This window comes from Anaeromyxobacter sp. Red801 (assembly GCF_049201065.2).
GTDB lineage: Bacteria > Myxococcota > Myxococcia > Myxococcales > Anaeromyxobacteraceae > Anaeromyxobacter.
Map to the genome: position 1 here is coordinate 3,926,010 of NZ_CM181236.1, position 220,934 is coordinate 4,146,943.

212 protein-coding genes, 3 tRNA genes and 6 pseudogenes (2 of these 221 cut by a window edge) are annotated in these 220,934 nt (G+C 75.3%); 114 read left to right on the forward strand and 107 right to left on the reverse strand.

Annotated features, from left to right (window positions below; translation table 11 throughout):
* The 4 genes in view from ACOQFB_RS18035 to ACOQFB_RS18050 are tightly spaced (at most 30 nt apart) and all read right to left on the reverse strand, a layout consistent with a single transcriptional unit that may run on beyond the window.
* On the reverse strand, window positions 1–473 hold the 5' end (the start) of the coding sequence (locus ACOQFB_RS18035) for a hybrid sensor histidine kinase/response regulator (protein WP_421609004.1). 1,774 nt of this gene lie to the left of the window's left edge; the window shows 473 of its 2,247 coding nt (coding positions 1–473); the start codon lies at window positions 471–473; its stop codon lies beyond the left edge, outside the window.
* A 30-nt stretch (window positions 474–503) separates the two neighbouring features.
* Window positions 504–1,763, reverse strand: coding sequence for a methyl-accepting chemotaxis protein (locus tag ACOQFB_RS18040; RefSeq protein ID WP_059439469.1), 1,260 nt, complete (start codon window positions 1,761–1,763; stop codon window positions 504–506).
* 14 nt (window positions 1,764–1,777) lie between these two features.
* A complete protein-coding gene (locus ACOQFB_RS18045) occupies window positions 1,778–2,176 on the reverse strand; it encodes a chemotaxis protein CheW (protein ID WP_059439470.1) in 399 nt (132 codons plus the stop codon).
* Window positions 2,173–2,661 carry a chemotaxis protein CheW gene (locus tag ACOQFB_RS18050; RefSeq protein WP_011419669.1) on the reverse strand — a complete coding sequence of 163 codons (489 nt, stop codon included), beginning with the start codon at window positions 2,659–2,661 and terminating at the stop codon, window positions 2,173–2,175. The genes ACOQFB_RS18045 and ACOQFB_RS18050 overlap by 4 nt, the downstream gene beginning before the upstream one ends.
* A gap of 75 nt (window positions 2,662–2,736) precedes the next feature.
* Between ACOQFB_RS18050 and ACOQFB_RS18055 the strand changes: the two genes are divergently transcribed.
* Complete coding sequence (locus tag ACOQFB_RS18055) at window positions 2,737–3,429, forward strand: response regulator (protein ID WP_059439471.1); 693 nt, start codon at window positions 2,737–2,739, stop codon at window positions 3,427–3,429.
* Window positions 3,430–3,436: 7 nt separating this feature from the next.
* On the opposite strand, the gene ACOQFB_RS18060 is transcribed toward ACOQFB_RS18055, so the two are convergent.
* Both ACOQFB_RS18060 and ACOQFB_RS18065 read right to left on the reverse strand, forming a co-directional pair.
* Complete coding sequence (locus ACOQFB_RS18060) at window positions 3,437–4,393, reverse strand: lamin tail domain-containing protein (RefSeq protein WP_421609005.1); 957 nt, start codon at window positions 4,391–4,393, stop codon at window positions 3,437–3,439.
* Complete coding sequence (locus tag ACOQFB_RS18065; RefSeq protein WP_421609006.1) at window positions 4,390–5,046, reverse strand: hypothetical protein; 657 nt, start codon at window positions 5,044–5,046, stop codon at window positions 4,390–4,392. The genes ACOQFB_RS18060 and ACOQFB_RS18065 overlap by 4 nt, the downstream gene beginning before the upstream one ends.
* A gap of 416 nt (window positions 5,047–5,462) precedes the next feature.
* On the opposite strand from ACOQFB_RS18065, the gene ACOQFB_RS18070 reads away from it, so the two are divergent.
* From ACOQFB_RS18070 to ACOQFB_RS18100, 7 genes are read left to right on the forward strand one after another with little or no spacing between them, the layout of a single operon-like run.
* Window positions 5,463–5,834, forward strand: a complete 372-nt coding sequence (locus ACOQFB_RS18070) for a response regulator (protein WP_011419665.1) — start codon at window positions 5,463–5,465, stop codon at window positions 5,832–5,834.
* 16 nt (window positions 5,835–5,850) lie between these two features.
* Entirely contained in the window at window positions 5,851–6,666 is an 816-nt protein-coding gene (locus ACOQFB_RS18075) for a GAF domain-containing protein (RefSeq protein ID WP_059438339.1), read from the forward strand.
* 2 nt (window positions 6,667–6,668) lie between these two features.
* Window positions 6,669–7,184, forward strand: coding sequence for a chemotaxis protein CheD (locus tag ACOQFB_RS18080; RefSeq protein WP_059438340.1), 516 nt, complete (start codon window positions 6,669–6,671; stop codon window positions 7,182–7,184).
* Between the two features lie 10 nt (window positions 7,185–7,194).
* On the forward strand, window positions 7,195–8,847 hold the full coding sequence (locus ACOQFB_RS18085; RefSeq protein ID WP_421609007.1) for a chemotaxis protein CheA: 1,653 nt from the start codon (window positions 7,195–7,197) through the stop codon (window positions 8,845–8,847).
* A 26-nt stretch (window positions 8,848–8,873) separates the two neighbouring features.
* Complete coding sequence (locus ACOQFB_RS18090) at window positions 8,874–9,458, forward strand: chemotaxis protein CheW (RefSeq protein WP_059438342.1); 585 nt, start codon at window positions 8,874–8,876, stop codon at window positions 9,456–9,458.
* Window positions 9,455–10,357 carry a CheR family methyltransferase gene (locus ACOQFB_RS18095; RefSeq protein ID WP_421609008.1) on the forward strand — a complete coding sequence of 301 codons (903 nt, stop codon included), beginning with the start codon at window positions 9,455–9,457 and terminating at the stop codon, window positions 10,355–10,357. The genes ACOQFB_RS18090 and ACOQFB_RS18095 overlap by 4 nt, the downstream gene beginning before the upstream one ends.
* A gap of 10 nt (window positions 10,358–10,367) precedes the next feature.
* Window positions 10,368–11,417: a protein-glutamate methylesterase/protein-glutamine glutaminase gene (locus tag ACOQFB_RS18100; RefSeq protein ID WP_082100271.1), complete on the forward strand. Its 1,050-nt coding sequence runs from the start codon at window positions 10,368–10,370 to the stop codon at window positions 11,415–11,417.
* A gap of 4 nt (window positions 11,418–11,421) precedes the next feature.
* Here ACOQFB_RS18100 and iscX read toward each other — a convergent pair whose 3' ends face one another.
* Genes iscX through ACOQFB_RS18135 form a run of 7 tightly spaced genes read right to left on the reverse strand, consistent with a single transcriptional unit; the run spans window position 11,422 to window position 16,646 of the window.
* Window positions 11,422–11,616 carry a Fe-S cluster assembly protein IscX gene (iscX, locus tag ACOQFB_RS18105; RefSeq protein ID WP_011419658.1) on the reverse strand — a complete coding sequence of 65 codons (195 nt, stop codon included), beginning with the start codon at window positions 11,614–11,616 and terminating at the stop codon, window positions 11,422–11,424.
* A 34-nt stretch (window positions 11,617–11,650) separates the two neighbouring features.
* Window positions 11,651–11,956 carry a 2Fe-2S iron-sulfur cluster-binding protein gene (locus ACOQFB_RS18110; RefSeq protein ID WP_011419657.1) on the reverse strand — a complete coding sequence of 102 codons (306 nt, stop codon included), beginning with the start codon at window positions 11,954–11,956 and terminating at the stop codon, window positions 11,651–11,653.
* A 1-nt stretch (window position 11,957) separates the two neighbouring features.
* Entirely contained in the window at window positions 11,958–13,838 is a 1,881-nt protein-coding gene (gene hscA, locus ACOQFB_RS18115; RefSeq protein ID WP_421609009.1) for a Fe-S protein assembly chaperone HscA, read from the reverse strand.
* 24 nt (window positions 13,839–13,862) lie between these two features.
* Window positions 13,863–14,660: a Fe-S protein assembly co-chaperone HscB gene (gene hscB, locus ACOQFB_RS18120; protein WP_494492590.1), complete on the reverse strand. Its 798-nt coding sequence runs from the start codon at window positions 14,658–14,660 to the stop codon at window positions 13,863–13,865.
* Window positions 14,570–14,902: a HesB/IscA family protein gene (locus ACOQFB_RS18125; protein ID WP_059438346.1), complete on the reverse strand. Its 333-nt coding sequence runs from the start codon at window positions 14,900–14,902 to the stop codon at window positions 14,570–14,572. The genes hscB and ACOQFB_RS18125 overlap by 91 nt, the downstream gene beginning before the upstream one ends.
* Before the next feature lie 12 nt (window positions 14,903–14,914).
* A complete protein-coding gene (gene iscU / locus ACOQFB_RS18130; protein WP_011419652.1) occupies window positions 14,915–15,376 on the reverse strand; it encodes a Fe-S cluster assembly scaffold IscU in 462 nt (153 codons plus the stop codon).
* A 55-nt stretch (window positions 15,377–15,431) separates the two neighbouring features.
* The gene (locus ACOQFB_RS18135; protein ID WP_421609011.1) at window positions 15,432–16,646 is read right to left on the reverse strand and encodes an IscS subfamily cysteine desulfurase; all 1,215 of its coding nucleotides are present in this window, start codon (window positions 16,644–16,646) and stop codon (window positions 15,432–15,434) included.
* Between the two features lie 158 nt (window positions 16,647–16,804).
* On the opposite strand from ACOQFB_RS18135, the gene ACOQFB_RS18140 reads away from it, so the two are divergent.
* Entirely contained in the window at window positions 16,805–18,220 is a 1,416-nt protein-coding gene (locus ACOQFB_RS18140; protein WP_059438348.1) for a protein-disulfide reductase DsbD family protein, read from the forward strand.
* A 261-nt stretch (window positions 18,221–18,481) separates the two neighbouring features.
* A complete protein-coding gene (locus ACOQFB_RS18145) occupies window positions 18,482–20,479 on the forward strand; it encodes an Ig-like domain-containing protein (protein WP_421609012.1) in 1,998 nt (665 codons plus the stop codon).
* 220 nt (window positions 20,480–20,699) lie between these two features.
* On the opposite strand, the gene ACOQFB_RS18150 is transcribed toward ACOQFB_RS18145, so the two are convergent.
* Complete coding sequence (locus ACOQFB_RS18150) at window positions 20,700–21,593, reverse strand: hypothetical protein (protein ID WP_421609013.1); 894 nt, start codon at window positions 21,591–21,593, stop codon at window positions 20,700–20,702.
* A 203-nt stretch (window positions 21,594–21,796) separates the two neighbouring features.
* Here ACOQFB_RS18150 and ACOQFB_RS18155 point away from each other — a divergent pair.
* The 5 genes from ACOQFB_RS18155 to ACOQFB_RS18175 all read left to right on the forward strand — a co-directional run bounded on the left by ACOQFB_RS18155 (window position 21,797) and on the right by ACOQFB_RS18175 (window position 26,771).
* Window positions 21,797–21,880, forward strand: a tRNA-Leu gene (locus ACOQFB_RS18155).
* A 168-nt stretch (window positions 21,881–22,048) separates the two neighbouring features.
* Window positions 22,049–23,086 (forward strand): N-acetyl-gamma-glutamyl-phosphate reductase, encoded by a 1,038-nt coding sequence (argC, locus tag ACOQFB_RS18160; RefSeq protein WP_421609014.1) that lies wholly within the window; start codon window positions 22,049–22,051, stop codon window positions 23,084–23,086.
* Between the two features lie 2 nt (window positions 23,087–23,088).
* Window positions 23,089–25,185 (forward strand): bifunctional glutamate N-acetyltransferase/amino-acid acetyltransferase ArgJ, encoded by a 2,097-nt coding sequence (argJ, locus tag ACOQFB_RS18165; RefSeq protein ID WP_059439012.1) that lies wholly within the window; start codon window positions 23,089–23,091, stop codon window positions 25,183–25,185.
* On the forward strand, window positions 25,182–25,667 hold the full coding sequence (locus ACOQFB_RS18170; protein ID WP_059439013.1) for an arginine repressor: 486 nt from the start codon (window positions 25,182–25,184) through the stop codon (window positions 25,665–25,667). The genes argJ and ACOQFB_RS18170 overlap by 4 nt, the downstream gene beginning before the upstream one ends.
* Window positions 25,668–25,736: 69 nt before the next feature.
* Entirely contained in the window at window positions 25,737–26,771 is a 1,035-nt protein-coding gene (locus ACOQFB_RS18175) for a hypothetical protein (protein WP_059439014.1), read from the forward strand.
* Here ACOQFB_RS18175 and ACOQFB_RS18180 read toward each other — a convergent pair whose 3' ends face one another.
* A complete protein-coding gene (locus ACOQFB_RS18180; protein ID WP_059439015.1) occupies window positions 26,772–27,977 on the reverse strand; it encodes a protoporphyrinogen/coproporphyrinogen oxidase in 1,206 nt (401 codons plus the stop codon).
* 172 nt (window positions 27,978–28,149) lie between these two features.
* Here ACOQFB_RS18180 and ACOQFB_RS18185 point away from each other — a divergent pair, with 172 nt between their 5' ends.
* Window positions 28,150–29,031, forward strand: coding sequence for an NAD(P)-dependent oxidoreductase (locus tag ACOQFB_RS18185; protein WP_059439016.1), 882 nt, complete (start codon window positions 28,150–28,152; stop codon window positions 29,029–29,031).
* A gap of 12 nt (window positions 29,032–29,043) precedes the next feature.
* Here ACOQFB_RS18185 and ACOQFB_RS18190 read toward each other — a convergent pair whose 3' ends face one another.
* The 3 genes from ACOQFB_RS18190 to ACOQFB_RS18200 form a co-directional block, all read right to left on the reverse strand.
* Window positions 29,044–29,451 carry a response regulator gene (locus tag ACOQFB_RS18190; protein ID WP_059439017.1) on the reverse strand — a complete coding sequence of 136 codons (408 nt, stop codon included), beginning with the start codon at window positions 29,449–29,451 and terminating at the stop codon, window positions 29,044–29,046.
* Window positions 29,452–29,610: 159 nt separating this feature from the next.
* Window positions 29,611–30,705 (reverse strand): helix-turn-helix transcriptional regulator, encoded by a 1,095-nt coding sequence (locus ACOQFB_RS18195; RefSeq protein WP_421609015.1) that lies wholly within the window; start codon window positions 30,703–30,705, stop codon window positions 29,611–29,613.
* Complete coding sequence (locus ACOQFB_RS18200; protein ID WP_421609016.1) at window positions 30,702–31,706, reverse strand: helix-turn-helix transcriptional regulator; 1,005 nt, start codon at window positions 31,704–31,706, stop codon at window positions 30,702–30,704. The genes ACOQFB_RS18195 and ACOQFB_RS18200 overlap by 4 nt, the downstream gene beginning before the upstream one ends.
* Window positions 31,707–31,786: 80 nt before the next feature.
* On the opposite strand from ACOQFB_RS18200, the gene ACOQFB_RS18205 reads away from it, so the two are divergent.
* Window positions 31,787–32,599: a DUF1054 family protein gene (locus ACOQFB_RS18205; protein ID WP_494492305.1), complete on the forward strand. Its 813-nt coding sequence runs from the start codon at window positions 31,787–31,789 to the stop codon at window positions 32,597–32,599.
* Here ACOQFB_RS18205 and ACOQFB_RS18210 read toward each other — a convergent pair.
* Window positions 32,502–33,377, reverse strand: a complete 876-nt coding sequence (locus ACOQFB_RS18210) for a hypothetical protein (protein ID WP_421609017.1) — start codon at window positions 33,375–33,377, stop codon at window positions 32,502–32,504. The two genes, ACOQFB_RS18205 and ACOQFB_RS18210, sit on opposite strands and share 98 nt — an antisense overlap.
* A 613-nt stretch (window positions 33,378–33,990) precedes the next feature.
* On the opposite strand from ACOQFB_RS18210, the pseudogene ACOQFB_RS18215 reads away from it, so the two are divergent.
* From ACOQFB_RS18215 to ACOQFB_RS18235, 5 genes and pseudogenes are all read left to right on the forward strand, one after another.
* Window positions 33,991–34,539, forward strand: a pseudogene (locus ACOQFB_RS18215) (HAMP domain-containing protein); the annotation flags it as partial.
* Between the two features lie 365 nt (window positions 34,540–34,904).
* Window positions 34,905–35,093, forward strand: coding sequence for an ATP-binding protein (locus tag ACOQFB_RS18220; protein WP_494492591.1), 189 nt, complete (start codon window positions 34,905–34,907; stop codon window positions 35,091–35,093).
* Entirely contained in the window at window positions 35,090–36,511 is a 1,422-nt protein-coding gene (locus ACOQFB_RS18225) for a M16 family metallopeptidase (protein WP_059436137.1), read from the forward strand. The genes ACOQFB_RS18220 and ACOQFB_RS18225 overlap by 4 nt, the downstream gene beginning before the upstream one ends.
* A gap of 154 nt (window positions 36,512–36,665) precedes the next feature.
* Window positions 36,666–37,100 (forward strand): bacteriohemerythrin, encoded by a 435-nt coding sequence (locus ACOQFB_RS18230; protein ID WP_059436138.1) that lies wholly within the window; start codon window positions 36,666–36,668, stop codon window positions 37,098–37,100.
* Window positions 37,101–37,201: 101 nt separating this feature from the next.
* Entirely contained in the window at window positions 37,202–37,519 is a 318-nt protein-coding gene (locus ACOQFB_RS18235) for a hypothetical protein (protein WP_059436139.1), read from the forward strand.
* Window positions 37,520–37,545: 26 nt separating this feature from the next.
* Here the strand turns inward: ACOQFB_RS18235 and ACOQFB_RS18240 are convergent, their stop codons facing one another.
* The 4 genes from ACOQFB_RS18240 to dapF are packed head-to-tail and all read right to left on the reverse strand — an operon-like array spanning window position 37,546 to window position 42,504.
* Window positions 37,546–38,346: a PhzF family phenazine biosynthesis protein gene (locus ACOQFB_RS18240; RefSeq protein ID WP_421609018.1), complete on the reverse strand. Its 801-nt coding sequence runs from the start codon at window positions 38,344–38,346 to the stop codon at window positions 37,546–37,548.
* A gap of 9 nt (window positions 38,347–38,355) precedes the next feature.
* Complete coding sequence (locus ACOQFB_RS18245; RefSeq protein WP_421609019.1) at window positions 38,356–39,822, reverse strand: DUF4388 domain-containing protein; 1,467 nt, start codon at window positions 39,820–39,822, stop codon at window positions 38,356–38,358.
* 12 nt (window positions 39,823–39,834) lie between these two features.
* Window positions 39,835–41,703, reverse strand: coding sequence for a GGDEF domain-containing response regulator (locus ACOQFB_RS18250; protein WP_421609020.1), 1,869 nt, complete (start codon window positions 41,701–41,703; stop codon window positions 39,835–39,837).
* Window positions 41,704–42,504, reverse strand: a complete 801-nt coding sequence (gene dapF / locus ACOQFB_RS18255) for a diaminopimelate epimerase (RefSeq protein WP_421609021.1) — start codon at window positions 42,502–42,504, stop codon at window positions 41,704–41,706.
* A gap of 157 nt (window positions 42,505–42,661) precedes the next feature.
* On the opposite strand from dapF, the gene ACOQFB_RS18260 reads away from it, so the two are divergent.
* Entirely contained in the window at window positions 42,662–44,059 is a 1,398-nt protein-coding gene (locus ACOQFB_RS18260; RefSeq protein ID WP_421609022.1) for a formimidoylglutamate deiminase, read from the forward strand.
* Window positions 44,060–44,104: 45 nt separating this feature from the next.
* The gene (gene argE / locus ACOQFB_RS18265; RefSeq protein ID WP_421609023.1) at window positions 44,105–45,220 is read left to right on the forward strand and encodes an acetylornithine deacetylase; all 1,116 of its coding nucleotides are present in this window, start codon (window positions 44,105–44,107) and stop codon (window positions 45,218–45,220) included.
* 98 nt (window positions 45,221–45,318) lie between these two features.
* On the opposite strand, the gene ACOQFB_RS18270 is transcribed toward argE, so the two are convergent.
* The gene (locus ACOQFB_RS18270; RefSeq protein WP_494492306.1) at window positions 45,319–47,826 is read right to left on the reverse strand and encodes an SNF2-related protein; all 2,508 of its coding nucleotides are present in this window, start codon (window positions 47,824–47,826) and stop codon (window positions 45,319–45,321) included.
* Window positions 47,827–48,172: 346 nt separating this feature from the next.
* Here ACOQFB_RS18270 and ACOQFB_RS18275 point away from each other — a divergent pair.
* The 3 genes from ACOQFB_RS18275 (at window position 48,173) to ACOQFB_RS18285 (ending at window position 49,876) form a co-directional block, all read left to right on the forward strand.
* Window positions 48,173–48,247: transfer RNA gene (locus tag ACOQFB_RS18275), tRNA-Val, on the forward strand.
* Between the two features lie 6 nt (window positions 48,248–48,253).
* Window positions 48,254–48,330: transfer RNA gene (locus tag ACOQFB_RS18280), tRNA-Asp, on the forward strand.
* 307 nt (window positions 48,331–48,637) lie between these two features.
* Window positions 48,638–49,876: a Fic family protein gene (locus ACOQFB_RS18285; RefSeq protein WP_421609025.1), complete on the forward strand. Its 1,239-nt coding sequence runs from the start codon at window positions 48,638–48,640 to the stop codon at window positions 49,874–49,876.
* Between the two features lie 33 nt (window positions 49,877–49,909).
* Here the strand turns inward: ACOQFB_RS18285 and ACOQFB_RS18290 are convergent, their stop codons facing one another.
* Window positions 49,910–51,373, reverse strand: coding sequence for a hypothetical protein (locus tag ACOQFB_RS18290; protein WP_421609026.1), 1,464 nt, complete (start codon window positions 51,371–51,373; stop codon window positions 49,910–49,912).
* A gap of 83 nt (window positions 51,374–51,456) precedes the next feature.
* On the reverse strand, window positions 51,457–56,550 hold the full coding sequence (locus ACOQFB_RS18295; RefSeq protein WP_421609027.1) for a PDDEXK-like endonuclease domain-containing protein: 5,094 nt from the start codon (window positions 56,548–56,550) through the stop codon (window positions 51,457–51,459).
* Window positions 56,551–56,565: 15 nt separating this feature from the next.
* On the opposite strand from ACOQFB_RS18295, the gene ACOQFB_RS18300 reads away from it, so the two are divergent.
* Window positions 56,566–57,000, forward strand: coding sequence for a hypothetical protein (locus ACOQFB_RS18300; protein ID WP_421609028.1), 435 nt, complete (start codon window positions 56,566–56,568; stop codon window positions 56,998–57,000).
* 110 nt (window positions 57,001–57,110) lie between these two features.
* On the opposite strand, the gene ACOQFB_RS18305 is transcribed toward ACOQFB_RS18300, so the two are convergent.
* Together ACOQFB_RS18305 and ACOQFB_RS18310 are read right to left on the reverse strand one after the other, a co-directional pair.
* Window positions 57,111–58,505, reverse strand: coding sequence for a hypothetical protein (locus ACOQFB_RS18305; protein WP_421609117.1), 1,395 nt, complete (start codon window positions 58,503–58,505; stop codon window positions 57,111–57,113).
* A 108-nt stretch (window positions 58,506–58,613) separates the two neighbouring features.
* A pseudogene (locus ACOQFB_RS18310) lies at window positions 58,614–58,721 on the reverse strand (DUF4236 domain-containing protein); the annotation flags it as partial.
* A gap of 537 nt (window positions 58,722–59,258) precedes the next feature.
* Here ACOQFB_RS18310 and ACOQFB_RS18315 point away from each other — a divergent pair.
* Window positions 59,259–60,587, forward strand: coding sequence for a DUF2314 domain-containing protein (locus ACOQFB_RS18315; RefSeq protein WP_494492307.1), 1,329 nt, complete (start codon window positions 59,259–59,261; stop codon window positions 60,585–60,587).
* Here ACOQFB_RS18315 and ACOQFB_RS18320 read toward each other — a convergent pair.
* The 3 genes from ACOQFB_RS18320 to ACOQFB_RS18330 form a co-directional block, all read right to left on the reverse strand.
* The gene (locus ACOQFB_RS18320) at window positions 60,584–61,501 is read right to left on the reverse strand and encodes a hypothetical protein (RefSeq protein WP_421609030.1); all 918 of its coding nucleotides are present in this window, start codon (window positions 61,499–61,501) and stop codon (window positions 60,584–60,586) included. The genes ACOQFB_RS18315 and ACOQFB_RS18320 overlap by 4 nt on opposite strands.
* A gap of 138 nt (window positions 61,502–61,639) precedes the next feature.
* Complete coding sequence (locus tag ACOQFB_RS18325; protein WP_421609031.1) at window positions 61,640–62,020, reverse strand: hypothetical protein; 381 nt, start codon at window positions 62,018–62,020, stop codon at window positions 61,640–61,642.
* 26 nt (window positions 62,021–62,046) lie between these two features.
* Window positions 62,047–62,700 carry a hypothetical protein gene (locus ACOQFB_RS18330; RefSeq protein ID WP_421609032.1) on the reverse strand — a complete coding sequence of 218 codons (654 nt, stop codon included), beginning with the start codon at window positions 62,698–62,700 and terminating at the stop codon, window positions 62,047–62,049.
* Window positions 62,701–62,829: 129 nt separating this feature from the next.
* Here ACOQFB_RS18330 and ACOQFB_RS18335 point away from each other — a divergent pair, with 129 nt between their 5' ends.
* From ACOQFB_RS18335 to ACOQFB_RS18345, 3 genes are read left to right on the forward strand one after another with little or no spacing between them, the layout of a single operon-like run.
* A complete protein-coding gene (locus ACOQFB_RS18335; RefSeq protein WP_059436157.1) occupies window positions 62,830–63,336 on the forward strand; it encodes an RNA polymerase sigma factor in 507 nt (168 codons plus the stop codon).
* Window positions 63,329–63,607, forward strand: a complete 279-nt coding sequence (locus ACOQFB_RS18340) for a hypothetical protein (protein WP_421609033.1) — start codon at window positions 63,329–63,331, stop codon at window positions 63,605–63,607. The genes ACOQFB_RS18335 and ACOQFB_RS18340 overlap by 8 nt, the downstream gene beginning before the upstream one ends.
* The gene (locus ACOQFB_RS18345; RefSeq protein ID WP_421609034.1) at window positions 63,604–64,029 is read left to right on the forward strand and encodes a hypothetical protein; all 426 of its coding nucleotides are present in this window, start codon (window positions 63,604–63,606) and stop codon (window positions 64,027–64,029) included. The genes ACOQFB_RS18340 and ACOQFB_RS18345 overlap by 4 nt, the downstream gene beginning before the upstream one ends.
* A gap of 45 nt (window positions 64,030–64,074) precedes the next feature.
* On the opposite strand, the gene ACOQFB_RS18350 is transcribed toward ACOQFB_RS18345, so the two are convergent.
* Window positions 64,075–64,968, reverse strand: a complete 894-nt coding sequence (locus ACOQFB_RS18350) for a LysR family transcriptional regulator (protein WP_421609035.1) — start codon at window positions 64,966–64,968, stop codon at window positions 64,075–64,077.
* A 118-nt stretch (window positions 64,969–65,086) separates the two neighbouring features.
* On the opposite strand from ACOQFB_RS18350, the gene ACOQFB_RS18355 reads away from it, so the two are divergent.
* From ACOQFB_RS18355 to ACOQFB_RS18365, 3 genes are all read left to right on the forward strand, one after another.
* Complete coding sequence (locus ACOQFB_RS18355; protein WP_059436161.1) at window positions 65,087–65,857, forward strand: SDR family NAD(P)-dependent oxidoreductase; 771 nt, start codon at window positions 65,087–65,089, stop codon at window positions 65,855–65,857.
* A 94-nt stretch (window positions 65,858–65,951) separates the two neighbouring features.
* A complete protein-coding gene (locus ACOQFB_RS18360; protein ID WP_421609036.1) occupies window positions 65,952–66,458 on the forward strand; it encodes a redoxin domain-containing protein in 507 nt (168 codons plus the stop codon).
* Between the two features lie 4 nt (window positions 66,459–66,462).
* The gene (locus ACOQFB_RS18365; protein ID WP_421609037.1) at window positions 66,463–67,407 is read left to right on the forward strand and encodes an EamA family transporter; all 945 of its coding nucleotides are present in this window, start codon (window positions 66,463–66,465) and stop codon (window positions 67,405–67,407) included.
* A 13-nt stretch (window positions 67,408–67,420) separates the two neighbouring features.
* Here ACOQFB_RS18365 and ACOQFB_RS18370 read toward each other — a convergent pair whose 3' ends face one another.
* The 5 genes from ACOQFB_RS18370 to ACOQFB_RS18390 form a co-directional block, all read right to left on the reverse strand.
* Window positions 67,421–68,005, reverse strand: coding sequence for a hypothetical protein (locus ACOQFB_RS18370; protein WP_152643286.1), 585 nt, complete (start codon window positions 68,003–68,005; stop codon window positions 67,421–67,423).
* Entirely contained in the window at window positions 68,002–68,250 is a 249-nt protein-coding gene (locus ACOQFB_RS18375; RefSeq protein ID WP_059436165.1) for an anti-sigma factor family protein, read from the reverse strand. Before ACOQFB_RS18375 ends, ACOQFB_RS18370 begins: the two co-directional genes overlap by 4 nt.
* 8 nt (window positions 68,251–68,258) lie before the next feature.
* Window positions 68,259–68,927 carry an RNA polymerase sigma factor gene (locus ACOQFB_RS18380; protein WP_421609038.1) on the reverse strand — a complete coding sequence of 223 codons (669 nt, stop codon included), beginning with the start codon at window positions 68,925–68,927 and terminating at the stop codon, window positions 68,259–68,261.
* A 160-nt stretch (window positions 68,928–69,087) separates the two neighbouring features.
* A complete protein-coding gene (locus ACOQFB_RS18385; RefSeq protein WP_059436166.1) occupies window positions 69,088–69,417 on the reverse strand; it encodes a hypothetical protein in 330 nt (109 codons plus the stop codon).
* A gap of 155 nt (window positions 69,418–69,572) precedes the next feature.
* The gene (locus tag ACOQFB_RS18390; protein WP_059436167.1) at window positions 69,573–70,124 is read right to left on the reverse strand and encodes a carboxymuconolactone decarboxylase family protein; all 552 of its coding nucleotides are present in this window, start codon (window positions 70,122–70,124) and stop codon (window positions 69,573–69,575) included.
* A 119-nt stretch (window positions 70,125–70,243) separates the two neighbouring features.
* Here ACOQFB_RS18390 and ACOQFB_RS18395 point away from each other — a divergent pair, with 119 nt between their 5' ends.
* Window positions 70,244–71,158, forward strand: coding sequence for a LysR substrate-binding domain-containing protein (locus ACOQFB_RS18395; RefSeq protein WP_421609039.1), 915 nt, complete (start codon window positions 70,244–70,246; stop codon window positions 71,156–71,158).
* 97 nt (window positions 71,159–71,255) lie between these two features.
* Here ACOQFB_RS18395 and ACOQFB_RS18400 read toward each other — a convergent pair whose 3' ends face one another.
* The 5 genes from ACOQFB_RS18400 to ACOQFB_RS18420 all read right to left on the reverse strand — a co-directional run bounded on the left by ACOQFB_RS18400 (window position 71,256) and on the right by ACOQFB_RS18420 (window position 76,134).
* Window positions 71,256–72,371: a lactonase family protein gene (locus ACOQFB_RS18400; protein WP_421609040.1), complete on the reverse strand. Its 1,116-nt coding sequence runs from the start codon at window positions 72,369–72,371 to the stop codon at window positions 71,256–71,258.
* A gap of 195 nt (window positions 72,372–72,566) precedes the next feature.
* Window positions 72,567–73,139: a TMEM175 family protein gene (locus ACOQFB_RS18405; RefSeq protein ID WP_059436170.1), complete on the reverse strand. Its 573-nt coding sequence runs from the start codon at window positions 73,137–73,139 to the stop codon at window positions 72,567–72,569.
* 122 nt (window positions 73,140–73,261) lie between these two features.
* Window positions 73,262–73,810, reverse strand: coding sequence for a right-handed parallel beta-helix repeat-containing protein (locus ACOQFB_RS18410; RefSeq protein WP_494492308.1), 549 nt, complete (start codon window positions 73,808–73,810; stop codon window positions 73,262–73,264).
* A complete protein-coding gene (locus ACOQFB_RS18415; RefSeq protein WP_494492309.1) occupies window positions 73,807–74,451 on the reverse strand; it encodes a hypothetical protein in 645 nt (214 codons plus the stop codon). The genes ACOQFB_RS18410 and ACOQFB_RS18415 overlap by 4 nt, the downstream gene beginning before the upstream one ends.
* A gap of 195 nt (window positions 74,452–74,646) precedes the next feature.
* Entirely contained in the window at window positions 74,647–76,134 is a 1,488-nt protein-coding gene (locus tag ACOQFB_RS18420; protein ID WP_059436172.1) for an MFS transporter, read from the reverse strand.
* Between the two features lie 202 nt (window positions 76,135–76,336).
* Here ACOQFB_RS18420 and ACOQFB_RS18425 point away from each other — a divergent pair, with 202 nt between their 5' ends.
* Window positions 76,337–77,248 (forward strand): SDR family oxidoreductase, encoded by a 912-nt coding sequence (locus tag ACOQFB_RS18425; protein ID WP_421609041.1) that lies wholly within the window; start codon window positions 76,337–76,339, stop codon window positions 77,246–77,248.
* Between the two features lie 10 nt (window positions 77,249–77,258).
* Here the strand turns inward: ACOQFB_RS18425 and ACOQFB_RS18430 are convergent, their stop codons facing one another.
* The gene (locus ACOQFB_RS18430) at window positions 77,259–77,858 is read right to left on the reverse strand and encodes a CGNR zinc finger domain-containing protein (protein WP_421609042.1); all 600 of its coding nucleotides are present in this window, start codon (window positions 77,856–77,858) and stop codon (window positions 77,259–77,261) included.
* A gap of 116 nt (window positions 77,859–77,974) precedes the next feature.
* Between ACOQFB_RS18430 and ACOQFB_RS18435 the strand changes: the two genes are divergently transcribed.
* Together ACOQFB_RS18435 and ACOQFB_RS18440 are read left to right on the forward strand one after the other, a co-directional pair.
* Window positions 77,975–78,913, forward strand: a complete 939-nt coding sequence (locus ACOQFB_RS18435) for an alpha/beta fold hydrolase (RefSeq protein WP_421609043.1) — start codon at window positions 77,975–77,977, stop codon at window positions 78,911–78,913.
* A 54-nt stretch (window positions 78,914–78,967) separates the two neighbouring features.
* Window positions 78,968–79,438, forward strand: coding sequence for a hypothetical protein (locus ACOQFB_RS18440; RefSeq protein ID WP_059436176.1), 471 nt, complete (start codon window positions 78,968–78,970; stop codon window positions 79,436–79,438).
* Here ACOQFB_RS18440 and ACOQFB_RS18445 read toward each other — a convergent pair.
* Entirely contained in the window at window positions 79,425–80,381 is a 957-nt protein-coding gene (locus tag ACOQFB_RS18445; RefSeq protein ID WP_059436177.1) for a LysR family transcriptional regulator, read from the reverse strand. The two genes, ACOQFB_RS18440 and ACOQFB_RS18445, sit on opposite strands and share 14 nt — an antisense overlap.
* Before the next feature lie 122 nt (window positions 80,382–80,503).
* Between ACOQFB_RS18445 and ACOQFB_RS18450 the strand changes: the two genes are divergently transcribed.
* Window positions 80,504–81,514, forward strand: coding sequence for an alpha/beta fold hydrolase (locus ACOQFB_RS18450; protein WP_059436178.1), 1,011 nt, complete (start codon window positions 80,504–80,506; stop codon window positions 81,512–81,514).
* A gap of 80 nt (window positions 81,515–81,594) precedes the next feature.
* Window positions 81,595–82,176: a pyridoxamine 5'-phosphate oxidase family protein gene (locus ACOQFB_RS18455; protein ID WP_059436179.1), complete on the forward strand. Its 582-nt coding sequence runs from the start codon at window positions 81,595–81,597 to the stop codon at window positions 82,174–82,176.
* Here ACOQFB_RS18455 and ACOQFB_RS18460 read toward each other — a convergent pair.
* Window positions 82,149–82,922, reverse strand: coding sequence for an AraC family transcriptional regulator (locus ACOQFB_RS18460; protein WP_059436180.1), 774 nt, complete (start codon window positions 82,920–82,922; stop codon window positions 82,149–82,151). The genes ACOQFB_RS18455 and ACOQFB_RS18460 overlap by 28 nt on opposite strands.
* A gap of 86 nt (window positions 82,923–83,008) precedes the next feature.
* Here ACOQFB_RS18460 and ACOQFB_RS18465 point away from each other — a divergent pair, with 86 nt between their 5' ends.
* Window positions 83,009–83,380 (forward strand): antibiotic biosynthesis monooxygenase family protein, encoded by a 372-nt coding sequence (locus tag ACOQFB_RS18465; protein ID WP_059436181.1) that lies wholly within the window; start codon window positions 83,009–83,011, stop codon window positions 83,378–83,380.
* Here the strand turns inward: ACOQFB_RS18465 and ACOQFB_RS18470 are convergent.
* The 3 genes from ACOQFB_RS18470 to ACOQFB_RS18480 form a co-directional block, all read right to left on the reverse strand.
* Window positions 83,377–84,369 (reverse strand): aldo/keto reductase, encoded by a 993-nt coding sequence (locus ACOQFB_RS18470; protein WP_059436182.1) that lies wholly within the window; start codon window positions 84,367–84,369, stop codon window positions 83,377–83,379. The genes ACOQFB_RS18465 and ACOQFB_RS18470 overlap by 4 nt on opposite strands.
* A 14-nt stretch (window positions 84,370–84,383) precedes the next feature.
* Window positions 84,384–84,743, reverse strand: coding sequence for a sulfurtransferase-like selenium metabolism protein YedF (gene yedF, locus ACOQFB_RS18475; RefSeq protein WP_059436183.1), 360 nt, complete (start codon window positions 84,741–84,743; stop codon window positions 84,384–84,386).
* 104 nt (window positions 84,744–84,847) lie between these two features.
* A complete protein-coding gene (locus tag ACOQFB_RS18480) occupies window positions 84,848–85,441 on the reverse strand; it encodes an arsinothricin resistance N-acetyltransferase ArsN1 family B (RefSeq protein WP_059436184.1) in 594 nt (197 codons plus the stop codon).
* 73 nt (window positions 85,442–85,514) lie between these two features.
* On the opposite strand from ACOQFB_RS18480, the gene ACOQFB_RS18485 reads away from it, so the two are divergent.
* The 4 genes from ACOQFB_RS18485 to ACOQFB_RS18500 all read left to right on the forward strand — a co-directional run bounded on the left by ACOQFB_RS18485 (window position 85,515) and on the right by ACOQFB_RS18500 (window position 88,523).
* Window positions 85,515–86,483, forward strand: a complete 969-nt coding sequence (locus ACOQFB_RS18485; protein WP_237757799.1) for a LysR family transcriptional regulator — start codon at window positions 85,515–85,517, stop codon at window positions 86,481–86,483.
* 344 nt (window positions 86,484–86,827) lie between these two features.
* Window positions 86,828–87,163, forward strand: a complete 336-nt coding sequence (locus ACOQFB_RS18490; protein ID WP_059436186.1) for a hypothetical protein — start codon at window positions 86,828–86,830, stop codon at window positions 87,161–87,163.
* Window positions 87,164–87,189: 26 nt separating this feature from the next.
* Window positions 87,190–88,302 (forward strand): hypothetical protein, encoded by a 1,113-nt coding sequence (locus tag ACOQFB_RS18495; protein WP_494492310.1) that lies wholly within the window; start codon window positions 87,190–87,192, stop codon window positions 88,300–88,302.
* A gap of 17 nt (window positions 88,303–88,319) precedes the next feature.
* Window positions 88,320–88,523: a hypothetical protein gene (locus ACOQFB_RS18500; protein WP_059436188.1), complete on the forward strand. Its 204-nt coding sequence runs from the start codon at window positions 88,320–88,322 to the stop codon at window positions 88,521–88,523.
* A 16-nt stretch (window positions 88,524–88,539) separates the two neighbouring features.
* Here the strand turns inward: ACOQFB_RS18500 and ACOQFB_RS18505 are convergent, their stop codons facing one another.
* A complete protein-coding gene (locus tag ACOQFB_RS18505) occupies window positions 88,540–89,334 on the reverse strand; it encodes a hypothetical protein (RefSeq protein ID WP_059436189.1) in 795 nt (264 codons plus the stop codon).
* A 9-nt stretch (window positions 89,335–89,343) separates the two neighbouring features.
* The gene (locus ACOQFB_RS18510; protein WP_059436190.1) at window positions 89,344–90,000 is read right to left on the reverse strand and encodes an alpha/beta hydrolase; all 657 of its coding nucleotides are present in this window, start codon (window positions 89,998–90,000) and stop codon (window positions 89,344–89,346) included.
* 117 nt (window positions 90,001–90,117) lie between these two features.
* Here ACOQFB_RS18510 and ACOQFB_RS18515 point away from each other — a divergent pair, with 117 nt between their 5' ends.
* The 3 genes from ACOQFB_RS18515 to ACOQFB_RS18525 are packed head-to-tail and all read left to right on the forward strand — an operon-like array spanning window position 90,118 to window position 92,158.
* Window positions 90,118–90,699 carry a biotin transporter BioY gene (locus ACOQFB_RS18515; protein WP_059436191.1) on the forward strand — a complete coding sequence of 194 codons (582 nt, stop codon included), beginning with the start codon at window positions 90,118–90,120 and terminating at the stop codon, window positions 90,697–90,699.
* Complete coding sequence (locus ACOQFB_RS18520) at window positions 90,696–91,424, forward strand: energy-coupling factor ABC transporter ATP-binding protein (RefSeq protein WP_421609044.1); 729 nt, start codon at window positions 90,696–90,698, stop codon at window positions 91,422–91,424. Before ACOQFB_RS18515 ends, ACOQFB_RS18520 begins: the two co-directional genes overlap by 4 nt.
* Window positions 91,415–92,158, forward strand: a complete 744-nt coding sequence (locus ACOQFB_RS18525; protein WP_421609045.1) for a hypothetical protein — start codon at window positions 91,415–91,417, stop codon at window positions 92,156–92,158. The genes ACOQFB_RS18520 and ACOQFB_RS18525 overlap by 10 nt, the downstream gene beginning before the upstream one ends.
* A 58-nt stretch (window positions 92,159–92,216) precedes the next feature.
* On the opposite strand, the gene ACOQFB_RS18530 is transcribed toward ACOQFB_RS18525, so the two are convergent.
* From ACOQFB_RS18530 to ACOQFB_RS18545, 4 genes are all read right to left on the reverse strand, one after another.
* The gene (locus ACOQFB_RS18530) at window positions 92,217–92,957 is read right to left on the reverse strand and encodes a sensor histidine kinase (RefSeq protein ID WP_421609046.1); all 741 of its coding nucleotides are present in this window, start codon (window positions 92,955–92,957) and stop codon (window positions 92,217–92,219) included.
* 153 nt (window positions 92,958–93,110) lie between these two features.
* Window positions 93,111–93,737, reverse strand: coding sequence for an OmpW/AlkL family protein (locus ACOQFB_RS18535; protein ID WP_421609047.1), 627 nt, complete (start codon window positions 93,735–93,737; stop codon window positions 93,111–93,113).
* A gap of 213 nt (window positions 93,738–93,950) precedes the next feature.
* Window positions 93,951–95,147, reverse strand: a complete 1,197-nt coding sequence (locus tag ACOQFB_RS18540) for a pyridoxal phosphate-dependent aminotransferase (RefSeq protein ID WP_421609048.1) — start codon at window positions 95,145–95,147, stop codon at window positions 93,951–93,953.
* Window positions 95,148–95,216: 69 nt separating this feature from the next.
* The gene (locus ACOQFB_RS18545) at window positions 95,217–96,161 is read right to left on the reverse strand and encodes a DUF5996 family protein (protein ID WP_059436197.1); all 945 of its coding nucleotides are present in this window, start codon (window positions 96,159–96,161) and stop codon (window positions 95,217–95,219) included.
* 182 nt (window positions 96,162–96,343) lie between these two features.
* Between ACOQFB_RS18545 and ACOQFB_RS18550 the strand changes: the two genes are divergently transcribed.
* The 3 genes from ACOQFB_RS18550 (at window position 96,344) to ACOQFB_RS18560 (ending at window position 99,382) form a co-directional block, all read left to right on the forward strand.
* Complete coding sequence (locus ACOQFB_RS18550; RefSeq protein ID WP_494492311.1) at window positions 96,344–98,158, forward strand: SuhR protein; 1,815 nt, start codon at window positions 96,344–96,346, stop codon at window positions 98,156–98,158.
* A gap of 70 nt (window positions 98,159–98,228) precedes the next feature.
* Window positions 98,229–98,831: a phosphatase PAP2 family protein gene (locus tag ACOQFB_RS18555; protein ID WP_421609050.1), complete on the forward strand. Its 603-nt coding sequence runs from the start codon at window positions 98,229–98,231 to the stop codon at window positions 98,829–98,831.
* 83 nt (window positions 98,832–98,914) lie between these two features.
* On the forward strand, window positions 98,915–99,382 hold the full coding sequence (locus ACOQFB_RS18560; RefSeq protein WP_421609051.1) for a VOC family protein: 468 nt from the start codon (window positions 98,915–98,917) through the stop codon (window positions 99,380–99,382).
* A gap of 3 nt (window positions 99,383–99,385) precedes the next feature.
* On the opposite strand, the gene ACOQFB_RS18565 is transcribed toward ACOQFB_RS18560, so the two are convergent.
* The 8 genes from ACOQFB_RS18565 to ACOQFB_RS18600 form a co-directional block, all read right to left on the reverse strand.
* A complete protein-coding gene (locus tag ACOQFB_RS18565; protein WP_421609052.1) occupies window positions 99,386–100,090 on the reverse strand; it encodes an aspartate/glutamate racemase family protein in 705 nt (234 codons plus the stop codon).
* A gap of 50 nt (window positions 100,091–100,140) precedes the next feature.
* Complete coding sequence (locus ACOQFB_RS18570) at window positions 100,141–100,746, reverse strand: LysE family translocator (protein WP_421609053.1); 606 nt, start codon at window positions 100,744–100,746, stop codon at window positions 100,141–100,143.
* 79 nt (window positions 100,747–100,825) lie between these two features.
* Complete coding sequence (locus tag ACOQFB_RS18575; RefSeq protein WP_059439326.1) at window positions 100,826–101,740, reverse strand: LysR substrate-binding domain-containing protein; 915 nt, start codon at window positions 101,738–101,740, stop codon at window positions 100,826–100,828.
* A 27-nt stretch (window positions 101,741–101,767) separates the two neighbouring features.
* Complete coding sequence (locus ACOQFB_RS18580) at window positions 101,768–102,130, reverse strand: hypothetical protein (protein ID WP_059439325.1); 363 nt, start codon at window positions 102,128–102,130, stop codon at window positions 101,768–101,770.
* Window positions 102,130–102,561, reverse strand: coding sequence for a YbaN family protein (locus tag ACOQFB_RS18585; protein ID WP_421609054.1), 432 nt, complete (start codon window positions 102,559–102,561; stop codon window positions 102,130–102,132). Before ACOQFB_RS18585 ends, ACOQFB_RS18580 begins: the two co-directional genes overlap by 1 nt.
* Before the next feature lie 70 nt (window positions 102,562–102,631).
* Window positions 102,632–103,726 (reverse strand): hypothetical protein, encoded by a 1,095-nt coding sequence (locus ACOQFB_RS18590; protein ID WP_421609055.1) that lies wholly within the window; start codon window positions 103,724–103,726, stop codon window positions 102,632–102,634.
* Window positions 103,723–104,370, reverse strand: coding sequence for a DUF4412 domain-containing protein (locus tag ACOQFB_RS18595; RefSeq protein WP_421609056.1), 648 nt, complete (start codon window positions 104,368–104,370; stop codon window positions 103,723–103,725). The genes ACOQFB_RS18590 and ACOQFB_RS18595 overlap by 4 nt, the downstream gene beginning before the upstream one ends.
* A gap of 264 nt (window positions 104,371–104,634) precedes the next feature.
* A complete protein-coding gene (locus tag ACOQFB_RS18600) occupies window positions 104,635–105,192 on the reverse strand; it encodes a hypothetical protein (protein WP_421609057.1) in 558 nt (185 codons plus the stop codon).
* 207 nt (window positions 105,193–105,399) lie between these two features.
* Between ACOQFB_RS18600 and ACOQFB_RS18605 the strand changes: the two genes are divergently transcribed.
* Both ACOQFB_RS18605 and ACOQFB_RS18610 read left to right on the forward strand, forming a co-directional pair.
* Window positions 105,400–106,284, forward strand: a complete 885-nt coding sequence (locus tag ACOQFB_RS18605) for an alpha/beta fold hydrolase (protein ID WP_059438602.1) — start codon at window positions 105,400–105,402, stop codon at window positions 106,282–106,284.
* The gene (locus ACOQFB_RS18610; protein WP_421609058.1) at window positions 106,281–107,072 is read left to right on the forward strand and encodes a phosphatase PAP2 family protein; all 792 of its coding nucleotides are present in this window, start codon (window positions 106,281–106,283) and stop codon (window positions 107,070–107,072) included. Before ACOQFB_RS18605 ends, ACOQFB_RS18610 begins: the two co-directional genes overlap by 4 nt.
* 1 nt (window position 107,073) lies before the next feature.
* On the opposite strand, the gene ACOQFB_RS18615 is transcribed toward ACOQFB_RS18610, so the two are convergent.
* Complete coding sequence (locus tag ACOQFB_RS18615) at window positions 107,074–108,690, reverse strand: alpha-amylase family glycosyl hydrolase (RefSeq protein ID WP_059438604.1); 1,617 nt, start codon at window positions 108,688–108,690, stop codon at window positions 107,074–107,076.
* Between the two features lie 61 nt (window positions 108,691–108,751).
* Window positions 108,752–109,438: a TetR/AcrR family transcriptional regulator C-terminal domain-containing protein gene (locus tag ACOQFB_RS18620; RefSeq protein WP_494492312.1), complete on the reverse strand. Its 687-nt coding sequence runs from the start codon at window positions 109,436–109,438 to the stop codon at window positions 108,752–108,754.
* A 168-nt stretch (window positions 109,439–109,606) separates the two neighbouring features.
* Here ACOQFB_RS18620 and ACOQFB_RS18625 point away from each other — a divergent pair, with 168 nt between their 5' ends.
* From ACOQFB_RS18625 to adeC, 3 genes are all read left to right on the forward strand, one after another.
* Window positions 109,607–110,845, forward strand: coding sequence for an efflux RND transporter periplasmic adaptor subunit (locus ACOQFB_RS18625; protein WP_421609059.1), 1,239 nt, complete (start codon window positions 109,607–109,609; stop codon window positions 110,843–110,845).
* Window positions 110,846–110,931: 86 nt separating this feature from the next.
* Window positions 110,932–114,099: an efflux RND transporter permease subunit gene (locus ACOQFB_RS18630; RefSeq protein WP_059438607.1), complete on the forward strand. Its 3,168-nt coding sequence runs from the start codon at window positions 110,932–110,934 to the stop codon at window positions 114,097–114,099.
* Window positions 114,092–115,603: an AdeC/AdeK/OprM family multidrug efflux complex outer membrane factor gene (gene adeC, locus ACOQFB_RS18635; RefSeq protein WP_421609060.1), complete on the forward strand. Its 1,512-nt coding sequence runs from the start codon at window positions 114,092–114,094 to the stop codon at window positions 115,601–115,603. The genes ACOQFB_RS18630 and adeC overlap by 8 nt, the downstream gene beginning before the upstream one ends.
* On the opposite strand, the gene ACOQFB_RS18640 is transcribed toward adeC, so the two are convergent.
* Entirely contained in the window at window positions 115,600–115,962 is a 363-nt protein-coding gene (locus ACOQFB_RS18640) for a hypothetical protein (protein ID WP_059438932.1), read from the reverse strand. The two genes, adeC and ACOQFB_RS18640, sit on opposite strands and share 4 nt — an antisense overlap.
* 227 nt (window positions 115,963–116,189) lie before the next feature.
* Between ACOQFB_RS18640 and ACOQFB_RS18645 the strand changes: the two genes are divergently transcribed.
* From ACOQFB_RS18645 to ACOQFB_RS18660, 4 genes are all read left to right on the forward strand, one after another.
* Window positions 116,190–117,116, forward strand: a complete 927-nt coding sequence (locus ACOQFB_RS18645; protein ID WP_237758139.1) for a TerC family protein — start codon at window positions 116,190–116,192, stop codon at window positions 117,114–117,116.
* Window positions 117,113–117,619, forward strand: coding sequence for a hypothetical protein (locus ACOQFB_RS18650; protein WP_059438930.1), 507 nt, complete (start codon window positions 117,113–117,115; stop codon window positions 117,617–117,619). The genes ACOQFB_RS18645 and ACOQFB_RS18650 overlap by 4 nt, the downstream gene beginning before the upstream one ends.
* Before the next feature lie 62 nt (window positions 117,620–117,681).
* A complete protein-coding gene (locus ACOQFB_RS18655) occupies window positions 117,682–118,029 on the forward strand; it encodes a hypothetical protein (protein WP_059438929.1) in 348 nt (115 codons plus the stop codon).
* 52 nt (window positions 118,030–118,081) lie between these two features.
* The gene (locus tag ACOQFB_RS18660) at window positions 118,082–119,299 is read left to right on the forward strand and encodes a cation:proton antiporter (protein WP_421609061.1); all 1,218 of its coding nucleotides are present in this window, start codon (window positions 118,082–118,084) and stop codon (window positions 119,297–119,299) included.
* A gap of 16 nt (window positions 119,300–119,315) precedes the next feature.
* Here ACOQFB_RS18660 and rnk read toward each other — a convergent pair whose 3' ends face one another.
* The 4 genes from rnk to ACOQFB_RS18680 form a co-directional block, all read right to left on the reverse strand.
* The gene (gene rnk / locus ACOQFB_RS18665) at window positions 119,316–119,729 is read right to left on the reverse strand and encodes a nucleoside diphosphate kinase regulator (protein ID WP_059438927.1); all 414 of its coding nucleotides are present in this window, start codon (window positions 119,727–119,729) and stop codon (window positions 119,316–119,318) included.
* A gap of 300 nt (window positions 119,730–120,029) precedes the next feature.
* A complete protein-coding gene (locus ACOQFB_RS18670) occupies window positions 120,030–121,184 on the reverse strand; it encodes a PQQ-dependent sugar dehydrogenase (RefSeq protein WP_421609062.1) in 1,155 nt (384 codons plus the stop codon).
* Between the two features lie 22 nt (window positions 121,185–121,206).
* Window positions 121,207–121,953 (reverse strand): GTP cyclohydrolase II, encoded by a 747-nt coding sequence (gene ribA / locus ACOQFB_RS18675; RefSeq protein WP_421609063.1) that lies wholly within the window; start codon window positions 121,951–121,953, stop codon window positions 121,207–121,209.
* Window positions 121,950–122,978 (reverse strand): NAD(P)/FAD-dependent oxidoreductase, encoded by a 1,029-nt coding sequence (locus tag ACOQFB_RS18680; protein WP_421609064.1) that lies wholly within the window; start codon window positions 122,976–122,978, stop codon window positions 121,950–121,952. The genes ribA and ACOQFB_RS18680 overlap by 4 nt, the downstream gene beginning before the upstream one ends.
* Before the next feature lie 256 nt (window positions 122,979–123,234).
* Here ACOQFB_RS18680 and ACOQFB_RS18685 point away from each other — a divergent pair, with 256 nt between their 5' ends.
* Together ACOQFB_RS18685 and ACOQFB_RS18690 are read left to right on the forward strand one after the other, a co-directional pair.
* Entirely contained in the window at window positions 123,235–124,386 is a 1,152-nt protein-coding gene (locus tag ACOQFB_RS18685) for a PAS domain-containing sensor histidine kinase (protein ID WP_421609065.1), read from the forward strand.
* Between the two features lie 56 nt (window positions 124,387–124,442).
* Window positions 124,443–125,618 carry a vitamin K epoxide reductase/DsbA family protein gene (locus ACOQFB_RS18690; RefSeq protein WP_421609066.1) on the forward strand — a complete coding sequence of 392 codons (1,176 nt, stop codon included), beginning with the start codon at window positions 124,443–124,445 and terminating at the stop codon, window positions 125,616–125,618.
* Window positions 125,619–125,622: 4 nt separating this feature from the next.
* On the opposite strand, the gene ACOQFB_RS18695 is transcribed toward ACOQFB_RS18690, so the two are convergent.
* From ACOQFB_RS18695 to ACOQFB_RS18725, 7 genes are all read right to left on the reverse strand, one after another.
* Window positions 125,623–126,960, reverse strand: a complete 1,338-nt coding sequence (locus ACOQFB_RS18695) for a sigma-54-dependent transcriptional regulator (RefSeq protein ID WP_421609067.1) — start codon at window positions 126,958–126,960, stop codon at window positions 125,623–125,625.
* A 9-nt stretch (window positions 126,961–126,969) separates the two neighbouring features.
* Window positions 126,970–128,214, reverse strand: coding sequence for a sensor histidine kinase (locus tag ACOQFB_RS18700; RefSeq protein ID WP_421609068.1), 1,245 nt, complete (start codon window positions 128,212–128,214; stop codon window positions 126,970–126,972).
* Window positions 128,214–129,617: a hypothetical protein gene (locus ACOQFB_RS18705; protein ID WP_421609069.1), complete on the reverse strand. Its 1,404-nt coding sequence runs from the start codon at window positions 129,615–129,617 to the stop codon at window positions 128,214–128,216. Before ACOQFB_RS18705 ends, ACOQFB_RS18700 begins: the two co-directional genes overlap by 1 nt.
* Window positions 129,614–130,222: a hypothetical protein gene (locus tag ACOQFB_RS18710; protein WP_421609070.1), complete on the reverse strand. Its 609-nt coding sequence runs from the start codon at window positions 130,220–130,222 to the stop codon at window positions 129,614–129,616. Before ACOQFB_RS18710 ends, ACOQFB_RS18705 begins: the two co-directional genes overlap by 4 nt.
* A gap of 11 nt (window positions 130,223–130,233) precedes the next feature.
* A complete protein-coding gene (locus ACOQFB_RS18715) occupies window positions 130,234–131,004 on the reverse strand; it encodes a hypothetical protein (RefSeq protein ID WP_421609071.1) in 771 nt (256 codons plus the stop codon).
* A 147-nt stretch (window positions 131,005–131,151) separates the two neighbouring features.
* Window positions 131,152–131,760, reverse strand: coding sequence for an alpha/beta hydrolase family protein (locus ACOQFB_RS18720; RefSeq protein ID WP_059438961.1), 609 nt, complete (start codon window positions 131,758–131,760; stop codon window positions 131,152–131,154).
* Window positions 131,757–132,614, reverse strand: a complete 858-nt coding sequence (locus ACOQFB_RS18725) for a PfkB family carbohydrate kinase (RefSeq protein WP_421609072.1) — start codon at window positions 132,612–132,614, stop codon at window positions 131,757–131,759. Before ACOQFB_RS18725 ends, ACOQFB_RS18720 begins: the two co-directional genes overlap by 4 nt.
* A 101-nt stretch (window positions 132,615–132,715) precedes the next feature.
* Between ACOQFB_RS18725 and nikR the strand changes: the two genes are divergently transcribed.
* The 7 genes from nikR (at window position 132,716) to ACOQFB_RS18760 (ending at window position 137,396) form a co-directional block, all read left to right on the forward strand.
* Complete coding sequence (gene nikR / locus ACOQFB_RS18730) at window positions 132,716–133,135, forward strand: nickel-responsive transcriptional regulator NikR (protein WP_011419556.1); 420 nt, start codon at window positions 132,716–132,718, stop codon at window positions 133,133–133,135.
* Between the two features lie 117 nt (window positions 133,136–133,252).
* The gene (locus ACOQFB_RS18735; protein ID WP_421609073.1) at window positions 133,253–133,969 is read left to right on the forward strand and encodes a DUF4198 domain-containing protein; all 717 of its coding nucleotides are present in this window, start codon (window positions 133,253–133,255) and stop codon (window positions 133,967–133,969) included.
* Window positions 133,966–134,403, forward strand: a complete 438-nt coding sequence (locus tag ACOQFB_RS18740) for a DUF4198 domain-containing protein (protein ID WP_237758143.1) — start codon at window positions 133,966–133,968, stop codon at window positions 134,401–134,403. The genes ACOQFB_RS18735 and ACOQFB_RS18740 overlap by 4 nt, the downstream gene beginning before the upstream one ends.
* Window positions 134,400–135,416 carry a hypothetical protein gene (locus ACOQFB_RS18745; RefSeq protein ID WP_421609074.1) on the forward strand — a complete coding sequence of 339 codons (1,017 nt, stop codon included), beginning with the start codon at window positions 134,400–134,402 and terminating at the stop codon, window positions 135,414–135,416. The genes ACOQFB_RS18740 and ACOQFB_RS18745 overlap by 4 nt, the downstream gene beginning before the upstream one ends.
* 3 nt (window positions 135,417–135,419) lie before the next feature.
* Entirely contained in the window at window positions 135,420–136,052 is a 633-nt protein-coding gene (locus ACOQFB_RS18750; RefSeq protein ID WP_059438965.1) for an energy-coupling factor ABC transporter permease, read from the forward strand.
* Window positions 136,039–136,605, forward strand: a complete 567-nt coding sequence (locus ACOQFB_RS18755) for a hypothetical protein (RefSeq protein WP_421609075.1) — start codon at window positions 136,039–136,041, stop codon at window positions 136,603–136,605. The genes ACOQFB_RS18750 and ACOQFB_RS18755 overlap by 14 nt, the downstream gene beginning before the upstream one ends.
* 2 nt (window positions 136,606–136,607) lie before the next feature.
* The gene (locus tag ACOQFB_RS18760) at window positions 136,608–137,396 is read left to right on the forward strand and encodes an energy-coupling factor ABC transporter ATP-binding protein (protein WP_421609076.1); all 789 of its coding nucleotides are present in this window, start codon (window positions 136,608–136,610) and stop codon (window positions 137,394–137,396) included.
* A gap of 31 nt (window positions 137,397–137,427) precedes the next feature.
* On the opposite strand, the gene ACOQFB_RS18765 is transcribed toward ACOQFB_RS18760, so the two are convergent.
* The 4 genes from ACOQFB_RS18765 to ACOQFB_RS18780 form a co-directional block, all read right to left on the reverse strand.
* Complete coding sequence (locus ACOQFB_RS18765) at window positions 137,428–137,859, reverse strand: bacteriohemerythrin (RefSeq protein WP_059438967.1); 432 nt, start codon at window positions 137,857–137,859, stop codon at window positions 137,428–137,430.
* A gap of 170 nt (window positions 137,860–138,029) precedes the next feature.
* Window positions 138,030–138,791, reverse strand: coding sequence for a thermonuclease family protein (locus ACOQFB_RS18770; protein ID WP_421609077.1), 762 nt, complete (start codon window positions 138,789–138,791; stop codon window positions 138,030–138,032).
* Window positions 138,788–139,654: a YwiC-like family protein gene (locus tag ACOQFB_RS18775; protein ID WP_494492313.1), complete on the reverse strand. Its 867-nt coding sequence runs from the start codon at window positions 139,652–139,654 to the stop codon at window positions 138,788–138,790. The genes ACOQFB_RS18770 and ACOQFB_RS18775 overlap by 4 nt, the downstream gene beginning before the upstream one ends.
* 182 nt (window positions 139,655–139,836) lie before the next feature.
* Window positions 139,837–141,369, reverse strand: coding sequence for a DUF3943 domain-containing protein (locus tag ACOQFB_RS18780; protein WP_421609079.1), 1,533 nt, complete (start codon window positions 141,367–141,369; stop codon window positions 139,837–139,839).
* Window positions 141,370–141,482: 113 nt separating this feature from the next.
* On the opposite strand from ACOQFB_RS18780, the gene ACOQFB_RS18785 reads away from it, so the two are divergent.
* The 5 genes from ACOQFB_RS18785 to ACOQFB_RS18805 all read left to right on the forward strand — a co-directional run bounded on the left by ACOQFB_RS18785 (window position 141,483) and on the right by ACOQFB_RS18805 (window position 150,038).
* The gene (locus ACOQFB_RS18785) at window positions 141,483–142,046 is read left to right on the forward strand and encodes a TMEM165/GDT1 family protein (protein ID WP_059439376.1); all 564 of its coding nucleotides are present in this window, start codon (window positions 141,483–141,485) and stop codon (window positions 142,044–142,046) included.
* An 82-nt stretch (window positions 142,047–142,128) separates the two neighbouring features.
* A complete protein-coding gene (locus tag ACOQFB_RS18790; protein ID WP_059439377.1) occupies window positions 142,129–142,827 on the forward strand; it encodes an MgtC/SapB family protein in 699 nt (232 codons plus the stop codon).
* A gap of 112 nt (window positions 142,828–142,939) precedes the next feature.
* Window positions 142,940–147,226: a DUF3857 domain-containing protein gene (locus tag ACOQFB_RS18795; protein WP_421609080.1), complete on the forward strand. Its 4,287-nt coding sequence runs from the start codon at window positions 142,940–142,942 to the stop codon at window positions 147,224–147,226.
* 107 nt (window positions 147,227–147,333) lie between these two features.
* Complete coding sequence (locus ACOQFB_RS18800) at window positions 147,334–147,825, forward strand: hypothetical protein (protein ID WP_421609081.1); 492 nt, start codon at window positions 147,334–147,336, stop codon at window positions 147,823–147,825.
* A gap of 104 nt (window positions 147,826–147,929) precedes the next feature.
* Window positions 147,930–150,038: a TonB-dependent receptor gene (locus ACOQFB_RS18805; protein ID WP_421609082.1), complete on the forward strand. Its 2,109-nt coding sequence runs from the start codon at window positions 147,930–147,932 to the stop codon at window positions 150,036–150,038.
* 85 nt (window positions 150,039–150,123) lie between these two features.
* Here the strand turns inward: ACOQFB_RS18805 and ACOQFB_RS18810 are convergent, their stop codons facing one another.
* Window positions 150,124–151,821 (reverse strand): DUF8614 domain-containing protein, encoded by a 1,698-nt coding sequence (locus ACOQFB_RS18810; protein WP_059439456.1) that lies wholly within the window; start codon window positions 151,819–151,821, stop codon window positions 150,124–150,126.
* Between the two features lie 131 nt (window positions 151,822–151,952).
* Between ACOQFB_RS18810 and ACOQFB_RS18815 the strand changes: the two genes are divergently transcribed.
* The 15 genes and pseudogenes from ACOQFB_RS18815 (at window position 151,953) to hypB (ending at window position 164,760) form a co-directional block, all read left to right on the forward strand.
* Window positions 151,953–152,441, forward strand: coding sequence for a MarR family winged helix-turn-helix transcriptional regulator (locus ACOQFB_RS18815; RefSeq protein WP_421609083.1), 489 nt, complete (start codon window positions 151,953–151,955; stop codon window positions 152,439–152,441).
* A gap of 468 nt (window positions 152,442–152,909) precedes the next feature.
* Complete coding sequence (locus ACOQFB_RS18820) at window positions 152,910–154,034, forward strand: hydrogenase small subunit (RefSeq protein ID WP_059436607.1); 1,125 nt, start codon at window positions 152,910–152,912, stop codon at window positions 154,032–154,034.
* A 5-nt stretch (window positions 154,035–154,039) separates the two neighbouring features.
* A complete protein-coding gene (gene hybA / locus ACOQFB_RS18825) occupies window positions 154,040–154,993 on the forward strand; it encodes a hydrogenase 2 operon protein HybA (RefSeq protein WP_421609084.1) in 954 nt (317 codons plus the stop codon).
* Window positions 154,990–156,234, forward strand: a complete 1,245-nt coding sequence (locus tag ACOQFB_RS18830; protein ID WP_494492314.1) for an NrfD/PsrC family molybdoenzyme membrane anchor subunit — start codon at window positions 154,990–154,992, stop codon at window positions 156,232–156,234. The genes hybA and ACOQFB_RS18830 overlap by 4 nt, the downstream gene beginning before the upstream one ends.
* 11 nt (window positions 156,235–156,245) lie before the next feature.
* Window positions 156,246–157,979, forward strand: coding sequence for a nickel-dependent hydrogenase large subunit (locus ACOQFB_RS18835; protein ID WP_059436610.1), 1,734 nt, complete (start codon window positions 156,246–156,248; stop codon window positions 157,977–157,979).
* Between the two features lie 93 nt (window positions 157,980–158,072).
* The gene (locus ACOQFB_RS18840) at window positions 158,073–158,600 is read left to right on the forward strand and encodes a hydrogenase maturation protease (RefSeq protein WP_059436611.1); all 528 of its coding nucleotides are present in this window, start codon (window positions 158,073–158,075) and stop codon (window positions 158,598–158,600) included.
* A 143-nt stretch (window positions 158,601–158,743) separates the two neighbouring features.
* Window positions 158,744–159,436 carry an acylphosphatase gene (locus tag ACOQFB_RS18845; RefSeq protein ID WP_494492315.1) on the forward strand — a complete coding sequence of 231 codons (693 nt, stop codon included), beginning with the start codon at window positions 158,744–158,746 and terminating at the stop codon, window positions 159,434–159,436.
* A pseudogene (locus ACOQFB_RS18850) lies at window positions 159,433–159,810 on the forward strand (Sua5/YciO/YrdC/YwlC family protein); the annotation flags it as partial. The gene ACOQFB_RS18845 and the pseudogene ACOQFB_RS18850, both read left to right, overlap by 4 nt.
* 106 nt (window positions 159,811–159,916) lie before the next feature.
* On the forward strand, window positions 159,917–161,062 hold the full coding sequence (locus ACOQFB_RS18855; protein WP_494492316.1) for a Kae1-like domain-containing protein: 1,146 nt from the start codon (window positions 159,917–159,919) through the stop codon (window positions 161,060–161,062).
* Window positions 161,063–161,071: 9 nt separating this feature from the next.
* Window positions 161,072–161,377 carry a HypC/HybG/HupF family hydrogenase formation chaperone gene (locus ACOQFB_RS18860; RefSeq protein WP_237757829.1) on the forward strand — a complete coding sequence of 102 codons (306 nt, stop codon included), beginning with the start codon at window positions 161,072–161,074 and terminating at the stop codon, window positions 161,375–161,377.
* Between the two features lie 95 nt (window positions 161,378–161,472).
* Window positions 161,473–161,805, forward strand: a pseudogene (locus tag ACOQFB_RS18865) (hydrogenase formation protein HypD); the annotation flags it as partial.
* A gap of 92 nt (window positions 161,806–161,897) precedes the next feature.
* Window positions 161,898–162,524 carry a HypD family hydrogenase formation protein gene (locus ACOQFB_RS18870; protein WP_494492317.1) on the forward strand — a complete coding sequence of 209 codons (627 nt, stop codon included), beginning with the start codon at window positions 161,898–161,900 and terminating at the stop codon, window positions 162,522–162,524.
* Window positions 162,525–162,540: 16 nt separating this feature from the next.
* The gene (gene hypE / locus ACOQFB_RS18875) at window positions 162,541–163,566 is read left to right on the forward strand and encodes a hydrogenase expression/formation protein HypE (protein WP_059436614.1); all 1,026 of its coding nucleotides are present in this window, start codon (window positions 162,541–162,543) and stop codon (window positions 163,564–163,566) included.
* A gap of 13 nt (window positions 163,567–163,579) precedes the next feature.
* Entirely contained in the window at window positions 163,580–163,924 is a 345-nt protein-coding gene (locus tag ACOQFB_RS18880) for a hydrogenase maturation nickel metallochaperone HypA/HybF (protein WP_059436615.1), read from the forward strand.
* A complete protein-coding gene (gene hypB, locus ACOQFB_RS18885) occupies window positions 163,924–164,760 on the forward strand; it encodes a hydrogenase nickel incorporation protein HypB (protein WP_421609087.1) in 837 nt (278 codons plus the stop codon). The genes ACOQFB_RS18880 and hypB overlap by 1 nt, the downstream gene beginning before the upstream one ends.
* A gap of 26 nt (window positions 164,761–164,786) precedes the next feature.
* On the opposite strand, the gene ACOQFB_RS18890 is transcribed toward hypB, so the two are convergent.
* Both ACOQFB_RS18890 and ACOQFB_RS18895 read right to left on the reverse strand, forming a co-directional pair.
* The gene (locus tag ACOQFB_RS18890; RefSeq protein WP_059436617.1) at window positions 164,787–166,085 is read right to left on the reverse strand and encodes a pyridoxal phosphate-dependent aminotransferase; all 1,299 of its coding nucleotides are present in this window, start codon (window positions 166,083–166,085) and stop codon (window positions 164,787–164,789) included.
* A 34-nt stretch (window positions 166,086–166,119) separates the two neighbouring features.
* Window positions 166,120–167,313, reverse strand: coding sequence for a lactate racemase domain-containing protein (locus ACOQFB_RS18895; protein WP_059436618.1), 1,194 nt, complete (start codon window positions 167,311–167,313; stop codon window positions 166,120–166,122).
* Window positions 167,314–167,526: 213 nt separating this feature from the next.
* On the opposite strand from ACOQFB_RS18895, the gene ACOQFB_RS18900 reads away from it, so the two are divergent.
* The 4 genes and pseudogenes from ACOQFB_RS18900 (at window position 167,527) to ACOQFB_RS18915 (ending at window position 171,787) form a co-directional block, all read left to right on the forward strand.
* Entirely contained in the window at window positions 167,527–168,225 is a 699-nt protein-coding gene (locus ACOQFB_RS18900; RefSeq protein WP_421609088.1) for a DUF4395 domain-containing protein, read from the forward strand.
* A gap of 255 nt (window positions 168,226–168,480) precedes the next feature.
* A pseudogene (locus tag ACOQFB_RS18905) lies at window positions 168,481–170,310 on the forward strand (cation-translocating P-type ATPase); the annotation flags it as partial.
* A 100-nt stretch (window positions 170,311–170,410) separates the two neighbouring features.
* Window positions 170,411–171,148 carry a cation transporting ATPase C-terminal domain-containing protein gene (locus ACOQFB_RS18910; protein WP_494492318.1) on the forward strand — a complete coding sequence of 246 codons (738 nt, stop codon included), beginning with the start codon at window positions 170,411–170,413 and terminating at the stop codon, window positions 171,146–171,148.
* A 135-nt stretch (window positions 171,149–171,283) separates the two neighbouring features.
* Window positions 171,284–171,787, forward strand: coding sequence for a plastocyanin/azurin family copper-binding protein (locus tag ACOQFB_RS18915; protein WP_421609090.1), 504 nt, complete (start codon window positions 171,284–171,286; stop codon window positions 171,785–171,787).
* A 50-nt stretch (window positions 171,788–171,837) separates the two neighbouring features.
* Here ACOQFB_RS18915 and ACOQFB_RS18920 read toward each other — a convergent pair whose 3' ends face one another.
* On the reverse strand, window positions 171,838–172,527 hold the full coding sequence (locus ACOQFB_RS18920; protein ID WP_059436623.1) for an RNA polymerase sigma factor: 690 nt from the start codon (window positions 172,525–172,527) through the stop codon (window positions 171,838–171,840).
* A gap of 100 nt (window positions 172,528–172,627) precedes the next feature.
* Here ACOQFB_RS18920 and ACOQFB_RS18925 point away from each other — a divergent pair, with 100 nt between their 5' ends.
* Complete coding sequence (locus ACOQFB_RS18925; protein ID WP_421609091.1) at window positions 172,628–173,089, forward strand: DoxX family protein; 462 nt, start codon at window positions 172,628–172,630, stop codon at window positions 173,087–173,089.
* Window positions 173,090–173,163: 74 nt separating this feature from the next.
* Here the strand turns inward: ACOQFB_RS18925 and ACOQFB_RS18930 are convergent, their stop codons facing one another.
* From ACOQFB_RS18930 to ACOQFB_RS18940, 3 genes are all read right to left on the reverse strand, one after another.
* Window positions 173,164–176,142 (reverse strand): ATP-binding protein, encoded by a 2,979-nt coding sequence (locus ACOQFB_RS18930; RefSeq protein WP_421609092.1) that lies wholly within the window; start codon window positions 176,140–176,142, stop codon window positions 173,164–173,166.
* Window positions 176,143–176,182: 40 nt separating this feature from the next.
* Window positions 176,183–177,907 carry an acyl-CoA carboxylase subunit beta gene (locus ACOQFB_RS18935; protein WP_421609093.1) on the reverse strand — a complete coding sequence of 575 codons (1,725 nt, stop codon included), beginning with the start codon at window positions 177,905–177,907 and terminating at the stop codon, window positions 176,183–176,185.
* 425 nt (window positions 177,908–178,332) lie between these two features.
* Entirely contained in the window at window positions 178,333–178,935 is a 603-nt protein-coding gene (locus ACOQFB_RS18940) for a hypothetical protein (RefSeq protein WP_421609094.1), read from the reverse strand.
* 223 nt (window positions 178,936–179,158) lie between these two features.
* Between ACOQFB_RS18940 and ACOQFB_RS18945 the strand changes: the two genes are divergently transcribed.
* The gene (locus ACOQFB_RS18945; protein ID WP_421609095.1) at window positions 179,159–179,698 is read left to right on the forward strand and encodes a hypothetical protein; all 540 of its coding nucleotides are present in this window, start codon (window positions 179,159–179,161) and stop codon (window positions 179,696–179,698) included.
* A gap of 215 nt (window positions 179,699–179,913) precedes the next feature.
* On the opposite strand, the gene ACOQFB_RS18950 is transcribed toward ACOQFB_RS18945, so the two are convergent.
* The 5 genes from ACOQFB_RS18950 to ACOQFB_RS18970 all read right to left on the reverse strand — a co-directional run bounded on the left by ACOQFB_RS18950 (window position 179,914) and on the right by ACOQFB_RS18970 (window position 186,341).
* Window positions 179,914–180,558, reverse strand: a complete 645-nt coding sequence (locus ACOQFB_RS18950) for a transposase (RefSeq protein ID WP_421609096.1) — start codon at window positions 180,556–180,558, stop codon at window positions 179,914–179,916.
* 613 nt (window positions 180,559–181,171) lie between these two features.
* A complete protein-coding gene (locus ACOQFB_RS18955; protein ID WP_421609097.1) occupies window positions 181,172–182,023 on the reverse strand; it encodes a putative selenate ABC transporter substrate-binding protein in 852 nt (283 codons plus the stop codon).
* Window positions 182,024–182,050: 27 nt separating this feature from the next.
* Window positions 182,051–183,781 (reverse strand): PhnE/PtxC family ABC transporter permease, encoded by a 1,731-nt coding sequence (locus ACOQFB_RS18960; RefSeq protein WP_421609098.1) that lies wholly within the window; start codon window positions 183,779–183,781, stop codon window positions 182,051–182,053.
* The gene (locus ACOQFB_RS18965; RefSeq protein WP_421609099.1) at window positions 183,778–185,274 is read right to left on the reverse strand and encodes a LysR substrate-binding domain-containing protein; all 1,497 of its coding nucleotides are present in this window, start codon (window positions 185,272–185,274) and stop codon (window positions 183,778–183,780) included. Before ACOQFB_RS18965 ends, ACOQFB_RS18960 begins: the two co-directional genes overlap by 4 nt.
* Window positions 185,275–185,546: 272 nt before the next feature.
* Window positions 185,547–186,341, reverse strand: a complete 795-nt coding sequence (locus tag ACOQFB_RS18970; RefSeq protein ID WP_421609100.1) for a DUF3014 domain-containing protein — start codon at window positions 186,339–186,341, stop codon at window positions 185,547–185,549.
* A 113-nt stretch (window positions 186,342–186,454) separates the two neighbouring features.
* On the opposite strand from ACOQFB_RS18970, the gene ACOQFB_RS18975 reads away from it, so the two are divergent.
* The 3 genes from ACOQFB_RS18975 to ACOQFB_RS18985 all read left to right on the forward strand — a co-directional run bounded on the left by ACOQFB_RS18975 (window position 186,455) and on the right by ACOQFB_RS18985 (window position 188,411).
* Entirely contained in the window at window positions 186,455–186,646 is a 192-nt protein-coding gene (locus ACOQFB_RS18975) for a hypothetical protein (RefSeq protein WP_059436636.1), read from the forward strand.
* 44 nt (window positions 186,647–186,690) lie between these two features.
* Window positions 186,691–187,356, forward strand: coding sequence for a methyltransferase domain-containing protein (locus ACOQFB_RS18980; RefSeq protein ID WP_421609101.1), 666 nt, complete (start codon window positions 186,691–186,693; stop codon window positions 187,354–187,356).
* A gap of 89 nt (window positions 187,357–187,445) precedes the next feature.
* Window positions 187,446–188,411 (forward strand): aldo/keto reductase, encoded by a 966-nt coding sequence (locus ACOQFB_RS18985; RefSeq protein ID WP_421609102.1) that lies wholly within the window; start codon window positions 187,446–187,448, stop codon window positions 188,409–188,411.
* A gap of 9 nt (window positions 188,412–188,420) precedes the next feature.
* On the opposite strand, the gene ACOQFB_RS18990 is transcribed toward ACOQFB_RS18985, so the two are convergent.
* Together ACOQFB_RS18990 and ACOQFB_RS18995 are read right to left on the reverse strand one after the other, a co-directional pair.
* Complete coding sequence (locus ACOQFB_RS18990) at window positions 188,421–189,284, reverse strand: ferritin family protein (RefSeq protein WP_059436638.1); 864 nt, start codon at window positions 189,282–189,284, stop codon at window positions 188,421–188,423.
* 362 nt (window positions 189,285–189,646) lie between these two features.
* Window positions 189,647–191,818 carry a bifunctional alpha,alpha-trehalose-phosphate synthase (UDP-forming)/trehalose-phosphatase gene (locus ACOQFB_RS18995; RefSeq protein WP_421609103.1) on the reverse strand — a complete coding sequence of 724 codons (2,172 nt, stop codon included), beginning with the start codon at window positions 191,816–191,818 and terminating at the stop codon, window positions 189,647–189,649.
* 204 nt (window positions 191,819–192,022) lie between these two features.
* On the opposite strand from ACOQFB_RS18995, the gene ACOQFB_RS19000 reads away from it, so the two are divergent.
* The 5 genes from ACOQFB_RS19000 (at window position 192,023) to ACOQFB_RS19020 (ending at window position 195,247) form a co-directional block, all read left to right on the forward strand.
* Window positions 192,023–192,730 (forward strand): hypothetical protein, encoded by a 708-nt coding sequence (locus tag ACOQFB_RS19000; RefSeq protein WP_059436640.1) that lies wholly within the window; start codon window positions 192,023–192,025, stop codon window positions 192,728–192,730.
* A gap of 102 nt (window positions 192,731–192,832) precedes the next feature.
* Window positions 192,833–193,504 carry a TetR/AcrR family transcriptional regulator gene (locus ACOQFB_RS19005; RefSeq protein ID WP_421609104.1) on the forward strand — a complete coding sequence of 224 codons (672 nt, stop codon included), beginning with the start codon at window positions 192,833–192,835 and terminating at the stop codon, window positions 193,502–193,504.
* Window positions 193,505–193,508: 4 nt separating this feature from the next.
* Window positions 193,509–194,243: a DUF6448 family protein gene (locus ACOQFB_RS19010; protein ID WP_421609105.1), complete on the forward strand. Its 735-nt coding sequence runs from the start codon at window positions 193,509–193,511 to the stop codon at window positions 194,241–194,243.
* 9 nt (window positions 194,244–194,252) lie between these two features.
* Window positions 194,253–194,726 (forward strand): hypothetical protein, encoded by a 474-nt coding sequence (locus tag ACOQFB_RS19015; protein ID WP_059439578.1) that lies wholly within the window; start codon window positions 194,253–194,255, stop codon window positions 194,724–194,726.
* On the forward strand, window positions 194,723–195,247 hold the full coding sequence (locus ACOQFB_RS19020) for a hemerythrin domain-containing protein (RefSeq protein WP_421609106.1): 525 nt from the start codon (window positions 194,723–194,725) through the stop codon (window positions 195,245–195,247). The genes ACOQFB_RS19015 and ACOQFB_RS19020 overlap by 4 nt, the downstream gene beginning before the upstream one ends.
* A 1-nt stretch (window position 195,248) precedes the next feature.
* Here the strand turns inward: ACOQFB_RS19020 and dmeF are convergent, their stop codons facing one another.
* From dmeF to ACOQFB_RS19060, 8 genes are all read right to left on the reverse strand, one after another.
* Window positions 195,249–196,286: a CDF family Co(II)/Ni(II) efflux transporter DmeF gene (dmeF, locus tag ACOQFB_RS19025; RefSeq protein WP_421609107.1), complete on the reverse strand. Its 1,038-nt coding sequence runs from the start codon at window positions 196,284–196,286 to the stop codon at window positions 195,249–195,251.
* A 538-nt stretch (window positions 196,287–196,824) separates the two neighbouring features.
* Window positions 196,825–197,013 (reverse strand): hypothetical protein, encoded by a 189-nt coding sequence (locus ACOQFB_RS19030; protein ID WP_421609108.1) that lies wholly within the window; start codon window positions 197,011–197,013, stop codon window positions 196,825–196,827.
* A gap of 211 nt (window positions 197,014–197,224) precedes the next feature.
* Window positions 197,225–198,217, reverse strand: a complete 993-nt coding sequence (locus ACOQFB_RS19035) for a hypothetical protein (protein ID WP_421609109.1) — start codon at window positions 198,215–198,217, stop codon at window positions 197,225–197,227.
* Entirely contained in the window at window positions 198,214–198,900 is a 687-nt protein-coding gene (locus ACOQFB_RS19040; RefSeq protein WP_059439526.1) for an ABC transporter ATP-binding protein, read from the reverse strand. Before ACOQFB_RS19040 ends, ACOQFB_RS19035 begins: the two co-directional genes overlap by 4 nt.
* On the reverse strand, window positions 198,897–200,045 hold the full coding sequence (locus ACOQFB_RS19045; RefSeq protein WP_059439527.1) for an ABC transporter permease: 1,149 nt from the start codon (window positions 200,043–200,045) through the stop codon (window positions 198,897–198,899). The genes ACOQFB_RS19040 and ACOQFB_RS19045 overlap by 4 nt, the downstream gene beginning before the upstream one ends.
* Window positions 200,042–200,326: a hypothetical protein gene (locus tag ACOQFB_RS19050; protein ID WP_059439528.1), complete on the reverse strand. Its 285-nt coding sequence runs from the start codon at window positions 200,324–200,326 to the stop codon at window positions 200,042–200,044. Before ACOQFB_RS19050 ends, ACOQFB_RS19045 begins: the two co-directional genes overlap by 4 nt.
* Window positions 200,323–200,826: a nitrous oxide reductase accessory protein NosL gene (locus tag ACOQFB_RS19055; protein ID WP_421609110.1), complete on the reverse strand. Its 504-nt coding sequence runs from the start codon at window positions 200,824–200,826 to the stop codon at window positions 200,323–200,325. Before ACOQFB_RS19055 ends, ACOQFB_RS19050 begins: the two co-directional genes overlap by 4 nt.
* A gap of 79 nt (window positions 200,827–200,905) precedes the next feature.
* A complete protein-coding gene (locus tag ACOQFB_RS19060; protein WP_421609111.1) occupies window positions 200,906–202,198 on the reverse strand; it encodes a chromate transporter in 1,293 nt (430 codons plus the stop codon).
* A 103-nt stretch (window positions 202,199–202,301) separates the two neighbouring features.
* Here ACOQFB_RS19060 and ACOQFB_RS19065 point away from each other — a divergent pair, with 103 nt between their 5' ends.
* Window positions 202,302–202,652: a rhodanese-like domain-containing protein gene (locus tag ACOQFB_RS19065; RefSeq protein ID WP_059439477.1), complete on the forward strand. Its 351-nt coding sequence runs from the start codon at window positions 202,302–202,304 to the stop codon at window positions 202,650–202,652.
* A gap of 31 nt (window positions 202,653–202,683) precedes the next feature.
* Here ACOQFB_RS19065 and ACOQFB_RS19070 read toward each other — a convergent pair whose 3' ends face one another.
* Window positions 202,684–202,959 (reverse strand): hypothetical protein, encoded by a 276-nt coding sequence (locus ACOQFB_RS19070; RefSeq protein WP_421609112.1) that lies wholly within the window; start codon window positions 202,957–202,959, stop codon window positions 202,684–202,686.
* A 218-nt stretch (window positions 202,960–203,177) separates the two neighbouring features.
* Between ACOQFB_RS19070 and ACOQFB_RS19075 the strand changes: the two genes are divergently transcribed.
* The 6 genes and pseudogenes from ACOQFB_RS19075 (at window position 203,178) to ACOQFB_RS19100 (ending at window position 213,271) form a co-directional block, all read left to right on the forward strand.
* The gene (locus ACOQFB_RS19075) at window positions 203,178–204,440 is read left to right on the forward strand and encodes an exonuclease SbcCD subunit D C-terminal domain-containing protein (protein WP_421609113.1); all 1,263 of its coding nucleotides are present in this window, start codon (window positions 203,178–203,180) and stop codon (window positions 204,438–204,440) included.
* On the forward strand, window positions 204,437–208,174 hold the full coding sequence (locus tag ACOQFB_RS19080; RefSeq protein WP_494492319.1) for an AAA family ATPase: 3,738 nt from the start codon (window positions 204,437–204,439) through the stop codon (window positions 208,172–208,174). Before ACOQFB_RS19075 ends, ACOQFB_RS19080 begins: the two co-directional genes overlap by 4 nt.
* Window positions 208,175–208,541: 367 nt before the next feature.
* Complete coding sequence (locus tag ACOQFB_RS19085; RefSeq protein ID WP_421609567.1) at window positions 208,542–208,799, forward strand: hypothetical protein; 258 nt, start codon at window positions 208,542–208,544, stop codon at window positions 208,797–208,799.
* Window positions 208,800–208,815: 16 nt separating this feature from the next.
* Window positions 208,816–209,508: a hypothetical protein gene (locus tag ACOQFB_RS19090; protein WP_421609568.1), complete on the forward strand. Its 693-nt coding sequence runs from the start codon at window positions 208,816–208,818 to the stop codon at window positions 209,506–209,508.
* A 552-nt stretch (window positions 209,509–210,060) separates the two neighbouring features.
* A pseudogene (locus tag ACOQFB_RS19095) lies at window positions 210,061–210,298 on the forward strand (hypothetical protein); the annotation flags it as partial.
* A gap of 1,239 nt (window positions 210,299–211,537) precedes the next feature.
* Window positions 211,538–213,271, forward strand: coding sequence for an HNH endonuclease (locus ACOQFB_RS19100; protein WP_421609569.1), 1,734 nt, complete (start codon window positions 211,538–211,540; stop codon window positions 213,269–213,271).
* Window positions 213,272–213,331: 60 nt separating this feature from the next.
* Here ACOQFB_RS19100 and ACOQFB_RS19105 read toward each other — a convergent pair whose 3' ends face one another.
* On the reverse strand, window positions 213,332–215,191 hold the full coding sequence (locus ACOQFB_RS19105; protein WP_421609570.1) for an inositol monophosphatase family protein: 1,860 nt from the start codon (window positions 215,189–215,191) through the stop codon (window positions 213,332–213,334).
* Between the two features lie 143 nt (window positions 215,192–215,334).
* Between ACOQFB_RS19105 and ACOQFB_RS19110 the strand changes: the two genes are divergently transcribed.
* Entirely contained in the window at window positions 215,335–216,126 is a 792-nt protein-coding gene (locus ACOQFB_RS19110; RefSeq protein WP_421609571.1) for an exodeoxyribonuclease III, read from the forward strand.
* On the opposite strand, the gene ACOQFB_RS19115 is transcribed toward ACOQFB_RS19110, so the two are convergent.
* A complete protein-coding gene (locus ACOQFB_RS19115) occupies window positions 216,051–216,950 on the reverse strand; it encodes a DUF72 domain-containing protein (RefSeq protein WP_059439136.1) in 900 nt (299 codons plus the stop codon). The genes ACOQFB_RS19110 and ACOQFB_RS19115 overlap by 76 nt on opposite strands.
* 104 nt (window positions 216,951–217,054) lie before the next feature.
* Here ACOQFB_RS19115 and ACOQFB_RS19120 point away from each other — a divergent pair, with 104 nt between their 5' ends.
* Window positions 217,055–218,035, forward strand: coding sequence for a GGDEF domain-containing protein (locus ACOQFB_RS19120; RefSeq protein ID WP_059439135.1), 981 nt, complete (start codon window positions 217,055–217,057; stop codon window positions 218,033–218,035).
* Window positions 218,036–218,153: 118 nt separating this feature from the next.
* A complete protein-coding gene (locus ACOQFB_RS19125) occupies window positions 218,154–219,425 on the forward strand; it encodes a GAF domain-containing protein (protein ID WP_421609572.1) in 1,272 nt (423 codons plus the stop codon).
* Window positions 219,426–219,550: 125 nt separating this feature from the next.
* Here ACOQFB_RS19125 and ACOQFB_RS19130 read toward each other — a convergent pair whose 3' ends face one another.
* Window positions 219,551–220,909: a TolC family protein gene (locus ACOQFB_RS19130; RefSeq protein ID WP_421609573.1), complete on the reverse strand. Its 1,359-nt coding sequence runs from the start codon at window positions 220,907–220,909 to the stop codon at window positions 219,551–219,553.
* On the reverse strand, window positions 220,906–220,934 hold the 3' end of the coding sequence (locus ACOQFB_RS19135; RefSeq protein WP_421609574.1) for a MarR family winged helix-turn-helix transcriptional regulator. The gene runs 508 nt beyond the window's last position; the window shows 29 of its 537 coding nt (coding positions 509–537); its start codon lies beyond the right edge, outside the window — the gene reads right to left on this strand; it ends in the stop codon at window positions 220,906–220,908. The genes ACOQFB_RS19130 and ACOQFB_RS19135 overlap by 4 nt, the downstream gene beginning before the upstream one ends.

Genomic DNA, 220,934 nt, shown 5'->3' on the forward strand with positions numbered 1-220,934 from the left:
GGCTCGGCGGGCTCGGCCGGCGGCGCGGACGCGGACGCCGGGGCCGGAGCCGGCGCGGCGGGTGCGGCGGCGGCCGCGGCGGGCTCCGGCGCGGGCCCGCCGGAGATGAGCGCGCGCATCCGCTCGGCCAGCGCGGTCGCGGCCGCGCCGCCGTCGGCGGGCGCGTCGAGCATGGGCAGGATGGTGTCGCACGCGCGGAGCAGCGCGTCGATCCGGTCGCCCGGGCGCTCCGCCGGGAGCGCCTTCAGGAGGTCCTCCGCCGCGTGCACCACGGTGGAGATCCCGGCGAAGCCCATCATCCGGGCCTCGCCCTTCAGCGTGTGGAGCTCGCGGGCCAGCTCCTCGCGCACCTCGGGCGTCGCGGCGCCGCGCTCGATCTCGAGCAGCGCCGCCGAGATCTTCTCCACGCGGTCCGCGGTGGTCTCGCGGAAGCGCGGGAGCAGCTTCTGGCGGATCTCTTCGGAGATGCCCATGGCGGCGGCGGTCGGCGGGGCGCCCCGCGGCTACTCGACCTTGAAGCGCTTCACCAGCTCGGCGAGCCGCTCGGCCAGCTTGGTCAGCTCGGAGGCGGCGCCGGTGGCCTGCTTCGACCCGGTCTGCGCCTGGCGGGTGACCTCCTCGATCTCCGACATCGACTGCACCACCTGCTCGGTGGCCGTCCGCTGCTGCTGGGTGGCGAGGTGGATGACGCGCGCGGCGTCGCTGGTCTCCTGGATGCCGGAGAGGATGCCGGAGACGCTCGTCATCGCGTTGCCGCCGAGCTGCTCGCCCTCGGCCGCCATCCGCTTGTTGCCGTCCGACGCCTCCTTGGCGGCGTGGGTGGCCTCGCGGATCTCGGTGATGAGGTTCTTGATCTCCTTGGTGGACTCCAGGACGTTCTCGGCCAGCCGCCGCATCTCGGCCGCCACGATGGAGAACCCGCGCCCGGCCTCGCCCGCCTTGGCGCCCTCCAGCGCCGCGTTGAGCGCGAGCAGGTCGGAGCGGTCGGCGATCTCGTCGATCACCTCCACCACCGTGCCGATGCGCTCCACGCGCTTCGACAGCTTGGCGATGGCGTCGTCCACCTCGACCGCGTTGTGCCGCACCTTCTCCATCGAGGACATGAACGACTTGATGGCGCCCTCGCCCTGCTTCGCCCCGGTGAGCGTCTGCTCGGCGATGGCGGCCACCATCTGCGCGTTCTCGGCGATCTGGTGCGAGGCGCCCTTCAGCTCCTCCATCGTGGCGGTGGTCTCGTGGATGGCCGAGGCCTGCGCGCTGGTGGAGGACTCGTTCTGCGTGGCGGCGGCGAGCACCTCGGCCGAGGAGGTGGAGAGCTGCAGGGCCGCCTCGCGGATCTCCGTGACGAAGCGCTTCAGCGTCTCCATCACCTGGCCGATGCCGGCGATGAGCGGCGTGAGCGCCGCGTCGCTGACGCCCAGCCGCATCGTGCCCGAGAGGTCGCCCTGGATGACCAGGCGGATCATCGCCTCGATCGCCTCGTCCACGCCGGCGGTGACGACCTGCACGCGCTGCCGCGACGTGTCCAGCTGCTCCACCGCGTGGTCGGCGGCGGCGTTGGCGGCCTCGGCGATCCCGCGGAGCATGGGGTCGGCGAAGCTGGCGACGTCGAGGCGCGCCGCCCCGTGCTCGCCGGCCGCGAACGCGCGCAGGAACGCCTCGACCTGCAGCGCGTCGCCGGCGGGGACGCCCGCCTTGCGGGCGGGCCGCGCGGCGCGGGCGGGCTTCTTCTTCGGCTTGTCGAGTTCGGAGGGGTCGCGCATCGGTGTGGGCCTCTTCAGGCGGTGAGCTCGGGCGCGGCGAGGGAGCGCTCGCGCACCAGGGTGGGGAGATCGACGAGGAGCAGCGGCGCCTCGTCCAGCATGACGAGGCCGGTGACGGCGCCGGAGACGAGGCAGGCGGCGGCGAACGCGGGGAGCGGCTGGACGTCGGCCTCCGGCACGCTGCGGACCCCGACCACCTGGTCCACCACCAGCGTGCGTTCGGTCGCGCCCTCGTGGCTCGCCACCACGATGCCGCGCTCGCGGCCGAACGGCGCGCCCAGCGCGCTCTCCAGCACCAGGTCGTCCTCGGAGACGTCGCGCACGGCGCCGATCCGCACCGCGTCGTGCACCACGGCCGCGAACACGCGCGCGCCCACCTGGAACAGGAGGATCTCGCTGGTGGGCTCGGTCACGCCGCCGGGCCCCCCGCCGGAACGGCGCGCGCGCGGGCGGTCTCCACGAGGCGCGGCAGGTCCAGCACCGCCACCGTCCCGGCGCGATCGCGCCCGACGCCGGAGAGGAACTCGGCCACGCCGGAGGACTCGGCCGGCGGCGGCTCGATGGCGCGCCGCGGGATCGAGACCAGCCCCTCCACGCCCTCCGTCACCACCGCCACCTTCCACGGGCCGCAGTGCACGATGGCGGCGCGGGTGCTGGCGCGGATGGGGACGGCGCCGTGGCCCACCAGCAGGCCGATGTCGAGCACCGGCAGCACCTCGCCACGGTGCGTGAACACGCCGGGGAGGAAGGCGGGGGCGGCGGGCAGCCGCGTGAGCGGTCCCAGGCGCACGACCTCGGTGACCAGCGGCGCCTCGAACGCGTAGCGCGCGCCGAGCAGGCGGAGGCAGAAGTACCAGGCGTCGGCGCCCGTCGCGTCGGTGGGCTTCGGGTCGGCCATTCGGCGCGGGATTATCCGCGAGGGTGGGACGGCCGGGCAAGATCGGTGCTAATTTCTCCCGCCCCGAGGGAACGCGTGAAGGTCCTCATCTGCTGCGAGAGCGAGATCATCCTACAGGTGACCGGGATGGCGCTGGAGGCCGCCGGTCACCAGGTGGCGCTGGAGCGCGAACCGCACGCGCTCTTGCCGCACGTGCAGGGCGCCGCGGCGCTGCTGGTGGACGCGGGCCGCGCCCGGCAGGCGCCCGCGCTCCTGCGCGATCGCGGCTTCACCGGCCGGTCGCTGCTGGTGGGTGAGGGTGCGCAGGAGGAGCTTGCCCGCGCCGCCGCCGAGCTGACGCTGGACGGCGCGGTGGCCTCGCCGGCCACCGACGACTTCGCGCAGCGCTTCACCGCCGCGGTGGGCGCGCGACGCCGCGTCCTCATCGTGGACGACTCCGAGATCGTCGCGCGCCTGCTGCAGGAGGAGCTCGAGGCGAAGGGCTTCGAGATCCACTACGCGCCCGACGCCGAGAAGGCGACCTCGATCATCCTGAAGCGCCAGACCCGCCCCGACCTCATCCTCCTCGACGTCAACATGCCGAAGGTGGACGGCGGGCAGTTCTGCCGCTTCGTGAAGAAGAACGAGCGCTTCCGGTCGATCAAGGTGCTGTTCTGCTCGGGCGAGGACAAGGAGAAGGTCCAGCGCCTGGTGGCGGAGTGCGGCGCCGACGGCTTCCTCTCGAAGGGCGAGCTGCTCGGCAAGTGGATCGCCGAGAACGCCGGCTGACGCGGTGTCAGAGCGCGCCCGGCGAGCCGGCCGCGCAGGCCAGGTTCGACGCGGCGTCCGGGCCCGCGGGATCGCGCTTCACCGCCGCGGCGTTCGCGCACACCGGCGCGACGCCGCCCGCCCCGAAGCTCGCCACCGTCTCGCCGCGCCCGTCCAGCAGGAGCAGCTCCGGCGGGCGATCGTTCGCGATGCCGCCGAGCAGCGCGGTGGCGCCGCAGGCGAGCACGCGCGTCCCCGCCGGCAGCGCGTACCGACCGTCGTAGGCGCCGCCCGCGACCAGCACCACCTCGCCCGGCGCGACCGCCGCGTCCTGCGGGAGCGCGCACGAGGAGAGCGCGCCCGTGGCCGTGCGCTTCGCGAGCCGGTGGCCGTACAGGTCGAGCGGCCCGTCGCCCAGGTTCGCGAGCTCCGCGTACTCCCCGCCCGCCTCCGGCGTGGCCGCGTCGGCGCGGACCTCGGTGAGGACGGGCGCCGGCGGCGGGCCCGCGGCGGCGCCGGTCTCGAACGACGCGATCGACGGCCGGCGGCGGCCCTCGGCGTCGAGCACCGGCCGGCCGTCCGCCGCGCGGGCGCGCGAGGAGAGCACGAGCGCGTACGCCGCGTGGGCGCGGAGCGGCGCGTCCGGCCGGAGCGCCGCGCGCGTCCCGTCCGCGTCCAGCGCCGCCCGCGCCGGCACCGCCTGCGCGAGCCCGGCCGCGCCCTCCTCCGACTCGACCGCCTCGAGCGCCGCCTTCACCGCGTCGGCCGGCACGAGCACGAGGCGCGCCCCGTCGGCGAGGCCGGCGGGGTCCACCGGCGCGCTGAACGTCACCGCCGCCTCGGCCAGCTCCGGCGCCACGCCCGGCCCGGCCGGCTCGAGCGCGACCACCCGCACGTGCGGCGCGGCCTCGGGGAGCCCGCAGCCCGCGACGAGCGCCGCCGCGCAGAGCGCCGCGACGGCACCCCGCCCGCGACACCGGCTCACCGCGGCACCCCCGCGCCGCCGGTGACCGCGTCCAGCTCGGCGCCGAGCCGCGCGATCTCGAGCTCCAGCTCGGCGCGGGCCAGCGCCTCGGCCGGCGGCGCGAGCAGCAGCCGGACCCGGAGCCGCTGCCGCTCGAAGTGGAGCCGCGTCGCCCGCGCCACCGCCTCGTCGCGCCGCCGCGCGCGCGCCGCGTCCTGCGCGGCGGCCTGGAGCTCGCCCGGCGCGGCCGCCAGCCGGCCCAGGTCCCAGGAGGCGCGGACGAGGAAGGTGTTGCCGGGCGCGAGGCGCAGGTAGTCCACCTCGCCCGAGCCCTGCAGCCCCACCACGCGGTTCGACTGCTCCTCGTGGCGGTACTCGGCGGTGATGCGCGGCAGGAGCGCCGCGAGCCGCGCGCGCGCCGGGAACGAGCCCGAGAGGGCGCCGGCGCGCTCCGCCCGGCGGGCGGCCGCGGCCTGGAGCGCGGCGACCTCGGCGTCGGCCGCGTCGTCCGCGGCGGCGGGATCGGCGGCGCGGACCGCGGCGACCGGCGGCGCGGCGTAGACGATGGCGTACGGCGCGCCGGCCGGCGGCGGCGCGGCGCGGGGCTGGGCGCGCGCGGACGTCGCGGCGGCGCAGAGCACCAGCGCGGCGGTGACGAGGTGGGGCGAGGCCATGCGCGCGGGCGAGAGCACGCGCCGGACCAGGCGCGCGCGGCCGTCGTTCCGCGACCTTGCGCGGTGGGCGCGGGACGCACCTCGGCCCCGCGGTCCGCCGCCCGGGCGGTCCCGCGGGCCGGGGACAGGTGCAGCCCCACCCACGCACGCGCGACCCGAGGGGCTACCGCGACCCGGCCCCGCACGCGCTCCCGGTGCAACGACTCCCGGTACGCGTCGGCCCCGCACCCCGCGGGCGCCCGGCGCGCGACCGGACGTGCGGCACGGCGCAGCCCCATCCGGCCGCCGTTCCACGGGAATCCGATCGGCCTCCGGGTGTGTGCGCGCTCCCCCGCCGCGCCCACACCGTCCCGCGGTGCGGGGACGCCGCGTGGTGCCCGGCTTGCACGGAGTGCGGGGCCGACCCTGGAGGCGAGATGGAGCGGAAGAAGATCCTGCTCGTGGACGACTCGAGCACCGTGCTGCTGATGGAACGCATGATCCTCGCGAAGAGCGCGTACGACGTGGTCACGGCGCGCGACGGCCAGGAGGGGGTCGAGAAGGCGCGGGAGGAGAAGCCGGACCTCATCCTGATGGACGTGGTCATGCCGCGGATGGACGGCTTCGAGGCGTGCCGCAAGCTCCGCGAGCACGAGGAGACGGCGGCCATCCCGGTGATCATGGTGACCACCCGCGGCGAGCTGGCCAGCGTCGAGACCGGCTACGCGAGCGGCTGCACCGACTACGTCACCAAGCCCATCAACGGCCTCGAGCTGCTCGCCAAGGTGCGCAGCTGCCTGGGCCAGTAGCCGGAGCGCGACGCGCATGAGCGATCTCCGTGGCAAGCCGGGCGGCACCGGCCGCGACCTCCAGCAGGTGAACGAGAAGCTGCGCGAGCTCATCAGCTCGCTGCGGACCGAGAAGGAGCGGCTCTCCGAGTCGCGCCTCTCCGCCGCCACGCCGCCGCCCGCCCCGGCCGCGGCCGAGCCGTCGCCGCCGGCGGCGGTGGACCTCGAGAAGAAGCGGCTCGCGGCCGAGCTGGCGCTGGCGCGCGAGGCGGTCGAGCACGCCACCGCCGAGCGGGCGCGGCTGCGCGACCGGCTGGCCGAGATCGAGGCCGAGCACCAGCGCGTGTCCGACGACTACGTGGCGGTGGAGGAGCGCCACTCCGAGCTGGCGCAGCTCTTCGTCGCGCTGGAGCGGCTGCACGGCGCCCCCACGCGCGCCGAGGTGCTCACCGCCCTGCAGGAGATCGTCATCAACGTGGTGGGCACCGAGGAGCTGGCGCTGCTCGAGGTGCGCGGCGACCGGCTGGTGCTGGCGCACGCGTTCGGCGTGGCCCCCGGCCCGCTCCGCGACATCGCGCTCGGCCAGGGCGCCATCGGCCGCACCGCCCGGACCGGCCGCCTCTACGTGGCGGGCCGCGACGGCTCGCCCGACGAGGCGGACCGCGACCTCACCGCCTGCATCCCGCTCCGCGTCGGCGACCGCGTCACCGCGGTGCTCGCGATCTTCCGCCTGCTCGGCCACAAGCCGGGCCTGGGCGAGTCGGACCAGGCGGTCTTCGACCTGCTCTCGGCGCACGCGGGCCTGGCGCTCCACCTCCGCGCGCAGGCCGAGCGCGCAGGCGCGGCGAGCTGACCGTGACCCGCACCACCGGCGCAGCGCCGGATCGAGCGGCCCCGGCGGCCGGGGAGACCCCGGGCGGCGGCGGCCGCGCCCAGCTGTACCTGCACGCCGGCCAGATCGCCGTGGCGGCCGAGCCGACCGCCATCGTCACGGTGCTGGGCTCCTGCGTGGCGGTGTGCCTGCACGATCCGGTGGCGCGGGTGGGCGGGATGAACCACTTCCTCCTGCCGCTGCACGTCGAGCGCGAGCAGTCGGCGCGCTTCGGCACGGTGGCGGTCCCGCAGCTGGTCGAGGCGGTGGTGCGGGCCGGGGCGCGCCGCGCGAGCCTGGTCGCGAAGGTCTTCGGCGGCGCCAGCGTCATCGGCGCGTTCCGCGGCGCGCGCAACCTCGGCGACGAGAACGTACAGCTCGCGCTGCGCCTCCTCGACGAGGCCCGCATCCCGGTGCTCGACCGCGACGTCGGCGGCGCGCGGGGCCGCAAGCTCATCTTCCACGTGGACGACGGCGCCGCCTGGGTGCGGCAGCTCTAGGGGAGCGGTGATGGACGAGCTCGAGATCGATCGCGAGGCGCTGCTCGCCACGTTCCTGGCGGAGGCGGACGAGACCTTCGCGCACATGGAGCAGCAGCTCCTCGCCCTGGAGCGCACGCCGGAGGACGACGAGTTCCTGAACGCGCTGTTCCGCGACGTGCACACGCTGAAGGGCGCTGCCTCGCTGGTCTCCTTCGACGGCGCCCGCGACGTGGCGCACGACCTCGAGGACGTGCTGGAGCGCCTCCGGCAGAAGACGCTGGCGGTCACCGACACGCTGGTGACGCTGCTGCTCCAGTCGGTGGACGTGCTCCGCCGGGCGGTGGCCGAGGCCGCGGCCGGCGGCGCCGCGTCGGAGGCGGTGCTGGCGTTCCGCGCCCGGCTGGCCGAGGCCGCCCGGGCGGCGGTGGCCGAGCGCGCCGCGCCCGCGGGCGGCGGCGAGGCGCCGGACGCGCACGAGCCGCACGCGCCGCACGCCTCGGCGGCGCGCACGCTGCGCGTGGACGTGGGCAAGCTCGACCGCATGCTCAACCTCTCCGGCGAGATCGCGATCGCGCGCGGGCGCCTGGGCGAGATGCTGGAGCGGCGCGGCGGCGTGTCGCCGGAGGACGCGCTCGACGCGCACCGCGAGGCGGACCGGCTCTACCTCGACCTGCAGGAGCTGATCATGAAGGCCCGCATGGTGCCCATCGGGCCGACGTTCCACCAGCACGTGCGGACGCTGCGCGACCTCGCCGCCGGCCTGGGGAAGCAGGCCCGGCTGGTGATGGAGGGCGAGGACGTCGAGGTGGACACCGCCGTCATCGAGCACATCCGCGACCCGCTGCTGCACATGGTCCGCAACGCGCTCGACCACGGCATCGAGCTGCCGGACGAGCGGCGCGCCGCGGGCAAGCCGCCGGTGGGCACGCTCACGCTGCGCGCGTTCCACGACGCGGGCAGCATGGTGGTGCAGGTGCTGGACGACGGGCGCGGGCTGGACGTGCGGCGCATCGCGCAGCAGGCGGTGGCGCGCGGGCTCGCCACCGATCCCGCCCGCATCGGCCCGGAGGACGCCGCCGGCCTGATCTTCGAGCCGGGCCTGTCCACCGCCGACGCGGTCACCGAGCTGTCCGGCCGCGGGGTGGGCATGGACGTGGTCCGGCGCAACATCGAGGCGCTGCGCGGCTCGGTCTCGGTGGAGAGCGAGCCGGGGCGCGGCACCGCCATCACCCTGCGCGTCCCGCTCACCCTCGCCATCATCCAGGGCTTCAAGGTGGGCGTGGGCGGCGAGACGTACATCCTCCCGCTCGACGCGGTCTCCGAGTGCCTGGAGCTGCCGCCGGAGGAGACGCGGGCCGGCGCGCCCTGGGGCGTCATCAACGTGCGCGGCAAGCCGCTCCCGTACCTGCGGTTGCGCGACCACTTCAAGGTGGCCGGCGCCCCGCCGCAGCGCGAGAACGTGGTGGTGGTGCAGCACGGCGCCCAGGTCGCGGGCGTGGCGGTGGACGTGCTGCACGGCGAGAGCTCGACGGTGATCAAGCCGCTGGGCGGGCTGGTGGGCACCGTGGCCGGCGTCTCGGGATCGTCGATCCTGGGCAACGGTCGGGTGGCCCTGATCCTGGACGTGGCGGGCATCCTGCGCGAGACGCTCCGGCGGGCGGCGGCGCAGGCGGCCGCCTGAGGCATCGCGAACCGGAGGGAGGAACCATGGCCGAGAGCACCGAGAGCGCGCAGCGCGCACAGTACCTGTCCTTCTCGCTGGGGGGCGCCGAGTACGGCGTCGGCATCCTCAAGGTGAAGGAGATCCTGCAGTACGAGACGATCACGCGCGTGCCGTCCACGCCGCGCTCCGTCCGCGGCGTCATCAACCTGCGCGGCGCGGTGGTGCCGGTGGTGGACCTGGGCGTGAAGTTCGGCCTGGCCGAGACCGAGGTCACCCGCCTCACCTGCATCCTCATCGTCGAGGCGCTGCTCGACGGGCAGCCCACGGTGGTGGGCGTGATGGCGGACGCGGTCCGCGAGGTCATCGAGCTCGGGTTCGACGACGTCGAGCCGCCCCCGTCCTTCGGCACGCAGGTCCGCGTGGACTTCCTGCTCGGCATGGGCAAGGTCGGGAAGCGCTTCGTGCTGCTGCTCGACATCGACCGGGTGATCTCCGCCGACGAGAAGGAGTTCGCCGAGGCGGTGCGCGACGGCCTGCCCGAGGCCGAGGCGCCCGCCGCCGAGGACGCCGGCGAGGCCGCCGCCGCCGCGCCCGAGCCGGCCGCCCCCGAGGCGCCGCCCGCCCCGTGAGCCCCGCCGCCGAGGAGGGCGCGCCCCGCCGCGCCGCGCCGGTCGAGCCGCGCCCGCTCGCGACGGTGAGCGACCGCGACTTCCTGCGCTTCCAGGCGCTCATCAACCGCGAGGCGGGGATCTGGCTCGCGCCGGTGAAGAAGGCGCTGCTGGTGGGCCGGCTGGCGCGCCGCCTGCGCGAGCTGGGGATGCACGGCTACGGCGAGTACTTCGACCGCGTGGTGGAGGACGGCGCCGAGCGGGTGCGGATGCTCGACGCGATCTGCACCAACGAGACGCACTTCTTCCGCGAGCCGCGCCACTTCGAGCTGCTGGCCGAGCGGATCTTCCCGGCCTGGGTGGCCGAGGCGGACGCGGGCCGGCGGCCGCGCCGGGCGCGGGTGTGGAGCGCGGCCTGCTCGACCGGCGAGGAGCCCTACTCGCTCGCCATGTCGCTGCTGGCCGGGCTGCCGGGCTGGGAGGTGGAGATCCTCGCCACCGACCTGTCCACCAAGGTGCTGGCGCGCGCCGAGGACGCGCTGTGGCCGGTGGAGAAGGCGAAGGAGATCCCGACGCCGTACCTGAAGGCGTACATGCTGCGGGGCTTCGGCAGCCAGGAGGGCCTCATGAAGGCCGGGCCGGAGCTCCGGCGCCTGATCCGCTTCGCGCGCCTGAACCTGAGCCAGGAGCCGTACCCGGCCATCGGCCACTTCGACCTCGTGTTCTGCCGGAACGTCCTCATCTACTTCGACCGCGACACGAAGGCCAAGGTGGTGAACCGGCTCATCGACCGGCTGGTGCCGGGCGGCCACCTGTTCCTCGGCCACGCCGAGAGCCTGGGCGGCCTCTCCACCCGGGCGCGCGCGGTCGTGCCCACCGTCTACCAGCTCGCCGACCCGCCGCCGGCGCGCCCGGCCTGAGGTCCTGCCCGTGGCCCCGCGCATCCTGGTGGTGGACGACTCGGCAGTGGTCCGGATGGCGCTCTCCCAGATCCTGGGGCGCGCCGGGCTGGAGGTCGAGACCGCCATCGACCCGCTGGTGGCGATGGACAAGATGCGCCGCGCCCGCCCCGACGCGATCGTCCTCGACATCGAGATGCCGCGCATGGACGGGCTCACCTTCCTGGACCGCGTCATGGCCCAGGACCCGGTGCCGGTGGTGGTGTGCTCGGGCCTGGCGGGGCCGGGGAGCGAGGTGGCGCTGCACGCGCTGGAGCACGGCGCGGTGGACGTCATCGAGAAGCCGCGCCTCGGGGTGAAGGGCTTCCTGGAGGACTCCGCGCGCCGGATCGTGGAGGTGGTCCGCGCCGCCACGCAGGCCCGGCTGCGGGCCCGGGTCCGGGCGCTGCGGCCGCTGCCCCGGCCGCCGGCCGGCGCCCAGCCGCGTCCCGCGCCCCGCCTCGCGCCGCGGCCCGGGCGCGCCGAGCTGGTGGTGGTGGGCGCCTCCACCGGCGGCACCGAGGCGCTCCGCGTGCTGCTCGAGGCGATGCCGGCCGACGCGCCCGCCATCGCGGTGGTGCAGCACATGCCGGAGGTGTTCACGGCGCAGTTCGCGAAGCGGCTCGACAAGCTGTGCCGCATCGAGGTGAAGGAGGCCGCCGACGGCGACCGGCTGCTGCCCGGTCGCGCGCTGGTGGCGCCCGGCAACCGTCACCTCTCGGTGAAGCGCGCCGGCGGGCTGGTGGCGGTGGTGTCCGACGGGCCGCCGGTCTCGCTGCACCGGCCCAGCGTGGACGTGCTGTTCCACGCCGCGGCGCGGGTGGCGGGCCCGGGCACCCTGGGCATCCTGCTCACCGGCATGGGCGACGACGGCGCGGACGGGCTGCTGGAGCTGCGGCGGGCCGGCGCGCACACCGTCGCGCAGGACGAGTCCACCTCGGTCGTGTTCGGGATGCCGAAGGAGGCCATCGCCCGCGGCGGGGCCGTCGAGGTGCTCCCGCTGCCGCGCATCGCGCCCGCCGTGCTGGCCTGGGCGCGGTAGGGGCCTACTCGACCTCGTCGAGCCAGGCCATCTGGATGGCCTCGAGCACCTTCTCGCTCGACTTCTCGGGATCGTCGGCGAAGCCGGGGAGCTCGCGCACCCAGCGGTGCAGGTCGGTGAAGCGCACCGAGAGCGGCGCCACGCCGGGGTGGCGGTCCGCCAGCTCGATCGCGATGTCCCGCACGTCCGTCCACTTCATGTTCGCCTCCAGCGCCGGCCGCGGCGGCCGCGGCTCACGACGCGATGCGGTTGCCGGGGATGCGGACCACCACGTCCTCGCCGCCGACGCAGGCCTGGCACCCGAGCCGCGAGCTGGGCGCGAGCCCGGCCGCCTCGTTCAGCTTGTCGTCCTCGCGGTCGCCGATCTCGGAGAGCGACGCGAGCCCCTGCTCGATCCAGACGTGGCAGGTGGTGCACGCCGCGACCCCGCCGCAGTTGTGCGGCAGGTCCACGTCGGCGGCCTCCGCCGCGTCGAGGATCGAGGTCCCCGCCGGCACCTCGGCCGACTTCCCGTCCGGGAGGAAGGTCACCTTGGGCACGTCAGCCGTCCTCCTGCCCCTGATCCTGGTCCTCGCCCTTCGCGCCGGTGGCGGGCGGGGCGTCGCCGAACTCGTCCACGCGGTGGCCGGCCATGGCCTTCGCCACGTGCTTGTCCATGCGCCGCTCCGCGAACGCCTTGGAGGCCGCGTCCACCGACTCGATCCAGGCCTTCACCGCCAGGTAGTCGGTGCCCTCCATGGCGGTGCGCAGGCCGCGCATCCGCTCCTCGACGGCGGCCCGCTCGTCGGGCTGGAGCAGCTCGCCGTCCATCGCGAACGCCGTCTCGAGCGAGGAGAGGATCCGGTCGCCCTCCACGCGCCACTCGCGCAGGAAGCGCTCGGACACGTCCTCCTCGGCGTGCTCGATGCTCTCCACCAGCATGTGCTCGACCTCTTCCTCGGTGAGGCCGTAGGTGGGCTTCACCTGGATGCGCTGCTCGATGCCGGTGGTGAGCTCGCGCGCCGAGACCTGCAGGATGCCGTCCGCGTCCACGGAGTAGGTGATCTCCACCCGCGCGATGCCGGCCGGCATGGGCGGGATGCCCTTCAGCGTGAAGCGGGCCAGCGAGCGGCAGTCGCGGGCCAGCTCCCGCTCGCCCTGCACCACGTGGATCACCATGCCGGTCTGGCCGTCGGCGTAGGTGGTGAACTGCTGCGTGGCCGAGGCCGGGATGGTGGAGTTGCGCAGGATGATCTTCTCGACCACCCCGCCCATCATCTCGACGCCGAGCGAGAGCGGGATGACGTCGAGCAGCAGCACGTCCTCGCGGCCGCCCCGGTCGAGCGCGTCCGCCTGGACCGCGGCGCCGAGCGCCACCACCGTGTCCGGGTCGAGGTCGGTGAGCGGCTCCTGGCCGAACAGCGCCTTCACGTGGCGGCGCACCAGCGGCGTGCGCGTGGCCCCGCCCACCAGCACCACCCCGTCCACCTTCTCGACGCCGGCGTCGCGCAGCGCCGCCCGGCACGGCGCGGCGGTGCGCTCCACCACCGGCTGGATGAGCGCCTCCAGCTCGGCGCGGGTCAGGCGCGCCCGCAGCCGATGGCCCTCGGGCAGCTCCACCTCGGCCTCGACGGCCTCCCGGTCGGTGAGCGCCTCGCGGATCCGCTGCGCGGCCGCCACGGCCCCGCGCAGCACCGCCGGCGACGGGTCCGGGTCGGGCGGGGTGAGGCCGCCCTCGAGCAGCGCGCGCGCCACGAGCCGATCGAAGTCGTCGCCCCCGAGGTGCGTGTCGCCGACGGTGGAGAGCACCTCGAAGACGCCCTCCTCCAGGCGCAGGATGGACACGTCGAACGTCCCGCCGCCCAGGTCGTAGACCGCGAACACGCCCTGCGAGCGCTTGTCGAGGCCGTACGCCACCGCCGCCGCGGTCGGCTCGTTCAGCAGCCGCAGCACGTCGAGCCCGGCGAGCCGGCCCGCGTCCTTGGTGGCCTGCCGCTGCGCGTCGTCGAAGTACGCCGGCACGGTGATCACGCAGCCGCCCGGCGCGCCGCCCAGCGCCTCGCCGGCCGCGCGCCGCAGCACCCGCAGGATCTCCGCCGAGACCTCGATCGGCGTGACGGTGCGCTTGCCGCCGCCCACGCGGAGCCGGACCATCGCGCCGGCCTCGTCGAACTGGTAGATGCCGCGGTCCTCCGGCCGGATGTCGCCCGGGCCGCGGCCCATGAAGCGCTTCACCGACAGGATCGTGTCCACCGGCCGCTCGGGGGCGCGGCGCTTGGCGGCCCCGCCGACCTCGACGGCGCCGTCGGGCGGGTAGAACACCGCCGACGCGAGCAGCGGCTTGCCCTCGTCCACCGGGAGGATGCGGGGGCGGTTCCGCTCGTCCACGTGGGCGACGAGCGAGTTGGTCGTGCCGAGGTCGATCCCGATCGCGCGGGGCATGGGCTTCCTTCTACTACGGATCGGCTAGGACGCGACCGCCGCGCTGGCCCGCTCCGCGTCCGCGACGATGTGGTCGTAGTAGCGGGCGCGGGAGAGCAGGCGGGCGATGTCGATCACCAGCTCCGAGAACCAGTGGTCGTCCTCGAAGCAGCGCGCCACCTCGGTCTCGAGGGCCTGCAGGCGGCCGCGGGCGCGGGCCGCGATCTCGCGCAGGCCGCCCGCGTCGCGGTCCGCCTGGGCGAGCGCCATGTCCTCGCGCCACTCCAGCTGCTCCTCCAGGAACGCCGGGTCGGCGAAGGTCTTGCCCTCGGCGAACACGTCGGTGCCGGCCAGCTTGAGCAGGTACGCGGCGCGGAGGCGCCAGTCCTTCAGGTAGCGGTGCGCGTCGTTCAGCCGGGTGGCCCGCTCCAGCGAGAGCCGGCGCTCGCGCGCCTCCGCCTTGGCGAAGCGATCGGGGTGGAGCGAGCGGGAGAGCGTGCGGAAGTTGCGGTCGAGCTCCGCGGGATCGAGCGCGAACTGGCGCGGCAGGCCGAGCAGCGAGAGTAGTCCTCGGTGCGCCCGACCGGCTGGATCTTCCGGCAGCTCGGACAGAAGGGGGTCTGCTGCTCCTCCTGTGCCTTGCAGCTCCAGCAGTGCGCCACGCGGCCCTCCGTGGCCCCGATGCGATCGTTCCCGCCCTGCCCGCGCGCCGCGGCGCAGGTCGAAGCGGGAACGCGATCCAGCCGGGGCGGCTAGATCGTGAAGGACTCGCCGCAGCCGCAGGCGCTCTTCACGTTCGGGTTCCGGAACACGAACCCGGTCTGCATGAGCGTCTGCTGCCAGTCGATCACGGTGCCGGCGAGGAACACCGCGCTCTTCGGGTCCACGAACACGCGCGCGCCGTCGCGCTCGATGACCTGGTCGAACCTGGCCGGCTCGTTCGCCCAGTCGATGAAGTACGACAGGCCCGAGCAGCCGCCGCCCTTCACGCCCAGCCGGAGCCCGCCCGCGGGCGTGCCCTTCTGCGCGCCGAGCGTCTTGATGTGCTCCGCCGCCTTCTCGCTGATCTCGATCGCCGCCGCCATGTGCCCGCGCTCCTAGATCCCGGACTTCAGGACGCCCTTCTCGATGAGCGCGCTGCGATCGCCCTGGACCGTGTTCGGCTTCACCGAGGGCTCCCGGCCGTGCTTCTTCTGCCAGTCGGCCACCGCCGCCTTGATGGCATCCTCCGCCAGGACGGAGCAGTGGATCTTGACCGGCGGCAGGTTCAGCTCGTTCGCCACGTCGGTGTTCTTGATGGTGAGGGCCTCCTCGACGGTGCGGCCCTTCACCCACTCGGTCACGAGCGACGACGACGCGATGGCCGAGCCGCAGCCGAACGTCTTGAACTTCGCGTCCTCGATGATCCCGTCGTCGCTGACCTTGATCTGCAGCTTCATCACGTCGCCGCAGGCCGGGGCGCCCACCAGGCCCGTCCCGACGTCGGGGTCGTTCTTGTCGAGCGAGCCGACGTTGCGGGGGTGCTCGTAGTGGTCGATGAGCTTCTCGGAGTACGCCATCGGTCGTTCCTTCCCTCGTTCCCGTCCACGTGGACCGGCTGGAGCGGTCCCGGTCCTAGTGGGGGTTCGCCCACTCGATCTGGTTCAGGTCGACGCCGTCCTTCACCATCTCGTAGAGCGGCGACATCTCGCGAAGCTTGCGGACCTTCTCGCCGAAGAGGCGGATCGTGTAGTCCACCTCCTCCTCCGTGCTGAACCGGCCCAGGCCGAAGCGGATCGACGAGTGGGCCAGGTCCTCGGACACGCCCATCGCGCGCAGCACGTAGGACGGCTCGAGCGAGGCGCTGGTGCAGGCGGAGCCGGAGGAGACCGCCACGTCCTTCACCGCCATCATGAGCGCCTCGCCCTCGACGTAGGCGAAGCTCACGTTGAGGTTGCCGGGGACGCGGTGCTCCAGGCTGCCGTTCACCGTGAGGAGATCGAGCTCCTGCTCCAGGCCCTTGCGCAGCCGCTCGCGGAGCGCGGTGACGCGGACCGCCTCGGCGTCGCGCTCGAGCCGCGCCAGCTCGGCCGCCTTGCCCATGCCCACGATGCCGGGGACGTTCAGCGTGCCGGAGCGGAAGCCGCGCTCGTGGCCGCCGCCGTCCATCTCGGCGACGAGGCGAACGCGCGGCTTGCGGCGGACGTAGAGCGCGCCCACGCCCTTCGGGCCGTACATCTTGTGCGCGGAGATCGAGGCGAGGTCCACGTTCATCGCGTCCACGTCGAACGGGATCTTGCCGATCGACTGCACCGCGTCGCAGTGGAACACCACGCCCGCCTCGCGGGCGATGCGGCCGATCTCGGCGATGGGGTGGACCACGCCGGTCTCGTTGTTCGCGTGCATCACCGACACGAGGATGGTGTCGGGGCGGAGCGCCGCCTTCACCTTGGCGGGATCGAGCCGGCCGTCGGGCTCGGGCTCGAGGAAGGTGACCTCGAAGCCCTGCCGCTCGAGGGCGTGCATCGAGTCGAGCACCGCCTTGTGCTCGGTCTTGCAGGTGACGAGGTGCTTCCCCTTCGCCTGGTAGAAGTGCGCCGCGCCCTTGACCGCCAGGTTGTCGGACTCGGTCGCGCCGCTCGTCCAGACGATCTCCTTGGCCGAGGCGCCGATCAGCTTCGCGACCTCCTCGCGGGCTGCCTCCACCGCCTCCTCGGCCTTCCAGCCGAAGGCGTGGCTCTTCGACGCAGCGTTCCCGTACTCCGTGGTGAAGTACGGGAGCATGGCCTCCAGCACGCGCGGATCGACGGGCGTCGTCGCGTGGTAATCCATGTAGATGGGAATCTTCATCGCGCCCGGAACCTCTAAGATGCAGGGGCCTCGGCCGTGACCAACGTGGACGGCCGGGGTCGAGTATAAAGATTCACGTCATCGGGTCAAGCGGCCCCCCTCTACCAAACTATCGGGCGCGACAGGACTTTTTTTCTTAGATCCGCAAGGCCACTCGAATGCGCTTCGCCACCCGCACCCTCCTCGCCGCCCTCACCTTCGCCGCCGTGGCGTGGATCCCGGACCTGATCGGTCTCGGACCCGCTGGGGGGTCGAGCGATCTGCGCCTCGGCGCGCTGCTGGCGGAAGGCTCGATCCTGGCGTTCGCGGTCGCGTTCGTCGGCGGGGTGGCGACCAGCCTCACACCCTGCGTGTACCCCCTCATCCCGATCACCGTCTCGATCTTCGGCGCCCGCAAGGCGGGCTCGCGCCGGGAGGCGATGGCGGTCTCGGCGCTCTACGTGCTCGGCATCGCCGCGATGTACTCCGCCCTCGGCGTGGGGGCGGCGCTCACCGGCAAGGCGTTCGGCAGCGTGATGCAGAACCCGTGGGTGATCGGGTTCGTGGCGATCGTGCTCGCCGCCATGGCCGCCTCCATGTTCGGCGCCTTCGAGCTGCAGCTCCCGGCCTCGATGCAGGCCCGCCTGAACGGCGTGGGCGGCGCGGGCCGCGCCGGCGCCTTCGCGATGGGGCTCGTCTCCGGGATCATCGCCGCCCCCTGCACCGGGCCGGTGCTCGCCGCCGCGCTCACCTTCGTGGCGGCCAAGGGCTCGGTCGCGTTCGGCTTCGGCATCATGTTCGCGTACGCGCTCGGCATGGGGCTGCTGTTCTTTCTCATCGGCGCGTTCTCCATCTCGCTCCCGAAGAGCGGGGCGTGGATGGAGACGGTGAAGTCGGTGTTCGGGGTGGCCCTGCTCGCGGCCGCGCTGATCTTCCTGAAGGACGCGTTCCCCGCGCTGAAGCCGCTGTTCTCGGCGGCCCGCGGGGCGGCGTTCGCGGCGGCCGGCGCCGCGGCGCTCGGCGTGCTGGCGGGCGCGCTCTCCGGCAGCTTCCACGGGCCCGCGCGCCAGCGGCTCGCGAAGGGGCTCGGGGTCGCGCTGCTGGTGGGCGGGATCGCCTACGCCGCCGGCGCGGCCGGCGCCCGCGAGCGGGCGCGCGCGCACGCGGGCTTCGCCTGGCTCCACTCCGAGGCGGAGGCGCTCGCGCTCGCGAAGGCCGAGGGCCGGCCGGTCATCATCGACTTCTGGGCCGACTGGTGCACCGCCTGCAAGGAGCTGGACAAGATCGCGTGGGCGAAGCCCGAGGTGCAGGAGGAGGCCGCCCGCTTCGTGGCGGTGAAGCTCGACGGCACCGACGGCTCGGACGCGTTCAACGCGCTCGCCGAGAAGTACGGCGTGGTGGGCATGCCCACCGTGATCTTCATCGACCCCCGCGGCCGCGAGGTGCCCGACCGCGTGATGGGCGCCATCTCCGCCGGCGAGATGGTGCAGAAGCTCCGCGCGGTGGACCGCGCCTGCGAGGGCCAGCCGTCGCCGGCGAAGCCCGCCGCGGTCCAGGGCGAGCCGGTCGCGATGGCCTGCGCCTCGCGCTGGTAGCCCTCCGACAACCTCCGGCTGATCCGCTCGTGGTGAGCCCGTCGAACCACGAGCGCCCGGGTGCGCCGCGCCCGCGGGACGCCGCGGGCGCAGTCGCACTGTCCCGGCGGACGGGGACGGCTCGATCCCGCGGCGTCCCTCCTCCGGCCGGTGCTAGGAAGCGCGCGCCGCGTGCGACGGAGGGCGAACCTGCCCGCCGCCGCGCGGGCGGGGGACTTCCCCGGGGCGCCCCTCCACCGGCCCCGGCCCAGGTTCGACACCATGCGCTTCCGCACCGCGCTCGCCGCCGCCGCGATCGCCCTCTCCGCCGCCTGCTCCGGCTCGTCCGGCTCCTCCGGCCCGTCGGGCGGCCCGCCGCCGGCCCCGCTCACCGTCGTCGAGGTGGTCCCGGCCGACGGCGCCACCGGCGTCTCCCCGAGCGCGCCGGTGCGCGTCACGTTCTCCGAGGCGGTGGACCCGGCCACGGTGCAGGGCGCGATCGCGGTGGCCGGCGCGACCGGCACGGTGACCGTCTCCGGCGCGGTGGCGACGTTCACCCCGGCGGTCCTGCTCGGCGACACGACGTACGCGGCCCGCGTGACGGCGGGCGTCCGGAGCCTGGCCGGCGGCGCGCTCGCGGCCGACCACGCGTGGTCGTTCACCACCGGCGCGAACCGCGCGCCGGTGGCGGTCGCCGGGGCGGACCAGGACGTCGCGACCGGCGCGGCGGTGGCGCTCGACGGCTCGGGCAGCGTGGATCCGGACGGCGCCGGCCTCGAGTACGCCTGGACGCAGGTGGCCGGGCCGGACGTGACCGACGGTGCGGGCGCGCTCCACGGACCGGCGCCGGCGTTCACCGCGCCGGCCGAGGTCGCGACGCTGGTGTTCGACCTCACGGTCCGCGACGGCCAGTCGGAGAGCGCGCCGGATCGCACCGTGGTCACCGTGCTGCGCAACCCCGCCGCCGCCCTGTTCGTCGCGCCGGGGGGCGACGACACGGCCGCCGGCACCCGCGCCGCCCCGCTCGCCACGCTCGGCGTCGCCCTCCAGCGGCTGAGCGGCCCGGGCGGCGCGGTGCCGGGCGCCGGCGTCTACGCGGCGGCCGGGACCTACTTCGGCCCGATCGTGCTCGCGAGCGGCGTCTCCCTGTACGGCGGCTTCGATCCCGCCACCTGGCTGCGCGACGCCGCGGCGCCGACCGTCATCGGGAGCTCGCTGCGCGGCGTGGTGGCCACCGGGGCGACCGGCGTGGTGGTGGACGGCTTCACCGTCGCCGCCGCCGACGCGATCTCGCCGGGCTTCAGCTCGTTCGGTGCGTTCCTGGTGGACTCCGAGGTGACGCTCTCGCGCTGCACCATCGCGGCCGGGAACGGCCAGGCCGGCGCGGCGGGCGGCGCCGGCGGGGAGGGCGCGGCGGGGAACCCCGGGGGCGCCGGCGGGGGCGGCTCCTGCGACGGCGCCTCGGCCGGCGCGGGCGGCGCGGCCGGGCTGGGCGCGTGGTCCGGCGGGGCCGGTGGCGCGGGCGGCGCGGAGGGCGCGAACGCCGGCAGGAACGGCTCGTCCGGCGGCGGCGCGAACGGCGGCGCCTCGGGCGGCGGCGGCGCGTACGGAAAGCCGGGCCAGCGCGGCCAGGACGGCGCGAAGGGCGGCGACGGGTTCCAGGGCCTGAACGGCGCCCCGGGCGGCGGGTTCGGCGCGCTCCTGCCGCTCCCCGACGCGTACCGCACGAGCGACGGGTTCGGCGGCGGCAACGGCGGCGACGGCTTCGGCGGCGGCGGGGGGGGCGGCGGCGGCGGCCAGGGGCCCTGCGGGTTCCTGGAGTGCGACGAGGGCTCGGGGAACGGTGGCGGCGGCGGCGGGTCCGGCGGGCGGCTCGGCACCGGCGGCGGAGGGGGCCGCGGGGGCGGCGCGTCCCTCGGCGTGGTGGTGGTCCGGGGCGCGGTGGTGCTGCGCGACACGACGGTGCGCGCCGGGAGCGGCGGGGCCGGCGGCGCCGGTGGTGCGGGCGGCCTGGGCGGCGATGGCGGCCGCGGCGGGAACGGCGGCTCGACCTGCACCGGCGAGGTCGGCGCCGGCGGCAACGGCGGCGCCGGGGGGCGCGGCGGCGACGGCGGCTGGGGCGGTGGCGGGGGCGGCGGCCCGAGCGTCGCGCTGCTGAACGAGGGCGGCGCGGTGTCGGTGGAGGGCGCGAGCACGCTCACGCCCGGCGCCGGCGGCGCGGGCGGCACCGGGGCCCGGCCCGGCGCTCAGGGCGTCAGCCACGCGCGCTGGGACCGGTGAGCGCGGGGGCTGGCGGCGACCCGACCGGCTCAGGACCTCAGGTCGAGCGATCTCCGCTCACCCCTCGACGGGCTCGGGGTGAGCGGGGTGAGGTGCGCTCGTGGTGAGCGACGGGTCGGGGTGACCCTTCGACAGGCTCAGGGTGAGCGGGGTGAGGGGGCGCTCGTGGTGAGCCCGTCGAACCACGAGCGGGCGGATCGCTGCTCGCGGCCCACCGCCCTCAAAACGCCCGGAACCCGCCCACGATCAGGAACGTCAGCTCGCCCCGAGTCTCCTTGAGCGGGGCGTCGCCCGCGCCGGCGCGCACGCCCACGCCGGCCCGGGCACCCAGCGTGAAGTCGCCGTAGAACGGCGCCTCGTACGCGAAGGTGACCCGCGGCAGGAACAGCAGGCCGGCGTCGTGCCGCACGGTGAACACGAGCGGCAGCTCGCCCAGCGCCGAGGCGACGCCGCCGCCGGCGCGGCGCGAGAACGCGAGGCCGGGCGCGACCTCGAGCCCGCGATCGGTGTGGTTCTTCGAGTCGATCCAGGTGCCGCCGAAGTTCGCGTACCAGGCGACGGCGAGGCGGGCGGCCACGTCGAGCCCGCTCGAGCGCCCCAGGCCGCGGCGGTACCAGCCTCCGAGGCGGAGCTCGGTCTTCGCCCAGTCCAGCGAGGCGAGCGCGCCGAGGTCGTCGATCCGGGTGAGCCCCTGCCCGTACATGGCGCCGAGCGAGGGCCAGCCGGCCTCGACCTCGACCGCGGAGCCGCCGCCGAGCGGCTCGGCGGAGAGGAGCGAGCGGAGCGGGGCGCGGGCGGCGCCGGGCGAGGCGGCCGCGGCGGGCGCCGGCGCGGGCGCGACCTCGTAGCGGACGGGCGGCGGGCGCGCGGGCGCGGGGGCCGGCGCGGGCCGGGCCTCCGGCGGTGGCGCGTCGGTCGGCGTGCCGGCCGGCGCGTCCTGGGTCGGCGGCGGCGGCGGGGGGAGCATCGCGCCGGGCGGGGGCGCCGGGCTGCGCTTCCCCTTCTCGGGCAGCGGCGGGTTGCCGCCGAACGGCGCGTCGCCGGGGTTCGCCTGGGCGAGCAGGGTGCCCGGGGCGGCGAGGACGAGGTGGAGCGCGGCGACGGTGGCGAGCATGGCGGTTCCTCCGGAGCGGCGGATTCTAGACGGCCGCTCCGGCTTCGGGAACGCTCCGCGAGCGCAGCGATTCCGCGCGCGTCTCGGCCGCAGCCCCGCAGCCCCGCTCCAGACTCCCGCGGAGCTCCGCTCCGTGGGGCGGGGCCGCAGGCCCCGTACCAGTTGACACTCCGGCCACCCCCGGCTAGAGAGGAGGCCCCTTCGCCCAGGTGGCGGAACTGGTAGACGCACCAGATTCAGGGTCTGGCGGCCTCAAAACCGTGGAGGTTCGAATCCTCTCCTGGGCACTGACCGGCGGGCGAAAGCCCGCCGGTCTTTTTTTCGCCTCGGCTCGCCGCCCCGGCGCCCTCCCCGGCCGGCCCGCGCCCCGATCCACCGGCACGCCCGGCGCGCCGGCGAACGCCCGGCCCGGCGCGTATTGACATCCCCGGCCGTCTGCATATTTATGCAACCCCATGCATAGCCATTCGGCCGCGGTGATCGGCGCGTCCGGTTACTCCGGCCTCGAGCTCACCCGCCTGCTGGCGCGCCACCCGCACGCGCGCCTCACGTCCATCTACTCCGACCGCTGGAGCGGCGAGCGCGCCGGCGCGCGCCTCCCGCTCCCCGGCCCCGCCGCCTCGCTCGCGTACCTGCCGCTCGCCGAGGGCGAGGCGGCCGACGCGGACGTGGTGTTCCTGGCCACGCCGGCCGAGGTGTCCGCGGACCTGGTGCCGCGGCTGCTCGCGCGCGGCGCGAGGCTGGTGGTGGACCTGTCCGGCGCGTTCCGGCTCACCGATCCCGCCGCCTATCCGGCCTGGTACGGCTTCACCCACCCCGCCCCCGAGCTGCTCGCCGAGGCGCGCTACGGCTGCCCGGAGCTGGGTCGCGAGGCGCTCGCCGGCGCGCGGCTGGTCACGAACCCGGGCTGCTACGCCACCACCATCGCGCTGGCGCTCGCCCCGCTGGTGCGCAGCGGGGTGGCCTCGCCGGACGGCATCGCGGTGACGGGCCTCTCCGGCGTGTCCGGCGCGGGCCGCAAGTCGAGCGAGGACTACAGCTTCGTGGAGGTCTCGGACGACCTGCGCGCGTACCGGCTCGGCCGCCACCAGCACGTCCCCGAGATCGAGCAGACCGTGGCGCGCCACGCCGGCGCCTGCGGGCCCATCTCCTTCTCCCCGGTGCTCGTGCCCATCCGCCGCGGCATCCTCGCCACCGCCGTCCTGCGCCCCGCCCCCGGCGCGACGCAGGCCGACGTGGCCGCCGCGCTGGAGCGGGCCTACGGCGACGAGCCGTTCGTGTCGGTGCGCGCGCCCGACAAGGTGATGGTGAAGGACGTGGTGCACACCAACCGCTGCCACCTGGGCGCGGCGCTGGACGCGCGCGCCGGCGCGCTGGTGGCGGTCTCCGCCATCGACAACCTGGTGAAGGGCGCCGCCGGGCAGGCGGTGCAGTCCATGAACGCCGCGCTGGGCTGGCCCGAGACGGCCGGCCTCGACCTGCTGGGAGGCTAGCGGTGAGGATCCCGAAGGGCTTCCGGTTCGGCGGGGTGGCGTGCGGGCTGAAGCCGCAGCGCCGCGACCTCGCGCTCGTCGTCTCCGACCACCCGGCCGCCGCGGCCGGCCTGTTCACCATCAACCGGGCCGCCGCCGCGCCGGTGATCGACGCGCGCACCCGCGTGCCGGCCGAGGGCATCCGCGCCATCGTGGTGAACTCCGGCAACGCGAACGCGCTCACCGGCCCGGCCGGCCTCGACGACGTCACCGTGATCCGCACCGCGGTGGCCGACGCGCTCGGGATCCAGAAGCGCGCGGTGCTCACCGCGTCCACCGGGGTCATCGGCGCGCGGCTGCCGGCCATGAAGGTGGTCACCGCGCTGCCGGCGCTGGTGGACCAGCTCGGCGACCACCCCGACCTCGCCGCCGAGGCGATCATGACCACCGACACGCGGCCGAAGATGGCCGCGCGCGAGGTGACGCTGGGCGGGAAGACCGCCATCGTGACCGCGATCTGCAAGGGCTCGGGCATGCTCGCGCCGCAGCTCGCGACCACCATCTGCCTGCTGGTCACCGACGCGGCGGTGACCCCGCGCGCGCTGCAGGACGCGCTGGCGCGGGCGGTGGAGCGGACGCTGCACATGGTGACGGTGGACGGCGAGATGTCCACCAACGACACCGTGTACGCGCTCGCGAACGGCCTCGCCGGCAACCCGCGCATCTCCGACCCCGGCCCGGACCTGGACCGCCTCGAGACCGCGCTCGCCGACCTCCTGGAGGAGATGGCCCGCGCCATGGCCGCCGACGGCGAGGGCGCCACCAAGCTGGTCGAGGTGGTGGTGTCCGGCGCCCCGTCCGACGAGTCGGCGCGGGACTGCGCCCGCGCCATCGCCTCCTCGCCGCTGGTGAAGGCGGCGCTCTTCGGCGCCGATCCGAACTGGGGCCGCGTGCTCGCCACGGTGGGCGCGCGCGCCGGCGCGATGAACTACCCCATCGACCCGTACCGGGCCCGGGTGGTGCTGCAGGGCGTGACGGTCTTCGAGGGCGGCGCGCCGGTCGAGCTGGACCGCGAGATGCTCCGCACGCGCATGCGCGACAGCCGCATCGACGTGCTGGTCGAGCTCGCCGACGGCGCGGCGCGGGCGGTGGCCTGGGGCTGCGACCTCTCCTACGACTACGTGAAGATCAACGCCGACTACACCTCGCTCATCGTGCAGCGGCCCGACGGCGGCGTCGGCAAGGACGACCGCGTCTCCAACTACAGCCCGGCGTTCAAGCGGACGCTGCTCGCCGAGGCGCTGAAGTACATCGCGGCGTTCTCCGGGCAGGTGGCGGTCATCAAGTACGGCGGCGCCGCCATGGTGAAGGACAGCCTGAAGGCGGCCTTCGCCGAGGACGTGACGCTGCTGAAGAAGGTCGGGCTGAAGCCGGTGGTGGTGCACGGCGGCGCGCCGGAGATCACCCGCACGCTGGAGAAGCTGGGCGAGCGCAGCGAGTTCGTGGACGGCATGCGCATCACCGACGCGCAGAGCCTCCCGGTGGTCGAGATGGTGCTCACCGGCAAGGTGAACCAGGAGCTGGTGGCGCTGCTCAACGCGCGCAGCGCCGGCGCGGTGGGCCTGTCCGGCAAGGACGGGCAGCTGCTCCGGGCCCGCAAGGCGGTGCACGAGTCCGGCCGCGACCTCGGCTACGTGGGCGAGGTGGTGGAGGTGAACACGAAGTTCCTCCGCATGTTCCTCGACGGCGGCTACGTGCCGGTGATCTCGCCCATCGGCCTCACCGAGGACGGCACCGGCCTGTCCATCAACGCCGACGACGTCGCCGCGGCCATCGCGGTGGCGCTCGGCGCGCCGAAGCTCATCTACCTGACCGACGTCCCCGGCGTGCTGGAGTCGGCGCCGGACGGGCAGCTGGTCCGGCAGCTCTCGCTCGCCGACCTCGACCGCCGCATCCAGGCGGGCGCCATCACCGGCGGCATGAAGTGGAAGGCCTGGGCCATCCAGACCGCGCTGCGCGGCGGGGTGGGCCGGGTCCACGTCCTCGATGGCCGGCAGCCGCACACCGTCATCGCCGAGCTCTTCACCGACCGCGGGGTGGGCTCGCTCGTCACCGCATGACCTCCGCCGACCGCCGCCGCGACGCCGTCGCCCGCATCATCCGCGCCCGCCGCATCGGGACGCAGGAGGAGCTGCTCGCCGCGCTGGAGCGGGCCGGCTTCCGCGCCACCCAGGCGACCCTCTCGCGCGACCTCGCCCGGCTGGGCGCGCGCCGCGTCTCCGGGCCGGAGGGCGCCGTGTACGAGCTGGGCGCCGCGGACGGCGCCGACGGCGGCCTGGCGGCGCTGCGCGGGCTGGTGAGCAGCATCGCCGCGAACGCCTCGATGGTCGTCATCCGCACCCACCCCGGCAGCGCGCCGGCCATCGCGCGCGCCATCGACCTCGCCCAGCCGCCGGAGGTGCTCGGCACCATCGCCGGCGACGACACCATCTTCGTCGCGCCCGCCGGCGAGCTGCGCCCGCGGCGGCTGGCGGCGCGGCTCGCGGAGCTGCTGGGCACGCCCTCCGCGCTGGCCGGCGAGGGCGGCGACCGCACCCACTGATCCGCGATCGCCGCCGCGGCCCCAACTCCCGCTTTCGCGCCGCGCGCACCCGTCGTAGCTTGTGCCGGCATGCGCCGTCCCCCCCTCGTCCTCGCAGCCGCGCTGCTCGCCGGGAGCACCGGCTGCGTCGCCCACATGCCCCGCTCCGACGAGCCCACCATGCTGCTCGAGCGCAGCTACGTGGGCGCGTCCACCGCGAGCGGCCAGTCCTTCGAGGCCGCGCCGGCCTTCCACGTCCTGCTGCACAACGGGCTCGACGACCCGGACGTCTTCGACCACGGCGGGTGGGCCAGCGCGCTCTCCGCGTCCTTCCTGGCCACGCTGCGCGTGTCGCGCGGCGACTCGGCGCCGGTGCGCACGCCCACCTACGAGCCGCGCGCGAAGCTGCAGCTCTTCCGCCTCGATCCGGCCGGGAGCCGCCCCGCGCCCTCGGCGCCCCGGCCGTGGATGCGGATGGCGGTGCTGGAGCTGGGCGGCGGGCACCGCTCCAACGGGCAGCGCGGGTGCTCGCTCGACGAGCACGTGCGCCGCCCCGGCGACGGCGACTGGGAGTGCGCCCCGGCCACCGATCCCGCGTCCACCGCGCTCAACCTCGACGACGGCAGCTTCACCACGAACTTCGTCGCCGGCGGCGCCTACCTGCGCCTGCTGCGCACCGGCGACCAGCCCGGCGCGTTCACCTCGGCGGTGACGGTCGGCGGCGGGCTGGAGTACGAGGTCGCCTGCGGGCTGGGCGCGTGCATGCCGCAGGGCATGCGCCACCGGTTCGGGCCGGTGAACGCCCGGTACCTGGCCGAGTGGGAGGCGCTGGTGCTGCGCGGGCGCACGCGCCAGGTGCCGCTGCTCGGCACCGTCCACCTGGACAGCAGCGTGCGGGCCACGCTCTCCGGCAACGTCCACCTGGGCGCCCGGCGCGGCCCGTTCGGCGACCTGTCGGCGGAGGTCGCCATCCTGCCCCGCAGCCCGAAGGGCATGGTGATGGGCCTCTTCGTGCGGCGCCACGTCGGGTACGACTACCTCAACATCCGCTTCGAGGAGCGGCTCGACGCGTGGCTGTTCGGCCTGGTGCTCGACCCCACGCCGCTCGACGGCGCGCGGCGCTGATCAGCCGGCGACCCGCTTCCACTCCTCGTTGGAGCGGAGCACGCAGTCCTCGATGGCGAGGCCGGCGAAGTAGTTGCCGGTGACGGCGAGCTTCCCGCCCGCCAGGCAGCGGTCCAGCTCCGCCACGATGCCCGCGTGCCCGAGCGCGGGCGACGGCAGCGTGGTCCGCCGCTCCACCGGCGTGCCCAGGCGCTCCACCGGCACGCGCAGCACCTCGCTCATCCGCTTCAGCCGCTGCTCGCGCGAGGTCCCGTCGCGGAAGTGGAACGCGAACGCGCGCATCCTCGGATCCGGGAACGGGTCGCGCGTCACGCACGAGAAGAACAGGTCGTCCACCGGCACCAGGAACGCGCACTCCGGCATCCAGCACGCGTCGCGCGGCAGCACCACGCCCATGCTGTCCACCCGGACCGTGCCCACCCGGCGGATCCCGGTGGCGAGCTCGTGGAAGTCGTCCTCGAGCATGGCCGCGGCCGCGTCGGGCGGGGCCGCCACCGCCACCAGCGGCGCCTCCAGCGTCCGCCCGTCGGCGGTGGTCACCGCGAACCCGCCGGCGGTGCGCGCCACGCGGCGGACCTCGACGCCGGTCTCCACCGTCACGCCCTTGGAGCGGGCCGCGGCGTCGGCCACGAGCTGCAGGCCGCCGTCGAAGCCGAAGCTGCGGACGAACTCCTCCCGGCGCGGGCGCTTCTTGAAGAGCGAGCCGGCGCCCTCCAGCGGGAACCCATCCGCCTTCTGCGAGGGCACCGCGGCGAAGAACGGGGAGATGACGCGGTCGTAGTTCCCGCGGCCGAGCAGGCGCGAGTAGTACGAGTAGACGGTCTCCCCCTCCTTCTTGCGGAAGATCCCGGCCGGGAAGTGCACCGCGGCCTCGAGCCAGTTGAGCTGGAGCAGGACCTTGGGCGGGGTGAGCCAGCGATAGGCCCCGTCGCGGAGCAGCCCGAAGCTGGCGCGCGCCGGGCCGCGCTGGACGATCTTGCCGGCCACGCCGCCGCCCACCGCGATGTCGAGGAACGCGCCGTAGCTGTTGTAGACGGTGTGCGCGCCCATCTCGAACCAGTAGCCGTCGGGGCGCCGCTCCGAGTGGAGGCATCCTCCGACGCGCCGGTCGCGCTCCAGCACCAGCACCTGCCTGCCCGCCTGCCCGGCCTTCCAGGCGAACGCGAGCCCGCTGATGCCCGCGCCGACCACGATGACGTCTGCCATGTCGATGGACCTTCCGCTGCGTGACGTCCCCGCCGAGAGGACGAGGAAGCCTCGCAGAGAATGCCGCGACGCGCCAGAGGGCTTTTCGCCGGCCGCGCGCACGCCCGGGGGGTCGTCCGCGCGGCGCTCCGCCGCGCTGGCCGGGGTCGTTTGATTGGTCTAGAAACGTCGCATGCGTTTGCGGATCGGCTTCATCGGCCTCGGGACGATGGGCGAGCCCATCGCGAACAACCTCCGCCGCGCCGGCCACGACCTCACGGTCTGGAACCGCACGGCGGCCCGGGCCGAGCACATCGTGTCCAGGGGCGGGAAGCGGGCCGCCACGCCGCGCGAGTGCGCGAGCGGCAAGGACGCGGTCTTCACCTGCGTCTCCGACGAGCGCGCGCTCGACGCGGTCCTCGACGGGCCGGACGGCGCGCTCGCGGGCCTGCGCGAGGGGGACCTGCTGGTGGACCTCACCACCGCCGGCGTCGCCGCGGCCCGCGCGGTCGCCGCCCGCGTGGCGGAGCGCGGCGCGCGCTTCGTCGCCTGCCCGATCCTCGGCTCGAAGACCGCCGCGGAGCAGGCGCAGGTGGTGCTGGTGGCGGGCGGCCCCGCGGCGGCGCGCGAGCGGCTGCGCCCGGCGCTGCACGCGATCTCGGCCCGGCTGTTCGAGCTCGACGACCCGGCGCAGGCCGCGCTGATGAAGCTGTGCGTGAACGCGGTGGGCGGCGCGATGATGACCGCGTTCGGCGAGGCGGTGGCGCTCGCCGCCGCCGGCGGCGTCGAGCCGTCGCGCCTGGTCGAGGTGCTGCAGGCGTCCGCCTTCCACTCGCCGCTCTACCTCATGAAGGGCGAGCTGGTGGAGAAGAAGGACTGGGCGCCGCGCTTCCGCATCGCGCTCGCGGAGAAGGACCAGCGGCTCGCGCAGGAGGCCGCGGCCGAGCTGGGCGCCCGGGTCCCGATCAGCGAGGCGGTGCGCAAGCTGATGGCGGCCGCCACCGAGGGGGGCCGCGGCGATCAGGACGTGGCGGCGCTCGCCGAGCTCTACCTGGACTGGGCGCGCAAGCGGTAGCGCGCCCCCTGCCTACGTCGATCCTTCCGCGAGCGCGCGGCGCGCGGGCTCGGCGGGCTGCAGCGCCTCGCCGACGGCGCGGACCAGGTCGTCGAGGTGGAAGGGCTTCCGCACGTACCCGGCCGCCGGCGCGATCCGCTCCACCTCGCGCGCCACCTCGTCCGGCGGCGACGCCGACACGAACAGCACCCGCGGGCACCGCTCTCCGAGCGCGGCGCGCAGCTCCTGGAACAGCGTGGCGCCGTCCATGCCGGGCATGCGGAAGTCGAGCAGCGCCAGGTCGGGCGGGTTCCGGCGGGCGAGGGCCAGCGCCTCGCCGGCGTCGCAGGTCGAGACCGCGGCGTGCCCCATCCGGCGGAGCGCCAGCTCGATGGCGCGCCGCACGATGTCGGTGTCGTCCACGATGAGAACCTGCGCCACGGCGCCTCCAACCCCCTGCCGCTGGCGCGTTGCGTCCCCCGTGCCGGGCGCCGGCCCACGATTTCCATGAGGATCCCCCGCCGTCGGGCGACCCTGGGTCATGCGCTCCCGGTACTGGCGCCCCACCCCGTACGGTGCGTGTTGCTCGCACCGCGCGAGTCAGGCATACCGCGCCAGCGTGCGACGGACGGTCTCGGCGAACGTGCGGCGCGCCGCGGCCGGCGCGACCACCTCGGCCCCGCCGCCCAGCGAGAGCGCGAACCGGGTGGCCCAGTCGTTCCCGGCGCCGGCCACCTCGACCACCGCCCCGCCGCCCGGCGTCCGCTCCACCAGCGAGATGCCGGGGCGCGACAGCGCCCAGGGGGCCGCCTCCGCGCCGAGCCGGATCCGCACCGGCTCGCCCGCCGCCTCCGAGAACAGCCGGGCCCTGGCCAGCTCGGCCTCGGTGGGCGGCTCGAAGCGATCCTGGAGCAGCGCGCACTCGCGGATCCGGTCCAGGCGGAAGGCGAGCGCCTTGCCGCGCTCGGCGTCGTGGCCGTACAGGTACCAGTGGCCGAAGCGCTGCGCGAGCGTGTACGGGCGCACGGTCCGCTCGGTCTCGGCGTCGCGCGACGCGGAGTGGTAGGCGAGGCGCACCGCGCGCCGCTCGGCGATGGCGCGCTGGAGCCGGCCCAGCACCGAGTCGCGGGCCGGCGGGGCGCCGGCGTAGATGCGCTCGACCAGCTCGTCGAAGCTGGCGCGCCGGTCGCGCGGGACCGAGTCGCGGAGCGCCTTCACCGCGCGCTCGCGCCCCTCGCCGCCCAGCGCGGCCGCGGCCGCGGCGAGCGCGGCCGCCTCGCTCTCGGTGAACCGCGGCGGGCGCGAGAAGCTCTGGTGCAGCGCCACGTAGACGCGGTCGCCCTCGACGTACAGGTCGAGGAAGTCGTCGGGCGCGAACGGCGGCGAGCCCACCTCGAGCAGGAAGTCGAGGTCCTCGAGCAGCTCCTTCTCGGTGCAGCCGCAGCGCCGCGCCAGGTCGCGCACCGGGATGCCCGGGTGGCGGACCGCGTAGGGCACGAGGAACAGCACGCGGCGGAGCCGGTCGCGCGGATCGGCCTTCTTCGGCGCGGCGGGCGCGCGGGCGGCGGCGCGGGAGGGCGCGCGCGCCGGGCCGCGGGCCGGCGTCGCGGCCGGCTTCGCCTTCGCGGCCGGCGCCTTCGCGGGGGCCTTCGCCCGCGCCGCGGCGGGACGGCGCTTCGACCCGGCGGCGCTCACGCGAGCTCCTCCGCCAGCCGCTCGAGCACCGCCCGGGCGCGCTCGCGCAGCGCCTTCGGCGCGAGGATCTCGGCGCGGTCGCCGAGCGCGAGCACGTGGCGAAGGAACCCCTCGCCGTTGGTCGCGTCCACCTCCACCAGCGTGGCCCCGCCGTCCTCCCGCACGCGGGCGCGCGGGCCGAACGAGGCGAGCACCTCCGCCGAGACGGGCGGCTCGAGCCGCGCCCTGCACCGCACCGGCGCGTGCACGGCGTACTCCCAGGCCTCGCGCGTGGCGTGATCGGCGAGCGAGAAGTCCTTGCGCGGCTGGAAGTCCGGGGTGCGCGGCGCCGACGGGTTCACCGTCAGCGACTCGATCCGCGAGACGTGGAACGTGCGCAGGTCGCGGCGCAGGTGGCACCAGCCCACCAGGAACCAGGCGCCGCCGCGCTGGAACAGGCCGTACGGATCCACCTCGCGCTCGGTCCGCTCGCGGCGCTCGGCGCCCAGGTAGGCGAGGCGCACGCGCTTCTTCAGCGCGATGGCGCGGGACAGCTCCTCCACGGTGGGCGCGACGGCCGGCCCGGCGCCGTCGTCCTCGCCCAGCCGGCGCGCCGCGACCGCGGCCGCCTCCGAGGCGCCGGGCGCGCGCGCCGCGAACGAGAGCTTGTTGAGCGCGTGGGCCAGATCGCGCGCGTACGGGAACGCCCCGGTGGCGAGCGCGGCGGAGCCCGCCAGGTAGAGGAGCGCCAGGTCCTCGGGCGGGAGCTTCAGGTCCGGCAGGTAGAACTCGTCCCGGTCGATGAGGTAGCCGGCGGGGAGATCCTCGTCGCCGCTCGCGTACCGCACCGGGATCCCGAGCTCGAGCAGGTCGGCCTTGTCGCGCTCGAACTTGCGGATGGCGGCCTCGCCCTTGCCGCCGTAGTCCTCGGGGAACTGCTCCTGGATCTCGCGCCAGGAGACCGGCTCGGCGGCCTTGAGGAGGAGCGCCGCGAGATCGAGGAGCCGCTGATCCTTCTGCATCGCGCGAGAACGTCGCAGAGCCCGCCCGGCCAGTCAATGTGCTAAGCTGCCGGTTCCCCCGGGAGCGCGGGAGCGTGCTGATGGCAGGGCTGGGACTCGGTCCACCCGACTTCGCGCTGTTCGAGCTCGGCGATCCCGACGAGCGTGCCCGGGCCCTCGACGAGGAGCTCCAGCCGAAGCTCATCGCCCTCGGCGTCCAGTGCAGCTCGGGCCTCGCGCGGGTCGCAGGCAAGGAGCTGTTCGTCCACCCCGGCAAGCTGCCGCGCCGCCGCAACGCCGCGCCCGAGGAGGTGCTGGTCGCCTTCTCCGACAGCCCCAAGGGCTACCGCGGCCTCGCCTTCCTCGCGGTGGTGATGACCCGCGAGCACCTGCACGCCCGGGTGGGCGTGCGCGGCGACTCGCCCCGTCGGGCCGGCATGCAGCGCGCGCTCGAGCGCGAGGCCACCAACCTGGCGCGCAAGGGGAAGCCGTTCCGCAAGCTCCGCGAGTTCCTGGAGTGGAACCACGAGGAGCTGCCCGAGCTCGCCCCCGCCCACTCGACCGCGTTCTGGCTCGAGATGGGCGAGGCGCTCGCGCCCGGCGGCCCGGGGCTCGACCTGGGGATCGCGTGGACGCAGGAGGAGGCGCGGAGCATCGCGCTCGGCGACCTGCTGGGCGTGTTCCGCGACCTGGCGCCCTGTACAAGGTGCTCGCGAACGCGGAGTGAGGCGCCGGATCCGCTCGAGGTGAGCGGCTCCGGGATTCCGCTCACCCCGAGCCTGTCGAGGGGCGAGCGGAGGCAGCTCGCCGCGCGCGTCAGGCCGCGGTCGATCCGCCGGCCTCGCCCTCGCCCTCGCCCTCCGGCGCGGCCGGCGGGGTCGCCGCCTCGGCGCGGGCGGCCTCCTGCTGCGTGAGGCGCCGCTCCTCGCGCGCGGCCTGGCGCACGGCCTCGACCAGCTCGTCGTGATCCTTGCGCAGCGCCTCGTGGCGCCGGCGCAGCTCGGCGTAGCGATCGCCGGCGAGCTCGAGCTCGCTCTTCTGGACGATGTAGACGCGCTTCTCGGTCTCGAGCCGGCCGCGGACGCTCTTCACGTCCTTCTCCAGGTCGGCGACCCGCTTGCGCGCCTCGGCGAGCTTCGCCTCGGCCTTGTCGGCGCGGTCCTTCTCCGCCGCGAGGCGCCCGGCATCGACGCTGGGCGCGGCCGGGGCGGCCGGCGCCGCGGGCTGCGGCGCGGGCGCGACCGGCGCGGGCGCGGGCGCGGCGGCGACCGGCCGGGCCTCGAGCCGCTTCACCGCGGCGGCGGACTTCTCGAGCTCCTTCTCCAGCGCGCGCGCGCGGGTGGCCTGGTGCTCGGCCTCGGCGCGGGCCTCGGCGAGCCGGGCGGCGAGCTTGTCGATCTCGGCGCGGAGCGCCTGGGCGCCGCCGGCCTTCTTCGCCGCCTCCTGCTGCTCGAACGCCTTCTTCTTGGTGCGCTCCAGCTCCGCCTTCACGGCGGTGGCCTCGTCGCGCCGCTCCTTCGCCTCGGCGCGGGCGGCGCGCTCCGCCTTGCGGGCCGCCTCCAGCTCCTCGCCGCGCTTCGCGTCCTCCGCGGCGCGCACGGCCAGCGCGGCCCTGGCGGCGCTGGCGCTGCGGAAGGAGAGCACGGCGATGGCGATGCCGACGAGGGCGACGACGAGGGCGAGGCCGGTCATGGGGTGAAGGCTCCGGTGTGGGACTCTTTCACTACCCCAGGTCCTCGCGCCTGGGAAGCACCACGGCCATGCGAGCGGGCGCCCGGCACGGCGCTTCCGGCCGGCGCCGGTTAGGAACGTTCCCGCCCGCCGCCGGGCCGGGCACGGTAGGATCGCCGGCTCCCCCATGCGACGCGTCGCCACCAAGATCTTCCTCACCTTCGCGGTCGCCCTCGCGGCGTTCGCCGCGGTGGCGGGGTTCGGCGTGGCGCGCCTCCACGATCTGCGGCGCGACCTGCGCACGCTGTCCTCCGGCTACATCCCGCTCACCCGGATCGCGGCGCAGCTCGACGTGAAGGACTGGGTGACCGCCCGCGCGCTGGAGGCGCGGGTGCTCGACCCCGCCGCCCGCCGGGCCTACCTCCCCGTGGCGAGGGCGCACTTCCCCGCGCTGGTGCGCGAGAAGATCGAGGAGGGCAAGCGCGTGGCCGCCGGCGCGCGGATCGACGCCTCCGGCGACGACGCCCGCTTCCTCGGCGACGTGCTCGCCCGGCTGGACGGCCTCGCCGCGCGCTGGGCCGACTACGACCGCGAGGCGCGCGCGCTGCTCGACGCGCTCGAGGCCGGGGCGGGGATGGGCCCGGGCGCGGCGGCGTTCGACGCGCGGGTGGCGGCGGTGCGGCAGCTGGAGAAGGGGCTCAGCCTGGACGTGAAGCTGCTGCAGGTCGCGCTCGAGACGCAGATCGCCGACCGCGTGCACGACGCCGAGCGGACCGAGGGCAACACCGTCGCGCTGACGGTGATCTACTCCCTGCTCGCGCTGGCGGTGGGCGTGGGCGCGGCGGCCATCTCGCAGCGCCTGCTCGCGCCCATCCAGACGTTGACCGAGGGCGTGAAGGCGGTCGCGGCCGGCGACCTCACCCGCAAGGTGGAGGCGCGAGGCCGGGACGAGATCTCGGTCCTGGCGCACGAGTTCAACGCCATGGCCGCCTCGCTCGACCGGCAGCGCGCCGAGCTGCTCCGGGCCGAGCGGCTGGCCGCGGTCGGCCGCATCTCGGCGCAGATCACGCACGAGATCCGCAACCCGCTGAACGCCATCGGCCTGAACGCCGAGCTGCTCGCCGAGGAGATCGCCGCGCTGCCGGCGCCGCCGGCGGAGGCGACCGGGCTGGTGTCCGCGATCTCGCGCGAGGTGGACCGGCTGAACGCGGTGACGGAGGAGTACCTCCGCTTCGCGCGCCTCCCGCGCCCGCAGCTCGAGCGCCACGACCTCAACGAGATCCTGGGCGGCCTGCTCGACTTCCTCGGCCCCGAGCTCGCCGCGGCGCGCGTGGACGTGCACCGCGCGCTCGCGCCCGGCCTGCCCGGGGTGCGCTGCGACGAGGGGCAGCTCCGCGCGGTGTTCCTGAACCTGCTGCGGAACAGCCGGGAGGCGATGCCCGGAGGCGGGACCGTGCGCGTGGTCACCCGCCGGGCGGACTCCGGCGCGGCCGTGGAGGTCGAGCTGGGGGACACCGGCGGGGGGATCCCCCAGGTGACCTTACGCGCATCTTCGAGCCGTTCTACTCCACGAAGGAACGCGGCACCGGCCTGGGGCTCGCGTTCACCCAGCAGGTCGTCGAGGAGCACGGCGGGACCATCCGGTGCGAGAGCACCGTGGGCCGGGGAACGGTGTTCACCCTCCGCTTCCCGGCGATCGAGGACAGGGTGGAACACGAGGTGGGTGCAGCCACATGAGGCGGTCGGGTCGGCAGGTGCGGGTGAAGCGGCGCAAGGACGCGCCCGGGAAGCGGGGCGGCGCGTTCCGCGTGGCGCTGCCGCGCGCGCGGGTGGCGGCGCGGGTCCGGCGCGCGCAGGAGGACTGGGGCGAGGTCCACCGGACCGTGCTGCCGAACGGCCTGCGCGTGCTCACCGCCCGGGCGCCCGGGCTGCACTCGGCCATGATCGCGCTGTACGTGCGCGCCGGCTCGCGCCACGAGACCGAGGCGCGCAACGGCGTCTCGCACTTCCTCGAGCACCTGTTCTTCCGCGGGTCGGTGGGCTACCCCGACACCGTGGCGATGAACGCCGAGGTGGAGGCCGCCGGCGGGAGCCTGAACGGGATCACCGCGCGCGACCACGGCTGCTACTACACGCCCATCCACCCGGAGGAGGTGGGCACCGGGCTGGCGGTGCTCGGCGACCTGATCCGGCGGCCGCTCCTCAAGGAGATGGACGTCGAGCGCGAGGTCATCCTCGAGGAGATCCTCGACGAGGTGGACGCGTCCGGCCGCGACATCGACCCGGACAACCTCTCGAAGAAGATCGTCTTCGGCCGGCACCCGCTCGGCTTCAAGATCGCCGGCACGCAGGAGATCGTGCGGCGCCTCCGGCCGCGCGACGTGCGCGCGCACCTCGAGCGCTTCTACACCGGGGCGAACCTGGTGCTGGCGGTGGCCGGGCCGGTGCGCCCGGACCAGGTGGCCGACCTGGCGGAGGAGCACCTGGGCCGGCTCCCGCGCGGGCAGCTCAGCGTGGACCTCCCGGCGCCGGCCTGGCCCGAGGGGCCGCGGCTCGAGATGGTGGAGCACGACGACGCGCAGGCGGAGTTCTCGCTCTCCTTCCCCTGCCCGCCCGAGCGCCACCCCGACTACCCGGCGCACATGTGCCTGCGCCGGATCCTGGACGACGGGCTCTCCTCGCGCCTGCCGTTCGAGATCGTGGAGCGGCGCGGCCTCGCCTACTCGCTGCACGCCGGCATCGACACCTTCGCCGACGCCGGCATGACCGTCATCGACGGCGCGTGCGCGCCCGCCAAGCTGCCGCGGGTCATCGAGGAGGTGCTGCGCGTGCTGGGCGGGCTGGCCGAGCGCCCGGTGCCGGAGGAGGAGCTGCTCCGGGTCCAGCGGCGCCACCGCATGACGCTCGCCTTCTCGCTCGACTCCGCCGCCGACCTGGCCGGCTGGTACGGCGCCGGCGAGGTCCTCTCCGCGCCGGAGGGCTTCGAGGAGCGCTGCCGGCGCGTCGAGCAGGTGACCGCGGCCGACCTGCTGCGCGTGTCCCGCGAGACCTTCCGCCGCCGCAACCTGGTGGCGGTGGTGGTCGGGCCGTCGCGGCGCCGCGAGCGTGCGGCGGTGGAGCGCGTGGTCCACGGCACCGACGCCCTGCCGCGCTAGGCAGCGCGGGTGCGGCCGGTCCCGCGACCGCGGGATCTTTCACCCACGGTGTCGTCCTGCGCGGGCCGGCGCCCTCGCTCGCTTGACCTGGGTCAGCCCCGCCCTCCCCACCCGTCCCGTGCGTGGTTACCGTGGACGTGGCTCGGGGGCCGCCATGGCGTTGCAGTGGACCAGCGTGCTGTCGGTCGGCATCCCGGAGCTCGACGCCGAGCACGCCGAGATGTTCGAGCGGATGGATCGGCTGCACGACGCGATGCTCGCCGGCGATCGCGCGGAGGTGTCGCGCACCATCGCGTTCCTGCGCGAGGACGCCGTCCGTCACCTCGCCGCCGAGGACACGCTCATGCTCGCCCTCGGCTATCCCGAGCGCGAGCGGCACCTCCGGGAGCACGAGGCGTTCCTCGCCACCGTGCGCGAGCTGGCCCGCCGCCACGACGCGAACGGCCCCACCGCCGTGCTGGTGCACGACGTGGAGCAGGCGGTGGCCACGTGGGTCGAGGCGCACGTCGCGGTCCACGACGTGGCCCTCGGCGCGTTCGCCCGCGAGCACCTGCGCCGGCCGACGACCGCCGAGCGCAAGCCCGCCTAGCCGCTCGCTCGCGCGACGGGCCGGCGCGCCGTGCACCCCACGCCGACGGGTGCGACCGGCGCGCTCGGGCGGGCGGCGTTCGTGCTACGCTCGGGGGCGCAATGGCGGACTTCGTCATCCGCGCCGTCGAGCGCCTCCGCGAGGACCCCGGCTTCAGCCGGAACCGCTACTTCCTCGCGCTCTCGTCCCCGGAGGGGAAGCGCGCGCTGCGCATCCACCGGCACCTCCGCTCGCTCGAGCACGACCTCTCCGACGGCGCGACCGCCACGGTGGCGCGCGACGCCGAGCGGGTGCGGCTCACGCTCCGCGGCAAGCGCGGCGCCCGCACCGCCTGGCTGACGCGCGCCGAGTACCGGCTGCTGCTCACCAGCCCGGTGGCGAGGGCGGCGCTGGCCGCGGCCGGGGCGGACCCGGCGTAGGCGCCGCCCGCCGGCCGCGAAGGCGGTTAGACCTCGATGGACCCGGACAGGAACTCGGCCGCGCGGCCGGCGAGGCGGACCTTGTCCGCAGCCGGCTGGTCCTCGCAGCCGAGCCGCCCGCCGCGCCGCGAGACCTGCAGCGCCTCCAGCGTCCGCCGGCCGAGTCGGTCCGCCCAGTAGGGCACCAGCGTGCAGTGCGCCGAGCCGGTGACCGGGTCCTCGGGGATGCCGACCCGCGGGGCGAAGTAGCGCGAGACGAAGTCCACCCCGGGCGTGCTCGCGGGCGCGGTGACGACGATGCCGTGCCCGGGCAGCTCCGCCACCGCGCCGAGGTCCGGGCGGAGCGCCCGGACCTCCTCCTCCGTCGCGAGCACCGCCAGGTAGTCGCGGCCGAGCAGCGTCGCCTCGGGCGCGCGCCCCCGCAGCGCCCGCACCAGCGCGGGCGGCGCCTCGGCCGGCGCGGGCGGCCGGCGGGGCAGCGACAGCGCGATCCGGCCGGCGGCGTCGCGGGTCACGCCGAGCGTGCCGGCCTGCGTCCGGAACGCGACGGCGTCGCGCCCGCGGGCCAGGTGCTCGAAGACCACGTGCGCCGAGGCGAGCGTGGCGTGCCCGCACAGCTCGACCTCGATCTCGGGCGTGAACCAGCGCAGGTGCCAGCCCTCGCCCTCGGCGACCAGGAACGCGGTCTCGGAGAGCGCGTTCTCGGCGGCGATGGCGAGCAGGGTCTCGTCCGGCAGCCAGGCGTCGAGCGGGCAGACCGCGGCGGGGTTGCCGGTGAAGACGCCGCCGGTGACGAAGGCGTCCACCTGCCAGATCGGGATGCGCATGCGCCCGTTCTACACGAGCGGCCCGCGCGCGCCAGCGCCCGCGAGGAGCGCGCGCAGCCCCTCGGCCGCGTCGCTGCCCTCGAACGCGAAGCCGCCCGGCGCCTCGCGCAGCACGTCCGGCACGCGCGCCTCCGACGGCCCGCACACCACCACCGGCAGCCGCTGCACCTTCACCAGCTCCTCGAGCAGCGGGTCGATCCCGTCGGCGGGCAGGAGCACCAGCGCGCCCACCGCGCCCGCCGAGAACGGCCGCCACAGCGGCATGAGCGCGCGATCGCCGGGCAGCTCGGCGAGGTCCACCCGCACCCCGTCCGCCAGCGTGACGCGCCCCACCGTCCCGAAGCCGCCGGCGGGCGGCTCCGGCTCCGGGCGGAAGCCGGGCACCGCCTGGAAGCGCGAGAGCGCGGCGCGGCGCGCGAGCGGCCCGCCGCCGGCCACGACGACCTTGCCGACGGTCTGCGGCCCGGAGGAGCGGCCGCGGGCGATGCGGGCGCGGAGCGCGTGCAGCTCGTGCGGCGCGAGGAGCTGGCCGCGCGGCTCCGGGGAGAGCGCCTCGCGCCGGCGCGCGTAGCCGTGCTCGAGCAGCGCGCCCACCGCCCGCATCGCCTCGAGATCGGTGGCGCGGCAGCGGTCGAGCAGCTCGTGGAACGGGCGCGGGGCGCCGGACTGCAAGAGGCCCAGCACCTCCTCGGTGACCGGGTGCAGGCCGGCCGGGATCTCGCTCGGGTGGACGGCCAGCTCGACGCCGTCCTCGGGCGCGGGCAGCTCCGGGAGCAGCCGCGCGACCTCGTCGGCCTGGCGGAGGCCCTCGAGCACCAGCTCCTCGACGCGCCGGTCGATCCGCTGCGCCGCGGGCGGCAGGCCGGGGAGGAACGCGAACTGGCCTTCACGGTGGGTGAGCAGCCGGAACAGCGCCTTCTCGCCGACGACCGTGCCCATGGCCGCGTCCACCACCCGCCCCTCGGCGAGCGAGATGGAGGCACGCTCGCCCTCGCGCTCGACCGTGAGCGTGCCGGACTTCCGGTTCACCGAGAGGATCTGCAGCAGGTCCACCAGCGGGATCTGCGCCAGGTTCCCCTCGATCTCGCGGCCGTCGCCGGAGACCGCCCGCGACGCCTCGGCGCGGCGGAACACCTGCTCCACCCGCGCCAGCACCTCGTCCAGGTTGAACGGCTTGCGCAGGTAGAGGCCGAGGCGCGAGCGGTCCGGGTCCGACGAGGCGCCGGTGATCACCACCGGGATGCGCTCGGTGCGCGGGTTGGTGCGCAGGATCCGGACGAAGCTGCGCGCGTCGAGCAGCGGGCAGTCCTCGTCGAGCAGGATGAGGTCCGGGAAGCGGAGGATGGCGGCCTGGAGCGCGCGCGAGCCGTCGCGGGCCGCGTGCACCTGGTAGCCGCGCTGCCGGAGCACCGGCGCCAGCGCGCGCACGGTGGCCGGGTCGGGATCGGCGACGAGGATCTTGCGGACGGTGGCCATTCGCGCGGTCGCTCAGATGGGCTGGAGGTCGTACGCGCTCTGCAGCTTCGAGACCAGCGCGTCCACCAGCGGCATGTCGGAGGTGTGGAAGGTCCGGCCGTCCGGGCCGGAGAGCAGCGCGTAGGCGGAGCGCTCGGAGAGGAACAGCAGGAACTCGTGCCCGGCGAAGCGCTGGTCGCCGTCCACGTACACCTCGGTGACGAGCGGGTGCGGCGCCGCCTCGGCGTCGGTGCCGCGCGGGCCGAGCAGGTAGACGCGGGCGGAGGGGTCGCCGGCGCGCGCGGCCGGGTCGCCGGCGGGCAGGGCCGCGCGGACCGGCGACGCGGCGAGCGCGCTGCGCAGGCCCACGTAGAGCAGGCCGCGGGCGCGCGGGTCGCGCGCGATCTCGCGGGCCGCCTCGCGCTGCGCGGCCGCGAACAGCTCGGCGTCGGGCTGCAGCCGCGCGCTGGCCGAGCTGTCCGGCAGGCGCGCCGAGCCGGAGAGCAGCACGTCGGTCAGCTCCCAGAACGCGCCCGGCTCGAGGTCGCCGAGGTGCAGGCGGCGCAGGAGCGAGCCGCGCTGGTCCTGCACGCGATCGCGCGCCCAGTGCAGCAGCTCGTCGAAGTCCTCCCCGTCCTTCGGGAAGCTGGCGGCGCCGATCGAGAGGAGCACCGGCACGCGCTCCTCCATGGTCCGGACCGACGCCTCGCGCCGGACCTCCTCGGTGGCGCGGCGCACGAACATGAGCGCGCCGAAGTAGTCGGTCTCGGGGAGCAGCACGTAGTACTCGCTCTCCGACACCTTCGCGAGGATGTCGGCGTCGCGGACCGCCCGGCCCACCGCCGCCACCAGGTCGCGCATCAGGCGCCGGAACGGCTCGCGCCCCGCCTCCTTGCGGAGCTGCTCGACGTTGTCCACCGAGAGCACCACCAGCGAGAACGCCCGGCCGTAGCGGCGCGCCTTGTAGAACTCCTTGCCGGCGTAGTCCACGAAGTAGGAGAGGTTGTACGCGCCGGTCTCGCGGTCGCGCAGCCCCACTCGCTCCACCGCCTGGAAGCGGCGCGCGTTCTTCACCGCGATGGCGGTGAAGTCGGCCACCACGAGCGCGGCCGCGTGCTCGTCCCGGCCGAAGCGCCCGCGCGCGCGGTCGGAGAGCAGCGCCAGGCCGAGCGGCTCGTCGTCGGCCACGAGCGGCACCAGGAACGCCTCGCCGCCCCAGCCGTCCGGCGCCAGGAAGGGCGCGCCGCCGCGCAGCGCGTCGGCGAAGGCGGGATCGCGCGGGTCCACCCGGACCGGCAGCGCCGCCCGATCGACGAGGCCCCGGTAGCCGCGCAGCGCGAGCTGCCCCTTCTCGTCGGCCACCCACAGCGCCGCGCCCTGCGCGTCGGTGGTGCGCGCCAGCACCGAGAGCGCCAGGTCCACCAGCCGCTCGCCGTCGAGCGTGGCCAGGATCTGCAGGCCCTGCCGGTAGAGCGCCTGGGCTTTCACGAACTCGAGGTTCTCGGTGAGGAGCTGGCTGTGCTCGCGGCGGAGCCGCACCCGCGCCAGCACCCGCTCCGCCACGCGGAGCAGCTCCCCGGGCTCGAGCGGCTTCGTGAGGAAGTCGGAGCAGCCGGCCTTCATCGACTCGACCGCGAGCTTCACGTCCTCGCGGCCGGTGACCGCGACCACCTCGAGCTCCGGGTCGCGCCGCCGCGCCTCGCGGATGAGCCCCAGGCCGTCCAGGCCCGGCATCACCATGTCGGTGAGCAGCAGGTCCACCCGCTCGGCGGCGAGCACCTCCAGCGCCTCCTCCGCCGAGGAGGAGGTGCGGACCGCGTGCCCGGCACCGGTCAGCACGTCGCGGAACAGCTCCTGGAAGAAGCGCTCGTCGTCGACGACCAGGATCCGCCCGTTCGCCATCTAGAGGTCCGTCTCGCCGGTGAAGGCGCGCTCGGCCGGGCCGCGCATGGTGACGCCGACGAGATCGGGGGCCACGGTGATGGCGAGCGCGCCGCCCGGGAGCCGGACCTCCACCGGCACGCCGGCGCGGGCGAGGCCGCGCGAGACCGAGGCCACCGCCGCGGCGCAGGCCCCGGTGCCGCAGGCGTCGGTGAGCCCGGCGCCCCGCTCCCAGACGACGAGGTCGATGCCCGAGGGGCCGGGCCGGGCGAAGCCCACGTTCACGCCGCCCGGCACGAGCCGCTCGATGGCGGGCCCGACCGCGAGCGCGCGCGCCCGCTCCGGCGCGTCGAACAGCACCGCGTGCGGGTTGCCCATCGAGACGCGGAGCGCCCGGAGCGCCTCGCCGTCCACCCGGAACGGCTGCTCGCCCTCGAGCCGCGCCGGGCCCATCTCCACCGAGACCGCCTCGACCGCGCCGCCCGGGCCGCGGTGGATGGTGCAGCGCTTCGGGCCGGAGTCGGTGTCGATGACGAGGTCGCCGTCGAGGCCGCGCGTGTCGGCGAGGTGCCGGGCCACGCAGCGGATGCCGTTCCCGCACATGGCTGCCACCGAGCCGTCGGAGTTGAAGATGTGCATGGTGGCGGCGGCGCCGGCGCTGCGCGGCGGCAGCACCGTGAGCACGCCGTCGGCGCCCACGCCGCGGCGGCGGTCGCAGATCCGCCGGGCGCGCTCGGCGTCCATCAGCGGCCCGTCCACCACCACGAAGTCGTTCCCGAGGCCGTGGTACTTCACGAAGGGCAGCGGCACGCGGCGCATCATATACCGGCGGCGGGCCCCGCGCTCCCGGTGCGCCGGGCGCGCTCCGGGTCCGCCGAGGCGATACCGCCGGCGGGGCCGCCGCCGGCGAAGACGGCCGCCCGGCCGGCGCCCGCGCGCGGGCTGGCGGCGCGGCCGTCCGCGGGGTAACCCTGGGACCGTGACCACCGCGCAGGCGTTCCAGCCCGAGCTCCTCCTCGCCGGCGGCTCCCTCCACGAGGGGGCCGCGCTCTCGGTCAAGGACGGCGTCGTCGCCGCCGTCGGCCCGCCGCTGCCCGGCTTCGAGCGCGTCCCGCTCCCCGGCCGGATCCTGGTCCCCGGCTTCGTCTCCGCCCACGGCCACTCCTTCCAGCGCGCGCTGCGGGGCCGCACCGAGGCGCGCGGGGGCGCCGCCGGCCGGAGCGACTTCTGGAGCTGGCGCTCGGCCATGTACGCGGCCGCGCGCCGCCTCGACCCCGACCTGCTCGAGGCGGTGGCCCGCTTCGCGTTCTTCGAGCTGGCCCGGGCCGGCGTCACCTGCGCCGGCGAGTTCCACTACCTGCACCTCGACCCCGGCGGCCGGCCCTACGCCGATCCCTCGGAGCTGGAGCTGCGCGTGGTCCGCGCCGCCCGCGCCGTCGGCCTGCGCATCGTGCTGCTCCGCGCCGCCTACGCGCGGGCCGGCGCGGGGACCGAGCCGGATCCGGCCCAGCGCCGCTTCGTGGAGCCGTCGCCGGAGGTGTTCCTGGAGCGGCTCGACCACCTCGCCCGCCAGGTCCGCAACGACGACGGCGTCCGGGTGGGCATCGCGCCGCACAGCGTCCGGGCCTGCCCGCCGGCGTGGCTCTCGGCGCTCTCCGGCGCCGCGCGCGCGCGCGGGCTGCCGCTGCACGTGCACGCCGCGGAGCAGCCGGCCGAGGTGGCGGCCTGCCGCGCCGAGCACGGCCGGAGCCCGGTGGCGCTCCTCGCCGAGGCGGGCGCGCTCGAGGCCCGAACCACGCTCGTGCACGCCATCCACCTCGACGACGCCGACGTGGCGGCGATCGGCCGCGCCGGCGCGACCGTCTGCGCCTGCCCGCTGACCGAGCGCAACCTGGGCGACGGGGTGGTCCCGGCCGACCGGCTGGTGGCGGCGGGGGCGCGGCTGGCGCTCGGGGTGGACGCGCACGCCGAGGCGGACCCGCTCGGCGAGGCCCGGGCCCTCGAGCTGCAGCTCCGGCTGGTGCGCGGCGAGCGGGCGGTGCTGGACGATCCGCCGGGCGCGCTCGCGGCGCGGCTGTTCGAGGCGGTGACCGCGGGCGGGATGGCGTCGCTCGGGCTCGAGGGCGGGCGGCTCGCGGTGGGCGAGCCCGCCGACTTCGTGCTCCTCGACGTGGACGACCCGTCGATCGCCGGCGGCGAGCGGGACGCGCTGCTCCCCTCGCTCGTGTTCGGCGCGCAGCCGGGGGCGGTGCGGAGCACGTTCGTCGCAGGGCGGCCGGTGGTCGAGGACGGGTGGGCGCCGCCGGGGCGGCCCACCGGCGCGGACCTGCTGGCGGACTTCCGGGCGGCCATGCGCGCCCTGTGGGGCGGCGCGTAGAGAGAAGCGGCGCGGCGGCCCCGGCTCGCGTAGGCTCGGGACCGCATGGATCTCGTCCCGCTGCTCCGGTCCCTGGTCGCGCTCGACACGACCTCCGCCCGCACGAACCTGCCCGCGCTCGACCTGCTCGAGCGCGAGGCGCACGCCGCCGGCTTCGCCACCCGCCGCCAGCGCTGGACCGACGCGGCCGGGGTCGAGAAGGGCAACCTCGTCTGCCGCCGCGGGCCGGACGTGCCGGGCGGGCTCGCGCTCGTGGGGCACACCGACTGCGTGCCGTTCGACCCGGAGTGGAAGGAGGCGCTCTCCGGCGAGCTCGTGGACGGGCGGCTCGTCGGCCGCGGCTCCGCCGACACGAAGGCGTTCCTCGCCGCCGCGCTCACCGCCGCGCGCGCCGCCCAGCCCGGCCGCCTCCCGCTCACGCTCGTGTTCACCGCCGACGAGGAGATCGGCTGCCTCGGCGCGAAGCGGCTGCTCGCCGAGGGCGCGCTCCACCCGGCCCACGCCATCGTGGGCGAGCCGACGCGGCTCACCCCCATCCGCGCGCACAAGGGCTACTGCGCGGTCGAGGTGGTGGTGAGCGGGATCGAGGGGCACAGCGCCTACCCCGAGGTCGGCGCCTCCGCCATCCACCACGTCGGCCGGCTCTGGCCCGAGCTCGAGGCCATCGGCGCGGACCTGACCCGCGAGACCGACCAGGCGTTCTCGCCGCCGTACACCACCTGGAACGTGGGCGTCATCCGCGGCGGCAAGGCCCGCAACATCATCGCCGGCGAGTGCCGCTTCACGTTCGAGTGGCGGCCGCTCCCCGGGCACGACCCCAAGCGCGCGCTCCGGCTGCTCGAGGACGCCTGCGCGCGCCTCGCGGCGGCGAGCGGCGGCAAGGTGAAGGTGAACGTCGTCCCGCTCCGCACCGACGCGGCCGCGGTGACGCCGCCCGGCGCCGAGATCGTCCGCTTCCTCGAGGCGGAGAGCGGGAACGCCGCGGCGACCGTGCCGTTCGGCACCGAGCTGCCCGAGCTCATCGGCATGGGGGCCGAGGCCTGCGTGTTCGGGCCCGGCGACATCCGCGAGGCGCACCGCACCGGCGAGTCGGTGCCGCTCGATCAGGTCGAGCGCGCGGTGACCATCCTCGGGAACGCCATCGCGCGCTTCTGCGCGTGACGCCCCTTCGACTCCGCCCAGGGTGAGCGGGTCAGAGGAAGTATCCGCTCATGGTGAGCCCCGTCGAACCATGAGCGGGGCGCAGGGCCTGCCCCAGCTCACGGGACGATCAGCGCCGCCGCGTCGAGGTCCACCTTCACCCGCTCGATGGCCTTCGCCACCACGTCGCGGTGGTGGCGCAGCACGGCCAGCGCCCCGTCGATCCGCTCGCGCGGCGCGCCGCCGGCGAACGCGGCCTCGATGAGCCGCTCCTCCTCGGCGTCGGCGTGCGCGAGCAGCAGGCCCACCGCCTCCTCGCGGCGGCGCTCCAGCACCAGCCGCGCCTCGCGCTCGGCGGCGGTGCGGGCCGCCTCCAGCGCCGCCGGCGGCGGCGCGCCCACCCGCGCGTCCTGCACGTCATCGATCTCGTCCTCGAGCCGGTGCGCGGCGCCGGGCAGGACGCGGTTGCCCGCCTCCAGGTCCACCACCACCGCGATGGGCGAGAGGTCGAGGTAGCGCGAGGCCTGCCGCGAGGCGACCCGCGCGCCCGGCGCCACGTCGGCGGCGGTGGCGAGCCGCGGCTCGAAGCGCGCGTACAGCCCGCCCCGGCGCGGCGCCCACTCGCGCTTCACCGCGGCGCTCCGCCCCGCGTCGCCGTCGCGCACCAGCCCCAGCAGCGCCTCCACCAGCTTGTGACCGGTCGCGTACCAGTGCAGCTCGTCGCGGGCGACCGCCGTCTCGCGCCAGAAGCTGCCCACGAACGTCTCCGGCTCGTCGGGGATCTGCATCCCCGGCAGCGCCTCGATGCGCATGCCCGAGCCGAGCGTGAAGGAGACCTCGAACGGCTGGACGTTCTGGTCGGTGTCCACGTCCATGCCGACCCGGCGCCCCACGTCGGCGCAGACGTCCTCCAGCTCCTCCTCCAGCCAGCGCGACAGCGTGATGAGCGACTGCTCCAGCGCGGCGCCCGCGCCGTCGCCGCCGTCGATGCCGTCCGGCGCCTCCTCGCCCATGCGCTCGAACGCGCCGCGCACCAGGCGCGCCAGCTCCGGCAGCGAGGCGGAGCGGATGTCGAGGAGCGGGTCGCCCTCGTGCTGCGCCTTCCGGGCGGCGGCCACGCGCCGGGAGAGGTCCTTGCGGAACGCCTCGCGGGTCCGGTCCGACCGCTTGCGCTGCAGCGCCGCCAGCTCGTCCGGCAGCGAGGCCAGCACCGCGTCCAGGCCGCCCACCGGCTCGTCGAAGATGCCGATCTCCTGCTCGTACAGGTCGGCGAGGAACGCCTCGTCGCCCGGCTCCACCGGCACGTGGATCTCGACCGGGCGCGTCTGGCCCAGGCGGTCGAGCCGGCCGATGCGCTGCTCCAGCACGAGCGGCGACGCCGGCAGGTCGGCGCAGACCAGGTGGTGCGCGAACTGGAAGTTGCGCCCCTCGCCGCCCGACTCGCCGGAGAGGAGCAGCATCGGGCCCTCCGGGTCGCGGAAGCGGGCCACCAGCCGATCGCGCGCCTCGAGCGAGGGCGCGTCGTCGTAGAGGAGCGCCTCCAGCCCGGCCTCGGCGAGCCCGCCCTGGAGCCCGCGCAGCGCCTCGAGGTCGCCGCCGAAGACGAGCACCTTGTCGCCCCCGCGCGCGAGCCGCGCGCACAGGTCCACGAGCGCCTTCGGCCTCTCGCCCTCGCCCACGTCCACGCGGCGGAGCACGCGGGAGGTGAACGCGCCCACCTTCACGCGGCGGTTGCGGATGAGCCGGGAGGACAGGCCGTAGCGGTCGGCGAGGTGCGCGAGGAGCGCGGCGCGGTCGAGCGCCGGCGGGGCCTTCGAGAACACCGGGTCGTCCGGGGCGAGCGCGCGGAGCCGCTCCGCCGCCGCGCCCAGATCGCCGCCCGCGAGGAGGTCGCGGGCCACCTGCGCGTAGGCCTCGTGCTGCTCCAGGCGGGCGAGGAAGTCGTCGAGCGAGGTGGAGGGGACCGGCTCGACCAGCGAGAGCAGGCGGAAGTACTCGCGCGGATCCAGGCGGACCGGGGTCGCGGTGAGGAGGAGCACGCCGAACGAGGCGCGGCAGATCGGCGCGACCCGATCGTGCAGCGCGTCGTCGGCCAGGTGGTGCGCCTCGTCCACCACCACGAGGTCGAGCGGCAGGTCCGCCGCCGCTTCGGCCAGCTCCGGGTCCGCGCGGAGCGCCTCGAAGGAGACGATGGCGTGGGGCGAGCGGGCGAGCGCCGCCTCCGGGCCGCCCAGCGCCTCGATCCGGTCCGGGGTGAGGAGCGCGAAGAGCGCGTTGAACTTGTGGAAGAGCTCCGCCAGCCACTGGAAGGCGAGGTGCTCCGGGACGACCACCAGGACGCGCTCGGCCAGCCCCAGCTGCCGCATGCCCGAGAACACCAGGCCCGCCTCGACCGTCTTGCCCAGGCCCACCTCGTCCGCCAGGACGAAGCGCGGCATCCGGTCGGAGAGGATGCGCCCCGCCGCGCCCACCTGGTGCGGCAGGACGTGCACGCGGGAGGAGAGGAGCGCGCCCAGGGAGTCGGCGCGGCGCAGGGCCTCCAGGCGGTTCACCCGGGTGCGGAGCGCGAACGCCGAGGCCGTGGCCGGCTGGGCGGAGGCGAGCGCCTCGATCGGCCCCGAGGCCACCTGCTCGATCGGCGTGTCGGCCGGGACCTCGACCAGGGCCTGATCGCGGCCCGAGACACCGTGATGCCTTCGCGGCCCGCGAACCGGACCGCCAGGCGGCGGCCCTCGTCCGCGACCTGCACCACCACCCCGACGCCCCACGCCCGCTGGGCGCGGTGGACCACCTTCATCCCTGCTTTCCAGGCCATCGCGCGCCCCTTACCATCCGCACCCGGGACGGTCCAGCAAGACCATCCGCCGATCCATCCCCCCGAGCGGACGGCTGGTTCCGTCCCGGGCCCTCCCGTGAGAGAGCCCGTTGACAGCGCCAGCGGGTCAAGCTAGAAACCCCACGCTTTCGCGCCTTGGGCGGATAGCTCAGGGGTAGAGCGTCGCCCTTACAAGGCGAGGGTCACAGGTTCGAAGCCTGTTCCGCCCACCAGTTCTTGGGGTGTTAGTTAAGTCGGTTATAACGCCGGCCTGTCACGCCGGAGGCCAGGGGTTCGAGTCCCCTACACCCCGCCACTCCACGAGGCCGGGATCCTGAGCAAGGGTCCCGGCCTTCGTCTTTTTCGGCATCGCGCGATCCGAGGTTCCTCCTTCGTGCGGGAACCTGCATCCCAGCGCGCACCACGCAGCCTCCCCCGCCCGCCTCCCCCGCCCCGCCCTTCCCCTGCCCGCTCACCCCGAGCGTAGGGCCGCGAAGCGGCCCGGAGTCGAGGGGCCCAGCCGCCGCAGCGCGCGCATCGAAACCCAGACCAGGGGCGGCCCTTGGTCAAGCTTCCCCCTTAAACCTTGACTAAGCCATCCAGCTGGTCAAGCTTTCTCCAGGATGCCCCGGTACGAGACCCGCTCCTGGCCCGCCGACCCGTCCGCCGCCGGCGGCCGCGCGGAGCGCCGCGCGTTCCGCTACCGCGCCTTCGTTCCGGACCCCATCGCAGCGCTCCAGCCCGCCCTGCCGTCCGGCGTCGCGGCGGCCGTCTCCGTCGCGGAGCGCGCGGTGGACGCGTTGAATCGCGATCCCCCTCGCCTCGCCAGCCTCGAGGTCCTCGCCCGCCGGCTCCTCCGCGCCGAGTCCGTCGCGTCGTCCCGGATCGAAGGTCTCGTCCTCTCGCAGCGCCGCCTCGCGCGCGCCGAGGCCGAGGCACCCGACGCCCGCGACGAGACCGCCCGGTCCGTCCTCGGCAACGTCGCCGCCATGGAGCACGCCGTCGCGCTCGGCGCGGGCGCCAGGCCCTTTCGACTGAACGACCTCCTCGAGATCCACCGCCACCTGATGCTGGCGACGATCACGCCCGAGATCGCCGGCAAGCTCCGCGACCGCCAGAACTGGATCGGCGGCAACGCGTTCAACCCCGGCCGCGCCGACTTCGTCCCGCCCGCGCCCGAGCGGGTGAAGGACCTCATGGACGATCTGGTCGCGTTCGTGAGCCGGACGGACCTCTCGCCGGTGGTCCAGGCCGCCATCGCCCACGCGCAGTTCGAGACCATCCACCCGTTCGCCGACGGCAACGGCCGCGTCGGCCGAGCCCTCATCCACGTCGTCCTGCGCCGGCGCGGGCTCGCGCCGCGCTACGTCCCGCCGGTCAGCCTCGTGCTCGCCGCCGATGCGAAGACCTACGTCGGCGGGCTGACCGCGTTCCGGGAGGACCGGACCGCGGAGTGGATCCTCCTGTTTGCGCACGCGATCGAGCGAGCCGCGGCGAAGGCCAGCGAGCTCGCGCTACGCCTTGCAGAGCTTCAGGAACGCTGGCGAGAGCGTGCAGGTCGCCCGCGCCGCCACTCCAGCGCCGAGGCCCTCATCGTCGAGCTGCCGGCTCACCCCATCGTCACCGTCGCGACCGCGCAGGCGTTCCTCGGCCGCTCGAAGCAGGCCGTGAACGAGGGGATCGCCACGCTCGCCGACAAGGGCGTCCTCCACCCGATCACGCTCGCGAAGCGGAACCGCGCCTGGGAAGCCCGCGACCTCTTCGACCTCATCAACGGCATCGAACGCGAGCTCGCGACCCCGACCGACGACGACGAGCCTTCCCGTCCCACTCCTCACCGGAAGACTTCCTCGAGGAACTGACCCGGCTCGCTCTGCGCAGCGCTCACTGAGCCATCAGCTAACGACCGTCTTAGCCGGGGGTGCGGCTGCCGTTGGCTTCCTGGAGCTCACGCGGCGCCTCTGCCGCGTCGAGCGACTCAAGGAGTCAAGAACCCGTAGAACCGCGAGAAAAGCCTCGATGGCTTCAGCCTCGCTGTACCGAGGTTGTCCTCGTGGCCCCAACTCCACGTGAATGAAGTTTCGCGCCTCGCGCAGCAAGTGAGCCGCATGGGTGTCGAGGCGGGCGATTATGCCGAGACGCTGGCAGACCTCGATCGCTTCTCCCAACACGATCCGGCCCGGTGCTCCGCTTAGTTTCTTACCGCCCGCGGCGACCAGCACCTGGTTAGCTCGAGTCGCTCCATACCGGCGTAACCTGACCCGCAGCAGCGCCTCGGCAACCGACGCCGCCGCCACGATTGAATAGAACGGCTTCTGATCGAGGAACTCCACTGCTTCACGTGCCCGCGCGAGGACCGCCGGCGCAGCGCGTCCGGTGAGCCGTCTGATCCGCGCATGGAACTCGGCGCCCGAACGATCGAATGTCTTTTCGAACTTCCGCATCCACTCGTCTTTAGCACCAGCCTTGCCCATCAGCTTGAACTGCGGAGTCGAATCGACAGTCGCTTCGAAGAACACTTCCTCGCGATAGATGACAGTAGCATTGAGCTTTTGATCGCCCCGCGGCCCAGGAAATATCGCTCGCAGCGTGACCATGTCGCGACGGCGTCGCACTTCCTCGCATTGCGCGAGAGTCACCTGGGCACGTGGTCCAGGCACCAGCGCTACTAAACCGGCCTCTCTGCGTATGGACGCGCCACACTCGAGATCGACGCGGTAAGCCCTCGACACCTTGTCGTACCGGAACTCGAGAAGCTTGAGCGGAATGGGAGCCACGATGTCGAACACAGGATGCGACGAGTTCGAGAACTCAGTTCGCCGCTCCAGATGCAACTGCTTCGCGAGGTCCGTCAGACCATCGATTGCGGGGCCATGCTGAGACGAAAGCAGAACCGTCCGCGCACGATCGATGCACTCAAACCCAAACACCTTGTGCATATCGCCACCCGCGTTCCGCTGAGCGTACACGCGCGGCCCATCGCCATAACGAGCGCGAACGTCAACGTACCAACCATCCGGCTTGCCAGGCGTCCGAAACGGAAGGACGACGCTTCGCCCAAACGCTTCGTTGAACGCGGCTGGGACATCACCTTGGGCGAGCTCAGTCAAGACACCTGGCAATTGCTCCTCAGGTACATGCACCGAAACCGCCACCGCATCCCGAACGTCAACAAACCTCCCATCCGGAAGGCACGGCGGCTCAACACCGTCCGTCAGGCACACGAGGCTGCCCAACATCAGCGACGGAGTGCCCTGGGTGTCGTTCATCGCGAAGCCGACGAAGTGGGCGCCCTTCCACGCCACTCCCCAGCGGTGTCGCCTGCTAAGAAAATCCTGCAAGTCATTCGACGGCGACACCGCTCACGACCTCCGGATCTCTTTCCGTGTTTGACGCTCGCACCGCATCGTGACGCTGTAATGATACTGTCCCACCGACCTGCCTAGGCCGTCGGCCGGTGGGCCCGCAGCTTCGCGAGCAGCGCTTCGAGTTGCGTCCCTGGATCCTGGAACCAGTCCGTTGACCAGATGCGGTGAATGTTCCACCCGTACCCCTCGAGCACCCGCTGCCGGAGCCGGTCCCTATCCCTGGCGGAGCGTGCCGAGTGGTAGCTCGCACCGTCACACTCGACACCGAGCACATAGGTGCCGGGGTGTTCCGGATGGACCACGCCCAGGTCGATCCGGTACCCAGCGATTCCTACCTGCGGGTGCACCTCGAACCCGCGAGCCCTGAGCGCGCGTGCGACCGCCACCTCGAAGTCTGAATCGGGTTCGCGGCCGTCAGGCGCGCCAGTCGCCCACGCTCCGTCCTCCGCGTACCGAAGGTAATCGTGGAGCACGCGCAGCCCTCGCGGACTGCCGTCACCGACACCGAGTTGCCGGGGGTCGAACGAGCAGAACACTTCGACCCGGTGCTTGGCCCGGGTGAAGAGTACGTTCAGGCGCCGCTCTCCACCGGCCTGGTTGATCGGCCCGAAGTTCCTCGAGAACTGGCCATTCGGCTTCGGGCCGAACGTGATCGAAACGAGGATCACGTCTCGCTCGTCACCTTGCACGTTCTCCAGGTTCTTCACATCGAGCGGTTCCGGTCCATCCGCGTGCCGCCGGCGGTACTCCGCGAGAGCAGGGTCGAGCTTCTCCGCTTTCTGGAGTAGCTCGTCGACGAGATCCGCCTGGTGGTAGTTGAGCGTCGCCACCAGCAGGCTCTGGTCCGGATGTTCGACCGCATGCGCCCGAACTGCGGCCACGACGGCCTCGGCCTCCTTCACGTTGCGGTGGCCCTCATAAACCGCACCGTCCATCTTGTTGAAGAACACGCCCTGGTTCGACCCGGCGAACTCCGGCGTAGGAAAGACGATCAGATCCTCGCCATAGAACTCGCGGTTCGAGAACGCGATTAGCTTCGGGTGCCGAGACCGATAGTGCCAGCGCAACATCCGGAGCGGATACCGTGCCTGCGCAGCGGTCAGGATGCTCTCGGATCGCTCGAGAACCGTCGGACCGCTCTCGGGGGGCGCCTGCGCTTCCTCGACAGTGGCATCGGTCTCTGTGGTCCCGTTGTCATCGTCGTCGTCCATGTGACGGTCGAAGAAGCTCGTCGGCCCCAACTGCATCGGGTCTCCAACGACGACCATCTGCTTTGCCCGCGCGATCGCGCCGAGCGCGTCCTCTGGCCGGATCTGCGACGCTTCGTCCATGACGACGAGATCGAACTCCATCACACCGGGCGGGAGGTACTGCGCGATGGCCTGCGGGCTCATCATCAAGCAGGGCTTCAGGTTGACGATCGCTCTTCCCGCACGCCTGAAGAGATCACGGATCGTCACGCGTGGTCGCTGCTGGTCGGCGTGGTGCCTGATCAGCGCCTCGTCGGTGAGGTCGCGGACCGCACCGTACCCATTCCCGGGAACCCCGGGCGTACTCGCAAGACTGTGGGCGATGAGCTCCGCAGTGAGCTCAAGGGACTTCTCGTCCAGCTCAGCGAAGCGAGCTCGCATCTGCTCGTGCGCCGTACCCGAGAACCGCAACAGCTCAGCGTCGCCGCGGACGATCGCATTCGCAACCGTTCCATAAGCAGCGGCCTCGAACCCGTCCGCAGCGGTCGAGGGCGCGACGCGTCTCGCATCCACGAGTTTGCAGACCTGTTCACCGCCAGCCGCGACAGCTCGCGCCCGCGCGTGAACGTAGCGCGCCCAAGTATAGACGCTTGCGCCGGATGCGAGCGCAACCTTGAGACGCTCCCGAATCAGGCCGATAGGGGCATCGTCCACGCGAGGCGACGCCCCCCCGAGCCATGCATCGTTGTCGAGCTTTGCGATTTCCGCGAACCTCTCGGCCGCGGAGCGCATCATCGTTCCGCACTCGAATGCTGCGCCTACCCGCGCCCGGAACGCATCCAGCGCTTCTGTTTGACGCCCGTTCAGCAGTGCGGGAAGCGCTGCTTCTGGGATCCCGGTCTCCCGAAGTGACGTGACGTAGGAGAGCGCGGCACCGACCTCCGCGCATGCTGAGACGTCACTCGCGTCGGCTTCGACACGCCCCAGCTCGGCGATGAGCGGCCTAGCAGCCTCATCGCGCTCCCAGGCACACCGGACGAGCTCGATCCGCGACTTCAGAGCCCGCAGCGTCAGGTTGTCGCCCGAGCCCGCGTTCGCGAACGCCTCCGAAGTACCGTCGAGGGCGCCCGCGATCCCGTCCAACTCTCTCCTTACCTCGTCGAGCGGCGAGTCGGGCCAGGAACGATTGCTGACATGGAGATCGAGGGCAAGAGCGCTAAGTCCCTCGACGAGCTTGAGCGCGGCGTCCGTCGCGGTAGCGTCCTGACCTGTGCGAGCTGCGGCTTCCCGCCAAAGCGGCGCAGCGGCGTTCCACGCCGCTTCGTGGAGCTTGCTGCTTTCGACCGCAATACCGCGCCCAAGCTCCTCGACTTGCCGCAGCCACCGGACAGCCTCGAGCGCCGCGGCGAGAGGGCTGTCGATGCCGCGCGCGGCGGGCCCCAGCAGACGTGCGAGCGCCGGTGATGCGGCGAGCCGAGCTGTCTCGTCCTCGAACTCGAGGACGCTCCGAAGCTCGCGCAGCATCTCCTCGCGCTTTGCACGCCGTCCGGTCGCGGTGCGGAACGCAGAAACGGCTGCGCGGTACTTCCCCGAGAAGAGACGGGGCACGACCCGAGGCGCGTTCGCCATCGCGGCGATGTGCTCCCGCACGGCGACGGCGTCAGGCCGGAGCGACACAGGCCAGGTCTTGGCGAGCTCTTCGCGGCGCGCGGCAAGGCGCGCCGCGGTCGCCGCGAGCTCCACGAGCTTGGCTTCGGCGCCCTGCGCGCTCAGCGAGTCGCTCCGCAGCTCGAGTGCCTCAGTCGAGACCGAAGCCGCCAGCTGTACTGCCTTGATGAGGCGCTCGACGACACGTGGCGTACGCGAGAACGACCTGCCCAGGATCTCCTCGAGAGTCGACGCGAGCCGCTCGACCGAGTCCGCGACCCGCGCCAGGTGATGAACGCGAGCGGCCAGCCTCGTCGACTCACCAGCCGTCAGCTGTTCCCCGAACGACTGCGCGCCGTTGCGGATCGCTTCGGCGAACTTGCCGCCTTCCTCGCGCGTCAGCGCGCCGGGGCGTCCCCACGGGCCCTCGATGCTTGCCCAGGTCTCGCGACTCAGGCGCACCGCGTCGAGGGCGCGGACCAGCTCGGATTCCCGACGCGACTGGAGAACCCGCATCGGCATCTTTGAGACCGCCACCACGGGCGGAACTTCGATGTGCGAGAGCTTCTCGTGCAACCGAGCAAGCTCCGCGAGCGAACGCACGACGGAGACAGTCGCAGCGCGGTCCACACTCTCGAGCTTCGAATCAAGGGCTTCAGCCGCTGCCGCCCAGAGCCTCGCGGCTTCCAGGAGCTGTTCGAGCTGTTGGTGTGTCAGGTCCGGGTTGGTCACCCCGAACCAGGGATGCGCACCGAGCGCCCCGCACTCGGCCAGGACGTCAGCCGCGTTCGCGCCGAAGCCGCGGAGTAAAGCCTTGGCTTGCTCCAGGCGGTGACGTGTGAATTCGAGCGCAGTCGGTACCCGAGCGTCCGCGATGATGCGGTGGGCATCCGGCGACAGCGGGTCGAGCAGCCGTCTGGCACGCCACAGGATCTCGAACCCCGTAAGCTCAAGCTTCGGATGCCGCGCGTTCAGCTTGCGAACGTACTCGTTGAGACGCGCCCGGTGGAGGTCGAGCTCCTGCTGAACCGTGGCAAGATCGCGGGGGTAGAGGACGGTACCCCGGACACGAATCCGCTCGCCGAGATCGTTGAGGAACGCCTTCTTGTCCGAGGTATGGCTATGGAGCGCGAGGCAGTACGGCCCCAGTCCAATCTTCGTGAGACGCCGATGAACGACGTCCAGCGCGGCCTTCTTCTCGGCAACGAAGAGCACCCGCTTCCCGCGGTGGATTTCCGCAGCGATCAGGTTCGCGATCGTCTGGGACTTGCCCGTTCCCGGAGGCCCTTGCACGACGAGGCTCTTTCCTTTCGCCACCTCGATGAGAACGGAGTGCTGCGAACTGTCGGCGTCCACGACCACCGGCGGAACCTCCACGCCTGGTGGTGGACTGTCGATCTGATAGTCACCCGTCAGCTGCTCAGGCGCCTGCGCAGGAGCGGGATCCTCTCCGAGCACCTCCCGGAGCAACGGGTTCGCCAGTAGCTTGCTCCGGCGTGGCCAGGTGTTCGAGTCGAGATCCCGCCACATCAGGATCTTGCCGAACGAGACGAGGCCGAGAGTCACTCCTCTCCGGAGCTTCCAGCCGTGGGTATGCTCCTCGAGCCACTCTTCGATCCGCGAAAAGTAGGTCTCGAGAGCTTCGCCGTCCTCGATGCCAGGCAGCTCCGCACCCAACTCACGGCGACACTTCTCCTGGAGCGTGACGTTGGTGTCCCAGTCCTCTCCCGTCGCCTTCACCGTGTAGAGGTACGTCCTCGGACGCGTCTCCGTATCCAGCCGCCCGCGCTCGATCGCCGCGGGCACGAGCACCAACGGCGCGAGGCGGAAATCGCTTCTCGTCGCCTGCTCCGGGGGTACGTCACTCCACTCGACGAACCCGAAGACGAGGTGCAGGACATTGGCACCGGTCTCCTGGATCGCGGTCCTGGCCTTCTGGTGGACCTTCCGGAGAACCGATTCGAGATCTTCGGGCAGGACTAGCGTCTGGAGAGCCTTGTCCCGGTGCCGTCGGTGCTCGGGGGCCTCGACTGCGGGGAGCTCGTAGGACGGGTTCAGGCCAAGGGCGGTCGCGATGGACCTCAGTTTCGATTCGTGGCGATCCCGCCTCGTCGCCGCGTCCGCGCCAGGTTCCGCGGCGAGCGGGAGCTCCGGTTCCTGCTCCTCCTCTTCCTCCGGTCTGAGAGGTACGAACTCCATCGCCTCCCCGGCAGTGATCCGCTCGAACACCTGCGACGGCACCTCGTCGATGAGTCGAACGCAACCGGCCGGCGTGTGCCGGAAGCTGAGGAGACGGTTCTTGGCCGTGAGGTCGAGGAGCCTCCGACGCATGCGATCAAGCTGCTGATGGAGCGGCGCATCCTCGGGGCGAATGGGCTCCGGTTCCGGAGGCGGTCGAACCGGCGGCTGCGGGTTCGGTCGAAGAGCCGTCGCAGCAGCCTCGGCGTGTTCAGGGCGACGCACTTCGCCATGGACACCGTTTACCGGAGGATGTTCACCATCCTCGCCCGTTGGACGCACGCCAGGTTCGGCGGCGCCCCGCGCACGCGCGAACGCGAGAGCCACAATGAACTGCGCGACGCGCTCCTTCAGCGTTCGCGATCGAGCCGTGTTTCGGTGACCGAGCTCGTCCTGAACGGCGCGGAGAACGCTCTCGTCCTGCTGCGAACGAGCGACCAGCGCCTCGAGAGCATCGATCCCAGTCGTGCAGTACGGTCGGTCCGGCACGCGACTTCCCCCGCGCGTTTCGTCAGGCGCTCGACGCGCTCTGACCCGAAGTGAGGGCCGAGAATAGCACCGCGCCAGACAAACTCGGTGTCCCCACGCAGGGAGACAGACGAACGTCAACGAGCGCGTTTGTGACAGGCCGTCAGAGGCCAGGCGCACGGACGTTACGCCTGGATGGCGTTCGTTGCGTCGCGAACGCGCGCAAGGAGCGCCTGAACATCAGGGTCGCGGGCTGCCATCGCGTCGAGGTCGGATTCGATCTGACCGAGCGCGCTTCGCAGCATCTTGCCCACCTCCTTCACGACGACCTGTTCGACTGCGATCGCGGCAGGAGAACGTGCGAAGTAGTCGAAGACCGCCGGTGTGACGCCTTGGCAGTCGGCGACGAACCGCCCCCATCTTTCACTGCTCGCACATTCGCCGTTGAGCGCTTGAAGATCCTGCTGAAGAAGCTGGGCGAAGTGGGTCATCGTCTGCACCGCATCCTCCACGGAGACCGCGGACGCCGAGCGGATGAAGTCGACCGACTTCCAGGATGGCGCGAGCAGCGCCGCGGCTCCCGCCGCGTTCTCCCCGTTTCGGGGCGATTCGCATCTAGGTGCGTTCACGGCGGACGGCACCCGGTCGCCGAGCCGTCTCAGTGCAGTCTGGTAGTCACGAAGTGCTCGCGCGAATCCCTGCGCCTTCTCAACGCTCGAGAACATGTATTGTTCGTTGAGCCCATCCTGCGTGCTGAGACCGACCTGCGCATACTCCGTCACCGGTATCTGGTAGTTCTCACGAAACCGACGATCCGCCGAGCCATCCTTGTTGCACTTCGCCCATGTGTATTCGACCACCGCCGCATCGGATGGGACGCCATCCTGTTCGATGAACCGCGACGTCGAGTACTCGATGTTGACCTCGCGCAGGTCGATGAGCGCCAGCTCGGATCTGTTCTGCAGCAGGAGGAACGCCGGGCACACAACGAGATCGGCCCCGTTTGCGTTCTGAAGGCGAAGGCGCTTGCCGGGAGTCTTGAGGACTTCGTCGCCGTCCACGACGGTGAACTGAACTGGCCGCCGGTCGAGCATCCTGTCGGCCGAGGATCGGGTGCGGCAACGATCGTTCGCGTGCTTGCTGGTGATGTCCCAGATCCGGACGCACCCCGCGAGCGCGACGAATGCCTGCGTTAGCTGCTCGAACGCCTCGCCCGTCTCAGAATCGTTCGCGAACTCGGCATCCACGAATGCTCCCGCGAGGCGCTCATGAAGGGCGCCGAGTTCCGCCGTCCTCGCCGCAACCGCGGAGCGCCGCTCCGGAATCCTTCTCTTGAGGAAAAGCCCCAGAAGCCAGCTCTGCGCGTTCCGCAGCCGCCGCTGAGCCTTCGCGAGTTCTTCCTGTGCCTTCGGGATCGCCCGCGTGACTTCGGCCCGCTCTGCGCGAACCCTGAGGATGAGGTCCTTGAGCATCCCGAGCCCATCGCTCGTGACCTCCGTGATCGGAGCGCTCTCGATCGCGGTCGCCTCTGGCAAGAGAGCCATCGGCGGCGGAGCCAACGGCGCGGACGGCTCGGCCACGGAAGCACCGGGAGACCGCACGGATGCTCCACCGAGAGAAAACTGGTGTCGGAAGGACAGGCCCGTCCCGGGAATCCCGAGATTCAGGGCTGTGCCGCGCGGACCGATGTTCACGCTAGCACCGCGCGGCCCAACGGTCGCCGAGATGCCGCGCGCTGAGAAGTTCAGCCGAACGCCCGGGAATAGCGTCACGCGTCGAGAGAAGCGAAGACCCATGTCGGTCCCCCAGGATCGCGGCGCCGCACTCGCAGAACTGGATCAGGGCAGACGCCGCGGCCAAAAACGCAATGCGCCCTGATAATCGCATCCGCTTCGGAGCGATCGCCGAAGTCTAACCGCCGCACCCCACCCATGGTCAACGCTCCGACGCGGCGCCCGTGCCGTCCGATGATCCTCTTCCGACTTAGAGATGGCGAGGCGGAGATCGACGGCGTCCGCTTCGAGATCGAGGAGCCCTTCGGCGACAGCTCACGTTACTGGATCGGCCCGAATCTGCCCGGGGTCGTTCCGCAGACTGCGTCCGTTCGGCATGCGTTCGAGCAGGTCCCGGAGTGGAAGCGCTGGGCGCGGATCGTGATCTTCGTGGTGTCCTTGCGGCTGCCGCGGCTTCGAGGCTGGCCGGACGTTGAGCGCAGGTCTCGACGATGGTGTGGTCGGCTGTCCTCCTCTGGCCGACCTCGGACACGTCTCCACCTCGACGCCTCCGCCCGCCGGTTTCGCCCTCCGTGTATCCTCCGCCGGGGAGGTGGTCGCATGAGCTGGTGGAATCGGAAGCCCGCCGTCGCCCAGGCCGGTTCGGTGCTGTTCCGCGGGAAGTGGGCGGCGCGGCCCGAGGACTTCGCCTCGGTCGGCGAGCGCGGCGTGCGGCTCGGAGCGGTGACGCGCGGTGCCGACGGCGGCTGGACCGCGGCGCTCGAGCACGACGGCTGGGGAACGGCGACGCTGGTGGTGATGCCGGACCCGCCGCTCCCTCCGGACAGCCTCGCCGACATGGACGGGCGGCTGACGGGCGCGGAAAAGGAGGCGGTGAAGTCCTGTCGGTACGCCGTGGGGGTCAGCACCGGCTCGCGCTCGGGGAACGTCCTCGCGGACCGGAAGGACCTGCTGCGCTTCCTGCGGGCGGTGATGGGGCGTGAGGGGGTGGCCGCGGTGGACCACCAGGCCCAGGCGTTCTGGTCCCGGGACGCCCTCGACGACGAGCTCGCGCACGACGCGGACCTCGACATCGACGCGATCCACACGCTGCACCTCCTGTACGACCCGGACGCGCCGGCCTCCGGCGACGGCGACCGGCCGGTGTTCTGGCTCCACAGCCACGGCCTGAAGGAGATCGGCTTCCGGGACTTCGACGTGCTCGCTCCGGATCCCGCGGTGCACGGCCACGCGCACGACCTGCTCCGCGCGCTCGCCTTCGGCGTGGTCGAGGGGCGGCTCGCGCCCGGCGGGGAGCCGATGCCGCTCGTGGATCGGGAGCAGGTCCTGGCGGTGCCGGCGCGCACGTTCGTCGCGGGCGCGGGCCGCGACCACGCCGACTACCGCGCCAGCGTGGACGACGAGCACCTCGACGGCCACGTGGTCGTCTGCGATGCGACCAGCGGCGGCTGGCTCGCGCGCCTCGTCGGCCGCGGTGCGCCGCGCCCGTCGCGCTTCCTCCAGGCCCCGGTGCCGGAGGAGGTCCTCATCCACTACTCGATCTCCGCCACCGAGCTGATGGCGCGGCGCGCCCGGGAGACGCTCGACGTCCTCCGCGGCGCCGTCGAGGAGCTCGCCGAGTTCGGCTTCCCGGCGCTGGTGAAGCTCGGGCTGCGCGTGGACGGCGGGGAGGACGGTCGCGAGCACCTGTGGTTCCAGGTGCACGGCTTCCAGGCGGGCGCCGTGGACGCCACCCTCGTCAACGCGCCGTTCCACATCGCGGGGCTGAAGGAGGGCGACCGCGCCGTCCACCCGCTGGAGCTGCTCAGCGACTGGGTGATCTTCACGCCGGGCGGCCGCATCGACCCGCGCCAGACGCGCACGCTGCGCTTCATCCGCGCCAACCTGCCGGAGCTCCGCGAGGCGATGAGCGCGAGCGCGAGCGACTAGGACGATGGCGCGTCGAACGCCGCCGGCTCGACGCAGCACTGCCCTGCCCGGTCCGCCGCGACCTCGAAGTACCTCGCCTTGCTCGTGAGCGCCTCGGCGCGCTTCGCCGGGGCCTTGGCCGCCTGCGCCCTCAGCCGCGCGGCGCCCTCGCGCCAGAGCTGGACGACCTGCGGCGGCGCGGGCGTGCGCGCGGTCGCGCCGAACGGGATGGAGCGCGGGCTGCGGACGGACCCGCCCTCGGCTGCGAGGAAGGCCTCGAGCTCCGGTCGGTGGAACGCCCCGACGAACGCGAGCACCCTGTGCGCGCCGCGCCGGCGGATGGCCTCCAGCGCCTGCTGGTGGAGCCACGCCTGGCGCCGGTTCCAGCCGGGATTGCCTGCGAGGTAGCGCGCGCGGACGTTCAGCATGGACAGGACCGCCGCATCCTGGCGAGGCGAGTGGACCTCGGCGAAGGTGAGCGGGTGGTCCATGCGGGCGTCGAGCTCGGCCGTCTCCTCCTCGTACGCGCGCCGGTCGGCAGGTTCGGGCTCGGGATCGGCGTCCACGCCGACGTCCTCGTCCCGGAACCAGTCGATGGGGCTGACCGCGATCCCCTTGCTCTGGCCGAGCCAGGTCACGTAGCCCATCTCGAACGGCCCGTCCTCGAGGTGTCCGCGCGCGAAGGGCTCGGGGCGGATCTCGACGAGGATGAGGTCGGGGCGATAGGTCTCGATGAGCCCGGCCAGATGCGAGAGCGGATAGGCGGACTCGGTGAGGTGCGACCGGTGGATCGTCCCCACGACCACCGCCTCGAAGCTCGCGGTCGCCGGGTCGTCGGGAGGTGACGGATGGGCGGAGCGTGAAGAGGCATTCGTCGCGCAGCCGACGAGGGCCATCGCGGCGAGTGTGGCGAGCGGGAGCTTCGGTGTGGTCATGGGGAGAACGGACGCAACGCCGACCGCGGCGGGGAGGGGGGTCTCGCGTGAAGCGACCTCTGACGGGTCGCTGCCGTGCCAGCGTAGCATCGCACTCCGCGCGAAGACAGCGGCGCGGTCCGTGCCGGGCGGGGATCGTCAGCGCCCCGGCGGCGCCCTCGGCCCGGGCTCGACCGCCTCGACGAGCGCACGCGTCTGCCGGTCGAACGTGACGCGGAGTGGTCCGGTGACGCCGGGTCGGCTGGCCCGGAAGTGGACGTCCCACACGGTGGCGCGGGGATGCACCTCCACGAGGACGCACGCGTAGCCGCTCCGGCCGCACCAGCCGTAGCCGCGCTCGACGGCCTCGCGCCTCGACATGGGGGGCGGCGGCGGCGGGGGCGGCGGGGGGCGCGCGGGCACCACGACCACGGCGCGCGGCGGCGGGGGTGCAGGCCTCACGACGATCGTGCGCGGGTGGGTGACCACCACGGTCGCGGCGGCGACGAGGGACGAGACGGCGGTGAGCGGGGCGATCATGGCTCCTCCTCGGGAACGCGGGCGGCTCAGCGCTGCGGGGCGGCGACGCGGTGGCCGTGCACCTCGACGGTCCCCGAGCCGCGGCGGCCCTGGATCTCGGCGTGCGACTCGAGCCGCGCGATCGCGCCGTCGGCGTCGAAGGTGATCCGGGCCCGGGCCTCCGACACCCGTCCGCCCTCCCCGCCACCCGGCACCACCTCGAGCGCGCGCTTCGCGCCGGTCGCCGGATCCACCTCGACCACGACGGCCGAGATGGCGCCGCCGGCGGGCGACCTCACCTCGACGAGGGCGCTGCCGCCCGGCCCCGGCGACGGGCGCACCGCGACCTGCGCGCCGGGCAAGGAGAACGGCGCGAGCGTGAGCGGCCCGAGGAGCTGGACGCCGCCGCCGCGACCGCCGCGCGCGCCGCCGCCCGAGCCGGAGAGCTGGCGAACCTGCACGGTCCCGTCGGGCGCGTAGGTGATCTCGCGGGTCCAGGCGATCTCGCGGGAGCGCCGGCCGCCCGAGGCGCGCCCCTCGGCCTGGACCTGCACCGGCGAACGCGCCAGCTCCGCGAGCTGGGCGGCCTCCCTGGCGCGAGCGCGGGCGACGAGGTCCGCGTCGGAGGCGGCGGCCGGCGCGGGGGAGGAGAGCGCGAGGACGGCGAGGGCGAGCAGGGACAGCGGTTCGGTGTGGGTCATGCCCCTTCGGACGCCGCCGCGCCGTGGCGCCCTACGCGGCGTCCCACCATGATTCGCGGCGCCGTAGGGTGCGGGCCGGCGGCGGCGTCGAAGGGAAGAGCGCGACGAGATCGGAGCGAGCGGGGCGGCGTGCCGGACCATCGAGAGGCCGACATCGAGCGGATCATCCGGGAGACCGCGCCGCGGCTCTACCGGCTCGCCGCGCGCCTCACCGGCGATCCGTCCGAGGCGGAGGACGTCTTGCAGGAGAGCTACGTGCGGGCCTGCACCCAGCTCGCGGGACGCGGGTTCGAGGGACGGTCGTCCACCGAGACCTGGCTCCACCGCATCGTGGTGAACGCGGCGCTGGACGTCCTGCGGTCGCGCCGGCGGCGCAGCGCCCGGGAGTCCCGGGGCGCGCCGGTGGACGAGGTGCTGGACCCGAGCAGCTCGCTCGAGGCGCGCGCCGCGCTGCGCGAGCTGTCCGGGTGGCTGGAGGACCTCCCTCCCGAGCAGCGCGTCGCGCTCGTGCTGAAGGAGCTCGAGGGCCGCAGCGCCGCGGAGATCGCGAGCCTCCTCGGGTGCTCGGAGGGCGCGGTGGAGCAGCGGCTGGTGCGCGCGCGGGCGTTCCTGCGCGAGAGGAGGAAGCATGGCTGACCACGAGACCGACGACGCGCGCCTCGCCCGGCTGCGGGCCGCCACCGAAGCGCTCGCGCCGCCCGCGGCGCTGGTGGCGCGGCTGGAGGCCGCCGTCGCGGCCCGGCTGCGCGAGCCGCCCGCCTGGCTGCTCATCGCCGGCCGGGCCCGGCCGCTCGCGCTCGGCGCGGCGGCGCTCACCGCGGCGATGCTGTTTCTGGGCTGGCGCGCCGAGCGGACCTTCGAGGACCAGGTCTCGCGCTCCGCCTACGTGCTGGAGGCGATGCCGTGACCCGCGCCCGCTGGCAGGTGGTGCTCGTGCTGGCGCTCGTGTTCGTCGCGGGCGGCGTGACCGGCGCGGTGCTCTCGCGCGCCGTGGTCCAGCGCGCCGTGGCCCGGCTGCTCGAGGGCCCGCCGGAGCAGGTCCGCACCCGCGCGATCCTGTTCCGCCTGAGCCGGGAGCTGGACCTCTCCCGCGAGCAGCGCGACGCGCTCCGCGCGGTGCTCGAGCGCCACCAGGGCGAGCTCGCCGCGATCCGGCGCACCGTGTACCCGCAGCTCGAGGCCGCGCGCCGGAGGCAGTGGGCCGAGATGCGGGGGGTGCTCGACGAGCGGCAGCGCCCCGCGTTCGACCGCACGGTGGAGGAGCTCGAGCGGCGGCTGGCCCGGTCCATCGCGCCGACCCCCGCCGCGCCGGCGGCGCCGGTCGAGTGATCTCGCCATACCGCCGCGTCCTCGTCGCGCAGCGCCACCGCCCGGTCACCCCAGCTGCGCCTTGATGAGCTCGGTGATCCAGCCCATCACCAGCCGCACCGGACGCGGCGCGTTGCGCCCGTGCGGGTGGACGAGCGACACCGGGAGCGGCTCGCACGTGTGCTGCGGCAGGATCTCGACGAGGTCGCCGGCGGTGACGGACGGGAGCAGGCCTGCCCGCGGCGCCTGGATGATGCCCAGGCCGGCGAGGCACGCGGCGTGGAACGAGTCGCTGCTGTTGACCGTCACGACGGCGCGCATCGGACGCTCGCGATAGGCGTCGCCGTCCCGGTACTCGAACCCCGGCGCGCCGTCCCCGAACCGCGAGGCGTAGTGCACGAGCAGGTGGCCGTCGAGGTCCTCGAGCGACCGCGGGGTGCCGTACCGCCTCAGGTATCCGGGGCTGGCGCAGTTCATCATGGGCATCTCGCCGAGCCGGCGCGCGAGCAGCCCGGAGGCGTCGAGCTTTCCGACGCGCAGCACGCAGTCGAAGCCCTCGCGGACGACGTCCACGCGGCGGTCGGTCGTGCTGAGCTGCACCTCGAGGTTCGGGTGCGCGGCGAGCAGCTCGGGGAGCCTCGGGATGAACAGCGAGCGCGCGAGGCTCTGGGGCATGTCCACGCGCACGCGCCCCCGGAGCATGCTCGGCGCCTGGAACATCGCGGCCAGCTCGTCCGCCTCGGCGACGAGCTGCCGCGCGCGGCCGAGCAGTTCCTCGCCGCTCGGGGTGAGGCGCACGGCGCGCGTGGACCGCTGCAGGAGCCGCGTGCCGAGCAGGGCCTCCAGGTCGCGCACCCCGCCGGACACCCGCGCCTTCGAGAGGCCGAGGTGCTCGGCCGCCCGCGTGAAGCTCGCCAGCTCGGCCACCTTCACGAACATCCGCAGCGCTTCGAGGTTCATGGGCCAATATTCGGCTTTACGAGACAGTGTGTCACGTCCCGATTGGCTTCTCGCGCTCCCAGCCCGCCGCTACTGTTCCCCCACACCGAACGACCACCCCGGTGCAGGAGGAAGGACCATGGCAGGAACCTCGAAGACCCCGATCGCGCTCATCACCGGCGGCAGCCGCGGCCTCGGGCGGAGCATGGCGTTGCACCTCGCGGAGCGAGGGGTCGACGTCCTCTTCACCTACCGCTCCGCGGCCACCGAGGCGAGCGAGGTCCGCGAGCGCATCCGCGCCCTCGGGCGAACGGCGGTCGCCCTCCCGCTCGACGTCGCCGACAGCGGGTCGTTCGCCGCCTTCGCGGGGCGCGTGGCGGCGGAGCTGGAGCGGACCTGGGGGACCCGGCAGCTCGACTACCTCGTCAACAACGCCGGGATCGCACTCCACGCCAGCATCGCGGAGACCACCGAGGCGCAGCTCGACGAGATCTACGCCGTCCACCTCAAGGCGCCGTTCCTGCTCTCGCAGCGGCTCCTGCCGCTCATCGCGGACGGCGGGCGCATCCTCAACGTGTCGAGCGGGCTGACGCGCATGACCTTCCCCGGCTCGGCGGCGTACGGCGCGATGAAGGCCGCGGTGGAGGTCTTCACCCGGTACCTGGCGAAGGAGCTGGGCCCGCGGCGGATCACCGCCAACGTGATCGCCCCCGGCGCGATCGCGACCGACTTCAGCGGCGGAAGGGTCCGCGACGATCCCGAGGTGAACCGGATGGTCGCCTCCATGACCGCGCTGGGTCGGGTGGGCCTGCCGGACGACATCGGCGGCGCGGTCGCGCTCCTGCTCTCGCCCGAGGGCGCGTGGATCAACGGTCAGCGGATCGAGGCCTCGGGCGGCCAGGGCCTGTGACCCGCGGGCCGCTCCACCCGCACAGGTCCCCACGTAACGCCGCGCCGGATGGCGGCCACTGTCTCCGGAGACGAACGACACCCGGGAGACCGCCGTGGCACGAAAGCCGAACGCATCCCTCCTCGACGCAGGCGATCGTTTCCCGGCGCTCGAGCTCACGCTGACCGACGGAGCGTCGCTCACGCTGCCGGCCGACCTCCGGCACCCATACGGCGTGGTGCTCGTCAACCGGGGCGCGTGGTGTCCGTTCTGCGTGGCCCAGCTCAGGGCCTTCCAGTCCGGCCTGGCGAGGCTCGCCGAGGAGGGCATCGGCGTGGTCAGCCTCTCGGCCGACGCACGTGACCAGGCCTCGGCCATGGTGGAGGAGCACCGGCTCGAGTTTCCGGTCGCCTTCGGGGCCTCCCTCGACGCGATCGCGGGGAGGTTGGGCGTCTACTACGATCCGCACCCGACCCACGCGCCGCCGCACCTGCAGTCCGCCGGGTTCGTGCTCGGCCCCGGAGGCACGGTGTTGCTCGCCGTGTACAGCTCGGGCGCCATCGGGCGGCTCGTGTGGCAGGACGTGCTCGGCCTGGTGAAGTACCTGAAGTCGCACGCCTGACGCGATGCGCGACCCGTCCGCGATGGAGGCGCCGCGGGGCGCGCGGCCCCGGGAGGCCACGGCGAGGGACCGCGCCGTCGGCGTCGCCTGCGCCGTGCTCTCGGTCCTGCTCTTCTCGAGCTTCACGCTCGCCTCGCGCCTGGGCCTCTCGTCCAGCCTGCGGCTGCCGGACCTCGCCGCCCTCCGGTTCGGCATCGGCGGCACCCTGCTCCTGCCGTTGCTCCTCCGCGGCGGCCGCCGCGCGACCTGGCGCGACGCGGGAGCGCTGGCGTTCCTCGGCGGGCTGGGCTTCGCGCTCCTCGCGTACGCCGGCTTCTCCCTGGCCCCCGCCGCGCATGGCGCGGTGCTCCTGCACGGCACGCTGCCGCTGTTCACCTCCGCGCTCGTGCGCGCCACGGCGGAGCGTCGGCGGGCCGGGCCGCGCGCGGCCGGGCTCGTCCTCATCGGGCTTGGCATCGCGCTCATGGCGTACGACAGCCTGGCGGTCGCCAGCGCAGGCCAGCTCGCGGGAGACGGCCTGCTCCTGCTCGCGTCCCTCTCCTGGTCCGCCTACGGCGTGATGGCCCGTCGCGTCGACCTGCCTCCGGCGACCGCGGCCGCGACGGTCGCGGTGCTCTCGTCGGTCGCCTTCCTCCCGCCCTATGCGGCGTGGCCCGGGAAGGCGCTCCTCGTCGTGGGCCCGCGGGAGCTCCTGCTGCAGGCGGTCGTGCAGGGCGCGCTGGTCGGGGCGGCGTCCATCTTCGTCTACACGCGCGCGGTCGCGGCGCTGGGGCCCGCCACGACGGCGCTCTTCGCCCCGGCCGTCCCCTGCATCACCACGCTCGCCGCGATCCCGCTGCTCTCCGAGCACCCGAGCGGCGCCGCGCTGGCCGGCGTCGCGGTGGTCACCGTCGGCATGGTCGCGGCCGCGCGCCCGTCGAGCGGCGGCCGGGCACGCGCCGAGGCCTGACGGGCCCCGGCGCTCAGGCCCGGGGCAGGCGCGCGGACGCGAGCGCGCGCTCGAGCCAGGCGGCCTGGCGGCTCCGTTCGGCGGCGAAGCCCTCCGGGTCGCCGGCCAGCACCGCGGCCGCCCGCGCAGCAGCGAAGGCCGCCGCGGCGACGTTCCCTGCCCGCGCGAACGCCTCCGCGTCGCCGGAGTACCCGCGGAGCAACGCCGCGCGCTCCGCCGTGACCCCGCCGGCGGCGAGCGCGGCCTCGACCCGCGCGCGGACGGTCTCGGAGCAGTGCGCGGCGAACGCGCGCGCGATCTCGGGCCACGCCTCGACGCGCCTCACCAGCCGGCCCCGCGACGCCACGAGCTGGTGCGACGTCTCCCGCGCGTCGTCCGAGAGCTCCGCGTCCCAGAGCTCCTCGTCGATCCAGTAGGGCAGGTCCACGGGCCGGCAGGCGTGGATCCCGTCCTCCGGCCGCGCCTCGACCCAGGGGCCGGCCGCGCCGCCGTCGGGGGTCGGCCACCGGAACCCGCTGAACGGGCCGACGGCGCCGCGGGACAGGAACTTGTACGCGATCACGCCCCTCCCCTCCTCTCCCGGCTCCGTGACGCTCACGGCGTCTTCTTCCACTCGCGGAACGCCGCGAGCAGCGTCTCGCGCGAGCCTGCCGGCAGGTCGTCCTCGGTCAGGCGGCCGGCGGTCGCGATGGTCGCGCGGATCTGGTCCAGGTAGACCCTGCACGGCGCGCAGTAGCAGAGGTGCATCTCGAAGCGCGTGCGCTCGGCGAGCGGCAGCCGACGCTCGACGTAGTCGGAGGCCAGCTCCACGAGCTCGCGGCAGGACAGCTCGGTCGCGGACACGGGAGTCCTCACGGGCGCCCCCCCTTCTCGAGGTGCTGCTCGAGCGCGGCCCTGACCTTCGAGCGCGCGCGGTGCAGGAGCACGCGCTGGTTGCCCTCGGAGATGCCGAGGATCGCGCAGACCTCGTCGGAGTCGAGCCCCTCCACGTCGCGGAGCGTCATCACCGTCCGCTGCCGGACCGGGAGCCGCTCGATCTCCGCCCTCGCGAGCGCGGCCGTCTCGACGGCCGCGAGCCGCTCGTCCGCCCACGGCTGGGGAGGCTGGGACCAGTTGTTCGCGTAGCGCGCACCCTCCGGCTGGAAGCGCTCCGGCGCCACCGGCGGTCCGTCGTCGCCGTCCTCCTCGAGCGACGACAGCGGCACGAACCGACCCTCGCGCACGCTCCTGCCCTTCGCGCAGTACGCGGTGATGCGGAAGATCCAGCTCTTCACCGAGGCGCGGCCCTCGAAGTCGTCGATCCCCTTCAGGACGCCGAGCCACGCCTCCTGGACCGCGTCCTCGGCGGTCGCGTCGGAGCGCAGGTACATGCGCGCGATCCGGACCATGGCGCCGTGGTAGCGCTTCACGAGGGCCAGGAAGGCAGCCTCGTCGCCGAGTCGCAGCGCGGCGACCAGCCCCCACTCGTCGTGGAGCCCCGGGGTCGGGGAGCCGATCGCCCTCGTCGCTGCGCCGTTCAACGGGACCTCCCGCGACTCGCGGCGCCACGGCCGCGCCGCGCGCGGGAGTGTCCGCGGCCGACGGCGCCGTTACGCGCGGGCCCCATCGGGAGGCTCTCGGCCTCGAGGGTCACACGCCGCCGAACCATTCGTGCCCTTGGCGCACCTCGTCCTCCCCGGGTCACTTCGCCCCGTCGCCCATCTGACCGTCGGCGTGGCCCATGCCGGCGCCGTGCTCCATCGCGCCGTGCTTCGCGCTGTCCATGCCGTCGCGCTTCGCGTGGTCCATGCCGTCGCGCTTCGCGTGGTCCATGCCGCCGTGCTTCGCCTTCGGATCCACCGCCTGCTTCTTCGTCTCCTTCCTCCCGGCGCGGGGCGCCTGCGCCCCGCCCGGCTTCATGGCGCCCTCGGTCTTCATCGCGGCGCCGCCTTCCATCCCGCCGCTGCCCTCCGCGCGAGCGAGGGACAGGAGCGACGTGCTGCAGAGCGCGACCAGCAGGAGCTTCTTCATCGGGAATCCCTCTTCAATGGGTTAGGTCGTCACCGGCCGTTCGCCGGCCGTGGTCGAGTGCGTGGCCGGGGTGAGATCGTTACGCGCGCCATCCCATGACCCGGGGAGCACGGGCCCGGCACGCTCGACCGCGCCGGACCCGCGCCCCCGTGTGGCTAGGCCGCCTTCGCCGGGGCCGCGCGGACGACGGGGAAGTCGATCTCCGTGTCGGCGACCTGGTTCAGGTAGTTCGTGAAGACGTTCAGCACGGTGTTGGCGACGAGCTCGACGACCTGCCCGTCGTCGAACCCGGCGCGCCGGACCGCCTCGAGATCCTCGTCGTCGACGCGCCCGCGCCGCTCGACGACGCGAACGACGAAGCGCAGCGCGGCGTCGTCCTGCGGATCGGTGGCCCTCCCCTCGCGCGCCAGGGCCAGGTCGGCGTCCGACACCTGGAGGCCCTTGCCCAGCGCGGTGTGAGCGGAGAGGCAGTAGTCGCAGCCGTTCTGCTGCGCGACGGCCAGCGCGATCTGCTCGCGCAGGCGCGGGCGGAGCCGCCCCCGCGCGAGCGCGCCGGCGAGGGCGAGCGCCCCCTCGAGCGCGACGGGCGACCTCCCGATCACGCGGTAGAGGTTCGGGACGGTGCCCAGGGCCTTCTGGATCCCCGCGAACAGCTCGCGGGGCTTGCCCTCGGCGGTGGTGGGGTCGACGGGGGGAATGCGGGACATGACGGCTCCTTCCGGTGGTGCCGCCGTGAGGCGGCGGGTTGGGTGCAAAGTGTTGCGACCGGAGGCACGCGCAACAATGGAGTGCGCGACAGTTCTCCATTGCATGCGGAGGAACGACCTTGGATCGCATCGACGCGTGGACGACGTTCGCTGCCGTCGCGGAGGCCCGGAGCTTCGCCGCAGCGGCGCGGCGGCTGGGCCGCTCACCGGCCGCGGTCACGCGGGCGGTGGCTGCCCTCGAGGAGCGCCTCCGGGCGCGGCTGCTCGACCGGACCACGCGCTCGGTCGCGCTCACGGACTTCGGAGCGCAGGCGCTCGAACGGGCACGCCGCGCGCTCGTCGCGTTCGAGGAGCTCGAAGGGGCCGGCGGCGGCGCGGCCGAGCCGCACGAGCTCGGCGGGCGCCTGCGCGTGACCGCGCCGGTCGTGTTCGGCCGCCTCCACGTCCTCCCCATCGTCGAGGCGTTCCTGCGCGCCCACCCGGCGACGACGGTCCAGCTCGTCCTGCTCGATCGCGTGGTCTCGCTCGTCGACGAGGGGCTCGACGTCGCGGTCCGCCTCGGCCGGCTCCCCGACTCGTCCTTGCGGGCCACCCGCGCCGGCGAGGTGCGGCGGGGGGTCTACGTCAGCCCTGCCTACCTCCGGGCCCACGGTGCGCCGCGGACTCCTCGGGCGCTGGAGCGGCACACCTGCGTCGCCTGCCTCCCGGTGACCCCGGTGCCGGATCACTGGACGTTCTCGCGGGATGGCCGGAGCCTCGTCGCGCCGGTCTCGACGCGCCTGGTGGTGAACACGGCCGAGGCCGCCGTGGACGCCGCCCTCGCCGGCCTGGGCCCGACCTGCCTGCTCTCGTATCAGGTGGACGCGCACGTTCGCGCGGGGACGCTCGTCCGGATCCTGGCGGCGTTCGAGCCCCCGCCCATCCCGGTCCAGGTGGTCACGCCGGCCGGCCGCTTCGTGACGCCGATCGTGCGCGCCTTCGTGGACGCCAGCGTCGAGACGCTCCGCAGGGCCCTCGGGGCGCCCTCGGAGTGAGGCGCTCGGAGGGTCGGGTTCGCGCCGCTCCGGTTCCCGCCGAGGTCGCGGGCACCGCCCCGGCGAGCCGGGAGGTGCCCGCGACCGGCGTGCTCGCTCACTTCGCCGCGAGGCCGACGGCCGAGGCAGGCAGGCCGCTGACGCCCGACGCGAACGGCGTCAGCGCGCCGTCGTCGCCCACGGAGAAGCCCGCGATCGAGTGGCCGCTGGCGTCGACCGCGTACAGGAAGGCGTCGCCGCCGGCGAGGGCGAGGTCGAGCGGCTTTCCGCCCGGCAGCGTGGCCGCGATCTCCGCCCCCGGCGGAAGCGTGAGCTCGCCCTGCCGATCGATCCGGTACGCGGAGATGTCGCCGCTCCCGGCGTTGGCCACGTACGCGTGCCGCCCGTTCCTCGTGATCACCAGCCAGCAGGCCGCGCGCTGGAAGTTGGGCACGGAGGAGCTCACCACCTCCGCCGAGACCCCATCCACCGCGTACGACGACACCGCGCTCGTCCCGGAGACCCCGCCGCCTGCCTCGCTCACCACCAGGACGTCGCCGATCGTGAACGCGAACCCGAACGGCACGGCGCCGGACGAAGGCGCCGGGGTCGGCGCGGAGGCGCGGCCCTGCCGGTCGACGGCGTACAGCACGATCTCCTGCGCCGCCTTCTCCGTGACCGCCAGGACCTTTCCCGAGCGGTCGAAGGCGACCTGGGCGGCGCCGGCCGCCGTGCTGCCGAGGGGTCGCGTCGAGTCGGCCAGCGGGGTGAGGGCGCCGTGCTCGTCCAGCAGGAGCCCGGAGATGTCGCCGTCACCGCCGGCGTTCAGCGCGTAGACGAGCCCTCCGTGCTCGGCCACGCTCACGGGGAACGTGCCCCCCGACGGCGCCCGCCCGACGAGCGTCAGCCGGGCCCCGTCGATCCGGAACGACGAGATGTCGTCCGAGCCGGCGTTGACGACGAGGAGGAACCGGCCATCCGAGCTGAGGGTGACGGCGCCCTGCGAGCCGAGGACCGGCTCGCCGCCTCCCGAGCCGGCGCCGTCGGTGGGATACACGCCGGTGGCGGTCAGCGTGCCGTCCTGCCCGCGGGCGAACGCCAGCACCGCGTTGCCCGCGGCATCGTCGGTCATCGTGAAGAGGGCGCCGCCGTCCGCGCGCGGGGCGTCCGCCCGCGCAGGCGAGGTGGCGAGGAACAGGGCCAGCGCAGCTGCATGTGTGATCTTCGAGTGCATGCGTTCTTCTCCTTTGGCGTCGAGCCGCGCTCCGGTGTGCGCCTGTCGCGAGTTCGTTACGTGCCCCGCCCCGGGCGCAGCCCCGCCCCGCGCGCCCGGCCCGCGTGAAAGGCCGCGCCGTTCGGGCAGTTCGCCCGGGCGCTCCGCCGTTCGTTGCGCGATCGGCGAGGAGGTCGTTCCGCCGCCGCCCGCCGCTCACTCGCCCGCCCCGGACCTCCGCTCGATCCGGCGGTCGGGGATGAACCAGAGCGCGGCGACGAGCGCGTAGACGGCGTCGGCGGCCCAGGTGCGGACGAACGAGAGCGCGATCGCGGTCAGGTAGAGGATCGGCGACAGCTTGCCCTTCAGGTCCGCGCCGATCATCCGCCGGAGCGAGCCGCCGGCGCGGATGATGGCGCGCTGCAGGACGAGCCACGCCAGCGCCGACGCGAGCAGGACGACGCCGTAGAGGGCCGTCGGCCAGGGCGACGCCGGGTAGTGGTCGGCCCAGGCGGTGACGGCGGGGATGAGCGACAGCCAGAACAGCAGGTGGAGGTTCGCCCACATGATGCCGCCCGTCACGCCGTGGACGGTGTGCAGCAGGTGGTGGTGGTTGTTCCAGTAGATGCCGACGTACACGAAGCTCAGCACGTAGCCGAGGAACGTCGAGCGCATCGCGGCGAGCGCCTCGAGCGTGTCGCCGGGCGGCACCTTCAGCTCGAGCACCATGATGGTGATGATGATCGCGAGGACGCCGTCGCTGAACGCCTCGAGGCGGCCCTTGTTCATGGTGCGTGCACCCGCATCGCGCCAGGATGAGTCCTGGCCGAGGGACCTCTCCAGCGCGATCGGGTGCACGCCCCGATTTTCGAGCTGCGACGCCGGCGCCGTCGCGCGACCGGTGCCGGCGTTCAGGGCACCACGATCGCGCAGGAGACGCCGTCGCCGTACGCGGTCCGGCACAGGTTGCCCTTCCAGGTGTTCGGTCCGCTCAGGGCCCAGATGTCGTAGCCCGCGGTCGTCCCGAGCACGATGTTCGACGCGACGGTGTTCCCGAACGACCCGCCCACCTGGATGTTGAGCCCGATGCCGGAGAGCACGTTGTCGAGGACCTTGTTCCCCTCGATCCTCGAGCCCGTGACGTCGATGAAGCCGAGCCCCTGGATGCTCTCGCTCACCGCGTTGTCCACGACCGCGAGGCCGGTGCACCAGGCGGCCGTGATCCCGCCGCCGACGAACCAGTAGTCCGGGTGCCAGCGCCCGGCGCGCGTGACGTGGTTGCCGGCGACGGTGACGTTCGCGGCGTACTCGACGTTGACGCCGGCCTGGTCGTCGGTGAACACGCTGTCCCTCACGCTCCCCGAGTTCGGCACGTCGCCCGGGGCACAGCTCCCGCACGCGAAGCCCACGCCGTCCTTGAAGCCGCGGACGTACACGCCCTGCACGTCGGCGTTCGTCACGCGCTCGAGGAGGATGCCGCTCTCCGGTGCGACGCCGCCGAAGTAGTCCGGGACGGGGCCGGACGCCGCCAGCGTCCGGATCGACACGCCGGCGCTGTCCCGGGCGACGATCGCCGGGCTGCGGCTCGCGAGGGAGATCGCGGCCATCGAGATGCGGACGTCGGTGCCGTACCGGATCGCGATGGGCCCCAGTCCGTCACCTTCACGTTGGTGATCCGCACGCCGCTGCTGTCGCGCACGAACACGCTCATGTCGATCTGGTCGGCGAAGGCGAGGTTCTGGATCACCGCTCCGGCCGTGCCGTGGCGGATCGCGACGCCGTACCGGAAGCCGACGATGGTGCCGTTCATCACGCGGACGTTCCGCAGGGTCAGCAGGTGGTCGGTCTTCACCCCCGACCACGCGGGGTCGCCGGGCGTCCCCGGGACGCCGGTGATGGTGTGGCCGGCGAGATCGATCGTCACGTCATCGGCGCCGATGACGAGGCCGCTCGTCTCGCAGGTCAGGTCCTTCTCCAGCTTCAGGCTCGAGGTGACCGTGTCGCCGCACTCGGTCGCGCGCGCGACGCCGCCTCCGCCGATTCCGAGCAGCACCGCTCCGCACGCCAGGGCCAGCCGGCCCGCGACGCTCGTGGTTTCCATGGTGTTCCCCCTGCGGCGCCATGCGCTCCTGCCAGCCCCGTCTCGAGGCGTCGCAACGAGATTCAAGGACCGTCCGTGCGAGGCGTCGAGCCGATCCCTGGGGGCCGGCGGATCGCGCTAGCGGCACCGGGTGCGTCCGGAAGTCCGTGCTGGCCGGGATCCGGCCCGTTCGCGCACCTCGCGCCGGCGAGGCGCTCAGCCGCCCCGGTCCCGCCCGCCCTGCGGGATGGTGAGGACGATGGAGACGATGGCGACGACGACCATCAGCTCGTTGAAGCCCAGCGCGACGATGGCGGCCTCGCGCACGGCCAGGTTGTCCTGCCGCCCCTGGAACGTGATCACGCCCTCGAGCCAGCTCACGCTCCGAGGCGCGGCGCGGAGCGCGGTGAAGATCGCCGCGGAGATCGCCACCCCGAAGGCGGCGCCGAGGGACGAGGCCATCTTGTAGAGGCCCGACCCGGCGCCGGCCTGCGACGCAGGCAGGTTCGAGAGCGCCGCGTCGGTCGAGGGCGTCGCGTAGAACGCCAGCCCGACGCCGAACAGGGTGTAGCCGATCACGGCCATCACCTCGTACCGCGCCAGCATCACGTTGGACGGGGCGAGCAGCAGGATGGACGCGCCGGTGATCGCGCAGCCCCAGAGCATGGGCCGGCGCGCGCCGAAGCGCCGGAGCAGCTTCTCGCCCACGCGGATGAACGCGATGATGGCGACGGCGTAGCCCAGCGTCAGGACCCCCGCGCGCTGGGCGGTCATGCCGCCGCCGACCTGCACCAGCTGCAGCGACACGATCAGCGTCCCGGCGACGCCGTTCAGCAGGAAGTTGGAGACGGTCGCGCCGGTGTAGGTAGAGCTCCGGAACAGCCCGAAGTCGATGAAGGGGCTGCGGGCCCTGCGCTCGATCCGGAGGAACAGCCCGCCGAAGAGGAGCGTCGCCGCGACGAGGCCGAGCGACGCCGGGCTGGTCCAGCCGAGCTGGTTCCCCTGCGTGACCACCACCTGCAGGGCCACCATCGCGACCATGAACGCGAGCACGCCGGCGAGGTCGAACCGGTAGTCGGTCGCGCCGCCCTCGGCGCGGCTCTCCGGCGTCCCGCGCAGCAGCAGCAGGCCGATGACGGCGACCAGCACCGAGGCGAAGAAGATGTAGCGCCAGCCCAGGTTCTGCGTCACGAGCCCGCCGAACAGGGAGCACACCCCCGAGCCGCCCCAGGAGCCGATCGACCACAGGCTGATCGCGCGCTGCCGCTCCGCGCCGTCCCAGTACGCCTTCACGAGCGCGAGGCTCGCCGGCATGATGCACGCGCCCGAGAGCCCCTGCAGCGCGCGGCCCGCCAGGAGGAACGGCACGGCCAGCGCGCCGGCCGGCGCGAGGCCAACCAGCAGCGAACCGGCGATGCTCGCCAGGAACCCCAGCCTGACCATCCTCACGCGCCCGACGCGATCGGCGAGGCCGCCCATGACCACGATGAAGATGCCGGAGAACAGCGCGGTGAGCGCCACGGCGATGTTCATGACGCTCTCGCCGGTGCCGAGGTCGCGGCGCATGTCCGGCGCGATGTTGAGCGTCGTCTGCGCGAACAGCCAGAAGGTCAGGACGCCCAGGATGATGCCGAGCAGGAGGCGATCGTCGCCGCGGAAGGACGTCTCCCCGCCTGCCGCCGTGAGGGTGCGCGCCCCGCCCATGCGATGACGGTCGTCGCCCGCCGCCGCGGCGTCCAGCGTGGACGCGCGGCTCTTTGGGGAAGCGTCCGGGGAGGGGCACGGCGAGGGTCGCGGGCGAGGCGCGTCCGGGGACGATGCCACCGATGGGGAGGCGGCCGCAAAGCGTGGCGGGCGCGGTTCGCCGTGAGTAAATGGTCCGGCCCGAAACCGGAGGAGCCCCACCATGACGAAGCCCCTGGAAGGAAAGGTCGCCCTCGTGGCCGGCGCGACGCGGGCCGCGGGACGTGGGATCGCGGTCGAGCTCGGCGCCGCAGGTGCGACGGTGTACTGCACCGGCCGCAGCACGCGCGCGCGGCGCTCGGAGATGGACCGGCCCGAGACCATCGAAGAGACGGCCGAGCTCGTGACCCGCGCCGGCGGGCACGGCGTCGCCGTCGCCGTGGATCACCTGGTGCCGGGAGAGGTCCGCGCGCTGGTCGAGCGCATCGACCGCGAGCAGGGCGCGCTCCACGTGCTCGTGAACGACATCTTCGGCGGCACGAAGATGGAGTGGAACAGGACGGTCTGGGAGTCCGACCTCGAGTACGGGCTCCACACGCTCCGGCTCGCGGTGGACACGCACGCCATCACGGCGCACCACGCGCTGCCGCTCCTCATCCGCTCGCCGGGCGGCCTCGTGGTGGAGGTGACCGACGGCACCGCCGAGTACAACGCGCGGAACTACCGGGTGTCGTTCTTCTACGACCTCGTCAAGGCCGCCAACCTGCGCATGGCCTGGGCGCTCGGGCACGAGCTCGCGCCGCACCGCGCGACGGCGGTGGCGCTCACCCCGGGCTGGCTGCGCTCGGAGCTGATGCTCGAGCTGTTCGGCGTCACCGAGGCGAACTGGCGCGACGCCCTGGCGAAGGAGCCGCACTTCGCCATCTCCGAGACGCCCGCGTTCGTGGGCCGGGCGGTTGCCGCGCTGGCGGCGGATCCCGAGGTGGCGCGCTGGAACGGCCAGTCGCTCTCGAGCGGCCAGCTCGCGAAGGTCTACGGCTTCACCGACGTGGACGGGAGCCGGCCCGACGCCTGGCGCTACATGGTCGAGGTGCAGGATCCGGGGAAGCCCGCGGACGTGACCGGCTACCGGTGACGCGCGCGGCTCAGCCGCCGCGCCCGTGCCGCTGCCGGTAGGCGGCCACGCGCGCGCGGTTGCCGCAGAGCTCGGCGCTGCAGAAGCGGCGGCGGCCGCTCCGGGTGCGGTCGACGAACCAGAGCGTGCAGCCGGCGCCGGCGCACGACCTCACGCGCTCCGGCTCCTCGTCCGCGAGCAGCGCCGCGAGCGCCTGCGCCACCGGGACGAGGAGCTGAGCCGGCGCGTCCAGGCGGGCGCGCTCCACGAGCGTCCAGCGGCCACCGCGGAGCGCGAGCGCGCGGTGCGCGCTGCCGCGCTCGAGCAGCGCGTTGAGCGGCAGGAGCCGCCCGGGGCGCAGCGCCCGCCCGGCGCGCCAGTCCTCGAGCACGCGACGCGCGCGCTCGCGCAGCCGGCGCGCCTCGGCGGCGACCCGATCCAGGTCGGCCGCGGGCCAGCGCGCGCGCGCGGCGGCGGCGGCGGGCGCCTCCAGCAGGCCGACCGCCACGAGCCAGTCCAGGAGCGCCCGGCCGTCCGCCAGGCGCTCCACGAGACCGTCCGCCGTCGAGACGGTCGTGTTGAGGAAGTCGGCGGCGGGGTGGCTGCCGACGAGCAGCGGGCGTGGATCCATCAGCTCCCCATCCGTAACGGGTCCACCAGCGTTTTGCACGTTACGATTCGGTAACGCGTCAAAGGCGCTGTTTCTCGTTACCGGCCCCGCCTCCCGGGCCACGCACCGGAGCCCTCATGTCCAGCCCGAAGCCCACCCTCGCCGCCGGCGCCCTGGCCATCGCCCTCGCCGCCGTCCCGGCCGTCGCCGCCGGCTCACCCCTGGCCGTCCGCTACCGCCGGGCGACCGTGGACGGCGTCGGCATCTTCTTCCGCGAGGCCGGCCCGCCCGACGCACCGGCCATCGTGCTCCTGCACGGCTTCCCCTCGTCGTCGCACATGTTCCGCGACCTCATCCCGCTGCTCGCCACGCGCTTCCACGTGGTGGCCCCGGACTACCCCGGCTTCGGCCACTCCGACGCGCCGCCGCCCGGCGCGTACCGCTACACGTTCGATCGCGTGGCGGAGACGATGGAGGCGCTGCTCGAGCAGCTGGGGCTCGAGCGCTACGTGCTCTACCTGCAGGACTACGGCGGCCCGATCGGCTTCCGCCTCGCCGCGCGCCACCCGGAGCGCGTGCGCGGCCTGGTGATCCAGAACGCGAACGCGTACGAGGAGGGGCTGAGCGCGCTGACGCGAGAGGCGTTCCAGGCGTACTGGAGCGACCAGGGTCCCGAGGCGACCGCCAGGGTCCGGGCCTTCCTCCGTCCCGAGGGCACGCGCTTCCAGTACACCGCGGGCGCCCGCGCCCCCGAGGCCCTGAACCCGGATGCGTGGGTCCTGGATCAGGCGCTCCTCGACCGGCCGGGCAACGAGGCGATCCAGCTCGCCCTGTTCCTCGACTATCGCGAGAACGTGGCCCGCTACGCCGCGTGGCACGCCTATCTCCGCGCGCACCGGCCCCGGACGCTGGTCGTCTGGGGGCGCGGCGATCCGATCTTTCTCGCCGCCGGCGCCGAGGCCTACCGGCGCGACCTGCCGCGCGCCGAGATCCACCTCCTCGACGGCGGGCACTTCCTGCTGGAGGAGCAGGCGCCTGCGGTCGCCAGGCTCATCCTCCGCGCGATGGCGCGGTGACCGCGCGCGGACTCCGCGGCGGGATCCGGTACACTGCTGGTCCAGGGAGGTCGCATGGACCGTTTGCCGGAGCGTCGCAACGCGGTGATGATCTGGGGCGTGCTGGCCGTGGCGCCGGTGCTGTTCCTGGTGGTGGCGTTCGCGGTGCGGCTCCGCGGCGAGCCCGCCCCCGGGATCGCGCAGCCGCTCCTGCTGGTGCTGACCGTGCTGGTGGCGGTCGAGGTGCCGGTGTCCTGGCTCTGGGCGGTCCGGATGCGCCCGGCCGCGCCGTCCGCCGGCCCCGCGCTCACCCGCGAGCGGCTGGCGCTCACCCGGCTCATCGTCGCCACCGCGATGTGCGAGGGCGCCGCGCTGTTCGCGGTGGTGGTGTTCATGGTGACACGCGACCCTCGCGCGCTTCCGCTGTGGGCGATCGCGTTCGCGGCGCTGCTCTCGCACTTCCCGGGCGACCGCCACTGGGCGCGGCTGTGTCGCGCGGGCGGCGACGCCGCGAAGGCGCCGTCGAACCCGCTCATGCGCGAGTAGCGCGCGCCGGACGCCTGGGCCCCGCGGGCCGCTCCGGGATGGGCGGCAGCGCCGCGATCGCCGCCGCGAGCCGCGGCGCGGCGAAGTCCACGAAGGCGCGCACCTTGGGCGCGACCAGCCGCGCGTGCGGGTGGACGAGCTGGACGGGCGCGGGCGCCGGGGCGAAGCGGCCCAGCACGGGGACGAGCCGGCCGGCGGCGATCCGCTCCGCCACGAGGTAGGAGAGCGCCACCGTGATGCCCTCGCCGGCCTCGGCGGCGTCGAGCGCCGCGAGCGCGTCGTTCACCACCAGGCGCGGCACGACCGCCACGCCCACCCGCCGGCCGCCCTCGGAGAAGCTCCACTCGCGGCCGGCCTGGAGGCCGGTGAAGGCGATCACGGCGTGCTCGCGGAGCCGGGCGGGCGAGGCCGGGGCGCCGCGCGTGCGCAGGTACGCCGGGCTCGCCACCAGCACCCGCCGGATCTCGCCGAGCCTGCGCGCCACCAGGTCGGAGTCCGGGAGCTGGCCGATGCGCACCGCCACGTCCACCCCCTCCTCCACCAGGTTCACGACCCGGTCCACCAGCACGAGCGAGGCGGTGACGCCCGGGTGCAGGCCCAGGAACGCGCGCACCGCCGGAGCGAGCGCCCAGCGGCCGAACGTCACCGAGGCGGTGAGCGTGAGGTGGCCGGTGGGCGCGGCCCGCTCCCCGGCCGCCTCGCGCTCGGCGGTCTCGAGGTCCGCGAGGAGCCGCCGCGCGCGCTCGAGCAGGCGCAGGCCCGCCTCGGTGGGCCGCACGGTGCGCGTGGTGCGGTTGAACAGGCGCGCGCCGAGCCGCGCCTCGAGCGCCGAGATCGCGCGCGTGACCGCCGGCGGCGAGATGCGGAGCCGCGCGCCCGCCCGGGCGAACCCGCCCGTCTCCGCCACCGCCACGAGCACCTGGAGCTGGTGGACCCGGTCCATCCTTCCTCCTCGCGAAAGAATGCGTTGCGCGCCCCACGTATTCTTTCGAGGCGCCGCCCGCGCCACCTTCTCTCGCGTCCGGGGGCACTTCCGCCCCCGCCCACCGAACGAGAGAGGTCCACGTGATCCGCATCCCCCCGAACCGCCGCCCGGCGCGGCACCTCCCCGCGGCGCTGCTCGCCGCGCTGGCGCTCACCCCGGCCGCGCTGCCGGCCCGCACCGCCGCCGCGCCCGCGGCCCAGGCGGCGCCCGCCGTCCAGGTCCGCTACCGGACCGCCACCGTGGACGGCGTGGAGGTCTTCTACCGGGAGGCCGGCCGGCCCGGCGCGCCGGCGGTGCTCCTGCTGCACGGCTTCCCGACGTCCTCGCACATGTTCCGCAACCTCATCCCGGCGCTCGCGGACCGCTACCACGTGATCGCCCCCGACTACCCCGGCTTCGGCCACTCCGGCATGCCGGCCCGCGACGCGTTCGCGTACACGTTCGACCGCTACGCGGAGGTGGTGGACGCGCTCACCCAGCAGCTCGGCCTCCGCCGCTATGCGCTCTACGTGATGGACTACGGCGCGCCGGTGGGCTTCCGGCTCGCCACCGCGCACCCGGACCGGGTGACCGCGCTCGTGGTCCAGAACGGCAACGCCTACCACGAGGGCATCCGCGAGTTCTGGGATCCCATCAAGGCGTACTGGGCCTCGGGGAGCGCCGAGGACCGCGAGGCGATTCGCTGGCTCACCTCGCTGAAGGCCACGCACTGGCAGTACACGAACGGCGTGCCCGACGCGTCGCTGGTGAGCCCGGACACCTGGACGATGGACCAGTCCCGGCTCGACCGCCCCGGCAACCAGGAGATCCAGCTCGACCTGTTCCACGACTACCGCACCAACCTCCCGCTCTACCCGGCGTGGCAGGCCTACTTCCGGGCGCACCGTCCGCCCACGCTGGTGGTCTGGGGGAAGAACGACGCCATCTTCGTGGCGGCCGGCGCGGAGCCCTACCGGCGCGACAACCCGGCCGCCGAGATCCACCTGCTCGACACCGGCCACTTCGCGCTCGAGACGCACGGCCCGCACATCGCGCGGCTCGTCCGCGACTTCCTCGGTCGCGCCGTCGGGGCGAAGGCGTCGGGGACCTGATCCGGCCGGTCCGGTCCCCGCCCGGCCGCCTCGCGGCGCCGGGCGCGGGACCGGGCGGCCCTCGCTCACGGAGCGTCACCATGGGACACCGATTCGCCGAGCTCGCCTTCACGCCCGCGGTCCGCGCGGTGCAGGAGGAGATGGGCAGCCGGGCCGCCTACGCGCGGATGGAGGGCGGCCCCGACCACCACGACGCGCTCGGCCCGGACGAGGCCGGGTTCATCGCCGCGCGCGACAGCTTCTACCTCGCGAGCGTGGGCGAGACCGGCTGGCCGTACCTGCAGCACCGCGGCGGCCCGCCGGGCTTCGTGCACGTGCTCGGACCGCGGACGATCGCGTTCGCCGACTACCGCGGCAACCGGCAGTACGTCACCGTCGGCAACGTCGGGCACGACGACCGGGTGGCGCTGTTCTTCATGGACTACCCGGCGCGCACGCGCCTGAAGCTGCTCGGCCACGCGCGGCTGGTCGGGCCGGAGGACCCGGCGCTCCTCGCGGCGCTCGCGCCCTCGCCCGCCGCGGGGCGGGTCGAGCGCGCCTTCGTGGTGGAGGTGGCGGCGTTCGACTGGAACTGCTCCCAGCACATCACGCCGCGCTTCACCGAGGCCGAGCTCGAGGCCGGCCTCGGGCCCGGTCAGCCGTGGGTGCCGGCGGCGAAGTAGCGCCCGGGCGGCTCGCCCGTCACCGCCCGGAACTCGCGGATGAAGTGCGACTGGTCGTAGTAGCCGGCCTGGTACGGCGCGCTCGACAGCGGCGCGCCGCCCAGGTGGACCTCGATCGCATGGTGCAGGCGCAGCAGCGAGGCGAGCTGCTTGGGCGAGGTGCCGACCACGGCCCGGAAGCGCTTCTCGAGCGCGTCCTGGCCCAGCCCGAGCTGCCGCGCGAGCGCGGCGATCCGCAGGCCGCCGCGCCGCGCGCGGATGGCCTCCACCGCCGCCGCGACCAGCCGGTCCGGCGCGCGCGCGGCCCTGCGGGCGAGCAGGAACGCCTCGAGGCTCGCCACGCGCTCCGCGTCGGTGGCCGCCTCCGCGATCCGGGCGGCGGTGCGAGCCACGGCGGCGCGCGGCGCGAGCGCGTCCGCGGGCAGCACGGCCCCGTACAGCTCGCGCACCGGCACGTCGAGGAGCCGGGCGGCGCCGTCCTCGCGGAGCTTCGCCACCACCAGGCCGCCGCCGGCGAGCGTCCGGATGCGCCGGATCGTCCCGCGCGGCCCGGTGACCGCGGCGTCCGGGATCCGCGTCGCCTCCGCGCCCTCGATCCGCACGGCGGCGCCCCGGTAGCGGAACGCGACGACCACGCCCGGGTCGGGGAGGAGCGTGCGCGTCGCCTCCTCCGGCGCCTCCACGATCTGGAAGCAGCGGACGACGTCCGCGAGCGCGGCGCCGGGCGGGAACGTTCGCACCTGCACGGCCGATACTTGGCGGCGCGCCGGCCCGGGCGCAACGCCATGAATTCGTACAATCGCCGGGCCGCCGCGCGCCGCAGATCCCCGGCATGACCCTGCTCACCACGCCCCTCGAGGACGATCCCGCCCTGCAGTTCCGCATCGACGCGTTCGAGGTCCCCGAGGACGCGCGCGCCGAGTTCGAGGCCGCCATGCACGGCAACCTCGAGGTCCTCGCCGGGCTCCCCGGCTTCCGCGGCCACCTCGTGTTCCGCAAGACCGGCGGACCGTCGCGCTTCGACGTCCTGACGCTCGCCGTGTGGGAGAGCCGGGCGGCGCTCGACGGCGCCGTCGCGGCGGTGCGCGCGCACTACGAGCGGATCGGCTTCGACCGGACCGCCGCCCTCGCCCGGTGGCGGGTCCGGTCCGAGCTGGGCGGGTACGAGGTGCTGCGCCCGCCGGACCCGGCGCGAGAGCCCTAGCGGTCCACCGTCCGCATCCGGTCCTCGTCGTAGCGCGGGCCGGCCACCTTGCCCGGCGAGAGCGCCGCGTCCAGCTCGGCCCGCTCCGCGGGCGAGAGCGCGATCGCCCCGGCCGCGACGTTCTCCTCGAGGTACCGCCGGCGCTTCGTCCCGGGGATGGGCACGATGTCGTCGCCCTCGTGCAGCAGCCACGCGAGCGCGAGCTGGCCGGGCGTCGCGCCCTTGCGCGCGGCGAGCGCGCGGACCGCGTCGGCGGCGCGCACGTTCGCGTCGTAGTTCGCGCCCTGGAAGCGCGGGTCGCGCCGGCGGAAGTCGGTGTCGGGGTACTCCTCGGCCCGGCGCACCGCGCCGGTGAGGAAGCCGCGCCCGAGCGGCGAGAACGCCACCAGCCCGATGCCCAGCTCGCGGAGCAGCGGGAGGATCTCCGGCTGCAGGTTCCGCTCCCACAGCGAGTACTCGCTCTGCAGGGCGGTGATCGGGTGGACGGCGTGCGCGCGGCGGAGGGTCCTCGCCCCCGCCTCGGAGAGGCCGAGGTACCGCACCTTGCCCTCGTCCACCAGGCGCGACATGGCCCCGACCACGTCCTCGATCGGCACCGCGGGATCGACCCGGTGCTGGTAGAGGAGGTCGATCCGGTCGGTGCGCAGCCGCCGGAGCGAGCCCTCCACCGCCGCTCGCACGTGCTCGGGACGGCTGTCGAGGCCGCCCCTGCGCGCGCCCCCGGCGAGGTCGAAGCCGAACTTGGTGGCGACGACCGCCCGGTCGCGCTTCCCGGCCAGCGCGCGGCCGAGCAGCTCCTCGTTGTGGAAGGGCCCGTACACCTCGGCGGTGTCGAGGAAGGTGACGCCCAGCTCGAGCGCCCGGTGCAGCGTGGCGATCGACTCGGCCTCGTCGGCCTCGCCGTACGACTGGCTCATCCCCATGCAGCCGAGGCCGAGCGCCGAGACCTCGAGCCCCTGGCTGCCCAGCCTGCGCGTCGCGAGCGCCATGGACGCCTCCTCCGTCAGAGGGTGATCACCTTCGCCGCGGCCAGCGTGCGCTGCGCGATCTCGCGCATGTTGCTGACGTGGCCGACCTCGAGCTTGCCGGTGAGCTGGAAGAACTCGAGGCAGGTGATGCACGCGAGCAGGTCCACGCCGGCGTCGTCGAGCTGGCGCAGCGCCTCCAGGTGCGCCGAGCCGGGGCCGAGCAGCCGCACGGCGCCGTTGTAGAACACGATCGCCTCGGGCTTCGGCTCGAGGGACGCGAGCGTGCGCAGGTAGTTCGCGAGCAGCTTCGCCCCGAGCCCGTCGTCCCCGCGGCCCATCTGCTCCGCGTTCACCACCACCACCGTGCCGCCCTGCCGCGCCGCCGTGTCCGCCATCGCTCCTCCGCGCGCCCGCCGCGCTCCGCGCGCGGCGCCGTTCCGGCCATCCATACACCCGGGGCGCCGCGGCGTGGGGAAGGGTCGGAGCGGCCGGCGGGCGGCTACCGCGCGAGCAGGGCCTCGCCGGCGGCCAGGGCGCGGTCCCACGCGGCCGACCGGCGGAGCGCCTCGACCGGCAGGATCGGCCCGGGCGAGCCGGTCCGCTCGCGCAGCTCGAGCTGCCAGTACCCGACGTCGTGCCAGGCGCCCATCTTCCAGCCGACGCGCGGGTACACGCCGATCGGGCGGAAGCCGAGCGCCTCGTGCAGGCCCACGCTCCCGGCGTTCGGCAGCGTGATCCCGGCGTGGGCGGCGTGGAAGCCCTGCGCGCGGAGCAGCTCGAGGAGCGCCGTGTAGAGCGCGCGCCCGATGCCGCCGCGGCGCCGGCCCTCGCGCACGTACACCGTCACGTCCACGCTCCACCGGTACGCGGCGCGCTCGTGGTGGCGCGAGGCGTAGACGTACCCGTCCACCCGCCCCCCGTCCTCGCAGACCAGCCACGGCGCGAGCGCGAGCACCGCCTCCATCCGCCGCGCCAGCTCCTCGGGGCCGGGCGGCTCCAGCTCGAACGAGATGGGCGTCCCCGTCACCACCGCGCCGTAGATCTCCGCGACGTCGCCGGCGTCGTCGGGCGTGGCCATCCGGATGGTCCTCATGGCGTCCTCCGCGGGGCGCGTCGAGGCCCCGGACGCCGCTCAACATAGCCGTGCCGCTCGATTGACACAGCCGATGAACCGTATAGTTCGCATCGACGACCTCGATGGAGGCTGCATGGACCGGGAGCAGCTCGCGGCGTTCGACCAGGTGGCGCGGGAGGGGAGCTTCACCCGCGCCGCGATCGCGCTCGGCCTCGGCCAGCCGGCGGTGAGCGCGCGCATCCGCGCGCTGGAGGAGCAGGTGGGCGGCGCGCTGTTCACGCGCGGCCGCCGGGTGGCGCTCACCGCGCTGGGCGAGAGCCTGCTGCCGTACGCGCGGCGCGCGCTGGAGGTCCTGGCCGAGGGGCTGGAGGCGTCGCGGCTCGCGCAGGTCGGCCAGCGCGGCCGCGTCCGGCTCGGCACGCTCGGCTCGGTCGCGGGCGGCCTGGTGGGCCCGGCGCTCGGCGCGTTCGTGCGCGCCCACCCCGAGGTCGACTGCCTGGTGCGGGCCGGCGACCACGAACGCATCGTGGGGCTGCTGCTCGACGGCCTCGTCGACCTCGGGATCGTGACGTGGCCCTGCACGGATCCGGTCGGCGCCGAGCTGCAGGACGTGCTGCGGTTCCACGAGCCGGTGGTGCTGGTGGCGCGCCCCGGCCACCCCATCACCACGCGCCCGGCCCTCACGGCCGGCGAGCTGGTCGAGCTGGGCCGGCCCATGTTCCGGTTGCGGTGGTGGCAGGCGCACCACCCGCTCCTGACCCGCCTCGCCGAGCAGGCCGGGACGCCGGTGGAGCTCCCCATGGAGACGGCCCGCGCGCTCGCGCTGGAGGGCGCGGGGGTCGGGTTCTTCGTGCGGACCTACGTCGCCGAGGACCTGGCGCGCGGCGCCCTGGCGGAGGTCGCGGTGCGCGAGCTCCCGCGCCTCCACCGGGACACGGCGCTGGTGCGGCGCCGGCGCGGCGGCCCGCTCTCGCCGGCCGCGGCCGCGCTGGTGGAGCTGCTGCGCCGGCAGGCGGCGGCGCTGGGGGTGCTGGAGCGGCGGAAGCGCGCCGCGCGGTAGCGGCCGCCGGCCAGCACGATGGGTGCGAAATCCGCACGGTACGTGTGTGGACCTCGCCCGCGCGCCGCGGGACTCCCTCACCCGAAGGGCGAAGTCCACGTCGGCGGCGGAGGCGAGCCCCGCGCTCCGCGGCCCTCTCAATCCCCTTGCGCCTCGCGCCCCTGGACGCGATTCACTGTCCGTATATCTACACACCGTTGACAACCCGCCGGGGGCCGTATTCGGATGAACGTCGGTTCCGGCTGCGCTGCCAATCGGTTCCGTGGGCGCGCCGGGGGGTGTCCCCAGCGATGCGTCGTCCAGCCTGCGCCTCCGGGCGGCAGGACGGGAAAGGAACGTGCCCGATGAAGACCTTGGAGTACTACCAGCTGCGCGCGGGCGGGCTCGGCATCATCGCCGGGCTCGCCGCGCTCTGGGGCGCCGTGGTGGGCGGAGCCGTCGGCCTCGCCCAGCATCAGTGGGGACCCGTGCTGCTGTTCGCAGGATGGGCAGCCGCCGTCGCGGTGGTGTACGGGACGCCGATCGGCCGGTGGGTCGCGCGCTCGGTGAACGGCTTCGTCCCCGAGATGCTGTTCCTCGTCCTGCTCGTGGCGCCGTACTTCGTGCTGGTCTGGCCGCCGCGGAAGCTCGCGGTCAGCCGCGGGTGGATCGTCGAGCTGGACGTCGAGCCCGGCGTCTAGCTCGCCACCGTCTGCCGGGGGAGACCATGGACTCGCGAAAGGCGCTGGAGGATCTCGCCGTCGGCATCGGGCGCATCGACGCTGCGATCGGCGCGCTCCACGACGAGGCCTATGCGTTCATGAAGCGGCACAGCGACGGCGCGGCCGACAGCGCGGGCGTGTACACGTTCTTCTACCGGGATGAGGGCCGCAAGCGCGTCCTGCCCGCGCTCGAGGCGTTGCTCGCGGAGCTCCAGGCGCTGGATCCGGAGCGCACGCACGCGGACGTGTGGGCGGAGGCGCTGCAATCCAAGGCCATCTACCACTACAACTTCGCCGCGCAGGTCCACGAGCTGGAGCGGTACTTCGAGGAGGCGTGCGAGCGCGTCCCATCCCCCTTCGCCTCCTCCGACACCGAGGCGGACTTCAGGGCCGCCCTCGACGCGTACGAGCAGGTCGCGCACCTCGAGGGAACATCCGGCGCCAGACACCTCGCGAGCATCGGCGAGCTGCGGTGGCGGCTCAAGAATCGGAGGGCGGCCGCGGCGGACCTGCAGGCCTTCCTGGAGCACTCCGACAACTCGACGAAGCGGCTCGCGGCGCGGCAGCTGCTCGCGCAGATCGCGGAGTACGACGACGCGCGCGTCGCGCGCATCGGGAAGCGCGAAGGGGCCGCCGGGTCGTCCGCCTGCATCATCGCGACCGCGTGCGTGGGCGCCGACGCGCCCGAGATCGCGGCGCGCGGTGCACGCGATCGGTCCATCACGGCGGATCCGGTCGCGCGCGACTTCTTCCACGTCTTCTGGAGCCGCTACTACGAGTGGTCGCCCAGCGTGGCACGCCTGGCCGAGGCAGACCCGTCGCTGCGCGAGCACCTGCGCTGGGGCTTTCTCGAGCCGTGGCTCGGCTGGCTCGAGTTCGTCGCCAGGACCGGCCGGCAGCCGCTCGAGACGCTCGGCGCCGAGGAACGCGATGCGCTGCTCCGGCGGCTGGTCGAGCGACGCGACGCGTGGCTGGCCGAGCTGCCCGGCCGGCTCGAGTCGAAGCGCCCCGCCGACGCGGAGGTGTTCGCTGCCTTCGAGCGGTTCCGCGGGCTCGTCGCCGAGGCCTGGGCCGGGCTGGACGGCTCGCGAGACGACCCCCACCGCGAACGAGCCTGAACGACACGGAGGCGCACATGGCGCTCGAGGAGCTCGCCAGGGCGAGGTGCCCGCGAGGCGACAGCCACCGGGTGTGGATCGACGGTCGCAAGGTCTACGTGCAGGACGCCGGGGGCAGCCGCCGCTGTGCGAATCCCTGGGGCCCGGAGGCACGCGACGCCGGGCACGCCATGGACATCGCCCAGTCGTTCCTCGCCACCCTCTGCCCGCGCCGCGGGTGATCCGGCGCCGGCCCGCTCAGCGCGTCGCGCCGGAGGCGGCGCGCGCCTCCGGCCCGCCGGCGGGGCCGAAGGTGAGCTGGTACGCGAGGTAGGCCTGCGCGGCGCGGGAGCCGAGCGCGCGGCCCGCCGAGGCGAGCACGTGGTGCAGCTCGCCAAAGTCGAGGACCGCGCCGACGTTGAAGCGCGTGTCGCCGCTCCCGCCCGGCTCGCGCGCGGTCGCGTGGAACACCTCGGCGCCGAGCGCGACGCCCTCCGCCACCCGGCGCTGCGCCTGCCATCCGAGGAGCCACCAGCTCCGGTTCCCCGCGCCGGGGCTCACCCAGTACCCGCCGCCGCCGTAGGTCGTCCACTCGCCCAGGCTCTTCTGCAGCCACACCGGCAGGAACACCTGCGCGTGGCCGGCGCCCAGGCCGCGGCGGTCGTCGCCGGTGGGCAGCTCCACCAGCGGGAACACGCCCACCTGCGGCCGGCGCTCGCCCTCGTGCACGACGCGCCACTTGGCGCCGAGCTCGGTGTCGCCGTAGCCGGCGCGGGCCGGGCCGCCGGGCGGGCGCACCCAGGCGAGCGGCGCGACCAGGTGGAGCTGCAGGTCGGGGAGCGCGCCGTGGTTCACCTCGACGTGCGGGGCGGTGCCGCCCCAGCCGTCCGCGTGCGACCACTGGTCGGCGGTCGCGAGGTAGACCTCCCAGTGGCGGAACGGCACCGGCTCCGGGTCGTCGGTGGTGTACGGCGGGCCGGCGAGCGCGCGCGCCGGCGCGAGCGCGGCGGCGCAGGCGACCGCGAGGGCGCGGGCGCGGGCGCGCGGATGCACGGCGCGAGCCTACCCCAGCCGCGCCGAGAGCCAGCCCGCCGCCTCGGCCAGCGTCTCGGCGGTGACCTCGTGCGCGCAGTCGAGCTCGCGGTGGACGAGGCGCGGCCCGAGCGCGGGGGCGAGCAGGTCGCGGATGGCGCGGCCTTGCTCCGGCGGGAGCACCGGGTCGGCGAGGCCGTGCAGCACCAGCACCTCCAGGCCGGCGAGCTCGCCGGCCGGCCCGGGCTGGCCGGGGAGCGGGCGGCCGGAGTGGAGCACCGCGCCGCGCACCAGCTCCGGGCGCGCCAGCGCCGCCGCGAGCGACATGGCCGCGCCCTGGCTGAAGCCGAACAGGAACGTGCGCGCGGGGTCGGTGCCGAGCGCGGCGGGCGCGTCCGCCAGGAACGCCAGCAGCGCCTCGAGGCTGGCGGCCGCCTGCGCCACGTCGTGGCGAGGCGGCGCGGTGCGCCAGTCGATGGCGTACCAGGCGAAGCCCATGGGCTCCGCCTCGTTCGGCGCGCGCAGCGAGACCGTGAGGAACCGCGGGTCGAGGTGGGCGGCGAGCGGCAGGAGATCGCGCTCGTCCGCGCCGATGCCGTGCAGCAGCACGAGCAGCGGAGGCTTCGCGGAGGGCACGCGCGGCGGGCGCACCACGTGGACCATCGGCAGCGCGGGGCGGGAGGTCATGGCCGGGGGCACATCTAACCTGCCGCGAGGCGGCGCGCCTCGCCCGTGCGCGCCCTTGCGCCCACGCGCCGGAGGTGGTTCCTTGGCGCGCCGCACCCGCGGCCACGCAGCCCAGCCATGCCCGCCCCGAACGCCGACCCCGCCCCGCCCCGCCCCGCGCCGGCTCCCCCGCTCGCCCGCGTGCACCGGCTGGTCTGGACGGCGCTGCTCGCCGCGTGCATCGCGGTGGGCGCGTGGATCCAGGTGCCGGTCGGCGCCGTGCCCATCACGCTCCAGCCGCTGTTCGCGTTCCTGGCCGGCTACCTCCTCGGCCCCGCGCGCGGCGCCGCGGCGGTGGCGCTCTACGTGGCGGCGGGCGTGCTCGGCCTCCCGGTGTTCGCGGGCGGCGCCGCCGGGCTGGGCGTGGTGCTCGGTCCGACCGGCGGCTACCTGTTCGGCTTCGTGGTCGCGGCGGCGCTCACCGGCCTCGTCCCGCGGCGCGGCCCCATCGGCTGGGGCGCCGGCCTCGTCGCCGGCGCGGCGGCGCTCGCGGCCGCCTACGTCATCGGCGCGGCCTGGCTCGCCGCGGTGCTCCACCTCGGCGCGCGCCAGGCGATCGTGGCCGGCGTGGTCCCGTTCCTGCCGTTCGACGTGGTGAAGGTGGTGGTCGCGCTGTGGGTAGCGCGCCGCCTCCGGGCGCAGGGGCTCGCGCCGGCATGATCCGCGCGGACGGGCTCGGCTACGCGTTCGGCGCGGGCGGACCGGCGCTCGAGGCGATCGACTTCGCGCTGCCGCGCGGCGCGCTCTGCGCGGTGGTGGGCGCGAACGGCTCCGGCAAGTCCACGCTGCTCGCGCTCCTCGCCGGGCTGTTCACCCCGAGCGCCGGGACGCTCGCGGTGGGCGGCGACGCCTCGCCCGGCGCCGAGGAGGCCATCCGCCGCCGCGCGGCGCTGGTGCTCCAGGACCCGGATCAGCAGATCATCGGCGCGACGGTGGAGGAGGACCTGCTGCTCGGGCTGCGGCCCGGCGACGCCGCGGCGCGCGACGCGGCCCGGGCGCTCGCGGCGCGGCTCGGCCTCGCCGACCTCGCGGCGCCGGTCCACGCGCTCTCGCTCGGGACGCGCCGGAAGCTCTGCATCGCCACCGCGCTCCGCGACGCGCCCGAGGTGCTGCTGCTCGACGAGCCGTTCGCCGGGCTCGACTACCCGGCCATCCGCGAGGTGCGCGCGGTGCTCGCCGCGAACCGGGCGGCGGGCGTCACCCAGGTCGTGGCCGCGCACGACCTCGAGGCGCTCGCGGACCTCGCCGATCGCTGGCTGGTGCTGGAGCGCGGGCGGCTGGTGGCGGACGGCGCGGCCGAGGCCGTGTTCCCGCTGCTGCGCCGGCACGGGGTCCGGCCGCCGGGCGCGTGGCTCTCCGCGCACGGGCTCGACCCATGGGCGTGACCGGCGCGCCGTCCTGGCCCGCCGCGCGGCGGGCGCGCGGTCCGCTCGGCGAGGTGGACGGGCGGGTGGTGCTGCTGCTCGCGCTCCTGTTCGGCGTGCTCGTGTGGCGCGCCGGCCCCGCGGCCAACGCCCTCTACGCGGCCGGCTTCGCGGGGGCGCTGGCGGCGTCCGGGGCGACCGCGCGCGAGGCGCGCCGGCTGGCGCGCTGGGCGGGCGGGTTCGCGCTGCTGTGGGGCGGCGTGAAGCTCGCGCTCGACCTCGCCGGCGGCACCCCGCCCCCGGCCGCGCTCGCCACCGCCGGGCTGCTGTGCCTTCGGCTCGCGGCGCTGCTCCTGCTCGGCGCCGCGGTGAGCGCCCTCGTCAGCCCGCGCGCGCTGGGGCTCGCGCTCGCCACGCTGACGCGCCCGGTGCTGCGCGACCGCGCCTGGAGCGCCTCGCTCGCGCTCCTGCTCATGGTCCACTTCGTCCCGCGCGCGCTCGCCGCGTTCGAGGCGGCGCGCGCCGCGCTGCGGGCGCGGCGGCTGCGCCTGTCGAGGACCCGGGCGCTGGCGCTGGTGGTGGAGGCCGGGACGCGCAACCTCGCGCGCATGACCTGGGACCAGACGCTGGCGGTGGCCGCGCGGCGGCTGGACCGGCCCGAGGCGTGGACCGGCGTGCCCCCGCCCCGCGCCCGCGACTGGTGCGCCGGCGCCGCGGTGGCGGCGCTCGCGCTCGCGGCGGCCGCGCTCCTCTAGCTCGCCCTCCACGGGCTCGGGGCGAGCGGCTCCAGAGCGCGTCCCGCTCGACGGCCTCCTAGGCCGCCCGGGCGCGCCGGGGCAGCGTGGCCCGGACCACGGTGCCCTTGCCCGGCTCGCTCTCGTATCGGAGCGAGCCGCCGTGCATCGCGATCACCGAGCGCACGTGCGCGACGCCCAGGCCGTTCCCGCCGGAGCGGGTGCTGAAGAACGGCGTGCCGAGCCGCTGCAGCGCGTCCGGCGCGATGCCGCTGCCGGTGTCGCGCACCACCAGCTCGGCCCCCTCCGCCGACGACAGCACCTCGACCGCGACCTCGCCGCCCGGCGGGGTGGCCTCGATCCCGTTCGCGACCAGGTTGACGAGCGCCTCCTCGAGGCGCCGGGGATCGGCCTCGACGGTCGCGTCCCCGTGCGTCACGAGCCGCACCCGCGCCTCGCTCGCGCGCGCCGAGAGCCCCTGGAGCACGCCGGAGACGAGCGGGCCCACCTCGACCCGGGCCGGGGCGAGCTCGGCCATCCCCCGCGCCGAGGCGAGGTAGTCGCGCAGGATCCGCTCCATCCGCTCGACCGCCCGCGCCACCTGCTCGAGCCGCTCGTGCGACGCGGCCTCCCGCGGGTTGGCCAGCCCGAGCTGGACGAGCGCCTTCACCGCGGTGAGCGGGTTCTTCAGCTCGTGCGCCAGCGTCGCGCCGTCGAGGCCGGCGTCGCGGGACGCCGCGCCGTCCGCCGCGGCATGCTCCCGGACGCCGCCGCCCACGGCCGGTGCCGCTTGCCCACCCGGGTCCCTCGCGTCCCTCATGGCTGCGACCTCCTCCCCGTCGCCCGCGTGCGCGTCGTCCGCGCGCGGGCGACGGGGAGATAGCAGGGCGCCGGCTGCCGTTGAACGCGCACGGAGGCGCGGGGCCCGCGCAAGAACGCGCGCGTCACGCCCGCGCCCGGCGCGCCTCCGAGGCTAGAACCGGTACCCGATGCCCCCGCCGATCAGCCACGGATCGACGCGGACCTCGCTCACCTTGGCACCGCCGGCCTTCACGTCGGACCGGATCGTGACGTACTTCACGTCCGCGTTGGCGTACCAGCGCCCGGTCACCTGCACGTCCACTCCCGCCTGGGCCGCGAGCCCGAGGCTGGAGTCCTCCAGCTCGAGCTTGCCGACGCCGGGCACCGCGAGGTCGGTGGCGGTGATGAGCGTGAAGTTCACGCCGGCGCCGAGGTACGGCTTCACGCGACCGAGGGGCAGGTGGCCCTGCACCGTGAGCGTCGGGGGCAGGTGGCTGAACGTCCCGATCTTCGCGCCCGACAGCTTCACGTCGTGCTCCTGCGGGTAGGTCAGGACGAGCTCGGCCGCGAGGAACCGGTTGAAGAACCAGGAGACGTCCACCTCGGGGATGACCTTGTCGCTCACGGTGATCGCGTCCTTCGGGACCCCGAGCGCGGGGATGGCGTCGGACCGGTCGGCCGGGCCCAGGTACAGCGCGCGCAGCCGGACCATGAGGCCGGACTCCGGGGTGGGCTCCTGCGCCTTCGCCACCGGCGGCATCGCGAGCGCGAGCGCCATCACGAGCAGCATTCGCTTCATCGGGTCTCCTCCGACGCCGGCGGGCCGGCCGTCGCACGTTGTGTGCGCGGCCGCACTGCAACCGCGGCGCCGGGCCGGAGGGGCGCGGAACGACGGCGTTCCGCGCGGCGGCGCGGGCGCCGGTGGGGCGGGGTTGTCGTCGGCGGAGTGGGATCGTCTTGCGCGTTGGCGGCGCGCGTGCGACCGCGCGCCGCAGGCCGCGAGCGCCGGCCGCTAGGCCCCGCGCGCCTTCCGCGCGGCGCGGGCGAAGCCCGGGGCGGCGCGCCGGATCACCTGCTCGTCCACGCAGAACGTGAGCCGGACGTAGCCCGGCATGCCGAAGCCGCGACCCGGCACGGCCAGGATGTTCTCCTCCAGCAGGAGCCGCACGAAGGCCTGATCGTCGCCGCCCGGCGCCTCCGGGAAGAAGTAGAACGCGCCCTCGGGCAGGTGGAACGCGATGCCGGCGCCGGTGAGCGCCTCGGCCATGGCGCGGCGGCGGCGATCGTAGACGGCGACGTCCACGCTCTCGTCCACCAGCGCCTCGACGAGCCGCTGCCCCACCACCGGCGCGTTCACGAAGCCGAGCGTGCGGTTGGTGAGGGTGAGCGCGTCCACCAGCACCTGCGCGTCGGGCATGGCGGGGTTCACCAACAGATAACCCACCCGCTCGCCGGCGAGCGACAGGCTCTTCGAGAACGAGCCCACCACCAGCGAGAACGGGGTGAGCGGCAGGATCGGCGCCACCTCCGCGCCGCCGTAGGCGAGCCGGCGGTAGGGCTCGTCGGAGACGAGGAACACCGGGCGCTCGCGGCCCTGGTTGACGCGCGAGAGCAGCGCGCCGAGCGCCCGCATCGTGGCGGCGTCGTAGATGCGGCCGGTGGGGTTGTTGGGCGAGTTGACGAGCACCACCCGCGCGCGCGGGCCGATGGCGGCCTCCAGCGCGGCGAGGTCGGGGGTGAAGTCCGGCACCTTCGACGGCACCGCCCGGAGCACGCCGCCGAAGTGGCCGGCGTACGCGCCGTACTCCACGAAGTACGGCGCGAAGCACAGCACCTCGTCGCCCGGCTCCAGCACCGCGCGGAAGAACGTGACCAGCCCGCCGGCGGCGCCGCAGGTGAGCACGAGGTGCCGCGCCTCGACCGGCGCCTGCTGCTCGGCGGCGAGGCGGCGCGCCAGCGCCACGCGGACCGAGGGCAGCCCGGCGTTCGGGCAGTAGCCGAGCCCCATGGGCGCGGTGATCTGCTCGGCGAGGCCGCGCAGCGCGGCGGCGGCGGCGGGGGGCGGCGGGACGTCCGGGTTCCCCAGGCTGAAGTCGAACACGTTGTCGGCGCCGATGCGCTGCTTCAGCTCGAGGCCGGCGTCGAACATGCGCCGGATCCAGGAGGCGCCCTCCATCTCGCTGCGGATCTGCCGGGTGACCACGTCCATGTGCCGCCTCCTTGCCGGGCCGTCCGTTCTACACCATCTGGTCCGGGCCCGCCGAGCCGGCGGGCGGGCTCACGGACCGGGCGCCGGGGCGCCGGCGGCCCGCTCCAGCGCGGCGCGATCCCAGCCGCCCAGGCTCGCGCCGGCGCGGTAGGCCGCCTCGCAGAACGCGCGGATCTCCGCGGCCGGATCCGGCGCGGCGCGGGCCGCCGCGTACGGGAGCAGGAACTCGCCCAGCCGCGCGTCGTAGCGCGCGCCCGCGACGCCCAGGTCCGCGTCGCGGAAGCCCGGCGGCTCCGGCGCCGCGTAGGCGTAGAGCACCGGCTCCTCCACGCGGGCCCCGGAGGCGGCCGCGCCGCCCGGCCAGAAGCCGAACGAGATCACCTCGTGCGAGTACGCCTCGCGCGTCACGGCGTCGGCGCCCGGCCGCTCCGGCGCGCGCCGCCCGGAGAAGCGCGTCGCCGCGAGGTCGAAGCTTCCCCAGAAGAAGTGCACCGGGCTCTGCTTGCCGAGGAACCCGTCGCAGAGCGACTCCAGCGCGGCCGCGCAGCGCCGGAGCACCTGCCAGAAGCGGTTCGCGGCCTCGGCGTCGTACGGCCGCGGCGCGTCGTCCCGGTCGAACGGGACCGGATCCGGCACCTCGCAGGGCACCGGCGAGAGGCGGGCCCTCACGCCCAGCGCGCCGAGCAGCGCCCGGTACTCGTCGTAGAACGCGTGCACCGAGCGCGGCGCGAGCGGGACGGAGGCGGTGCGCCGATCGGTCCGCACCGCCAGCACGTGATCGACGAGATCGAGCTCGAGGTCGAGCCAGCCGTCGGGCGTGGCGATCGGGACCGGGCTGGCCAGGCCGCGGGCGGAGACGCGCAGCGCGGTGTGCCACCAGTGGTTCTGCGCGGGGGCGAGCGCCAGCAGCGTCTTGCCCATGATCTGGGTCCACATGTGCAGCGCGTGGCGGGTGCCGTCCCACGGGGCGAGCGGCAGGTCGGGCCAGGCGGCCGCGGCGGGAACTCGGGTCATCGGAGCGCCTCCGGCACGGACATGTGCGCCGGCGCGGCGGCGCGCCGGGCTCGCACGGGGGCGGCATCGCGGACGGGTGGACCCGCGCGGCAGGCGCCCCCACGGCGCGCGGCCGCTGGCTCGACAAGCCCCTCACCGATGGCAAAGTGGCCTGCGATCGTGACAGCCGCGAGGGACTCCGCATGCAGGACGGGACGGGCGAGGCCGAAGGGCTCGAGTGCGACCTGGTGATGAAGGGCGGCATCACGAGCGGCGTGGTGTACCCGCTCGCGCTGGTGGAGCTGGCGCGCCGGTACCGCTTCCGCTCGGTGGGCGGCTCGTCCGCGGGCGCCATCGCGGCCGCGGCGGCGGTGGCGGCCGAGTACGGGCGGCAGACCGGCGCGACGGCGCCGGGGTCCGGCTTCGCCGGCCTGGCGGCGCTCCCCGCCAGCCTGGGCGAGCGGCTCCCCGGCGGCGGCTCGCGGCTGTCGTCGCTGTTCCAGCCGACGCGCCGCACCCGGCCCGTGCTCGACGCGCTGCTCGGGGCGGCGCGGGGCGGGAGCGCCGCCGGCAAGGTGGCGGGCGCGGCCGCGCCGCTCGTCCTCGCGTCGCCGGGGCGCTGGGTGGCGCTCGCCGGGCTCCTGCTCGCGGGCGCAGTGGGCGCGCTCGCGACGCGGCAGGACGGGCTCGCCGCGGCGGCGGCGCTCTGGCTCTCCGCCGCCGCGGTGCTGGGGCTCGCCGCGCTCGGCGCCGCGGCGGCGTCGGCCGTCTCGGCGCTCGGCGCCATCGCCGACAACGGCCTCGGGGTGTGCAGCGGCTTCGCCCCGCCCGGCGGCGGCGGCCCGCCGCCGCTCACCGCCTGGCTGCACGGCCTCGTCCAGACGCTGGCGGGGACGCGCGAGGTGCTCACGCTCGGCCACCTCGAGCGCCACGGCCTGCGGCTCGAGGTCACCACCACGAGCGTCACGCACCAGCGCCCGTTCCGGCTGCCGCTCCACCCCGACGACCCGGTGTTCTTCTTCCGCGAGGCCGAGTTCCGGGCCCTGTTCCCGGGCGAGGTGGTGGACCGGCTGGTGGAGGCCGGGCGCGCCGAGGAGGCGGAGCGCCGGGCGCGCACCGACGGCCGGCGCGTGCGGCTCCCCGCCCACGACCCGTCGCTGGTGCTCTTCCCGCGCGGGCCCGGGCTGCCGGTGCTGGTGCTCGCGCGCATGAGCCTCAGCTTCCCGCTGCTCCTCGGGGCGGTGCCGCTGCACGGCGTGGACTGGACGCGCAGGCGGAACCAGCGGCGGCGCGCCGAGCCGGAGCTGGAGCGGGCCTGGTTCTCCGACGGCGGGATCTGCTCCAACATCCCCATCCACTTCTTCGACGCCGCGCTGCCGACCCGCCCGACGTTCGCGATCGACCTCCGCGCGCAGCACCCCGATCACCCGCTCGGCGCCTGGCTGCCCGCGAACAACGCGTCGGGGATCGCGCAGCGCTGGCACCGCCTCGGCGCGGGGCGCGCCGCGCCGCTCCGGTTCCTGGCCGCGGTGGTGACCACCATGCAGACCTGGGTGGACGAGATGCAGCTCACCGCGCCGGGCTACCGCGACCGCATCGTGCACGTCTCGCACGCGGCCGACGAGGGCGGGCTCAACCTCGAGATGCCGCCGGAGGTGATCGCGCGGCTCGCCGCGCGCGGCGCCGACGCCGGCGTGCGGCTGCGCGACCGGTTCCGCTGGGACGACCACCGCTGGATCCGCTTCCGCTCGCTGCTCGACGTGATGCAGCGGTACGTCGCGCCGGCCTGGGCGGCGCACGCGCCCGGCACGCCGGGCCGGGCGGCGCTGCTCGAGCTGCTCGAGGCGCACCGGGGTGGCCGCGGCAGCTACCCGGTCACCGGGCCGCAGGCGGACTGCGCGCGGGCGGCGCTGGAGGGCGTGGACCGGCTGGTGGACGCGGCCGCGGCCACCGGCGGCGACCTGCGCGAGCGGGCCCCCCGGCCCGCGCCGGAGCTCCGGGCGCGCCCGCGCGTGTAGCGGCGCGGCCCCCGGAGCCGCCGAAACGGGGTAAGAGGAGGGCCTCAGGACCGCGCTCCCCGGGGACCCCGTGCTCGCAGCGATCACCCACGACCTCCACACCGCCGGCGAGGCCTGGCTGTTCCGCGCGCTGAACGCGGACGGCGGCCCCATCCTCGACGGCCTCATGGTGCTGGTGTCGTCGAAGCCGTTCGGCGCGGCGTGGGCGATCCTGCTCGCGGCGCTCATCGCGCGCGCGGGGCGCGGCCCGCTCGCCGCCCGGCTCCGCCTGGTGGCCGCGCTCGGCGCCGCCATCGCGATGAGCGACGGCCTCGGCTCGCAGCTGCTGCGGCCGCTCCTCGCGCGGCGCCGTCCCTGCTACGCGCTGCCGCCCGGCACGTTCCGCTGGCTGGCGCCCGCCGCCGACGTGGGCTCGCTGCCCAGCCTGCACGCGGCGAACTTCTTCGCCATGGCCACCGTGGCGGCCGCCGCCGGCCCGCGCCTCGGGCTCGCGGCGCTGGGCGTGGCGGTGCTGGTGGCGCTGAGCCGCGTCTACGTGGGCGTGCACTGGCCCACCGACGTGCTCGCCGGCGCCGCCTGGGGCATGGTGTGCGGGATGGTGGCGCGCCTGCTCGCCACCTGGCTCTGGGCGAGGTGGCAGCGGCGGCGCCCGGCGGCGCCGGACCTACCCTGAACGGTTGTTCACCCGCCGGGGGCGTCGATCCCGGCGCCGCGCCGTGACACTCCTCGTGAGAACCCGAAGCCGAGGAGCGCCCGATGTCCGCCGCCGTCAACCACGTCCCCGACGCCTACCACGCCCTGACCCCCTACCTCGTGATGAAGGAGGCCGGCCGGGCGATCGAGTTCTACAAGCAGATCTTCGGCGCGGTGGAGATCATGCGCCTGCCCGGGCCGGAGGGCCGCGTCGGCCACGCGGAGCTGAAGATCGGCGACTCGCCGTTCATGCTCGCGGACGAGCACCCGGAGATGGGCGCGCTCGGCCCGAAGTCCATCGGCGGCACCGCGGTCGGGCTCGTCGTGTACGTGCCCGACGTGGACGCCACCGTGGCCCGCGCCGTCGCCGCCGGCGCCACGCTGAAGGGCGCCGTGGAGGACAAGTTCTACGGCGACCGGATGGGCTCCATCGTCGATCCGTTCGGCCACCTCTGGCACGTCGGCACGCACAAGGAGGACGTCTCGCCGGAGGAGATGCAGCGCCGGATGGCGGCGCTGCCGGCCATGTGAGCGTCACTGCGCCCGCGCTCCGGATGAGCCGAGCATCCGGAGCGCGAGGCGCAGGTGGCTGTCGATCGGGTCGAGGAGCGGGACCTCGGTTCCCATCAGGTCCATGAGGTCGGTGCAGGCGACCACCAGCGCGTCGAGCGGTGCCCGCGCCGCCATGCGGCCCACGATCGCGGCGAGCTCGCCCTTCATCCCGGGCGTCTTCTCGCCGCGCGCGAGCGGCCCGAAGATCAGCGCGTCCAGGACGTCGGCCCCTGCGTCGTCGGGGACCACCACCCGGGCGCCGCCCGCCTCGAGCGCCTCGCGGAAGAACGGCTCCGAGACGGTGAAGCGCGTGCCGACGAGGCCGACCACCCGGTGGCCGGCGGCGCGCACGTCCTCGCAGGTCGCGCCCACCAGGTCGACGATGGGCAGCGGCGAGCGGGGCCGGAGCGCCGGCAGGAACCGGTGCGGCGTCACCGCCGCGAAGAGCGCCAGGGTGGCGCCGGCGCGCTCGAGCCGCCGGAGCGAGCCCAGCAAGAGCTCCAGCGCCTCCGGATCGGCGCCCGCCCGGAGCAGCGCCGAGAACCGGTCGATCCAGACGTGGTCCACGACGACGCCCGGCCGGCCCGGATCGAGCGGCAGCGCGGCGAGCCGGGCGGTGAGCTTCCGGTAGTAGTGGACGGTCCCCTCGGGACCGAGCCCGCCCACGATTCCGACGATCGGTTGCATGCGAACGACCTCGTGCTGGGGTGTAAGGGAGGGAGCCCGGCCCCGCTCGCTCAGGCGCGCGCGAGCAGCAGGGCGGCCGAGGCGGCGAGCAGCGCGCCCATGCCGCGGTCGATCCGGCGGCGCCAGCGCGGCACGCGCATGGCGCGCTCCAGCGAGGATCCGAGCACCGCCCAGGTGAGGAGGCCGGCGAGCGACAGCGCCGTGAACAGCGGGAGGAGCCGCAGGTACGCCTCGCCCGCGCCGGCGTCGCCGGAGGCCGACGCCGCCGTGACCACCATGGCCCAGGCCTTCGGGTTCGTGAACTGGAACAGGAACACCGCCGCCGGCCGCTGCGGCAGCGCGCCGCCGGCCGGGGCGCCGGAGTCCGGCCCGCGCCGGAAGCTCTCCACCACGAGCGCGACGCCGCCCCACGCCAGGTAGACCGCGCCGCCCGCCTGCAGCACGCGGCGCAGCGCCGGGGCCGCCGCGAGCAGCGCCCCCCCGCCCGCGGCCGCCAGCCCGAGCAGGGCGACGAGCCCGAGCAGGACCGCCGCGATGGCCGGGACGGCGCCCCGGAGCCCGGCCGCGGCGGCCCGGTGCATCACCACGAAGTTGCTCGGCCCGGGGGTGAACACCCCCACGGCCACCAGCCCAGCGGTCGCGATCCACGTCTCCATGCCGGCGCCCTCCATGGCTGGGATCTGCCACGCGGGGCCGGTCGGACGGGCGCGAGGTTCGGTCTCGGGACGAGACCGTTCAGGCAGGCGCCGGACCGCAGGCGCGGGCCTCCTGCTCCAGCCAGGCCACCACCGCCGCGGTGGCGGGGCGGCCGCGCCCGTGCGGCGGGAGCACCAGCCAGTAGGCCGGCCCGATCGCCACCGACCGCTCGAAGGGCCGGACCAGCAGGCCGGCGGCGACGTCGTCCGCCGCGAGCCGGTGCCGCGCCAGCGCCACCCCCTGCCCCTGCGCCGCGGCGCGGAGCACGAGGTCGGTCGAGGCGAGGCGCGGGCCGCGCCGGACGTCCAGCGAGGCGGGCCCGTGGGCGCGCCGCCACAGCTCCCAGGTCGCGCCCGGATCCCGGTCGTGCAGCAGCCGCAGCCGCGCCAGCGCCGGCGGCCGGCGCGGCGAGCCCGCCGCCCGCCACGCGGCCGGGCTCATCACCGGGTACAGCACCTCGTCGAGCAGGGGCTGGCAGTCCAGGTCGCGCCAGGGGCCGCGCCCGAGCCGGATCGCGAGATCCACCTCCCCGGCGCCCGCGGTCCCGAGATCCACCGGCCGCGGGTCCACGAGCACCGAGACCTCCAGGTCCGGGTGGCGCGCCTCCAGCGCGGGGAGCCGCGGCAGCAGCCAGCGGCTCGCGAACGAGGCGGTGGTCGAGATCACCACCGAGCGCTCCGAGCGCGCCTCCCGCACCGCGGCGGCGGCCCGCTCCAGCTCGCGCAGCGCGGCCAGCGCCGCCTGCCCGAGCGCCTCGCCCTGCGGCGTGAAGGAGAGCCCGGCCCGCCCGCCGGGGCCGCGCGTCAGCGGCGTGCCGGCCCAGGCCTCCAGCTCGGCCAGGTGCCGGCTCAGCGACGAGTGGGCCACGCCGAGCTCTCGCGCGGCGGGGCGCACGCCGCGGTGCGCGAACACGAGCGCGAAGGCGCGGAGCGCGTTGAGGGGGAGGTCCTTCACGGTCGCGAGGATAGACCACTCGCGCGATCAGCGCGCGTCCGCGGCGGGCCCGGGCGCGCACAGGCCGCCGCAGTCGGCGCCGCGGGGCGGGGCGCAGTCGTCGCGCGGGTCGTCCACGCAGGCCCGGCCGCCGGGGCACCGGATCGCCGCGAAGCCGCCGCACGCCACCGGGACCACGCACGCGCCCGGGCAGCCCGCGTCGGACGGCCAGGCGCAGGCGTCGCCGGGCACGTCCACGCAGACCTGGCCCTCGGGGCAGCCGGCGCCGCATCCACCGGTGGCGGCCGGCGAGCGCGCGCCCTCCCCGCGGTGGCCGCGGCCGCCGCCGCAGGCGACCAGCAGCGCCGCGGCGCCCAGGATCGCGAGCGGCGTGCGCCGGCGGCGCGCCATCACGGCTCCCGCACCGGCTGCCGCGGCCGGCTCGGGATGCGCAGGACGAACGTGGCGCCGCCCGCGACGAGCGCCGCTGCGGCGAGGAGCGCGTAGCGCGGCGGCCGCACCACGAACGCCAGCCAGGCGAGGCTCACCGCCATGCTCCCGAGCGCGATCGCCTTCACCCAGACCGGGATGGCGCGATCCCGCTGCCACTTCTGCAGCGGCGGCCCGAAGAGCCGGTGCGTGTACAGCCAGCGGTGGAAGCGCTCGGAGCTGGCCGAGAACGCCCAGAGCGCCACCAGCATGAACGGCGTGGTGGGCACGATGGGCAGCAGCAGCCCGATCGCGCCCAGCGCGAACGCCGTCCAGCCGAGCGCGAGGAGCAGCAGCCGGCGGGCCGGGGCGGCGCGGGTCGCGGCGGTCGTCGGCTCGGGGTCGGGCGGCACGGGAGAGGTGTAGGGCGGATCGCGCGCCCGCCGCAAGCATGCCGGCCGGCGCCCGCCGGGGCCCCCCGGCTCACATCCCCAGCTCCTTCTCGACGTCGGCCTGCTCCCTGCGGAACTTCTCCTGCTCGGCCTCGGTCTTCTCGAGCTTCTTCCGCACGTCCGCGGCCGACGGCCTCGGCCCGGGCGGCGCGCTCGACGCCGGCACCGCCGCCCGCACGCGATCCTCGCGGCCGGCGAGCGTGAAGAGCTGGGCCGCCCGCATCCGGTCGCCGGACGCGAGCGCCCGCTCGCCCTCCGCGGCCGCCCGCTCGCGCACCGCCGCCCGGCGATCCTCCCGGCCCGCGAGCGCGAAGTAGCGGTCCGCCTCGGCGAGCTCGGGGGCCGACCCGCCGCGCAGCCGCGCCTCCCCGCGCTCCACCGCGCGCGCCTCCACCTCGCCGGCCCCGAGCCGGCCGGCCTCGCGCCAGCGGCGCGCGTCCCCCAGGGCCGCGAGCGAGCGGGCCCCGCCGGCGCCCAGCGCGTCGGTGCGCGGCGCGAACGCGCGCGCCTCGGCCTCGAGCGCCCGGCGCGCCTCGGCCGCGGCCAGCGCCTGCAGCTCGGCGCGGGGCGTGCCCGGGCGCGGCGGATCGTTCACCCCGGCCGCCTCGCGGCCGAGGAAGTGGCTCCAGGCGCGCGCGAAGCGCGCCAGGTCCGGCGGCGACGCCTTCCCGGCGGCGAGCACGATCCGGTCGGCCTCGGCCGCGTTCCCGGTCGCCTCGTACCACGCGAGCGCGGACGCGCCCCGGAGCGCCGCCAGCCGCTCCGCCGGGACGCACGCGGGCGTCGCCTTGCCGGCGCAGCCCGGCGGCGCGTCCCGCAGGGCGATCCGGTCGTCGCCCAGCGCGCGCCCGGCCCGCTCGGCGGCCGCCCCGAGCGCCCGCCCCGCACGGCGCAGCCCCTCGCGCGCGGCGGGCAGGTCGCAGAACTCGCCGGCCGCGTGGAAGTGCGCCACCGCCTCCACCAGCGCGCCGGAGCGCTCCAGCGAGAGCCCCGCCGCGAGCGTCCGCTGCGACTCGGCGCGGAGCGCCGGCGTGCAGGAGATCCCGTCCGCGCGCGCGGCCCCGGCGGCGGCGAGCGCCGCGACCGCGATCACCGCCGCGCCGCCCGGGCCCGGGCGGAGGCTCACGGACGGCCGCCCTTCATCATCTTCATCATGTCGCCCATGCCCGGCATCCCGGCGGGCAGCTCCATCTTCGACCAGCCGGCGGGGATCTCGAACAGGTGGGCCGGCTGCGGCCCGACCTGCAGGTTCGTCAGCTCGAGCTTGAACCGGGTCTTGCTCCCCTCGGACCTCGCCACCGCGTCCACCTTCACGACGATGCCGTCCTTGCTCGTCCAGAAGAACCCGCCGAGCTTCGTCCCGCTGGCCCGGTCCGTCATGACGACCTTCGTCTTCTTGCAGGGGACGCCGTTCACGACCTCCTCGCCGGCGGGCGTCTGCTCGATGTCGTAGGACGGCGGCTGCCCGGCGCCCGCGGGGCCCGCCTCGCCGAACGCGTTCTCCATGTACATCCGCTGCTCGGGCATGAGCGTCCACACCACCTTGCGGTCGGTGCGGACGATCGTGGTCGAGACGTGGCCCCCCAGGTCCAGCTCGCGGCGCTCCTTGCCCTTCGCGGACCAGACCTTCGACGGCATGCGCCCGGCCTCGGTCTCCATGACCGCGTCGGCGCGGTACTCGACCGTCGGCGGCGGGCCGAGGCTCAGGGACTGCGCGAGCGCGGGGCCGGCGAGGAGGAGCGCGAGCAGGGCGGCGAGGTGTCGGAGCATGGGCATCCTTTCGGCAGCGGCGCTGCCAGGCCGCGCGGGGCGCGGCGGCGCGCAGGATGCACCGGCGGAGCACCGTCGCTCGCGGCCCTTCGGGGCGGGACGCTCGGGGGAGCCCGCGGCGGATCCGGCGGAGAGCCAGGGGCGCTGGCCGCGCGCACAGGGGCGGACCGGGTAGCGTTCACCCGCGGTCGCCGCACCGCCGGCGCCGGGCGGGACCGCCGGCGGCGGGCGCCGCCGGCGATCCGGTCGATCGAGCGCGCTCGCTCACTCGCAGTTCTGCGGCTGCGGGCACCGCGCCGGGCGCTCGTACTTGCACGTGCAGGGACAGGCCTCCTTGCACGCCTTCAGGAGCGCCACGTTGCCCTTGTCCGCGCCGCGGCCCACCGGGAACTGCGCGTCGCAGGCCTGCGTGCAGGCGCTCTCGCACGGCCCGATCCCGCAGCTCGTGTCGCCGCCCTCCTCCACGCAGCCGGTGGCGACCTGATCCGCCTCCTGCACCGCGGGGAGCATCGCCACCGCCTGGTCCGAGGCGCACACGGTCTGGCCGAGGTCGTCCACGTAGGTCTGGCAGGTGCCCCCCTTCGCGAACGCCTCGATGCTGAAGGTGACCGGGATGGCCTCCGGGCACCCGAGCGCCACCCGCACGCCGTCACAGCCCGTGTAATAGTGCCAGCGGTTCTGGAACGGCGAGAGGTCGGTGACGGTGTCCCAGACGTACCGCACCGTCCGGTCCTGGGAGTTCACCACCTCGGTGAAGTTGCCGGCGGTGACGCTGCTCAGCGTCGCGACCACGCCCTGGTCCGCGGGCTCGCCGCGAGCCACGTGAGCTTCTTCATGTGGTGTCCCCCCTCGAGGTTCCGCCGGCGCGCCCCTGGGCGACGCCGGCATGCGCGGAAGTGTCGCCGCCCCCGCTGGCCTGCGGCAGTCCCGCGACGCCGCGTCGCCGGCAACACCGACGGGCATACCCGCGTCGGGGAGGTTCGCCCCGAGTCGCGGGCGGCGCGCGAGCGCGGACGCTACGCTGGGTCGGTGGACACGCTCGCGCTCCAGGCCAACGGCCTCCGCTTCGCGGCGCTCGCCGACGGCCCCGGCGACGGTCCGCTCGCGCTGCTCCTGCACGGCTTCCCGGAGCTGGCCCGCTCCTGGCGGCACCAGCTCCCCGCGCTCGCCGCCGCCGGCTGGCGCGCGGTCGCGCCCGACCTCCGCGGCTACGGCGCCAGCGAGAAGCGGGGCCCCTTCGACCTCGCCACGCTGGCGGCGGACGCGGCCGGGCTGGTGCGGGCGCTCGGGCGCGAGCGCGCGGTGGTGATCGGGCACGACTGGGGCGGGGCGGTGGCGTGGGCGGTCGCGGCCCGCCACCCCGAGGTGGTGTCGCGGCTCGTGATCCTGAACGCGCCGCACCCGGCCGCGTTCGCGCGCGAGCTGCGCCGCAACCGCCGTCAGCTCCTCCGCTCGTCGTACATGCTCCTGTTCCAGGTGCCGCTCCTCCCGGAGTGGCTGCTCACCCGCGACCGGGCCGCCGGCGTGGCCCGCGCCATCCGCGGCGGCTCGTACGTGCGCAGCGCCTGGCCGGCCGAGGAGCTGGAGCCGTATCGCCGCGCGTTCCTGCAGCCCGGCGCCGCGCGCGCCGCGCTCGGCTACTACCGGGCGGCGTTCCGCGGCCGCCGCTCGCCCGGGCCGCGGCCGCGGCCCGTCTCCGCGCCCACGCTGATCCTGTGGGGCGTCGAGGACCGCTTCCTCGGCGTGGAGACGATCGCGCGGGCGAAGCTCGCGCCCTACCTCGCGCCCGGCAACGCGCCGGAGATCGAGCCGATCGAGGGCGCGGGCCACTTCGTGCAGAACGAGGCGCCGGAGCAGGTGAACGCGGCGCTGCTCCGCTGGCTCGGCCCAGGCGCCGGGAGGTCCGGAACGTGAACGCCCATCCGCTGCTCGTCTCCCCCGCGCTCGCGGCGGCGCTCGCGCTCGCGGTCGCGCCCGCCCCGGCGCGATCCGCGCCGGCGGACCTCCAGGTGAGCCCGGTGGCCGACGGCGCGATCACCGCGGGCGCGCTCGCGGCCGCGCTGGGCCTGCGCCTGTTCGAGCGCGACCTGCTCCCCGCCACCTGCCGCTGGTGCAGCCCGGGCCGCTTCGACGCCTGGGCGCACGAGACGCTGGCGTGGAGGCACCCCTCGCGCGCGGCGACCGCCTCCGACCTGCTCGGCGTGGGCGTGCCCCTCGGCGCGGCGGCGGCGCTGGCGGTCCCCGACCTCGCGGCGGGCGCGCCCCGGCGCGCGGCCGAGGACGCGCTGCTCGTCGCCGAGGCGGTCTCGATCGCGACGCTCGGCACCGAGCTGGTGAAGGTGGGCACCGACCGGATCCGGCCGGACGCCTGGGACGGGAGCGGGCCGGCGCACGCGCTCGACTCGCGCGTCTCCTTCTGGTCGGGCCACACCGCGACCGCGTTCGCCGCGGCGGCCGCCGCGGGCACGATCGCGACGCTGCGCGACGCGCCGGCCGCGCCGTGGATCGTCGGCGGGGGCGCGGCGGCGGCGAGCGCCGTCGGCTACCTGCGGCTGGCCGCGGATCGCCACTGGGCGACCGACGTGCTCGCCGGCGCCGGGTGGGGGACGGCGGTGGGGATCCTCGTGCCCCTGCTCCACCGGCACCCGATCGCGCACGTGCGCCTGGTGCCGGCGCCGGGCGGGATCGCGGGGGTGTTCTAGCTCAGCCGTCGTAGGTGTAGACGCGGACCGTGAGCGCGGGCAGGTCGAACGAGGCCGCGCCGGCCGCGTCGGCCGTGGCCGCCGGCGCCGTGGCGGGCAGGCGCGGCGCGAGCGCGGCCCCGGGCGCGAGGCCGGTCACCTGGAGCGTGAGGGGGACGACGTCGTAGTTGAGGAGCACGAGCGCGTGCGAGGCCCCGAGCGCGCGGCGGAACGAGAGCGTCGCCCCGGACGCGCGCGCGCCCTCGTAGCCGCCGCGGTCCAGCGCCGGCACCGCGCGGCGGAGGGCGATCACCTCGCGGTAGAACTCGAGCAGCGAGCCGGCGCGGCCCCGCTCCGCCTCGACGTTGTGCGTGGCCACGTTCGAGGGCAGCGCCCGGAACGGCTTGCCGGTGGTGAACCCGGCGGTGCGCGCGTCGCCGGTCCAGCTCATGGGCGTGCGCAGCCGCCAGTCGCCGGAGAGCGAGCCGGCGCCGCCCAGGCCGACCTCCTCGCCGTAGTAGACGAACGGGATGCCGGGCTGCAGGAGGTACGTCGCGGCCGCGAGGCGGTAGCGCGCCTCGTCCCCGCCGAGCTGGTCCCAGGGGCGCTGGCCGGCGAACGCGTCGTGGTTGGAGAGCATGGTGGCGGCGGCGTGGCGGGCCGGGTCCTCGAAGTAGGCCGCCACCCGCGCGACCGCCGCCGGGTCGCCGCGCGCCGCGCCCATCACGTCGTACTGGTGACCGAACGCGAAGGCGCTGCCGCACGCGGCGGTGAAGCCGGCCGGGTCGTCCGGCCCCTCGCACACCATGAAGCGCCGCTCGTAGCCGTCGAGCAGCGCCCGCACCTCCGCCATCCGCACGTAGTTCTGCGGCTGGTCGTTCCAGGCGGCGGGCCCGTTCTCGAACAGCATCCCCACCGCGTCGAAGCGGAACCCGTCCACGCCGCGGTTCAGCCAGAAGCGCTGGCTGTCGGCGTGGTACGCGGCCACCGCCGGGTTCGCGAGGTCGAAGTCCGGCATGTTCGACGCGAACGGCGCGTAGTACCAGCCGGTGCCGTGCTGGCGCCACGGGTTGCCGCCGTACACCGACCAGTCGAGCGGCTGCGACGGCTTCCACAGGTACCAGCCGCGGTACGGGTTCGACTTGCCGTCGGCGGAGTTGAGGAACAGCGGGTTCGTGGCCGCGCTGTGGTTCATCACGTAGTCGACGATCACGCCGATGCCGCGGGCGTGGGCCGCCGCGACGAGCGCGTCGAGGTCCTCGAGCGTGCCGTAGTCCGGCTCGACGCCGCGGTAGTCGGCGACCGCGTAGCCGTGGTCGTGGTCCTGGCTGGCCGTGACCGGCATGAGCCAGATCCCGCGCACGCCCAGCTCCGCCAGGTAGTCGAGCCGGCTCGCCAGGCCGCGCAGGTCCCCCACCCCGTCGCCGTCGGAGTCCTGGTAGCCTCGGACGTAGATCTCGGCGAAGGGCCCCCGCTCCCAGCCGTCGGGGAGCGCGCTGCCCGGGTCCGCGGCGGGCACCGGCGAGACGTCCACCGGCGGCGGAGGGGTGGAGCCGCCGCCGCCGCAGGCGAGCGCGGCGAGGACGGCCGCGGCGAGGAGGGCGAGCGGGGTGCGGCGGGGCGATCGCGCGGGCGTCATGGGCGCCTCCGGCGGACCGGGCCGGGCGCGACGCGCGTCCGTCCGGGCGCTGCCCTGCTCTCTACGTGCGGACGCGGAGCCGCGTCAACGTCCCCGAGGTCGCGCGGCGCGTGGGCTCGCTCACGGCCGGAAGGCGCGCAGGAACGTCTGGACCGCGCGCCGGACCGTGCCGCGGACGTCCTCGGGGCGACGCCTCCTGCAGCACGCCCAGGTGCAGCCGCATCATCACGTCGCCGTGGCAGAGGTTCACGAACTGCACCGCGGCGTAGTAGGGGTCGTCCACGCGGAGCAGGCCCCGCGCCGCCCAGCGCGAGAGGGCCGCGGCGATGAGCTCGTGCGTGACCCGCGCGCCGCGCTCGTACAGCATCTTCCCGATCTCCGGCAGCCGGAACGCCTCCAGGGCGCTCCGGTAGAGCGCCACCGCCTCGCGGGAGAGGAACTTCGCGAGCAGGCGCTCGCCCACCGCCTGCAGCGCGGACTCGAGATCGTCGCTCGTCTCGGAGAACAGCGCCTCGAGGTCGGACCGCATCTCGTGGGAGCCCTGCTCGAAGCAGGCGAGGAACAGCGCGCTCTTGTCGTCGAAGTGGTTGTAGAGCGTGGCCTTGGAGACGCCGGTGCGGGAGGCGATCAGATCCACGCTGGCCCGCTCGTACCCGAGCTCCGCGAAGACCTTTCGCGCCCCATCCAGGATCTGCTGGCGCTTGCCCGTGCACCAATCGGGGGGTCTATGTGCCTGGTTCTCGGACATGTCGCTGTTGAACTAAACGGTTTAGTCTTGACTGTCAACCCGTATACCCGTAGGTTCCGCCCGTCCGTTGAACTGAACGGTTTAGTGTTGACCGTTCCCGGCGGCGCGACTATCTGTACCGCCCTCCCGGGCTCACGGATCCGTTCCCCGGGCCTCAAAGGAATTGCGATGAACCCCTCCCTCCGCTCCCCTCGCGCCGTCGCCCGGCGCGCTCCCGCCCTCTTCTCCGGCAAGCGCGCCATGGCGCTCGCCGCGCTCGCGCTCGCCGCCGCCGGCTGCGGCGGCAAGAAGCAGGAAGCGCGCGCTCCCGGCCCGGTGGAGGTCGGCGTGGTCACCATCTCCCCGCAGGCGGTGACGCTCACCACCGAGCTCCCCGGCCGCGTCTCCGCCTCCAAGGTCGCCGAGGTCCGCGCCCGCGTGAACGGCATCGTGCTGAAGCGCCTGTTCACCGAGGGCAGCGACGTGAAGCAGGGCCAGCCGCTGTTCAAGATCGACCCGGCGCCCTACCAGGCCGCGCTCGACAGCGCCCGGGCGCAGCTCGCCCGCGCCGAGGCGACGCTCGCGTCGGCCAGGCTCACCTCGGAGCGCTACACCGAGCTCGTGGCCGCGAACGCGGTCAGCCGGCAGGAGCACGAGGACGCGGTGGCCGCGCTCAAGAAGGCCGAGGCCGACGTCGCCGCCGGCAGGGCCGCGGTGGACGCGGCCCGCATCAACCTCGGCTACACCACCGTCACCTCCCCGGTGAGCGGCCGGATCGGCCGCTCCGAGGTGACCGAGGGCGCCTACGTGCAGGCCGCGCAGGCCACGCTGCTCGCCACGGTGCAGCAGCTCGACCCGGTCTACGTGGACGTGACGCAGTCCAGCGCCGAGCTGCTCCGGATGCGCCGCGACCTCGAGGCCGGCAAGCTCCAGTCCGCCGGCGCCGGCAAGGCCAAGGTCGCGCTCACCACCGAGGACGGCCACGAGTACGGGCTGCCGGGCACGCTGCAGTTCGCCGACGTGACCGTGGACCCGGGCACCGGGTCGGTGAAGCTGCGCGCCATCTTCCCCAACCCGCGCGCCGAGCTGCTCCCCGGCACCTACGTGCGGGCGCGCCTGGCCGAGGGCGTGGACCCGGCGGCGCTGCTCGTCCCGCAGCGCGGCGTCGCCCGCAACAACAAGGGCGAGCCCACCGCGCTGGTGGTCGCCGGCGGCAAGGCCGAGCTGCGCACCCTGTCCACCGAGCGCGTCGTGGGCGACGCGTGGCTGGTGACCGGCGGGATCAAGCCGGGCGAGCAGGTGATCGTCGAGGGGCTGCAGAAGGTGCGCCCCGGCGCGCCGGTCAACCCCGTTCCGGCCGGCGTCGCCAAGCAGGCGAGCGCGGCCCCCGCGGCGGGCCAGCCCGGCCCGTCGGGCGCGGCGCGCTGAGGTCCCGGCGAGCGTGACCGCGCGGCGGCCGGCCCGGGCCGGCCGCCCGCGCACCCCCCTTCCCTTTTCGCAGTCGAGGAGTCGTCGTGGCCAGGTTCTTCATCGACAGGCCCATCTTCGCGTGGGTCATCTCGATCATGATCATGCTGGCCGGCGGGCTCGCCATCCTGGGCCTGCCGGTCTCGCAGTACCCCGCCATCGCGCCGCCGGTCGTCACGGTGTTCGCGACGTACCCGGGCGCGAACGCGCAGACCCTGGAGAACTCGGTCACCCAGGTCATCGAGCAGAAGATGACCGGCATCGACCACCTCCGGTACATGTCCGCCGCGAGCGACAGCTCCGGCAACGCCAGCGTCACGCTCACGTTCGACGCCGAGGCCGATCCGGACATCGCGCAGATGCAGGTGCAGAACAAGCTGCAGAACGCGATGCCGCTGCTCCCGCAGCAGGTGCAGCAGCAGGGCGTCCGCGTGCTGAAGACCGTCAACAACTACCTGCTCATCGCCGGCCTCATCTCCGAGGACGGCAGCATGACCCGCGACGACCTGAACGACTACGCGTTCTCGAACATCGTGGACCAGATCAGCCGCGTCACCGGCGTGGGCGAGGTGACCGCGTTCGGCACGCAGTACGCGATGCGCATCTGGCTCGACGCCGACAAGCTCGCCAGCTTCCAGCTCACGCCGCTCGACGTGAGCGCGGCCATCCGGGCCCAGAACGCGCAGGTGTCCACCGGCTCGCTCGGCGCCGCCCCGGCCGTCCCCGGCCAGCAGCTCAACGCCACCGTCACCTCGCAGACCCGCCTGCAGACGCCGGAGCAGTTCCTCAACATCCTGCTGCGGGTGAACCCCGACGGCTCGCAGGTGCGCCTGCGCGACGTGGGCACCGCGAACCTCGGCGGCGAGACCTACGAGATCGAGAGCTACTACAACGGCAAGCCCGCCGGCGGCATGGGCATCAAGCTCGCCTCCGGCGCGAACGCGCTCAAGACCGCGGACCTGGTGCGCGCCAAGCTCGCGGAGCTGTCGCAGTTCTTCCCGCCGGGGATGAAGGTCGTCTACCCGGTGGACTCGACGCCGTTCGTGCGGATCTCGATCGAGGAGGTGGTGAAGACCCTCGTCGAGGCCATCATCCTCGTGTTCCTGGTGATGTTCCTGTTCCTCCAGAACTTCCGCGCGACGCTCATCCCCACCATCGCCGTGCCGGTGGTGCTGCTCGGCACGTTCGGCGTGCTGGCCGCGGCGGGCTTCACCGTCAACACGCTCACCATGCTCGGCCTGGTGCTCGCCATCGGGCTGCTGGTGGACGACGCCATCGTGGTGGTCGAGAACGTCGAGCGCGTCATGAGCGAGGAGGGCCTCTCGCCGCGCGAGGCCACCCGCAAGTCGATGGACCAGATCACCGGCGCGCTCGTCGGCATCGCGCTGGTGCTCGCCGCGGTGTTCGTTCCCATGGCGTTCTTCGGCGGCTCGGTGGGCGTCATCTACCGGCAGTTCTCCATCACCGTGGTCTCGGCGATGGCGCTCTCGGTGCTGGTCGCGCTGACGCTCACCCCGGCGCTCTGCGCCACCATGCTGAAGCCGGTCGAGAAGGGCCACCACGCCGCCGAGAGGGGCTTCTTCGGCTGGTTCAACCGGCTCTACGGCCGGGGCAGCGGGATCTACGAGAAGTCGGTCGGCTGGGTGCTGCGCCGCGCCGGCCGCGCCCTGATCGTCTACGCCCTGCTGCTCGCCGCCCTGGGCGCCCTGTTCCTCCACCTGCCCACCGGCTTCCTCCCCGAGGAGGACCAGGGCTCGATCATCAACATGGTGCAGCTGCCCGCCGGCGCCACCATGGACCGCACCCGCACGGTGATGCAGGAGGTGACGCGGCACTACCTCGAGGACGAGAAGGACAACGTCGAGGCGGTGATGGCGATCACCGGCTTCAGCTTCTCCGGCCGCGGCCAGAACGCCGGCCTCGCGTTCGTGCGCCTCAAGGACTGGGGCGAGCGCCCGAAGAAGGAGCAGCACGCGCCGGCCGTCGCCGGGCGCGCCATGCGGGCGTTCTCGCAGATCAAGGACGGCCTCGCGTTCGCGTTCGTCCCGCCGGCGGTGCCCGAGCTCGGCAACGCCACCGGCTTCGAGCTGCAGCTGCAGGACCGCGGCAACCTCGGGCACGAGGCGCTCATGGCGGCCCGCAACCAGCTGCTCGGCATGGCCGCGAAGGATCCCCGGCTCGCCAAGGTCCGCCCGCTCGGCCTGGAGGACACGCCGCAGTACCGCATCGACGTGGACCAGCAGAAGGCGGCCGCCCTCGGGCTCGCGCTCTCCGACATCAACGCCACGCTCTCCAGCACCTGGGGCGTCAACTACGTCGACGACTTCGTGGACAAGGGGCGCACCAAGCGCGTGTACGTGCAGGCGGCGGCGCCGTTCCGCATGAAGCCGGAGGACCTGAACCGCTGGTACGTGCGCAACCGCGCCGGCCAGATGGTGCCGTTCTCGGCGTTCTCCACCGGCACCTGGGTGTACGGGCCGACCAAGCTCGAGCGCTTCAACGGGTCCCCGGCCATGGTGATCCAGGGCGAGCCCTCGCCCGGCCACAGCTCGGGCGAGGCCATGGCCGCGATGGAGGAGCACGTGAAGGCGCTCCCGGCCGGCATCGGCCTGGAGTGGTCCGGCCTCTCCTACGAGGAGCGGCTCTCCGGCGCGAACGCCCCGGCGCTCTACGCCATCTCGCTGCTGGTGGTGTTCCTGGCGCTGGCGGCCCTCTACGAGAGCTGGTCGGTCCCGTTCTCGGTGATGCTGGTGGTGCCGCTCGGCGTGCTCGGCGCGGTGCTGTTCACCGAGCTCGCCGGGCTGGACGCGGGCGTCTACTTCCAGGTCGGCCTGCTCACCACCATCGGCCTCTCGGCCAAGAACGCCATCCTCATCGTCGAGTTCGCGAAGTCCCTGTACGAGCAGGGCATGAGCCTGTTCGACGCCGCCGTGGAGGCGGCCCGCATGCGCCTCCGCCCCATCGTCATGACCTCGCTCGCCTTCATCCTCGGCGTGCTCCCGCTCGCCATCGCCAACGGGGCCGGCGCGGCCGGGCAGAACGCCATCGGCATGGCGGTGATCGGCGGCATGGTCTCCGCGACCTTCCTCGCCATCCTGCTCGTGCCGGTGTTCTTCATGAAGGTCGTCCGCAAGCGGAAGGCGCCGCCGCCCGACCTGGTGGCCGGGCCGCGCGACGAGGACGAGGCCGCGCCCAAGGAGATCGCCCATGCGTAGCCCCGGCCTCGCGGCGCTCGCCGCCGTGTCCGCCCTCGCCGTCTCGGGCTGCACGCTCGCGCCCCGCTACCAGCGCCCCGCCGCGCCGGTCGCCGCCGAGTTCCCCGGCGACACCGGGGCCGCGGCCGGCCCGGCCGCCGCCGACCTCGGCTGGCGCGACGTGTTCCAGGATCCCGGCCTGCAGGCCGTGATCGACCAGGCGCTCCGCGAGAACCGCGACCTCCGCGTCGCGGCGCTCAACGTGGAGCTGGCCCGGGCCCAGTACGGCATCCAGCGCTCCTACCTGCTGCCCACCGTGGGCGCGAGCGGGAGCGGCAGCCGCTCGCGCACCGCCAAGGACCTCAGCTTCACCGGCGAGCCGTCGGTGGGGAACGTCTTCTCGGCCGGCGTGGGGATGACCGCGTTCGAGATCGACCTGTTCGGCCGCGTGCGCAGCCTGCGCAACCAGGCGCTGGAGCAGTACCTCGCGACCGAGGAGGCGCACCGCAGCGCGCACCTGGCGCTGGTCTCGGAGGTCGCCGTCCAGTACCTCGCCTCGCGGGCGCTGCAGTCGCAGGTGGCGCTCGCCGAGCAGACGCTGCAGACGGTGCAGCAGTCGTACGACCTCGCGAAGCGCACGTTCGAGGCCGGCCGCACCTCCGAGCTCGACTTCCGCACCGCCGAGGCGCAGGTGGAGACCGCCCGCGTGAACCTGTCCGCCTACCGGCAGGCGCTCGCGCAGGCGGAGAACGCGCTGGTGCTGCTGGCCGGCGGCCCGCTCCCGAAGGACCTGCCGGCGGCGGCGCCGCTGGAGCAGCAGCCGCCGGTGGCGGAGCTGCCCGCCGGCCTCCCCTCCGACCTCCTGCAGCGCCGGCCCGACATCCTCTCGGCCGAGCACCAGCTCAAGGCGGCCAACGCCAGCATCGGCGCGGCGCGCGCCGCGTTCTTCCCGTCGATCTCGCTCACCGCCTCGGTGGGCACGGCCTCGACCGAGCTGTCGAACCTGTTCACCGCCGGCTCCGGCACCTGGGCGTTCTCGCCGCGCATCGACCTGCCCATCTTCACCGGCGGGCGGAACAAGGCGAACCTCGACGCCGCCAACGTGCGCAAGTCGATCCAGATCGCGAGCTACGAGCGGGCCATCCAGGTGGCGTTCCGCGAGGTGGCCGACGCGCTGGTGGCGCGCGGGCGCCTCGACGAGCAGCTCGAGGCGCAGACCCGCCGCGTCGAGGCGGAGCAGCGGCGCTACGACATCTCGGAGCTGCGATACCGCAAGGGCGTGGACAGCTACCTGAACGTGCTCACCGCGCAGCGCGACCTGTACGGCGCGCAGCAGCAGCTCATCCAGACGCGGCTGGCCCGCTTCCAGAACTCCATCGGCCTGTACCGCGCGCTGGGCGGCGGCTGGCTGGAGCGGGGTGCGGCCGCGGCGGCGAGCACCCCCGCCCCGGCGGCGCCGGCGTCCCCCGCGACGCCCGCGCCCGCCGCCCCGGCCCCGGCCCCGGCCGCGCCGCAGCAGGGCTAGCGGCCGCCGGCGCCCTGCGCCGCGTCGCCGGGGGCGACCACCGTCACCCGGTAGACGCGGCGCGCGCCGAGCGGCGAGCCGCCCGCGGCCGAGCAGGTCGTGGTGCCCGGGCCGACGCCGCGCAGCGCGCCGCCCTCCGGCGAGTCCGCGCCCACCGCCACCTTCGGATCGTCGCAGAGGATCGCGCGCGGCGGGCACTGCACGGTGCCCGTCGGGCAGAGGGGCTTCACCTCGCCCACCTTCAGCGTGAGGGGGAACGGCGCGTCGGCGGCCGGCTCGCCCTGCGCGCGCGCGGCCGGCGCGGCGGCGAGCGCGAGGGCGGGGAGGCACCAGCGGACGGCACGGCGGAGCGCGGTCATGCTCCCCTCATAGCGCATCGCGCCCGCCCCGGCGCGCCCGGACCCCCGGCGGCCCGCGCGCCGATCGCCGCACGCAGGTTTTCTGAATGTGCCGGCTCGTCATTTTGTCATGGTCTAATCCACGACCGAGCCCCTAGATCCGCCGGGAACTCTCCCGGAGGCACGTCTTGGTCGAATCGATCGGCTCCCCCACCCTGTGGATCGGCTTCCTCGCCTTCGTCGCGCTGATGCTGGCGCTCGACCTGGGCGTGTTCCACCGGAAGGCCCACGTCATCCGCGTGCGCGAGGCGCTGGGCTGGAGCGTGGTGTGGGTGACGCTGGCGCTCGCGTTCAACGCGCTGGTGTGGTGGAAGTTCGGGGCCGACCGCGGCCTCGAGTTCCTCACCGGCTACCTCATCGAGAAGTCGCTCGCGGTCGACAACATCTTCGTCTTCGTGATCATCTTCTCGGCGCTGGGCGTGCCCCCGCTCTACCAGCACCGGGTGCTGTTCTGGGGCATCCTGTCCGCGCTCGTCCTGCGCGCCGGGATGATCTTCGCCGGCACCGCGCTGCTGGCCCGCTTCCACTGGACCATCTACGTGTTCGGCGCACTGCTGGTCGCGACCGGCGTGAAGCTGTTCCTCGGCCGCAACGAGGCGCCGGACCCCACCGGCGGCCGGCTCATGCGCCTGGTGCGGCGGGTCATCCCCTCCACGCACGCCCTGCACGGCCCGCACTTCCTCACGGTCGAGAACGGCCGCCGGGTCGCCACCCCGCTCCTGCTCGCGCTGGTGCTGGTCGAGATCTCCGACGTCATCTTCGCGGTGGACTCCATCCCCGCGATCTTCGCGGTGACGCTCGACCCGTTCATCGTCTTCACCTCGAACATCTTCGCCATCCTGGGCCTGCGCTCGATGTTCTTCCTGCTGGCCGGCATGGTGGAGCGCTTCTCGGGGCTGAAGACCGGCCTCTCCGCGGTGCTGGTGTACGTGGGCCTGAAGATGCTGGCGATGGACTGGGTGAAGGTCCCGCCCGCGCTGTCGCTCGCCATCGTCGCCGCGCTGCTCGTCGCCCCCGTCCTGTTCGGCGCCTGGCGCGACCGCGCGCGCGTCCACCGCGCCGCCCCGGCATCGGGTAGAGTCCTCGGGCCGTCCCGACCCGAGGAGAGCCGATGACCCGCACGCCCTGGATCGCCGCCGCCGCGCTCGCGCTCACGCTCTCCGGCTGCGCCTCCGTCGCCGCCCAGCGCGCGCGCACCCGGTACCTGGAGGCCGAGCTCGACAAGCTCCGGTACCCGCAGCCGGCGGAGGAGATCTGGGGCGACGTGCGCCGGCTGCTCATGCAGAAGGAGTTCCCGCTCGCCGACGAGGAGGATCCGCGCGAGGGGATCCAGGGCCTGGTGGTGAACCTGTTCACGCCCGCCCGCCCCACCGAGATCGACAAGGCCGGACGGCGCAAGCTCGACACCGGCTGGCGGAAGGACCAGACCCGCGTGCACGCCGAGGCCTCGCCGGGCGAGGGCGGCGTGCAGGTCCGGCTGACCCGCCTGGTGGAGGACCAGACCGAGCACGGCCACGGGAAGCCCCACCGCGACGTGGACCTGGAGCTGGAGCTGGCCCGGCTGCTCGCGCCGCAGGAGGCCGCGCGCATCGAGGCCGGGATCCCGAAGCCTCGCTAGCCCCGGCGCCCAGCACCCGGCCCGGCGCGGCGCCGCCGCGCCCGCGCCGGTACATGCGAGCCATGCCCCTCCTCGTCTCCGTCCGCGACCTCGTCTTCCGCTCCAAGATCCACGCCGCCGCCGAGCGGCTCGGCGTCCCCGTCCGCTTCGCCCCGCGCGGCGCCCGGCTGTCCGACGCCGCCCGCGAGCTGGGCCAGGGCACGGTCATCGCCGACCTCTCCGAGCCCGGCGTGCTCGACGAGGTGCGCGCCGCCCGCCAGGCCGGCCTGCCGGTGCGGATCATCGGCTTCCTCGGCCACGTGGAGGTCGAGCTGGCCGGCGCCGCCCGCGCGGCCGGCGTGGACGAGGTGATCTCGCGCGGCCAGTTCGTGCAGCGCCTGGACGCGCTCCTCACCGAGCACGCCGGGTAGCGGGCGATCGCGGGTTGCCCGCGGGGCGGCCTGCTGCGATGGTGCGTTCCCGATGTCCTCCGAGCTCGCCTACATCGCCCTGCTGTTCGCGCTCTTCGTCATCCCCAAGGCGCTGCAGCGCTTCCGCATCCCCGGCGCCATCACCAGCCTCCTGCTCGGGCTGGCGGCCGCCCGCGCCGGCCTCTTCACCGGCGACCCCACGCTGGCGCTGCTCGCCACGCTGGGCATCACCGGCCTGTTCCTGTTCGCCGGCCTGGACGTGGACGCGAAGGACCTCCGCCGCGGCGCCGCGCTCGTCGCGCAGCACCTCGTCATCCAGGCGCTCCTGCTCGCGGGCGTGGCGTGGGCCATCGCCGCCGCCACCGGGGTGGACTGGCGCCCCGCCACGCTGGTGGCGCTCGCGCTGGTGACCCCCTCCACCGGCTTCATCCTCGACTCGCTGCAGTCGTTCGGCCTCGACGCCGACCAGCGCTTCTGGACGCGCACCAAGGCGGTCGCCACCGAGCTGCTCGCCCTGGCGGTGCTGTTCGCGGTGCTCCAGTCCACCTCGGCGGCGCGCTTCGCCGGCGCCACCGCCGCGCTGCTCGCGGTGGTGGTGCTCATCCCGCTGGTGATGCGCGCGTTCGCGGTGGCGATCGCGCCGTGGGCGCCGCGGTCCGAGTTCGCGTTCCTGGTGATGCTCGCGGTGATGGCGGCGTTCGCCACCCGGAAGCTGGGCGTGTACTACCTGGTGGGCGCGTTCCTGGTGGGCGTGGCGGCGCGCCGCTTCCGCGAGCGGCTGCCGGCGTTCTCCTCCGACCGCCTGCTGCACGCGGTGGAGGTGTTCGCGTCGTTCTTCGCGCCGTTCTACTTCTTCAGCGCCGGCGCGCACCTGCACCCGGAGCTGCTCACCCTCTCCTCGCTCGCGGCCGGCCTGGTCTACCTCGCGGCCATGATCCCGCTGCGGGTGGGCCTGGTGGCGGTGCACCGCAAGCTCGCGCTCCGCGAGCGCCTGGGCCAGGCGCGGCGCGTCGCGACCGCGCTGCTGCCCACGCTGGTGTTCTCGCTGGTGCTGGCCGAGATCGTGATCGAGCGCTTCGAGGGCGTCCCGCCCTGGCTGGTGGGCGGGATCATCCCGTACGCGCTCCTGAACACGATGATCCCGGCGCTGACGCTGGGCGCGACCGCGAGCTTCGAGGAGGTCCACCTCGACGTGACGGTGACCGAGCCCGAGCCCCAGGCGGCGCTGGCCGCCGCGCCGCCCGCGGCCCGGCCGGGCCAGCCCGGCTGAGCGGCCGCGGCGCGGCTCACACCGCCGCGCTCGCCGCCGCCGCGGCCGGAGGCTGCACCGAGCGCACGCGGAGCTCGACCTCGCGCCCGTCCGGCAGCGTCCAGGAGATGGACTGGCCGGTGGACAGCCCGAGCAGCGCCGCGCCGATGGGCGCCAGCACCGACAGCCGGCCCTCCCGCAGGTCGGCCGCGGTCGGGTAGACGAGCGTGACCTCCCGCAGCTTGCCGGTCGCGCCGTCCTCGTAGACGACGCGCGAGTTCATGGTGACGACGTCGGCCGGCACCTGGCCGTCCGGCACGCGCACGGCGCGGTCGAGCTCGGCGTCGAGCCGCTCCGCCGCGGCGGCGTCGCGGCCCTCCTGGTGCTGCTCCACCAGGGCGCGCAGGCGCTCGTGATCGGTCTCGCTGACGTAGATGCGGTCGCGGCTCATGGATCCTCCAGTCGCTCGGGCCGGGCCTGGCCCGGGTGTGTCCAGCGGTGAATGCCCGCGCGCGGCCTCGAGCGGCGGCGCGGCGTACGGGCGGTGCTGCGATGCGGTGGTGCGGGTGGGGCGCGCCTCGGTCCTGCGCTCTAGCGCGAGGGAATCGAGGCGCCCTGGCCGAGGAAGGCCGTGCCGTGGGCGCACGGGCGCCCGCTCGCGATCCGCCGGGGCGGGGCGAGGCAGGGGCGCCGGGAGGTGTGGACGGGCGCGTGCACGGTCCCTCTGATGTAGCCGCGCGCGCCGAGAAGATCAACCGCCCACCAGCCGGACCACCACGTCCCGCTCCGCCGGGCACGTGCCGCGGCCGTCGCAGTTGCTGGTGGTGAGCCAGAGCGCGCCGTCGGGCCCCTCGACCACCTCGCGGATGCGCCCCAGCCCCGCCGGCGGATCGCCCTCGAGGTAGACCTCGTGGGCGCGCAGCCCGCGGCCGTCCAGCACCACCCGGTGCAGGTGGCGCGACCGGAGCGTCCCGAACAGGAAGCTGCCCTTCCACTGCGGCACCGCCGACCCGCGGTACACGCTCCCGCCGCCCGGCGGCGCGGCCGCGCGGAACGAGAGGATCGGCGCGACCGTCCCCGGCTCGGCGTCGCAGCCGGACACCGCCGGCCAGCCCAGGTCGTCGCCGGCGCGCGCCACCGTCACCTCGTCCTGGCCGGTGCGGGAGCGCTCCCCGCTCGGCCCGTGGTCCGCCAGGATCAGCGTGCGTGCGTCGAGCCAGTCGAACGCCTCCAGGTTGCGGAGGCCGGAGAGGAGCACCGCGCTGTCCGGCCGCGGATTCCCCGGCGCGGGCGCGCCGTCGGGGGTGATGCGCAGCAGCTTTCCGCTCGGGCTCGCCGCGTCGCGGGCGCGGTCGGGGTGGCCGCCGTCGCCGGTGCCGACGTAGAGCATGCCGTCGGGGCCGAACCGGATGCGCCCGCCGTCGTGGTAGCGGGCGGCGGGGATGCCGTCGAGCAGCACCTTCTCTCGCGTCGCGGCGCGGCCGTCGGCCGAGAGCCTCCAGCGCGTGACCTGGTTCGCCGGCGCCCCGCTCGCCTCCACCGTCGCGTACAGGTAGAAGCGCCGGTTCTCGGCGAAGCGCGGATCGGCCGCGATCCCGAGCAGCCCACCCTCCCCGCCCGGCGCGATCTCCACCGTGGCCACCGGCTGCGGCTCGAGGCGCCCGCCGCGGATCAGCCGCACGCGCCCCGGGCGCTCGGTCACCAGCACGTCGCCGCCGGGGAGGAAGGCCAGCCCCCACGGCACCTCCAGCCCGCTCGCCACCCGCTCGACGCGGATCGGCACCGCGCCCGCCGCCCCGAAGCCCTGCTCCACCATCGTGCAGCCGGGCGCCGCCGTGCGGGCGGGGGCGGCGCCGCAGGCGAGCAGGAGCGCGAGCGGGGCGAGGGCCGCGAGGACGGTGCGCATCCCGGGGATCTACGGGCGCGCGTCACTCCGCGCCGGGGTCCTGCGGAGCCGGCGCGACGACCACCGGGTCGGCCTGCTCGGAGCGCGGGGCGAGCGCGTCGACGTCGATGAGGTGCCCGGACCGCCGCGCCTTGGTCTCCAGGTAGAAGCGGTTGTGCTCGCCCGGCGGGATGACGTGCGGGATGCGCCCGCTCACCTCGACCCGGTAGGCGGTGAGCTGCCGGAGCTTCTCCGGGTTGTTGGTGATGAGCCGGATGGAGCGGAGCTCGAGGCCGTGGATCATGTGGGCGGCCACCGCGTAGTCGCGCTCGTCGTCGCGGAAGCCGAGCGCGAGGTTCGCCTCCACCGTGTCGAGCCCCTGCTCCTGGAGCGCGTACGCGCGGATCTTGTTGATGAGCCCGATCCCGCGCCCCTCCTGGCGCAGGTACAGCAGCACCCCGCGCCCCTCGCGCTGGATGGCGGCGAGCCCCTCGGTGAGCTGGTCGCGGCAGTCGCAGCGGAGCGAGCCCATCACGTCGCCGGTCAGGCACTCGGAGTGGAGGCGCACCGGGACGTCCGAGGCGCCCACCACGTCCCCGTGCACCAGCGCCACGTGCTCCTTCGCGTCGCGGTTGTTCCAGAACGCCACGATCCGGAACGGGCCCGCGCGCGTCGGCAGCCGGGCCACCGCCACCACGCGCACGCACACGCGGCCCGGCCCGAAGCCCTCGCACTCGTGGTCCCGATCGCGCAGCACGAGCTGCGCCAGCGCGTCGCCGCCCCCGGTCATGCCCCCTCCCCCGCGAGGATCCGCCCCGCCAGCGCCCGGCCCGAGCGCCACGCCGCCTCGACCCCGCCGCCCGGCGCGAAGCGATCGCCCGCCACGCCCAGCCGCGCGCCGCCGGGCAGCGCCAGCAGCAGCGGGCGCGCCAGCTCCGCGGCGAGATCGGTGCGGGCCCAGCGCCAGCGGTGCGGGTGCGCGGTGCGCGGGTCCGCGGCCCACGCGCCGAGGAGGCGCGCGGCCTCGTCGAGCACGTGGCGCGGCCAGTCCGGATCCTCGAGGTGCTGGCGCGACCAGGCCGGGTGGGCCTGGAGCGCGAGCACGAGCAGCGGCGAGCCCGGGCGCTTGCTCGACTCGTGCGAGACGACCTGGACGACGCGCGAGGTCTCCGGGTAGCTCACGTGCCACGGCGGGCGCGGCGCGGCGGGCCCGTACGCGGCCAGCAGCGCGAGCGCGCAGTGGCTGGACGCCGTCGCGAGCAGCGCCCGGGCGGCGGCCACGGCGGGCGGGGCCGGCAGCACCGTGGCGAGCAGCTCGTCCGCCTGCTCGGCGGCGAGCGCCAGCACCGCGACCTCTGTCTCGAGGAACGAGCCGTCGTCGAGCCGGAGCGCCACGGTGCCGTCGCCGGGCACGAGGCCGACCACCTTGCGCTGCAGCCGCAGCTCGAGCCCCTCCGCCAGGTGGCGCGGGAACGCGTTCACGCCCTCCGCGAAGGCGCGGCGCACTTCACCGGGAGAGAACGCCTCGGGCTGGCACGGCGCGCCGCTGCCGTGCACGTCGGCCGGCCAGTCGAGCCGCGTCGCGGGCACCGCGTCGAGCGCGGCCAGGAACGCGGGGTCGCGCCCGTGCAGGAACACCGGGCCGTAGTCCACCGGCTGGCCCTCCAGCGCACGCGTGGCGCAGCGGCCGCCCACGCCGCGCGCCCGGTCCAGCACCAGCGCGCGCCGGCCGCCCTCCGCGAGCGCCCTCGCGCAGGAGAGCCCGGCCACGCCGGCCCCGACGATCACCACCGGCGATCCCTCGGTCCCCGCCATGGGTGGGAGTGTAGACCGCGCGCGGGCCGCCGTTCGCACCACGGATCGGGCGCGGCATTTCGCCGGGCGGGTCGTGCGGCGCCGCCGCGCGCGAACCGGCCGGGCGCCCGCACGTCGCGGGGCCTCTCGCGCAGCGGGACCTGTTGGGGCGGGCGTCCATCTCCCGCGGCGCGAGCCGCGGATCGAGGCAAGATTCCCCCCGCCGGGTGCGCGTGAGCGCTCGCGCGTGACGGCGCCGCACCTCGTGCTTCGAACGATGAGCGACCCCAACGACCATCGCCCGACCCCGGGCGGCCCGGGGCACCTGCTGGAGCAGGAGCAGCTCCTCCGCCTCCTCGTCGACAGCGTGAAGGAGTACGCGATCTTCATGCTGGATCCGGCGGGCCACGTCCTCACCTGGAACCCGGGCGCGGAGCGGATCAAGGGGTACCCGGCGCGCGAGATCGTGGGGCGGCACTTCGCGGTGTTCTTCACGCCCGAGGACGTGCGCCGCGGCAAGCCCGAGGCGGAGCTGCGCGAGGCCGCCGAGCAGGGCTCGAGCGAGGACGAGGGCTGGCGGGTGCGGCGCGACGGCACGCGCTTCTTCGCGAGCGTGGTGGTCACCGCGCTGCGCGGCCCGGACGGCGCGCTCCGCGGCTTCGCGAAGATCACCCGCGACCTCACCGAGCGCCGGCGCGGGGAGGAGGCGCGGCGCAACCTCGCCGAGGCGCGCGAGGCGGTGCGCTCGCGCGACGACTTCCTGGCGGTCGCGTCCCACGAGCTGCGCACCCCGCTCACCTGCGTGCAGCTCGTGACGCAGTCGCTCGCCCGCCAGACGCACGAGGGGCAGCCGGTCACGGTCCAGCAGGTGGAGCGGCTCGAGCAGCTTCAGCGCCACGTCGCGCGGCTGGGCGACCTGGTCAGCGGGCTGCTCGACCTCGCCGAGATGTCGCGCGGCGCGCTGCAGCTCGAGCCGACCCCGTTCGACCTCTCCGAGCTGGTGCAGGAGGTCGCGGCCCGGTTCGAGCCGGACGTCCGGCGCAAGGGGGCGGCGCTGAGCGTGCACGCGCCCGGGCCGATCCCCGGCCGGTGGGACCGCCGCCGGGTGGGCGACGCGATCGCGGCGGTGCTCGGGAACGCGGTGAAGTACGGCGGGCGCTCGCCGATCGAGATCACGGCCAGCCGCGACGACGGCCGGGCGGTGGTGGTCATCGAGGACCGGGGGCCGGGCATCGCCGTCGAGGACCAGTCGCGCGTGTTCGAGCGGTTCGAGCGCGCCGCGCCGGTGGCGCACTACCCGGGGCTCGGTGTCGGCCTGTGGACGGCGCGGCAGATCCTGAACGCGCACGGCGGCGAGATCGCGGTCGAGAGCGCCGCGGGCAAGGGCGCCCGGTTCTCGCTGCGGCTTCCGCTCGAGTCCCCCGCCTGACGGTGGGGCACGCCGGTAGGCAGGACGGCCGGGCGACTTCCGGTTACCATCCCCCCGTGCCCGCACCCCACGTACCCGACACCTCCAGGGGCAAGCAGCCCGATCGCGGGGGGACCCCCGCCCGCTCGCGCGCGCTCGAGCTCGCCATCCTCGTGCTGGCGCTGGCCGGCGCCGGCCTCGCCGCCGAGCTGACCCTCCTGCACGGCCGCGCCCACGCCGGCGGCGCCTCCAGCTTCTGCGCCATCTCCGAGCGGGTGAACTGCGACAAGGTGGCCCTGAGCGCCTGGTCGTCGCTGCTCGGGGTGCCCCTCGCGGCCTGGGGCCTCCTGGCGTACCTCGTCATCGCCGCGCTCGCCGTCTCGGCGCTGCGCCGGCCGCGCGCGGAGGCGGGCTGGCCGGCCGGGCTCCTGCTCGCCGCGTCGACCTTCATGGCGGCGGGGGCGGTGTTCCTCGCGGCCATCTCCGAGCTGGTGATCGGCTCGCTCTGCATCGTGTGCGCGGGCTCGTGGCTGGTCTCGTTCGCGCTCGCCGGCTGCGCGTTCGCGCTGGCGCGGCGCGCCGGCGGCCCCGCCGCCGCGATCCGGGCGGACGTGGCCGCGCTGCGCGCGCGCCCGCTCGCGTCCGCCACCGCCGCGCTCGTGCTCCTCGCCGCCTCCGGCGGCCTGTTCGCCTTCTACGCCGGCCCGCCGCCCGCGTCCGCGGGCGCGCCCGCCGCCGCGGCGCCGGCCGCGAAGCTCGGCCCGCCCGGCTCGATCGTGCTCTACGAGTACAGCGACTACGAGTGCCCGTTCTGCGCCAGGAGCCACGAGGCCAACAAGCCCATCCTCGCGTCCCGGCCCGACGTGAAGGTGGTGCGGCGCCACTTCCCGCTCGACGACACCTGCAACCCGAAGCTCACCCGGCCCTTCCACGTGGGCGCCTGCGACCTCGCCCGCGCCGCCATCTGCGCCGAGGCGCAGGGCCGCTTCGAGCAGATGGACGACGCGCTGTTCCGGAACCAGGCGGAGAAGGCGCCGGTGCGGGAGCTGGCCCGGCGGATCGGCCTCGACGTGCCGCGCTTCGACGCGTGCCTCTCCTCGCCGGAGACCGAGAAGCGCCTCGCCGACGACATCGAGAGCGCCATCCAGGCCGGCGTGCGCGGGACCCCGAGCTACGTGTACGGCGGCAAGGTCTACCCCGGCGACCTCGCCACGCTGCTCGGCGCGAAGCCGGCGGCCACGAGCGGCGGGTAGCGCTTCAGCCCTCGCCGCCCTCCACCGCGAGGCCGTGGCTCGCGAGCAGCGAGTACAGGCGGCGCCGGGTGACCCCGAGCAGCCGCGCGGCGCGGGTCTTGTTCCCGCCGGCGCGCTCCAGCGCCGCCTCGATCACCTCGCGCTCGAACGCGTCGAGGCCGAAGCCCTCCACCAGCACGTCGGCGGCGCGACCGCCGGCCCGCGGCGCCGCGCCGGGGGCGACGTGCTCGGCGCGGATCTCGCCGTCGCCCGCCAGGATGAGCGCGCGCTCGAGCGCGTTCTCCAGCTCGCGGACGTTGCCCGGCCACGGGCGCTCCAGCAGGCGCGCGCGGGCCGCCGGGCCGAGCCGCTCCGGCGGCACGCCGTGGCCGGCCAGGTGGCGCTCCGCGATGGGGAGCACGTCCTCGCGGCGCTCGCGCAGCGGCGGCACGCGGATCGCGAAGACGTCGAGCCGGTAGTAGAGGTCCTCGCGGAAGGCGCCCTCGGCGACCGCCGCGGCGAGGTCGCGGTTGGTCGCCGCCACCACCCGCGCGTCCACCGTCCGCGGGGCGGTCGCGCCGAGCGGCACGAAGCTGCGGTCCTGCAGGAAGCGGAGCAGCTTCACCTGCGTGGACGGCGGGATCTCGCCGATCTCGTCGAGGAACAGCGTCCCGCCGTCGGCGGCGGCCAGGTGGCCGGGCCGGCGCTGCGCCGCGCCGGTGAACGCGCCGCGCTCGTGGCCGAACAGCTCGCCCTCGAGCAGCGTGTCGGGCAGCGCCGCGCAGTGCACCTCGACCAGCGGCCCGGCGGCGCGCTTGCTCCGCCAGTGGACGAGCCGCGCGAGCTGGCTCTTCCCGGTGCCGCTCTCGCCGAGCAGGAGCACGGTCGCGTCGGTGGCCGCCACCTGCTCGGCGGCCGCCACCGCGGCGCGCATCCCCGCGCTCTCCGCCACCAGGTCCGGGGCGAGCCGCGCCACCAGCCCGGCGCTCCGGGCCGCGGCGGCGCGCTGCTCGGCCAGGCGCCGCACCCGCAGCCGCAGCTCGTCCATGGGGAACGGCTTCGTGACGTAGTCGGCCGCGCCCGCCTTCATCGCCTCGACCGCGCTCTCGGCCGAGCCGTGCGCGGTCATCATCACCACCTCGGGCGGCGGCGTGCGCGCGCGGGCGGCCCGCAGCACCGCCAGCCCGTCCACCTGCGGCATGCGCAGGTCGGTCACCACCACGTCGAACGCGCCCTCGCCGAGCCGCGCCAGCGCCTCGGCCCCGCCGCCGGCGCGCACCACCTCGTGCCCGTCCAGCTCCAGCATCTCCTGCACGAAGCGGCCGAGCTTGGGCTCGTCGTCCACCACCAGCACGCGGGACATGCGGCGATCCTATCCGGGCTCGAGCGGCAGGGTGAGCGCGAAGGCCGCGCCGGGCGGGCCCGGGTCGGCGAGCTCGAGCGCGCCGCCGTGCCGCTCGGCGATGCGCCGGGAGATGGCCAGCCCCAGGCCGGCGCCGCGGGCCCGTCCGCTCGCGAACGGCTCGAACAGGCGCGCGCGCAGGGCCGCGTCCACCCCCGGCCCGTCGTCGCGCACCTCCAGCCGCGCCATGGGGCCGGCGGGGCCGGCGGTGACCGCCACCCGCCGCGCCCCGGCCAGCGCCGCGTTCTCGAGCAGGTTCGCGAGCACCTGGCGCACCCGCGCCGCGTCGGCGCGCACCCGGAGCGGCGGCACCGAGAGCGCCACCTCGACCGCCGGGTGGGCGCGGCCCAGCGCGCGCGCCGCGTCGGCGGCGAGCTCGGCGAGGTCGGCCGGCTCGGCCGCGATGGCGGGATCGCGCGCCAGGTCCAGGAAGTCGTCGGTGAGCCGGCGCAGCCGCTCCACCTCGCCGAGCACGTCGCCCAGCGCCTCGGCGTCGCGCGGCGCGAGCGCGGCCCCGGAGCGCGCCCGGACCAGCTCGGCCGCGCCGCGGATGACGCCGAGCGGGTTGCGGATCTCGTGCGCCACCATGGCGGCCATGGTCGCGAGCGCCTCGCCGCGCGCGGCCCGCGCCGCCGCCGCGGCCGAGCGCCGCTCCGCCCGCGCGAACCCCGCCGCCGCCAGCGCCAGCGCGAGCGCGGCCAGCGCCGACAGCGCCACCCCGAGCCACAGCGCCCGGCGCAGCCCGGCGCGCGCGGCGGCGAAGCCCTGCCCCGCCTCCAGCGCCAGCGCGGCCGCCGGCGCCCCGTCCGGCCCGCGCACCGGGAAGTAGCCGGTGGCGACCGGGAGGTTGCCGACCGCGTAGGCGAACGCGACCGACGGCTCGCCCCGGAGCGCGCGCGCCACCCGCGCCGGATCCACCCGGAGCAGGTCGGCCCGGCCGCCGGCCGCGCCGGTCGCGTCGGCGAGCACGCGGAGCTCGCGGTCCACCACGTAGGCGCCCTCCAGCCCGTTCGCCGCCATGACCGCCCGCAGCGCGGCCGGATCGGCGCCGGCGCGCCCGAGCAGCTCGGCGGCGGTCGCGCCCGCGCCGGCGAGCCGCTCCTCCAGCACGCGGTCCAGCGCGGCGGAGGCCGCGCGGTGCAGCGCGAGCGTCGCGCCGAGCGCGCCGGCCAGGCCCAGCAGGCCGGCGAGCAGCGGCGCGAGCGCGCGGACCATCAGTACCCCGCCGTCCACTGTAGCCCGACGGTCGGCACGAGCTTGTCGTACTCGAGCGAGGGGATGCTGGACAGCGCGCGGCGGGCCTGCAGGCCCAGGCGCGCGGTGAGCCGGCGCCCGAGGTCCAGCTCCCCGAGCAGCGCGGCGTCGAGGTAGGTGTCGCGGCGGGTGTCGAGGAGCACCGGGTCCTGCGCGTCGTACGCGCGGAAGGACACGCCCGCCTCCGCGGCGAGGCGCGCGCGCGTGCCGAGCGGCAGGCGCAGCTCGGCGCGGGGGCCGTGCTCCACCCAGGACAGGTAGCCGACGTCGGCCGCGTCGCGGCCCGCGCCGTAGGCGAGCCCGAGCCACGCCAGGCCCACCGGGAACGCCAGCTTCGCCTCGCCGCGGGCGAGCACGCCCGAGAACGGGTCGTACGCGCCCGAGTACGACTCGAGCCGGACGAAGGCGGTCGCCGAGAGCACCGCCGGGCCCATCGGCACGCCCGCGGAGGCGAGCAGCCGGTGCGCGGAGAGGTACGGATCGCCGGCGAGCGTCCGGTAGCCGTACGCGTACTCCGCGAGCAGCGACACCGCGCCGGCGCGCGCCTGCCAGCCGGCCGCGCCGTCCAGGGCGGCCAGGTCGTAGCCGCCGAGCTGGAACTGCTCGTTCGCGGCGCCGCCGAGGCGCAGGTACGGCCCCACCGCGCCCCGCGGCCGCCACAGCCCCGCCGCGCCCACCGCCCAGATGCCGTCGGCGTCGCCGCTGCCCGCCGAGCCCGGGGGCGCGAGCGTCACGTTGGAGTCCCAGCCGCTCTCGGCCCAGGCCGAGAGCACCAGCCGCCCGTCGCGGCTGGCGAGCCGCGACAGGTCGGTCGCCATGCGGGCCAGCGCCGGGTTCGCGGTGGCGGCCTCGAACAGCGACGCCGCCTGCGAGCCCTCGCCGGCGCGGAGCGCCACCAGGCCCAGGTAGAGCCGCGCCAGCTCGCGGTGCGCGGGCACCCGCTCGGCCTCGCGCAGCAGCGGCCGCGCCGCGTCGTCCTGGCCGAGGTCGTAGCGGCAGATGCCCTCCAGCAGCGCCGCGGACTCCCCGGCCCCGGCGGCGCGCGCGGCCGCGAACGCCTCGGCGGCCCGGCGGGTCTCGCCGGCGTCGAGGAGCCGCAGCCCCTCCTCGAACGGATCCGCGCCCGCCGGCCCGGCCGCGCACAGCTCGGCCAGCCCGGCGCGCGAGCGCGCGTCGGCGGGATCGCGCTCGGCGGCCGCGCGGAACGCGGCGGCGGCGGTGTCGCGGTCGCCCGCGCCGAGCGCCGCCTCCGCCACCGCCCGGTACTCGGCCGCGGCGGAGGGATCGGCCGCGCCGGCGGCGGCGACCGGCGCGCAGGGCGAGGCGGCCGCGGCGGCGGCCGCGAGCAGCAGGGCGGCGATCATGGGCGCGCCTCCGCCGCGTCGGCGCGGGTGGTCAGCCCGGCGAGCAGCTTCCGGGCCTCGTCGCGGCGGTAGCGGTCGCGGCGCTTGCCGGAGAGCCCCTCCGCCTCGCGGCAGAACGCGGCGGCGGCGGCGGGGTGGCGATCCCGGCCCAGCGCCTCGCAGCGCGCCAGGTAGAAGTCCACCGCGGCGGTGGAGGGCTCCCCGCGCAGCGCGCGGGCGATCTCGGCGCGGAGCCGCGCCGCCTCCCCGGCCACCCGCGGCCCGGAGCGCTCGCCGACGCCGGCGAGCTGCGCGTCGGCGCAGAGGTACAGGCGCGCGTCGTAGCAGGCCAGCGCGCGGTAGTAGGCGATGAGCGCGTCGCCGCCCGCGGCGGCGCCGGTGCCGAACGCCTCGAGCGCCTCCTCGGGACGGCCCAGCTTCACCAGCGTCGCGCCGGCGTAGGGCCGCGCGTCCGGATCGCCCATCCGCTCGGCGACCCGGAACTCCACCAGCGCCTCGGTGTAGCGCCCCTCGCGGAAATGGCGTGCGCCGGCGAGCAGGTGCTCGCCGGCGTCCGCGCCGGCCGCGAGCGCGAGTCCGAGGAGGATCAGGGCGTGCGTGCTCACGGCCGCACCGCTCAGTGCATCCCGCCGGGCCCGCCGCCCATGCCGCCGCCGGTGCCGCCGCCGGTCCCGGAGCCGCCGTCCATGCCGCCGTGGCCGCCCATGGTCCCGCCGTGCATCTGCATCATCCGCTGCGCACCGGCGGCGTCGCCGCACTCGCCCGCGCCGTTCATGCCCGCGCCGTGGCCGGCGCCGTGCTGACCCTGCGCGCCCTCCGGCCGCTGCGTCGCGGCCTGGCCGGCCTGGTGGCGGAGCGCGTGCCGCTCGGCCGCGCGGGTGGCCTGCATCTCGCGCATCTCTGCGCTGTTGCGCTGCGCGATGCCCTGCATCGCCTGGCCCGGCAGCTCGGGGCGGCCGGCGCCGGTGGGCGCGTGCTGCATCATCGCGTCGTGCATCTCGGCGCGGACCTGGTCGTGCATCCGGGCGCGGGTCTGGTCGCCGGTGCCGGTGCCGTCGTGCAGCCGGTCGCGGTCCTGCGCCATCTCGCGGACCTGGTCGCCCATGGCGGTCGGGTCGGACCGGTGCGCCGGGTCCTTCGCCATCTGCCGGACCTGGTCGCCGATCCCGCTGCCGTCGTGCAGGCGATCGTGCTGCCGAGCCTGATCGCCGGTGGCGGTGCCGTCGTGCAGCCGGTCGTGCTGCCGCACCTGATCGCCGGTCCCCGTGCCGTCGTGCAGGCGGTCGCGATCCTGCTGCTGGACCGGGTCGGTGGTCGGGGTGGTCTGCGCGCGGGCGGCGCCGGAGGCGAGCAGCGCCGCTGCGGCTCCGATGATCCATCGCTTCATGGTGTCCTCACTCCGCCGCGACATGCGGCTCGACCCGATGTCAGAGCAACCCGCGTGCCGCACCGGATCTCGCGGGGTTGCGCCCCCCGGAGCGCCCCGGGTGTACCGGATGGTACGCCCGCGCGTACGGGCCGGTACAGCGCCCGTTCAGCGGAGGTGCCCGGCGAGGAACGCGCGCACCGCGTCCAGGGCGCGGGCCTCGACCTCGGCCTGCGTGGTGCCGCGCGCCGCGAGCGCGCGCACGCCGGCCTCGAGCGAGTGGTTCCCGTCCTCCACCACGTGCAGCGCGCTCGGCGCGCGCATGCGGCGGCGCACGGCCTCGAGCGCGTCGAGCGGGCAGAGCGGATCGCGCGTCCCCTGCACGAACAGGACGGGCGTGCGCAGCGCGAGCAGCACCTCGTCGCGGAGCGTGCCGGAGGCGCCGCGCAGCGGGTACCCGAGGCACACGAGCGCCGCGACCTCCTCCTCGAGCGCGAGGTGGCAGCCGACGCGCGAGCCCATCGACTTTCCCGCCAGCACCACCGGCCGCCGCGAGCGGCCGCGCAGGGCCCGGAGCGCGGCGCGGTGCGCCTCGACGAGCACCGGCAGCCGGTCCGGCGAGCGGCGCCCGGCGAGCCGGTACGGGTAGTCGAAGCGCGCCACCTCGCCGATCGCCGAGAGGTGCGCGGCCCAGCGCTCCATCCACGCCGACGTGGACGCCGCGCCGGCGCCCGGCGCGAAGAGCACCCGCGGGCGATCCCGCCGCGCCCCGCTCACGGCGCCTCCAGCGGGAGCTGGCCGTCGCGCGGGTCCACCGCGCGCAGCACCGCCGCCCCGTGGCGGCCCGCCGCCGTGCAGGCGTCGCCGAGCGGCAGCCCGGCCGCGAGGAGGAACACGAGCGCGCCGGCGAAGCTGTCGCCCGCGCCGTACGCGCCGCCGACGGCCTCGGGCGCGGGCGGCGCCGGGAAGCGCTCCACCCCGGCGGCCGTCTCGATCGTCCCGCCGGCGGCGCCCTCGGTCAGCACCAGCGCGCCGGGCGGGACCGGGTAGTCGGCGCGCGCGCTCACCTCGCGCGCGTCGAGCCGGCTCCCCACCACCACGTCGGCGGCGACGCCGGACCGGGCCAGCGCCTCGCGGCGGCGGGCGGTGACCACCAGCAGGCGCGCCGCGCGGGCGGCGCGGAGCGCGGCGGGATCCTGGGCGGTGAAGTAGGCGGCGTCGCAGCCGGCCAGCGCGCCCCAGGGCAGCGGGTCGTCGGCGCGCGGGTGCAGCGGCTCGCCCACCACGACGATGGTCCGCTCGCCGTCCGGCGTGAGCAGCACGAGGTCGCGGGTGTGCGGCTCGGCCCGGCGGGCCGCGTGCACGCTCACCCGCGCCCCGCTCGCGGCGAGCGCCCGCTCCACCTGCGCGCCGGCCTCGTCGTCGCCGACGGCGGTGAACAGCAGCACCTCGGCCGGCGAGCGGGCGAGCTGCCAGAACGCGACCCCGCCCCCGCCGCCCGGGAACCAGCGCGGCGCCTCGAGGTGCGCGATCTCGCCGGCGCGCGGCAGCGCCGGCACGCGGCCGATGGTGACGTGCTCGACGTGGCCGACCACGGCGAGCCGGAGCGGGGGACGGGCGGGCGGCGTCATGGCCTGGGAGGTAACACGGCGCCGCGCCCGCGGCCCGCCCCGGCGCGGCGCAGTTGTGGGCGGGGCCGCCCTCCGGTAGCGTCGGCGCGCACGGAGGCCACATGCTGGAGCGCATCGGGATCTCGCTCGAGGACGGGCTGCTCGAGCAGTTCGACAAGCTCATCGCCGAGAAGGGCTACGTCAACCGCTCGGAGGCGGTCCGCGACCTCATCCGCGACGCGCTGGTGCAGCGCGCGTTCACCGAGTCGTCCGGGCGCGAGGAGCGCGTGGCGGTGGTGACGCTGGTCTACGACCACGACTCCTCCAGCCTGGCGCAGAAGCTCGCGCACATCCAGCACGAGAACCACCGCGCGGTGGTCTCGGCGCTGCACGTCCACATGGACGCGCACAACTGCCTCGAGGTGCTGGTGCTGCGCGGGCGCGGCAAGGACGTGGTCGCGATGGGCGAGAGCCTGGTCGCGACCAAGGGCGTCAAGTACGGCAAGCTCGTGCCGGCCACCGCCGGGCACGACCTCCGCTGACGACGCTCGCGGTTGCGTCAACCCGTCCGGTTGACCCCGCCGCGGGACTCCAGTATCACGCTCCTCGGAATCGTGCTACGCGCCGGGGCGCCCGGCGCGCCGGGAGCGTCGCCCATCATGCCTGCCGCCCTTCCCGCCCGCCTCGCCCGCCCGGCAGCCCTGCTCGCGGCGCTGCTCGGGCCCGCGGCCGCTGGCGCCCATGAGCTGTGGCTCGCTCGCGAGGGCGCGGCGGTGGTGCTGCGCGCCGGCCACCCCGGCGCGCCGCAGCCCATCGACGCGGCGCGGGTGACGGCGATCCGGTGCCTTCCGGGACCCGGGCCCGGCCCGGCCGTCGACGCCCGCGCGCGCGCCGCGTTCGCGCCCGCCGAGGTCCGCATCCCGGGCCCGTGCGCGGTGGTGACGGTCGCGCTCCGCCCGGCGTTCTGGTCGCTGACGCCCGACGGCCAGGTGGAGCGGCCGCGCGACGAGGTCCCGGACGCGGTCCGCTCCTGGGAGGCGATCCAGCTCGCGAAGTGGATCGACCCCGGCGCGCCGGCCGCCGGGGCGGCGCTCGCGGAGCCGCTCGAGCTCGTGCCCGTGACGGACCTCTCCCGCGCGCGGAAGGGCGACAAGGTCGCGGTCCGCGTGCTCGCCGGCGGCGCCCCCGCGCCGGGCGCCGCGGTGGCGCTCGGCCACCACGGGCTGGGCCTCACCGACTCGAAGGGCGAGCTGCGGCTCCGCCTGCGCGCGACCGGGACCACGGTGGTGAGCGCGTCGCTGCGGCGGCCGCTCGCCTCGCCGAGGGCGGAGTCGCAGGTGCTCGAGGCGAGCCTCTCGTTCGAGGTGGCCCCGTGATCCGCGCCGCCGCGCTGGCGCTGGCGCTGGCGCTCGCCCCGGGGGCCGCGCGCGGCCACGAGGTGCTGCACGAGCTGGCGCCGGGCCACGCCGCCGGCCTGCGCGTCTACTACGCGGACGGCGAGCCGCTCGCGTACCAGGCGTACGAGCTGTGGTCCCCCTCCGACCCGCGCGTGCCCTGGCAGAAGGGGCGCACCGACCGCGCCGGCTGGATCGCGTTCGTGCCGGACGTGCCGGGCGCGTGGCGCGTCAAGGTGGTGGACGCGGGCGGGCACGGGCTCGACGCGATGGTGCAGGTCCCGGCTGCGCAGGGCGGGCCGCCGGCCGGCCCGGGCGCCGGGTTCGTGCTGCGCCCGCTGCTCGGCGTCGCGGTGATCGCCGCGATCTTCGCGGCGCTGTTCGCCTGGCAGCGCCGGAAGGGAGCCCGGTCTTGAGGCGGCGGGCGAGGACCGCGGCGCTCGCGCTCGCCACCGCCGCCGTCGCAGCCGCCGTGCCCGACCGCGCCGCGGCGCACCACGGCGTCGCGGCCGTCGGGCTCGCCGGCCCCGAGGGGCCGGGCGCCGCGCTGGAGACGACCTCGGCGCTCCCGCTGCCGGAGCGAAGCCTGCTCGTGCTCGCGCGGGGGGAGTGGGTGCCGTACCAGCGCTTCGCCTGGGCCCGCCCCGAGAACAAGGACCACAGCGCGTTCGGCACCCTCGCGATCGGCTACGGGATCACCCCCTGGCTCACCGCATACGCGTTCCAGCCGCTGAGCGTGAAGGAGCAGGACGGCGTCGGCCGCAACGCCGGGGCCGGCGATCCGTCGCTCATGCTGGCGCTCGGCCTGAAGTGGGACGACGGCCTGCGGCTCGTGCCGGAGCGCGAGAGCCTGGACGACCTCGCCGACTGGCACTTCTCCGCGTGGGCCTCGAGCACGCTGCCGCTCGGGACCACCGGCGCACGAGACGACCGGGGGGCGCGCCTCGAGCCGGACATGCAGACCGGGTTCGGCGAGCCCAGCCCGGTGGCCGGCGTGGCCGCGCTGAAGCAGCTCGGCGACGACCTCACCTTCCTCGCCGACGCGAGCCGCCAGTGGTTCCTCACGCACCGCTACGAGGCCGGTCGCTACCGCTTCGGCGCCGAGACGCGGGTGAACGCCGCGCTGGTGTGGCGCGCGCTGGCGCGGCCTGGCCTCCGGCTCGATCTCTCCGGCGAGCTGAACGGCCTCGACCTGCGGCGCGACCGCGAGGAGGGCGAGGGCGGGGCCATGGTCCCGCTCCGCGCGTCGGGCGGGCGGGTGCTGTACGCCGGGGCGGGCGTTCGGGTCTTCGTGGGGCGCCTCTCCGCGGCGCTCGGCGTGCGGCGCGCGGCGGCCACCGCGCTCGACGAGCGGCCCGAGCAGCAGGGCTCGGAGGGCCTGGAGCGGTTCCGCGCCACGCTCGCGCTCTCCTGGCTCGTGGGGGGCTAGCCGATGCACGTCCCGGACGGCTTCCTCTCGCCCGCCATCACGCTGCCCGCCTACGCGGTCGCGGCGCCGCTCTGGGCGCTCGCCGCGCGGCGCCACCTCGGGCGCGACGCCGCCGACGCGCTGCCGGTGGTGGGCGCGCTCACCGCGCTCGCGTTCGTGGTGCAGACCATCGCCATCCCGGTGCCGGGCGGCACCTCCACGCACCTCGTCGGCGTGACGCTGCTCGCGATCCTCTACGGCCCGCTGCTCGCGTTCCTGTGCGAGTCGCTGGTGCTGCTGCTCCAGGCGCTGTTCTTCGGGGCGGGCGGCGTCACCGTGCTCGCGGTGAACGCGCTCGCCATGGGCCTCCTCGGCCCGCTCGCCGGCTGGGCCGTGCACCGGCTGCTGCGGCGCCGCGCCGGGCGCGCCGCCGCGTTCCTGGGCGCCTGGGTCTCGATGCAGGTGGCGGCCGGGGCGGTCGCGCTCGTGCTCGGGCTCCAGCACCGGGTCGCGCCGGAGTACTTCCCGGTGCCGTTCGCGGTGTCGGCGACGGCGCTGCTCGCGCCCAGCCTGGCGGTGACGGGCCTGGTGGAGGGCCTCTACACGGTGCTCGCGCTGGCGCTCCTCCGGAGGGCGGATCTCCGTGGCCTCGCCTGACCCGCGCCGCGAGCGGCTCCTGCTCTGCGGCTGGCTCGCCGCGGCGTTCGCGCTCTCGGCGGTGACCGACCTGCGCGCGCTGGGGCTCGCGGCGCTGGCGGCCGCCGTCGCGTTCCGGCGCGGGCTGCCCCGCGCGCTCGGGCGGGTGGCGCGGCTGGTGCTGCCGGTCACGCTCACGATGTCCGCGCTGTCCTGGGCCTTCCTCCGCCTGGGCGCGCCGGTCGCGCCGCCGCTCGAGCCGTTCCTGGCGCTCGCCGCCCGCACGCTCCTGCTCGCGTTCCTGGCGTTCTCGGTGCTCGCCCGCGTGAACCTCCTGCGCGCGCTCGCGCCCTGGCCGGCGGCGACGCGGCTGGTGGTGATCGCGCTCGCGCAGATCCACGCGCTGCGCCTGCTCGCCACCGAGTCCGCCGACGGCCTGCGCAGCCGGCTCCCGCGCCGGCCCGGGCCGCTCGACGTGGTGCGGAACGCGAGCGGCATCACCGCCGCGCTGCTGGTGCTCGCGGTGCGGAACGCGCGCGAGGTGTCCGACGCCATGCGCTCCCGGGGGTTCTAGCCGTGGAATTCGAGGTGGACGTCCGGCGGATGGAGCTGCGCGGCCGGCCGGTGCTGCGCGACATCCGGTTCTCGGTGGCCGCGGGCGAGCGGGTGGTGCTGCTCGGCGTGAACGGCTGCGGCAAGACCACGCTCCTCAAGCTCATGGACGGGCTCGCGTTCCCGCAGGAGGGCGCGGTGCGCTGGCGCGGGCGCGCGCTCGACGCGGCGGCGCTCGCCGGGGCGGCGTTCCGGCGCGCGTTCCGCGGCGAGGTGGGGCTCCTGTTCCAGAACGTGGACGCGATGCTGTTCAACCCGTCGGTCGCCGACGAGATCGCGTTCGGCCCGCGGCAGCTCGGCGTCCCCGAGCCGGAGGTCGAGGCGCGCGTGGCGCGCTGGGCCGGCGCCTTCGGCCTGGAGGCGCTGCGGGAGCGGCCGCCGTTCGAGCTCTCCGGCGGCGAGAAGAAGCGGGTGGCGATGGCGGCGCTCATGGCGGTCGGGCCGAAGGTGCTGCTGCTCGACGAGCCCACCGCCGGCCTCGATCCCGCCAGCGCCGGGCGGCTGGTGGACTTCCTGGCCGGGCTGGAGGGGACGACCGTCGTCACCTCCACGCACCACCTCACGCTGGCGGAGGAGCTGGGCACGCGGGCGGTGCTGCTCGGGCCGGAGCGCGCCGGCGTGCTGCACGACGGCCCCACCGCCGCGCTCGTGCGCGACGAGCGGGCGCTGGTGGAGAGCGGGCTGGCGCACCGGCACGTGCACGCGCACGGGGCCGAGGTGCACGCGCACTTCCACGTGCACGACACGGAGTAGCCGCGGGCGCGGGGCTCGCCCGCGCGCCGGGTCAGCGGAAGGGGATCACCACGGCGCCCGCCGGCTGCGCGGGGCGGACGTGATCGGCGAGGCGGCGGTCGGAGCCCGCCATGTGGCCGGCCAGGCCGGCGCGCAGCTCCACCGCGAACGCGAGCGCGAGATCGTCCTCGCCGCGCTCCAGCGCGCCCTGGATCTCGTGCATCGCCTCGAGGAGGGTGCGGTGCTCCGAGGCGTGGTCGGCGAGCCCGGCGAACGCGCTCGCCTGCATGAGCATCTCCTCGCTGCCGAAGTGGACGCCGCTGTACGACACGAGCTGGGCCGAGAGCTGCCGGGCCATCCAGGGGCGGGCCTGCTCGATGGCCTCCGTCAGCGCGGTGACGAGCGCGATCTGCAGGTGGTGCTCGTGATCCATGGCCTCGTGGCCGAGGTCGAGCTTCTCGTTCCAGGCGTGCGCTTCGATCATGTCCGTGCTCCCGGCGCCCGGTCGGGCGCCTCGCCACAGTCCTTCCATCCGTACCCGCCAGAGGCAAGGCCTATCCGGGTAGGCCCGAACGAGCGAGCGTGCGCCGACCCGCTACACGGTGGGTGACGTCGATCGCGCCGAGGATCAAGCCCGGGGCCCGCGGGCGCGGCTCAGCGGCGGACCAGGCAGGGCGGGCGGTCGCGGAAGCGGCGCTCGTACGGGACGTAGACCAGGCACGAGCGCCCGCGGCCCTCCCCGGCGCACACCTCCTCGCAGGCCCGGTACGTCCGCGCGTGCGGCCGCGCCGTGGCCGCGCCGGTGCGCGCGTCCACCAGCCGGTCGTACGCGCCGCGCCGCCCCAGCCCGGCCTCGCCCTCCGAGTGCGCGCTCGAGACGATCACGTCCGGCACGCCCTCCGCCCACATGCCGGCCCCGGCGCGCTGCGCCTCGCGCTGCGCCGCGAGCAGCGCGGGATCGGCGGGCCCGTCCATCGCGAACACCGTCGCGAGCCCCTCGCGCACCAGCGTGCGCGACAGCTCGGGGCACTCCACCAGCAGCCGGCCGTAGCGGTCGCGCCCGCCCCGCCCGCGCACGCTCCGGCAGTCCCAGGTCCCGGCCGCCGCGCGCGGCCCGGCGGCGCGCGCGACGGCGAGCAGCGCCTCCGGCCGCCAGCCGCCCCAGCGGTGCACCGGCCCGTACGTCTCGAGCGTGTTCACGCCGGCGAGGCGCGCGCGCTGGCCCGCGCGCGGGCCGGAGACGAGCCGGAAGGTGTCGCCGTCGGTCCAGCGCACCGCGGCGGCCTCGCCGTCGAGCACCACCCGCCCCTCGGCGGCGCGGGCGGACCGGCCGCGCCGGGCGCGGGCGTCGGAGGGCGCGGCGAGCGCCAGGGCCAGGCAGCAGAGCGCGAGGAGCGGGCGGCGGGGCGGGATCACGCCGCCAGGATCGCACGGCGGGCGGACACGCGCCGCGCGCGCTTCAGCGGAGCCCGACCACCAGGATGACGAGCGTCACCGCCGACGCCCACCAGCGCCCAGCCCAGCTCGCGCAGCCGCTTCGGCGAGACGCGCACGAGGCACACCACGATCGAGAAGAGCGCGGTGGGGAGCGTGGCGAGCGCGAGCGCGCCGGGCAGGCCCGCGGCGCTGAGCGCCACGGCCGCGACCGCGAGCAGGCCGGCCAACACCGCGTGGCGGCGGCCCGGGTCGGCGGCGCCCTTCGAGCGGACGCGCACCAGGATCACCTGCACCGCGAGCGTGGCCGCCCCGAACGCCAGGATCCAGGCGAGCAGCGCGGCGAGCGCGGCGGGGTGCTCGGCGCCGGCGGCGAGCGCCACGGCGTAGCCGGCGGAGGCGAGCGCGGCGGCCACCGTGATCTCGCCGGCGGCCGTCTTCTCGAGCCGGCGCCACACCAGCACGCCCACCAGCGCGGCGAGCGCGGCCGGGAGCAGGAGCGCGAGGCGCGCGGCGGGCGGCGCGAGCGCGATGCCGGCGAGCCCGGTGGCGGCGGCGAGCGCGCCCAGCGCGGCGAGCCAGCGGCGGGCGCGCGCGCCGTCCTCGGCGACGGCGCGGCGGCCCCGCTGCCCGAGCACGACCAGGAGCGGCTCGTGCGCCACGAACGCGAGCACCACCGCGGCCGTGAGCAGCCAGGCGGCGGCGCCGGGCCGGGCGATGGCGAGCGCGGTGAGGAGCGGCATGGCGAGCTGGCCCCAGGCGCCGTGCTCGTGCGGCAGCATCGAGCGGCGCTTCGCCGGCGCGGCGGCGGGGGCCTGGCGGGAGATGACGGGCTGGCTCGGCACGGCGGAAGACTCCGGAGAGCGTGGGGTTCACCGGTCCATGTAGCAAGGGCGCTGCCAGCCGCAACCCTCCGGTGATCGGCGGGTTTTCCGTTACTCCGGCACCGCGCACCCGCCCGTCGGTGCGGGCCCCCACGGATTCCCGACGGTCGTGGCCGCCGCGGGATCCCGCCCGGCGGCCCGGGTCACGGGCCGAGCAGCGCCGGGTCGAGCGGGGCGGCCGGTGCGTGGAAGCCGTTCATCTCCCAGAACACGCGCACGCTGCGCCCGGTGAACGCCTCGCGGCCCCCGACCTCGGGCCAGAGGGTGCGGGTGTGGAGCGTGCCCTCGATGCCCAGCCCGTGCTCGCCGGCGATGCGCACCACCACCGCGGCGTCGCCGGCGCCGATGAGCTCGTCGCCGCCGATCGCCCCGGCTCCGAAGAGGAGGTAGTGGCGCAGGCCCAGGCGCACCGCGGCGCGGCCCGCGGCGGTGAGCTGCAGCTCCAGCACCGACTGGCCGCCCGGGCCGAGGCGGTAGTCGCGCCCCTTCCCCTCGGCGTCGCGCGCCACCTGCCCGCCGCCGCCCATGAGGATCCCGGAGACGATCGCGGTGCCCTCGACCAGCAGGTCGTGCGCGAGGAGGCGGCCGCCGGAGGTGCCGAGGCCGAGCGCGCTGGTGGACACGCGGAACACGCCCGGCGTGTCCAGGTCGAAGCTCCCGTACAGCCCGTAGACGCCGCGCCAGCCGGCCGGGTCGCCGTAGGTGGCGCCCGCCAGCAGGCCGCGCAGGATCAGGGTCGCGTCGGGGTTGGAGCGGCCGGCGTACGCCGCCTGCAGCTCGAAGTGGTCGAACGGCCGCTCGAAGCGGAACGCCGGGTGCCACGCGAGCCCGTGCACCATCCGGAACGCCACCTCGGGCGAGGTCTCCCAGCCCGGCGGCGGTCCCGCCGCGTCCCACGCCAGGCGCGCCGCCACCGGCCCGGCGGAGAGCGTCCACGCGCGCGGCTCGTCCAGCTCGTCGTGGCCGTCGCGGAGCACGCCGTGGTTGATCGCGTCCATGGGCGCGAGCAGCGCGGCCCCGACCTCGCGCCACGGGTTGCGGCCGTCGCCGCGCAGCATGCCCGCGAGGCGGAACAGCACCTCGCCGAGCACGATGCCGCCGATGGGCGTGGTGATCTGGTCGTTGATCGAGGGCGGCTCGGTCTCGCCGGCGATCTCCCAGATCAGGCTGGAGGCGAAGGTGTACGGCGTCGAGCGCCAGAAGCCGAGGCCGGCGCTGCGCGCCGCGGTCATCGACCACATGCCCTGGTACGGGTGGCCGAACTGGTTGATCCAGAACTGGTCGTCGTCGAGCACCCAGGCGCTGCGGAGGTTGCGGGAGATGGAGTCGCCGGAGATGTCGGCCCAGGGCGCCTCGCCCACCCAGCGGTTCCAGCCCATCATCACCAGCGTCACCGCGGCCGACTCGGCCGCGGGGAGGAACACGTTCGCGCCGCGCGGCAGCGAGCGCGGCGCCAGGCGGGGCGAGAGCGAGGGCGGCGGGGGCGGCGGCAGCACCGAGGCCGGGAGCGTCGCCGCCGTCGCGGCGGGCGCGTCCGCGGCCACCGCGGGCACGGGCGCCGCGGTCGCGGCCTCGCCGCCGGCGGCGGGCGGAGGCGGCCGGGGATCCGCAGCGGCGTCGGGCTGCGGCCAGGCGAGCGCCAGGCAGGCGGCGATCAGGACACGGCGTGCGGGCACGGCGGACCCCCGCATCTAGCACCCCCGCGCGCGTGGCGCCAGCGGCCGCCGATAGGCTTTGACCCGCCCGCGCCGGTCCGGTATCCGTGCGCTCCCCGCCCGCGCGGCCCACCATGGAATCCATCCTCGGATCGTTCCTGCTCGTCGCCGCGAGCGAGATGGGCGACAAGACCCAGCTCCTCGCGTTCTCGCTCGCCACGCGCTTCCGGAAGCCCTGGCCCATCATGGCCGGCATCCTGGTGGCGACGCTCGCGAACCACGGCCTGGCCTCGTCGCTCGGCGCGTGGATCTCGGCGAACGTGCCGGCCCGCATGCTGGCCGGCGTGCTCGCGCTCACGTTCCTGCTGTTCGGCATCTGGACGCTGCGCCCGGACTCGCTCGAGGCGTCGAAGGGGCCGGAGCGCTTCGGCGCGTTCCTCACCACCGCCGTCCTCTTCTTCCTCGCCGAGATGGGGGACAAGACGCAGCTCGCCACGGTGGCGCTCGCCGCCCGCTACGGCGACGTGATCCGGGTCACCGCGGGCACGACGCTGGGCATGCTCGCGGCGGACGGGCTGGCGGTGTTCCTGGGCGAGAAGCTCGCCGCGCGCGTCTCCTCGGCGCGCATCCGCTGGGCGGCGGCCGGCCTGTTCTTCGTGTTCGGGCTCATCTCGGCCTGGGCGGCGCTGTTCGGCTGAGCCGCGCCCGGGACCGGCGCGGCGGGCGCGGCGGGCGGGTCGCGAGCTTGCGCCCGGCCGCCCGAGGGGCGAACCTTCGGGCGTGACGCCCGCGTTCGACGCCGAGAACCTCCGCATCCTGGGCCACCTGTGCGTCGCGCTCGTGGTGGGCGGCGCGATCGGCATCGAGCGCTCGTACCACGGGCGCCCGGCGGGGTTCCGGACGCACGCGCTCGTGTGCCTCGCGTCGAGCCTCCTCATGCTGCTGACGCTGTACCAGCAGCGGTGGTTCCCCTCCGCCGAGACGGTGCGGCTCGACCCCACGCGCATGGCGCAGGGCATCATGACCGGCATCGGCTTCCTCGGCGCCGGCGTGATCTTCAAGGAGGGGATCACCGTCCGCGGCCTCACCACCGCGGCGTCCATCTGGATCACCTCCGCCATCGGCGTGATGGTGGGCAGCGGCATGTACTTCCCCGCGCTCGCCGCGACCGTGCTGACGCTGGGCGTGCTCTCCGGGTTCCGGCTGATCGAGGCGCGCCTGCCCGCGCACCAGTACGCCGCCCACCGCCTGCGCTTCGACCGCGGCGACGCGCTCGGCGAGGACGCGGTGCGCGAGCTCCTCGCGCGCCACGGCTGCAAGGTGAGCTCGATGTCGTGGCGGCTCACCGACGAGGGGCGCTGCGTGGAGTACCGGATGACGGTCCGCACCTCCGACGCGCGCAACTTCTCCCGGCTGGCCGCGACGCTGCAGGACCTGCCGGTGGTGCGCGAGTTCGTGCTCTCGCCCGCCGGCGACTGACGGCGCCGCCCCTCCGTCGAGCCCCGGCCGCGAGGCGCCCGGCTGCGCGCACGCTGGCGCGCGGGGCGGGTCTCCTCCACAATGAGGGACCCCCAGCACCGGTGCGTCCCACATGACCCTCCGTCTCCTCCCCGCGCTCGCCGCCGCGAGCCTGTCCCTCCTCGCCGCTCGCGCCGGCGCCGCCGACGCGCCGTGGGAGGGCGCGCCGTTCTCCGCCGATCCGAAGGCGATGCTCGCCGCCGCGCAGGCGCTCGCGCCGCCCAAGGCGGCCGGGGTGGACGTGCTGCTGGAGGAGGGCCGGTTCCGCTACGACGCGCGCGGCGCGCTCACGCTCGAGCACCGGCTGGTGTTCCGGCTCCTCACCGCCGAGGCGGCGCGGAGCTGGTCGCGGGTGGAGCGGTCCTACGCGCCCTGGCAGCAGGCGCGGCCGGAGCTGCGGGCCCGCGTGATCACCGCCCAGGGCGAGGTGCACGAGCTCGACCCGTCCACGCTCACCGAGCAGGGCGTCGCCGACCGCGCCGACCTCATGTACTCCGACCGGCGCGTGGTGGCCGGGCCGCTGCCGGCGGTGCGGGCCGGCTCGCTCGTCGAGGAGCTGATCGTCGTCCGCGACACCGCGCCCAGCTTCGACGGCGGCACGAGCGCGCGCTTCTTCCTGGCGCAGGCGCTGCCGGCGCGGCGCATCCGCGTCGAGGTGGCCGCGCCCGCCGAGCTCCCGCTGCGCTGGGTGGTGCGCGGGACCGACGCGGCGCCCAGGGAGACGAAGGATCGCGGCGAGCGGCGGCTGGTGATCGACCGCCGCGACGTGCCGGGCTGGACCGCGGTGGAGCCGGGCGCGCCCCGCGACACGCCGCCCGCGCCCTACCTGGCCTTCGGCTGGGGGCGCTCCTGGGCGGACGTGTCCGCGCGCTACGCGGCCTCGTGGGAGCGCCAGCTCGCGGGCAGCGATCTCGCCGCGGCGACGCGGGAGGCGCTCGGCGCGGGCAAGGCGCCGGACCGCGCCGAGGCGGTGCGCCGCGTGGTGGCCTGGGTCCACCGCAACGTGCGCTACACCGGGCTCGAGTTGGGCGAGGCGGCGCTGGTGCCGGCCGCGCCGGACGAGGTGCTGAAGCGGCGCTACGGCGACTGCAAGGACCTGTCGCTCCTGGTCGCGGGCATGCTGCGCGCCGCCGGCCACGACGCGCGCCTGGCGCTGGTGCGCACCGACTGGCACGAGGTGAACCCGGAGCTGCCCGGCATCTCGCAGTTCGACCACGTGGTGGTGCGGGTGGAGGGCTCGCCGGCCATCTGGGTGGACGCGACCGACCCGTACACGCCTCCCGGCGTGCTGCCGCCCGCGGTGGAGGGGCGGCTGGCGCTGGTGACGCCCGGCGGCCGCGAGCTGGTCCGCACGCCGGAGCGCGGCGCGGCGGACAACCGGGTGCGCATCGTGCGCGAGCTGTTCATGGCCGAGAGCGGGCGCGGGCGGATCCGCGAGACGCGCGAGCTGGTGGGCGCGCTGGCCGCGACCGAGCGCGCGTTCCGCGAGCGGATCCCGCCGGAGCGGCGCGACGAGGTGGCCGAGCACTACGCGAAGGAGGTGCTCCGCGCCGCGGAGGTCCTCGCCGCCACCACCGAGGGGCTGGACGATCCGTCGGCGCCGCTGCGGCTGGTGGTGGACGCGAAGGACACGGACGCGGTCCGCACCGCCGACGACGAGGCGGAGCTGCCGGTCACGCCCGACCAGGTGTTCGACGCGCTCCCGGGCTTCCTCACCGGCGATCCCGAGGGCCACGGCGCGGCCCCGCCGGCGAAGCGCACCGCCGACCTGCTCCTGGTCGTGCCGTACCAGTGGGAGGTGACCTACCGCATCCACGTGCCGGACGGCTTCGAGCCCCGCCCGCTGCCGGCGAGCACCACCGAGCGCTTCGGCCCGGCCACCTACGCGCAGGCGTACGCGCGCGAGCCGGACGGCACGGTGACCGCCACCTTCCGGTTCGACACCGGCGGCCGCCGCCTGTCGGCGGCGGACGCGGCCAGGCTCGGCAAGCGCGCCCGCGAGGTGGTGCGCGGCAGCTCGCCCACCGTCGCGCTCGACCGGACCGCCGCCGCCCTCCTCGCGGCCGGCAAGGTGCCGGAGGCGCTCGGCGAGATGCGCCGGCTCGCGGCGCTCCATCCGAAGGAGGCGCTCCACCACGTCCAGCTCGCGGCCGCGCTGGTGCGGCTCGGGTTCTCCGAGCAGGCCGCGGCGGAGGTCCGCCAGGCCATCGCGCTCGAGCCGGACAGCGCCTGGGCGCACCGCATCCTGGGGTGGATCCTGCAGCACGACGCGGTGGGCCGCTACCAGGGGCCGGGCCACGATCGCGCCGGCGCGCTCGCCGCGTACCGGAAGGCGAAGGACCTCGACCCGGACCACGCCGGCGGCCGGGCCGCGCTCGCCGAGCTGCTCGCGCGCGAGGCGAACGGCGCGCCCGCGGCGACCATCGGTGAGGCCATCGAGGAGTACGAGGCCATCCGCTCCGACCTCCACGAGCAGGCCTTCGACGGCCCCTACCTGCGCACGCTGTTCGACGCCGGCCGCGACGCCGGCGCCGAGAAGCTCGCGCGCGACATGCCGCGCGGGCGCGAGCGCGACGGGCTCCTCCTCGCCGCGGTGGCGATGCAGCGGGGCGCGCCGGCCGCCGAGGAGGAGTCGCGCGGCATGGGCGACGGGCGCCGCGACGCGCTCCGCGACGCCGCCCGCCTGATGGTGGGGCGCCGCAGCTACGCGCCCGCCGCGGCGCTCGCCGGCGCGGCGGCGCAGGGCGCGCCCAACGCGGCCGAGATCCGCCAGCAGGCCGACCTGTTCCAGGGGCTGAAGCCGTGGGAGACGCTCGCGCCGCAGGGCAGCGAGGCGGCGCGGCTGGTGAAGCGCCTGTTCGTGGCGGCGATCCGCTCGCCGGAGCCGGCCCGCGAGCTGCCGGGCATGGTGGCCCGCGCGCGGCTGGGGCCGGAGCTGGCGCGGATCGCCGACCAGGGCCTGGGCGGGCCGATCGCCGGCGCGCGCCGCTCCCTGCACGAGCAGGGGATCCCGCCGGACGTGCTGCTCGACCTGGTGCTCTCGCGGGTGGAGCTGCTGGAGGACGGCGATCCCCGCGCCGCGGTCCGGGTCCGGGTCCAGTTCCCGTTCACCCCGGGTGATGGCCGCTCGGCCGTGTTCGTGGTGCGGGAGGGCAAGGAGCCGAAGGTGCTCGCCACCGACACCGCCTGGCCCATCCTCGGCGCCGAGGCGCTCCGGCTGGCCGCCGCGGGCGACCTCGCCGGCGCGCGCCGCTGGCTCGACTGGGCCCGCGAGACGCTCCCCGGGGCGGAGTCGGATCCGTCCACCCCGGCCGGCGTGCTGGCGCGGCTGTGGCGGCCGGGGGCCGAGGTCGGCGCGCCCGAGGTGCGGCGCGCCGCCGCGGCGGTGCTGGCCTGGGCCGACGAGGCCGGGCGATCCATCGCCACCCTCTCCGAGGCGCGCGGGCAGGCGACCGATCCCGCCGAGCGCCGGGCGCTCGGCTTCGCGCTGGCGCAGGCGTACCGCGCCGCCGGCAAGCGCGAGGACCAGCTCCGCGTCGCGCGCGAGCTGCTCCAGGACGACCCGGCCTCGCGCGAGGCGTTCGCGCTCGGGGCCGTGGCGCTCGCCGAGCTGAAGCGCCCCGCCGAGCTGGAGGCGCTCGCCGCCGGCGTGCTGCAGCGCCTGCCCGACGATCCCGACGTGCTCGGGCTGCTCGGCAACCTGCGGCTCGGGGCCGGCAACGTGGACGAGGCGGCGAAGGCGTTCCGGCGGCTCATCGACGGCGGCAAGGCGAGCCCGCTCGTGCTCAACAACGCGGCCTGGCTGGAGCTGTTCCGCGCCACGCCCGGCAAGGACGCGCTGGACTGGGCCCGGCGCGCGGTGGAGGGCGAGCGCGGGCAGAACCACCCGTCGCTCAACACGCTCGCCGCCATCTACGCCGCGAGCGGCCAGCCGGCGGAGGCCCGCGAGGTGTTCCTGCGCTCGCTGGACGTGGGCGGCGACGCGCTCGAGCCGGCGGACTGGTTCGTGTTCGGCCGGATCGCCGAGGCCTGGGGCGTGCCCGAGGCGGCGCGCGCCGCCTACGCGCGGGTGGCGCCGGATCCGCAGGATCCCACCGCCCCGCACACGCTCGCGCAGCGCCGGCTGGCGCTGCTCGGCCCGGCGCCGGCCCCGGCCGCGCCCGGCGCCGCGAAGCCGGCGGTCGAGGCGCCCGCCGCCCAGCCCGTGCCCGCGGCCGCCCCCGCGCCGGCCGCGGCACCGGCCACGCCGTCCCCGCCCGCGAAGCCCGACGGCGCGAAGCCGGGGAAGAAGGCGCCGGCGCGGAAGAGGCCCGCGCCCCCGCCGCCGAAGGCCCCCGCGGCCGGCGAGCGGCCCGCGTAGGCGGCACGCTGCACGGTGCGTGAACCCGCCCCCAGGCGGGGGCGCATCGTCGCGCGGCAACCACGGACCTTGCGTCCGGCCGCCCCGGCCGCGAGAGTGGCAGGTCCATGCTCGCCGCCGCCGCCGGCCGCCCCGCCGCCCGCGTCGCCGCCGCGCTCCTCGCGCTGGCGCTCTCGGGCGGCGTGCGCCTGCTGCCGGACCGGCCCGTCTCCGGGCCGCACCGGTGCTCGTGCCGCGCCCACGGCGAGGATCACCTCTGCGCCTGCGCGATCTGCAACGCCCAGGCGCGCCGGGCCCGGAGGACGGCCCGGCCCGAGGACCTGCCCCCCTGCCACCGCGACGCGGCCCGCCGGGCGGCGGCGCAGGAGGAGGCGCAGGCGCGGCGCGCGGCGCTGCCGGGCCTCCTGCCGACCTGCGGCGATCCGGAGGGCGGGCTGGCCGCCCCCGGCGCGCTGGATCCGTTCTCGGTGCCCGCCCGGCCGGCGCTCGCGCTGGCGGAGTGGCGCAGCACGTGCCCGGCCCCGGCCGCGATCGCGCCGGAGCGGGCGCCGCGCCCCGCCGTGCCGCCGCCGAGGCCGCCCGCCGCGCGCGCCTGCTGAACCGGCGCGCCCCGCACCATCACGAAGCGTGAACCTGCGGCCGCGGCCGCCGGCGCGAGCCGGCGTGCGCGCGGCGGACGTGTACCCGTCTGTCCGGAGGACCGATGTCCAGGAACTGGAAGCTCGCGCGGCTCGTGGCCGCGCTGACGCTCCTCCCCGCGCCCGGCGCGGCGGAGGAGCCCGCGGCGGAGCCGCGGACCGAGGTGCTGCTGGAGGAGATCGTGGTGAAGTCGCGGCGCGAGCCGCGCGCCGACGGGCTGGAGGTCCGCGAGGTGCGCGAGACGCCGGCCCGGGACCTGGGCGAGGCGCTCGAGCAGGGGCTCGGCGTCGGCAAGGTCCGCAAGGCGGGGATCGCGAGCGACGTGGTGCTGCGCGGCCTGAAGCGGGACGACGTGAACGTGCTGGTGGACGGCACGCGCACGCACGGCGCCTGCCCGTCGCGCATGGACCCGCCCGCGTTCCACCTCGACTGGGCCGAGGTGGACGGGGTGGAGGTGCGGCGCGGGCCGTTCGACGTGAGCCAGCCGGGCGGGCTCGGCGGCGTGGTGGACGTGCGCACCCGCGGCGCGCGCCCGGGCCCGGGCGCCGAGGTGAACCTGGGCGCGGGCTCGTTCGGCGCGACGGAGAGCAGCGCCGTCGCGTCGTACGGCGGCGGGCGCGCCTCGCTGCTGCTGGGCGGCGCGTTCAAGCGGAGCGACCCGTACCTCGCCGGCGACGGGCGGAACATCACCGAGGTCATCCCGGCGACGAGCACCGGCCGTTACCGGGACACCTCGGATCACCAGACCGCGTACGACGTCCGGAGCGGCTGGGCCAAGGTGGGCCTGGTGCCGGCGGAGGGGCAGCAGCTCGAGCTCGGCTACACGCGCCAGGAGGCGGACGACGTCCTCTACCCGTACCTGCTCATGGACGGCATCCGGGACGACACCGACCGGGTGAACGCGACCTGGCGCGCCGGCGCGCTCGGGCCGCTCGCCTCGGCGCGGGCGCAGCTCTACTGGACGCGGGTGGCGCACGACATGGACGACCGCGATCGCTGCAGCTCCGCGGCGGACCCGGCCGCCTGCGCCGGCGGGCTCGCCGAGGCCTGGTCGATGCGCACCGAGGCGCGCACGCGCACGCTGGGCGCGAAGCTGGAGGCCGGCCTGGGCGGCGCCGGCGCGGCGCTCGAGGCGAGGATCGGGGCCGACCTCGTCGTCCGCAACTGGGACAACGAGACCATCCGCGTGCGGCGGGCCATGCCCGGCCAGCCGTACGTCGGGGAGGCGTCGATCCCCGACGTCACCCAGACCACCGGCGGCGTCTACGCCGAGCTGCGCCGCGCGCTCGCGCCGTCGGTGCGCGCCACCGCCGGCGCGCGCCTCGACGTGGCCGAGTCCTACGCCGGCGTGGACCGGCGCGACTTCTACGCCACCTGGCGGCCGGACAGCTCGCCGGAGCGCTTGCGCACCGACCTGCTCCTCGCCGGCAACGTCCAGCTCGACTGGGACGCGGCGCGCGGCCTGACCGTGTTCGCCGGGTACGGCCACGGCACGCGCCTGCCGGATCCGCAGGAGCGCTACATGGCGCTCGCCGGCCTGATGGGCAAGCCGGCGTGGGTGGGCGATCCGTCGCTGCGCCCCACGCGCAGCGACGAGCTGGACGCGGGGCTGCGCTTCACCGCCGACCGGCTGCTCGCGAAGGCGCAGGTGTTCCACGCCTGGCTCGCCGACGAGATCACGCTGGTGCCGCTCGCGCTGCCGAGCGGCGCGACGGCCAAGACCTACGCCGGCGTCAGCGCGCGCCGGGTGGGCGGCGAGGCCTCGGCGCGGCTGGCGCTGCCGCTGCGGCTCTACGCCGGCGCGGCGGTCGCGTACGTGTGGGCCCGCAACGAGACCGCCGGGACGCCGCTCGCCGAGATCCCGCCGCTGCGCGCGAGCGCGTCGCTGCGGTGGGACGACGGGCGCTTCTTCGCCGAGGCGGAGGAGCAGTGGGCGGCGCGGCAGGACCGGGTGGACCCGGCGCTCGGCGAGCGGCCCACCTCGGCGTGGTTCATCACGAACCTGCGCGCCGGCGCCGAGTGGCGCGGGCTGAAGGCGTTCCTGGGCGTGCGCAACCTGCTCGACAAGACCTACGCCGAGCACCTGTCGTACCTGCGGGATCCGTTCGCGGCCGGCGTGAAGGTGCCGGAGCCGGGGCGGACGCTGTACGCGAACCTGCAGTACGCGTTCTGACGGGGCTGCGCCCCGCCCCGCGGGCGGACGCACCGCACCGGGCCGCTCTCGCCCTCACCGGCGGGAGCGGCCCTCCGCGGCGCGGCTACCGCGCCGTGAGCGCGTCGGCCGTGACGAACCGGGGCGCGATGTCCACCGGCAGGTCCTCGATGCGCGCGAGCGCGCGGGCCACCTCGGGCCGCACCACGCCCAGCTTCTCCAGCATGGCCTTCGCCGCGGCGCGGTCGCCCTTCGCCTGGATGGTCATGATCTCGCGCGTGAGCCCGGCGATGGCGCCGCGCATCTTCGCGCCGTCCACCGCGAAGGTCCCGTCCTTGCGCGCCACGATCGCCCCGTGGTCGAGCAGCCAGTTGATCTGGATGGCCATCCCCTTGCCGTGGGCCTCGTTCAGCCCGAAGCGGATCGACCGGAACGCGCCGCACAGGAAGGTGGGGTAGAGCGTGTCGCGCATGCGGCGGTCGAGCTTGCCGTCGTCGAGCAGCTTCTCCAGCGCGAACAGCCCCGCCACGTCGGCCTTCGCCTCCTCGAGCGCGCTGTAGGTCTCCGCCAGCGCGGCGCGGACCGTGACCTCCTGGCCGTCCACGGTGGCGTGGTGCGGGCCGAGCCCGTGCACCAGCTCGTGCATGAGGATGTGCGTGAAGAACGGGTCGAACGCGACGTGGGCCCGGTCCGCCGGCGAGAGCAGCCGCCTCGCCACCGGCAGCAGCACCTTCTGGAACTTCGCCTCCTGCACGTTCTTCAGCATCACCCGCTTCGACCCCATGGTCTTCGTGACCCACTCGTCGTTGGGCAGGTTGTAGGCCGCGGTCTGCACGCCCTTGGCCGCGTCGCCGCCGGCGTAGATCTGGTTGATCACGCGGATGGGCGCGAGCGCGCCGATCTTCGGGTTCTTGAAGGCCGCGTCGATGGGCAGCGCGTCCTCGATGCCCTGCAGCTCGGCGGCGAAGCGGGCCACCTTCCTGGTCTCGGCCTCGTCCCGCACGCCGATGAACGCCTCGAACGCCGCCTTGGCGTTGAACCAGCCGTCCTCGTACACCTCGTACGGCCCGATGGTCGGCTCCACCGCGGAGTCGAGGCGCATCCAGGCCACGTCGGAGTCGCGGTAGGCGTTGCCGACGAACGCGGCCGCGCGCGCCTCGAGGAAGGCGCGCAGCCCGGCGTCCTGGGTCGCCGCGGCCGCCTCGCGCAGCAGCGCGGCCGCCCGCGCCAGCTCGCCCTGGTACTCGAGGCTGTACGGCACCGCCACGAGCTTGCCGGCCGCGTCGCGGCGGACGGTGGTGAAGAAGCCCATGGCCCGATCCTTCTCCTCGGGCGCGAGGCCGGCGGCCCAGCGCTCCACCTCGTCCCTGGTGGCGCCGGCCGGGTAGAGGTTCGCCTGCTGCGGCTTCTCCGGGACGCCGGGGAGGAAGGCGCGGTCCTCCTCGAGCCGATCCCACGGCCCCTTGTTGCGCAGGAACAGCCGGAGCCGCGCCTCGCCGAGCGGGCTGCGATCCTCGAGGAGCCGGAGCAGCAGCGCCTCGTTGCCGGCCCACACCTGGCGCAGGAACAGCGCGTCCATGATCCGGCCGGCCTCGACCAGGCGGGCGAGGACGGTGCGCTCGGACGCGGGCAGCTTCGAGAGATCCACCTTCAGGTCCACCGGCGCGAAGCGGGCCTCGGCGCGGCGGAGCGCGGCGACGCCCGGGGGCGCGGCCTCGGCGGCGCGCGCGGCGACCGGCACGGCGGCGGCGAGGACGGCGAGCGAGGCGAGCAGCGAGGTGAGCGGGTTGCGGACGGCGTTCATGCGGTCTCCTCCAGGAGGTCCCTGTTCTACACCGGGGCCGCGCCGGCGGGCGGGCGGGCGGGCGGCCGCCCCGGCGAGGTCGGGGACCGGTCACCTTGACCTGCGCTCGGCCGCCGTCCTCTACTGGCGGCGTGCCGCTCCCGGACCCCAGCATCGGCCTGCTCGTCCTCACGGCGCGGCAGGGCATCCGCGAGGCGGTCGGCCCGCGCGCGGGCCGGCACCGGCTGACCGTGCAGCAGTACTGGGCGCTGTACTGGCTGCTGCACGAGCCCGGGCTCGCGCCGGGGACGCTCGCCTCGGCGATGCTGCTCGACGCGCCGGCCGGCTCGCGCCTGGTGAGCGAGCTGGTGAAGCGCAAGCTGGTGGAGGCGCGGCCGGACCGCGACGACCGCCGCCGCACGCGGCTGTTCCTGAGCGCGAAGGGCGAGCCGCTGGCCCGCCGGGTCGCCGAGGACGCCGCGCGCTACCACGCCGAGTCGCTCCGCGGCATGGAGCCGGCGGAGGTGGCGGCGCTCCGCTCCGGGCTGCGCAAGCTCATCGAGAACCTGGCCGCGCTGGCCGCGGCGCCCGCGGACGCGGGCGCCGGTCGGCGCGGCGGGCGCGCCGCGCGCGCGGGCTGATCGCGCGGCGCGCGCCGCGTCCCGGCATTTCCCGCGCCACGGAATTGGCGCTTCGCGTGCTCACGGATGGTCAATTCACGCTTTCCGGGCTCCCCGGCCGGTCCCGCACTCCCGGTGCGCGGCGATCCGGTCCTGCGCCCCGGATCCGCTCGGCCGCGGGGGCGAGGCCGGATTTTTTTCGATCCCGGAGCGCGCGCAAATTTTGTATCGGACCGGAACGGTCAATGTTGCGTCGCGGAGTCCAGAAATGCCATTTTTCGGGGTCTCCGTGCGCTTCTGTCCGGGTCGGCGTTGACGCTGGTCAATTCTGGACGCGTCCGCTCGGTGCGCGCCGGCGCGCCTGCGGTGCTTCGTCCCACCGGCCCGTCCGCAAATCGTGCGCCGCCGGGAATCCCGTCTCGTTCCGCAATTTTGCCGCGTTGCAATTCCAATCCGGGGCGATAGTCTCGCGCGCACCCGGAGGACGGAATGGACAATATCGGCTCCCAGATGATCAGCGGCCCGGAGACCAAGGGCGTCTCTCGCCGTGACTTCATCAAGGTGTGCAGCGTCGCTGCCGCCGCCGTCGGCCTGCCCGCTTGGGCCGGCGAGAAGATGGCGGAGAACGTCGGCAAGAAGAAGCCGTCGGTCGTCTGGCTCCACTTCCAGGAGTGCACCGGCTGCACCGAGTCGCTCCTGCGGACCAGCCACCCGGACGTCGGCGCGCTGGTGCTCGACCTGATCTCGGTGGACTACCACGAGACGCTGTTCGCCGCGGCGGGCAAGCAGATCGAGGAGGCGCTCGAGTCCGCGAAGAAGGCGGGCGGCTACGTGCTCGTGGTCGAGGGCGCGATCCCGAAGAAGGACGACGGCATCTACTGCATGGTCGGCGGCAAGACCGCGGTACAGTCGCTGGTCGAGTGCGCCGAGAAGGCCGCGGCGGTGATCTGCATCGGCTCCTGCGCGAGCTGGGGCGGCGTGCCGTCGGCGGCGCCGAACCCGACGCAGGCGGTGGGCGCGCCGGAGATCCTGAAGGAGAAGGGGATCAACAAGCCGGTGGTGACGCTCCCCGGCTGCCCGGCGAACCCGTACAACCTCCTCGGCACCGTGCTGCAGTTCGCGACGTTCGGGACGCTGCCCAAGCTGGACGAGAAGGGCCGCCCCGCGTTCGCCTACGGCCGCGTGATCCACGAGGACTGCCCGCGGCGCCCGCACTTCGACGCCGGCCGCTTCGCGCAGGCCTACGGCGACGAGGGCCACCGCAACGGCTGGTGCCTCTACAAGATCGGCTGCAAGGGACCGCAGACGCACGCCAACTGCTCGCTCCTCTCGTTCTGCGAGGTGCCGGGCGCGTGGCCCATCGGCATCGGCCACCCGTGCGTCGGCTGCACCGAGCAGGGCATCGTCTTCAACGTGCCCATCAACCAGAACCTGCCCATCGAGCACCCCACCGCCCCGATGGCCTACCCGGCCATCCACCCCGAGCACGGGGTGGTGGGCGGCAGCCCGGTCGCGGTCGGCCTGGGCGGCGCGGTGATCGGCGCCCTGGTCGGCGCGGGCGTGGTGGCCTCCCGGAAGATGGCGGCCGCCGACGACGCAGACGGGAAGGAGTAGCGGCGATGACCATCTCTCGACGAGACCTGCTCAAGGGAGCGGTCGCCGCGGGAGCCGCCGTCGCCATCCCGGCCACGGCGGAGGCCCGGCACGAGATCGAGCCGCTCCCCGACGCGGTGGGCATGCTGTTCGACTCGACGCTGTGCGTGGGCTGCCGCGCCTGCCAGAGCGCCTGCAAGGTGTCGAACAAGCTCCCCGAGGACAAGGTGGAGGCGAACGGCGGCGTCTACGACGCGCCGAACGACCTGAACAGCACCACCAAGAACGTCATCAAGGCGTTCCCCGCCGGCGACACGCAGCACTACATGAAGCAGCAGTGCATGCACTGCGTGGATCCCTCCTGCGTGTCCGTCTGCATGCTGGGCGCGCTGCACAAGGAGGGCGAGGGGAAGCGCGACTTCAAGGGCGAGAAGAAGGGCACCGGCATCGTCCTCTGGGACAAGTGGACCTGCGTCGGCTGCCGCTACTGCCAGATCGGCTGCGCCTTCAACGTCCCGAAGTTCGAGTGGTTCGAGGCGTTCCCCGCCATCGTGAAGTGCGAGCTGTGCCGGCACCGCCGCGACGAGCAGAAGTCCGGCCCGCTCGCGGTCGCGAACCCCGCCTGCTGCGAGGTCTGCCCGCGCGAGGCGGTGATCTTCGGCTACCGCAAGGACCTGCTCGCCGAGGCGAAGCGGCGCGTCGCCGCCGCCCCGCAGCGCTACAACCCGCACGTCTACGGCGAGCACGACGGCGGCGGCACGCAGGTGCTGTACCTCGCCGCCGCCGGGGTGCAGTTCCACGACCTCGGCCTGCCCGACCTCCCCGAGCGCTCGCAGGCGGAGTTCTCGGAGAGCGTCTCGCACGCGCCGTACCTGTACGGCGTGACGCCGATCGCGCTGTACGCGGCGATGGCCTTCGTCATCAACCGCAACAAGAAGAAGGAAGAGGCCGCCGAGCACGGCGAGGAGGGCAAGCGATGAGCGGCCACGACCACCCGCAGGCCATCGGGAAGCTCTTCGACCCCCTCATGAAGGTCCTGCTCGCCGTCTTCGGCGTCTCCGCCCTGGTGATGGCCTACCGGTTCGTCACGGGGATCGGCTCGGTCTCCAACATGACCGACGGCTTCACCTGGGGCATCTGGGAGCCGATCAACGTCGTCGTCTTCACCGGCATCGGCGCCGGCGCCTACGGCGTCGGGCTCCTCTGCTACCTGCTCAACAAGGGCCAGTACCACGGCCTGGTGCGGCCGGCGGTGCTGCTCGGCGCCATCGCGTACACGCTGGGCGGCAGCTCGATCATGATCGCGCTGGGCCGCTACTGGAACGCGGTGACGCTGCCCATCGTCCCGTGGTGGAACCTCAGCTCCGCGCTCCTCGAGGTCGCGGTCTGCGTGATGATGTACGTGATGGTCCTCTGGATCGAGGTGCTGCCGGCGATCTTCGACGGCGCCGCCCAGAGCAAGTCACCCAGGTGGTCCGCCATCGGGAAGCGCTGGGGCGCGCGCATGGCGAAGGCGATGCCGTACATCATCGCGCTCGCCATCCTGCTCCCCACCATGCACCAGAGCTCGCTGGGCGGCCTGTACCTCATCGCCGGCCCGAAGCTCCACCCGTTCTGGCACACCGCGCTGCTCCCCACGCTCTTCCTCGTGTCCTGCCTGTCGATGGGCTACGGCGCGGTGGTGGTGCTGGTGAACATCCTGCGGCTGAACTGGAACGCGAAGCAGGACCAGGCGCTGTTCGCCAGCATGTCGAAGGTGAACGCGGGCTTCCTGCTGCTGTACGTGGTGCTCCGCCTCGGCGACATCGTGCTGCACGGCAAGCTCAGGTTCCTCGGCGCCGACTTCCCCACCTTCCTGTTCCTGGTGGAGATGGCGCTGTTCATCGCGCCGGCCGTCATGTTCGTCATGCCCGGCGTGCAGCGGAACCGCGGCAAGCTGTTCGGCGCCGCGCTCCTGGCCGTGCTCGCCGGCGCCGTCTACCGCGCCGACACGTACATGACCATGTACCGGCCGGCCGGCTGGACCGCCGACGGCAAGTCCATCGCCGCGGGGTGGGACTACTTCCCGTCCGTCGGCGAGACGGTCGTCACCATCGGCATGGCCGCCATCGGCATGGCCATCTTCGTCTTCATCTCCCGTCTGTTCCCCGTCGTCGTCGTCGACCAGGGGAAGAAGTCCACGATCGGCCGCGGCGAGGTCCGGGCCGCTTCCGGCCACTGAGGGGTGCCTAAATGAGCAAGCTCATCACCATCGACCCGGTCACGCGCATCGAGGGTCACCTCCGCATCGACGTCGAGGTCGACGGGGGCGCGGTCAAGAACGCATGGTCCTCGGGCACCATGTGGCGCGGCATCGAGACCATCCTCCAGGGCCGCGATCCCCGCGACGCCTGGATCTTCACCCAGCGCATCTGCGGCGTGTGCACCACCGTGCACGCGATCGCCTCGGTGCGCAGCGTGGAGAACGCGCTCGGCCTCGAGATCCCGCTGAACGCGCAGCTCATCCGCAACCTGATCGTCACGGCGCACACGCTGCACGATCACATCGTCCACTTCTACCAGCTGTCCGCGCTGGACTGGGTGGACGTGACCAGCGCCCTGAAGGCCGACCCGGTGAAGGCGGCGCAGCTCGCCGAGTCGATCTCCAGCTGGCCGGGCAACTCGAAGCACGAGCTCGCGGCGGTGAAGGCGCGCCTCGAGGGCTTCGTGAAGGCCGGCCAGATGGGCATCTTCACCAACGGCTACTGGGGCCACCCGGCGATGAAGCTCTCGCCGGAGGTGAACCTGCTCGCGGTCGCGCACTACCTCCAGGCGCTGGAGATCCAGCGCAAGGCCAACATGGCGGTGGCGATCCTCGGCTCGAAGACGCCGAACATCCAGAACCTGGCGGTGGGCGGCGTGGCCAACGCCATCAACCTGGACAGCCCGGCCGCGCTGAACATGGAGAAGCTGTACCAGGTGAAGACCCTCATCGACGAGGTCGCCACCTTCGTGCAGCAGTGCTACCTGCCCGACGTGGCCGCCATCGGCGGCTTCTACCCGGACTGGTTCAAGTACGGCGCCGGCGTGACGAACTACCTCTCGGTGCCCGAGCTCCCGCTGGACGAGAAGATGTCGAAGTTCGACATCCCGGGCGGCGTGCTCTGGAACGGCAAGCTCGAGCTGGCGCACAAGCTGGCGGGCTGGAACGACGACTACCTGAAGCAGAACGTGACGGAGTCGATCGCGCACGCCCACTACGACGGCGCCTGGGCGAAGGGCCCGTGGGAGGAGGACGACAAGCCGAAGTTCGCCGGCGAGTGGAAGCACGAGACGCCCGCGCCCGACCGCTACACCTGGGTGAAGGCGCCGCGCCTCGAGGGCAAGCCGGTGCAGGTCGGGCCGCTCGCCTGCGTGCTGGTGGGCCTCGCCTCCGGCCACGAGCCCACCACCCGGTGGGCCACCGCGGCCATCGGCGCGGTGAAGGCGATCCACAAGATCGACCTCACCCCGGCGCACCTCCACTCGACGCTCGGCCGTCACGCGGCCCGCGCCATCCGCGCGGCCATGATGGCCGAGATGGCTCAGAAGCAGTGGAAGCTCCTGGTCGAGAACATCGGCAAGGGCGACACGCGCATCTGGGTGGACCCGATGGCGAACCTGAAGCCCGGCATCTACAAGGGCGTCGGCTTCCACGAGGCGCCGCGCGGCACGCTCTCGCACTGGTGCGTGATCGAGGCCGACAAGAAGGGCATGAAGCTGAAGAACTACCAGTGCGTCGTGCCCTCGACCTGGAACGCCGGCCCGCGCGACGCGAGCGGCGCCCTTGGCCCCTACGAGAAGTCGCTCGTCGGCAACCCCATCGCCGACCCGAAGCTGCCGCTCGAGGCGCTCCGCACCATCCACTCGTTCGACCCGTGCCTCGCCTGCGCCATCCACACCGTGGACGCCGAGGGTGACGAGATCGCCCGGGTGAAGGTGCTGTAGCCCGCGTCGGGTGGTACATCCGATCCCGTCCTCGACCGCCGGGGACGGGATCGGCCTTTTCGGGAGCCCCGCCGCGGCGGGGAGGAGGCTCGGGTGGCGCGCATCGCGGTCTTCGGCATCGGCAACGTGCTCACCGGCGACGACGCCGTCGGGCCGTACGTGGTGAAGGTGCTGGAGGCCCGCTGGGAGCTGCCGGGCGTCGAGGTGGTGGACGCCGGCACGCCCGGCCTCGACCTCACCGCCTACTTCGCCGGCCTCGACGCGGCCGTCCTGGTGGACGCGGTCAAGGCGCGCGCCGCGCCGGGCGAGCTGCGGACCTACTCGCGCGAGGACCTGGTGAAGCGCTCGCCGGTGCTGGCGGTGAGCCCGCACGAGCCCGGGCTGCGCGAGGCGGTCATGAACGCCGAGTTCATGGGCGTGTGCCCGGCCACGGTGCGCCTGGTGGGCGTGGTGGCGGAGCGGACCGACCTCGGCTGCGCGCTCTCGCCCTCGGTGCAGGCCGCGGTGCCGGCGGCGGTCGAGCAGGTGCTGTCCGAGCTGCGGGCGCTGGGCGTCGCGCCGCGGCCCCGCGACCCGCCGGCCGAGCCGGACCTGTGGTGGGAGAAGGGCCGGGCCGGATAGCGCCGGGCGCGCCGCAGGGAATGCGCGCCGGGCAAACGGACGTTGATCCACCGGGTGGCCGCCCCGCGTTGCGGCGGCGAAAGGCGCGGCGGTAAGCTCGCGCCGCCCCAGCACGGAAGGCCCAGGCGCACGCGCCGCTCCGCATGACCACGCAGCGGACCACAGACGGCGGGCCGGATCGCTCCGGCGAGGGGCGGCGGATCGCCGTGAGCGGCACGGTGCAGGGCGTCGGCTTCCGGCCGTTCGTCTACCGGCTGGCGCACCAGACCGGCGTGACCGGCCGCGTCCGCAACGATGCGGCCGGCGTGACCATCGAGGCGTTCGGCCCGCGCGCCGCGCTGGACGCGTTCCAGGCCCGCCTGGTGAGCGACCGCCCGCCCGCCGCCTCCATCGCCGCGCTGCGCGCCGAGCCCATCCCCGCCGAGCCGGCGGCGCGCTTCGAGATCGTGGAGAGCGGCGGGGCGGCCGAGCGGCGGGTGGCCATCCCGCCGGACCTCGCCACCTGCCCCGAGTGCCTCGGCGAGCTGCGCGACCCCGCCGATCGCCGCCACCGCTACCCCTTCACGAACTGCACCGCCTGCGGCCCGCGCTTCACCATCGCGCTGGGCGTCCCCTACGACCGGCCCGCCACCACCATGGCCGGCTTCCGGATGTGCCCGGCCTGCGCGCGCGAGTACGGCGACCCGCTCGACCGGCGCTTCCACGCGCAGCCGAACGCGTGCCCCGTGTGCGGCCCGCGCGTCGCGCTGCGGGACGCCGCCGGCGCGCCGCGCCCTCCGCCGACCCGATCCGCGAGTGCGCCGCGCTCCTGCGCTCCGGCGGCGTCGCCGCGGTGAAGGGGCTCGGCGGGTACCACCTCGCGTGCGACGCGAGCGCGCCCGCCGCGGTGCGGACGCTGCGCGAGCGGAAGCGCCGCGAGGAGAAGCCGCTCGCGGTCATGGTGGCGGACCTCGAGGCCGCGCGGGCGCTCGCCGAGCTCTCGCCGGACGAGGCGGCGCTGCTCGCCGCCCCCGAGCGTCCCATCGTGCTCTGCCGCCGGCGGCCCGGCGCGGCGCTCGCCCCGGAGCTCGCGCCCGGCAGCCCCATCGTCGGGCTCATGCTGGCGTACGCGCCGCTCCACCACCTGCTGCTCGCCGACGCCGGCGTGCCGCTGGTGATGACGAGCGCGAACCTCTCCGACGAGCCCATCGCCTTCGAGGACGAGGACGCGCTGGCGCGGCTCGGCGGCATCGCCGACCTGTTCCTGGTCCACGACCGGCCCATCGCCTCGCGCCGACGACTCGGTGGCGCGGGTGGTGGCGGGGCGGCCCTTGGTCATGCGCCGCAGCCGCGGGTTCGTGCCGCGCCCGGTGCGCACCGCCCGGCGCTTCGCCCGCCCGGTGCTGGCGGCGGGCGCGCAGCTCAAGAACGCCTGCTGCCTGGCGCGGGGCGACGAGGCCACCCTGGGCCCGCACGTGGGCGACCTCGACGGCCTCGAGACCTACGGCGCGTTCGAGGCGGCGGTGGCGCGGCTGGAGGCGTTCCTCGCCTTCCGCCCCGAGCTGCTCGCCTGCGACCTCCACCCGCTCTACCTCTCCACGCGCTGGGCGCGCGAGCGGGCCAAGGCGGCCTCGCTGCCGCTCGTCGAGGTCCAGCACCACCACGCGCACGCCGCCGCCTGCATGGCCGAGCACGGCCTCGAGGGCCCGGTCCTGGCGCTGTGCTGGGACGGCACCGGGCTCGGCGCCGACGGCGCGTCCTGGGGCGGGGAGCTCCTGCTCGCCGAGGCGGCGCGCTTCGAGCGGCTCGCCACCTTCCGGCCGGTGGCGCTGGCGGGCGGCGACCGCGCCATCCGCGATCCCTGGCGCATCGCGCTCGCGGCGCTGCTCGACGCGTTCGGCGAGGACGCCCCGCTCGACCGCCTCCCCCTGTTCGCGGGGGTGCCGGCGCGGGAGCTGGACGTGGTCCGCCGCATGCTCGCCGCCGGCCTGAACGCGCCGCCCGCCCACGGGGCCGGGCGCGCCTTCGACGCCGCCGGCGCGCTCGCGCTGTGCCGCCCGTCGGCGCGCTTCGAGGGGCAGCTGGCGCTCGCGCTCGACGCGGCCGCGCACGGCCACGAGGCGCCGCCCTACCCGTTCGACCTCGACGCGTCCGGACCGGTGGAGGCGCTCGACCTGCGCCCGCTGTGGCGCGCGCTCGCGGCGGACGTCCTGGCGGCCCGGCCGGCCGGGGAGATCTCGGCGCGCTTCCACGCGGCGCTCGCCGCGGCCGGCGCCGAGCAGGTCCGGCGGGCGGCGCGCCGGGCCGGGCGGCTGCCGGTGGTGCTGACCGGCGGCTGCTTCCAGAACGCGCGGCTCGCGGAGGCGATCCGCGCGCGGCTGGAGGGAGAGTTCGCGGTATACCAGCACGGCGAGGTGCCGCCCGGCGACGGCGGGATCGCGCTCGGCCAGGCGGTGGTCGCCGACGCGGTGGCCCGCGCCTAGCGCCGGCCGGTGGAGGAGACGGAAGACATGTGCCTCGGGGTTCCAGGGAAGGTCATCGCCATCGACGGGCTCGACGCCACGGTGGACTTCTTCGGCGTGCGCAAGTCGCTCCGCCTCGACATCGTGGACGAGCCGGTGCAGGTGGGCGACTACGTGCTCAACCACGTGGGCTTCGCCATCCGGCGCATCCCGCCCGAGGAGGTCCAGGAGACGCTGGCGCTGTTCGACCAGATCCTGGAGGTCTCCGGCGCGAAGGAGGACCTCATGGCCGCCGACGTCCGGGGCGAGATGGCCGCCGGGAAGGACCAGAAGTAGGAGGGCCGGCGATGTCGAACGAGGATCTCTTCCGGCAGCTCAAGTTCCGCGATCCGGCCCGCGCCCGCGCGCTCGCCGAGGCGCTCCGCCACAACATGGACGCCATCGGCCGCGAGGTGTCGGTGATGCACGTGTGCGGCAGCCACGAGCAGGCCATCGCCCGCTTCGGCCTGCGCGCGGTGCTCCCGCCCGGCCTGGAGCTCATCATGGGCCCGGGCTGCCCGGTGTGCGTCACCGACGGCCCGGAGGTGGACGAGGCGGTCGCGCTCGCCATGCAGGGCGTGCGCGTGTGCACCTACGGTGACATGCTCCGCCTCCCCGGCACCGCGCGCTCGCTCGCCGACGCGCAGGCCGACGGCGGCAAGGTCGAGGTGGTCTACTCGATCTCGCAGGCGGTCGAGCTCGCCCAGGCGCACCCCGAGGAGCAGGTGGTGTTCCTGGCGAGCGGCTTCGAGACCACCGCGGTGGCGACCGCGGCGGTGGCGCTCGCCTCGCGCCCCCCAACTTCTCCATCCTCTCGGTGCACAAGTACGTGCCGGCGGCGATGGAGATCGTGGCCGCGTCGAAGGAGACGCACATCGAGGGCTACGTCGCGGCCGGCCACGCCGCGATCATCACCGGCTGGGCCATCTTCGAGCCGTTCGCGGCCCGTACCGGCGCGCCGGTGGTGGTGGCCGGCTTCGAGCCGCTCGACATCCTGGCCGCGCTGGTGAAGCTCACCGAGCTCATCCGCGAGCGGCGGCCGGAGGTGGCGAACGTCTACCCGCGCTGCGTGACGAAGGAGGGCAACCTCCCCGCGCAGCGCTCGCTGTGGCGGGCGTTCCGCACCGTGACCGGCCGGTGGCGCGGCATCGCCGACGTCCCGGGCGGCAACCTCGAGCTCGTGCCCGAGCTGGCCGCGCTCGACGCCCGCAAGCGCTTCCGCATCGACACGGCGGGCGTGCGCGACGCGGCGGCGGAGGAGGAGGCGAAGGGGTGCATCTGCGGCCGGATCATGCTCGGCCTCGCCACCCCGGAGCACTGCGCGCTGTTCGGCACCACCTGCGTCCCGGAGTCGCCGGTGGGCGCGTGCATGGTGTCGTCGGAGGGGCAGTGCCGGATCTGGCACACGTACGGCGGCGTGCCCGATCTGCGCAAGGTCGGCTAGGAAGGCGCGGAGACCCATGGACACGAAGGTGCAGCAGAAGATCGGCCTGAAGCACGGCTCCGGCGGGCGCGCCATGCGCCAGCTCATCGAGGACGTGTTCCTCTCGCTGGCCTCGCCGGTGGACGGCATCGGGCTCTCGGCGCTGGACGACGGCGCGGCGATCCGCGTGGGCGACCGCTGGCTGGTGATCACCACCGACTCGCACGTGGTGCACCCCATCTTCTTCCCGGGCGGCGACATCGGCCGGATCAGCGTCTCGGGCACGGTGAACGACCTCGCCATGATGGGCGCCACCGAGCCGGTGGGGCTGACCTGCGCGGTGATCCTGGAGGAGGGCTTCCCGCGCGCCGACCTGGAGCGGGTGGTGGCCTCGATGCGCGAGACGGCGAAGGAGGCCGGCGCGCCCATCGTCACCGGCGACACCAAGGTGATGGGCAAGGGCCAGGTGGACGGCATCGTGCTCAACACCACCGGCGTGGCGCTGGCCGACCGGGTGGTCTCGGACGCCGGGCTGCGGGCCGGCGACGTGCTCGTCGTCACCGGCTCGATCGGCGATCACGGCATGGCGGTGATGGCCCGGCGGCACGACCTGCGGCTGGAGGGCGACCTCCGCTCCGACGTCGCGCCCATCAACGGGCTGGTCCGCGCGGCGCTCGCCGCCGGCGGCGAGGACGTGGTCGCGATGAAGGACCCGACCCGCGGCGGCGTGGCGGGCGTGCTGCACGAGATGGCCGCGAAGGGCGGCGTCGGCATCGTGGTGGACGAGCCGTCGCTGCCGATCAACGACGAGGTGCGGGCCGCCGGCGAGATGATCGGCATCGACCCGCTGCTCGTCGCGAACGAGGGCAAGGCGGTGATCGGCGTGCGGGCCCGCTCGGCCGACAAGGTGCTGGCCGCGCTCCGCGCGCACCCGCTCGGCGCGCGCGCCACCGTGTTCGCGCGGGCCATCGCCGAGCGGCCCGGCGCGGTGATCCTCGACACCGGCTTCGGCAAGCGCATGCTGGCCGAGCCCGAGGGGGAGCTCCTGCCGCGCATCTGCTAGGCAGGCGAGCCGCATGCACGAGTATTCCCTGGTGGAGGCGCTGGTCAGGCGCGTGGAGCAGGAGGCGCGGCGCCGCGAGGCGGTCGCGGTCCGCGGGCTCACCGTGAGCGTGGGCGAGCTCTCCGGCGTGGACCCGGAGCTGTTCCGCACCGCCTACGAGACGTTCCGCGCCGGCAGCCTGTGCGCCGAGACGCCCCTCACCCTGAAGCGCCTGGAGGCGCGCTGGTCCTGCCCGGCCTGCCGCGCCCCCATCGCCCGCGGCGCGGTGCTGCGCTGCCCGACCTGCGACGTCCCGGCCCGCCTCGACGAGGGCTCGGACGCGCTCACCCTCGACAGCATCGACATGGAGGTGCCCTGATGTGCACGACCTGCGGCTGCGGCGATCCCGAGCTCGTCCCGGTGGAGCTGCACGAGAAGATCCTGGCCGGCAACGACCGCGCCGCCCGCCACAACCGCGAGCACTTCCTCGAGGCCGGCGTCCTCGCGCTCAACATCATGGGCTCGCCCGGCGCCGGCAAGACCGGCGTGCTCGAGGCGACCGCGAAGGCGGCGGCCGCGAAGAGCTGGCGCCTCGGCGCGGTCTCGGCCGACCTCGCCACCGACAACGACGCGCGCCGGCTGGAGAAGGCCGGCATCCCGTCGAAGGCCATCACCACCGGCCAGGCCTGCCACCTCGACGCCGAGCTGGTGCACCGCAGCCTCCACGACTTCCCCTGGCGCGACACCGACGTGTTCTTCATCGAGAACGTCGGCAACCTGGTGTGCCCGGCCATCTACGACCTGGGCCAGGCGGCGAACGTGGTGGTGCTCTCGGTGACCGAGGGCGAGGACAAGCCGCTCAAGTACCCGGTCATGTTCAAGGCGGCGGACCTGGTGCTCGTCACCAAGGTGGACCTCGTCCCGCACCTCGACGTGGACCTCCCGAAGCTCCGCGACGCCATCGCGCACGTCATGCCGACCGCGAAGGTGATCGAGCTGTCCGCCCGCACCGGCGAGGGCATGGACCGGTGGATCGCGTGGCTGGAGGAGCTGCGGCGGCCCATCGTGAAGCCGGCGCAGCCGCGGACGCACACCCACGGGCACGACCACGGTCACGAGCACACGCACGCGGACGGGACGACCCACGCGCACCCGCACGATCACGCCCATGACCATGCCCACGGCCACGGGCACGATCACGGGCACCGCCACTAGCCCCCGCTCATGCCTCGGCCGGCGCCCTACCCCACCGACGCGGTCACCGACGACCGCTCCTGGATCATCGCGGCGAGCCGCTCGAAGGCCTTCTCGAGCGTCTCCAGCGAGGGGCCGAACGAGAAGCGCACGTAGGAGCGGAAGCGGGCGACGTGGCGGGCGCGGCGCTTGCCGGGGTTCACGTCGAAGAACTCGCCGGGGACCACGATCACCTTGCGTCGCAGCGCCTCGCGGAAGAAGCCCATGCCGTCGTTGAGCGGCGCGGGCAGGTTGGCGAGGTTGCCCCAGCAGTAGAAGGTGCCGTCCGGCGCGCGGTCGATGCGGACGCCCATGGTCTCGAGCGCGTCGAGCATGTGGCGGCGCTTCTCGCCGAAGGTGCGGTGGATGGCCTCGGTCTCCTGGCGCACCGCCTCCTCGGCGAGCAGCGGGATGGCCGCGCGCTGGAGCGGCTTCGAGCCGCCGCCGTCCAGGAACGAGCCGGCGCTCGCCACCGCGTCGATGACCTTGCGCGGCCCGACCGTCCAGGTGACGCGCCAGCCCGGGTAGCGCCAGTTCTTGGTGAGCCCGTCGAACAGCACGATCGGATCGCGGTCCACGTCCTCGACGTACCGCGCCGCGCTCTCCACCGGCAGCCGGCCCGGCGGCGCCGTCCAGACGTAGTGCGAGTAGAACTCGTCCATGAGCATGGCGCACTCGAGCTCGCGCGCCAGCTCGACCCAGCGCGCCAGCTCGTCGCCCTGCACCAGCTTGCCGGTGGGGTTGCAGGGGTTGGAGAGGAGCAGCGCCGAGAGCCCGCGGCCGGTCACCTCGCGGCGCAGGTCGTCCACCGTGAACGCGTACCCGCGCTCGCCCTCCAGCAGGATGGGGATGGGCGTGAAGGTGCGGAACAGGTCCAGCAGCTCCTCGTAGGCGGTGTAGTCGGGCAGGAAGTGCCCCATGTTCACGCGCCCGAGGCTCGCCGCGGCGCGGGTGAGCGAGGTGCGGCCGCCGCCGGAGATGGAGACGTTCTCGGCCTTGTACTGCGAGGGCAGGCCGCGGCGGTACAGCCGGTTGTAGAGGCCGGCCACCTCCTCGCGCAGCTCCCACAGGCCGGCCACCGGCGCGTACTCCTGGTCGTCCACCGACACGGCGACGGAGTGGACGCGGTCGGGCGCGCCGGGCAGCGGACCGGTCTCGGGCTGCCCCTGCCCGAGGTTGCACCAGTCCGGATCCTGCATCGAGAAGCCGAGCTTGGTCGCCTCCGCGGTGGCGTAGATGACGCCGGTGCGGGGGACCTGCCGGAACGAGGAGAGCTTTCCGCCTTGCGGGATGGGTTCGTCGGTCACGGGAGCGCGAGATTACCACGCGCCCGCGGCGCGATCAGCGCCGCCGCGGGACGAGGTCGCCGGCGTCCGGAAGGACGAGGACGTCCGGCTCGGCCTTGCCGACGAGCTCCCGCGCGCTCGCGAGCGCCGCGTCCAGCGAGGGGGCGAACGTCGCGTACGTCTCGCGGACGGTGGCCTCGGGCATGCCCGAGACCAGGAAGAGCGTGTACCGCTCCGGCAGGAAGCGCCGGACGCCCAGCTGGAAGATGCCCTCGTTGACGGTCCGGAGCGGCCCCACGCCGCCGGGGCACTCGGCGCAGACGACGACCACGCCGCCCTCCCGCAGCAGCATGCCCGCCGGCGGGACCAGCTTCGAGGCCTGGTACAGGCTGCCGGAGACCGGCAGCGGCGCCGAGACCACCACCACGTCGGCCGGCTCGGCGGCGACCTCGCACCACGGGCGCGCCATGCGCACGCCGGCGCGGTGCGCGTAGACCACGTCGCCCGCCACCGCGCCCATCACCACCCCGCCCGCCTCCACCACGTTCAGCATGTACGTGTCGCGCCCGAGCCGCCGGACCGCCTCCTCCAGGTCCTCGCGGCACGGGTTGCCGTCGGCGCGGCCCAGGCTCGAGGCGGGATCGGCCTTGAGCTTGTGGTTCTGCCGGATGTCGTCGTCGTGCCCGAGCCCGGGGAAGATGCCCTTCGCGCCGCCGCCCCAGCCGGCGAAGTAGTGCGGCTTCACCCGGCCGGTGGTGACGACGAGGTCGCTCTCGGCCACGCACCGGTTCACCCGCAGGCGCGTGCCGCGGCTGGTCCGGCCCATCTCCACCATCGAGGCCTCGTCGCGCGCGTCGTGGTTCACCACGCGGTGCCGCCGGAGCACCTCGTCCGGCAGCCCGAGCGCCTCGAGCGGCCCGGGCCCGTGCGTGCCGTTCGCGACCGCGAGCGTGAGGTGGTCGTCGGGGACCACCGCGAGCGCGCGCCGCACCGCCGCGAACAGCTCGGCGCGCGGCTCGTCGCGGGAGGCGTCGCTCACGATCACCAGCACACGCGTGCGCGGGCCGGCCACCTCCGGCAGCGGCCGGGCGCCCTCGGGGTGCGCGAGCGCCGCGTCCAGCGCGGCGGGCAGGTCGGCCACCGCCGGCGCGGGCGGGGCGGCGAGCACGCGCGCCGGCACGCCGGCCGGGAACGGGAGCGGGCGGGTGCCGTAGCCGAGCAGGACGGGGGCGGACGCGGGCGCGCTCATGCCGGCATCGTACCCCAGCCGCGGGGCGCAGCCGCCGGGGCGGGCGCCCCACCCGCCCTCCGCCGCTGCTCGCCGCACACTCCGCGATACCGGACGCAGGCGCTCCGCCGCCTCCGCCCACGCCCGCAGGGTCCTGCCGCGCGGGTCTGGTTGCGGCGGACGGTCCGTCCGTTATATGAGACGCCTCTCCAGCCCAGCCGAGGAGCCCGCCGCATGCCCGCCCGCACCGCCGATCCCTACCGCGACCTCGCCGTCATCGACGCGCGGGCGCCCCGCTTCAACCAGGCGGTCATCGGCGCGCTGGCGCTCGCGGGAACGCTCACCGGCGGGTGGGCGCTGTTCGCGCTGCCCGCGCTGCAGCTCACCCTCGGCCTCGCGCTGGGCCGCCGCTGGTGCCTCCCCTGCGTGTTCTACTTCGAGGTGGTTCAGCCCCGGCTCGGCGAGGGTCCGCTGGAGGACAGCCGGCCGCCGCGCTTCGCGAACCAGGTCGGGGCGGTGTTCCTGTGGACCGCGACCGCGGCGACGCTCGTCGGCGCGCCCGCGCTCGGGAGGGCGCTGGGGGGCGCGGTGGCCGCGCTCGCGCTCGTTTCTGCGGCGACGGGCTTCTGCACGGGCTGCGCGCTGTACCGGGCGGGCGCCCGGCTCCGCGGCATCCGGGGCCGCACCGTGGAGCGCGTGGACCTCGCCGAGCTCGGGGTGCCGGCCGGCCAGGGCGCGGTGGTCCAGTTCACGCACCCGCTGTGCTCGGACTGCCAGGAGCTGGCGCGGCGCCTCGCCGGCGAGCGGCACGGCCCGGTGCTCGTCGACGTCGCCCGGCGGCCCGACCTCGCGCGGAAGTACGGCGTCGCGGTGGTCCCGCTCGCCGTCGAGGTCGCCGCCGACGGCGCGGTGATCCGGCGCATCACCGGCTGAGCGCTCGACCGCCGCCGCCCCCGCGCGCCAGGCGGGCGGAGGCGTCGGCGCGACGCCTACCGCACCGAGATGTCGCAGCTGCAGCCCGACCTCGGGGTCGCGTACCGGTTCTGACGGCGCGGCCGCCGGAGCGCCGGCCCCGGCGGCATCCCACCGCAGCCCGGCGGCGCGCCGCCGCACGCGCCCGGTTTCCGCCGCAGGACCGGCGCCCGCGCCGTACACTGGGCGCGATCACCCAGGCAGCCCGGGGGCCCGATGGCGAACGTCCCGGAGTGGCATGCGCTGTCCGCCACCGACGCGTTCGCGCGGCTCGGCTCCGGACCGGCCGGCCTCGACCCCGCGGAGGCGGCCCGCCGCCTGGAGGAGCACGGGCCCAACGAGCTCGCCCGCGCGCGCCGCGCCCCGGCGCTCGCGCTGCTCGCCGCCCAGTTCAAGAACGTGCTGGTCGTGATCCTGATGGTCGCGATCGCGCTCTCGCTGTCCCTCGGCCACGACCTCGAGGCGGCCACCATCGGCGCCATCCTGGTGTTCACGGTGGTGCTCGGGTTCGTGCAGGAGTACCGGGCCGAGAACGCGCTCGCGGCGCTCCGCCGGATGGCCGCGCCGCTCGCCACGGTGATCCGCGGCGGCGCGGAGCGGAAGGTCCCGGCGCGCGAGGTGGTGGCGGGGGACCTGCTCGTGATCCACGCCGGCGACCGGATCCCCGCCGACGCGCGGGTGGTCGAGGCCGTCAACCTGCAGGCGGACGAGGCGGCGCTCACCGGCGAGTCGGTGCCGGTGACGAAGACCGAGGAGCCGCTCCCCGCCGGCCCGGTCGCCATCGGCGATCGCACCGACATGCTGTTCGGCGGCACCGCCGCCACCTACGGGCGCGGCCGCGCCGTGGTGGTGGCCACCGGCGCCGGCACCGAGCTGGGCGCCATCGCCCGCATGCTCGCCGAGGTGAAGCCGGCGCGCACCCCGCTGCAGCTCGAGCTGGACCGGGTGGGGAAGCAGCTCGCCCGCGCGGCCATCGTGGTGGTGGTGCTGCTCGCCGGGCTGGGGCTCCTGCGGGGCCAGCCGTTCCTCGAGATGGTGGTGTTCGCCATCGCGCTCGCGGTGGCGGTGGTGCCGGAGGCGCTGCCGGCGGTGGTCACCATCGCGCTCGCGCTGGGCGTGCAGCGGCTGGCGCGCCGGAACGCGCTGGTGCGCCGGCTCGCCGCCGCGGAGACGCTCGGCTCCACCACCGTCATCTGCTCGGACAAGACCGGCACGCTCACCCGCGACGAGATGACCGTCCGCGCGCTGCACGTGGAGGGGCGCACGCTGGAGGTGACCGGCTCCGGCTACCGCGTCGAGGGCGGGTTCCTGCACGAGGGCGCGCCGGTGGACTCGCCGCCCGCCCTGCTCGCGCTGCTCGGGGGCGCGGTGCTCGCCTCGGACGCCAGGGTGGAGCGCACGCCGTCCGGCGACCTGACCGTCTCCGGCGATCCCACCGAGGCGGCGCTGGTGGTGGCGGCGCTGAAGGCCGGCCTCGACCGCGCCGAGCTGGACGCGCGCGCGCCGCGCGTCGGCGAGATCCCGTTCACCTCCGAGAGCAAGCGGATGACCACCCTGCACCGCACCGCGCGCGGGCCGGTGGCGTTCGCCAAGGGCGCGCCGGAGGTGATCGTCCCCGCCTGCACCCGGGTGGCGAGCGGCGACGGGGAGCGGCCGCTCGACGAGGCCGGCCGCGCCGCGCTGCTCGAGGTGGTCCGCGGCATGGCGGAGCGGGCGCTGCGCGTGCTCGCCGTGGCGCGCGGGGCCGGCGCGTCCCTCGCCGGGGCCGAGCGCGACCTGACGCTGCTCGGGCTGGTGGCGATGATCGACCCGCCGCGCCCGGAGGCCCGCGCCGCGCTGGAGCGCTGCGCCGCGGCCGGCATCCGGGTCGTGATGATCACCGGCGACCACCCGGTCACCGCCCGCGCCATCGGGGGCGAGCTGGGGCTGCTCCGCACCGGGACGGTGGTGACCGGGCCCGAGCTGGCGCGCCTCTCCGACGCGGAGCTGGGCGCGCGGGTGCAGGACATCGAGGTCTACGCGCGCGTCTCCCCCGCCGACAAGCTGCGCATCGTCACCGCGCTCCAGTCGCGCGGCGAGGTGGTGGCGATGACCGGCGACGGCGTGCGACGCCCCCGCGCTCAAGAAGGCCGACATCGGCGTGGCCATGGGCATCACCGGCACCGACGTCACCCGCGAGGCGGCGGCGATGACGCTCACCGACGACAACTTCGCGTCCATCGTCGGCGCGGTGGAGGAGGGCCGCGGCATCTTCGCGAACGTGAAGAAGTACCTCATGTACCTGCTCTCCTCGAACGTGGGCGAGATCGGGCTCATGGCCGCCGCCACCCTGCTCGGCCTGCCGCTGCCGCTGACGGCGGTGCAGATCCTCTACGTGAACCTGGCCACCGACGGGCTGCCGGCGCTGGCGCTGGCGGTCGATCCCCCCGAGGGCGACCTGATGCGGCTGCCGCCCCGGGACCCGCGGCAGGGGATCTTCACGCGGCCGGTGGTGGCGCTCATCGCGACCGGCGGCGCCTGGTCCACGGTCGTCAACCTGGGCCTGTTCGCCTGGGCGCGCGCCTCCGGCCGCGGCGACGCCGAGGCGATGACCATGTGCTTCATGTCGCTCGTGCTGGTGCAGTTCGCGAAGGCGTTCGCGTTCCGCTCCGTGCGCCACTCGGTGCTGCGCCGGCCGTTCGCGAACCGCTGGCTGAACCTCGCCATCGGCTGGGAGCTGGCGCTCCTGCTCCTGATCGTCTACCTGCCGCCGCTGCGGGCCGCCTTCGGCACCTACGCGCTCCCGGCGGCGGACTGGCTGCTGGTGACGGGCGCGGCCCTCACGGTGCTGCCCGTGCTGGAGCTCGCGAAGGTCGCCGTCCGCCGCGCCGCCCCGTCCGCGTGACGGCGTCGCCTCGCCGGGGACGGATGCCGGACGGGGTGCCCCTGTGCCACGCGGAAACGCTCCGGTGTCTGGGACATCGAATGCTGCGCTGGAGGTGGCCGCGCACGCCGCGCGGCCCGGCAGCGGGAGTGCACCATGGCACACGGCAGGAGCTGGTGGGTGGGCGCGGCGGCGGCGGCGATCGCGGGCGCCGCCTGTGGCGGGTCGGACAACGGCGGCAGCGGCGCGAGCACGCGGCCGACTGCGGCCGGCTACTACATCGAGATCTCGGGGATGAAGTTCTCGCCCCTCGACCTGAAGGTGCCGGCCGGCGCGACGGTCACCGTCATCAACGACGACTCGATGGCGCACTCGGTGACCAGCGAGACGACCCCGGGCGCCTACGCGCCCGGCGGCGTGGACGGCGTCACCTTCAACACCGGCGCGTTCAACGGGGTCAAGACGTTCACCATCCCGGCGGCGGCCGCGCAGGGCACGGTGGTCCCGTACTACTGCTCCACGCACCTCGGCGGCATGGTCACGCCGAACGGCAGCATCACCATCGACCCGGCCGCGCAGCCGGCGCCGCCGCCCCCGCCGCCCGGCGGCAGCGGCGGTGGGGGCGGCGGCGGTGGTGGTGGAGGCGGCGGCGGCTACTAGCTCCGTGCGTCCGGGGTCCGCCCGCCCTGCGCGTCGGGGCGCGCGGACGCTCAGGACCGCGCCGCGATCGCCGCGAGCACCGCGGCGACCACCCGGTCGCAGCGGGGCGCGAGGAACCCGAACGCCTCGGGCGCGCTGCGGCCCACGCGCTCGGCGATGAGCCCGCGCAGCGCGAGGCGGGCGCGGTGGAGGCGGACCTTCACGGCCTCCTCGCCCAGGTCGAGCGCCGCGGCCACCTCGGCCGTCGAGAGCTGCTCGATCTCGCGGAGCACGTACACGGTCCGCAGGTGCACGGGGAGCCGGTCCACCGCCTGCTCGAGCAGCACCCTCGCCTCGCGCGTCGCCGCCTCGTCCTCCGGGCTCGGATCCGCCACGCGCTCGCCCTCCCCTCCTATACCGCCGTCCTCCCGCTCGTCCGGGAGCGGGACCAGCCGGTCGCGCCCGCGCAGGCGCATGAGCGCCTCGTTCACGCCGATGCGCACCAGCCACGTCGAGAACGCAGCGTGCCCCTGGAAGTCGCCCAGGTGGGCGTACGCCTGGAGGTACGCCTGCTGCATCGCGTCCTCCACCTCGGCCTCGTTGCGGAGCACCGAGCGGATGGCGCGGTACAGGCGCGGGTTGTGCCGCCGCATGAGCACCTCGAACAGCGCGACGTCCCCGTCGAGGACCCGCGCCACCACGTCCGGATCCGAGGGTGCCCCCGCGGGCACCCCGCGCACGCTGCTCGCCTGCACGGTCATGGCTCCTCCTCCGCCTCCCGTCATCGGATGCGCCGGCGCGCGGATCGTTACCGGCGTAACGCCGCCGCGCACGGCGCATCCAACGGGCAAGGAGGTTCACATGGCCAACAGGGACGAGATCCACGGAACGGCTCCCGCGTACTGGGCGCTCCGCATCGCGCTCGGCGTGGTGCCGATCGTGGCGGGGCTGGACAAGTTCACCAACCTGCTCGCGGACTGGGCGGGGTACCTGAGCCCGCTGGCGGTGCGGCTGCTGCCGGTGAGCCCCGCCGCCTTCATGCGGGCGGCGGGCGTCATCGAGGTGATCGTGGGCATCGGGATCCTGGCCGGGCGTGCGCGCACGTTCGGCTGGATCGCCATGGCGTGGCTCGCCGCCATCGCGCTCAACCTGATCGCGAGCGGCGCGTTCCTCGACGTGGCCGCGCGCGACGCGGTCATGGCGGTGGCCGCGTTCGCGCTGGCGCGGCTCGCGGCCGTCCACGAGCCGCTCCGGGCCCGGCGGCCGGCGGGGGCGGTCGAGCCGCAGCCGACGGCGGCGCACCCGGCGCCGACCCGGACCTGAGGACCGGCCCGGAAACGGCGGGACCCCGCCTCCGGCGAGGCGGGGTCCCGGGGACCTCGGCGTGGGAAGGGGCGCTAGACGGCCTCGACCCCCGCCCAGGCCACCTCCTCCTCCGGCTCCTCGAACCGGACGGGCTCGACGGTGGTGAACTTCTCGGCGAACGTCATCAGCACGCCCTCGAGGTGCTTCTGGGTCCGGGTGCGCCGCTCGCGCTCCACCGCCTTCGGATCCACCGGGACGAACTTCTCGTCCGGCGTGATCTTGAAGAGCGGCTGGCCCTTCTGCACCACGGTGCCGTCCGCGCCCTGCATCAGGACCTTCTCGATGGTCCCGGAGAACGGCGCGCGCACCGTGTTGAACATCTTCATCACCTCGATGATGTAGAGCGGCTGCCCCTTGTCGAAGTGCTGGCCCTCCTCGACGAACGGCGGCCGGCCCGGCGCCTCCTGGCGGTAGAACATGCCGCCGAACGGCGCCACCAGCTCGTCCGCCTTGGTGGCGGGCGGCGGGCACAGCACCTTCTTCATGCGCGCCTGCAGCTCGGGGTCGTGCAGGTGCTCGGGGATGGTGACCTCGAGGTCCTCCTCGACCTTGAAGTCGAAGAAGCGCACCGATTCGGCCACCATGAACAGCAGGCCGAGCAGCTCGTTGCCGGCCTCGTAGCCCAGGTGGGCGGAGCGGATCCTCGTCCAGGTCTCGGCGTCGAAGCCGTCCTGCGGCTCCTCCTTCTGCAGGATCTCGTTGAGCTTGTAGTACTCCTCGCGCTTCAGGCCGAAGCGCTCGCGGAGCGCCACGTAGAAGCGCAGCGACTTCGTCAGCAGCTCGTGGTCGTGCTCCCACATCACCTGGGAGGCGGGCCGCCGCGGGTGGAACGCCATGTTCAGGTAGGCGTAGGCGTCGTTGAGCACGCCGAGCGGGTTCCGGATCCAGAGCAGCTTGCCGTTCTCGATCCGGTAGTGGCGGCGGTTCATGCTGAGCCAGCCGGCGAACAGGTGCGGATCGTCGAGGAAGCGGTCGATCACGCGGGTGAGCAGCGTCACCTTGCGGTCGAGCACCTCGGCCATCGCCTTCTGCGCCGCCGCGTCGCCCGGGTTCTCCGTCGCCATGAGCTTCGCGTAGTGCTTCTTCATCTCGGCGAACGCGTAGGCGGTGTCGAGCTTGTTCGCCTCGTCCTTCAGCATGCCCACCAGCGTGAGGTACGGCACCACGAAGCGGGTGGTGGGCTTGGCGTTCACGCTCTGGCCCAGGAACCAGTTCACCAGGCCGTAGTGGAACTCCATGTTGGTGGCGAGGGTGGTGCCGCGGAGCTCCATGCGCGCCAGCACGCGCGCCAGGTGCTTGTAGCTCTCCAGCCGCCGGTCGCCCTTGGTGAGCAGCAGCGCGATGTTGGAGTCGTACGCGCCGGCCACCTTGTAGCGCATGAACATGCGCGTGTCGGGGTTGGGCATGCTGATGCCCTGGTCGTCGCGGATCTCGCCCTCGATGGGCTTCGACCAGTAGCGGATCACGCCGCCGGCGTGCGGGGACAGCGAGGCGTCGGTCGCGTTGAGGCGGGCCTCCACCGCCGCGCCGAAGCGCTGGATGCGGCGGGGCTTGGGCAGGCGCCTCTTGTGGCGCGCCAGCAGCGCCATGGCCTCGACCAGCGACTCGACCACGAACGTGTCGGCCGGATCGTCCGGGTTCGCGAACTCGAGCGCGTAGCAGAGCTCGGACACCCGGTGCTCCACCTGGATGCGGGTGTTGACCTCCATGAAGTAGTAGCGGTCGCGGTCGACGATGCACTCGAACGTGGAGGCGGAGTCGAGCCCCACCGCCTGGCCGAAGCGGGCGGCGTCGTCCTCCATCCGCTTCAGGATCTCCAGGTCCACCTCGAGCGCCTTGGCGCGGACGGGCTTGCCGTTCTTCTTCGCCCGCTCGATGGTGGCGGCGAGCGCCTCCTGCGTCACCGAGACCTCGAGCAGCTTCTGCTCGTGCATCTGCAGCGAGCAGTCGCGGCCGCCCAGCGACACGCACCACTCCCCGTTGCCGAGGAGCTGGATCTCGTTGTGCCGGGTCTGCTCGATGTTGAGCTCGATGAGGACGTTCTTGTTGTCGCCGACGCCGGTCGCCTTCACCTCGCTCAGCACCTCGCGCACCATGGCGGGCGCCTCGGCCGCGGCCGCCGCGACGGCCTTCGCGTCCGGGTCCTTCGCGGTGAGCAGCGAGGCGCCCAGGATGCGCTGGCCCTTGCCGCCGCCGCCGCCGATGGCCTTCAGGCGCACGCGGCTGCGCGGGTACTTCCGGAACATCTCCGCCACCTCGACCTGCACCTGCGCGCCCAGCTCGTCGATGGTGAAGAGGTCGATGCCCTTGGCGTAGGAGGCCTGGAGCACGTGCTCGGCGAGCACCGGGAGCTCCAGCTTCTCGTCCGCCAGCACCTTCGCATCGCAGGCGAGGCCCTCCGCCTCCACCAGCGCGAGCAGCTGCTTGCGCGTCTTGTGCTTCGCGAGCAGCGTGCGGGCCGCCACGTCGTTCACGCCCGGCGTGACGCTGACCTTCACCTCCAGCGCGGTGCGCTTCGCCTCGTCCTTCTTGCCGGCGCGCGCCTGGGTGATGGAGTTCGGGCCGATGAACTTCAGGCCGGCCCGCTCGATGGTGGCGACGAACTCCTCGTCCTCGGCCATGAAGCCGTAGCCGGCGAAGACGGAGTCGTAGCCGTTGTCGAGCGCGATCTGGACGATCTGGTTCATCCGCTCGACGCGCTCCTCCTTGGTCGCGCCGGTGTAGTCCGGCACGCGGTGGACGCGATCGTGGTCCGCGAGCTGGCGCAGCTCGGGGGCGAGGGCGTTCGCGTAGACGATCGAGTCCTTCTCGGAGAGCAGGATCCCGACGTGCGTCATGCCCATCTCGGCGAAGACGTCCATCGCCTCCTTGCGGATGGGGCCGCGGCACACGATGAGCGGCTTCAGGTCCTCGCAGGCGAAGGAGCGCACCCACGCCGAGGGCGAGCTGCCCAGGCGGCGGTCGCGGTGGATGAGCGGGTTGTTCCGGTAGTGGTCGACGTTGGAAGCCATGTCGTTCGGTTCTCCGGGTCTCGGGTCCGGTGCGCGGGGCCTAGTGGAACTCGCGCTGCGGGCCGCTCATCGGCGACGGCGTGTAGTGGCGGAGCAGGAAGTGGAGGTTCTGGCCGAGCACCTTGCGGAGATCGGTCGGCATCACCAGGGAGGAGATGGACCCGAGCGCCAGGCCTTCCTTCGGGTTCATGAGCTCCTTCTCGTAGCGGCGCCCGAGCGCGGCCTCCTCGCCCTTGAGCCACTCGGCCGCCTCCTTCTCGGCGTCCTTGCGGGCGGCCTCGCCCTCCATCCCGGCGGCGACGCGCTGCTGCGCGCCCTTCTTGGCGCGATCGGCGGCGGCGGCGCGCATCTTGCGGAGCTCGTCCTTGTAGACGAACTCCTTGCCGGCCGGGCCCATCACCGCGAGCCGGGTGGTGGGCAGCGCCAGCACCACGTCGGCGCCGGTGGGGTAGTTGTTGTACGAGGCGTAGGCGCCGCCGAACGCGTTGCGCAGGATGAGCAGGATGCGCGGCGTGCGGACGTCCACGATCGCGTCGAGCATGGAGCGGCCGGCCTGCACGATGCCGCGCGCCTCCTGCTCGCGCCCGGGGAGGAAGCCGGTGGTGTCCTCCATGAAGATGATGGGGATGTTGTAGATGTTGCAGAAGCGCACGAACCTGGCGATCTTCAGCGCGGTGTCGCAGTCGATCTGGCCGGAGCCGACCGCGCTGTTGTTCGCGACGAAGCCGACCACGTGCCCGCCCAGGCGGCCGAACGCGGTGACCACCTCGCGGGCGCGCTCGGGCTGGATCTCGAAGAAGTCGCCGTAGTCGCACACCTGCTGGATGATGATCGACACGTCGAACGGCGTGTTGAAGCCGGTCGGCGAGTTGAACGCCTTCTTCAGCAGGGTGTTGATCTCCCAGGTCTTGCGGTCGAGCGGGTCGCTGGTCTGCTGGAACGGCGCCATCGTCCGGTTGTTGTCCGGGACGTAGTTGAGCAGGCGCACCGCCTGGCGGAGCGCGGCGAGCTCGTCGATGACGGTGAGGTCCGCCACGCCCGAGGCGCCGTGCACCTTGGGGCCGCCCAGGTCCTCCGGCGAGATCTCCTCGCCCAGCACGGACTTCACCACGCCCGGGCCGGTGAGGCCGAAGAACGTGTCGGCCGGCTGGATCACGAAGCTGCCCTGGCGCGGCAGGTAGGAGCCGCCGCCGGCGTTGAACCCGAACATGCACATGATCGACGGGACCACGCCGCTGATCCGCCGGAGCGCGGTGAACGCCTCGGCGTAGCCGTCGAGGCCGCCCACGCCCGCCGGCACGTAGGCGCCGGCCGAGTCGTTCATGCCGATGAGCGGGATCCCCTTCTCGCCGGCCATGCGGAACAGGCGCGCCAGCTTCGAGCCGTTGGTCGCGTCCATCGAGCCGGCGCGGACGGTGAAATCGTGACCGTACACCGCGACGTCGCGGCCGCCGATGTTGAGGATGGCGGTGACGAGGGAGGCGCCGTCGAGGTTCTTGCCCCAGTTCTGGTACAGGACCATCGGCTCCTTGTCCGAGAGGACGCGGATCCGCTCCCACACCGTCATGCGCTTCTTGATGTGCTGCTTCTCGATCTGATCGACGGGGACCGAGCGGATGGGACGCTGGATGAGCTCCCAGCCCTCCTGCATCGCCTCCTCGTAGCCGCCGGTGGCCCTGGCGATCTCGCCGGGGATGGTGAACTCCACCTTCTCGGGCGGATCGAGCGGGTTCGTCAGGGTCGGTTTGATCGCCTTCGTGGTCACGGGCACGGACCTCCAGGAGGTGAGCTGGCGTCGACTGCGGCCCTGCGCGGAACCGCCGCAGTGACCCTCGATTCGAGGTCCACACGGCCCGGCCACCGCCCAGGAAAAACGGGGGCAGAAGTGTGGCAAGGTCGGGTCGTCGGAGCAAGAGGGGGCGCGGATTTTGCCTCGCCGCGTCAAAGACCGACCGGTCCGGTCGGGAACGCGCGATCGCCCGTTCGGACGCTCGCCGGTTCACCCACCGCAAAGTCGGCGGGCCGGGTCATGCCGGTGGACCGGGTCAGGCCGCCACTGCCCACGCCGGCTCGACCGTCACCGCGGCGACCGCAGATGGGCAGGGCAGCCGGAGCAGTGGTGGAGCAGTTGGAGCAGTTGGTGCCGGAGTCAGCCTCCGGCGCAGATGGTGCCCGCAGATGGTGCCGGAGTCAGGCCGCCACCGCCCAAGCCAGCCCGACCGCCACCGAGGCGACCGACGCGAGCGCCGGAACGCGTCGGGTGACCAGCGCGAGCCCGGGACCCGCCGCCGCGGCGAGCGCGTCGATCGCGGCCGTGACCGCCGCCATCGCGGCCGTGCTGCCCGCCGCGAAGCCGGCGAGGGTGAGCGCCTTCACCGGCGTGCTCGCGTGCGCCAGCGGCAGGACCACGAGCAGCGCAGCGGCGCCCGTGATCCCGTGCACCAGCCCCACCGAGAAGACCGCGTGGCGTGCGCCGCGGGTCGCGACGGCAGCCGCCGCGCGCCGCCCGCGGCGGAGCGCCCAGAGGTTCGCCAGGCCCATTGCGACCAGCGCCAGGCCCGCCACGCGCTCGGCCAACGCGTCCACCCGGTGCAGCCCGGTGCCGGAGAAGACCGCGAGCAGCGCCGCCCCGGCCGCGGCGGTACCTGCCGCGTGCCCGAGCCCCCACACGAGCCCGATGCGCCAGGCCCGGCGCCCCTGCCCCACCGAGAGCGGGGCCAGGCTGAGCAGGTGGTCGGGGCCGGAGACGGCGTGCAGCGCGCCGAAGCCTGCGGCGGTGAGCGCGACGGTCATGGACGTCCTCCGTTCGTCCGCGGAGCCGCCCGGCACCCGGGGACGCATGGAGGATGCATCGGAGCGGCGATGGCTTCCAATACATCGTTCGCTGTCTTTTGATAGGCCGCCGCTATCTGCGTCGCCCTGGCGCGGTCGATAGGCGGCGCCGTGTGGCGCGCAACCCTGCACCGATCGTACGATACGCGGGTCCGACGCCGTGTTCGATGAATGGAGCGGACCGATGGAACGATACGGGCTGGACGTTAAGTGGAACCCGGCACGTGACGCCCCGGGCGTCCCCCAGCGCTGCGCGCGATTCCAGGCCGTCGCCCCGCCAGACGCACGCGCATCCGAGTTCCTGTCCTCCCTCGTCGTCGCCGCCGCGGCGGGCGAGCGCGTCGCGTGCGTGGCCGAGGGCGCCTTCGTCGCGCCCACGGAGGTCGCGCGCAACGTCGCGACGCCCGGGATCGCGCCGGCAGGCGCCGGGTTCGTCGTCGCCGCCCGCGGCGCCTCGGCGCTCGCGAGCCTGCTCGAGGAATGGCAGGCCGAGTCGATCTGGATGGCTTTCGGCGGCGAGGAGCGCATCGAGGCCCTCGAGGCCGCCGTGCGCGGGCCGCGCTGGTGGGAGCTGGACCGCTCTCGCGCTCCGCTGGAGGCCGTCTCCCGGCTCGGGTGCGTGATCCGCGTCGCGCTGGATCACGCGTCGCTGGAAGCCTTCGGCGACGTGCCGGCCGTGCTGCGTTTCCTCGATTGCGCGACCCGCGCCGCGAAGGTCTCCTGATCATGGTTCGTCGGCCGGAGCTCGACTTGTACCGGTTCCACGGCCAGGTGCCCGGACGTGGCGGAGGACGTCTGTCCGGTGCTGAAGGAAACCCCTGCGATTCGGTGCGTCGCCTCGCCCGCGGCCGGCATTCGTGGAAGCTCCAGACACACGTCCACGACGCAGACTCACGCGATTGCAGAGGCAGACCCGTGGACGCGATGGGTCGGTAGCGGTCAGTCCGGTGCCGACAGCCCGGCGACCTCGAGTTGGTGGGTCACCCAGGTCGCGTCGCCCACGAACGGAAAGGTGACGAGGTCGACCCGGCGCGTGCGGAGCGACTCCGACAGCGGCAGCGCGAACAGCGCCTGATACGCCTTCCGGCGCTCCGGAGCCGTCCTTCCGAGCGCCAGATACTCCGGCGCATCGGTGATGAGGGCGTTCGGCTCGCCGAAAGCGTAATGGCGGTAGCTCGACCACTTCCAGTCCTTCGGGCTCCTCACCAGCCCCGCCCGCACCGGGTTCAGGTCGCCGTAGCGCATCACTGTGAGCTGGTGGGCGCCGCCTTCCTGGATGCGCGGCGACCGCATACGCTCCATCACCACCTGCCCCCGTCGGTTCCGAACCTTGTTGTACCAGCGCGCGAAGAGCCCGTTGACCACCTGCCAGAAACGGCTGAACTGCACCTGCGCCTGTCGGCACGTGCAGGTGACATGCGGATGGGTGCCCATCAGACAGTACGACTGGATCTCGATGCCGTATTGGTCCTTGTACCGGCCCAACAGTCCCAGGAACTTGTCGCGCGCGCCCGCTTCCTCGAAGACGAACTCGAGATCGTGTGCCCTCCAGGTGCAGTGATTGGACGAGTCGCGCTCGACCATCGCGAACCGCGGGACTCGGGCCATCCCCGGCCGCTACGCAATTTCGGTACCACCCACTGAATGCGGCTTTTCTCGCGAATCTGCTCTCGGCCTCGTCCGCGGAACGACCCCGTGGCCGCGGCGCGAACCACGTTCGCGTTCGCATGGACGTACTCCGGCACCTCGACCCCTGTACTCCGGCACCTCGACCCGCCTCGACCCGAAGACCCGAAGTGAGGGGAGGCTCCGAAATGCATCGAGCCGCCCTCATGGTCTATGCTCGACAGGACTTGAAGACGATCTTCCGGTTCCGGTTCGGACTACACGCTGTCGGTGGACTAGCCGTATCGGGCAGCACACCAGCAGTCTACGAGTGCGCAACGAGGCGTTAGCGTGATGGCCATCCTCGAGAACTCGGAGACCGTGCTCCTGCAAGATTTCCGAACAAGCCGTTCGCTGCGGTAGACCCGGAATCGTTTCACGTGGGCAAACACAGTCGATCGCCGCGCTGATGAGACCTCTCGCCGCGCGCTTCTCGCATGACAGCCCGAACGAACGCGCTGCGGTCCTCGCAACGCCTCCGCGGTGAAGCCCCGCGAGCACAGCCGCAAGGCTGCAGTGCTTGCACCCGCACTCAGTCCTTGATGAGCCCCGCCGACTTCGCGGCCTGCTCGATGTTCTTGTACGCCTCGGGCGAGGTCGGGATGAAGCGGCTGGCGCGCTGGAGGTCGAGGATGGCCTTGTCCTCGGGCTTCGCGGGATCGAGCGCGAGGAACGCGGCGCGGAGCTTCTCGACGAGCTTCGGGTCGAGGTCGCCGCGGACGGTCCAGTTGTAGTCCTGGTACTCGGGCGTGGTCCAAAGCACGCGGACCTTGCTGGTGTCGATCTTCTTGTCGTCCACGAGCCGCTGCCAGATCGACTCGTTCAGCGCGCCGGCGTCGACCTTGCCGGCCTCGACCCACTTCGCGGTCACGTCGTGCGCGCCGGAGTACGCGACCTTGGCGAAGTCCTTGTCCGGATCGATGCCGGCCTGGAGCAGGAAGTAGCGCGGCATGAGGTGGCCGGAGGTCGAGCTCACCGAGCCGAACGCGAAGCTCGCGCCCTTCAGATCCTTCAGCGACTGCGCCTTGGAGCTGGCGGGCACGATGAACTTCGAGTGGAAGCGGGCGTCTTCGGCGCGCTGCACGATGGGGATCGCGTTCCCGGTGCGGCGCCGCGCCTGCACGAAGGTGAAGCCGCCGTACCAGACCATGTCGAGCTTGCCGGCGGCGAGCCCTTCCACCGTGGCGGCGTAGTCCGTCACCGGCACGAACTTCACCGGGAGCCCGATGTTCTTCTCGAGATACTTGCCGAGCGGCTCGAACTTGCGCTGCAGCTCGGTGGGCGACTCGTCGGGGATGGCGCTGACGCGGAGCGCGTCGAGGGCGCGGGCGGCGGGTGGGACGAGCAGGACGGCGGCGAGGGCGACGGCGGCGAGACGGTGCATCGGCGAGGCTCCGATCCGGGGTGGGGCTCAGGTCGCGTTGGCGAGCCCGGGCGCGCAGGCGGCGCGCGGCGCGGCGCGGCTCGCGGGTCCCGCCAGGATGCGGGCCCGGAGCCAGCCGGAGAACAGGTCCACTGCCGTCACCAGGACCACGATGGCGGCGACCAGCGTCGCCGTGCGGTGGTGCTGGAACAGGTTGAGCGAGACGTGCAGGAGCGCGCCGATGCCGCCCGCCCCGACCACGCCCAGCACCGCCGAGGCGCGGACGGCCACCTCCCAGCGGTAGAGCGTGTACGCGACGAGCTGCGGCCAGGCCTGCGGCAGCGCGGCGAGGAGCGTCGCCGCGAGCGGCCGCGCCCCGGCGCCGCGGAGCGCCGCCACCGGGCCGGGCGGCACCTCCTCGAGCGCCTCCGCGTAGAGCCGCCCGAGCACGCCGGCGTTGTGGATGCCGAGCGCGAGCGCGCCGGCGAACGGACCGAGGCCCACCGCGAAGATGACGAGCAGCGCCCAGAGCAGCTCCGGAAGCGTGCGGAGCAGGTTCATGGCGCCGCGGGCGCCGGCCGCGAGCGCGAGCCGCGCCCCGGACCGCAGGCGCGAGTCGCCGGGCGCGCCGGCCAGCCCGCGTGTGCCGGGGTGGACCGCGGCGAGCGCGAGACCGAGCCCGAGCACCGACGCGATCGCGCTCCCGAGGATGCTCACCGCCAGCGTCTCGGCCGCGGCGGGGACGAGGGCGCGCAGGAACCCCGGCGAGAGGTCGGGCGGGAACATCGAGCCGAAGAAGCCCGCCGCGCTCCGCAGCGTGGCCCCGGAGAAGAGCTCGCCGAGCGGCAGCTCGAGGTACGCGGCCGCGCCGGCGGCGAGCGCGAGCCAGGTCCCCAGGATCGCGGCGCGCCACCGGAGCGCGCCAGGGCCGGCCGGGAACAGCCCGCGGCTCTCGGCCAGGCGCCGCCGGGCCCACGCGGAGAGGAGGTCCACCGCGGCGACGACTGCGAACAGGGCCAGGACCAGCGTCGCCACCTCGTCGTACGCGAACATCTTCAGCGAGAGCTCGAGCTGGACGCCCATCCCGCCCGCGCCCACCAGCCCGAGCACCGCCGAGGCGCGGAGCGCGCAATCGAGCCGGTAGAGCGCGTAGGAGGCGAGCAGCGGCGCCGACCCGGGCAGCACTGCCAGCGCGAACGCGCGGCGCGGCGGCGCGCCCGCGGCGGCGAGGGCGCGGGCCGGCGCGCAGGGCGAGGACTCCCAGATCTCGGCGAACACCTTCCCGACCACGCCGGCGTACCCGATGCCGATGGCCGCCACACCGGCCGCCGGACCGAGCCCGAGCGCGCGGACGAACACCAGGGCCCAGACCAGCTCCGGGACGGAGCGCATCAGGTTGAGCACCGTCCGCGCGGCGAGCCACGCGCCCCGGCGCAGCGGTCCCGGCGCGTCGCCCTCGGCGCGGGCGACGCCGGGCGCGGTGGCGAGCCAGGCGAGCGGCGCCGCGAGCACGAGCGCGAGCGTCATGCCGGCGAGCGCGATGGCGACGGTCTCGACGAGCGGCCGGACCAGGAAGCGCAGGAACTCGGGCGAGTGCGCCGGGGGCCAGAACCCGCGCGCGAAGTCGGCCGCGGCGGCGCGCGCCTCGGGCGCGAGCAGCGCCGCGAGGCTCCCTTCCGACATGCGCCAGGCGATGCCCAGCACGGCCGCGAGCACGAGCCCCGGCCAGCGGAGCAGGAGCGGCAGCGGTGGGCGCTCGTGCAGGACGGCCGCGCTCACGGCGGCACCTCGGCGCGCGCGACCTCGAGGAAGGCCCGCGCCGCCGCGCCCGGGCCGGGGCTGCGCCGCGCCACCGCGAACACGTGGCGCGGGATCGAGAGCCCCTCCACGCGCACGGCGCGCACGTGCCCGCCGCGCAGGTCGTCCTCCACCGCGCGCCGCGAGACGAACGCGACGCCCATGCCCGACACCACCGCGGCCTTCAGCGCCACGAGCGCGCCGGCCTCCAGCACCACCGCGGCAGGGTCGAGCGCCACGCCCATGTTCGCGAGGTGCTGCTCGACGACCGCGCGCGTGCCGGAGCCGGGCTCGCGATCCACCCGCGGCAGCCGCGCCGCGACGTCGAGCGCGATGGGCTCGGGCGGCAGCTCCAGCGCGGGCGCGGCCACGAGCACGATCTCGTCGCGGGCCACGTCCTCGTAGGCGAGCGCCGGATCGTCGTCGCGCGCGCCCACGAACCCGAGGTCGAGCGAGCCCGCGCGCACCTGCTCCGTCACCGCGGCCGAGTCGGTGAGGCTCAGGCTCACCCGCGTGCCCGGGTAGGCGCGCGCGAACGCGCGGACGATCGGCGGCAGGAGGTGCTCCCCGGGCGTGCTGGACGCGCCGATCCGGAGCGTGCCGCCGGGCGCGACCTCCGGATCGGAGGGTGGCCGGGCCGCGGGCGCGCGCGCCGGGACCGCAGCGCCGCGCTGGGCCTCGTACAGCTCGCCGAGGTCGCGCAACGTGAGCGACGAGGCCGGCTTGTCGAACGCGAGCGCCCCCTCGCGCAGGCCGACGACCCGGTCCACGTGGGCGAGGAGCGGCTCGATCCGGTGGGTGGAGACGACCAGCGTGCGGCCCGCGAACGCGCGCGCGAACAGCGCGGCGATCTCCGCGGCACGGGCCGGGTCCACCGAGGCGAGCGGCTCGTCGGCGAGGATCAGCTCCGGATCCTGGTAGAGCGTGCGGGCGATGGCGACGCGCTGCTGCTCGCCGCCGGAGAGTCGGTCCACACGCTCGAAGATCTTCACGCCGATGCCGACCTGGTCGAGCACCGCGCGGACGCGCGCCGCCTCGCGCCGCGAGACGAGCGCGGCGAGCGTGCGCGCGAGCGACGTGCGGCCGAGCCGCCCCGCGACCACGTTCTGCATGGCGGTGGCCTGCGGGACGAGGAGCAGCTGCTGGTGCACGGTGCCGATGCGCGCGCGCAGCGCGCGGAGCCGGCGCGCGTCGGCGGCGGCCACGGGCTGCCCCAGCACGTGCACCGTGCCCTCCGACGGCGCGAGCGAGGTGTCGAAGAGCCGGAGCAGCGTGGACTTCCCGGCGCCGCTCGGGCCGAGCAGGGCGACGCGCTCGCCGCGGCGGATCTCCAGGGTCAGCGGCCGGAGCGCGCGCACCGCCCCGTAGGCGCGCCCGGCGCCGCGGAGCGCGAGCGCGGGCCCCGGGGCCGGCGAGCTTGCGGCGTCCGGCCCCGCGACGGGACCCTCGCGGGCGGCTTCCGGGCGCGGCGACATGCCGGGCTGTGTAGTGGCGGATCGGTCGCCGGGCAAGCTTCGCGGGACCCGCGGGGGCCGTCAGCGGGGGACGCGGGCGGTCCGTTACTCCGGCACCGGCTGTTTGCTCCGGCACCGGCTCCTTACTCCGGCACCGGCTGGTCAGTTAGTCCGGCACCGGCTGTTTGCTCCGGCACCGGCTCCTCCGGCAGCACCGGCTCCTCTCCGGCACCGGCAGCTCCGGCAGCTGTTTGCTCCGGCACCGCCGGCGGGCACCACCGGCGGGCGGTTCGCTACCGCACCTCCCGGAGGCCCAGCGCCTCCCGGATCTCGCGCGCCTTCGCCTGCACCTTGCCCGCGTTCCGCGGTCCCATGCGCAGGAGGTGCTTCTCGACCGCGCCGAGGTGCTCGAGCGCCGGATCCGCGTAGGCCCATCCGGCCCCGGCCTCGGCGTGCGGGACGACGGCCACCGGCCCCGCCGGGCGCGGCGCCGCCTCGAGCCGGTGGAGCGCGCGGGCCGTGACGCGGTCCAGCACGGCGTCCGGGTAGCCGAGCAGCCGGTAGGCGGACTCGACTGCCGGGCGGAGCGCGCGGTAGGCGATGGCGACCGCCTTCGCGTCGAGGGACGCCACTGCGTCGGCGAAGCGGTCGTAGCGAGCGTAGGAGGCGGGGGCGATCACCTGGCGGCCGCCCTGCTCAGCCACCGAGAACGGCTGCTCCGGGGCGAGGAAGGGGAGCTGCTTCCGCGGCGAGACGCCCTCGGCCAGGTTGTCGGTGAGCACCGCCCAGAGCCGGACGAGGTCGCCCCCCGCACCGAGCCAGCGGCGGTACTCCGGATCGGCCGAGGCGGCCTCGAGGAGCGACTTCACCTGCGCCGGGTCCGCCTGGACCACGGCCGATGGGGTGCCGGCCGGGGGGCTCGCCGTTGGGGCGGCTTGCTCCGGCACCGCCGGCGGGGGCGGGGGCGACGCCCGTTGACGGTGGAACCAGAAGTAGGCGATCGCGCCGGCGACGGCGAGCGCGAGCACGATGGCCGCGACGTCGCCGCCGCGAAGCGGGCGGCGCTCGGCCTGGGTGGGATCGGGCATGCGAACTGGATCGCTCCGTTCGGCGGGGCGCGCCAGCCCCCGCTTCGAGCCGGGGCACCTCGATGTCAGACCCCCCTGCTATTGCGTTCAGGTCGAAGGATGGAGGCGCAACGATGCGCGAACGCATGAAGACCCCGGCCCCCTGCGGCCCGATCACCGGCAACCGCCGCCTGGGCGACCCGGTGCATGAGGTGCGGGCCGCCCTGGACCGCTCGCTCGACCCCGCCTGCCGCCGCCGAGCCGAGCGGCGCGTCCGCATGATCGCGGCGCTGCTCGATGGCGGGGCACCGACGCTGGACGTGTGACGGCGCGCTTGACGGCGCAGCGGGGCGGCCGTTCTCTCTCGCCCATGCCGCCCCGCGCGCTGCACCGCCCGCCCGCCCGCACTGGCCGAACCCCCCCGGCGACCCGCCCTCCGTCCCCGGACGCGCCCGGGCGCTTCGACGCCGCCTACTACCGGCGCCATTACCGCGGAAAGGACCGCGTCCACTCGGCGGCGGAGATCGCGCGGCTGGCGGGCGGGGTGTGCGGGCTCGCCGGATGGCTCGGGGTGGAGGTGCGCTCGGTGCTCGACGTGGGCGCGGGCACCGGGCTGTGGCGGGCCTGGCTGCGCCGCCACCGGCCCGACGCCACCTACCGCTCCATCGACGTGTCGTCGTACGCCTGCGCGCGCTACGGGCACGAGGAGCGCGACATCTCGCGGTGGCGGGCGCGCGAGCGCTTCGACCTCGTGGTCTGCCACGGGGTCCTGCACTACCTCGACGACCGCGCCGCGGCTCGGGCCATCGACAACCTGGGCGCGATGTGCCGCGGGCTCCTCTACCTCGAGGTGATCACGCGCGCCGACCTCGAGACGGTGGTCGACCTCGAGCGCACCGACACGGCGATGCGCCGGCGCACCGGCGCGTGGTACCGGCGGCGGCTGGCGCGGCATTTCGTGCAGGTGGGCGCGGGCCTGTGGGCGGCGCGCCGGGCCGGCCTGCCGTTCTACGAGCTCGAGGCCGCGCGCGGCTGATCGCGCCGCGGTCTGCGCGCGTCTCCGGGCGCGACGCGCGCGCACGCGCGGGTGAAGGCGCGGACGATCGCGGTTAGATCCCTCGCACCATGACCTCTCCGATCCCGCAGCGGCGCCGCCTCGGCGCCACGGACCTCTCCGTCTTCCCCGTCTGCCTTGGCGGCAACGTGTTCGGCTGGACCGCCGATCGCGCCGCCAGCTTCGCCGTGCTCGACGCATACCGCGAGGCGGGCGGGAACTTCGTGGACACCGCCGACGTCTACAGCGCGTGGGTGCCCGGCCACCGCGGCGGCGAGTCCGAGGCGGTCATCGGCGAGTGGCTGCGGGAGCGGCGCTGCCGCGACGAGGTGGTCGTCGCCACGAAGGTCGGCATGGGCGGCCCGGACGCGGCGGCGGGCCTCTCGGCCGACAAGATCGCGCACGCCTGCGACGGCTCGCTGCGGCGGCTCGGGGTCGAGCGGATCGACCTCTACTACGCGCACCGCGACGACCCGGCGACGCCGCTGGAGGAGACGCTGGAGGCGTTCGACCGGCTGGTGCGGGCGGGCAAGGTGCGCCACCTCGGCGCCTCCAACTACGCGGCCCCGCGGCTCGCGGCGGCGCTCGACCTCTCGGCGCGCGCCGGCCTGGCGCCGTTCGCGGTGCTCCAGCCCGAGTACAACCTGGTCGCGCGCGGCGGCTACGAGGGCGCGCTCGCCGACCTGTGCGCGGCGCGCGGGCTGGGCGTGTGCACCTACTACGCGCTCGCGTCCGGCTTCCTCACCGGCAAGTACGGTCCGGGCCTGCCGCCGCCCACCGCCCGCGCCGGCAAGGTGAACGCGCTCCTCGCCGACCCGAAGGCGATGGCGGCGCTGGCCGCGGCGCGCGAGGTGGCGCGGGCCCACGGCGCGACCGTGGCGCAGGTCGCGCTCGCGTGGCAGCTGCAGAGCCCGCGGGTCACGACCCCCATCGCCAGCGCGACGAGCGCGGCGCAGGTGCGGGAGCTGGCCGGCGCCGTCCGGATCGCGCTCACGGCGGAGGACGTGGCGCGGCTGGAGGGTGCGGGCGGGCGCTGACCGCTCGGCTCAGGCCGGCAGGGCCGCGGCGCTCGCCGGCGGTGCCGAGACGCCCGCGAGCGACTTCCGGTAGCGGTTCAGGTCCCGGACCGTGTCGAAGCTCTCGCCGAGGAGCGCCGAGAGGCTGCGCAGCATGGTCCGCACCACCCGCCGCTCGCAGGCCTCGTCGAAGCGGATCTGGCCGTCGAGCCAGCGGTCGAGCCAGCCCGGATCCGGCAACCGGCTCTGCACGGTGTCGCGCGGGAACAGTTGCTGGTTCACGTGCAGGTTGGTGGGGTGGAGCGGCTTGCCGCTGCGGCCGCTGCTCGCCATGAGGACGCCGAGCTTCGCGAAGGCGGCGCGCGCGGCGTCGCCGTGGCGCTCGACGGCCTGGCGCATGTACCGGAGGTACGCGCCGCCGTGACGCCCCTCGTCCTGCGAGATGAGGCCGTAGACCTGCTTCAGCACGGGCTCGGTGTGCCACTCGGCGGCGCGCCGATACCACTGGGTGAGCCGGATCTCGCCGCAGAAGTGGAGCGCGAGCGTCTCCAGCGCGGGCGCCGGGTCGAACTCGAAGCGGACCGCGTGCAGCTCGTCCTCGGTCGGCACGAGGTCGGGGCGGAAGCGGCGCAGGTACTCCATGAGCACCAGGGCGTGCTTCTGCTCCTCGTAGAACCAGATCGACATGAACGCCGAGAAGTCGCTGTCGTGCCGGTTGTCGCGCAGGAACATCTCGGTCGCGGGCAGCGCCGACCACTCGGTGATGGCGTTCATCTTCACCGTGAGCGCCTGCTCGTCGGAGAGCGCGGCCGCGTCGAAGCTCGCCCACGGCACGTCGTCCTCCAGGCTCCAGCGGGCGCGCTCCAGGGACCTGAACAGCTCGGGATACAGCACGTGGGCACCTCGTCGTCGGGAAGGCCCACTTGCCTATGGGGGGCGTGTGATGGGCGTGTCACGGCGCAGACCCGCGGATGGGGCGTCTTGTGCCGCGGCGCGGCACGAAAGCCCTTCGGACCCGCTGACTCCGGCACCCCGGTTCTGACTCCGGCACCCTGGCTCTCCCCCTGACTCCGGCACCCCGGCTCTGACTCCGGCACCCCGGTTCTCGCCGGGCCTGACTCCGGCACCCCGGCTCCCGCGGCTCGGCCCCTGACTCCGGCACCCCGGCTCCCGGCTCCCTGACTCCGGCACCCCGGCTCCACCCCGGCTCCACCCGGCTCCCTGCCCCCGAGGCAGCCGACCACACCCCGCGCGGGTTACAGCAGCCCGCGCAGGAACGCCCGTGACTCCGGCACACCGGCGAGGCGGAGCGTGGCGCGGCTGGGGGCGGGGCCCACGTGCACCGAGATGGCACCCGGGGGCAGCGCCGCGAACATGTCCTCGTCGGTGCGGTCGTCCCCGAGGGCGGCGAGCAGGCTCCCCTCGGGCGAGGCCGCCGCGGCGCGCGCCACCACCTTGCCCTTGTCCACGCCCTGCGGCCGCACCTCGACCACCAGGGCGCCGGGCAGGATCTCCACCGGCGCGTTGGAGAGCACCGTCGAGAGGTGGAGCATGAGGTCGTGCGCCTGCGCCGCCCCGAAGTCCGGATCGGCGGTGCGGTAGTGCCAGGCGAACCCGGCCGACTTCTCCTCCACCAGCGAGCCCGGCGTGCGCGCCGCGAACTCCTCGAGGATGGCGCGGGCCGGCTCGCGCCAGGCGGTCGGGACGGAGGCCGCGAGCTGCCAGGCGGTGCCGGGCAGCTTCGACCAGTAGCCGTGCTCGGCGTGGAGGCCGATCCCGAGATCGCCGAACCAGCGGTCCACCGTGTCGCGCTGGCGCCCGGTGACGAGGTGGACCGAGTAGCCCGGGTGCCGGCCGAGCTCGCGCAGCAGGTCGCGCAGCTCGCGATCGGGCCGCGCCAGCTCGGGGGTGGGCGCGAACGGCACAAGCGTCCCGTCGTAGTCGAGCAGCAGCGTGGCGTGCGGCGCCGACCGGAGCCGGGTCACCGCCTCCTGGATCGCCGGGCGCGCGGACACCTCCAGGCCGTGCGGCGCGGTGGCGGTCGCGGGCGCCCGCAGCCGGTCGAGGAACGTCCGCGCCCACCAGTGGACGTCGTAGCGCGTGACCCGCCGGCGCAGCCCCGCCATGCGGGTGCGCCGCTCGTCCTCCGGCATCTCCAGCGCGCGCAGGATCGCCGCCGCGGTGCCCTCCGCGTCGTACGGGTTCACCTGCACCGCCTCGGCCAGCTCGGCCGCCGCGCCGGTGAACTCCGACAGCACCAGCACGCCGTCGCCGTCGCCGCGCACCGCCACGAACTCCTTCGCCACCAGGTTCATGCCGTCGCGGATGGGCGTGACCAGCATCACGTCCGCCGCGCGGTAGAGCGCCACCACCTGCGGGCGGCTGAGCCCGCGCGACAGGTAGTGGATGGGCGACCAGGTCGGCGTGGCGAACGCGCCGTGGATGCGGCCGACGAGCCCGTCCACCTGCTCGCGGAACTGCTGGTAGGCGCCGACCTCGGTGCGGGACGGGACGGCCACCTGCACCAGCCGCACCTTGCCGCGCAGCTCCGGGTGGTCGCGCAGCAGCTTCTCGTAGGCGAGCAGGCGGCGGGGGATGCCCTTCGTGTAGTCGAGCCGGTCGATCCCCACGAGCAGGTGGGTCCCGTCCTGCCGCAGGCCGCGGAACTCCTCCTCCACCTCGGGCGTGTGCGCCGTGCCGGCGAAGTCGGCCGCGTCCACGCCCATCGGGAACACGCCGATGCGGACCTCGCGCCCGCGCCAGCGGATCCGGTCCACGTCGGTCCAGGCGCCGAGCACGCGCAGCACCGACGAGGAGAAGTGGCGCATGTAGGACGCCGTGTGAAACCCGATCAGATCGGCGCCGAGCATGCCCTCGAGCAGCGCCTCGCGCTGCGGCAGCACGCGGAACACGTCGGACGACGGGAAGGGGATGTGCAGGAAGAAGCCGATGCGCGCGTCGGGGAGCCGCTCCCGCAGGAGCGCCGGCAGGCGGAGCAGCTGGTAGTCGTGGACCCAGATGACGTCGCCGGGCCGCGCGGTGGCCGCGACCGCGTCGGCGAAGCGCGCGTTGACGCGCTCGTACTCGGCGGCGCCGCCCATCTCCAGCGGCACCTCGCCCAGGAACGAGTGGAACACCGGCCAGAGCAGCGCGTTCGAGTAGTCCTGGTAGTAGCGCTGCACCTCCTCGGGCGTGAGGTGCACCGGCACGAGCCGCAGGTCCGAGAGCCGGGCCTCCACGCGGGCCAGCTGCTCCGGCTCCAGCCCGCCGAGATCGCCCGGCCAGCCGACCCAGGGCCCGCCCCCCTGCTCGTGGGGGCGGCGCAGCCCCGTGGCGAGGCCCCCCACGCTGGGCACCACGCGGACGCCGTCCTGCGCGCGCTCCACGGTCACGGGCAGCCGGTTCGACACGATCACCACGCGCGACATCGCACCTTCCTTCGCAGGATCCGGGGATCCGCGCCCGGCGCGCTCGGGGCGCGGCAACCGGTCGCGGTGAAGCCCGATCCTACCAGCCCGCTCCGTTGGTGTCCCAAGCGATCCACGCACGGGGCGCCGGGCGTACCTGGGGTGCTTTGACCGGCCGCCCTCCGGGCGCTACGGTGGTCGTCCCCCGCCGAGAGGAGGCCGATCATGTGGGAAGCGGTCGCGATCACGTTCCGCGAGTCGTTCCAGCGGCTCGCCGTCAACGCCGCGCGGCTGGTGCCCGGCCTGCTCGCCACGCTCGTCTTCGCGCTGCTCTCGCTCGCGCTCGCGTGGGCCTGCGCGCGCCTGGTGCGCCGGATCCTGAAGGCGGTCCAGCTCGATCGCCTCCTGCGCCGGTGGGCGCCCGCCGAGGACCGCGCCCGCCTGCCCTCGCTCGTCACCGGGGCCACCCGCTTCACGTTCTGGCTGGTCTTCGCCGTGGGCCTCGCGCTCAGCCTGACGTCGGTCGAGTCGCGCTGGACCAGCGCGCTCGCCGAGCGCGTGCTCGCGTTCGCCCCCAGCGTCATCGTGGCGGGCGTGCTGTTCGCCGCGGCCGTGGCGCTGTCGCGGTGGGTGGAGGCGAGCGTGCTGGTGAGCGCGGTGAACATGCAGATCCGCTCGGCGCGGCTGCTCGCCACCGGCGCGCGCTGGCTGGTGACGGTGCTGGGCGGCGCCATGGCGCTGCAGCACCTCGGGGTGGGCGGCGCGCTCGTCACCATCTCCTTCTCGATCCTGTTCGGCGGCATCGTGCTGGCGCTGGCGCTGGCGGTGGGGCTCGGCTCGCGCGAGGTGGTGACCCGCTCCTGGGAGCGGCGCCTGCGCGATCGCGACGAGGCGCACCACGACGAGGAGCCGCCCCGCATCGCCCACCTGTAGCCGGTCCGCCGCGCCGCACGCGCGTCACCGCCTCCGTGGGCACCCCCCGGGGACGCGTTGAGTTCGGTTGCTAGTAAGTGGATACTCACTTACATAGCGGCCATGAGACAGCTCGCCGCAGCGCCCCGCGCGCGCAAGCCGGGCCCGGATCGCCGCCGGGAGATCGCCGACGCCGCCCTGCGGGTGATCGCCGCCCAGGGCGCCTCGCACTTCACCGCGCTCGCCATCGCCCGCGAGGTCGGCGTGAGCGACGCGGCGCTGTTCCGGCACTTCCCCACCAAGGAGGCCATCGCGGCCGCGGCCATCGACCGGGTCGAGGAGCTGCTGTTCGAGGGCTTCCCGCCGGAGCAGGCCGATCCGCTGGAGCGGCTGGGCGCGTTCTTCCGGCGGCGCGTCGCGGCCATCCGCGCGAACCCGGGCATCGCGCGGCTGTTCGCCTGCGACGAGCTGGGCCAGGTCGCGGGCGCGGCCGGGATCGCCCGCCTCACCGCCTTCCGCCGCCGCTCCACCGGGTTCGTGCGCGCGTGCCTCGACGAGGCGGAGCGCGGCGGCGTGCTCGCGGACGGGGTGGGCGCCGAGGAGGCGCAGGTGATGGTGATCGGCGCGCTGCTCGCGCTGGCCCACGCGCCCTCCGCCGCCCCGCGCCCGCCCGAGCTCTCCGAGCGCGTGTGGCGCACCCTCGAGACCTTCCTGCGCCGGCCCGCGGGCCGCGCGACCGCCGCGGGGCGCCGTCCTCCGCGGTCCCCCCCGACCCGACGGCACGACCAGAGGTGACCCCGTGAACGTGAAGCTCCTCCCCTCCCTCTCCCTGACGCTCGCGCTCGGCGCGCTGCTCTCGCCCGCCGTCGCCCGCGCCCACTGCGACACGCTCGACGGCCCGGTGGTGGTGGCCGCGAAGGCGGCGCTCGAGTCCGGCAAGCTCGCCCCGGTGCTGGCGTGGGTGCAGCCGGCCGACGAGGCCGAGATCAAGGCCGCGTTCGCGAAGACCCGCGCCGCGCGCAAGGCCGGCCCCGACGCCCGCGAGGTGGCCGACCGCTGGTTCCTCGAGACGCTGGTGCGCGTGCACCGCGCCGGCGAGGGCGCGCCGTACACCGGCCTGAAGCCCGCCGGCGGCGACCTCGACCCGGCCGTCGCGGCCATGGACCGGGCCATCGCGAAGGGCAACCCGGCCGAGGTGGAGCGGCTGCTCCAGGCGGCGGTGCACCAGGGGCTGGAGGCGCGCTGGAGCCGGCTCGCCGCCGAGAAGGCGCCCGCCGACGACGTGGCCGCCGGCCGCCGCTGGGTGGCCGCGTACGTGCCGCTGGTCCACTGGGCCGAGGGCGTGAACGCCGCCGCGACCCAGGGCGGCGCCCACGCGGCGCACGCCGCCGAGGCGGGCGCCGCGGATCCCCACGCGGCCCACGCGAAGCCCGACGCCCACGCCGCGCCCGCGGCCGACCCGCACGCGGCCCACGGCCGTCCGCCCGCCCGCGTCCCCTCGAAGCCGGCTGCGGACGTGCACCCCACGCACTAGAGGTTCTCCATGCCCACCTCGGCCGCCGAGATCGTCGCCCGCTACGCCTCGGGCGCCGCGACCCATCCCAACGGCAAGCCGCTCGCCCCCGACGCGGCGGCCGCCTGGGCCGCGCTCGGCCGCCCCGACGCCGGCCGGCTCGGGGCGGCGCGGGTGCGCGACTCGGCGCGCCGGGAGTGGCTCCTCGAGGCGCACCGCGAGCTCGAGCGCGGGCGCTTCGTGGTGCTCCGCCCGGCGCACGGCGACCTCGAGCCGTTCCGCGCCTCGGCGGACGGGTACCGGCCCGAGGCCTACCTGCCCATCACCGAGCAGGACTGGCTCCTGCTGGCCCTGCTCGCGGCCGGGCGCGACGGCGACGCCGGCCGCGACGATCCCGAGCTGGCCGGCGCCGCGTTCCCGCTGCTGGACCGCATGGTCCGCGAGGCGCAGCACCGGCAGCTGATGGGCGAGGCCTCCGACGAGGACGACGAGGAGGCGCCGTGAGCGCGCGCGAGGCGGGCCCGATCGAGCGGTTCCTCGCCGACGACCACCTGCGGCTGCACGCGCTGCTGACCCGCGCGGTGTCGGATCCCGCCGCGATCGACCGCGGGTCCTACGACGCGTTCCGGGGCGGGCTGCTGCGCCACATCGCGCTGGAGGAGAAGGTGCTGCTCCCGGCCGCGCGCGAGGCCCTCGGCGGCGAGCCGCTCCCGCTGGCCCGGCGCCTGCGCGTGGAGCACGGCGCCATCGCCTCGCTCCTCGTCCCCACGCCGACGCACGCGCTGGTGGCCGAGATCCACAAGATCCTCGATCCGCACAACCTGCTGGAGGAGGCGCCCGACGGCCTCTACGCCACCTGCGACCGGCTGCTCGCGGTCCGTGCGGACGAGCTCGTCGCGCGGATGGCCGCGTACCCGCCGGTGAAGGTGGCCGCGTACAACGACGGCCCGCGCGTGCTGCGCACCGCGGAGGCGGCGCTGGAGCAGTCGGCGAAGCAGGCCGAGGCGCGCGCCGGCCCGCGGTAGCTCACCGCGAGGCGCGGGCCCCGGGCAGCGTCTCGCAGGCGTGCACCTCGACGGTGAGGTGCACCAGGTCCGGGAACGCGCGCAGCCGGTCCTTGTACTCGGCGGGCGCGCGCGGCGCGGGCGAGACCACCGACACGATCGCGGCGAGGTGGCGCGGCCCCACGCGCCACAGGTGCAGGTCGGCCACCCGGTCCTCGCCCTGCTCCAGCGCGGCGCGGACGGCGGCGCGGCGGCCCTCCGCCACCTCGGCGTCGAGCAGGACCGCGCCGGTGTCGCGGAGCAGGCCCACCGACCAGCGCGCGATCACCAGCGCGCCGACGATCCCCATCACCGGGTCCATCCAGGTCCAGCCGAGCACCCGCCCCGCGAGCAGCGCCACGATGGCGAGCACCGAGGTGAGCGCGTCGGCGAGCACGTGCAGGTAGGCGGCGCGCAGGTTGTGGTCGCGGTGCTCGGCGTGCCCGGGATCGTGGTGCCCGTGAGCGTGCTCCTCGTGGTCGTGGTCGTGGTCGTGCTCGCCGTGGTCGTGCTGGTGCTGGTCGTGGTCGTGGGGATCGCCGTGGCCGTGCGCGTGGCCGTGGTCCTCGTCGCGCAGCAGGAACGCGCTGAACAGGTTCACGAGCAGGCCGAGCACCGCGACGCCGATGGCCTGGTCGAAGCGGATGGCGACGGGCGAGGCGAGGCGGACGGCGCTCTCGCCGAGCACGAGCAGCGCCACCACCGCGAGGCCGACCGCGCTCGCGAACCCGCCCAGCGCGCCCACCTTGCCGGTGCCGAAGCTGTAGCGCGGGTCGGCGGCGTGCCGCCGCGCGTAGGCGTAGGCGAACGCCGCCACGCCGAGCGCCGCCGCGTGCGTGCCCATGTGCCAGCCGTCGGCGAGCAGCGCCATCGAGCCGTACACCATCCCGGCGGCGATCTCGCCCACCATCATGGCGAGCGTGAGCGCCACCACCCAGCGGGTGCGCCGCTCGCCGCTCGCCTCCACCGCGGTGCCGAAGGCGTGACCGTGCGTCCAGGGGCCGAGCTCCTCGAGGTGCATGGGGGCGGGAGTATAGCGCCCGCGACGTTGGATCCGGGGCGAACGGGCGAGCCCGCACGACCGGCGCCGGGGCGCCTGGGGCGGCGTACCATGGACGCAGCTCGGGGACCGCGCGCCGGACCGCGACGGCCCACCGTGAGGGCCGATAGCGAGGAGGCGTCCCTCCTCCTGTCCGGGCGCCAGGACGTGGCCCGAACACGGCACGCGCGGCACGGGAAGCCCCCCGGGCAAAGAAGGGCCGCCACGGCGCACGGCGGCCCTTCGACGTGCCAGGGCCTGGCATCCCGCTGCGGCGCCCGATGCGCCCGCCGCCCCCACCGGCCCCCGCGACCGGGGCGCGCCGCGGTGCGATCCTGGGGGCGAGGCTCCCCTTGACCGCCGCGGTCCCCCTCCGCCCCCGCCCCGCGCCGCCCGGCGCGCTCGAGCTGCGCGCCTGGCACGAGGCCGGGCACGCGGTGGTGGCGCTGCTCGAGGGGTTCGAGCTCCGCCGCGTCACCATCGCCCGCCGCGGGGACGTGGGCGGCTCCTGCGAGTACCGCTACCGCACCCGCGCGCCGCGCTCTCGCCGGGCGGTCGGCCGGACCGTGCGCGCGGCGGTGGCGGTGGCGCTCGCGGGCAGCGTGGCGCAGGACGCGGCCGCGCTGGGCCGCGGGTTCGTCGCGGTGGACGTGCGCACCGGCCGTCCCTTCGCGCCGTTCGCGCCCGGCTCGGAGGACGACGCGCGCATCGCGCTCCGCTTCACCGCGCGCCTGCACCGGGGCGCCGCCGCGCAGCGCGCCTACCTGCGCCGCATGCGCCGCCGCGTCGAGCGGATCCTCGGGGATCCGGTGGTGCGCACCGCGGTGGCCGCGCTCGCGCGCGCGCTCCTGCGGGACCGGACGCTGAGCGGCCCGCGCGCGACGGCGGCGGTGGGGCGCGCGGTGCGGCGGGTGGGCGGCTCAGGCGTGGAGGCCGGAGGCGGCCACCAGCGCGGCCGCGCCGGCGAGCAGCGCGACCCAGGCCAGCGCCGCGGCGCCGGCCAGGCGGCGCTGGAGCGCGGGGAGCGGGGCGGCGAGCGACGGGACGCGGCGGAACGGCTGGAGCACGCCCACGGCCACGCCGGCCACGCAGCCGGCCAGGAGGGCCGCGTGGAGCGGGTAGCCCACCCAGCCCTGCTCCGGCTGCAGCAGGCAGAACGGGCAGCGGTGGCCGGGCGCCTCGTACACGTACGGTGACACCCAGGCGATCACCCCGGCGGCCGCCGCCGGCCCCGCCAGCGCCGACAGCGCGGCCACCGCCCACGCGCCGCGCCCGGTCCGGCGCAGGACGAGCGCCGCCAGCGCGGCCGCGCCCGGGACCGCGACCAGGAGCGCGCCGGCCGTGCGCGCGGGCAGCCAGGCCAGCCCCGCCCAGCCGCCCCGCCCCTCGCGCCCGAACAGGCTGCCGCAGCAGGAGGTGATGATCTCGGGCCGGAGCGCGAAGAAGTGGGCCGCCTGCAGCGCCGCCCCGGCCACCACCGGGATCGCGACGGCCGGGAGCAGCGCGTGCTTCACGCGCACCAGCGGCTGGTCGGGCGCGAGCCCGTCGGCGCGGTCGAGCGCGAGCCAGGCCCCGGCCAGCACGGTCGCGGCGACCTGGACCGCCAGCGCCGGCCAGCCGTACGGGCTCGCCGAGAGCGTGCCGGCCGCGCACATGGCGCCGGTGAACATGGGCGCGAGCGCGTCGGAGGCGTGGACGAACAGCGCCAGCGACGCGAGCTGCACCGCGAGCGCCGTCCGCACCAGCACGCCCACCAGCAGCGCCCGCCGCTCCAGCCGCAGCTGCGCGCGGCTCCCGCTGGCCGGGTCCCAGCGCCGGACCACCGGCGCGGCCCAGCGCAGCGCGTACAGCAGGAAGCCGCTCGACGCCGCCGCCCCCGCCTGCAGCGCCAGCACCGGCGGGCTCAGGATCACGGCTCGGCCCCGGCGGCCACGATCCGCCCGTCGCGCATGCGCACCACGCGGTCCACGCAGTCCGCGGCGTACACGATGGGATCGTGGCTCGCGACCACCACGGTCCGCCCCTCCGCCTTCAGCCCCCGCACGATCTCCATGAGCGCGCGGGCCCGGGCGCTGTCGAGGTGCGCGGTGGGCTCGTCCGCGACGATCACCTTCGGGTCGTCCACCAGCGCGCGCGCCAGCGCCACCCGCTGCGCCTCGCCGCCGGAGAGCCGGCCGGCGCGGACCCCGGCGCGGTCCTCCACCCCGAGCCGCGCCAGCGCCGCCCGCGCCCGCGCCTCGACGTCGCGGCGCGGCGCGCCGGAGGGCAAGGCGGGCAGCATCACGTTCTCGAGCGCGGAGAGCGCGGGCACGAGGTGGAACTGCTGGAACACGAAGCCGAAGGTCCGCCGCCGCAGCGCCGCCAGGAAGCGCTCGGGCAGGCTGGTGAGCTCGCGGCCGTCGAGGAAGATGCGCCCCTCGGTGGGCCGGGCCATGGCGCCGAGCAGCGTGAGGAGCGTGGTCTTCCCGGAGCCGCTCGGGCCGACCAGCACCGTCACCGCCCCGCCGGCCACCTCGAGCGTGACCCGGTCCACCGCGACCAGCGCGCCGGGCCGCCCCTCGTCGAACACCTTGGTGACCTCGCGGAGCTGGATCACGCGTCGCCCCGCATGAGCGCGTCGGGGTCCACGGTGGCGGCCCGCCAGCAGGGGACCACCGTCGCCGCGACGTAGGGGATCACCGTGAGGAAGAACAGCGTCCCGAGCGCCAGCGGCTCGACGGGCGGCGCCGGGCGCAGGTCCGGGTAGAGCGCCGCCCAGCCCTCCAGGATCGGGCGGAGGAGCACCGCGCCGCCCAGGAACACGTGCGCGTAGGCGGCCAGCGCCCCGATCGCGAACGCGGAGACCGAGACCGCCGCCCCCTCCCACGCCTTCGCCGCGAGCACGTCGCGCGTGTCCCAGCCGAGCGCCTTCAGGATGCCCAGCTCGTGCCGCTCCTCGGCGGAGAGCCCGCTGGCCCGGTCCCAGGCCAGGATCGCGAACGCCAGCACCGCGCCGGCGAGCACCGCGGCGGCGAGCCCGCTCCGCCAGTCGAGCACCGCGTCGTAGGTGCGGATCATCTCGGCGCGCGTCACCACCCGCGCGTCCGGGAACATGCGGACGATCTTCTCGGCCAGCCTCGTCACCTCGTCCGGGTTCGGGACCGCCACCGCCACGTCGGTGAACCGCTCCGGCTCGGCGCCGAACAGCGCGCGGTAGTCGCCCTCGGACACGAGCAGGAGGTCGGACGCGACCAGCTCGACCGCCGGCGACGCCACCGCCGCGATGCCGAGGTCGAGCGCCTCGCCGTCGTAGGTGCGCAGCGGGAGGCGATCGCCCTGCTTCAGCCCGAGCACCCGCGCCACGCCCGGCCCGGCCACCGCGCCGCCCGGGCTCGCCCACCCGCCGTCGGGCACCATCACCGTCAGGTTCGCGCCGCTCACCGGCTCGAAGTAGTAGCCCCACAGCCGGCCGCGCGCGCCCGACACCCCGCGCAGCGTCCCGAGCGTCTCCACCCAGCCGGCCGGGACCTGCTCGTGCCGCCCCGCCGCCATGCGCTGCACCACCAGGTCCGGCGCCCCGCGGAGCGCCGCGCGCACCTGCTCCCGCAGGCCGCCGGTGAACAGCAGCACCGAGGCGAGCGCGAACACCAGCAGCGCGTGCACCGCGACGAGCGCGAGCGTCTTGCCGCGCCGGCGGCCGAGCGCGCCGAGCGCGAAGTCGAGGATCGAGCGCTGCCGCTCCAGCGCGGTGCGCAGCGTCACCGCGCCCCCGCGGTGAGCGAGCCCGAGGGGAAGTGCTCGAGCGCGCGCGGGTGGTCCTGGAACGGCGCGAAGCGATCGGCCTGGGAGAGGTGGCGGGTGTAGCGCGCGTCGTTGAACAGGCACGGGTCGGTGAGGCCGAGCCGCGCCACCAGCCGCGCCCGCTCCTCCGCGGCCGGCCGGTCGGCGGCCCGGCGCGCGCGCGCGTCGGCGAGCGCCGCCGCCCCGAGCGCGGCCGCGACGCCGAGCGCCGCCAGGAACCGGTCGGAGCGCCGGAGGCTCACCGCAGCGCCTCCAGCACCGCGGGCGTCGCGTCGTCGAAGCGCAGGATCCGCTGGCCGCGGTGCTCGTTCAGGAACGCCTTCGCGTCGCCCTCCCGCGCGAACGCGACCAGCTCCGCGCCCATGGGCCCGCGCACGTCGCCGCCGATCACGTAGAACGCGGAGCGGCCGTCGATGGGGCGGGCCGAGTAGTAGTCGGTCACGGAGATCGCGGCGACGTCGCCCTGCGCGCGGCCGGGCGCGTGGCGCGGCAGGTCGTGCCAGTAGGCGAGCAGGTCCTTCACGCCGTCGAAGAACGCCACCTCGCCGTCGCGGTAGCGGATCGAGGCGACCCACTGCGGGTACTTCGCCACCAGCATGCCGCAGACGGCGCAGCGGTCCTTCGGGCCGGGCGCCGGCGCGGCCGCGGCGGCCGGCGCGCCCGGGCCGGCGGCGGCGGGTGCGGCGAGGGTCGCGAGCGTGGCGAACGCGGCGAGGAGGGCGAGGAATCGCAGGGGGGACATCGCAGGGCTCCGTCGGTGGTCCGACGATGGTAGGCCCCGGCCCCGGGCCGGATGCGTGGCACGTCGTCGCGCGCGGCGGCTACAGCCCCGCGAGTGACAGCGCCAGCCGCACCCCGCCGCCGAGCGCCATGACCAGCACCGGGTTCACCCGGAACCGCGCCAGCGTGAGCAGCGACGCCGCCGCGATGGCGAGCTCGACGCGCCCCTCCAGCGAGCGCCCCAGCGCGAGCGCCGCCGCCGCCATGAGCCCCACCACCGCCGGCGTGAGCCCGCGGAGCGCCGCCCGGATCGGCCGCCGCGACCGCACGCGCGCCAGCCACGCGCCGACCGCGAGCACGAGCGCGAGCGGGCCGGCGAACACCGCCGCCGTGGCGACCGCCGCGCCGGCGACCCCGTGGACCAGGTAGCCGATGAACGTCGCCATCAGCAGCACCGGGCCGGGCGTGAGCTTGCCGATCGCGACCGCGTCGGCGAACTGCCGCGGACCGATCCAGTGCTCGGCGAGCACCGAGGCCTGCAGGTGCGGGATGATGGCGAAGCCGCCGCCGTAGGCGCCGAGGCCGGCGCGCAGGAACAGGAGCGCCATCGCGCCGAGCGCGCCGAGCGCGGGCGCGGAGAGGAGCGCGAGCGCGGGCAGCCGCGGCCGCCCGGCGGGATCGGCGGGAGCGCCCGGCGGGTCGGCTTCGCGCTCCGGCGGCGGCAGCGGCGTCCCCTCGTCCGGCAGCGCCACCGGCGGCGACGGCCGCCGCGCCCGCCGCTGGAACCGCAGGAGCCGCATCCGCTTCACGCCCAGGTCGAGCACCAGCCCGGCGCCGATCCCGAGCGCCGCCATCTCGCCGGCCGACGCGGCCGCGCCGAGCGAGAACAGGAGCGTCGCCGCCGCCACGCCCATCTGCCACGGGCGCTGGACCCCGGCGCGGAGCATCTGGAGCGTGATCGAGGCCACGATGCCGACGACCGCGGCGTTCAGGCCGGCGAGGAGCGGCGCCGCGGTGGGCGTCACGCCGAGCCGCACGTAGAGCGCCGCGAGCGCGGTGACCACGATCGCGCCCGGCGCGATGAACGCGGCGTACGCGGCCACCGCGCCGGCGGGCCCGTGGAAGCGCAGGCCGGTGTACGCGAGCGCGTTCGCGGCCGCGCCGCCCGGCAGCATCTGCGAGACGGTGGCGGTGACGGTGAACTCGCGCTCGGTGAGCCAGCGCCGCCGCTCGACCAGCAGGTCGTGCATGGTCCCGAGCACCGAGAGGCCGCCGCCGAAGCCGGTCAGGCCGAGCCAGGCCGAGGCGCGCGCGAGCGCGGGGAGCGTGGGGCGCGGCCGCCGGGGGACCGGCGCCGGCGCCGCGCCGGGCGGGGGGGTCGCGCGCGCGTCCACGCCCCGGCCAACGCCGCCCTGGCCGGCGGGATTCCCGGCGCCCCGCACGTCCGCGCCGCCGGGCGGCCCGAATCCTCGCGGCGGCCCACGGCTCTCACGCGCCATGAAGCTCCCCTGGTGGTTTCCGTTCGGCAGCGTACCCGAGCTCTCTGCGGTCGAGCTGAACGATCGGCTGCGCGGGCGCCCGGCGCCCCAGCTCGTGGACGTCCGCACCCCCGCCGAGTTCTCGCAGGGGCGCATCCGCGGCGCGGTGAACGTGCCGATCGGGGAGCTGCGCTCGCGCCTGGGCGCGCTGAAGCTCGACCCGGCCCGGCCCGTGGTGGCGGTCTGCCTGTCCGGGCACCGCAGCGTGCCCGCGGTGCGCCTGCTGGAGCGCGGCGGCTTCGAGGCCGCGCAGCTCGCGGGCGGGATGCTCGCCTGGCGCGGCGCGCGCCTGCCCGAGGTGAAGGGCTAGGCGCCCATCCACCTCGGGTGAAGCACACCCTTCAGTACGCCATCCCCAGCTCCTCGGCGCCGAAGGGCACGTCCTCCACCACCGTCGCGGCCTCGAGCGCCGCGCGGCCCATGCGCTCGCCGAGCTCCGCGCAGAGCCGCTGGCGCGCCTCGGCGTAGGTCGCGCCGAGCGCGATCGCCTCGGGCATGCCGCAGAGCGCGGCCCAGGTCCCGTCGGCCAGCGTCACGTACTCGATCACGAGGTGCACCCGCTCCGCCTGCAGCCGCCGCCGCAGGCGCTCGGACCTCGTCCGCGCTCGTGCACCCATGGACCGCCTCCTCCCCCTCGACCCAGTACGGAACGCCGCGGCCGCGCGCGCGTGACGTCCTCGCGGGCCTCCGCTCCGTCCGGTGCACACGTCCGGTGCGGAATCGCGCCCGGATCCGCACGAGCCGTGCGGAAGGCGCCCCCGGCGCACCTCGTCCGACACGGTCTTTCGCGTCAGGCCCGGCCGCCGCGCGCATGTCCGACCGGCGCGTATCCTCCATGGCGTCCGTGGCCCTCCGCATCCTCCACACCGCCGACTGGCACCTCGGCCACGCGCTCCACGGCGTGGACCGCGGCCCCGAGCACGAGCGCTTCGTGGCGTGGCTGCTCGACACCGCCCAGGCCGAGGCGGTGGACGCGGTCGTCGTGGCCGGGGACGTGTTCGACGCCGCCAACCCGCCCGCCGGCGCCCAGGCGCTCTGGTACCGGTTCCTGGCCGAGGCGTGGCGGCGCCTGCCGCGGCTGCAGCTCGTGGTGGTGGGCGGGAACCACGACTCCGCGTCGCGCCTCGACGCGGTCGATCCGCTCCTGCGCGAGATGGGGCGCCTGCACGTGGTGGGCGGGGTCCCGCGCGGTGGCGCGGGCGCGCCGGATCTGGAGCGGCTGCTCGTGCCGCTGGAGGACGCGTCGGGCCGGCGGGCCGCCTGGGTGGCGGCGGTGCCGTACCTGCGCGCCGCCGATCTGGGCGCGGGCGCCGCCGACGCCGACGCGGCCGAGGCGACGCGCCGCTTCTACGCGGCGGCGCTGGAGCGGGCGCGGGCGCGGCGCGCGCCCGGCGAGGCGCTCCTCGCCACCGGCCACCTCTATGCGGTGGGCGGCAAGACCTCGGACCTCTCCGAGCGGCGGCTCGCGGTGGGCAACCAGGCCGCGGTGCCCGCCGACGCGTTCCCGGCCGACCTCGCCTACGTCGCGCTCGGCCACCTGCACCTCGCGCAGGCGGTGGGCGGGCGGGAGACGGTGCGCTACTCGGGCTCGGTGCTGCCGCTCTCGTTCAGCGAGCGCGGCTACCGCCACGGCGTGGTGGTGGCCGACGTGGAGGGCGAGGCGGTGCGCGCGCAGCGGGTGCTGCGCGTGCCGCGCTTCGTGGAGCTCGTGTCGGTGCCGGACGCCGAGGCGCCCGCGCCGCTCCCGGAGGTGCTCGCCGCGCTCGAGGCGCTGCCGGCGCGCGGCGACGGGCCGGACGCGCTGCGGCCGCTGCTCGAGGTGAAGGTGCGGCTGGAGCGACCGGAGCCGGCGCTGCGCGCCCTGCTCGACCAGGCGCTCGCGGGCAAGGAGGCGCGCCTGGTGCGCATCGCCACCACGCTCGCCGGCACCGGCCGCGCGCTCGGCGACGGCGAGCGGCGCGCGCTCGGCGAGCTCGTGCCGGAGGAGGTCTTCCGCCGGAAGTACGACGCCGACTACGGCGGCCCGCCGGCCGACGCGCTGCTGGAGGCGTTCCGCGCGCTGCTCCAGGAAGTCGAGTCCGAGGAGGGGGCGCGGTGAGGATCCTGGCCATCCGCGGCGAGAACCTCGCCAGCCTGTACGGCAAGTTCGAGCTGCGGCTCGACCGCGCGCCCATCGCCGGCGCCGGCATCTTCTCGATCGCCGGCCCCACCGGCTCGGGCAAGTCCACCCTGCTCGACGCGCTCTGCCTGGCGCTCTACGGCAAGACCCCGCGCCTGCGCGACCGCGCCGCCGGCAAGCGCGTCATGGTGGGCTGGTCGGAGGAGGGCGAGACCCTCGACATGAACGACGTCCGCGCGCTCGTGTCGCGCGGCACCGCGGGCGCCACCGCCGAGGTCGAGTACCAGGGCATGGACGGGCGCCGCTACCTGGCGCGCTGGCGCGTGCGCCGCGCGCGCGACCGGGTCGAGGGCGCGTTCCAGGCCCAGTCCATGACGGTCGAGGACCTCGACACCGGCGAGGTCCTCGCCGAGAAGATCACGCAGGCGGTGGCCCGGAACGAGGCCGCCATCGGCTTCACCTTCGACGAGCTGAAGCGGGCGGTGGTCCTGCCGCAGTTCGAGTTCACGAACTTCCTGCGCGCCGACGCGGACGTGCGCGCGGCCATCCTCGAGCGCGTCACCGGCACCGCCGTCTACGGGCGGCTCTCGCAGGCCGCGCACCAGCGGCTCGGGCGCGAGCTGGCCGCCCGCGAGGCGCTCGAGGCCGAGCTGGGCGGCGTGAAGGTGCTCGACGCGGAGGCGCGCGCGGCGCTCCAGGCGCGGCAGGCGGAGCTGGCGCGGGCGCTCGACGAGGCGCGGGCGGCGGCGCGCGCGGCGGAGGCGGCGGTCCGCTGGCACGCGCAGGACGCGGAGCTGCGGGCGGGGCTGGAGCGGTCGGAGGCGGAGCTCGCCCGCGCGGCGCGGGCGGTGGAGGACGGCGCGGCGCTCCGCGCCGAGCTGGCCGAGGTCGAGGCGGCCGAGCCGCACCGGGCCGCGCTCGCCGAGGCGATGCGCGCCGAGCAGGCGCGGGCCGGGGCCGAGGCGCGGGCGGAAGAGGCCCGGATCGCGCTCGGGCGGGCGGAGGCGGACGCCGGCGCGGCGGCGCGCGGCGAGGCGGACGCGCGCGCGGCGCTCGAGGCGGCGGCGGAGGCGGAGGCGCGGGCGCGGCCGGAGCTGGCCGAGGCGCGCCGCCGGGACGAGGCGCTCGCGGCCGCGCGCCGGGCGGAGGCGGACGCGGGGGCGGCGCTCGCGACCGCGCGCGCGGAGCAGGCGCAGGCGGCGGCCGGCGCGGACGCGGCGGCGCGCGCCCGCGAGGCGGCGGAGACGGCGCGCGACGCGGCCGAGGCGTGGCTGGCAGCGCACGCGGCCGAGGCGCCGCTCGCGGCCGAGTGGAACCGGTGGGCGGCGCGGCTCGCGGAGCACGCGGAGGAGTGCGCCGGCGCCGCGCGGGCCGAGGCCGGGCTGGGCGGCGCCCGCGAGGCCGCGGCGGAGGCCGGGCGCGCGCTCGCCGGCGAGGCCCGCGGCGCCGAGGAGGCGGCGCGGCGGCTGGAGGCGGCCGGCGCGGCGCTCGCGGAGGCGGCCCGGGCGGCCGCCGGCGCCGACGCGGCCGCGCTCACCGCGGAGGTGGCGCGGCTCGGCGAGCTGCGCGCGCTGCTCGGCGAGGCGTGGAAGGCGGCCCAGGCCGCGGGCGTGGCGGCGGCCCGCCGCGAGCAGGCGCGGGCGGAGGCGGCCCGGGTCGAGGCCGAGGCGCAGACGGCGCGGCGGGCGCACGCCGCGGCCTCGGCCGCCGTGCACGCGGCCGAGGGCGGGGCGGAGCAGGCGCGCGCGGCGCTGCGGCGGGTGGAGCTGACGCTCGGGCTCGCCGACCGGCGCGCCGACCTCGTGGACGGCGACCCGTGCCCGCTCTGCGGCGCCACCGAGCACCCCTACGCGCACGGCGCGCCGCTCCCGGCGCTGCTCGAGGCGCAGCGCGCCGCGGCGGCCGACGCCGAGGAGGCGGTGCGCGCGGCCACCCGCGAGCGCGAGGCGCTGGCCGCGCGCGCCTCCGAGCTCGCGGCGCGGGTCGAGGCGGAGCGGCGGATCGAGGCCCGGGCGGAGGCCGACCGCGCGCACCACGCGGCCGAGTACGAGGCGCTCCGCGCCCGGCTGGCGGCGCCGGCGGGCGGCGGGCTCGAGCTGCCGGCGCACGCCGAGGGGGCTGCCGCCGCGGTGGAGGCGTGCGGGCGCGACGCCAAGGCCGCGCTCGAGGCCGCGAGGGCCGCGCTGGAGGCGGCGCGCCGCGCCGCCGGCGCCGAGCGCGCCGCGCGCGCGGAGGTGGACGCGGCCCGCGAGGCGCACGACGCGGCGCGGGCGCAGCAGCGCGCGCTCGAGAAGGCCCGCGACGACGCCACCGCCGCGGTGGCCGCGCACGAGGCCGCCGCCGCGCGCCACGCCGCCGCGCTCGGGCGGATCGAGGCCGAGCTCGCCCCCGCGCTCGGGTTCCTGCCGGGCTGGCCGGAGGCGGCGCGGCGCGGGCCCGAGGCGTTCCGGGCCGGCTGCGCCGGGCGCGCCGAGGCATACGCCGCCCAGGTCCGGGCCCGCGACGCGGCCGCGGCCGACGCCGCCGCGCGCGCCGCCGGCGCGGAGAAGGCCGCGGCGCTCGCCGCCGAGCGGGCCGGGCGGGCCGCGCGCGCCGGGGAGGCCGCCGCGGGCGCGCGCGCGGCGCGCGAGCGGGCCGAGGCCGACCGGCGCGGCGTGCTCGCCGGCAAGCCGGCGGACGAGGTGGAGGGCGCGCTGCGCGCGGCGCTCGACCGCGCCCGGGCCGCGCACGAGCGGGCCCGCGCCGCGCGCGCCGACGCCGACCGCGCGCACGCCGCCGCCGCGGAGGCCGCCCGGGCCGCCGCCGGCGCCCGCGAGGACGCGGCCACCGAGGCCGCCCGCGCTGGCGAGGCGCTCGCCGCCGCGCTCGCGGCGCTCGGCGTCGACCGGCCGGCGCTGGAGGACCGGCTCGCCCGCGGCCACGCCTGGGCCGCGCAGGCGCGCGCCGAGCTCGAGACCCGCGCCCGGGCCGCCCAGTCCGCCGCCGCGGTGCGCGACGAGCGCCGCCGGCAGGTGGAGGCGCACGCCGCCGGCCGCCCCGCCGGCGACGCCGCCGACGCCCGCGCCCGCCACGCGCAGGCGGAGCGGGAGGCGGCCCGGCTCGGCGACGAGCACTCGCAGGTGACGCTCGAGCTGCGGCGCGACGAGGACGCCCGCGCCCGGCACGCGGAGGTCTCCGGCGCGGTCGAGGCCGCGCGCGCCGCGGCGGAGCGCTGGGAGCGGCTCGCCAAGGTGATCGGCTCCGCCGACGGCAGCCGCTTCCGCCGCTACGCCCAGGGGCTCGCGCTCGACGGCCTGCTCGCGGCCGCCAACGTCCACCTCCGCGACCTCGCCCGCCGCTACGAGCTGATGCGCGTCCCCGGCGCCGACCTCGAGATCCAGGTGATCGACCACGATCTCGCCGACGAGGTCCGCACCGTGAACGGCCTCTCCGGCGGCGAGCTGTTCCTGGTGTCGCTCGCGCTCGCGCTCGGCCTCGCGTCGCTCTCCACCCGCGCCGCGCACGCCCGGACGCTGTTCATCGACGAGGGCTTCGGCACGCTCGACCGCGACACGCTCGAGCACGCCATGGCCGCGCTCGAGGGGCTGCGCCAGACCGGCCGCACGGTCGGCGTCATCTCCCACGTCCCCGAGCTGCACGAGCGCATCGGCGTGCAGGTCACGGTCGAGCGCGTCTCCGCCGGCCGCAGCCGGCTGGTGGTGCCGGAGGGGTGAGGTCCGCGCGGCGCCGGGGAATGCGCTGCCCGACCAGGGCGCCGCGTTCTTCCCGCGCGTCCACCTCGTCCCCCGCGTCCGCCGTCGGTTCGCTGCGGAGGCTGCGGCGCCGATGCTCCGTGGTCCGCGCCGAGGGGCGCGGGGCGCGCGCCCGGGGAGCTTGTGTGGCCGCCGACCCACCACCCCGAGAGCGCGTATGAGCGGTGGCCGCCGCGGAGCCACCTTGGCCAGGAGAGAATCTATCCGCGACGCCAATGGGTTGCCGGCGCGCGCCGCGACGCCCTTGGCGCTGGACGCTGAGTCAAGTAGCGTGTCCTCACGTTGAGTGCGAGATCGGCGGCGCAAGTCATGTGCACGTCCGGATCAGGTGACGAGCAGCATCGGTTCGAGCATCGCCGGGGGCATCTTCGCGAGCAGGGCCTGCAAGCAACATCTCGAGCCAGGAACCTTCGACACAATGAACTCGTGCCTGACTCTCGCGAACGATCCGAAGTACGGAAGCCTGTTCGTCGAGACCATTCAGGCCGGATACCTGAGCGGTCAGCCCTTCATGGAAGGCGCGGATACTTGCTCGAAGATCGTGAGCAGCCAACCGTATCGCACCAACTGCCTGAACTGTCAGTAGGCCTCGTATGATTCGCGTGATTCTCGCGGTAAGTGCCGTCGTTGCTTCGACGCCAGATTCTGCCGCCGTCTCGCTCCTTCAGTCTCAGTCGTGGGAGAGTCTCGCCCGGAAGTACGTTGACCTAGAGGCAAGCGTGCGCTCCGGCACGCGAACAGCGACCGACGTCTACGAGACGTGGACGGAGATCGAGACTGCGCTCGCGAACGCAGCGCCTCCGGTCCGAGATCTTCGGCGTGGACTCGAATCGACGGACCTTGCGGAGCGTACGACGGCGCTCGCTGCGATGGGCGTTGCACGGGTCCAGGATGACGGCCTGTTCCGGCTCGTGCTTCGACGATTCACCCAGGGCGATGCTGATTACTACCGAAAGTACGCTGCACGTGCGCTCGCAAACATGAGCCCCCGGCAAGTTGACGCCTTCGGCGATGACCTCGTTGTTGCTCTCTCGCAGGAGACGAAAGTCATGGTCGTGGTCGCTGCCCGACCCGTGTTGACTCAGCTGAGTCGTCCTCAGGCGTTGCGCCTCATGTCCGCGCTGGCGGTTGGCGGAGACCGTGTAATGCGGAGGGTGGTCCGGGCGATGGCGTCGCAGCGCGAGGACGGATTCCTGGAGGAGCTCCTCCAGTCTCTGGAGCGCAGCGGCGCGTCCGACGCAGCGAGCGACCTTGCAGGTCACGAGGCGACGGGGGCCGCGCCCTCGCATCCGTAGGCGCGTCTGATCGCGGCCCTCCAAGGCAGAGCGGCGTTGGGCATCTGGATACCTCCTTCTGGTCGCCGAAGACCGTCTGCTCGGGTGGGTTTCCCGTGGCTTGCATCCTTTCTCGGGGGGTTGCTGGTTGCGAGGATCGCAGTAGATCGCGAGTGGCTCCGCACGCGGACCGCGACAGCCTGGCTTGCGTGGCTCGGCGTCGCTGGAGCGCTCGTCCCAGTTCTGGTGGCGGTCACGTCTCGGGTTGGTGGGATTCAGTTGCGGGCCCGGGCGTTCTTCGCCACGGCGGTCGCTGCCGTAGTTGCGTGCGGAGCTTCGCTTACCGTGCTGCCCGGGGACTTCGCCGCGTTCGCGTTTCGGAGGCTTCGCCGTGTCGACAGTCGCAGCGGGAACGTACGCGATCTCGACATCTCGGGACCTGGCGGCCACTCAAGATGCGAAGGACCGGTGACCGAAATCTGGCCAGCCCGCGGCAGTGAGGCGACGTTCCGTTTCAGCGTGTAGAGCGACAGGATAATTGACCCCCTTGCGCCTTCAATCTAGGAGGCGGAGATGGTCAGCGAAGTGGCGGCCGTAGCACCCCAGACGCTGGCGGTGCCGATGGTCGAGGCGGAGGCGGTCAGGCAGATGCGGGATCTGGCGACGAAGGGGTGGGCGCGAAGCGGATCGCGCGCGAACGGGGCTTGGCCCGCAACACCGTGCGCCCGTACCTGCGCGGCGGCGCCGACGCGGAGGTGCAGCAGCACCTATCGCAGCGCCTCGGAAGGTCCGGCGAAGCGAAGCCGTCGCTCAACACCGAGATTTCGCACGAGCAACTCTTCTTCGAGGACGGGAAGCATCCTTCGAATCTTGGATACTTCGACGACGGCCTGGTGCGACCAGAGGACGGAACATGGACCTATCAGTGTCGTTCTGCACGCTACGACGATTGCATCATGCGGAAGGCCGTTCAGAGCGTGCAGCCGAAACCGTACTGTATGGTGGGACTCTTCGGCACGGCCCAATACAATTGTCAGGATTGGGCCGCCGAGGTTCGCAAAGCGTATGCGCGCCTAAGCAAAGACCCAACGGTCCAGGAGGACTGCAAGCCATGCGGCAAGTGACGGGGTGGGGCGCCGCAGAAGGATCCATGTGGCCGCATTAGGTGCGCGGGGGTCGGCCGAATGCGTCGTCTCTTTCGAGAGTTCCCTGTCGCAAGGCGGAGGCTAAGAATGCGTCGGGCTCTCGTGGTCGCGGCGGTGTTTTCACTAACGGTGATCAGTGCTGTCGCCGCCGCGTGCGCTGTTCGAGCTTTGACTTCGTCGACCCGTTATCCGCGCTTGCGACAACTGGCGCAACTACTCTTCCCGCCCGGAGACCTCTACGGGCCCCTCGTCGAGATCCCAATCAACCTGGCGAAGGAGGGAGTGACCATCGAGTTCGAGTACAGCCACAGATACCCGGGGCGCCATTCTCTCGACTTGGATGTACCCGTACCGGTCCGCACGGGCATGGCGTCGCCTGGAGTATCGGCGCTCTCTGTGGTTGCCGTGTGTGTTGACTCAACGGGTCGCCAGGTGGATGCACGCGGCAACTACATGAATCCCTATTGGCGCAATGACGGATGGGGCGTCTCTATCCTTGTATACGACGTTCCAGACCAGTTGGCGTTGACGGGTTGTATCCGATGTCGCGTGTCCTGCTCCGGCGGGGCAGTGTTCGCGCGCGAGTTTCCGGCCCACCGCCTCGTGGTCAGGAAGCGGTCGGAGGAGTGATGCGCAAGGTAGTCGGGCCGACGTGCCGAAGAAGAGCAAGGTGGTGGTGAAGAACGGCGCCGTCCTGGAGAGCTTCGAGTCGAAGCAGGCCGGCAGGAAGCTCGAGGTCGTGGTGTTCGGCATTCTCGAGTAGGGGAGCCGGGCAGCGGGCGGTTCGCGCCCTGACGGGAATGGCGCTGCTGGATCGCGTGCCCTCCCCACACGGCCTCATCCGGACCGGCGATTGCCGGCATGACGTGACCGTGAGTGTCAGACCCGTGCGCAATGATCGCGCAATGGGTCGCGCGCTCGCCACCGCCGGATTGGACGCCGCCGCGCTGGACGCGGCGCTGGCGGGCCACGCGCCACCTCTCGACGAGCTGCCGCCGTTCACGCCCGCCGAGATCGAGGCCTGGTTCCGCGGGGGCGAGCTCGAGGGGGATCTGGGCGAGCAGCTCCTCGTCTGGGCGGCGCGGGTGCGCGGGTGCATCGACGTCGAGCTGGCCGAGGGGCTCGCGGCGCTGAAGCGGGGCGACCAGCTGGCGGCGCTGGGCTCTCACTTCGACGACTACGCCCGCGAGGCGCTCGACCTGGGGAAGCGCGCGGCCGAGAACCTGGCGCGGCTGGGTGCAGGGCTGCCGGACCGGCCGCTGCTCCGGGAGGCGCTGCGCTCGGGGCGGGTCCGGCTGCGCGCGGGGGAGACGATCCTGGCCGTCGCCGTCGGTGACGCGGAGGCGGCGTGGGTCGAGCGCGCCGGTGAGGAGTCGGTGCGGGGGCTGGAGGCGGCGGTCCGGGCAGCGCGGGCACGGGACGACGCGTCGGGCGACGCGCCCGGCGGCGCTGTCGCCGCCGACGAGGACGAGGCGTGGGTCGAGCTGCGCACGCAGCTGCCGCCGGCGGAGCGGCGGGTGCTCGACGAGGCGCTCTCGCTCGCCCGCGAGCTGGAGCCGGGCGCGAGCCGGATCGAGCAGCTCGAGGCGCTGGCGCAGGAGTACCTGGCGGAGCACCCGGGCGACCCGGATGCCGACGACGCTCGGCCGCTGGGGCCGGGGTTCCGGGCGCGCGACGACGCGTCGACGGGGCGGCGCTCGACCTCGAGCCTGGGGCCGGACGGCTGGGCGGAGCTCCCGGAGGTCCCTCCCGTGCCCGCGCCGGAGCTCTCGTTCCACGAGACGCTGTCGGCGCAGGAGCTCGACGCGCGCCTGCGGGCGCTGGCGGAGTGCCGCGCGGGATGGGAGCGGCTCATCGGGCGGTGCGGGTACGCGGTGAAGCGGAGCGGCATGCACCGGCTCGCGGGCTACGGCAGCTTCCGCGAGTACGTGGAGGAGCGGCTGGGGTTGCCGGCGCGGGCGGTGGAGCAGCGGGTGGCGCTGGAGGCTCGGCTGGCGGCGTCGCCGGCGCTGGAGGACGCGCGGCGGCGGGGCGTCTCCTACGAGAAGCTGCGCGTGCTGGCGCGGCTGCAGGAGTCCGACGTCGCCCAGTGGATCCCGCGGGCGCTCGAGGCGACCTGCGTCGCCTTGCGCCGCGAGGTGGAGGGCGAGCGCGAGGGGCAGCTGCGTGCGCGGGGGAAGCTGCTCGCGCCCCTGCCGCGCGGGGTGGCGGTGCTGCTCGCGGCGGCCATCGCGTCCGTCCGCGGCCAGCACGGGCACGCGCTCTCCACCGGAACGTGCCTGGCGGTCATCGCGTTCCACTTCCTCGCGACCTGGGGCGACGCGCCGGGGCGCTCACCGACGCGCTCGCGGCGCATCCGCGAGCGCGACTCGGGCTGGTGCCAGGTGCCGGGCTGCAGCCGGCACGCGGCGCACGCGCACCACATCGACTTCCGCTCGCACGGCGGCAGCGACGACCCGGAGAACCTGGTGAGCCTGTGCGCGTTCCACCACCTGCGCTGCATCCACGGCGGTTTCCTCTCCGTGCTGGGGCGCGCGCCGGGGGAGCTGGTGTGGCTGCTGGGCGGCCAGGTCTGGGCGGGACCGCAGCGTCCACCCGCGACGGGCAGCGCAGGCGATGCGGCGCCGGCGGCGTGCTGAGCAACGGCTGCCCGGCGAGGACCGCGGCGCGGCGCGCGCCTGCGATCGGGTTCGCTCCGCTCACAGCCCCAGCAGCCGCTCCGCCAGGATCAGCGCGTCGCCGGGCCAGCAGACCGGCGGGCGCGGACGCCGGACGCCGGGCGCGCCCTCCACCGGCCAGCAGCTCAGCACGGCCCGGCGCCACCGCTCCGGCACCGCGAGCACGCCGTGCACGGCGCCGAGCAGCGCGCCGGCGATGGCGGCGTTCGTGTCGGTGTCGCCGCCGCGGCCGACGGTGTCCACCACCCCGGCCTCCAGATCCGGCGCGTGGCGGAGCTGGAAGAACGCGTTCCGCAGCGCGACCGTCACGAGCCCGGCGCTCGTCTCGAAGTCCTCGGGCGGGCCGGTCCGCGCCGCCGCGAGCGCCTCGCGCACCTCCGGGCCGCAGCCCAGCTCGGCGGCGAGCGCCTCGCCGCGGTCCGCCACCTCGGCGGCCGACGCGCCGGTCGCGACGGCGAACGCGACGGTGGCCGCGAACACCGCGCTCGCGTCCTGGCACGGCGCGGCGGGGTGGGTGAGCGCGGCGTCCGCCCGCGCCCAGGCCGCCACCTCGGCGGCGGGCGAGGCGTGGCCGGCGATCCCGAGCGGCGACACGCGCATGAGCGCGCCGTTCGCGAGACTCCCGCGCGACGCGGCGGCGCGGGCCGCCTCCGCCACCTGCTCGGCCCCGGCGCCCGCGGCCCGCAGGCGCAGCGCCGGCCGGAGCGCCGCGTCCACCGTGCGGCCGACGTCGAACGGCTCCGAGCCGAGCCAGTCGGCGTAGGCCTCCGCGACGCGCGCCGGGTCGAAGCGCCCGAACGCGATCACGGTCCGCGCGAGCGCGAGCGCCAGCTCGGAGTCGTCGGTGGGCTGGCCGGCGAGCGTGCTCCAGTGGCCGCCGTCGGCGAGGTCGCGCACGCCGCCCGGGTGCGTGGCCGCGATGCGCGCGGGGCCGGAGAACTCCACCTGCCCGCCCAGCGCGTCGCCGGCGAGCTGCCCGAGCAGCGCGCCCTGACCGCGGCGGAGCAGCCCGTCCTCGCGCACGGCGCGCCCGGCGAGCGGGGCGCACAGGCCGGGCGCGCCGGGCCCGTACGCCTGCGCCTCGACCCAGCTCCGCTGCGCCAGCCGCGCGGCCACCGCGGGCGCGCCGCCGAAGCAGAACGCCACCCGCCCCTCGCCCGACGGCCCGTAGCGCACCTCGCGCCCCGCCTCGTCGAGGAGCACGCCGCCCGCGCCGCGCAGCAGCGCGTGCCCGGCCGCGACGTCGAGCGCGCGCGGCCGGTGCAGCGAGATGGCGCCGCGCGCCTCGCCGGTGGCGACCAGCGCGAGCCGGTAGGCGATGCTGGTGAGCGGCCGGAAGCGCCCGGGCTGCACCGCCTCGGCGTTGCCGCGCGCCCGCTTCGCCGCCGAGGAGGACACGAGCACCACGTCGCCGGCCTGGAGCGGCGCCGCGGAGATGGGCGGGAGCGGCGCCCCGTTCCTCCGCACCGGGCCCTCCCCCTCGGCCCAGGCGAGCAGATCCTCCCCGCCGTGCGGCGCGGTGTGGGCGAGCACCACGCCGAGCACCGGCACGCCGTCGCGCACCAGGCCGATGGACACCGAGGCGCCGCGGTGGCCGCGCTGGAAGTCGGCGGTCCCGTCGTTCGGATCGACGAGCCAGCACCGCCCGCCCGGACGGGCCGGCGGCCGGTTGCGCTCGGGCCGCTCCTCGCCGACGAAGCCGTCGCCCGGGAACGCGGCGTCGAGGACGGCGCGGATGAGGTCCTCGGCCTCCTCGTCCGCGGGGCAGTGCCCCGGCTCGCCCCGGGGGCCGCCGGCCCGGAACAGCTCCGCCCGCAGCAGGTCGGCCGCGGCACGGGCGGCGCGGAGGGCGGCTTCCAGGGCGCGGGAGAGGTCGGTCACTCCTCCATGTGTATCAAGCGCGGCGGCGTCCGGCGGCGGGATCTCCGCCCCGCCCGGCCGCCCTCCGGCCTCAGGTGGAGCGCGCCCGTGCCCGGTGACATCCGCCCGCCGGGCCCTTAGACAGGAGGCCGGGAGGGGACCGCGTGAAGATCGGCACCTGGAACGTGAACGGCATCCGCGCGCGCGAGGCGCAGGTGGGCGAGTTCATCGCCCGGGAGGGCCCCGACGTCGTCTGCCTGCAGGAGATCAAGGCCCCTCCGTCGAAGGTCCCTCCGTCGCTGTGCGAGCTCGAGGGCTACTGGTGCCTGTGGCACGGCGAGACCGCCTACTCCGGCGTGGCGCTGCTGGTGCGCAAGGCGATCGCACCCGAGCGGCCGGCGTTCGTCCACCCTCCGTTCGACCTCGAGACCCGCATCGCCACCTGCGAGCTGGACGGCGTCACGGTGGCCTCGATCTACGTGCCGAACGGCGGCAAGGACCTCGCCGCCAAGCTCCGCTTCCTGGAGGCGATGGAGCGGTTCGCCGCGGACGCCCAGGCTTCCGGGCGGCCCCTGGTGCTCTGCGGGGACCTGAACGTCGCGCGCACCGACATGGACGTTCACCCGAAGGAGCGAAAGGCGGGCGCCATCGGCCAGCTCCCGGAGGAGCGGGCGCTGTTCGAGCGCATCCTGGCGCACGGCCTGGTGGACGTGGGCCGCGCGCTCGATCCCGCCAACGAGGGGCTGTTCACCTGGTGGGCGCCGTGGCGCAACCTGCGCCAGCGGAACATCGGCTGGCGCATCGACTACGTGCTGGCGAGCGCGCCGCTCGCGGCCAGCGCCACGCGGTGCCGGGTGCTGGCCGACTTCGGCACGAGCGATCACGCGCCGGTGGTGGCCGAGTTCCCGGCGGCGCCCTCCGCTGGCGCGGCGAACGGCGCGAGCGCGGCCTCGTAGGCGGCGAGGAGCGGCGGGGGCACCGCCACGCGGCGGTGCTCCACCATCGCCTCGAGCATCTTCGCGTTCGCGGGCGCCTGGCCGCGGAAGTGGTTGTTCGTGACGACGTACACGTCGGGTGCGCGCGGCGAGGCGGCCATCTCGGCGATGCGCTCGGCCCAGGGCGCGAGCTCGCCGGCGTCGTAGAGGTAGTCGTAGCGCGCGTCGCGCGGCGCGCCCTTGCGGAACCAGTCGCGGTAGTTGCGCCCGTGCACGCGCACGTACGCGACCGGCGCCGTGACCCGCGCGGCCGGCGCGAGCGAGCGCCGGAAGCGCGGCTGGTCCACGTTCACCAGCGCCACGCCCGCCGCGGCCAGCTCCTCGAGGACCTCGGGATCGTCCCACGACGCGTGGCGCACCTCGAGCGCGAGCGGCAGGCCGGCGAACGCGCGGAACAGCCCGCGCAGCCACTCCTCCGACGCCTCGCTCCGCTTGAACGACCACGGGAACTGGAGGAGCGCCGCGCCGAGCCTGCCCTCCTCGTGCAGGCGATCGAGCGCCGCCCGCGCCTGCGCGACCTCCTCGGCGCCGTACGCCTCGCGCTCGTGCGTGAACCGGCGCCAGACCTTCGCGCCGAAGCGGAAGGTGGGGACCTCGCGCACCCGCTCGCACCAGCGCGCCGCGACCGCCGCCGGGAACGGCCGGTAGAACGTCGCGTCCACCTCCACCGTCGAGAACCAGCGCGCCAGATACGCCAGGCGATCGAAGCGCTTGCCCTCGCCCGGCGGGTAGACCACGCCGGCCCAGTCCCGGTACTCCCATCCCGCGGGTCCGTAGCGGATCACGCCCGACGCGTAACGCAGGGTGACCGTCCGTTCAACCCGCGGCCAAGGGACGCGGGGCGGGGGCCCGCGTGCGGGTAGAATCCGCCCCCGGCGCGGGAGGCCACTTGCCGGTCGAGGAACGAAGCGAGCGCACCTGGACCACGCTGCCGAACACGCCGTGCGCGGCGGGGCGGCGCCACGCCTTCCTGCTCGTGCTGGCGGGCCCGCAGCTCGGCGACATCTACCCGCTCGCGCCCGACCGCGAGCTCGTCATCGGCCGGCGCGACGACTGCGACCTCCCCATCCGCGACGACGGCGTGTCGCGCCGCCACGCGGCCATCCGCGTCGAGGGCGAGGGCGCGCTGCTGCGCGACCTCGGCAGCGCGAACGGCACCTACGTGGACGGCGTGCGCGCCGAGGGCGAGGTGCGGCTCGCCGACGGCGGCCGCGTGAGCCTGGGCGGCGCCACCGTGCTGAAGTTCGCCTGGGCCGACGAGCTCGAGGCGCGCTGGCAGATGAAGCTCGCCGAGATCGCGCTGCTCGACCCGCTCACCGGCGTGTTCAACCGCCGCCACCTCGACGACCGGCTCGCCGCCGAGCTCGCCGCGGCCCAGCGGCACGGCCGCTCCATGTCGGTGCTCCTCGTGGACGTGGACCGGTTCCGGGCGGTGAACGAGGCGCACGGCCAGGCCGCCGGCGACGAGGCGCTGAAGATGGTCGCGTTCGTGCTGCGCGGCGCGCTCCGGCGCGAGGACGTGCTGGCGCGCGCCGGCGGCGCCGCGTTCGCGGTCATCGCCCGCGAGACGACGCTCGCGGGCGGCCGGGCGCTCGGCGAGCGCATCCGGCGCGCGGTGGCGCGGAGCCGCTGCGCCTGGCAGCCGGAGGGCGGCGGAGAGCCGGCCTCCATCGGCGTGAAGGTCTCGGTCGGCGTGGCGGAGGTCGCGGAGGGGCGCACGCAGCGCGAGGTGATGGAGTCGGCGGGGCGGGCGCTCCAGCTCGCGAAGCAGGCGGGCCGGAACACCGTGGTGGCGCTCCCGATGGCGCCCGCGGAGGGGCGGCCTGATCCCGCGCAAGCGGCCATGACGCGCGGCGGCGCGGCGCCTTGACGCTGGGGGGAGGGCCTGCGATCCTCGCGCCGGTCCGCTCCCCGGCGAGCCCGGCGGCGCCCGCTCAGCGGCGCCGCCCGACGGCTCCGGGCGGCGGCGATCCGGAGGCATCCAGATCATGCGGTCTCACGACGCACGGGCGGCGGCGATGGGCGGGACGGGCCACGCTGGCGGGGTGATCCACGTCCCGGCGGTCGCCGACGAGCCCGCCCCGGCGCCGGCGGATCTGGCGAGCCTCACGCAGGCGCAGCGCGCCGAGCGCGCGCTGGCCGAGGGCAAGCGCGAGCGGGAGATCCCCATCGAGCGCGCGTTCCTGCAGGCGGCGCTCGACTTCCGGCAGACGCTCCGCGTGCTGGTCTCGGCGGTGGTGCCGAAGTTCGCCGACTGGTGCTTCGTGGACCTCATCGACGGCGACGGGATCCCGCGCCGCGTGGAGGTCGCGCACGGCGATCCGGCCAAGGCGCCGCTCGCCCAGGAGATGCGCTCGATCGCGTTCGGGCCGGGCTGGGCCACCCCCGGCGCGCAGACCATCCGCGACCGCGCCCCGCGCCTGTTCCGGCAGGTGACGACCGAGGTGATGGAGTGGGCCACCCACGGCGAGCGCCACCTGGCGGTGCTGCGCGCCATCAAGCCCAACTCGCTGCTCTCGGTCCCGCTCGTCGCGCGCGACCGCGTCATCGGCTCCATCACGCTCATCCGCTCGAACATGCTCCCGGGCCTGGACGAGTCCGACCTGCTGTTCGCCGAGGCGCTGGCCGAGCCGGCCGCGCTCGCGCTCGACAACGCGCGCTGGTACCAGGCCGAGAAGGCCGGGCGCGGGGCCGCGCTGGAGGAGGCGGACCGCGAGCGGCACGATCGCGTGGAGGCGCAGCGCGGCGTGCTGCGGCTGCGCCGGATCGAGTCGGTCTCGGCCAGCCTCGCGTCGGTGCTCGCCCCGCAGGCCATCGCGCGGGTGGCGGTGGAGAACGGGCTCTCGGTGCTGGAGCCGGCCACCGCCATGGTGGTCCGCGCGGCGCCCGGCGCGAGCGTGCTCGAGGTGCTGCACTGCCAGGGCTGGGCAGACGACCTGGCGCTCGATCTGCGCGAGCTGCGGGCCGACTCGCCCGCGCTGCTCGCCGAGGCCTACCGCATCCAGACCGCGATCTGGGTCTCCAGCCCGGAGGCGCTGGCGCAGGCCTACCCGAACGCCGCCGAGCTGGCGCTCCGGGTGGGCGACCGCGCCTGGGCGGCGGTGCCGCTCCGCTGCGACGGCCGCACCGTCGGGGCGCTCGGCCTCGGGTTCCCGCACCCGCGCGACCTCGACGCCGACGAGAAGCGGTTCGTGCTCACCGTGGCGCAGATCGTGGCGCAGGCGCTGGAGCGCGCCCGGCTGCGCGACGAGGCGCGCTAGGCGCCCTCCGGCTCCGTCCGCTCGTCCCGACCCTTCGACTCCGTCCGCTCATCCCGAGCGTAGCGCGGCCGCGAGGCCGCGCGGAGTCGAGGGACGCTCAGGGTGAGCGGGGAGTCGAGGGACCCTCAGCGCCGGGTCGGGTGGAACGCGCCGGCCGCCTTCAGCACCCGCAGCGCCGCGAGCTGCGCGGCCAGCGACTCGGTGATCTGGCCGACCTCCGCGGTGCGGAGCTGCGCGGTCGCGTCCGCCTGCTCCACCGCCGTGGCGGTGCCGGCCCGGAAGGCGACGTCCACCAGGCGCTGGTTCTCGGCGGCGAGGTCGCGCTGCTCCTTCGCCTTGGCGGCGTTGGCGCGGGCGCTCTCCATGTCGAGGTAGGCCTGCTCCACCTCCTGCCGCGCCTTCAGCTCGGCGCTCGCGCTCGACGCGTTCGCCTCGTCGATCTTCGCGTTCGCCTCGCGGATGTCCGACTCGCGCAGGCCACCGTCCAGCACCTTCCACTGCAGCGCCAGGCCCGCGGCCCAGGCGTGGTTCGTGCCGGTGAAGCCGGCCTCGTTCGCCAGCGTGTAGCGGCCGAACGCGCCCACGTTGGGCAGGTAGCGCGCCACCGCCTGGTTCCGGACGCCGCGCTGCAGCTCCACGTTGACGCGCGCCGCCTGCACGTCGGGCCGGTCCCGCAGCGCCGCCGCGACCAGCGCCTCCGCGTCGCCGGCCAGCACCGGCTCGGGCGGATCGACCACGTCGAAGTCCGGCCGGCGGTCGAGCAGCGTCGCGAGCGCGATGCGCGCGGAGGCGAACGCGTTCTGCGACCGCTTCACGTCCTGCTCGGCGCGGGCCCGGTCGATCTCGGCGCGCAGCAGGCCCACCTTGGCGATGGCGCCGGCCTGGTAGCGCACGCGCGCGTCCTTCTCCTGGCGGGCGGCGATCTCGAGCAGCCGCTCGGACACCTCCATGGCCCGCCGCAGCGAGGCGGCGCCGTAGTACGCCTGCGCCACCCCGAACAGCACCTCGCGCCGCGCCGTCTCCACGTTCAGCCGGGCGATCTCCTCGCCCCGGTTCGCGTTGGGGATGGCGAAGACGAGCTGCGGCGCGAGCAGCGCCTGGGTCGCCTCGACGAGCCCGTTCAGCTGGTCCTGCGCCTGGATGGTGATCTTCGGCGAGCCGGGCCCGAGCGACCCGGCCGGCAGCACCGCCTCGGTCTCGTTGCGCGTGTAGGTGCCGCTCGCGGTGACCTGCGGCAGGTAGCCCGACCACGCCTTCCAGGAGAGCTCGTCGGCCTGGCGCAGCCGCGCCTGGGCCGCCTTGAGATCCGGGTTCTGCGCGGCGGCGGTGGCGAGCGCGTCGTCGAGCGTGAGCACGGGCAGCGCGGGCTGCGCACCGGCGGCGGCCGGCGCGGCCTCGCCGGGTGGCGGGGGCGCGGGCGTCGAAGGGGTCCCGGGTGCCTGCGCCAGCGCCAGCGCCAGCGCCGCGGTGATCAGTGCGTTCATGCGTCCTCCCGCGGTTCGTGTTGCC

Bases quoted from the DNA above. Each gene is read 5' to 3' on its own strand.
- ACOQFB_RS18725 (WP_421609072.1), bottom strand. From the start codon at position 132,614: ATGACGCCGCCCGCCCGTCCCCCGCTCCGGCTCGCCGTGGTCGGCCAC.
- ACOQFB_RS18715 (WP_421609071.1), bottom strand. From the start codon at position 131,004: ATGAAGCGATGGATCATCGGAGCCGCAGCGGCGCTGCTCGCCTCCGGC.
- ACOQFB_RS18795 (WP_421609080.1), top strand. From the start codon at position 142,940: ATGACCCTCCGTCTCCTCCCCGCGCTCGCCGCCGCGAGCCTGTCCCTC.
- ACOQFB_RS18705 (WP_421609069.1), bottom strand. From the start codon at position 129,617: ATGATCGCCGCCCTGCTGCTCGCGGCCGCCGCCGCGGCCGCCTCGCCC.
- ACOQFB_RS18655 (WP_059438929.1), top strand. From the start codon at position 117,682: ATGCCCCTCCTCGTCTCCGTCCGCGACCTCGTCTTCCGCTCCAAGATC.
- ACOQFB_RS19055 (WP_421609110.1), bottom strand. From the start codon at position 200,826: ATGTCCCCCCTGCGATTCCTCGCCCTCCTCGCCGCGTTCGCCACGCTC.
- ACOQFB_RS18945 (WP_421609095.1), top strand. From the start codon at position 179,159: ATGGAACGATACGGGCTGGACGTTAAGTGGAACCCGGCACGTGACGCC.
- ACOQFB_RS18470 (WP_059436182.1), bottom strand. From the start codon at position 84,369: ATGGCGCTCGCGACGCGCAGGCTGGGCAGCCAGGGGCTCGAGGTCTCG.
- ACOQFB_RS18925 (WP_421609091.1), top strand. From the start codon at position 172,628: ATGGCCAACAGGGACGAGATCCACGGAACGGCTCCCGCGTACTGGGCG.
- ACOQFB_RS18955 (WP_421609097.1), bottom strand. From the start codon at position 182,023: ATGCACCGTCTCGCCGCCGTCGCCCTCGCCGCCGTCCTGCTCGTCCCA.
- ACOQFB_RS18640 (WP_059438932.1), bottom strand. From the start codon at position 115,962: ATGACCGCGCTCCGCCGTGCCGTCCGCTGGTGCCTCCCCGCCCTCGCG.
- hybA (WP_421609084.1), top strand. From the start codon at position 154,040: ATGACCATCTCTCGACGAGACCTGCTCAAGGGAGCGGTCGCCGCGGGA.
- ACOQFB_RS18530 (WP_421609046.1), bottom strand. From the start codon at position 92,957: ATGAGGGACGCGAGGGACCCGGGTGGGCAAGCGGCACCGGCCGTGGGC.
- ACOQFB_RS18090 (WP_059438342.1), top strand. From the start codon at position 8,874: ATGGCCGAGAGCACCGAGAGCGCGCAGCGCGCACAGTACCTGTCCTTC.
- ACOQFB_RS18285 (WP_421609025.1), top strand. From the start codon at position 48,638: ATGCCCCGGTACGAGACCCGCTCCTGGCCCGCCGACCCGTCCGCCGCC.
- ACOQFB_RS18805 (WP_421609082.1), top strand. From the start codon at position 147,930: ATGTCCAGGAACTGGAAGCTCGCGCGGCTCGTGGCCGCGCTGACGCTC.
- ACOQFB_RS18895 (WP_059436618.1), bottom strand. From the start codon at position 167,313: ATGAGCGCGCCCGCGTCCGCCCCCGTCCTGCTCGGCTACGGCACCCGC.
- ribA (WP_421609063.1), bottom strand. From the start codon at position 121,953: ATGACCGGGGGCGGCGACGCGCTGGCGCAGCTCGTGCTGCGCGATCGG.
- ACOQFB_RS18050 (WP_011419669.1), bottom strand. From the start codon at position 2,661: ATGGCCGACCCGAAGCCCACCGACGCGACGGGCGCCGACGCCTGGTAC.
- ACOQFB_RS18295 (WP_421609027.1), bottom strand. From the start codon at position 56,550: ATGCGTCGGAGGCTCCTCGACCTCACGGCCAAGAACCGTCTCCTCAGC.
- ACOQFB_RS18465 (WP_059436181.1), top strand. From the start codon at position 83,009: ATGACCCTGCTCACCACGCCCCTCGAGGACGATCCCGCCCTGCAGTTC.
- ACOQFB_RS18385 (WP_059436166.1), bottom strand. From the start codon at position 69,417: ATGAAGAAGCTCCTGCTGGTCGCGCTCTGCAGCACGTCGCTCCTGTCC.
- ACOQFB_RS18670 (WP_421609062.1), bottom strand. From the start codon at position 121,184: ATGCGCACCGTCCTCGCGGCCCTCGCCCCGCTCGCGCTCCTGCTCGCC.
- ACOQFB_RS18985 (WP_421609102.1), top strand. From the start codon at position 187,446: ATGACCTCTCCGATCCCGCAGCGGCGCCGCCTCGGCGCCACGGACCTC.
- ACOQFB_RS18070 (WP_011419665.1), top strand. From the start codon at position 5,463: ATGGAGCGGAAGAAGATCCTGCTCGTGGACGACTCGAGCACCGTGCTG.
- ACOQFB_RS18350 (WP_421609035.1), bottom strand. From the start codon at position 64,968: ATGAACCTCGAAGCGCTGCGGATGTTCGTGAAGGTGGCCGAGCTGGCG.
- ACOQFB_RS19030 (WP_421609108.1), bottom strand. From the start codon at position 197,013: ATGCGCGCGTCGTCCTCCGAGCCGGGCGCGAACGGCGCGAAGGGACGG.
- ACOQFB_RS18915 (WP_421609090.1), top strand. From the start codon at position 171,284: ATGGCACACGGCAGGAGCTGGTGGGTGGGCGCGGCGGCGGCGGCGATC.
- ACOQFB_RS18685 (WP_421609065.1), top strand. From the start codon at position 123,235: ATGAGCGACCCCAACGACCATCGCCCGACCCCGGGCGGCCCGGGGCAC.
- ACOQFB_RS18995 (WP_421609103.1), bottom strand. From the start codon at position 191,818: ATGTCGCGCGTGGTGATCGTGTCGAACCGGCTGCCCGTGACCGTGGAG.
- ACOQFB_RS18525 (WP_421609045.1), top strand. From the start codon at position 91,415: ATGGGCGTGACCGGCGCGCCGTCCTGGCCCGCCGCGCGGCGGGCGCGC.
- ACOQFB_RS18565 (WP_421609052.1), bottom strand. From the start codon at position 100,090: ATGCAACCGATCGTCGGAATCGTGGGCGGGCTCGGTCCCGAGGGGACC.
- ACOQFB_RS18135 (WP_421609011.1), bottom strand. From the start codon at position 16,646: ATGAAGATTCCCATCTACATGGATTACCACGCGACGACGCCCGTCGAT.
- ACOQFB_RS18140 (WP_059438348.1), top strand. From the start codon at position 16,805: ATGCGCTTCGCCACCCGCACCCTCCTCGCCGCCCTCACCTTCGCCGCC.
- rnk (WP_059438927.1), bottom strand. From the start codon at position 119,729: ATGAGCCGCGACCGCATCTACGTCAGCGAGACCGATCACGAGCGCCTG.
- ACOQFB_RS19130 (WP_421609573.1), bottom strand. From the start codon at position 220,909: ATGAACGCACTGATCACCGCGGCGCTGGCGCTGGCGCTGGCGCAGGCA.
- hypE (WP_059436614.1), top strand. From the start codon at position 162,541: ATGGACACGAAGGTGCAGCAGAAGATCGGCCTGAAGCACGGCTCCGGC.
- ACOQFB_RS18445 (WP_059436177.1), bottom strand. From the start codon at position 80,381: ATGGACCGGGTCCACCAGCTCCAGGTGCTCGTGGCGGTGGCGGAGACG.
- ACOQFB_RS18975 (WP_059436636.1), top strand. From the start codon at position 186,455: ATGCGCGAACGCATGAAGACCCCGGCCCCCTGCGGCCCGATCACCGGC.
- ACOQFB_RS18845 (WP_494492315.1), top strand. From the start codon at position 158,744: ATGACCACGCAGCGGACCACAGACGGCGGGCCGGATCGCTCCGGCGAG.
- ACOQFB_RS18315 (WP_494492307.1), top strand. From the start codon at position 59,259: ATGAGCTGGTGGAATCGGAAGCCCGCCGTCGCCCAGGCCGGTTCGGTG.
- ACOQFB_RS18625 (WP_421609059.1), top strand. From the start codon at position 109,607: ATGAACCCCTCCCTCCGCTCCCCTCGCGCCGTCGCCCGGCGCGCTCCC.
- ACOQFB_RS18965 (WP_421609099.1), bottom strand. From the start codon at position 185,274: ATGTCGCCGCGCCCGGAAGCCGCCCGCGAGGGTCCCGTCGCGGGGCCG.
- ACOQFB_RS18205 (WP_494492305.1), top strand. From the start codon at position 31,787: ATGGCAGGGCTGGGACTCGGTCCACCCGACTTCGCGCTGTTCGAGCTC.
- ACOQFB_RS18150 (WP_421609013.1), bottom strand. From the start codon at position 21,593: ATGCTCGCCACCGTCGCCGCGCTCCACCTCGTCCTCGCCGCCCCGGGC.
- ACOQFB_RS18400 (WP_421609040.1), bottom strand. From the start codon at position 72,371: ATGCACTCGAAGATCACACATGCAGCTGCGCTGGCCCTGTTCCTCGCC.
- ACOQFB_RS18560 (WP_421609051.1), top strand. From the start codon at position 98,915: ATGTCCGCCGCCGTCAACCACGTCCCCGACGCCTACCACGCCCTGACC.
- hscA (WP_421609009.1), bottom strand. From the start codon at position 13,838: ATGCCCCGCGCGATCGGGATCGACCTCGGCACGACCAACTCGCTCGTC.
- ACOQFB_RS18970 (WP_421609100.1), bottom strand. From the start codon at position 186,341: ATGCCCGATCCCACCCAGGCCGAGCGCCGCCCGCTTCGCGGCGGCGAC.
- ACOQFB_RS18485 (WP_237757799.1), top strand. From the start codon at position 85,515: ATGAACCGTATAGTTCGCATCGACGACCTCGATGGAGGCTGCATGGAC.
- ACOQFB_RS18330 (WP_421609032.1), bottom strand. From the start codon at position 62,700: ATGACCCACACCGAACCGCTGTCCCTGCTCGCCCTCGCCGTCCTCGCG.
- ACOQFB_RS18810 (WP_059439456.1), bottom strand. From the start codon at position 151,821: ATGAACGCCGTCCGCAACCCGCTCACCTCGCTGCTCGCCTCGCTCGCC.
- adeC (WP_421609060.1), top strand. From the start codon at position 114,092: ATGCGTAGCCCCGGCCTCGCGGCGCTCGCCGCCGTGTCCGCCCTCGCC.
- ACOQFB_RS18180 (WP_059439015.1), bottom strand. From the start codon at position 27,977: ATGGCAGACGTCATCGTGGTCGGCGCGGGCATCAGCGGGCTCGCGTTC.
- ACOQFB_RS18300 (WP_421609028.1), top strand. From the start codon at position 56,566: ATGGAGCGGCGCATCCTCGGGGCGAATGGGCTCCGGTTCCGGAGGCGG.
- iscX (WP_011419658.1), bottom strand. From the start codon at position 11,616: ATGAAGTGGACGGACGTGCGGGACATCGCGATCGAGCTGGCGGACCGC.
- ACOQFB_RS18545 (WP_059436197.1), bottom strand. From the start codon at position 96,161: ATGACCCGAGTTCCCGCCGCGGCCGCCTGGCCCGACCTGCCGCTCGCC.
- ACOQFB_RS18440 (WP_059436176.1), top strand. From the start codon at position 78,968: ATGGACCGTTTGCCGGAGCGTCGCAACGCGGTGATGATCTGGGGCGTG.
- ACOQFB_RS18515 (WP_059436191.1), top strand. From the start codon at position 90,118: ATGCCCGCCCCGAACGCCGACCCCGCCCCGCCCCGCCCCGCGCCGGCT.
- ACOQFB_RS18750 (WP_059438965.1), top strand. From the start codon at position 135,420: ATGCACGTCCCGGACGGCTTCCTCTCGCCCGCCATCACGCTGCCCGCC.
- ACOQFB_RS18430 (WP_421609042.1), bottom strand. From the start codon at position 77,858: ATGGATCCACGCCCGCTGCTCGTCGGCAGCCACCCCGCCGCCGACTTC.
- ACOQFB_RS18495 (WP_494492310.1), top strand. From the start codon at position 87,190: ATGGACTCGCGAAAGGCGCTGGAGGATCTCGCCGTCGGCATCGGGCGC.
- ACOQFB_RS18490 (WP_059436186.1), top strand. From the start codon at position 86,828: ATGAAGACCTTGGAGTACTACCAGCTGCGCGCGGGCGGGCTCGGCATC.
- iscU (WP_011419652.1), bottom strand. From the start codon at position 15,376: ATGGCGTACTCCGAGAAGCTCATCGACCACTACGAGCACCCCCGCAAC.
- ACOQFB_RS19000 (WP_059436640.1), top strand. From the start codon at position 192,023: ATGTGGGAAGCGGTCGCGATCACGTTCCGCGAGTCGTTCCAGCGGCTC.
- ACOQFB_RS18735 (WP_421609073.1), top strand. From the start codon at position 133,253: ATGCCTGCCGCCCTTCCCGCCCGCCTCGCCCGCCCGGCAGCCCTGCTC.
- ACOQFB_RS18405 (WP_059436170.1), bottom strand. From the start codon at position 73,139: ATGAACAAGGGCCGCCTCGAGGCGTTCAGCGACGGCGTCCTCGCGATC.
- ACOQFB_RS18200 (WP_421609016.1), bottom strand. From the start codon at position 31,706: ATGCAGAAGGATCAGCGGCTCCTCGATCTCGCGGCGCTCCTCCTCAAG.
- ACOQFB_RS18065 (WP_421609006.1), bottom strand. From the start codon at position 5,046: ATGGCCTCGCCCCACCTCGTCACCGCCGCGCTGGTGCTCTGCGCCGCC.
- ACOQFB_RS18085 (WP_421609007.1), top strand. From the start codon at position 7,195: ATGGACGAGCTCGAGATCGATCGCGAGGCGCTGCTCGCCACGTTCCTG.
- dapF (WP_421609021.1), bottom strand. From the start codon at position 42,504: ATGATGCGCCGCGTGCCGCTGCCCTTCGTGAAGTACCACGGCCTCGGG.
- ACOQFB_RS18210 (WP_421609017.1), bottom strand. From the start codon at position 33,377: ATGACCGGCCTCGCCCTCGTCGTCGCCCTCGTCGGCATCGCCATCGCC.
- ACOQFB_RS18580 (WP_059439325.1), bottom strand. From the start codon at position 102,130: ATGGCGCGCCGCCGGCGCACGCCGCTCGCGATCCTGGGCGCCGCGGCG.
- ACOQFB_RS19070 (WP_421609112.1), bottom strand. From the start codon at position 202,959: ATGGGTGCACGAGCGCGGACGAGGTCCGAGCGCCTGCGGCGGCGGCTG.
- ACOQFB_RS18570 (WP_421609053.1), bottom strand. From the start codon at position 100,746: ATGGAGACGTGGATCGCGACCGCTGGGCTGGTGGCCGTGGGGGTGTTC.
- ACOQFB_RS18455 (WP_059436179.1), top strand. From the start codon at position 81,595: ATGGGACACCGATTCGCCGAGCTCGCCTTCACGCCCGCGGTCCGCGCG.
- hypB (WP_421609087.1), top strand. From the start codon at position 163,924: ATGTGCACGACCTGCGGCTGCGGCGATCCCGAGCTCGTCCCGGTGGAG.
- ACOQFB_RS18820 (WP_059436607.1), top strand. From the start codon at position 152,910: ATGGACAATATCGGCTCCCAGATGATCAGCGGCCCGGAGACCAAGGGC.
- ACOQFB_RS18540 (WP_421609048.1), bottom strand. From the start codon at position 95,147: ATGGACGTGGTCACCCGGCAGATCCGCAGCGAGATGGAGGGCGCCTCC.
- ACOQFB_RS18620 (WP_494492312.1), bottom strand. From the start codon at position 109,438: ATGTCCGAGAACCAGGCACATAGACCCCCCGATTGGTGCACGGGCAAG.
- ACOQFB_RS18185 (WP_059439016.1), top strand. From the start codon at position 28,150: ATGCGTTTGCGGATCGGCTTCATCGGCCTCGGGACGATGGGCGAGCCC.
- ACOQFB_RS18340 (WP_421609033.1), top strand. From the start codon at position 63,329: ATGGCTGACCACGAGACCGACGACGCGCGCCTCGCCCGGCTGCGGGCC.
- ACOQFB_RS18075 (WP_059438339.1), top strand. From the start codon at position 5,851: ATGAGCGATCTCCGTGGCAAGCCGGGCGGCACCGGCCGCGACCTCCAG.
- ACOQFB_RS18125 (WP_059438346.1), bottom strand. From the start codon at position 14,902: ATGGCGGCGGCGATCGAGATCAGCGAGAAGGCGGCGGAGCACATCAAG.
- ACOQFB_RS18650 (WP_059438930.1), top strand. From the start codon at position 117,113: ATGACCCGCACGCCCTGGATCGCCGCCGCCGCGCTCGCGCTCACGCTC.
- ACOQFB_RS18535 (WP_421609047.1), bottom strand. From the start codon at position 93,737: ATGAAGCGAATGCTGCTCGTGATGGCGCTCGCGCTCGCGATGCCGCCG.
- ACOQFB_RS19100 (WP_421609569.1), top strand. From the start codon at position 211,538: ATGGGTCGCGCGCTCGCCACCGCCGGATTGGACGCCGCCGCGCTGGAC.
- ACOQFB_RS18615 (WP_059438604.1), bottom strand. From the start codon at position 108,690: ATGACGCCCGCGCGATCGCCCCGCCGCACCCCGCTCGCCCTCCTCGCC.
- ACOQFB_RS18930 (WP_421609092.1), bottom strand. From the start codon at position 176,142: ATGGCTTCCAACGTCGACCACTACCGGAACAACCCGCTCATCCACCGC.
- ACOQFB_RS18390 (WP_059436167.1), bottom strand. From the start codon at position 70,124: ATGTCCCGCATTCCCCCCGTCGACCCCACCACCGCCGAGGGCAAGCCC.
- nikR (WP_011419556.1), top strand. From the start codon at position 132,716: ATGCTGGAGCGCATCGGGATCTCGCTCGAGGACGGGCTGCTCGAGCAG.
- ACOQFB_RS18800 (WP_421609081.1), top strand. From the start codon at position 147,334: ATGCTCGCCGCCGCCGCCGGCCGCCCCGCCGCCCGCGTCGCCGCCGCG.
- ACOQFB_RS18320 (WP_421609030.1), bottom strand. From the start codon at position 61,501: ATGACCACACCGAAGCTCCCGCTCGCCACACTCGCCGCGATGGCCCTC.
- ACOQFB_RS18235 (WP_059436139.1), top strand. From the start codon at position 37,202: ATGGCGGACTTCGTCATCCGCGCCGTCGAGCGCCTCCGCGAGGACCCC.
- ACOQFB_RS18245 (WP_421609019.1), bottom strand. From the start codon at position 39,822: ATGGCCACCGTCCGCAAGATCCTCGTCGCCGATCCCGACCCGGCCACC.
- ACOQFB_RS18225 (WP_059436137.1), top strand. From the start codon at position 35,090: ATGAGGCGGTCGGGTCGGCAGGTGCGGGTGAAGCGGCGCAAGGACGCG.
- ACOQFB_RS19015 (WP_059439578.1), top strand. From the start codon at position 194,253: ATGCCCACCTCGGCCGCCGAGATCGTCGCCCGCTACGCCTCGGGCGCC.
- ACOQFB_RS18700 (WP_421609068.1), bottom strand. From the start codon at position 128,214: ATGGTCCGCGCGCTCGCGCCGCTGCTCGCCGGCCTGCTGGGCCTGGCC.
- argC (WP_421609014.1), top strand. From the start codon at position 22,049: ATGCATAGCCATTCGGCCGCGGTGATCGGCGCGTCCGGTTACTCCGGC.
- dmeF (WP_421609107.1), bottom strand. From the start codon at position 196,286: ATGCACCTCGAGGAGCTCGGCCCCTGGACGCACGGTCACGCCTTCGGC.
- ACOQFB_RS18170 (WP_059439013.1), top strand. From the start codon at position 25,182: ATGACCTCCGCCGACCGCCGCCGCGACGCCGTCGCCCGCATCATCCGC.
- ACOQFB_RS18680 (WP_421609064.1), bottom strand. From the start codon at position 122,978: ATGGCGGGGACCGAGGGATCGCCGGTGGTGATCGTCGGGGCCGGCGTG.
- ACOQFB_RS19065 (WP_059439477.1), top strand. From the start codon at position 202,302: ATGAAGCTCCCCTGGTGGTTTCCGTTCGGCAGCGTACCCGAGCTCTCT.
- ACOQFB_RS18880 (WP_059436615.1), top strand. From the start codon at position 163,580: ATGCACGAGTATTCCCTGGTGGAGGCGCTGGTCAGGCGCGTGGAGCAG.
- ACOQFB_RS18765 (WP_059438967.1), bottom strand. From the start codon at position 137,859: ATGATCGAAGCGCACGCCTGGAACGAGAAGCTCGACCTCGGCCACGAG.
- ACOQFB_RS18365 (WP_421609037.1), top strand. From the start codon at position 66,463: ATGCGCGACCCGTCCGCGATGGAGGCGCCGCGGGGCGCGCGGCCCCGG.
- ACOQFB_RS18355 (WP_059436161.1), top strand. From the start codon at position 65,087: ATGGCAGGAACCTCGAAGACCCCGATCGCGCTCATCACCGGCGGCAGC.
- argE (WP_421609023.1), top strand. From the start codon at position 44,105: ATGGATCTCGTCCCGCTGCTCCGGTCCCTGGTCGCGCTCGACACGACC.
- ACOQFB_RS18830 (WP_494492314.1), top strand. From the start codon at position 154,990: ATGAGCGGCCACGACCACCCGCAGGCCATCGGGAAGCTCTTCGACCCC.
- ACOQFB_RS18230 (WP_059436138.1), top strand. From the start codon at position 36,666: ATGGCGTTGCAGTGGACCAGCGTGCTGTCGGTCGGCATCCCGGAGCTC.
- ACOQFB_RS18950 (WP_421609096.1), bottom strand. From the start codon at position 180,558: ATGGTCGAGCGCGACTCGTCCAATCACTGCACCTGGAGGGCACACGAT.
- ACOQFB_RS18425 (WP_421609041.1), top strand. From the start codon at position 76,337: ATGACGAAGCCCCTGGAAGGAAAGGTCGCCCTCGTGGCCGGCGCGACG.
- ACOQFB_RS18900 (WP_421609088.1), top strand. From the start codon at position 167,527: ATGCCCGCCCGCACCGCCGATCCCTACCGCGACCTCGCCGTCATCGAC.
- ACOQFB_RS18520 (WP_421609044.1), top strand. From the start codon at position 90,696: ATGATCCGCGCGGACGGGCTCGGCTACGCGTTCGGCGCGGGCGGACCG.
- ACOQFB_RS18645 (WP_237758139.1), top strand. From the start codon at position 116,190: ATGCTGGCGCTCGACCTGGGCGTGTTCCACCGGAAGGCCCACGTCATC.
- ACOQFB_RS18785 (WP_059439376.1), top strand. From the start codon at position 141,483: ATGGAATCCATCCTCGGATCGTTCCTGCTCGTCGCCGCGAGCGAGATG.
- ACOQFB_RS18415 (WP_494492309.1), bottom strand. From the start codon at position 74,451: ATGGAAACCACGAGCGTCGCGGGCCGGCTGGCCCTGGCGTGCGGAGCG.
- ACOQFB_RS19005 (WP_421609104.1), top strand. From the start codon at position 192,833: ATGAGACAGCTCGCCGCAGCGCCCCGCGCGCGCAAGCCGGGCCCGGAT.
- ACOQFB_RS18855 (WP_494492316.1), top strand. From the start codon at position 159,917: ATGCGCCGCAGCCGCGGGTTCGTGCCGCGCCCGGTGCGCACCGCCCGG.
- ACOQFB_RS18910 (WP_494492318.1), top strand. From the start codon at position 170,411: ATGGGCATCACCGGCACCGACGTCACCCGCGAGGCGGCGGCGATGACG.
- ACOQFB_RS18510 (WP_059436190.1), bottom strand. From the start codon at position 90,000: ATGACCTCCCGCCCCGCGCTGCCGATGGTCCACGTGGTGCGCCCGCCG.
- ACOQFB_RS18660 (WP_421609061.1), top strand. From the start codon at position 118,082: ATGTCCTCCGAGCTCGCCTACATCGCCCTGCTGTTCGCGCTCTTCGTC.
- ACOQFB_RS18240 (WP_421609018.1), bottom strand. From the start codon at position 38,346: ATGCGCATCCCGATCTGGCAGGTGGACGCCTTCGTCACCGGCGGCGTC.
- ACOQFB_RS18980 (WP_421609101.1), top strand. From the start codon at position 186,691: ATGCCGCCCCGCGCGCTGCACCGCCCGCCCGCCCGCACTGGCCGAACC.
- ACOQFB_RS18250 (WP_421609020.1), bottom strand. From the start codon at position 41,703: ATGGCGAACGGGCGGATCCTGGTCGTCGACGACGAGCGCTTCTTCCAG.
- ACOQFB_RS19125 (WP_421609572.1), top strand. From the start codon at position 218,154: ATGCGGTCTCACGACGCACGGGCGGCGGCGATGGGCGGGACGGGCCAC.
- ACOQFB_RS18835 (WP_059436610.1), top strand. From the start codon at position 156,246: ATGAGCAAGCTCATCACCATCGACCCGGTCACGCGCATCGAGGGTCAC.
- ACOQFB_RS18940 (WP_421609094.1), bottom strand. From the start codon at position 178,935: ATGACCGTCGCGCTCACCGCCGCAGGCTTCGGCGCGCTGCACGCCGTC.
- ACOQFB_RS18325 (WP_421609031.1), bottom strand. From the start codon at position 62,020: ATGATCGCCCCGCTCACCGCCGTCTCGTCCCTCGTCGCCGCCGCGACC.
- ACOQFB_RS18695 (WP_421609067.1), bottom strand. From the start codon at position 126,960: ATGTCCCGCGTGCTGGTGGTGGACGACGAGCCCAAGCTCGGCCGCTTC.
- ACOQFB_RS18500 (WP_059436188.1), top strand. From the start codon at position 88,320: ATGGCGCTCGAGGAGCTCGCCAGGGCGAGGTGCCCGCGAGGCGACAGC.
- ACOQFB_RS18920 (WP_059436623.1), bottom strand. From the start codon at position 172,527: ATGACCGTGCAGGCGAGCAGCGTGCGCGGGGTGCCCGCGGGGGCACCC.
- ACOQFB_RS18040 (WP_059439469.1), bottom strand. From the start codon at position 1,763: ATGCGCGACCCCTCCGAACTCGACAAGCCGAAGAAGAAGCCCGCCCGC.
- ACOQFB_RS18550 (WP_494492311.1), top strand. From the start codon at position 96,344: ATGCAGGACGGGACGGGCGAGGCCGAAGGGCTCGAGTGCGACCTGGTG.
- ACOQFB_RS18595 (WP_421609056.1), bottom strand. From the start codon at position 104,370: ATGCTCCGACACCTCGCCGCCCTGCTCGCGCTCCTCCTCGCCGGCCCC.
- ACOQFB_RS18145 (WP_421609012.1), top strand. From the start codon at position 18,482: ATGCGCTTCCGCACCGCGCTCGCCGCCGCCGCGATCGCCCTCTCCGCC.
- ACOQFB_RS18420 (WP_059436172.1), bottom strand. From the start codon at position 76,134: ATGGGCGGGGCGCGCACCCTCACGGCGGCAGGCGGGGAGACGTCCTTC.
- yedF (WP_059436183.1), bottom strand. From the start codon at position 84,743: ATGGCGGACACGGCGGCGCGGCAGGGCGGCACGGTGGTGGTGGTGAAC.
- ACOQFB_RS18435 (WP_421609043.1), top strand. From the start codon at position 77,975: ATGTCCAGCCCGAAGCCCACCCTCGCCGCCGGCGCCCTGGCCATCGCC.
- ACOQFB_RS18480 (WP_059436184.1), bottom strand. From the start codon at position 85,441: ATGAGGACCATCCGGATGGCCACGCCCGACGACGCCGGCGACGTCGCG.
- ACOQFB_RS19075 (WP_421609113.1), top strand. From the start codon at position 203,178: ATGGCGTCCGTGGCCCTCCGCATCCTCCACACCGCCGACTGGCACCTC.
- ACOQFB_RS18175 (WP_059439014.1), top strand. From the start codon at position 25,737: ATGCGCCGTCCCCCCCTCGTCCTCGCAGCCGCGCTGCTCGCCGGGAGC.